Raw genomic sequence first — 230,686 nt, 5'->3', positions numbered from 1 at the left:
CGCCTTGTTCAGGTCTTTTGGCTATTCCAACCGCTACAGGCAAAGCTTTGCTGTCTGAAAACGAGTAAACATTTTCGATTCGGTTCAATTGTGAACCTGCATCCAAAGAAATGATTTTGGTATGCGAAACTTTAATTCCCGCTGCATCTGCATCATCATATTCCAATCTAAAAGTAGAACGTAACGGCCCATTATCCAACACTTTCCAGTGGTGATAGTTTCCTAAATAGACAATATTATCATTCACATAAGGCGCCATATCCCCTGCTCCCATTGTAAATCCAACTTTGTAATAATCCATACCGTCTCCGTGATCTGTATGATATTCATTTCGCTTGTAACGCTCATTTATTACCATTCTGTCAGTACGTTTTACCCAAACGTCAATACCATAAGCGTTATCTTTTTGTTTTTCTAATGCTTTACCATAAGCTCTAAATGCAATTTTGTCATTTTCCCAAGCGAAATCTTCAAATCTTTCAGGCACGTATCGCCCGTAAGTTTTGGTTTGAAAGGCCGATGGTTTCCCTTTTTGGATAAAAAGTTGAACCGAAGTTTTTGCTTTTATATTTACTTGTACCAATAAATTTTGAATGGCAGGAAGTCCTTTATGTTCCAATTGATATGGAATCTGTTTTTTTGTAGCTGAATTAATCACAACAAAATCAGTAGTGTCTATTTGCGGAAAACGGGATAAGATGCTTTCCCATTTGATAGCGACAACAGCTTCATCTCGATTTAAATCTAAATTATTTTGGATGTTAATTGTTGCTTTTGTTTGTGACAAAAGGGTAAACGGTAAAAAAAGAAGCGATAAATAAGCGAACTTGTTGAATTTCATGGTTTTGAGGTAAAAGTTAGTTTTTGCTTTTAAAATAAATCTGCCGATACTGATTTTAATGCAATATCGGCAGAAATTTTTATTCAGTTGTTATTCATTTGAAGGTTTAATTGTAGCGAGGATTCCTCCATCTACATAAAGGATATGCCTATTTACAAAATCACTCACTTTTGAGGACAAGAAGAAGGTTGCTCCCTGTAAATCTTCTGTGGCTCTCCAACAATTGGCGGGTGTCCTGCTGATGATGAATTCATTAAGCGAATCTCCTGCAATAAGCGCTTTTTTTCCTGTCAAATCGAATAAAACCATTATTTCTTTTTTATATTATTGTCTAAAATCTTTATTTATCTAAAACAAAACCATCTCCTGTTTTCTTTAGCCATTGTACTAAAACAGGCTGTAGTTTTTTTACAATTGGTGAATCCGATTTGTAAATATTATTCAATTCAAATGGGTCAGCTTTTAAATCGTATAATTCATATTCGCCTTTACCTTTTTTCTTTACATAAGCAAATGTATAATCGTTTGTACGAATACCTCTAAAACCAGTATTTACATTAACATTATTACTTGCAATGGCTCCCAAAATATATTGCTCCGTTGGTTTTTCTCCTTTGCCATTGAGATAGTATTGAGCATAACTTTTTCCGTCGATATCTTTTGGTGTTTTATCTTTTATTCCCATTAATTCCAAAAGAGTTGGGTAAATATCCGGGATACTGCCTAAGAAGGTATTGTCTATTCGAGGAACAATATGCCCTTTCCAATAAATGAAAAATGGGATTCTTAGTGATTCTTCATAAATGTTGTTTTTTGACTCTTCAGAATGTTTTCCTAAACAATTCCCGTGATCGGCTGTAACTATCACAATAGTGTTTTCGTCCAGCTTTTGGTCTTTTAAACCTTGCAGTATTCGACCAATTTGCTCATCAACTCCCGTAATATTGGCATAATAATAACGAATATTTTTTCGATAAAAATCACCCCATTCGGTACCTGCAGCGGGAATATTTGCTCCTTTTACTAAATCTTCAATCGGTTTGTCCTTGTATAGATCATAATATTTTTTTGGAACTGTTTGATAATTTGAATGAGGAGGGTTTACTGAGACCACGAGTGAAAAAGGTGCTCCTTCTTTACGGAGTTGCCCACCTTCATTTTTCATAAAAGCCAATGCTTTATCAGCTTCATGGATTGGTCCCCATTCATTTACATATTTGAATTCATCCCTTTTGGCATTGGTATCCCAATACATTGGTTTGTCGTGTTCGTCATAAGTGCCATAGGCATACCAGTAATCAAAACCGTGTCTTCTGTCCGGAGAAGCCCATTCATTCCAGGCAACTTTTCCAATGTTATTTGATGTTGGGATATAAGGTTGGTAGGGCGAATCCAAATGCCATTTACCGATATAACCATTGGAATAGCCATTTTGCTTTAATATATCTGACCAGCATACGGCATTTTTTTGCAATTCGATTCCAAAAGGAGCTGAAGCCGAATTCACGTTGCTGTAAACATGATTTTTTAATGGATATTGACCTGTCATGAGCATAGCTCTTGCAGGAGAACAAACCGGAAAGTTGCTGACCATTTGATTAAGTACCAAACTTTCTTTTGATAATTTATCCAAAGTAGGAGTCATAACGGGTTCTTTTCCTTCAAATCCCATCGCCTGCCCTCTCCATTGATCGGCCAAAATAATTAATAGATTGGGGGGCGTTTTTGATGTTGCACTTTTTTGTGCAACCGCTGAAATTCCGACAAATACTGTTAGGAAAAGAATAAGCTTTGTGCTGATATTTTGATTTAAATATTTCATGATTATCTTTTTATTGAATTTCTTTAATCCATTTTGGCAAATAGCCCAATCTTAGTTTCAATTGTGCCAAGTATAGTGAAGCAGGTTCAACGGCTTTATCCAGTGATTCAGATAATCCTAATTGCTCCATTTTAAAAGTGGTTCCGTGACTTATGAACCCAACAATTATAGGATTGGGGATTTTCCACCATTCAAATACGGCTGTGGGAGGCCAAAATTCAAAATCTTTTACAGCTTCATTGGTTTGTTTATAATTCCAAAGTACTAATCCTTGCATGTGGTTAGGCATATTCTCAGTCGCTCCACCACCACGGCCATTCATCAAGCCACCTTCCACTTGATCAAGTAATGTATTTCTGGGTTGGCTGGAGTGAGATTCAAAACAGGTAGTCGAAGGATAGGTACATTTCCAGATTACAGTATTCATAGAACCATGAGAACAACCGAAAGAATGCCATTGTGATGCCAAGTCCACACAATTGGCTATCAATACATTGGTTGAACCATTGGAATTGATAGCTTGATGACCGGCATTGCCATCTATTTTACAATTTAAGACCGAAATATTGGCACTTTGACCAACAGTTGCTGCATTGGTACAATTCGTAAAACGGCAATTTTGAATCCATGAATTGGTGTTCCTTCTGATGTTTAATATATTATAACCACTATCGTCTTTCCAGGAACGGTGATGAACAAATTTTTCGGTCCAGTTCCCTACAAAAGCAATGTCTTCTATACCGACTTCTTCGCTATTAGCAAATTTTAAAACTTCCCATTTGTATTTTGGATCAATGGTGTATGCAATGGGAGCATTTAGGATAAGTGTTTCTTTCTTTATGTTTTTAATTTGGTAAAAAACTTTGACATCAATGCCTTTCTCGACTAGATAAGTCCATTGAGGCTCTATTTTATTGTTTTTTAATTCAGATGCGATTAAGTCTTTGTTGTTATCTAATAATTGTAAAACAATCCAGTCTCCTGAATTTAAACCGTCTGTTGAACTTACTTTTATTGACAAATCACCAATAGAAGCCGCTGCTGTAACCTGCCCTATTTTTTTATCGCTACCACCACTTCCAAAAATAAATAGCGGCGGAACAGTCCACATTTGAGATGGATTTGTTGGCGGAAGCGCATTTTTCATATATAATTCAGTACCTCCAGGTCCGGAACCACTGCCTCTGAAAATAATATGTCCGTTTTTTGAAACAATAGAGTTTGGCAAATCACCATCTTCATTGACTAAAAATCTCCCTTTCGGAAAATAAACAATACCCGAACCATTTTTGTTCGCGGCATCGATTGCCATTTGAATGGCTATTTTATCTGAAATACCATCATTAGGTTTTGCCCCAAAATCGGTAACATCAAAATATTTATAATCCGTTATATTAGGGATTTTCTTTTCGCCATTATGATAACCAACATACGAGAAATCAGGCAGGATACTTTTATCCTTCTTATAATCTTCAAATATTTTAGCTTCCTGTTGTGCTGAAACAAATGCTGTCCCAAAAAGATTTATAAGGATGATCAATCCCTTTTGAAGCTGTCTTTTATTGTAATTGTACATTTTGACTTATTTCAATTTTGATATTAAACATTACTCTTTTTTGCAGTTTATGCTACTTTGTTTTCAAAAGCGTTTAATCCGATTCATTTTAATTATGGATTTAAAAAAATCATCAGGAAATAATTTCAAATGTAGCTTGATATATTTTTTTTAAAGTGCAAAATCGTCCTTTTTTAGGTTAGAATCGTCTTTTTTATATTATTACTACCCTTGTTTTAATTGATTTTTTCTTAAACCAAGATTAATTAATTTCATGATGAGGAAAAATTGGCCTGATGGTGCGGAATTGCATAATTTTGTAGTTTATAAATAACTAGCTTTTTCATATCATATTATGAATAATACATTTTCTGACAACAGCCAAATTGGAATAGTAGCCACTTTTTCCGAACTTGTAAATGAGGATTTTAAGGGAGAGATGAATGCACTGTGTTGGTACAGAAATTTGGAAGGCGATTTTAAAGAGATCGTAGACAAACTACAATTAAAAGAAAATATAACCGAAGTTTATCCTAAAGATTTAGTATCTCTCCAATTATCAGAAAAGGGGAATATAGCAAGGGAAATTATCTTAAATGATTTACAATTATTAACCGATTTTGGAGCTTCCCCTTCTCTTAATTTACTTAAATGTTATGAACGTGATGATGAATTCGATTTCATTTCTACTGATGTGTATTCGTATCATGTTGATCGTTCTCCTATTGCGACGGATACTTTTTTATGTACTTATTATGGAGTGGCAAGTGATATTATTTCTAATGAACAAGCGGAGCAAAAAATTCTAATTCCAGAAATCCGAAAAAAGCTTAAAGAACTGCATAACGGTCCATCAGAGGAATTTGAAAACTTTTTAAAAGAAAATTATTTTGATTTGCATTATCAGGTGAAACCCAATGCAAAGCCTATCAATTTAGGATTAGGCCACCTTTGGCGCTTGGCAGTGGATCATCCAAAACAACAGGTGTTACCTTGTATTCACAGAGCTCCAATAGAAAATGATGGGGAGTATCGTTTGCTGTTGATTTGCTAAAAAAACGATAGCTCGGAATTATATTTCGTAACCAAAAATTGTTTTCCTGTTCTTCGAGGTTTGTAATGAGAAATGAATTTTTGTTTGAATAAGAATAATTATTTATTGTTTATCGATAAATAATTATTCTATTTAGCAGTAATTTAAATTCATTAAATCATCATGAAAAGAATTTCAATAATATTTCTGCAGGCTGTCATTGTACTTATTGGTATTGTCGCACTTATAATTTTGATTCGGTTTCCATTAACTGAAGGAAGAGCCCAGAACCTAGACATGTTCAGTATTTACGCTGACCCATTCATTTTGTATGGATATGCATCATCAATAGCTTTTTTTGTTGGCTTGTATAAAGCATTCAAATTACTCGCATATATCAAGCAAGATCAATTGTTTTCGCAAAACTCGGTAAGGACTTTGAAAAGCATGAAATATTGCACAATAATATTAGGTAGTTTAATTGCGGTAGCTGGATTGTTTATAATGATATTTCATAATAAAGATGATGATCCTGCTGGTTTTCTGGCAATGTGTATCATAACCACTTTTATTGCTACTGCTATTGCAACTGCTTTGGCTGTGCTTGAAAGGATTTTGCAAAATGCTGTAGATATGAAAACTGAAAACGACTTAACAATTTAAGCTATGCCGATTATCGTAAACTTAGACGTGATGATGGCAAAACGAAAAATTTCTCTGAATGAACTTTCTGAAAGAGTTGATTTGACATTATCTAACCTTTCTATCTTAAAGACTGGTAAGGCAAAAGCAATTCGTTTTAGTACTTTAGAAGCTATTTGTAAAGCTTTAGATTGTCAGCCAGGTGATATTTTAGAATATGTAAATGAAGAAGGGAAATTTTCAACACAGAATATTTGATTTTTTGCTTAGCGGCTACTTCGGAAATAATAGGATGAAACCACTGAAAAATAAAAATTAGTAAATACATTGAAACATTGAAGTTTTTACATTAAAACAAAAGGATATTTTAGAACTTCTACTCTTTTTACCTCCTAAACAACAGAAACAAATAAAAACCTCCAAACTCAGATGACTTTGGAGGTTTTATTTTTTTGAGCTTTTACCTTTATTTCTTAGCAGCAGCTTCTTTTTCTGCTTTAATTTTTTTGGTATAATCACCATACATTTGGTGCCAATTGCGACCGTGATTGTTTAAATATTGTTCAGCCTGAGTTTTGTAAATTTCAAAAATTGCAGATATCTCTTTCATGCTTTTATAATCTACAGCTTGTTCACGTGCTTTTTCCATTAATTTTTGAATCTCAGCAGTCTCAGTAGCAGTCATATTAGGAACAATAGACTGATAGCCTTTCATTGTAAAAGCTACTTTTCCAATAGTGTATTTGTCTAAAACCAAAGCTACTTGCTCCTCAGTTAAATCTTTCCTTAATCCGCTCATTAAACTTTCATGAACGGTTGTTGGTATTGCTGAATCTGCAATAATTTGTCGGTGAAGTTCCGAAAGTGACTTCCCGTCCAATGGATTTATTCCCGCTGGTACTGTTGAAGCTGGGTGATTATTATGCCAATCTTTTATAGTTGTAAGATGAGTTGCAACTACTTGTGTTAATCTGTTTTCTTTTGCACTGTCATTTAGCGATAAAGTGCTAATCCATTCTTTGGCTTTTGCAACATCATCTTGTGCTGCCGTTGTTGACTGTGCCTTAACTGCCGTATTTAAAACTAACAATCCAATAAATAATAATGCTTTTATTGTTTTCTTTTTCATAAAAAATAAAATATAGGTTGAATGTCGATACATTTTTCGCATCTTTTAGTTTTTAAAAGTACAAAAGAGAATGGCTACTTTTATAAATTAAGTGTATAATTAACAATTATTTTTTAAAGCGAATCAAAACTCGCAGAAAACAATTAATTGAACAAAGAATTTAAAGTAATTGCGCAATGGGAAACAGGATGGAGCAGGATGGTTTCAGGGGCATACTTCCCTACTTTTGAAATTAACTATGACTTTATAAATTCGAAATTATGTCTTCAAATAAATTGACTTTCGCGTCATTAAGTTTTTTGCTCTTATGTTCTTTTAATCTCCTTAGTCAAGTTATACTTCCGAAGATTTTGGGACACGACATGGTTTTACAGCAACTTAAAGAAGTACCGGTTTGGGGAACTGCAAGTCCGGGTGAAAAAATATCGGTAGATTTTGGTGGACAAAGCAAAAAAACTGTTGCCGACAATTCAGGTAAATGGTTGGTAAAGCTAAGTCCAATGAAGGCATCTTTTACGCCGCGCGAAATGACTATCAAAGGAAACAATACAATTGTCTTGAAGAATATTTTGGTAGGCGAAGTTTGGCTTTGCTCAGGTCAATCCAATATGGAATTTGCTATGCGAAAGTATAGTAAATTAGATACCATAAATAAAGGAAATAGACCACCGGAAGATGATTTGAATAAGGCAGACAATACCAATATTCGTATTTTTCTGGATCGCCGAAAATATATGGACCCAAGTCCAGAACATTTAGGTTGGGATTCGGCTATGGGAAAATCTTTGGTTGATTTTTCGGCTGTGGGTTATTATTTTGCGAAAGATTTATATAACAAATTACATGTACCAATCGGAATGATTTCTGCAGCGGTGCCGGGTAGCAGAATTGAACCTTGGATTCAGGCTTCAAAAATGGATGTGTCACCAAAAATGAAAGACGGAAAAACATTGGATAAACTTAATGCTGATGGTGGAGATTCCGGTAAGTTTTATGACACGATGATACAACCTTTAATTCCCTTTGCATTAAAAGGATTTCTTTGGTACCAAGGAGAATCTAATTGTTTTTTGAACGAAAATATTCGTTATGCTTATAAGTTTAAAACACTTATAGATAGTTGGAGAAACGATTGGAATGACAATAAAGCACCTTTTTATTTTGTTCAAATAGCACCCTACAATTATTCTACAACTAAAGATGAGCGTCCACACACACCCGAAAATCTTCCGGAATTCTGGGAAGCGCAGCGTCTTGCTTTACACTTAGAGAATACCAATACAATTGCTATTACCGATTTGGTTTACAATACCGCCGATTTGCACCCTATAAACAAATGGGAAGTGGGTAGACGTTTAAGTCTTCTTGCTGCAAACAAGACTTATGGACAAAAAAATGTTGTTTGGTCAGGGCCTACTTATCAAAAAATGGAAGTTAAAGGCAATAAAATTGAAATCACATATTCAAATGTAGGAAGCGGTTTAACAAGCCGAGATGGGAAACCGCTTGACTGGTTCAGTATCGCTGGAACAGATGGAAAATATACTTCGGCAAAAGCAGAAATACAAGGAGACAAAGTAGTTGTTTCATCATCCGAAGTTCCGCATCCGGTTTCGGTTCGTTTTGGCTGGAACGAAGCAGCTCAATCTAATTTTGTAAACAAAGAAGGACTTCCTGCTGTTCCTTTCAGAAGTGATAATCCTTGGGAGAAACTTTTTTAGTTAAAACAAAAGAAAATAAATATTCAAATAAATAAAAAAACTCCTTAATTTGATAAGGAGTTTTTTTATGATGTTTAAGTTTTGTTTTCGAAGTATTTTACGAACTATCTACCATTTAATATTGTGATCGATAAATTCAATTAGTTGTTTAGACATTGCTTCCTGCTCTTTTCGATTGGGGTGATTTTCTCTCTCTTTAAAAGGAAAAAATACTGTATATATCTTTTTATCATTTAATCCATCAACAGCTTTTTGAATATAACCAGGCCATTCAGATCCGGATCTGGTGGCATCCATATTGCCTAAAGCACAGATAATACTTGCCGATGGATATTTGTTTCTAATGGAACTGACAAAATCAGCATAGGATTGGATTATAAATGATTCGGAAGGTTTTTCAGTACCAAATCTTCTTTTAAACTGTTCATGTTCAGGTCTGTTTACAATCCATGAGTCATTTTGAAAAAGATTAATTACTACAACATCTGGGGTGTATTTTTTAAAATCCCACTTACTTGAAGGATCTAATGGATCAATACAGTCATAAGTTTCAGGCATAATTTCTGGGAACCAGCTTACTATAATTCCTATTCCGCTGCGGGCAATAATAGATGGTTTAGCGTTGTAGTGTCTTGCAGTTATAGCAGCATATGTATAATAATTATTAAAATGCTCAGGGACTCCTATGTCCTTCCCTCCTTCTGGCACATCTACACCGTGTCCAGCCGTAATAGAATTTCCGTAGAATTCAATTTTTCTGGTGCGGTTATCAGTATTCTTCAATAATTTCGTTTTTCCATAAAGTTCAAATCCATAAAATACATTAACCGATGTAGAGTTGGTTAATTTATATATTTCCAATGTATGGGTACCTGAATCAAGATCTTTGGCCACATTTATTGTTCTGAGGGTGTTATCAGTTTCAAATTTTAAAGGTTTTTTATCGTCTTTGTCGATTATGGCGTAAAAATAAGCTTTCTCTTTAGTAGACTTCATTTTTACTGAAATACTAGATCCTTTAAAGGTTATTTCGGCTGTAGTTCCTGGCCAGTAGAACATAGTAGAGTCTGCCGTAACATCTACCCTACCTGTATAATTAATATTGACATTATCAGGTTTAATAAATTGCTGTCCGTAGCTGTGTGAAAATAAAAGAAATAAAGCAAGAGTTTGGACTGTCCTGGAATTAATCATAATGGCATCATTACTATTTTAAAAATATTTTTTAATCAAAACTATGTGAAAATTTTTATTTTGCTAGATATTTGAAGCTTATTTTTTTACGTTTTTTGGTAAAAATACTCACGAAAAAATGTAAAGTTGCTTTATAATCAGAATCATTTTTACTTAGCACGTATAATTGAGTTTGTGTTATAAATTATTTTTAAATTATTTTACTTTTTCAATACTAGGAGGAGACCAAGTATTATTCATTGCCGTTTCTTTAGGTCCATATATGCGAATCATCAAATAAAAATCTTCGGCTGGAGCAGGTAACCAATTGGAAAGTGTTTCGTTAACAGGTTTTTCATTTTGAATATAGACTGTTAAACCACCATCTTTATCGTATTGCAATCCCTTTGTTGTAGAATTTATGAGAAAACGGTTTATTGGGTTTTTAATCAAATAACCGCCAACTCCATCCGCGCTCTTGTCATACATCGTTATTGACCAAAAATATTTAGCAGGTGGAACTTGTTCTTTAGAAAAATGAATTTTATACTTACCTATTTTACCATTCAAAGTATTGTTATTTGAATCCACATAAGCAACTGGATAGAAAGCTTCCGCTTTGTCGTTTCCGTAAATTCCGACCATTACAGCAGCAGCTCTCAATAATCGGTTTCCTTTATAAAATTCTCTATTTCCAAATGGATCCATCATGTTCCATCCATTTTTTTGTTGACCAATTTTACTGGCTTTATCTTTTATGGCTGCAATTCCTTCATTGACTCCCTCGTTTATTGCAGTAATGATTTCATTACTAAATTGAGTAGAATCAAATTTTGCACCAGGATTTACTCCTATTTTTTCAAATTTTTTAAGTTCGGCCAAATCTTCTTTATTAAAAGGTTGAACTAAATTTAAATAAATATTAAAATATTTTATGAAATTAATATTGCTGAAATCGTTTGGTTCAGAAATAGGAAGCCAATCTATGCTTGTAACAGTTTTAGGTGCATTAGTTCCTATAAATTTGCTCAAAGGAGTAATTTTATATTTATTTTGAATTTCAATAATATTAGGCAAATCATTTGTCCCAAACAATTGCGTTCTTCCAATTCCTGTTACCAGCTGGCTTTCAACATGAAAAACTTTTTTGAATTTCCCTTCTGGGATTTTGCCTTTCCAGTTTGGGCCAACGAACAAATAATCACCAGCATCATTTCCGGTTTCTCGAGTTCCAACATAGGCGAAGTTATGCGTAAAAAGATCGATGAACTGAAAAACATAATAACGATCTTTAATTTTAGGTACGGAGAAAACCATTGGTTCTGCACGTAAATCGAACGCAAATAAAGAATAAGGAGTATCAGCATTCATTGAAACCACATCTTTACGGGTATTATCGGCTGGTCGTCTATCATGTGTAATTTCATTAAAACCACTTCTATATCCAGGACTTGTCTTGTCTATTGTAGTATAATACAAAGATTTATATCCCATTAACATTGGGTAAGCATAGATATAGGCATCTTTGGCGATTAATTTTGCTTCCTCAGGACTGATTTGGCTTTCTTTTGACTGTTCTTTCTTGCAGCTATTGAGAGTTAAAATGACGAAAAAAAATAAAACAATTCTATTCATAATAATTAATATTTTAAAGATTAGGTTTTTAAAATTTATTTATTTGTGATTCATTCGTAAAGATTAATCATTTAATATACATTTTGCAAATGAAAATATTTGAACTGATTTATTTTGAGTTTGCCAGTCGGGTGTAATTATTTATAGGAAAATAAATCGATAAAATATTAATCAAAATACTGAAATCAATAATTTTGACCGATTTTACATCAAATATAGTAAAAAAATATTTTAAGTTTTTAGAAGCTATGTGTTCTTTGAATTGTAAATTAAACAATAAGGCAAATATCTGTAGATGAATAAAAATAGCTTAATTTACAATAAGTTATAATTAGTCTAACAGCTGAATTTATGTCTGTTGACCATGAAAGATTGGATCAAGATAATTGAGAATAGTTTCTTTTTTCATTCCCACCAGAAGAAATGATATTAGCCAAAATAAAAAAAGCTCCAAACAAAGTTTGAAGCTTTATGTACTCAGAGCGGGACTTGAACCCGCACGAACATTGCTGTTCACTGGATTTTAAGTCCAGCGTGTCTACCAATTTCACCATCCGAGCATTATAAAGTGGTACCTCCAGGGATCGAACCAGGGACACATGGATTTTCAGTCCATTGCTCTACCATCTGAGCTAAGGTACCTAATCTATTACCAGATTTTTATAAAAAACCCCTCATCATTTGATGAAGGGTTTTTAAAGAATCTGAAACAAGTTCAGATTAAAGAAAGGCAGCGACATACTCTCCCACAAAATTGCAGTACCATCTGCGCAGGCGGGCTTAACTTCTCTGTTCGGGATGGGAAGAGGTGAGCCCCGCCGCAATAACCACCTTAAGGTTGTTAGTGATTAGTGAATGGTAATTAGTGATTAGCTAATCATTAGTTACTTTTTACTAGTCACTGCTCACGTCGAGCTAATATTTTAACATACTGAGATAAAGAACATAAAAAGTTTTAGAAAGTTTCTTCTCCTCCCGTTTTGAACGGGAGGAGAGGAGTCGTACATAAGCTTACGGGTTATTAGTACTACTCGGCTATGACATTACTGCCTTTACACCTATAGCCTATCAACGTGGTCATCTTCCACGACCCTTAAAAGAAATCTCATCTTGTGGTGGGTTTCGCGCTTATATGCTTTCAGCGCTTATCCCTTCCAAACGTAGCTACTCTGCGGTGCCCCTGGCGGGACAACAGATACACTAGAGGTTTGTCCAATTCGGTCCTCTCGTACTAGAATCAGATCCACTCAAATTTCTAACGCCCACAGTAGATAGAGACCGAACTGTCTCACGACGTTCTGAACCCAGCTCGCGTGCCACTTTAATGGGCGAACAGCCCAACCCTTGGGACCTTCTCCAGCCCCAGGATGTGACGAGCCGACATCGAGGTGCCAAACCCCCCCGTCGATATGAGCTCTTGGGGGAGATCAGCCTGTTATCCCCGGCGTACCTTTTATCCTTTGAGCGATGGCCCTTCCATGCGGAACCACCGGATCACTATGCTCTACTTTCGTACCTGATCGACCTGTATGTCTCTCAGTCAAGCTCCCTTATGCCATTGCACTCTTCGCACGGTTACCAAGCGTACTGAGGGAACCTTTAGAAGCCTCCGTTACTCTTTTGGAGGCGACCACCCCAGTCAAACTACCCACCAAGCAATGTCCCCCGGTTTACGGGGTTAGGCCTCAGATAAACAAAGGGTTGTATTTCAACAATGACTCCACAACGCCTGGCGACGCCACTTCACAGTCTCCAACCTATCCTACACATCATTTATCCAAGGTCAATACTAAGCTATAGTAAAGGTGCACAGGGTCTTTTCGTCCCACTGCGGGTAAACGGCATCTTCACCGTTACTACAATTTCACCGAGCTCATGGCTGAGACAGTGTCCAGATCGTTACACCATTCGTGCAGGTCGGAACTTACCCGACAAGGAATTTCGCTACCTTAGGACCGTTATAGTTACGGCCGCCGTTTACTGGGGCTTCAATTCAATGCTTCTCCGAAGATAACATCTCCTCTTAACCTTCCAGCACCGGGCAGGTGTCAGGCCCTATACTTCATCTTACGATTTTGCAGAGCCCTGTGTTTTTGATAAACAGTCGCCTGGACCTCTTCACTGCGGCCCCGATTGCTCGGGGCGACCCTTCTCCCGAAGTTACGGGTCTATTTTGCCTAATTCCTTAGCCATGAATCTCTCGAGCACCTTAGGATTCTCTCCTCAACTACCTGTGTCGGTTTACGGTACTGGTACTAATTACCTGAAGTTTAGAGGTTTTTCTTGGAAGCCCTTAGGTACACTATCTCTTTGTCCGAAGACGCCGAGTACTATCGCATTTCACCAAGTTTTACGGATTTGCCTATAAAACCTATAGCTAGGTGCTTTAACGAACTATTCCGTCAGTTCGCGGTACTTTCATCACTCCGTCACCCCATCACAGTAATTAGTAGTACGGGAATATTAACCCGTTGGCCATCGACTGCCCCTTTCGGGTTTGCCTTAGGTCCAGACTAACCCACAGCTGATTAGCATAGCTGTGGAAACCTTAGTTTTTCGGTGTGCGGGTTTCTCGCCCGCATTATCGTTACTTATGCCTACATTTTCTTTTCCAGCCAGTCCAGCATACCTTACGATACACCTTCAACCCTGCTGGAATGCTCCCCTACCACTTACAGTAAACTGTAAATCCATAGCTTCGGTAATATGTTTATGCCCGATTATTATCCATGCTCGTCCGCTCGACTAGTGAGCTGTTACGCACTCTTTAAATGAATGGCTGCTTCCAAGCCAACATCCTAGCTGTCTGGGCAGACAAACCGCGTTCTTTCAACTTAACATATATTTGGGGACCTTAGCTGATGGTCTGGGTTCTTTCCCTCTCGGACTTGGACCTTAGCACCCAAGCCCTCACTGCAAGGAAACATTATATAGCATTCGGAGTTTGTCAGGAATTGGTAGGCGGTGAAGCCCCCGCATCCAATCAGTAGCTCTACCTCTATATAACTTATGCCTTGCGCTGCACCTAAATGCATTTCGGGGAGTACGAGCTATTTCCGAGTTTGATTGGCCTTTCACCCCTACCCACAGGTCATCCGAAGACTTTTCAACGTCAACCGGTTCGGACCTCCACACTGTGTTACCAGCGCTTCATCCTGCCCATGGGTAGATCACACGGTTTCGCGTCTAACACTACTGACTAAAGCGCCCTATTCAGACTCGCTTTCGCTACGGATCCACTACTTAATAGCTTATCCTCGCCAGCAACGTTAACTCGTAGGCTCATTATGCAAAAGGCACGCCGTCACCCCACTTAAGGGCTCCGACCGCTTGTAAGCGTATGGTTTCAGGATCTATTTCACTCCGTTATTCACGGTTCTTTTCACCTTTCCCTCACGGTACTGGTTCACTATCGGTCTCTCAGGAGTATTTAGCCTTAGCGGATGGTCCCGCCAAATTCAGACAGGGTTTCACGTGCCCCGCCCTACTCAGGATACCACTATCTATTACACTTGTTACCCATACGGGGCTATCACCCTCTATGGCATCACTTTCCAGTAACTTCCGGTTCCTTGTGCATAAAATCTCGTGGTCCTACAACCCCAACATTGCCGTAACAACATTGGTTTGGGCTAATCCGCGTTCGCTCGCCACTACTTACGGAATCACTTTTGTTTTCTTCTCCTCCGCCTACTTAGATGTTTCAGTTCAGCGGGTTTGCCCACCTATCGGTGTACTATGTCTTCAACATAGTGGGTTGCCCCATTCGGATATCTACGGATCAATCGGTGTGTGCCCGTCCCCGTAGCTTTTCGCAGCTTATCACGTCCTTCTTCGCCTCTGAGAGCCTAGGCATCCCCCATACGCCCTTATTTTGCTTATTGTACTTACGTTTTTATCCGTTTCCAGATAAAAAGCGTGTTCTTTCTACTTTTTAAATATTTTTTTATCTCAATATGTCAATGAACTTTTTCTTTTTAGAATAAAGAACACAGAGAATAGATATTAGACATTGTCTATATTCTTTTTTCTATATTCTATCTTCTTAAAGATAGTGGAGAATAACGGAGTCGAACCGTTGACCTCCTGCGTGCAAGGCAGGCGCTCTAGCCAGCTGAGCTAATCCCCCAATCTAATTATGAATTGTGAATTATGAATTATGAATGACTATTCATAAGAACTCAACTCTAGAATTTCCTTGTAAATTAAGCTTTTCAGTTTCTTTTCTAATCTTAAATCTAAAATCTAATTTCTTAAATCTAAAACCTTTAAAAAAGTAGTCCCGGGCAGACTCGAACTGCCGACCCCTACATTATCAGTGTAGTACTCTAACCAGCTGAGCTACGAGACTCTGTTTTTACTTAATTCTTTATTCTTTTAAATTAACAGCAAGAGTAATAAAATTTTAATCTCTGAAACCAAAAGTCTCTTCGTCTTCTTTCTTTGGCGTGCACTTGGCTAACACCAAAGCTCTAGAAAGGAGGTGTTCCAGCCGCACCTTCCGGTACGGCTACCTTGTTACGACTTAGCCCTAGTTACCAGTTTTACCCTAGGCAGCTCCTTGCGGTCACCGACTTCAGGCACCCCCAGCTTCCATGGCTTGACGGGCGGTGTGTACAAGGCCCGGGAACGTATTCACCGGATCATGGCTGATATCCGATTACTAGCGATTCCAGCTTCACGGAGTCGAGTTGCAGACTCCGATCCGAACTGTGACCGGTTTTATAGATTCGCTCCTGGTCGCCCAGTGGCTGCTCTCTGTACCGGCCATTGTAGCACGTGTGTAGCCCAAGGCGTAAGGGCCGTGATGATTTGACGTCATCCCCACCTTCCTCACAGTTTGCACTGGCAGTCTCGTTAGAGTTCCCGACATGACTCGCTGGCAACTAACAACAGGGGTTGCGCTCGTTATAGGACTTAACCTGACACCTCACGGCACGAGCTGACGACAACCATGCAGCACCTTGTAAATTGTCTTGCGAAAGATCTGTTTCCAAACCGGTCAATCTACATTTAAGCCTTGGTAAGGTTCCTCGCGTATCATCGAATTAAACCACATGCTCCACCGCTTGTGCGGGCCCCCGTCAATTCCTTTGAGTTTCAGGCTTGCGCCCGTACTCCCCAGGTGGGATACTTATCACTTTCGCTTAGCCACTGAAATTGCTCCCAACAGCTAGTATCCATCGTTTACGGCGTGGACTACCAGGGTATCTAATCCTGTTCGCTACCCACGCTTTCGTCCATCAGCGTCAATCCATTAGTAGTAACCTGCCTTCGCAATTGGTATTCCATGTAATCTCTAAGCATTTCACCGCTACACTACATATTCTAGTTACTTCCTAATAATTCAAGTCTAGCAGTATCAATGGCCGTTCCACCGTTGAGCGATGGGCTTTCACCACTGACTTACTAAACCGCCTACGGACCCTTTAAACCCAATGATTCCGGATAACGCTTGGATCCTCCGTATTACCGCGGCTGCTGGCACGGAGTTAGCCGATCCTTATTCTTACGATACCGTCAAGACATTACACGTAATGTTGTTTCTTCTCGTACAAAAGCAGTTTACAATCCATAGGACCGTCATCCTGCACGCGGCATGGCTGGTTCAGGCTTGCGCCCATTGACCAATATTCCTCACTGCTGCCTCCCGTAGGAGTCTGGTCCGTGTCTCAGTACCAGTGTGGGGGATCTCCCTCTCAGGACCCCTACCCATCGTTGCCATGGTAAGCCGTTACCTTACCATCTAGCTAATGGGACGCATGCTCATCTTTTACCGTTGGAACTTTAATAGCTGATTCATGCGAAACTGCTATACTATGAGGTATTAATCCAAATTTCTCTGGGCTATCCCTCTGTAAAAGGTAGATTGCATACGCGTTACGCACCCGTGCGCCGGTCTCTAGTTCCGAAAAACTATACCCCTCGACTTGCATGTGTTAAGCCTGCCGCTAGCGTTCATCCTGAGCCAGGATCAAACTCTTCATCGTATATTGTTTAAGTCTTACGACTTGTTTTATATTTCGACTCCGATTCTAGTGGTTTTAATTCAAATCTCTCGATTCTATTACTCTTATTTTATTTGTCTCGTCTTTTGGACGAGACGGCTGTCAATTCAATATGTCTACGAACGTATATTCCTTTTTTCGCTTTTCGTTTGTCTCTCAAAGCGGGTGCAAAAGTAGTATTTTCTTTTTAACTGGCAAGAACTTATTGAAGTTTTTTTTGAAAATTTTTATTTTCGTTTTTCTTCTCGTTTTCTTATCAGCCTGTCAAAGATCATTGCATGTTTTGCGGGGTGCAAAAATAAACTACTCTTTTAAATCTCACAAGCTTTTTTTAAATCTTTTTTGAAAATAAATTTCCAATTTGATTTGTTATACTTGTCAGTCTTTCCAAGAGCGCCATCGCTGTTGCGGGTGCAAAAGTAGATAGTTTATTCGTTTAAACAAGGGGTTTTTGCATTTATTTTATATTTATTTTTTAAAACTCTGATAACCTTAATTTTACAAAAACCCTTTTCTTAAAATCTTTCCGCTTTTAGGCGTGACGGATCCGTTTTACTGCAAACAACCCTACGCTTATCTACATATTGTCCCTTTTTAACACACTGACTTACGCAGATTTTTTCTTGATTTGCTTATACTTCTTCGATCTTTTACTCCTTTGCAGGCTAAAATTTCTCGCAAAGACGCGAAGAACTTCATTGGATTATATTAAAAACCATCCTTCGGGTACTTTTTTCCTTATACTATATATTATGTATTGATTTCTTTCCGCTGAAACACCACTACCCTAGCCCTGATAGTAGTGGAAAGCCCACAGTGAATATGGCTTACATTTTATGTAGAGGCAAAGCGACCAACGGAAGCTATTGCAAATACATAAAAATGTTGCCAGAGGAACGAGGACTTGCAACGGATAGCAGGAAATAGCTCCTGAATATTTAGATTATATTAAAAACAAAAAAGAGGCAACTACTTTTGTAATTACCTCTTATATCTAAATGTAAAATTTATTTAGTACTTGCTTTCCTAAGCCAAGAATCTTCCAACTTATCATAATCTATAGGATGAGCAGCTTCTTGATTACGTAATCGGCCGGATTCAAACCCTCTGACCAATATAGTTTCTATCAAAAAGTCCTCATTGACTTCATAAGGCTGATACTTTAACTTCAAATCTATATCAAACATACTGGCTGCTGTATTGGACCAAAATGCTTTCCACCCACTTTTTAAATTCTTTATCAGCTCATATGTACTAGTCCCCGTCTGTCTGTCTATCAATTTAACCAAAATTTGACCTTGCTTTCTAGAGAGTTTTTTTAATCTGGCCTCAAATTCATTACTTAAATAATCCTCTACTATTTTGAAATATCTTTTTTTATCCCTGTTATTAGTAAACTTAGCCATTCCTCTGTTTAACGATGTAAGTCTTTCGGATGCAATCCTTGCATATGGATAAGTTGCATATACTCTTTTTTGTAAAAGTAAAAACTGCTTTTTATCTTCATCACTCATTTTATGCCTATCTATTACCAACTCTGGCAATACAATTGTATCACCAAAAATGGTATCTCCCTCTGTCAAAACATAACCCATCGGAGTAGTATCTTGTTTTACGCCTTGTTTAGTGTCTTGCGCATAGCCCGACAGAAATATTAAAAGAGAAAAAACTACTATTTTATAAAGCTTCATAAAGAAATATTTTTAACACAAAAATATACATTAAATACAAAACTATAAATACAAATTTCTAATTTAGCGAAAAAATTACGATACATTATGAGTACTGAATCAATATTAAAACCATCATCAATAACCTTTTTAGAAAACTACTTAAATAACGCTTCACCTACAGGATTTGAAAGCGAAGGTCAAAAAATATGGATGGATTACCTAAAACCATACGTAGACACTTTTATTACAGACACATACGGTACTGCTGTTGGAGTTATCAATCCTGATGCGCCTTATAAAGTTGTTATAGAAGGTCATGCCGATGAAATCTCTTGGTATGTGAATTACATAACCGAGGACGGAATGATATATGTAATACGTAATGGGGGTTCTGACCACCAAATCGCTCCTTCTAAACGTGTAAACATTCACACTAAAAACGGAATTATAAAAGGTGTTTTTGGATGGCCAGCTATCCATACTCGAAACAGAGATAAAGAAGAAAACCCTAAAATCAGTAATATCTTTATTGATTTAGGTTGTGAAACCAAAGAAGAAGTCGAAAAATTAGGGGTTCACGTAGGTTGTGTTGTTACTTATCCTGATGAATTTATGATCATGAACGAAAATAAATTTGTTTGTCGTGCCATCGACAACCGTATGGGAGGATTTATGATTGCCGAAGTTGCCCGTTTATTGCACGAAAACAACATTAAACTGCCTTTTGGTTTATATATCACTAATGCTGTTCAGGAAGAAGTAGGCTTGAGAGGAGCAGAAATGATTACTCAAACTATCAAACCAAATGTAGCTATCATTACAGATGTATGTCACGATTCTACCACTCCGATGATTGACAAAAAAATTGAAGGAGAAACTAAAATAGGTAAAGGACCTGTAGTTACTTATGCTCCAGCCGTTCAAAATAACTTGAGAGAACTAATTCTGAATACTGCTGTAGAGAAAAACATTCCGTTTCAACGTTTAGCCTCTTCAAGAGTTACCGGAACAGATACCGATGCATTTGCGTACAGCAATGGAGGTGTAGCCTCGGCTTTGATTTCGCTACCATTAAGATACATGCACACTACCGTTGAAATGGTTCACCGTGAAGATGTAGAAAATGTGATTAAATTAATTTATGAAACACTGTTGAAGATTGAGAATAACGAAACCTTCTCTTATTTCAAATAAAAATCAAAGCACCATTATTTGTGGTGCTTTTTTTTACTTCTAAACTAAAATCAGAAAGATTAAGCATTCTATCAACCTTTTCACTATAATTTACAGACACTTTCAAATAAATAGTTTTATTATGGATGTTGAAATACTTGCCCGCATACAATTCGCCTTCACAATTGCCTTTCATTATATCTACCCCCCATTAAGCATTGGTATCGGTTTAATAATCGTTATCATGGAAGGGCTTTATCTCAAAACCGGAAATAAAGATTATGAAACTTTGACCCGTTTTTGGATTAAAATATTTGCGTTGACCTTTGGGATAGGCGTCGCCACGGGAATCATCATGGAGTTTGAATTTGGAACCAATTGGGCCGTGTATTCGCGTTATGTGGGCGATATCTTTGGAAGCGCATTAGCCGCCGAAGGATTGTTTGCTTTTGGTTTAGAAAGCACTTTTCTTGGAATTTTGCTTTTTGGGTGGAATCGCGTAAAACCCTGGGTACATTTTGTATCGACTTTAGGAGTGTTTCTAGGTTCGATGTTCTCAGCCGTTTGGATTGTGGTTGCCAATTCCTGGCAGCAAACTCCTGCGGGTTATCATATTGTAGGAACAGGATTAAACGCAAGAGCCGAAGTAACCGCTTTTTGGGCAATGGTTTTCAATCCTTCAAGTGTGGACAGAATCATTCATACTTGGCAAGGCGCTATTTTGGCCGGAGCCTTTTTAGTATTGAGCGTACATGCCTATTACATCCGAAAAGGCCGCTACATTGAAATATCCAAAAAAGCATTCAAAATTGCCCTGGCGGTTGCAACATTTTTCTCACTTACCCAATTAATTTCCGGTCACAGTACCGCTGATGGAGTTGCGGTCAATCAGCCTGCAAAACTAGCCACAATGGAAGGTCATTTCGAAAAAGACAAACCCGCCGATTTGTATCTTCTTGGTTGGGTCGATAAAGAAAACCAAAAAGTTACCGGAATTGGAATTCCTGGCGGATTATCATTCTTAGTACATCAAGATTTTAATGCGCCCATAAAAGGATTAAACAATTTCCCGACTAAAGATTTACCTAGTCAGACCAATGCTATTTTTCAATTTTATCACATTATGGTTGCTATTGGAATGTTTTTAATTGGACTTACATTATATTCCAGTTTTTTATGGTGGGGAGGTCGATTATTTGAAACTAAATGGATTTTATGGATTTTCTCATTTACTGTAATTCTGCCCCAAATAGCCAATCAGGTTGGATGGTTCACCGCCGAAATGGGAAGACAGCCTTGGGTAGTTTACGGACAATTAAGAACAAGTGACGCTTTTTCCCAAGAAGTTGCCGCCAATCAAATCGTATTTTCTTTGGTTATGTTTACTGTGGTTTATTCCCTTTTATTGGCACTGTTTCTATATACTGTCAACAAAAAAATAAAGCACGGCCCTTATGACGAATCGACAAAACCGGTAACCTTCAAATCCTTTTAATCTCTTTACAGTATGGAAACTATTTTTGGAATTGACTACCCAACACTATGGTATTTGGTAATCGGATTGTTGTTTTCGGGTTACGCAATATTGGAAGGCTTTGATTTTGGTGCTGGTGCCTGGCACTTATTTTTCAGAAAAGATTTAAGCCGAAGAATTGCCATAAACGCCATTGCCCCTGTATGGGATGCCAATCAAGTTTGGCTAATAATTGGAGGAGGAGCCTTATTTGCAGGATTTCCCGTAATGTATTCTACAATGCTGTCGGCAATGTATGTGCCGTTTATGCTTTTTTTAATGCTGAATGTACTTCGCGCAGCCGCCATTAAATTTAGAAGTGTTGAAGAAATGAAATGGTGGAGAAACAGTTGGGACATTATCTACAGCTTTTCAAGCATCCTAATCGCATTTTTACTTGGAGTTGTTTTGGGCAATATTTTGCAGGGGTTCGCTTTGGGACCCAATTTCAGTTACCATGGAGGTGTGTTTTTCTCTTTTTTAAATCCATACGCCATAATGGTTGGATTTACGACACTTTCCATTTTCATAACGCAAGGCGCTATTTATCTTCTATTAAAAACCGAAGGCCTATTACACGCAAGGCTTACATTTTTACTAAAAAAAGGAATGATATTCTTTATTATCAGCTTTGGAATCACAACACTTTATACTTTAGTTTTCATTCCGGAAGTGACGGCCAATTTCAGGGCTAATCCTATTTATTTCGTTGTACCGGTCATCTCATTTTTGGCTGTGGCCAATGTCCCAAGATTGGTTTCAAAAAAACAATACATGCGGGCATTGATTTTTTCGTCATTAACGATGGCTTTTTTATTGATTCTTGTTGCGTTACAATTGTACCCCACCCTTTTGATTTCTACGATTGACCCGAAATTTAACGTGACCATTTACAATGCTGCTTCATCACAGAAATCATTGGGTATTATGCTGACAATTGTGCTTATCGGAGCTCCTTTACTGGCTGCCTATTTTTTCTTCTTGTACAGAACATTTAATGGTAAAGTAAAACTTGATGATACCAGCTATTAATTAATCTTTTTCAAAATTCAAAATGAAATACATCTACTCATTACTTGTGGTATTCAGCGCAACTTTACTTTGGTCAATAACAAATCCAAAAGAAGGTTTTACCTGTTTTCTTGAAATTATTCCGGCAATAATTGGCCTATTAATCTTGGCTTTTACATTCAGAAAATTCAGATTCACCAATTTCACCTATACTTTGATTTTAATCCATTGCATTATTCTCTTTATTGGCGGGCATTACACATACGCCGAAGTTCCTTTTTTTGATTACATCAAAGAAATTTCCCACCAAAGCCGAAATAATTATGACAAGATTGGACATTTTGCACAAGGTTTTGTTCCCGCTATGATTATCCGAGAATTATTTATTCGGAAAAAAGTAATCGCAAACCAAAGCTTTTTCAACTTTATAATTGTTTCAATTTGCCTCGCAATTAGCGCAGCCTACGAATGGATCGAATGGTTTGTTTCTATAGCTACCGGAGATGGTGGAGATGCTTTTTTAGGAACACAAGGATATGTTTGGGACACACAGTCAGATATGTTATTTGCGACTATTGGCGCTATCACTGCCTTATCTTTATTCTCAAAAGCTCAGGATAAACAGCTCATAAAAATTTTATAATGCAAAAAAGCACCATTATCTCTTCATAATGATGCTTTTTGTGCCCAATTAAGTTTTTAAGACTCATATTCTTCTCCTAATTCATTCCAATAAATCTCTTAGAATTAAATGTATTAACTGGTAAAGAAGGTTTGTTTATCTTTTTAAAATCCAACGGTCTTAATTCGTTTGTTTCCTTGCTTTCAATAATCATTTCAAGTTCACGAATTTCATCTTCAGGAGTTCTTTCGTAGAACAATGGATAAGTTTCATTTGAAACAGTGTTTTCAACAATTAAATCCGATTGAGCGATTAATTCCTTCATTGATTCTTCAAAAACCATAAAATCTAAATCGTCAGAAACTGGATTTTCAACAATTTTATCACCTTCAGCTATAACCTCTTTTGTTGTTTTACTATTAAAAGGAATAACTGTTTCGGGATTAAACTCATCTGTATCCTCATTCAAAGATGGCTTTCCTACAAAAACTTCTTCTGTTGGAAATTTTCCACCATTAGCATCCGCAAAAAGATCATTTTGAAATGATCCAATTGACTCACCAGCAAAACTTTTTGCACTACAAACATTAGCAAAAGATACTAACGTAATTCCTAAAATTAAAAGTGAATTTTTCATGATTATTTTGTTTTGATTGATTGTTTAACTCAATGTAAGTTTTTAATGGGACAAACATTCCTTGCTGTCCGTCCCGTTAAAATTTTATTTTAAATTCTGTTTTAAAAGTTCAATAGCTTCAGTTGCATTGGATAATTCAGCATATTTTAAGGCTGTAAATCCATTTTCGTCTTTTTCATTAAGACGGGCTCCTTTTGAAAGTAAAAATTTAATTATTTCAACTTTGTTATAACGAGCCGCAATCATTAGTGGGCTTAAACCATTTGAATTTTCGTTGACATCTGCGCCGTATTCAACAAATTTTTTAACGGTCTCCATATCCCCTTTTCTAATAGCAACACTCAAAGGTGTTATTGTTTCACTAAATTCAATTTTATTTTTGATTTCAGAAAATGAATTCACATTTGAAGCAAAAGAAACATTTGCAAAAGCTACTAAAGCTACTCCTAAATAAACAATTGATTTTTTCATGATAATTTTGATTTTGATTGATGATTGATTTATTGAACTTGAATACATATTAATATTCTATGCAAATATATATCTTAAAAACAGTATTATGCATCACACAGTACTATATTTTAACACTATTTTAACTTATTGAATTGTTTTATTGATAAAAACACAATGCGAATTCTAATCAGGTAGATTAAAACAACAAATCAATTACTGCTCTGATAATCAATAGACTTTATTTTTACAATAATGTTACTTCTATTGATAAAAATTTAACATTAAGTAGATCAACAACATTATTACTTCCCACAGAACATTTTCAAAAAATAAAATTTCATTTTGAGGCAAAAAAAAACTGCTTCAAATTTGAAGCAGTTTTTTTAAAATTTAAAAACTAAGTGAATTACTCCACTTTTCCTTTAATAATCTCATCTACGATCTCTGGATTTAACAATGTTGTAATATCACCAAAATTAGAATAATCACCTTCAGCTATTTTACGTAAAATGCGACGCATGATTTTTCCAGATCTTGTTTTAGGCAAACCTGTCACATATTGAATTTTGTCTAATTTAGCAATTGGTCCAATGTGATCTGCAATGTGTTGATTGATCTCTTTTGACAAATTGTCTCTATCTCTGTACTCTCCAGATTCTTTAAGAATAACATATCCGTACAACGCATTTCCTTTAATATCATGTGGGAACCCAACAATAGCCGACTCAGCAACAGCTGGGTGCTCATTAATAGCATCCTCTATTGGTGCAGTTCCTAAATTATGTCCTGAAACAATAACTACATCATCCACACGTCCGGTAATTCTGTAGTAACCTACTTCATCACGCAAAGCCCCGTCACCTGTAAAATATTTACCTGGGAAAGTAGAGAAATACGTGTCTTTATATCTTTGATGATCTCCCCAAATCGTTCTTGCGATACCAGGCCATGGAAATTTAATACACAAACTTCCCACCACTTGATTACCTTCAATTTCATTACGCTTATCATCCATTAAAACTGGTTGAATCCCAGGTAATGGCAATGTTGCATACGTTGGTTTTGTCGGTGTAATAAATGACAATGGAGCAATCATTATACCTCCTGTTTCTGTTTGCCACCAAGTATCAACAACTGGACAACGCTTACCTCCTACGTGGTCATTATACCAGTGCCAAGCTTCCTCATTAATAGGCTCACCTACAGAACCAATTACTTTTAAAGATTTTAGTGGAAATCTTTGAACATAAGACAGATTTTCTTTAGCCAAAGCACGAATTGCTGTCGGAGCTGTATAAAATTGAGTTACTTTGTGTTTTTCTATTGTTTCCCAAAAACGGCTAAAATCAGGGTAAGAAGGAATTCCTTCATAAATTACTGTTGTAGCACCATTTAACAATGGTCCGTATAAAATATAAGAATGACCAGTTATCCAACCGATATCGGCTGTACACCAAAAAATATCATTCTCTTCGTAATTGAATACATTTTTAAAAGTATAGGCTGTATAAACCATATAACCAGCCGTAGTGTGAACCATTCCTTTTGGCTTTCCTGTAGAACCAGAAGTATATAATATAAACAATGGATCTTCTGCATCCATAATTTCGGCCACACTATTATTTATTGCATTATCAAGAAGCGGTTGCAACCATTGATCACGACCTGGTGCCATCTTAATATCAGCATTAGTTCTTTTCGCAACCAAAACAGAAGTAACTGATGGACAATTTTCCAAAGCATCATCAATTATTCCTTTCAAATCGATTACTTTATTCCCACGGTAACCCCCATCGGAGGTAATAACCATTTTACATTCACAATCGTTAATTCTTGAAGCAACTGCAGAAGCTGAAAAACCAGCAAATACAACAGAATGTATTGCCCCTATTCTTGCACAAGCTAAAACTGCTACTGCCAATTCTGGTATCATTGGCAAATAAATACAAACACGGTCTCCTTTATTAATGCCTTGTTCTTTCAAAACATTGGCCATTTTTGAAACACGCTCATATAATTCATTATAACTTATATGCAAAGCTTCCTCTGAAGGGTCGTTAGGTTCAAAAATAATAGCCGTTTTATCTCCTTTTTTAGCCAAATGCCTGTCAATACAGTTTTTTGTAATATTAACTTTTGCATCAACAAACCATTTTACTTCGGCGTCAGCCATATTAAAATCAACTACTTTATCCCAATATTGGTACCAAGTAAAATTTTCTTCAGCAATTTTTCCCCAGAATTTTCGGGGTTCGCGTATTGATTTATTATAGTGTTTAAAGTATTGTTCTAAACTATCAATTTTAAAATAACTCATCTCTTTTAAATTTTTTATAAAAGTATTAAATCTGTTCGGTTTTCAAAACTATTAATTTACAAAATATTGAAAAAGCTTAATAAAAACTAGCTCTTCTTCCAAAATTTTATAAATATTTCACAACGTTTTAGAATTAACATTTTATTTAAAGCAAAAAAGAATATCTTAGAAAACTAAAATATTCTTTTTTTAACAATTTTTAACATAACAATTACGTACCCTTTTAATAAGGGCTTTTATTATAAAATACTTGGGATTACTTCACTTAACTTACAGCTCGTTCGAAGTTAAGTGAATGTAATAATGCATAAATATCATCAATTGTCCAATAAGTGCTTACTAATTCAAAATATTTAAACCTGTTTGATACTATGCAAATCCCAGCACAACCTTATCTGGTTGAGTATATTTTATTTTTTATCCAACGATTTTTTTCATCGCTGTCATTGACTCTCTCAACCAAGCTCCAACTTCTTCAACTGGATGGTTTCTGATAATCGAGTTAACTTCAATTAATTCTTTATTGTCAACACCATTATCTCCATTGTTAAATGGACGTCCCACTAAGTTACTTGGTGCATTTTTCACGTATTCAGCGATTAATGGTTTACAAGCGTGGTCAAATAAATAACATCCGTACTCAGCAGTATCAGAAATTACACGGTTCATTTCGAATAATTTCTTTCTTGCAATTGTGTTTGCAATAAGTGGAGTTTCGTGTAATGATTCATAGTAAGCTGATTCTTCGATAATTCCTGAATCTGTCATAGCTTCGAAAGCTAATTCAACACCAGCTCTTACCATTGCAACCATCAATACACCATTATCAAAATATTCCTGCTCAGAAATTTCAACATTTCCAGCTGGAGTTTTTTCGAAATTAGTTTCTCCTGTTGCTGCTCTCCAAGTCAATAAGTTTTTGTCATCATTAGCCCAGTCTTCCATCATTGTTTTAGAGAAGTGTCCAGAAATGATATCATCCATATGTTTTTGGAACAACGGACGCATAATATCTTTCAATTCTTCAGAAACTTTGAATGCTTCAATTTTTGCAGGGTTAGACAATCTATCCATCATGTTAGTGATACCACCGTATTTCAAAGCTTCAGTGATAGTTTCCCATCCGTATTGGATTAATTTAGAAGCATATCCTGGCTCAACACCTTCAGCAACCATTTTATCGAAACATAAGATAGAACCTGTTTGCAATAATCCACATAAGATTGTTTGCTCACCCATTAAATCTGATTTTACTTCAGCAACGAATGAAGATCTCAATACACCTGCTCTATTTCCTCCTGTAGCAACAGCATAAGCTTTAGCTTGGTCTAATCCAAATCCGTTTGGATCGTTTTCAGGGTGAACCGCAATAAGTGTTGGTACACCAAAACCTCTTTTATACTCTTCACGTACTTCAGATCCCGGACATTTAGGAGCACACATAATAACTGTTAAGTCTTTACGGATTTGCATTCCTTCTTCAACGATGTTGAATCCGTGAGAATATGATAAAGTAGCTCCTTGCTTCATTAATGGCATAATTGCAGTAACTACCGCTGTGTGTTGTTTATCTGGAGTAAGGTTACATACTAAATCAGCTGTTGGGATTAATTCTTCATAAGTTCCCACTTTGAAACCATTATCAGTTGCATTTTTCCAAGAAGCTCTTTTTTCAGCGATAGCCTCAGCACGTAATGCATAAGAAATATCTAAACCAGAATCTCTCATATTCAAACCTTGGTTCAAACCTTGGGCACCACAACCTACAATGACTACTTTTTTTCCTGCTAAAGCCTCTATTCCATTTGCAAATTCTGATTGATCCATGAATTCGCAAACTCCTAATTGTTCTAATTGTAATCTAAGTGGTAATGAATTGAAATAATTTGCCATTTTTTTTAATATTTAATGAATGTAAAATTTAATAATTGAAAATTGTAATCTGCTAATTTACAAATTTGTACAGATTGTATTTTATTTAAATGCTTCTAATATTGCTGAAATTTCCATTTTTTGTTTGGAAATCGAAATTCTTCCCGAACGGGCAAACTGCATAATTCCAAAAGGCTTCAGTTTTTCGTATAATTCCTCAATTTCCGAACGTTTTCCAGATTTTGAAATCACAAAAAACTCTCTCGATACGGTCACAATTTCAGATTTACTGTCTTTGATGATATTCTGAATCTGTCTTTCGTCAAAAAGTAGATTGGAAGCTATTTTGAAGATTGCACTTTCTAAAAAGATAGTCTCCTCATCTATATGATAAAAAGCCTTAATAACCTCAATTTGTTTTTCGATCTGGCCAACAATATTTTGTACCCATTTTTCAGTTGTATTTACTACAATGATAAATCTAGAAACATTTTCGATTTCAGATTCTGATACATTTAAGCTCAATATATTTATATGGCGTTTCAAAAATATACCTGATATTCTATTAAGTAAGCCAACGTTATTTTCTGAATAAACAGAAATAGTGAACATTTTATTTTCCATTTTTCTTCTTTTTTTAGCTTAATCTCATTTCTGATACCGATGCTCCAGTTGGAATCATTGGAAATACATTATTTTCTTTTTCTATCATAACTTCCAAGAAATAAGAATCTTTTGAAGCCAGCATTTCAGCGATTGCTCCATCTAAATCTTCTCTTTTGGTCACTTTTTTTGCTTTTATATGATATCCTTCAGCGATAGCAACGAAATTTGGATTTATCATCACAGTTGAAGCATATCTGCTATCAAAAAATAATTCTTGCCATTGACGTACCATTCCTAAAAACTCATTGTTCAAAACAACAATTTTTACAGGAACTTTAGTTTGAAAAATAGTTCCTAACTCTTGTATATTCATTTGAAAACCTCCGTCTCCAATAATTGCGACAACTTCTCTTTCTGGTTTTCCCATTTTTGCACCAATAGAAGCTGGCAAAGCAAATCCCATAGTTCCTAAACCTCCAGAAGTGATATTACTTTTGGTTGAATTGAATTTTGCATATCGGCAGGCAAACATTTGATGTTGTCCTACATCTGATACAATAATTGCATCACCGTTAGAATGTTTATTAATCATTTCAATAGTTTCTCCCATTGAAATTCCATCTTTAACCGGATTTAACTCTTCTTGAATTACAGCATCAAATTCAACTTTATATTTCTCTTTGAATTCGTTATGCCAAGCATCATGCTTATTATTTTCAATAAGAGGAAGCAAAGCTGTCAATGACTCCTTAACATCAGCCAATACAGCAACATCTGTTTTTACGTTTTTATCAACTTCGGCTGGGTCAATTTCAAAATGAATTACTTTTGCCTGCTTAGCATAAGTAGCTAAATTTCCAGTAACACGATCATCGAAACGCATTCCCAACGCAATTAAAACATCACATTCATTGGTTAATAAATTAGGCCCATAATTACCATGCATCCCTACCATTCCTACATTTAACGGATGATCTGTTGGCAATGCAGAAAGTCCCAGAATAGTCCAAGCAGCAGGAATTCCTGATTTTTCAACCAAAGCTTTTAATTCTGCTTCAGCCTGCCCAAGGATTATTCCCTGACCAAATATGATATATGGTTTTTTAGCACTATTAATTAAATCAGCAGCTTGTTTAATTTTTTCAAGATTTAAAGTAGGTCTTGGAGTATAACTTCTGATACTGGTGCATTTTTTGTAACTAAAATCCATTTGATCAAATTGAGCATTTTTCGTAATGTCAATCAATACTGGCCCTGGACGTCCTGATCTAGCTATAAAAAAAGCCTTTGCTATAATTTCCGGAATTTGCGAAGCTTCGGTTATTTGAAAATTCCACTTCGTAACCGGAGTAGAAATTCCGATAATATCAGTTTCCTGAAACGCATCTGATCCTAATAAATGTCTTCCAACTTGTCCTGTAATACATACAATAGGTGTTGAATCAATTTGAGCATCGGCAATACCTGTTACCAAATTAGTTGCTCCCGGTCCAGAAGTTGCAATCGCAACCCCAACTTTTCCTGTCGCTCTGGCAAAACCTTGAGCGGCATGAATAGCTCCTTGTTCATGTCTTACCAAAACATGGTGCAATTCGTCTTGAAATTTATACAATTCGTCATAAACGGGCATTATCGCCCCACCAGGATAACCATAAACTAGGTTTACTCCTTCAGCCAATAAACATCTGATAACGGCTTCTGCTCCTGAAATTCTATTATTTTCCATTTTATATTATTTTAGCTTTTGCAAATTTTATTTCGCGACAGCTTTTTTTGTCTATTTAGTTTCCACTTTTTATTGTGAAATATGATTATTTATCGGTTACGCAGCCAGTTGAAGCACTTGAAACCGATCTTGCATATTTAAGTAAAACTCCTTTTGTCACTTTTAAAGGAGGCTGAACCCAACTCGCTTTACGAGCTGCAAATTCCTCATCTGATATCTTCAGGTTAATTGTATTGTTTACCGCATCAATAGCAATCAAATCACCATCTTTTACTAGTGCAATACCACCACCATCATATGCTTCTGGTGTAACGTGACCTACCACGAATCCGTGTGAACCTCCGGAGAATCTACCATCTGTGATTAACGCACAAGTACTTCCTAAACCAGCTCCAATAATTGCAGATGTAGGTTTTAGCATTTCAGGCATTCCCGGACCACCTTTTGGTCCACAACCTCTAATGACGACTACATTACCTGGTTTAATCTTTCCGGCTTGTAACCCAGGAATTACTTCAAATTCGCCTTCAAAGACAACTGCTGGTCCTTCGAAATATTCTCCTTCTTTTCCACTAATTTTTGCTACAGCACCTTCAGAAGCAAGATTTCCATACAAAACCTGAATATTTCCTGTTGGTTTCAACGCCTTTTGAATATCGTGAATTACTTCTTGACCGTCTTGTAAATCTGGAGTAGAAGCCAAATTTTCAGCTACTGTTTTTCCTGTTACTGTTAAACAGTCACCGTGAATAAGTCCAACTTTTAATAAATATTTCATTACTGAAGGAATACCTCCAACTTCATAAATATCCTCCATCATATATTTACCACTTGGTTTCATATCTGCAAGAACTGGAGTTCTGTCATTTATAGCCTGAAAATCATCCAAAGTGATTGTAATTCCAACTGAATGTGCCATTGCGATCAAGTGCATAACTGCATTTGTTGAACCTCCTAAAACTGCTACAATTGTAATAGCGTTTTCAAAAGCTTTGCGAGTCATGATATCTTTTGGCTTAATATCTTTTTCTAATAATACCTTAATAGCAGCTCCTGCAGCAAGACATTCATCTCTTTTCTCCTGACTTAAAGCAGGATTTGAAGAACTGTATGGCAAACTCATCCCTAAAGCTTCGATTGCAGAAGACATAGTATTTGCTGTGTACATACCACCACAAGCACCAGCTCCCGGACAAGCATTTTGAATCACACCTTTAAAATCTTCCGGAGTAATTTCGCCTTTTACTTTTTTACCTAAAGCTTCAAATGCAGAAACGATATTTAAAGATTCACCTTTCCATTTTCCAGAGTGAATTGAACCTCCATAAACCATAATAGCTGGGCGGTTTAATCGCCCCATTGCGATTAATGCTCCAGGCATATTTTTATCACAACCAGGAATTGCAATTAAACTATCATACCATTGTGCTCCCACGACAGTTTCAATAGAATCAGCAATTACATCGCGAGAAACCAATGAATAACGCATTCCTTCAGTTCCATTCGAAATTCCGTCACTTACACCAATGGTATTAAAAATAAGCCCGACCAGATCCGCATCCCAAACACCTTTTTTAACATCTTTTGCTAAATCATTCAAGTGCATGTTACAAGTATTACCATCGTAACCCATGCTTACAATTCCAACTTGTGCTTTTTTTAGATCCTCCTCGGTTAAACCAATTCCGTACAACATAGCTTGTGCGGCAGGCTGAGTAGCATCTTGCGTTATCGTCTTGCTGTATTTATTTAATTCCATTTATATTTAGTGTAATTTGTAAATTCAAATTTTTATCTAAAAAAAAACCTCCCAAAAAATTATGGGAGGTTTTAAATAAGCTTTACTTATATTTATACCAATCCCTTTGCATATGTGATTACCACAATGACACTTAAAATCACAAGGACGTTGGTAGTATATTTCATTTTATTATGTTATAGTGTTTTGTTTTTTTGACACCGCAAAAGTACAAAAAACAAACCCAACAACAAAACATTTTACCAACAATCTAAGACTTTTTAGTGATATAATGCAATATTTTATGAATTCTATTGATTAAACGATAGTTGACTGTCCAATTTGAACATTATCGTTTTTAAAATACAAATCATCTTTACTTAAAATAACATTCGAAATAAAATCTCCAACATCATTTGTTCCAAATCTTGAATCCGGATTTAAATCTATTGTAACCACTTTATACTCAATCGCTTTTTCAACTGCTTCATACACTTTTCTGGCCTCCTTTTCCAATCCAAAATGCTGCAACAACATTGCTGCTGACAAAATAGAAGCAATAGGATTTGCTATATTCTTTCCTCTTGCCTGAGGATAAGAACCATGAATAGGTTCAAAAAGCGCTTTAGTATCACCAACCGAAGCCGAAGGCAACAAACCAATTGACCCCATTATCGCACAAGCTTCATCTGAAAGTATATCTCCAAATAAATTCTCTGTCAAAATCACATCGTATTGTTTGGGATCAGTGATAATTTGCATCGCCACATTATCAATATACTGGCATTCCAATTTCACATCAGGATATTGAAGCGCAATTTTTTTGACCAATTTTCTCCACAATCTGGAAGTTTCAAGAACATTTGCTTTATCAACCAATGTCACTTTTTTTCTTCTTTTTTGTGCCGATTTGAATGCTAAATGTGTAATTCTAGTAATTTCTTCTTCGGAATATTCACATATATCAGAAGCAAATGTCCCTTCTTCATTCAAAATCTTTTCTCCGTAATAAGATCCTCCCGTAAGTTCTCTGAAAACAACGAAATCCACATTTTCAATAACCTCTTTTTTGATTGGAGAAGCATCCAATAAATTTTTAAAAGGCTTTATAGGTCTAATATTAGCATAAAGCCCTAATTCCTTTCTAAGTCTCAACAATCCTTGTTCCGGACGTACCTTAGCATCCGGATTGTTATCGTATTTTGGATTACCGATAGCCCCGAACAAAACAGCATCGGTATTCAAACAAAGATTTAATGTTTGCTCAGGCAGAGGATTTCTCGTTTTTTCGATTGCCACTGCGCCGATCAAAGCATCTTCAAAAATAAACTCATGATCATAGGCAACACTAATGGCATACAAAGCTTTTTTGGCTTGCAAAATAACTTCAGGTCCTACTCCATCCCCAGAAAGCACTGCTATTTTTAGGTTCATTTCTATTTGTTTTTTAAAGTAATTATCTACTATAAATTAGCTCACACTTATTTTACTAGCTTCAATAATTTGGTGAATATCTTCATCCAAAACTTCTTTTTTGATATCTGCAAATTTCAAAAACTCAACATAAACGATATCCAATTGCGTTTTGGTAAGTTCATAACCTACTTTTTTAGCTCTGTAAGCCAAAGCAGCTCTACCGCTTCTTGCTGTCAAAATAATAGACGACTCATTGACACCAACATCTAATGGATCCATGATTTCGTAAGTAGCTCTATTTTTAATCACACCATCCTGATGAATTCCAGAACTATGTGCAAAAGCATTAGCCCCAACGATAGCCTTATTAGGCTGAACAATCATTCCCATACTATCAGAAACCAATCGACTCATTTCGTTCAATTGTTTACTGTCAATATCAGTATATAAATTAAGGTAAGGATGCTGTTTAAAGATCATAACTACTTCTTCAAGAGCAGTGTTTCCAGCTCTTTCCCCTATACCATTAATAGTACACTCGATTTGACGCGCTCCATTTATAGCTCCTGAAATTGAATTGGCGGTTGCCATTCCTAAATCATTATGACAGTGACAAGAAAGAATAACATTTTCAATACCTTTAACATTCTCTCTAAGGTATTTTATTTTTGCTCCGTATTCTTCTGGTAAGCAATACCCAGTTGTATCAGGTATATTAAGTACAGTAGCCCCTGATTTAATTACTTCTTCGCAAACTTTTGCCAAGAAAGCATTATCAGTTCTACCTGCATCTTCTGCATAAAATTCTACATCTTCAACATAAGATTTAGCATGAGCTACAGCATGTTTTGCTCTTGCGATTACATCCTCTGGAGTAGTTTGTAATTTGTGATAAATATGAGAATCAGAGGTTCCGATTCCTGTATGTATTCTAGGTTTAACCGCACCTTTCAAAGCGGCAGCAGCAACATCAATATCATTTTCTACAGCTCTTGTAAGCCCACACACAGTTGCATTTTTAACAATTTTACATATTTCGGAAACAGATAAAAAATCACCAGGGCTAGAAACAGGGAAACCGGCTTCGATGATATCAACACCCATTTCATCTAGTCGATTGGCTATCACTAGTTTTTGTTTGGTGTCTAATTTACATCCTGGAACTTGTTCTCCATCTCTTAAAGTGGTGTCAAAAATTTGGACTTTCTCTCTATTCATTTTAATTTATTTAATGTAATTTCACATCTCAAAACAAAAATAGTTTTCATTTACTTAGAACTAAACTTGTTTTTATATAAATATACTACTTATAAAGTAAATTTTATCAATACAACAAACTGTAAATCAATATTTTAAATACTTTTATAATACAATGGCTAACCATCAAAAAGATTTTTTATTTGTATTAATAAAATCCCTTTCCAAATCTGAAAAAAGACAGTTCAAGATATTTGCAAGCCGATTGGAGACGAGTTCCAATACCAAGTTCATAGAACTATTTAATATTTTGGACAAATCAGAAGTATATGATGAAAAACTGATTTTAAAGAGCGGTTTGATAAAAAAGGCACAACTATCCAACCTAAAATCCTATTTGTACAAGCAAATTTTGGTTAGTATCCGCTTAAATATCCCCAGTCAAAATATAAGATACCAACTGAGAGAACAAATCGATTTTGCCGCAATTCTTTACAACAAAGGACTTTACAAGCAAAGTTTGAAAATATTAGATAAAACCAAGCAACAAGCCATCGAAAATGACGAGAAATATATGGCTTTTGAAATTGTCGAATTTGAAAAACTAATCGAGTCGCAATACATCACCCGAAGTATTCAAGGACGCGCTGATGAATTGGTCATTCAGGCAAAAGAATTAAACTATCGCAATACCATTTCGAGTAAATTATCCAATTTATCGCTTCAATTATACAGTATCATGCTTAAAACAGGATATGTAAAAAGCGATGAAGAATACAAATACATTGATGATTATTTCAACAAACACATTTCTCGCTTAGACAAATCCAAGTTTGAGTTCAGGGAGAAATATTGGTATTATAACGCGAATTTATGGAGGAGTTTCTTAGTACAGGATTTTCTTGCCTCCTATAAGTATGCCTACAAATGGGTGAATTTGTTTTACGACAACCCAAATATGATTTTCCTGAATCCTGTTTTCTTCCTGAAAGGGAATCATTACTTTTTGGAGTCATTATTTATGCTTAAGTACAAATCCAACTTCAAAAAGTATTTGGAATTACTGGAAGAAACAATCAGCGATCCTCGTTTTCCGGTAAATGATAATATTGCTTCGTTGTCATTTCTTTATATATATAACAACAAATTGAACTACCATATCCTGGAAGGCACATTCGCAGAAGCCGAATACTTAATCCCTGAAATTTTAAGCAAAATAAAAATTCATAGTGAACATATGGATGAACACCATGAAATGATGTTCTATTACAAAATTGCCTGTATTTATTTTGGAAATGAAAAATATCAGGATTGCATTCTTTATTTGGAGAAAATCATCAACAACAAAAACCTTACAATGAGGGAAGATTTGATGTGTTTCGCCCGAATTTTATGTTTGATTGCTCATTACGAACTCGGAAAGGATTATTATTTGGAAAACCAACTAAAAAATACTTATAAGTTTTTACTCAAAATGAATGATTTGCATGAGGTACAAAAAGAAATGATTCGTTTCCTAAAGAATCTGAGTAATTTATATCCAAGCGATATTAAAAAAGAGTTCATTAAAATGAGAGAGCGCTTTATAGAACTGGAAAAAAACACTTACGAGAAAAGAGCTTTCCTTTATTTGGATATTATTTCCTGGCTGGAAAGCAAAATCGAGAACCGAAAAATAGGTGATATTATTAAAGAAAAAGCAAAGTTGATTAACCGATAACATTTTAGAGTTTACATACACTCACAAAAGCAAATACTAAATCTTCATGTTTAAAAACTGAAGTTTTTTTAGTTAAAAAAGTCACAGGCACGACTTTTGGTCCACATTTTTACAGTTTTGAAATTATTCTAACATTTTTTTAAAAACAATCAAATGTTAAAAACATTATTTTTGCCAAAAATTTAACCTTATGTCATTATTCAAAAAGTTCTCTCCTTTTTACAATCTCGCACTTTTTTATATTCTTGTGAGTTTCGTTTTAAGAATCGTTTTGGCTTTACATCCTATAACACAAACATCATTTACTCTTATCGACAGCTTAAAAATCTTTTCATTCGGACTGATTTCAGATGCTTTTGTTTTTGCTATTGCAACAGGATTCTTGTGGTTATACTTGATTTTTATATCCAATTCAAAATACAACAAGCCTTATGGTTATATCATATTTGGTTTGTTGGTGGCGCTATTCCTCTATATCGCATCAGGAAAAACCATTTTGAATGAATACGGAGGTGCTTTACCAAAAATCGGGATGATTTTTGTGGGTATCAAAACTTTGCTTTTTGGTCTATTACTCTTTTTACCAAAATACCGAAGCAAAATCAGGTTTTGGCTCTTCACTTTTGTGACATTTTTATACGTTGTAATTATCCTTCAAAACGGAATCAGCGAATATTTTTTCTGGAATGAATTTGGAGTTAAATACAATTTTATAGCCGTTAACTATTTGGTTTACACCAATGAAGTCATCGGAAATATTATGGAATCATATCCCGTAATTCCGATATTTTCGGCCCTATTCCTGGTAGCTGGAACCGTAACTTACTTTATTGTCAGAAGAACCAGAAACTATATTGATGACATTCCTACTTTTACTGAGAAATTAAAATTATCCGCTGTATATCTAACTCTATTTGGACTTTCTTTTTTGGCAGTTCCTTATTTGGCAAAAAAAGAAAACTCTCAAAATGTTTTTGCGAACGAATTACAAGCCAACGGAATTTACCGTTTTTATCTGGCTTTCATAAACAGTGAATTGGATTATTTTAAATTCTACAAAACACTTCCAGAAAAAGAAGCTTTTGCCTTATTGGACAAACAAATACCTTCTATGTCTGCAAAATCAACCGTGAGAGAAATCAAAAGCGATTCGGCTGAAATTCCTAAAAATGTAGTTTTGATTACTATCGAAAGTTACAGCGCCGATTTCATGAAAATGTATGGAAATGACCAAAACATCACTCCTTTCCTTGATGATTTGGCACAAAAAAGTTTGTTATTTACCAATTTATACGCCGTTGGAAACAGAACCGTTCGTGGTCTGGAAGCTGTTACTTTATGCTTTCCTCCTACTGCGGGAGAAAGCGTTGTAAAAAGAAAGGACAATAAAAACAAATTCTCGACAGCTTCTATTTTTAAACAAAAAGGATACAACGTGAAATTCCTTTACGGAGGTGATGCCTTTTTTGACAATATGGAAGATTTCTTTGGAGGAAATGGCTACGATATTGTCGATAAAAAAACATTCACTCCCGAAGAAGTTACTTTTGCTAATATTTGGGGGGTTTGTGACGAAGATATGGCCAACAAAGCCATTAAAACTATGAACAACGAGGCCAAAACCGGCAAACCGTTTTTCAATCATTGGATGACCGTGAGCAATCACCGTCCATTTACCTATCCAAACAACAAAATTGATATTCCTGGCGACATTAAATCCCGTGAAGGTGGCGTAAAATACACGGATTACGCTTTAAAAAGATTCTTTGATATGGCAAGCAAACAACCTTGGTTCAAAAATACCGTATTTGTTATTCTTGCCGATCACTGCGCTTCGAGTGCTGGAAAAACAGAGCTTCCTGTGGATAAATACAGAATTCCGGCCATGATTTACAGTCCGGGCTTTGTTCAGCCTCAAAAATATACGAATATAATGTCTCAGATTGATATTATGCCAACGCTTTTTGGATTATTGCATTTTAATTATCAAAGCAAATTTTACGGACAAGATGTTTTGAAATCGGATTATAAACCAAGAGCTTTGATTGCAACCTATCAAGATTTAGGGCTAATAAAGGACAATGTTCTGACGATACTTTCTCCTAAACAAACCGTAAAACAGTTTCAATTGACTTTAAAACCAGACCAAAAATTGCCAACCGATTTTCAAATCTATTACAATCAAGTTCCTTTGGATAAAGAAAGAACTGATCTTGTAAACGATGCCGTATCGTATTATCAAACCGCTTCAGATTTATTAAAGAAAAAACAATATCAAATGATTGCTAAATAATTTTAGTCATTTAAACAAAACGAAAAAGCCTGTAAACTCATCATTTACAGGCTTTATTATTTATTCTAAACTCTTGAATTTTAAAATTCAGTTTCACTTTCCATACCAAAAAGCTTTCCAGTTTTCCAAAGCTTCAAATCACGTTGCAGATTCTTCTTATTACGATTCGTCAATTCTTTGGCATCCAAACCATCAAGATTTGGTTTTCCTGCATTAACCCAGGCTGTGTACCAAAAATTAGATGTTGCAACAATCGCTTTTCTCATCTGGTTTTCTACCATTCCGTTTAAAGCGGTGTTGAATTTCGTCACATATTCTTTAGAATAAATCAAATCACCATATTTATTTTTTGCAGTATTTCCCTTTTCGTCCTTATCATACATAGTCTCTGCGGTAAAAGATTCACGTACTTTTTTATCAATTGCCAAAAGAGGATCTACTTGACTGTGAGAATCTTTCAACATGTCCCAAGTTGCTTTTTCAACATTTTCAATATACTTGGCTTCACCGGTATAGAAATTATAGTTTTTACCAAACATCTGCGGAATACGGGACTCCCACATAGCATGAATCCCTTTTTGATTAGTAAGCTGTCCGTCATGGTTTGCAGAAGTATGCAAAGGCATGTTTGCATCACCAATATAATGCGCCAAATCACCTGCCAAAAACAAAATTTCAGTTTTTCTTTTATCTTTGAAAGCTTTCGTCAATTTGGTCATCGTTTCCTGAATATACCAAGGCAGAATACCATTATCAGCTAAAAATTTATCATCGTACTTTTTCTTTGCCTCTTCAAATGATAGAGGAACGGAATTAATGTCTCCAAAATTCTCCATATCCATATAATGCCTTGGATATTCGGCTTTATCGCGTAAAGTATATTTACGCAAATCAGGAACTGATGATTCCTGGGTTATAAAATCAATATGATTGTAAAAGAATGTCTGTAACGGTTTTGGCAAGGCCATAACTGCCGCATTATTAATATGTTCATGCCCAAAAACACCCCAAGACAAAGTAATAAAAGCAAAACTAATTGCAGAAAAAACAAGTACTGTTCGTTTAAATTTAAATTTTTTCATTATTTTTATTTTTTTGAATTACAAATGTATTTTTTTTAAAGATAATTTAAGCAAATCAGCTTTAAATTTATGTAAACCCAAAGAAAATAAATTCAAAATGTTTAGACATAAAGGTAAAAACAGGAATTCAAAACACAATTTACGCCTTGCAGTATTATTGTCTTTTGTAGCTGGAATAGTGAATATAACGGGAGTTTTATCTGTAAAGACTCTGACAACCAATGTGACCGGACATTTTGCTTTTTTTGCCGAAGAAGTTACTAAGCACAATTATCAGGCAGCCATTGTCTTTTTAATCTATACTTTATTCTTTTTAGCAGGATCCTTTACTTCTAATTTTTTGGCCGAATTGGTTTCAATAAAGAAATCAGATCTCTTTCATGTAGCACCAATAACAATCGAAATCGTAATTTTAATCTCTTTGGGACTCTTTGGAATGCATCCCAATTTTTATTTATTTGATCAAAAATGGACTGCTTTTGGTTTACTTTTTGCGATGGGAATTCAAAATTCATTGGTAACCAAAATCTCGCAATCTACAGTTAGAACAACGCATTTAACAGGTCTCTTCACCGATTTAGGTATCGAATTATCACAATTGTTTTTCTACAAAAAACCGGAAGAACGAAAAAAACTGAAAACCAGTATTTATCTTCGATTATCAATTATTTCCTTCTTCTTTTTAGGGTGTTTTACAGGAGGGTTCATTTATGGTTTTCTGGTACTCAAAACATTATTTATTGCAGTGTTTTTTCTCTTTGTCGCCCTTTATTATGATTATATCCGATTTAATTTGATTGCTATAAAAAGAAAGAAAATCAATTTTAACTAAAAGACATAATTGCCACCAAAGTCCCAACAGCAATACTTATCCAAAGCAATACACCTTGCAACAAAGGCAATAACCCAACTGATTTCAAAACGCTACTATTCAACCCTGCTCCTATCAAAAACAAAGTAACTGTGAGTCCAATTTTTGCAATTGAAACCAAATAAGGAGTGGCAATCGCAACAGGAGAAAAATAGGTATTACAAATCATTGCTAAAATAAACAATCCAATAAAGTAAGGAATTTTTACTTTGCCAGTTTTATTTTTGAAAACAACCGCAGTTATCAATGCCACCGGAACAATCCATAAAGCTCTCGCTAACTTAACTGTTGTAGCCACTTGAAGGGCTTCTGTTCCATATTTACTGGCTGCACCAACTACTGAACTGGTATCATGAATAGCAATGGCACACCACATACCAAAATCGGTTTGTGACAATTGCAACCAATGACCGATAATAGGAAACACAAACAAAGCAATCGAATTTAGGATAAATATGACTCCTAATGCTACCGAAGTTTCCTTTTCATTTGATTTTATAACCGGTGCAATCGCAGCAATGGCACTTCCACCACAAATAGCCGTTCCGCAAGAGATTAAATGCGATGTTTTCTTCTGAACTTTAAACCATTTTCCCAATAAGCTTCCCAAGGTTATGGTCGCTATTATTGAGCCAATTGTAAAGAGAAAACCTTCCTTTCCGGCCGAAACAGCACTATGGACGTTCATTCCAAACCCTAGACCTACAACCGAAACCTGTAATAATATATTAGTCGCTTTATGATTTAAATGCAAAAAAGGATGCCCGGAAAGATTGCCAACCACCAAACCCAACAATAAAGCTATTGGGGGTGAAATGACAGGAAACAAACAAAGAAACAGCAACAAAACAAAGATAACCTGTTGCAATGTAGTATTGATTCTGATAAAATAAGGTTTGCTTATACTATTGGTTTTCATTTCTGTGGAGCATTTTTGTTTGACAAAGATCTCCATAAAGGAACAAGAAAGCCAATCGTTATAAATAATCCACTATAACTTCAGATTATAATAACTCGAAATGTTTTTTATGAATAATTCAGAAAGGGAATCCGATTTCCCTTGTAATGTAATAATGTAAAAATAACGTTCAATCGTCAAATTATCTACATCTATTATTTGCAATTCATTGTTTTTCAACTCTTTTGAAACAGCATGGATAGACATAAACGCTACGCAATTCGAATTCATCAAATAGGATTTTATACTTTCGGTACTTCCTAATTGCATTTCAATTTGTAATTGATCAATTTTAATATTGAAAGGTTTTAAAGCAAATTCTATAACTTCAAGTGTTCCTGAACCTTGTTCTCGCACAAGAAATTGAAGTGTTTTAAGATCCGCAGGAGCAATTTCCCTCCTCTTGACCAACGGATTATTGGAATTACAAACCAAAACCAATTCGTCCCTAATGAATTGAGTATACTTTATCGATTGATTCTTGGACTGCCCTTCGACAATTCCTATCTCAATTTCTCTGTTTAATAACGCATTTTCAATTTGCTCTGTGTTTCCGTTTAGCAAATTAACTTTAACCGATTCTAATTTCTGGTGAAAACGAGCCAAAAGCGGCGGAATAATGTATTGGGAAATCGTTGTACTCGCTCCTAACCGCAACAAACCTTTGCGTTCATTAATAAACGTACTCATATCAAAGTCGATTTCCCTGTAAATCTCAAAGATATTTTTGGTATGCTTCAATAAGACTTCACCGGCATTCGTCAATGCTATTTTAGAACCGTTTCTCTCAAAAAGTTTGATTTTATATTCTTCTTCCAATTCCTGGATATGCTTAGAAATAGCGGGTTGCGTAATAAACAATTCGGATGCAGCTTTCGTAAAGCTCAATCGTGTAGCGACAGTGAAAAATACTTTTAGTCTAAAATCCATATTTTATTAGCTTATTGTAATTAGAAATTAGAATTAGTTAAAATCTGTAATAAAAATTTCAACTGGAGTGATTTAAAAAAACAGCTATCGTTTTTTTTAAATTGTATCCCGTCAGTTCGAGTAAATTTGAAATACGACAGCTTTTCAAATTATATCGAGAACCGAGTACTTATTTGTCAAATTTCTTTTTAGCCAAATTCACCAAAGCATCAAAATCCCCTTTAATCAAAGCTTCTTTTTTAGCTCTTGACCATTTTTTAATTTGTTTTTCTTTGTCTATCGCTATACCAATATCTGTAAACTCACAATAAAAAACTAACTCTAAAGGTCTACGGTTAGCTGTATAACAATCAGGATAGTATGCACTCACGTGACGAAACAACCTTTGTGTTAAATCACTTGTAACACCAGTATAATAACTACTGTCAGAACATTTCAATATATAAACATAGGACAATTTCATTTCTGAATATATTTTATATATGCTAATTGTAAAAGAAAGCTTCCTTAAAAAGAGTGTTCTCGATACAATTCTCAGAAAAAGCTAATCGCATTTTCTGAAAATTTACTCGAACTGACGCTAAATAATAATCACTATAACATCCCATTATACTTCCTAACAAACCATTCAGTAGAAAGAAAAGCAGCAATCAAAACCAACAGCCATTTCCAATCAATCAAAGGAGATTTGGTTACAACATCTTTCTGAACAGGTTTGTATTCCTCATTTTCCAAAAGTGTTTTTATCAGAGCATCAATTTGGTTTGGATAAAAAGCTTTCCCTTTTGTTTGAGTTGCCAATTGTTTTAGTTTTTGAACATCCGGATTTACAAATTGCTTTTCAATATCGAAATCCAAAATTTCAAAATGCCCAGAATAAGACGTTTTTGAATTCAGTTCTTTTACGGAAAAATTATAACTTCCTGCTGGAAGCCCGTCAAGATTTACTTTATAAATAGTATTTCCTTTCAAAAGGTCATAATTCTTCGTTTGCTTTGTTTGAACGTTTGTTACTGCAATTGTCAGATTCGCTTTTTCGTCAAAGTCATAGTTTTTATTGAAATATTGCGCCGTAATTTCGATTGCTTCTCCTGTATTGTAGAAACTTTCGTGATTGACAACCAATGATTTTTTCGCATTATTCGAAGCCAAATATTGTATTATCTTATTGATGAAAACATCATATTTTTCAAAAGACTGATTGTCAACATGGCTTTGCAAACGCCATTTCCAACTATTTTCTCCAAATAAATAAGCTGTTCTTTTTCCTTGATTTTCAGTAAAAGACAACAAAGGCGCTTTGGTCTCAATATTTCTGATTTTAGCAGAAAGCAATGTATTAACCTCCCCATTCGCAGTTATCGAACCATAATTGTTTTGCAAAGGTGGTAAAGCTTCAAAACCTAAATTATCTACAGCAAAAAGATTAAACTGCGAATCGAAATCAGCTTGATAATCTTCTGACTGACTACTCATTTTAAAAACGAAATTATTTTGCTCTTGATTCAAAAATGAAAAATCAGTGGCTGTCCCAGTAATAATAAACGTATTCAAATTGGCTTTTTTATTAGCTTCAAAAACCGATTTAAAAGCCGATGTCGGTTGATATAAAACAAGAACGTTATAATTCAATAATGTCTTGACATCATTAGGCTTAATTATTTCAACTTTATGCTGTAAGTTAGATTCAATTGCTCTTTTCAAAGCAGCGATATCCGGATGATCAATCGAAGAAACTATTGCAACAGCTGTTTTTTGATCGATAACTTCAACTGCAAAATTTTTAATATTGTTAAAGGCATTCTTTTCAGTTTCTTTGGATTCTAATTTGGCTTTATAAATCTGTAAGCCAACTTTATTTGCAGGTAGCAGCACATTTACAACTGCGGTTTTCTTTGATGGTGAAAAAGAAATACTTTGTCTATTCAATACTTCATTTCCTTGTGTGATACTGAAATTAGCAGTCACATTTTTATCCCCCGAATATTGTAAAAAAACTTCAACAGGAAATTTATTCTTCAAAAAAGCATATCTATTGACATTCAACTGATTAATTTTCAAATCAAAAACCTTAGTTGTATCGCCTAAAACCAATGGATAAACCTTTTTATTCTCATCAAAACTGTAAACATAATCGTTTCCGGTAGTTTGATTTCCATCTGTAATAACAACTGTGGGATAAAAAGCATTTTTATAGATACTTTTCAGGTTTTTGGCCACCAAATCCAAATTTGTTTGATTTCCTTTAAAAGTCAAACTATCTGATTGTTCAAAAGTTGCATCAAAAAGATAAGGCTGCACGTCATATTTTTCCTGAAGAGCGCTATTTGAAGATAATTTCCGAGCCAATTCAGATGCTTTCTCTTTAGCTTTCAAAAAAGAAATAGAACTTGAATTGTCTACCACTATTGGTAATGGTGTCTTGATAATTTCTAATTTACTGGTCGTGATAATTGGATTTATCAAAAGCAACAAAATGAAAAAAATACTCAGAAAACGCAAAAAAGTCAAAAACAAATACACTTTCGATTTGTTTTTGACTTTGTATAAATATTGAAAAAACGACAACCCAGCTGCTATTAATAATGAAAGCAATAATAATAGAATCGTGTTTGTTGTCATAGATTGGATTGTTTAATAGTTTTTAGTTTATAGTTTTTGGTTGCAGAACAATAAACAACAAACTATAAACAATTAAGCTCTTAAGTAAGCATTCCTCCACAAACATTCAATACTTGTCCGGTAACATACGAACTCATGTCTGAAGCTAAGAACAAACAAGCATTAGCAACGTCTTCGGCAGAACCTCCGCGTTTCAACGGAATACCTTCTCTCCATCCTTTTACAACATCTTCGCTTAATTTTGCTGTCATTTCAGTCTCAATAAAACCTGGAGCAATAGCGTTGCAACGAATGTTACGAGAACCTAATTCCAAAGCTACTGATTTTGTAAAACCAATCGCACCTGCTTTTGAAGCAGCATAATTCGTTTGACCAGCATTTCCGGACACTCCTACTACAGAACTAATATTAATAATAGAACCGGCACGTTGTTTCAAGAAAGTTTTTTGAATGGCTTTAGTCATATTAAAAACCGATTTTAAGTTAACATTGATAACTTGATCAAAATCAGCTTCAGACATACGCATTAACAAATTATCTTTGGTAATTCCGGCATTATTTATCAAAATATCAACTGTTCCAAATTCGGCCAAAACTGCATCTACAAAGGTTTGCGCTTCGTTAAAATCGGCAGCATTAGATTGATATCCTTTGGCTTTTACTCCCAAGGCATTTAATTCGTTTTCTAAAGCCTGAGCAGACTCAACTGATGAACTATAAGTAAAGGCTACATTTGCTCCGTTTTTTGCAAAAACTTCGGCAATTCCTTTTCCAATTCCACGACTTGCGCCAGTTATAATGGCTACTTTTCCTTCTAGTAATTTCATGTGTTAATTATATTGTTTTTTTTATTGGTCACAGCTAATTATTTCACCTGTCGCTTTCGCTCGAGTCGCATATCAACATTGGCACAACAACCAATTTATATCAATGCTCATTTCAATTTAGTCAAAATTCTTTTATAAATCCTATGCTACAAAACGTGAAAGAATCCACTTCCATAACATCCGTCAAATATATAATAAAAATGCGGAATGAAAAAAATTACAATTCCAATTTGGGTAATAGCATGTAGATCTCACTAATTAAATAGATTAACAATCACAAACACCTACAAGTAAGCTTTTTGACAGCTTTTTAGCCCGATAAAGCCGATATCCTCGTATCTCGTCTTTTGGGACGAGAGAAGAGATAAAGGCGACAGCGGGAATCCATGTCAACCGATAAAGCCAATTTTTTCGCTCCAAAAACTTATATCAATTCAACTGTGAAGCAACAATAAAAATAACAGCGAATAAGGCCAATAAAAGTCCAATTAAATTAAGCTTGGTAACTTTTTCTTTGAAAACAAAAATCCCAACAAGACTTCCAATCATAATAACTCCCATATTCATTCCTGCAAAAACCGTAGAAGGATTTTGGGCAAATGCCTGATGTGCTTTGAGGTAGAAAAATATGTTTCCAAAATTGAAAATTCCAACCAAACCTCCGAAAATGACACTTTTTAAATCCATTTTGGTTTTTACAAAAAGTATTTCATATCCATTAATAAACACCATTATAATCAATGAAATAGAAAAAAGAACAAATAACGATGTGGTAAAAGGAAGTGAAGATGTCAGGGCTATTTGTTTAAAAAGTAGATCAATTATTCCGAAGCCAAACAATACCAAAGCCGGGTAAATCCATTTACTTTCTTTGTTCTCCCTAGGTTTATCCAAAATAAGTATTATTGCCGGAAATCCAAACATAAGCACAGTCAGCTTAAGTCCACTAAATTGTTCTCCAAAAAACAACGATGCTCCTATAATGGAGATAATCAACGATAATCGTTGGGCAACATCGGTTTTTGCGATCCCCATATGTTTTATCGAAGTCGCGAGAAAAAGAAACACCACAGGCATCAAAAAACCCAACGGAATTAAGATTTTCCATGGCGAAGAACTATCCAAAACGGTTAAATCAGGACTAAAAAACAAATAACAAAGCGCTAAAGCAAACACATAATTGCAGGCAACAATTTGCGCAGAAGGCGTTTTATAAGTCCGGGCAATTTTGAAAATCACCCCTACAGTTACGCTACAAATCACACTCAGAATAAGAAATAACATAGTTCAATTTTTATTTTTCGCAAAAATACTATTTAAAGCCATAATGAGCATTAATTTCTACAGGTTGCAACATCAATTATGACTCAGGGCATTTTTTTTTAATGAATTTTATACTATTTTTAATATTATTTGAGTTCTATAAAAGTAAATTGCACAAAAAACATACTGAAATGGATAAAATAAAAATACTTTGGGTTGACGACGAAATCGATTTGCTCAAACCACACATATTATTTCTGGAGAAAAAAAATTATAGCGTAACTACTTGTAATAATGGACGTGACGCCATAGATATTTTTGATGAAAATAATTTCGACATTGTTTTCCTTGACGAAAACATGCCAGGTATGAGCGGTTTGGACACTTTGTCTGAAATGAAAGAAAAAAAATCTTCGGTTCCGATGATTATGATCACCAAGAGCGAAGAAGAATATATCATGGAAGAAGCTATCGGATCCAAAATAGCCGATTATCTTATCAAACCTGTAAATCCAAACCAAATTTTACTGAGTTTGAAGAAAAACCTTGATAATTCCCGATTGATTTCGCAAAAAACAACTCTGGATTACCAAAAAGAGTTTAGAAAAATTACCATGGAAATGGCAATGGTCAATTCCTATGAAGATTGGGTGGAATTATACAAAAAACTCCTTTTTTGGGAACTTGAATTAGAAGATATTGACGATCAAGGAATGATAGAAATTCTGGAATCCCAAAAAGTAGAAGCTAATTCGCAATTTGGAAAATACATTGAGCGCAATTATGCTGATTGGTTCCAACCTAAAGCAGACAAACCAATACAGTCACATAATTTATTCAAGGAATTAGTCGTACCGGAAATTCAGAAAAAAGATAAACCGGTACTTTTTATCGTTATCGACAATTTACGATACGACCAATGGAAAGCTTTTGAAAGTGTTGTTGCCAATTATTACAAACTTGAAAAAGAAGTTCCTTATTTCTCTATACTTCCAACAGCGACGCAATATGCCAGAAATGCCATTTTCTCAGGATTGACACCACTTGAAATGGAAAAACAATTTCCACAGTATTGGAAAAACGATCCTGAAGAAGGAGGGAAAAACTTGTATGAAGCCGAATTTCTAACTGCCCAAATCAAACGTTTAAGATTAGATTTAAAAGAAGATTATTTCAAAATCACCAACCTCGCCCAAGGGAAAAAACTGGCCGAAAGCTTTAAATCCTTAAAAGACAACGATCTTGTGACTGTGGTTTACAACTTTGTTGATATGCTTTCACATGCCAAAACGGAAATGGATGTAGTAAAAGAACTAGCTTCTGATGACAAAGCCTATCGTTCACTAACATTGAGTTGGTTTAAAAATTCACCTTTACTCGAAATCATTCAACAAGCCCAAAAATTAGGATTCAAATTAATTTTGACTACAGATCACGGTACTATCAATGTCAAAAACCCATCAAAAGTAGTAGGTGATAAAAACACCAGCTTAAATTTACGCTATAAAACCGGCCGCAGTTTGACTTATGAACAAAAAGACGTCTATGCTGTAAAAGAACCTAAAAATATTGGTTTACCAGCGATAAACATGAGTAGTTCTTATATTTTTGCAAAAAATGATTTGTTTTTGGCTTATGTAAACAACTACAATCATTATGTAAGCTATTATAAAAACACCTATCAACACGGCGGAATCTCATTGGAAGAAATGATTATTCCATTTTTGGTTTTCAATCCAAAATAAAAAGTAGTCAATGTTCCGTTTTTTTAACAATCAATTATTAAGAAATTAATAAATTTGGACACTTTAAAACCGATTAAAAAAACGGAATACTAAAATCCGTCGACTAACATTTAAAAGCTGAGCGCAGAATATTAAAAAACAAATGACTACTACATTTTCAATAGCACAACTGGAAGACATTTCCCAACAAATTTTAAAGCAAAATCCTAACAAAGTAATTCTGTTTACTGGGGAAATGGGCGTTGGTAAAACAACTTTAATCAAACAGCTTTGCAAAACTTTGGGAGTTAAAGATGCCACCAGCAGTCCTACATTTTCATTAGTTAATGAATATCAAACAGATAATAATCAAACCATATATCATTTTGATTTTTACAGACTAAACAAAGAAACTGAAGCTTTGGATATGGGAGTCGACGATTATTTCTATTCAGGAAATTGGTGTTTTGTCGAATGGCCAGAAAAAATTGAAAATTTAATTCCGCATCAACACTCAATAATTTCAATCGAATTATTACCAAACGGAGAGCGTTCATTGGTTTTAAAATAGTTTAAAAACACAATTAAAACCAACGAGTAATAATTGCATCTCAACAACTATCACTCGTTATGCCTAAATCAGTTAGTGTGAATTTTACAAATCATTAATGTAAAATTCGATACAATTTTTGTAAATTGTACCAATAATTTATCATGAAATCAATGTCTATAAGTCCATTCACAAAAGAACAATTACTGCCTCAGGAAGAAAAACTGGAAATAGCTAAACACAAAAGCCAACTTTTCATAGGAATTCCGAAAGAGAACAGTTACCAAGAAAGACGCATTTGCCTTACACCTGATGCAGTGAATTCGCTTACCTATCAAGGACATAGAGTAATGATTGAAGCTGGAGCCGGAGTAAGTTCCAGCTACAGCGATAAAGAATACAGTGATGCCGGAGCCGAAATCACACAGGACACTAAAAAAGTCTTTAGTTGTCCGATGATTTTAAAAGTGGAACCGCCAACAGTTTCTGAAATTGAAATGATGAACCCAAAAACCATTTTGATATCAGCCATTCAATTAAAAACACGAAAAAAAACATACTTCGAAGCATTATCTCGAAAAAAAATAACTTCCCTCGCTTTTGAATATTTAAAAGATACTGATGGCTCCTATCCTGCCGTAAAATCATTGAGTGAGATTGCAGGAACCGCTTCGATACTGATTGCAGCAGAGTTAATGATCACCAATGAATTTGGTAAAGGGCTATTGTTTGGCAACATTACAGGAGTAGCTCCAACCGAAGTGGTTATACTTGGAGCAGGAACTGCAGGAGAATTTGCTGCCAGAACCGCTTTAGGCCTTGGTGCCAGCGTAAAAGTTTTTGACAACTCAATAACCAAATTACGCCGTTTGCAAAATAACTTAAACCAACGTATTTTCACTTCGACCATTCAGCAAAAATCTTTATTGAAGGCACTTAGACGTTGTGATGTAGCCATTGGTGCTATGCGGGGACAAGAACGCTGCCCTATTATTGTGACCGAAACTATGGTAGAACACATGAAAAAAGCGGCTGTAATTGTTGACATCAGTATTGACACAGGAGGTTGTTTTGAAACGTCTGAAGTTACAACTCACGAAAAACCAACTTATGTAAAACACAATGTATTGCACTATTGTGTTCCCAATATTCCTTCCCGTTACTCCAAAACAGCTTCGCTTTCCATAAGCAACATCATCACTCCTTATTTATTGCAAATTGCCGAAGATGGCGGAATTGAAAGCGCTATCCGTTGTAATAACGGACTAAAAAATGGGGTTTACCTCTATCATGGTATCCTTACCAACAAAGCCATAGGTGAATGGTTTGATTTACCGGACAACGACATTAATTTAATTGTTTTTTAACTAAACTTTACCCTACCTTTGCGCAAAAATTAGAATATGAACTTCATACAGCGTTTTGCATACTATTTGGTAGGTTTGGTAATGGGATTATTTGTAGTTGCCGCGTTTTTCAGCGGAAAAGACACCCGTTGCAATTATTTTCCAAATGCAAGAGTTTTGAATGATTTGAGAACCAAACCATTCCATTATTCCGATAAAGCTTCCCTAATTTTATCCCAAAAATGGATCGACACTACTGATATCAAAAACACACTTAAACTTGGAGATGTCGATTTTGACCAAAGCAATGTTCCTTACAAAAAGGGAAAATTATACGTTATTGAAGGCAAAACAAGAAAAAATCAGGAAATCATAATCAAAGTGATTAATTACGAGAACAAAGCTGTCCTGGAGGACATTGCTAAAAAATAATTTCATCAAACTCTTCCTCCCGAAGAGTTTTTTTTTGCTTTATCCAAAAAAATAAGGAGCGAAACAACAGGCTTTATCAATAAGCATGGGTTCCTGCTGTTGCCTTTATCTCTCCGCTACGCTACGAGGATACCGGCTCCATCAGGGCTCATATCTTTGACATAGGTTAAAAGTATGAAAACGTATCTTTGAAATAAGAACAAATTAATAAACAAAACGAATTGGCAAAATTCTATCGGGGCGAAATACATCAGCAGATGATATTGTACACATTAGGTTACTCCACTTCGTTTTTATTACATTTCGAGTCACAATAGTACTTAAAGACCTTATTTTGAATTTGGATCTTGTATAAAAAATGAGCAAAGATTTGTGTAATATTTTGTTTATTGAAATTAAATCAAAGAGTTATGAATTTAAAGTATTCTGTTGGTCTTGACGTTTCAAGCAAAAAAATTAATGCCTGTATTAGTGTTATAGATGAAAAACAAAAGGTTATTGTAAAATCCAGTACGATAATACCGAATACATTAAAAGGATTTGCAGTTTTAGAAGATTGGATTTCAAAGCATAAAAAAGAATCAATTCCAGTGGTAATCTGTATGGAAGCTACGGGTATTTATCATGAGAATTGCGCCTATTATCTGTTTGGAAAAGGATTTGACGTTTCTATAATTTTACCCAATAAAGCAAAAAAATATTTAGAAGCCATTGGACTCAAATCAAAGAATGACAGCATTGATGCCAAAGGACTCTCTCAAATGGGAGCTGAACAATGCCTGGAATTATGGCAGCCCATGGGAACCTTTTTTTATCAGTTGCGATTATTGACCAGACAGCATCAAAATGTAGTTGAATTAAAAACGGTTTTAAAAAATCAATTGGATGCTTTGGGATTTGCTATGCATCAATTAGATGCTGTTAATAATCAAATAGAGCAGACGATATCTCTATTTGAAACACAGCTTAAAGAATTGGATAAAGCAATTAAAATGCATTTAAAATCAGATCAGGAAGTTAACAGTAAAGCTGAAAATATATTACAGCTGAAAGGATTAGGAGTTTTAACCCTAAGTACTGTTCTGGCAGAAACTAACGGATTTACATTGTTTAAAAATTACAAACAATTGGTGTCGTATGCAGGATATGATGTGGTTGAAGCCCAATCGGGAACACGGGTAGGGAAAACAAAAATATCAAAGCGGGGGAACTCCCGGATAAGAAGAGCTTTGCATATGCCTTCTTTAGTGGTTATTCAATGCGGGGTAAAACCATTTAAAGATTTATTCGATCGGACTTATGAAAAACATGGTATAAAGATGAAAAGTTATGTAGCCGTGCAAAAGAAACTCTTGACAATGATTTATCATTTATGGAATAAAAATCAGGCTTACGATAAAGATTATCAGTTGAATATCCAAGAAGATGAGCAAAAGTTTTTCTCTCGGGCAATTGGCTTCGAAGAAGACACAATGGCAAAAAAATAGCCCCAATAAATTGAGGCTACACAAGGTAAACATCCAGTGAATAATCGCAAGAAGCTTCCTCTCGGTCTTACAAATATAGAAAAAATAGCAAAATAAATTAGGAATTGAAGATAGTACCTAAAAAGCAGGCATTACCGCTTTTTTTGGAATCAATTTTTAACTTTTTTAATAAAAAAAAACCATAACTCAAAACTGAATTATGGCTTTAAAATATTTTAAAAATCAACTATCTGCTTGCTAAATAAGCCAAAACATTTTTCTCGATTCTTTCATTAATATTCGAAATATCAGCTTTTACAAATTTTTCGCCGATAATATTTTCATACAATTCAATATAACGATCCGAAACAGATTCGATGTATTCATCACTCATATCAGGAATTTGTTGACCTTCCTTACCTTGAAAACCGTTTTGAATCAACCAACGTCTCACAAATTCTTTCGACAGTTGCTTTTGTTCTTCACCATTCTTTTGTCTCTCTTCATATCCCTCAGAATAAAAATAACGGGAAGAATCCGGAGTGTGTATTTCGTCAATCAATACAATAACACCATCTTTAGTTTTTCCAAATTCGTATTTGGTATCCACCAAAATCAAACCACGACTAGCGGCGATTTCTGTTCCTCTTTGAAATAAAGCACGAGTATATTTTTCCAAAACCAAATAATCTTCTTCGGTAACTATTCCGTTAGCCAAAATAGCTTCTCTTGAAATATCAGCATCATGCTCACCGTTATCTGCTTTTGTAGTTGGCGTAATAATTGGCTCCGGAAATTTATCGTTCTCCTTCAATCCTTCAGCCATTGTCACACCGCAAATCTGTCTTTTGCCTAGAGCATATTCACGAGCGGCATGTCCGGAAAGATATCCACGAATTACCATTTCTACTTTGAAAGGTTCACACAAATGACCAACTGCAACACTTGGATCTGGTGTAGCAACCAACCAATTAGGTACAATATCTTTGGTCAATTCCATGAACTTTGTGGCAATTTGGTTCAAAATTTGTCCTTTGTATGGAATTCCTTTTGGCAAAACCACATCAAATGCAGATAATCTATCAGTAGCTATCATTACAAGTAAATCGTTATTAATATTGTAAACTTCCCTTACTTTCCCGCGATATACTGATTTTTGACCCGGAAAATTAAAATTGGTAGTGGTAATCGTATTGCTCATTTGTAGTGTGTTGTTATTTTTATGGATGCAAATTTAAAATTAATTACTAGAGAACGCAAGAAAAACAAAAAGTTATGATTAAAACAGTAATACCTTTTCGAAGCAAAAAAATGAATTCTAAAAAATCTTTTGCATTTATTTAACCGAAATACTAAATACTTCTAAAGCTTCGCTTAAATATCGGGCTACACCATCTTCATTATTATTCGAAATCACTTCCAGATGAGGCAATTTGTTTTTTAAATTCTCAGGGGCATTCCCCATAATTAAACCAATTCCGGCAGCATCAAGCATTCTTTCATCATTAAAACCATCGCCAAACGAAATGGCTTCTTCGAAAGAGTAGCCTTCTTTTTCTAAAATCTTTGCAATGGCAACACTTTTATCAACCGATTTATCCATAAATTCCAAACAAATAGGCAAACTAAAAGCATGATGAAAATCGTCGGAATGATTCTCTAGAATTTGATTTTTTAATTTAACCAATTTTTGATGATCTTCATGTGTGAAAAATATTTTTATTGCACTATAATCTTCCAATTCAGAAAAAACTACCACTTCTGGTGGATAGGCCAAATCTTTTTGAAAAGCATTTAGCTTTTTATTGGTTTTGGAAGTTTGCCAAACAGTTTCTTTGAAAATAACTGTGGTAATTTCCGGATCGATATCCAATGACAAAATCGATTTTACGGCATCCGATTTTAAGTTATAAGAATACAAGAGTTCTTTTTGAGGTGAATGAATTCTTGCTCCATTTGAAGTCACTAAATAAACGGGAAGTTCTAAACTACTGATGATTGCCATTGCATCCATGTGGTGACGGCCAGTTGCAACAATAATAAGATAATTCTGTTTATGTAATTCCTGAAAAACAGATTTGGTATAGGCTGATATAGTGTGATCTGAGTTAAGTAATGTACCGTCTAAATCGCTAATTACTACCTTTATTTTTTTCTTCGACATTATATTTTCAATTTCATTTTTAACTTCACCCAAATTTATCGCTTTCCAAGAAGATACCCAAAAAGTTCCCCAGATATAAACCGCTCTTAACTCAATTATATCGATATATTAACTTTAATTGGTAAATCAGATACTGAATTGACAATCTTCTCAATTTTACAAAGAAAAAGGAGAAACTCTGTAATTGAGATCCTCCTTTTTAAATTTGATTTTACTATTAAATCTTCATTTAATAATCGTTATTTTCAATTTGTTTATAAGCATCGATTACTTTTTTAACCAATCGATGGCGTACAATATCCTTATCATCCAAGTAAATAATACCAATTCCGTCAATGTCCTTCAAAACCAACAAGGCTTCTTTAAGTCCTGAAATTGTTCTTCTAGGCAAATCTACCTGACCAGGATCACCTGTAATCATGAACTTTGCGCTTTTTCCCATACGGGTCAAAAACATTTTCATTTGCGAATGGGTAGTATTTTGGGCTTCATCCAAAATCACAAAAGCATGATCTAGTGTCCGTCCACGCATGAAAGCCAAAGGTGCAATTTGAATAATTCCTTTTGAGATATAATCTTCCAATTTTTCATTAGGCAACATATCCCTTAAAGCATCATACAAAGGCTGCATATAGGGATCCAGCTTTTCTTTCATGTCTCCCGGAAGAAAACCAAGATTTTCTCCAGCTTCAACCGCTGGCCGGGTCAAAATGATACGTTTAACTTGTTTCTCCTTCAACGCCTTTACAGCCATGGCAACACCTGTATAGGTCTTTCCGGTACCGGCTGGACCAACAGCAAAAACCATATCGTTTTTGTTTAATGTATCAACCAGTAATTGCTGATTAGGAGTCATCGCTTTGATGATTTTCCCTCCTACCCCATGAACCAATATTTTGTCATGGTCAAAAGCTTTTCTATCATCCTGATCATCGCTCTGAATTACTCTTTCGATTACATTATCGTCTATAGTGTTGTACCTTGTAAAATGCAACATTAGACGCTGAAACCGCTTTTCAAATTCGTCGAGAACATCTTTATCTCCAAAAGCCTTTAGAGTAGTTCCCCTTGCGACGATTTTAAGTTTTGGATAATATTTCTTGATTGACTCTAAGTGTGAGTCCTGAGTGCCCCAAAAATCTTTTGGAGCAATGTCGATGAGCTCGATTATTCTTTCGTTCAAAATAAGAAGTTTTTAAGTTAATAAATTGAGTTTAAATCAATTTTAATATTTACGCTGCGGTATTCCATCGCAGTTTTTAATTTCTAAATCAGTAAATAACACTAAAAAACATCTTTCTAGAATTTTGGTCATTCTAGTTCTAAATTATACGTTGGCTTTAAATTTTTTTAACATAGATTCATTCAATAAATCGGAAGTTTTGATAGCTAAAATTTCACAAAGATTGTTTTTGATAAGTAAATCAATCTCAGTTTCATTTATATCTTTGTTCGTCAAAGCTTCTATTTTTCCTTTTTTTACGTTGACTGACTCACCAAAAACTTTAGATTTATCTGTTGTGGTATTTGATAAACCGTTTTGGCCAAAAGAATGCAGACTACAAAAGAAAAGAAATAAAATAAAAATAAACTTAGGCATAAATTTTTGTTTTTAATTCTAATGAAATTCTGTTCAAATAAATTGTAAAATATTCTAGATTTGCATATTTCAAATTTAGTAAAAAAAAAGTTTCATTGCCCACAAAGTACAATAGTTATAAACAATTTTATGTCAATAATTACCCTTACTACCGATTATGGCCTGAAAGATCACTTTGTTGGTGCGTTAAAAGGTAAAATATTATCCGAGCATCCTGAGGCTACAATTGTTGACATTTCCCATTATATCGACCCTTTCAATACAGCAGAAGCCAGCTACATCATTTCGGCCTCTTACAATAGTTTCCCGAAAGGAACTGTTCATATCATTGGTGTCGATTCTGAGTTTAACAAAGAAAATCAACATGTTGTCATGCAATGGAACGATCATTTTTTTGTTGCAGCTGACAATGGAATATTGAGTATGCTTTCGCAAAAAATTATTCCTCAAAAAATAGTAGCCATTACCATTCACGACCGATTACACAACGATGCAACCGATTTGGATGTTTTTGTAAAAGTAGCTTGTCATATCGCAAGAGGCGGTGTCCTCAATGTTATTGGAAAAGAAATCCAAAACCTAAAACAAGTAACCGATTTACAGGTAACTCTTTCGGATGACGGGAATCAACTAAAAGGAAATGTAATTTATATTGACCATTTTGGGAATGTGGTAACCAATATTACCAAAAAGCAGTTTCTGGAAACTGCCAAAGGAAGGGATTACGAAATCACATACAGAAATCAATCTATCAAAACTATTTTGCCTTATTATTCAGCCATTGCAAGTTCTGATAAATATCCTGTAAAATATTATGAAGGTCAAAAATTGGCTATTTTCAATGAAGCCGGTTTTCTCGAAATTGCTATTTTCAGAAGCAACCCTTTAACTGTAGGATCAGCCAGTACTTTACTCGGACTTAATTATAGAGATGTGGTTTCTATTCAATTTAAAAGCTAAGTACTAAGAATCGAGTATTAAGATTTTAAAAATAGAAATATAGAACAAAGAAAACACCTAATTTATCACATCTAAAATCAAAAACCCTTAATCAGAAATCTAAAATCAAATGTTTGTACGAATAGTAAAACTGAGTTTTCATGAGGAAAATATTCCTGCCTTTCTGGAAAACTTCAACTTAATGAAAAATCAAATTCGAAATGCTCCCGGAAATCGTTTCCTCGAATTGTATCAGGACAAAAACAATAAGAGTATTTTCTTTACCTATAGTTATTGGGAAACAGAAGCTGATTTAGAAAATTATAGAAATTCTGAACTTTTCGATAAAGTATGGACATTTACCAAGCAATTATTCAATGCTAAACCCGAAGCTTGGAGTGTCGATAAATTAGTGAGTTTAGAATAGATAATTTCAGATGTCAGATTAAAAAACTTACTATATTTGCATCCTTCTGACAAAAACGACAATAAATCTTAATGCCTTTACGGCAACAAACAAATATGAAATCGCCATTAACAGCAAGTTTGCGCAAGCAAACACCGATGAGTAAAATGGCGATACCATATGTGACCTATAATAAATAAATTTTACACATATGAAATCAATCGTATTTCGCGAAATAAAATCCTTTTTTGGTTCTCCAATCGGGTATTTGGTAATCGCTCTTTTCTTGATTGGAAACGGATTATTCCTTTGGGTTTTCGAAGGAGATTACAATATTTTAAATACTGGTTTTGCTGATTTAACACCATTTTTCACTTTGGCTCCATGGATCTTAATTTTCTTAATTCCCGCAGTAACCATGCGCAGTTTTTCGGATGAAAAAAAACAAGGAACGCTCGAATTATTGCTCACAAAACCTATTAGTATCTGGGAAATTGTAAACGGAAAATTCTTAGGTGCTTTTCTACTAATACTTATGGCTATTATTCCAACCGTTATTTATGTCGAAGTGGTTTCGAATTTAGGTTCACCCGAAGGAAATCTTGACATAGGAAGTACTTTGGGCTCTTATTTTGGATTATTGTTCTTAATAGCCGCTTATTCAGCTATTGGAATCTTTACTTCATCGGTTTCAGAGAATCAAATTGTTTCCTTTATAATCGCTGTTTTCCTGTGCTTCTTCCTCTATTTTGGATTTCAAGGATTAGCTTCCGTTTTACCAAGTTTTTCTTCTTTGATTTCCTATTTTGGAATGCAGGATCATTACAAGAGTATGAGCCGTGGCGTTATAGACACCAGAGACGTGATTTATTTCGTTAGTATTGCCGTTTTATTTCTTTCGTTCACAGTGTTTAATCTAAAATCTATTAAATCGTAATGAAAGCATTCAATATAAAAAATGTCAAATCGGTATTGATAACTGTTGCGGTTGTATTGGTTTTAAACATTGCAAGCAATTTTATTTTTCATCGTTTTGATTTAACTCAAGATCATCGTTATACCCTATCCCCTACAACTTTAAAGATTCTTAAAGATGTAAAGAATCCTTTATCCATAAAAGTATATCTCCAAGGAGAATTACCTGCCGAATTCAAACGATTACAATTGGAATCCAAACAACTTTTGGAAGAATTTCAAGCCTATAATTCTAATATCATCATCGAATTTGTGGATCCTTTGGAAAACAAAGACGAAAGTATGGAGAATATTAAAGAGTTATACCGAAAAGGGCTTACTCCAATAAATATTACCGTTGACGACAAAGGAAAGCAATCACAATCGATGGTTTTCCCTTGGGCAATTGCTGTTTACAACAATAAAGAAGTTAATATTCCGCTGTTGAAAAACATTATGGGGGCGAATACCACTCAAAAAGTGATTGGTTCCGTTCAGCATCTTGAATATTCTATTTCAGATGGAATCAATAAAATTTCCAAAAACAAACAAAAGAAAGTTGCCATCATTAAAGGAAATGGTGAACTTCAGGAACGATACATTGCTAAATTCCTGTTGCAGGTGCGCGAAAGTTATTTCATTGCTCCTTTTACTTTGGATTCAGTTGCCAAAAATCCTAATGGAACATTAAAATTATTACAGGATTATGATTTGGCTGTTATTGCAAAACCAACTGAAGCTTTCTCCGATGAAGAAAAACTGGTATTGGACCAATTCATTATCCACGGAGGAAAAACGCTTTGGCTTGTTGAACAAGTCAATGCCGAAATGGACAGTTTATACAATCCGTCAGGAGCAACTTTGGCTTTCCCAAAAGACTTAAACCTTAATGATATGCTCTTCAAATACGGAGTGCGTATCAATCCGGACTTGATTAAAGATGAACAAGGAAGCCCTATAAAACTGGCTAGTGGTGAACAAGGAAGCGGAACCCAATATCAGGATTTTATCTGGAAGTTTGCACCACAAGTTTATCCTACCAGCAAGCATCCGATTGTTAAAAATCTGGGAGGAATCAAATTTGATTTTGCAAATGCGATTGACACATTGAAAAACGGAATCAAGAAAACAGTTTTATTACAATCTTCCCCATATTCCAAAAAAATTGGAACACCGGTACCTATCAGCCTGAATATGGTTTCTGAAAAAACTTCTCCTGCTGATTATCTTAATAAAGGAAATATACCAATGGCGGTTTTACTGGAAGGCTCTTTTCATTCGATGTTTCAAAACCGTGTTCTGCCTTTTGAAGAAAAATCATTCCAAACCGAAGGAAAAGAAAGCAAAATGATCGTGATTTCGGATGGAGATATTATTAAAAACCAATTGGACAAACAAGGACAACCGGTAGAATTGGGCTATGACCAACGATCTGGAAACTTATACGACAACAAAGATTTTATGATGAATTGTGTCAATTATCTATTGGATGACACCGGACTTATTAACATTCGAAGTAAAGATTTAGATTTGCCTTTGCTTGATAAAGAAAAAGTGTATGAAAACTATACCTATACACAATTCATAACTATCGGGCTTCCAATCTTAATCCTAACCCTTTTTGGCCTTGGATTTACATTTCTGAGAAAAAGAAAATACAGTAAATAGATGTTAATAAAAAATTTGCAATACTAGAATAGTTTACAATATATTTGTAAAGTGTATTTTAAATTTTGGTTCAAAAAAAGTACATCATTAAAACAAAACAATACAGATGAAATTTATAGTATCGAGTTCGTACTTATTAAAACAATTACAAGTTTTAGGTAGCGTTATCAACAATAACAATACTTTACCAATTTTGGACAACTTCTTATTTGAATTAAATAATAACGAATTAACTGTTTCGGCATCCGATTTGGAGACTACTATGTCTGCCTCATTATCTATCGATTCTACCAGTAAAGGAAGTGTTGCTGTACCTGCAAAATTATTATTGGAAATCCTTAAAACCTTTCCGGAACAGCCTTTAACTTTTACTGTAGAAGAAAACAGTACTATAGAAATCAGTTCCAATTCAGGAAAATATGCTTTGGCGTATGCTCCGGGAGAAGAATTTCCAAAATCTGTAAACTTAGACGAACCATCTGTAACACTTGTTCCTGCTGATGTTTTGGCAACTGCAGTTAGCAAAACCATCTTCGCTGCAGGAAATGACGACTTGCGTCCGGTGATGTCTGGAGTTTTCTTCCAATTTTCTCCAGAAGGCTTGATTTTTGTGGCAACAGATGCACACAAATTGGTTAAATACGCACGCTCTGATGTAAAAGCATCACAAGTGGCTGAGTTTATTATGCCAAAAAAACCTTTGAACATTTTAAAAAGTATCTTAAGCACCTCTGATGCTGAAGTAAAAATAGAATACAACGATTCGAATGCAACTTTCTCTTTTGACAACTACATCTTATTATGTCGTTTAATTGATGGAAAATATCCGAATTACGAAGCGGTTATCCCAAAAGAAAACCCTAACAAATTAATGATGGATCGTTCTCAATTGTTGAGTTCAGTACGTCGTGTTGCTATTTTCTCTAACAAAACAACACACCAAATTCGTTTGAAAGTAGCAGGAGCCGAATTAAACATTTCTGCTGAAGATATCGACTACTCAAACAAAGCAGAAGAAAGATTGACTTGTGATTATCAAGGAGACGATATGCAAATCGGTTTCAACTCCCGTTTCTTAACTGAAATGTTGAACAACTTGCAATCAGATATGATAATGCTCGAAATGTCATTACCAAACAGAGCTGGAATTCTAACCCCAATTGACGGATTAGAAGATGGCGAAACCGTAACAATGCTTGTAATGCCAGTTATGCTAAACAGCTAGTTACCACAAAACACTAAACTAACCAAAACCAATTTTTATATCTGAAAAGACCGAAATTCCTAACCAGTTTTTTGGTCTTTTTTCTTTTCACCAAAATCAAAAAAGGATTTGACTTATGAATTATCAAATCCTTTTTCTTGTTTATTATAAAAATAGAATTGGCACTATAAATCAAATCCAACATAAAATTGCCAAACTCGATTATATGCTTTACTGCTATCATATAAATCTCCTAAACCTAAATGATAACGTGCTCCAAAACTTATATTAGAATTCATTTTAAATCCTGCACCAAAATTCATTCCCCAATCAAAACTATCTGGGTTATACTCCTGGGAACTACTAAAAAATCCATCATATTCTTCTTTATGCTTAATAGCTAACCCAATTTGCGGACCAACTTCCAAAAAGAAATTCTTTGAAGGATAAGCTTTAAGCATTACTGGAAAATTGATGTAATCTAATTTTTGTTTGAAAGTTCCGCTGGCATCTTTTATCTCATATCCTTGCTGTGAATACAATAATTCAGGTTGGATAGAAAAGTTTTCACTGATAAAAGATTCTCCGTAAACCCCAATATGAAATCCATGACGCCGATCTGTTTCGCCGTCGCCATCAAAACTTACTGAGGCCAAATTGTAGCCTCCTTTTATTCCTCCACTCATTTTACGATTATAATTTTGCGCTTGAGATACTGTTATTCCCCCAAAAACTAAAGCTATTGCTAAGTAGGTTGCTTTTTTCATGCTTTTTTGTTTTCTGTTTTAAATTTCTAATTTCTGTGTTCTAATTTCTATATTCTAAATTTTACTTTCCTCCATTAGCTTTTAAGTCGGCTAGGCATTGGGAATCCAATTTTGGAACCGTTCCACCTGAGACCATATTACCAATACTGCTTCCAGATTCTGAATCCCAATACATCAAACAACTTTGTACATTGCAATGTTTGGCATGAACAGTATCTTCGTGATTAGTTTGCATTTTTGCTCCCAAATTAACCAACCCAAGTATGTGGCCAAATTCATGCTCGATAACAGTCGTTTCCAATAAACTTCTATTGGGTTCAAATGGACTATCACTCAATCCTTGAATCGTTTTTTCAAAAATTACAAAAGAAGTATTTCGGTAAGCCGTTCCCAGAATATAGGAAGTACTCGTATTACTGGACGACGCTCCATCAACGAAAAAAGCCCAGACAGCAATTTGGTTTGAAGAATTGTATTCGGTTCTGTTGGCATCTTCAATCGCAACAATATCCTGATTGGTAAACGTCGCCTTTCCCGGTGAGGCAATAGGCTTTTTTACAACATTTATTCCAAGAGGTTTATTCACTCGTTCAGTCAAAAAAGCAACAAAATTATTGATTGCTGTTGCTGAAGGCTCATACCCCTGAACATAAGCCACTTCGATGACCATACTTTTGAAAGTATCATCAGCCAATAAATCATGGGAAGATGCCCCTAAAGTTTTTTGATTATTGGCAACTGGATTTCCACCCACTGTCATTTCACCTCCATCATCTTCTTTCGAACAAGAAATGATTAAGACAAAAAACAGTATCAAAGTAATAATTTTTCCTTTCATCTTTTCATTATTAATTAAAAACAGCAGTCCTCAAAATCAATAATAATTACAAAAAAAACTTCAAATCAATATTGCTTGATATCGATGTTTGTTTAATGTATCTAAGAAGTGTTGAGATGTAGATTACAACACTTGCTATTGTAATAAACTCAAATTAGAAGTTAAAATTGTGGCAGGGAAGCTCATTTTAGACAATAATAATGTTAATAGAAGAACAAAAAAATATTTCTATTCTCACTTAAATTATTAAAATTCAATATTTTAAATACAATTTTTAAAAGGAAATTTCTACCAAGGATAAATATTTGAAATAAATTACTTTTTTAAATAACTCCCATCTTTTTCATCAGGAAAGTAGCACTTTTATTTTTGCAAATACCTTCACGAAGTTTGTAATCAAAATGCAATTCATTGTTGAAAATTTCAACTTCAAAACATTTGTTGGTAAGAATATCTGGAAATTCATTAGTAGTCAAACACACTTCTATATCGTGTGTGGCGATGGCTCCGATTGCTTTTTTGTCAATTACTTTTTTGACCACTTCAATGGTTCCATTTCGTTTATCATCAGAATTAGTCCCACGCAGAATTTCATCCAAAAGGACAAAAGCAGGTCTTATTTCCAATTCATCCATGATTTGCTTTAATCGTTTGATTTCAGCAAAGAAGTAAGATTCGCTGTCAGATAACGAATCTGAAAGTCGCATAGAAACCAAAACAGGAAGTGGATGCACATTTGCCTGACTCGCACAAACAGGAGAGCCAATCCCCGAAAGTACCATGTTAATTCCTAAACTGCGCAGGAAAGTGCTCTTGCCGGACATATTGGATCCCGTCAAAATCATGAAAGATTGCGGATAAAACTGCACCTCATTCCCTACCCTTGTTTTCGGGTTCAATAAAGGATGGCTTAAATTAGAAAAATCAATTTTAAAATCAGAATTCAATGTAGGAAATACAAAATCTGGATTATTATACGAGAAATTTGCCAAACTGTTTAGCATTTCAAATTCGCCAATGACCTCCAACCATTCTTTCAAAACAGGAGCGTGTTCTTTTTTCCAAGCAATCATTGATTTTAAAACATGAAGATTAAAAAGAAATGTTCCGTTAAACAATAAAGCAGTAACAAAATTCCCGATAGTTTCCATATTAGAAAACAACTCTGCTAGTTTTTTAAGATGTGCACTAGCCTTTTGGTTTTTAAAGTTTAATTTTTGTTGCAAATCTTTCAGTTTCTTCGACTTAAAATTTTCGTTTTCAATTTTTTGAACCAACAAGCTGTATTGACTGATTATTGTATTGATATTTTCGGATTGAGCAATTTCCATTTGAATCCGCTTTGTAAAATTCCCTAAAATCATCAAATTGCAAACAAACAGAAATGATAAATAAGAAAGAAAAGTCGTATTTGAAGTTATCATATACCCCAGAAAACAACATAAAAGCAGCCCTGGAAACAAATATGAAATAATGACAGCTCCTTTAGACAAAGGCTTACTATTAAAGACACTCCACTGCAACAGGGTTTTATAAAATCCTTCAGAGTCTTGACCTACTTTGGTAATTGCCAAAAACTCCTGTCTCCAATTCAGCTTCTCCTTTAATTCCTTTACAGCCTGCTGATTTTCCAGTATTTCTTCATTCGGCAAAAGCGTCAATAATTGCTTTGCCAACGTTTTTTTTCCAATAAAAGTGGCAGTTCTGTTTAGGTTTTGAAATAAAGAATGTTCTCCAAAAATATCCAAATCATAAGCATACGGATGATGAAAGTCATTGAATTCGGATCCATTTTCAAAAGGAATTGATTTTCGCTCCAAATAAGCTATTTCATTCTCGTTGATTGCTACCAATGCACTTTTTATCTTTTTTTGAAAAGACAATTTCGAATGGATTCGCATCAAAACGAGAAAACCGGAAAACAACGCTATTGCCGTGGCAACAAACATTGATTCTCCGGTTTTTATGTAATAGTATAAGCTTACTAATAACAGTAAACCACTTATCAATCTGATAAAACTAATTGTATTGTATTTGGCATTTATTTTCTTTAAATCCTCAGAATAGTTTTGACTATTGCTTTTATATATATCCATCGTTTATTGTAATGATATACAAATGTAGGGAATCACAATTTCAATATCAATTACAATATCAATTCTAAAATCCTAAATCTAAAATCCTAAATCTGTAATCTAAAATCAACCTTCTTCATGCATCGCCAATACGGGAACAACTGAAGTATTGGATACTTTTTGAGTCAGGCTTGGACTAAACAATTCGGAGAAGAAATTTCGTTTATGGGTTATCATCGCCAAAATATCAATGTTTTTATGAGATACAAAATCCATAATAGTTTCTTTGACCAAATCACTATTTATGATTGTGAACTTAACAGGTTCTTTTTCAAATTCGGTTTTCCATTGGTTTATTGTCTCATCTGAAACATCAGACTTATTGGTTTTTACATACAAACAGTTTACTTCGGCTAATGTTTTTTTGGCGATTTTGATGACTTGTTTCAGTGGTGCTTTGTCTTTCTCCCTGAATCGAGTGGTAAAACCAATCGTTTTAATCTTATCGTATTGTGCCTCAGCGGGTACACTAAGAACGGGGACATCGACAGCAGTAACGACGGAACCCGTGTTGGAACCAACAAAAAACGATTCCCAACCCGTAGCACCTGAAGTTCCCATCACAACAAAATCAATATTTTCTTCTTTGACGACTTGTTTAATTGCATAAATTAAATCACCGTCCATAAGTTTATGACTTAGTTTAATGTGATCCAGGTTTCTTTTCTTTGCCAGTTCACGAAGTTTGGGGATTTCCTCTTTGAACATATCAAATTGTGCCAATTGTAAAGAATCAAAAATAGTATAGTAGTTATCCGGAATAAATTGATTATCGACAATAGGCAGTTCGAAAGTATGCAATAACAAAAGCTCTCCTTTTACAATTTTTGCAAATTCCAATGCGTGGATAAAAGCGTTATTAGCTACTTCAGAAAAATCGGTGGGAAATAAAATCTTTTTCATTTTGAGTGAATTATAGGTTAAATTTTGAAAAACTACTCGTTTACTATTTTGATTCTCTTACCAAATAATCGCAGGAACTTCCTTTTTGCACGATTACTTGTTGTTTTGCAGATTTTGCGTGAGGGATGGCAGGAAGCTACCGAAGTAGCCCGAACAGCCCGACGCAGTTGAGCAAAGGGGCGTATAAACGTTTTGTATAAAGCCCCTTTGCTCAACTGGGGCACGCCCAAATTTTAAAAATTGGTAGGTTTAATGAACGGACAAAATTGGGATATTGATATGAAATGTTAGCTTTTTGGAAAGGCTTACCTGAAATAGTTTTTCGAAAAAGCCTCTGTGCCGTTCGTGAATAGCTACCATATTTATGTTGTTTTTTTCAATAAAATCTAAAATTATCCCTTCGATATCGTTACCCAAAACAGAATGAAAATCGACATCCTCATCTTTGAAAACGCTCTTGAAATCGACCACAAAATCGTCATTATAGACGCTATGTGGGGGTTTTATATTCAAACAATCGATATGCGAGTGAAACACATTGGCCAAAGCCACCACTTTTTTTAAGGGCTCGATATCAGTCATTTTAAATCTGGTGTTGAACAATATTTTTTCAATAGGCACATAACTGCATTTTTCCGGAATGGCAAGGACTGTAGCATTGCATTCATTCATTACTTTTGTAGTCACTGTTCCCAAAAACACTTCACGAAGATGGGTCACACCCTTAGTTCCCATCACAATAAAGTCTATGTTTTCCTTTTTGGAAAGTTTGACTACTTCATTCACTAAATAGCCTTGTACAAGAACGTTATTCATTTTTATGTGCCCCAGATTATTCTCTTCGGCAATCTTCCTCAAAACAGGAACTTCGTCCTTGTAATTTTCAAAATCACTTAATTCTTCATATTCATAAATATCTTGCAAATAGATGGAAACATCCAAATAAGCAGGCGAATCCAATTCATAAACGTGCAAAGTAACAATTTCAGCGCTTATTGCGTCGGCCAATTTTAAAGCATAAATAAAGGCGTTTTTTGAAACTTCTGAAAAATCTGTCGGGAACAATATTTTTTTCATATTTCGCTAATTTACTGAATTTCAATATTTCACCTAAAGTTACAAAACTTCTAAAAACAAAGCATGATAATTGTCATTTTGATTTCTTTTTAATAAAAAAATAACATTTTATGCATAGATTTTGAAGACTTGTAAGCTGGTAAGTTTTGCTTACTTTTGCATAAATTTTTTGTTATGATCCCAAACGATTCTATAGTTGCTTTAGCCACTCCTTCGGGAGCTGGAGCCATTGCCGTAATTCGAATTTCTGGCGAAGACGCCATTGCTATAGGACAGTCGGTTTTTCGATCTATAAAAAACAAAGATTTAAGACAACAAAAATCACATACCCTCCATTTAGGGCATATTGTAGATGACCAAAAAACGCTGGACGAAGTTCTGGTTTCTGTTTTCAAAGGCCCTAACTCTTATAGCGGCGAAAACACTATTGAGATTTCCTGTCACGGTTCGACTTATATTCAACAGCAGATTATTCAGTTATTGCTCCGTAAAGGATGTAGAATGGCCAATCCGGGGGAATTTACTTTGAGAGCTTTCCTGAACGGTAAACTTGATTTGTCTCAGGCCGAAGCCGTTGCCGATTTGATTTCGTCAGACAATGAAGCCTCTCATCAAATTGCGATGCAGCAAATGCGTGGCGGTTTCTCTAACGAAATTGCCAAATTAAGAGAAGAGCTTTTGAATTTTGCTTCGCTCATCGAACTCGAATTGGATTTTGCCGAAGAAGATGTTGAGTTTGCCGACAGAAGCCAATTTCACGAATTATTGAACCGAATCGAATTTGTTCTAAAGCGCCTAATCGATTCGTTTGCCGTTGGTAATGTTATCAAAAATGGTATTCCTGTGGCGATTGTGGGTGAACCCAATGTAGGGAAATCTACTTTACTGAATGCTTTACTGAACGAAGAACGCGCCATTGTTTCGGAAATTGCAGGGACTACCCGAGATACGATTGAAGACGAATTGGTCATTAACGGAATTGGTTTTAGATTCATTGATACTGCCGGAATTCGTGAAACAGAAGATGTTGTAGAGAGTATCGGTATTAAAAAAACTTTCGAAAAAATTGAGCAGGCTCAGGTTGTTATCTTTTTGTTTGATGGTTTAAAATTTAAGACTTCTGGTTTTGATTATATTACAGAAATCGAAAAAGTTAAAAATAAATACCCTTTAAAACCTTTATTGGTTGTAATAAACAAAGTTGATTTGCTTACGGATGATGAAGTCCAAAATATTAGAAAACAACTTGAAACTTTAAACGTTACCCTTGAAACGATATCTGCAAAACATAAAATAGGTGTTGAAGAACTCAAAAATCAGCTTATTTCTTTTGTAAATACTGGTGCTTTGCGCAATAATGAAACTATTGTTACCAATACTCGTCATTACGATTCTTTACTGAAAGCTCTGGACGAAATCCAAAAAGTGAAATTTGGATTGGAAACCAATTTGTCCAGTGATTTGATGGCACTTGATATTCGGGAAGCGTTGTTCCATTTTGGGACAATCACCGGTCAGGTCACAAATGACGAGCTGTTGGGGAATATTTTCGCGAACTTTTGTATTGGGAAATAGATTTCACAAAACATCACTAAGTAAAACAAAAAATCCCAGTTAAACTATTATAAAACAACATTTTAACTGGGATTCATTTTTCTGTTTATATAATTTTATTTGCAGATAATTTGTTCTTTTTTGTACCATTATTGTACCACGAAAATAATTTTCCACTTTGGATTTTTTTTTGGCGAAATTATGACACATAGAGAGACACATAGACACGATGGGACACAAAATTAGTCACATTATGAGTTCTAAAATTGAGGTTATAAGAATTTGTGAGCACTGCAAAAAACAGTTCACAGCCAGAACAACACTTACCCGTTATTGTTCACATATTTGCAACAGCAGAGGTTATAAATCAATGGTGCGCAAAGGAAAAGTAGAAAAAAGCAATAACGAGACCGTTCAGCTTTTAAACACAGATATGGAAAAAATAAAGCCGCTTGAGTTTCTGAAAATCACTCAGGCTAGCCTACTTTTCGGAATCAGCCGGAGTACCATTTATAGGCTAGTTAACAATGGACATCTGGACATTGCAAAGTTTGGCAATCGAACAGTTATTCGTAGATGTGACCTTGAGGCTTTCTTTGCAATTCCCATTCAGGATGTTACTTTGAAGACTGGACAGCAATTTCCTGGATTTGACAACTGCTATACTATAACCGAAATTCAACAGAAATACAATATTTCTTCGGGAGCTCTCTATCTATTGATTCAACGACAGGGTATAGTAAAATATTCCGTTGGAAAATTCACCTGTGTAGCCAAACAGGATATCGATATAATTTTTAATGCTGCAGGAAGATGAAAAATATAAATGTTACACTAAGAAAAAGGACGCTGCCTAGTGGAAAGATTACGTTATATCTTGATTTTTTCCCTCCAATCTATAACGCCAAAACTCGTGAATTTTCGCGCAGAGAATATTTAAGCTTATACCTCGTGCAAAAACCAAAAAATGGTTTTGAAAAGACCATGAATTCCGAAAATCTACATAAGGCCGAAATTATTTGTGCCAATAGGTTTAACGAAGTAAATAAGCCACAAATCTATACCCCATTTGAGCAGGAGCAACTTCGTCTTAAAGAGATCGGAGAAAAGTCATTTATGCAATATCTAAAAAAAACAGCAGAAAGCAGAACCGGGAATAACGCTGAAATTTGGAAATATGCAATTATCCACTTTGAAAAGTTTCTCAAGAATGAGGATTTATTAATACAAGACATTGATGTAACTGTTATTGAGGATTTCAGGGAATATATATTAAAGGCAAAATGTCTAAGAAAAAAAGACCGCTTTTTGGCTCAAAACACAGCCCTATCCTATTTTAACAAGATCAAAGCCACCCTACGAAAAGCTTACAAAAAAGGATTATTGCAAACAGATGTTAATGCTGCAGTCGAAAGCATCAAGGAACAGGAGTCCCAAAGAAATTTCCTTACTATGGAAGAAGCTTCAAAGTTGTTTAAAACACCTTGCAAAAAAGAAATTGTCAAACGCGTCTGCATGTTTTCTTTGCTAACAGGAATACGCTATTCCGATATAGTAAAACTTACATGGGACGAAGTGCAGTATAGTAAAAGTGAAGGATATTACATTAGATTTAAGCAGCAAAAAACTGATAGACCGGTAACCCTTCCTATTTCTCATGAAGCGTTCGAGTTCTTAGGTGAAAAAGTAGAACAACATAAAATAGTCTTTTATGATTTAAAAAAATGGGATGTCGACCGGCTGCTTCCCCTTTGGGTTAAAGACGCATCAATTGAGAAACATATTACATTTCATTGCTTTCGCCATACCTATGCAACATTACAGATGGCAGCAGGTACTGACATTTTTACCGTATCTAAAATGCTTGGACATAAAAACATAAAGACCACTCAGATCTATACAAAAATCATCGACGAGAAAAAAAGGGAAACAACTAATAAAATTTCATTTAAATAAGAATTTTTTAATACTCGTTAAAAACAAAATGCCTTTTTGCCTTTTGCTTTAAGGCGGCTATCTCAGTCGCTTTAAAGTTAAAAGCAGATGTATTTTTATACATTACTATTCATGTAATAACTGACAGTGGGAAAGCCGATCAAATTGACCAACACTTTCCAATACAAATTGACTAACACAAATCAGTACCAACATATCTTTAATTGAATTTTCAATTTACTAAAAATAAACACATTAAAACATATTCCAACTTCTAAAACACATCGGAATTCAATGATTACTTCAAATTGGAATTAGGTGGTAAATAGCTCTGAAATTTGCGGTATACATAGTGAATGACTAAATAATATGGCAGTGGATTCCTAATTATTCTGAAGTGTCTAATTGCAGCATAACATCCCTATAAAGATTTCCTAACGGATAGTCATAAAATCATTTATGCAACCAAAAATGCAGTTATGATTCAAATATGGGCAGCTTCAATTACCATTTTAATTCTAAAAGAATTAGAAGTATAATCAAAATTTGACTGATATTTGTCAAATTTAGTAACTTTTGTACCTTTGAATCTTTTCGCTAAAATTGACTTACAAAAATGGCTCGATACCCCTTTTGAAGAGCATATAGAGCCTCCACCAATTAATAGTATCCTGCATTTTCTTCAGGATATGTTTGCTTATCAAATATTATATTTACGAAACAACTTTCGCATTTTTTTTTAGAAAGGATGGTTGGTCCTCTTTAGTTTTGGCGTGCTGTAACTTACTTTTTTACAGACCTACTTGTTTTGAATTATAAATGAAAATAACGTAGATTCTACATGTGATGATTTCATCAATCCCTCCAATTCCATTGTTTTTTCTGGAAATTGCTTAGCAATATTTTTACTTTCAGATGGGTCATTTATTAAATCATATAATTCTAATTCATTTTTAGGATTGATAGAAGCATTCAATTTTACAGTGGTTCTCTATCATTTACGTTGGCTTGAGTTACGTAAAGCTTAACAATTCTCCTTTGCCATTAATGATGATATATTGTTTAACCCGATGAAACAACCCATTACAGATTTACCTTTATTGGCTGTGCCTTTGAAAACTTTATTTCCAGTGATTCGTTTATTTTTACAAATCCTTATTGGTTTCGAGTCTACAAACAAAATGCCTGTAATTGCCAAAGCAACAGGTTTTGGCAAAAATTGTCATTGCAAAAAGAACACTTTACATCAGTTCTAAAAAACGATTATAAGAAATCGTATTAGAAAACTCATTTTGCATATTTTTTAAACATGAAATATAATAATGCTTGAAACAAAGAAAACCACTGAAATGAAAAAGTAAATGAATTGTAATCACTTCAGATTTTGACGCAATTGAAGGAAACTTAAAAGCCCTTCCAAGTAGAAAAAGTTATGTATTTTTACCAAAACCTTAACAAAAATCATCAACAATAGAAAAAATATAAGTAATTTTATCGAAATAATCACAAGGCAGAATTTAGTTAAATATTTAATTATCAAAGATTTAAATATGCCAGATTTTACCTTTTGTGCAATGTTTTCAAACTAAATTATTAATCGAGTTCAGCTCTTAAGTATTAAATATTTTTTTATTTAATGAAACGTATTATTCAAAGATTTCTAATTGGAATATTTCTGATACAAGGATATTCTATCTATGCCCAAAACGATTCTATTTATCACAATGAAACAGTTAAACCAAGGATTCGTGTAATTATTGATAATGACTTTGGTGGAGACCCTGATGGATTATTTCAATTGGTGCATCATATACTATCACCATCGGTCGAAATCAAAGGAATAATTGGCTCTCAACATTATAAAGAAGGATTTTATGGTTCATCCGGGACAGCAACTTATGCATGCACTCAAGTAAATGAACTATTAAGTTTAATGAAATTAACAGGAAAAATACCTATTTATGAAGGTGGAGCTTCTGTATTAACAGATATTAAAACACCTATTATATCGAATGGCACAAAAGCTATCGTTCAGGAAGCGATGCGTGAGGATACAAAAATGCCGCTATATGTTGTCTGTGGTGCAGGATTAACAAATATAGCAAGTGCTTATCTTATGGAACCTCGAATAGCAAAAAAAATCAAATTGGTTTGGATAGGCGGTCCAGAATATCAAGGATTAGCCATACCACCTCCCAAGGGGAAAAATCTTGAATATAATTTAGGGATTGATATTAAGGCATGTCAGGTAATTTTTAATATTTCTGATATTTCAATTTGGCAAGTACCAAGAGATACCTATCGACAAGCCTTATATTCCTATTCAGAACTGGTGTATAAAATTAAATCAAATGGAATCACTGGTAAGTTCCTAGTCGAAAAACTTGAGGATTTAATGAAAAGATCTAAACGTTCCCTTGGCGAAGCGTATGTTTTAGGTGATAGTCCATTAGTTTTACTAACTGCTTTGCAAACCTCTTGGGAAGCTGACTCAGCATCCTGTAAATATGTATTAAAAACAATTCCAAGGATTAATGATTCTGGATTGTATGAAGAAACTTTAGAAGGTCGTAAAATTAGAGTTTATACCAATTTAGATACTCGATTAATGCTTGACGATCTGGTTTCAAAACTTGCTTTGTTGAAGTTGGAAAAATAAAAAAAAGCTACGGATTCTAAGTATATGAATCCCCAAATATTAACGAGAAAAACAGCCCATAACAGCTTCATCGCATCGGCAGCACAAACACCCCATCGCAAATAACGAAGTAATTACCTCTATTTTTTACACTTACAGATCGACATAAATATCCTTTTAAATTGCAAAAAAGTTATTACAAGTTAAAATTTGCATTACCGTTATATTGTATAGGCAAAAAAAAATAATTGTATTGAGAACCTCCTCCTGTTTTATCAGCAGTAGCCAATATATTTTAAAAGTATTTTATTTCACTATAAATCAAATAATTGAAAAAAAACTATCATTTGTAAAACACATTGGGACTCCTTGATCAATGGCTCTAAAATTTGCCTGGTACAATTAAACTTCAAAATTATTACCAGAAACAATTGATCTTCCAAAAATATTAATAAAATATTATTTGTAATTAGTCTAAATAAATATAAATTTGCGGTCTAAAAATTATAACCGCCATGAAATTTACATTCTCATTTATTCTACTACTTGCCATATTTAATATTGGTCTGGCACAAAATGCCAAAATCAACGGAAAAATAGTTTCCAAAAATAACGAAGCTGTTGCTTATGCTTCTATCTCTATAAAGAGCCCAAAAAAGAATCTCATTTCTGACGATAATGGAAACTTTGAAATCACTAATCTTCCCCCTGGAAATTATAGTATTTATTTCTCGGCAATGGGGTTTTCTGTTCAGGAAAAAAATATCGAATTACATCAAAATGAAAAACTCGAAATTTCGATAGTTCTACAGGAAAACATCAATACTTTACAGACTGTTGAAATCACTGGACGCAAAGAGAAATCATACCGAAACTCAAAATCTTTTATTGGAGCCAAAACAGAAATTGCCCTAAAAGATTTGCCTCAGGCAGTTTCGTATGCTACAAAAGAGCTAATTGCAGATCAGGGATCTATTCGCGTAGGTGAGGTTGTAAAAAACTTCAGCGGGGTGAGTCAGTTTACTTTCTATGATGATATTTCGATTAGAGGTTTTAGAATCAATGGAGGAAGCAATACACAATTATTAAACGGTATGCGGACCTCTACCGGATTTTGGAAACAGCCGCTTGCCAATTATTTGGAACGTGTCGAGGTTTTAAAAGGACCATCTTCTGCCTTGTTTGGAAACGCCTCTCCTGGAGGTGTCATAAACAGAGTGACTAAAAAACCTTTGGATCAGGCTGCAAACAGTGTGAGTTTTTCTACCGGAAGTTTTAATACTTTAAGGGCTTTAGCCGATTTTACGGGGCCTCTAACAGAAGACAAATCACTTTTATACCGATTGAATTTAGGCTACGAAAATGCGAATTCTTTCAGAGATTTACAATTCGACAAGAATATTGTACTTGCTCCTTCCTTGTCTTTCTTACCGAATGAAAAAACAAGTGTCAATTTTGATCTGATTTATAACAGTTCGAAAAGTATTCTGGATCGTGGACAATCAACTTATGAAAATAATTTATACTCAACCAAAATTTCCAATTCGTTAAACTCGACAAACGATTATTTAAATGAAGAGACCTATATTGTAACAACTTCCTTAAATCATCAATTTACAGATCGTTTTTCGTTTTCTGCATCCTACATTCGTACAGGATATACAGAAGATCTTTTAGAACACCGCGGCGCGAATAAATATGCATCAGCAGGAGATGGGAGCACTATTCCCACTTCTATAGAAATGCAGGTCTTTATTCGTAAACGTAAACGTTATATTGATAATCTTTCGACCTTTTTTAAATATGAAACCAAAACGGGAGATTTAGATCATAACCTGATCTTGGGTTATGATTATGCACAGGAGCAAGTGCCGCCCGGAGGTTCACAATTACAGGCTACAGGATACAGAAATGCGTCCAATACGGGATCAATTGCAACTTATAACCCGGCTAATAAAGATAAATATTTATTGGATTCAAAAGGAAATCCAGTACCAAACGTGGCGCATTTTGATCTGACTAATCCCTCCGGATCACAGCAGTTAAAAGATATGAGCAAGTATTTTTATGCAGCGCGTCCTTTTGACCCTACTTACTATTCCTTGTATGGAATTTACCTTCAGGATCATATCAAGTTTGGTGCTTTTCAGGCTTTAATAGGTGTACGTTATGACGAATACAGCGATAAAGAAAACTACAAAAAAAGTAATGAAAAGAAAGTAAAACAACATTCGTTTTTACCGCGTTTTGGATTGACTTATACTGTTAATCCAAACATTAATTTGTATGGAACTTATGTAAAGGGATACAATCCGCAGACGGCTTCTTCTCAATCAAACCCAAATGCGGGCGGTCCCTTTGATCCGGTAGAAAGCAATATGATAGAATTTGGAGGAAAATCTTCCTGGTTCAAAGAAAAACTTTTCGTAACCGTTGCACTGTTTAAAATCAAGCAAAGAAACACTTTATATCCGGCAAACGATTCTACAAATCCGGATCTGATGCGTGCTGTAGGTGAAGAAGAATCAAAAGGTATTGAAATCGATGCTAACGGAAATATCACGAGAAACTGGAATGTTTCTGCTGCATATTCATACAATGAGGCCGCAATTACGGATAGTCCGATTGAATCCGAAATTGGAAGACAAAAACCAAACACACCACGTCAACAAGGTAATTTATGGACACGCTATAATTTTACTCAGGGAGTTTTAAAGGATTTTGGCATTGCTTTAGGAAGTACTTTTGCAACAACACGTACATTAAGCCAAACTGACACACAAACTCTCCCAGGCTACACTTTATTTAATGCGGCATTATATTACAATATCAATAAATTTAAAATCCAGGTAAATGCCAATAATATATTTAACAAAACCTACTGGGTTGGTGGTTATGACTATATTCGTTTATTCCCCGGTGCCCCCTCGAACTGGTTGCTAACACTTGGATACTCCTTTTAAAAGCTTTAGCTATATTCAAAATATTTTTTCAAATCCTCTTTAGATGAATAAAACATTAAAAAAAAATATTATTTTTCTACATTTATGGCTCGGACTTTCGTCCGGGCTAATTGTATTTATTGTGGCGCTTACCGGAAGTATTTTAGTTTTTGAAGAAGAAATAGATGCTTTTATAAATCCCGAATTTTATAAAGTTTCGGCCATCGGAACAGAAAAAACACCTGTTGATCTTTATGTTAATGCTATCCGAAAGCAATATGCAATCACGGAATTAGACCGTATTCAAACTTATGAAGATCCGCAAAGGAGCGTAATTATTTCTGGAACCAATGCCCAGAAAAATGATCAGATATTCTCTGTAGATCCTTATACTGGAAAAGTATTGGCGGTAATTCCTCAAAAAAGCAGGTTTTTTTCTGTCGTGCTCGATTTGCATCGCCACTTAATTTTGGGGGAAGCTGGGAAATTTATTACGGGTTGCAGTTGCCTTATCTTTGTTTTTATGCTGTTTTCAGGCCTCATTTTATGGTGGCCAAACAAACTAAAAAACCTAAAGCAAAGATTAAGCGTAAAATGGAGCGCTTCTTTTAAAAGGGTCAACTGGGATTTTCACTCGACTTTCGGTATTTATACATTCACTATTCTTTTGATAATATCACTAACAGGACTAACCTGGTCTTTTAAATGGTTCGAAAGTGGTATTTATTTGCTGGCAGATGGAACAGCGAAAAAATCATCGGTCAAAGTGGAAAATTCAACTAAAATTGATCCAATGCCTGATAAAACTTTTTTTTATCAGAACCTATTTTCAAAGACCGACAGTATTTATAGATACAAAGGAGATACTCAGATCAGAATCCCATCGGACACCATAAACAGCATAATGGTCATAAAGCTAAATCTTGAAAAATCGATTCCTAATATTTCAAGTATAATCTATTTCGATAGATACACTGGTAATATTTTAAAAGTCAAACCATATGAATCTTTTAGCAATGGTGACAAAATCCGACGTCTTATTTACCCAATTCATACAGGAAGCATTTACGGATATCCAACAAAAATCCTGGCCTTTTTGGTTTGTCTTTTTGCAGCCACATTACCAATTACGGGATTGCTGATTTGGTTAGGACGAAAGAAAAAAAGAAAACATATATGACTACTTGAGCGCCAAATCAAATTCTACAGGATACAGGTCAAAACTAAGATAAACGCTGTCAATAAATTTACAATAAGAAAACAATGATGACATCTGTAACTCCCTCAAAAGAACATCTGAAAAGAAGTAATGTCCGAAGTAGAATATTTGCCGGCTAAATACGCACTATGCGAAAAAAATAAGTGAACGAAAACTACTTGGAATCGGTTGGGACCTATTCAATAAAAATACAATGTAATTAAAAAACGAAGTGTCAATTTAATTCGATAATGCACGACGAGTTTTAAACACTAATAAATTTGTAGTATACAGTGCAATTTATATCTTTAGATGAGTTGAAAAAAAAAGACAAAAAATCCTCCCTAAGGAATTAATAACACTAAAAAGGAAAAAGAGAAAAGAAAGAAACTTTTATTTTTGGGATTAATCTTTACGCCATGCTTCCTCTATTCCGATCAAAGTACTATTTGAAGGATATACTTCCAAAAAATTACACTGACATTCACAATCATCTGCTACCCGCTATAGATGACGGGGCAAAAAACACTTATGAAACCACATGCCTTATAAAAAGAATGCGAGAAATTAACATCTGCAGTGCTATTGCAACGCCTCATACTTTTACTACACATTGGAACAACACGCCTCTTAGTATAAAAAATGCTTTTGATCAAGCAACCTCAATAAAGAAAAACCATGATTTCTTAAAAGGATATGCCAGCGAATATATGCTAGATATGAATCTCATTAACAAGCTAGAGAAAGAACCATTACTCTGTTTAAAAGAAAATTATATTCTGGTTGAACTTCCTTTGTTTTTCAAACCTATTAATTTATATGATATGTTGTTTGAATTGAAAATAAAAAATTACAAAATAATAATAGCCCATCCCGAACGCTATTTTTACTTTCATCACAACATGTCAAGGTATGAAGAGTTAAAAGAATTTAATATTTTTTTTCAACTTAATTTATTATCAATAAATGGTTATTACGGCAAAAAAACTCAAAAGATTGCAGAAAAATTAATCGAAAATGACATGTATGACTTTACTGGCACTGATATTCACAACGAAAAACAAATTCTTTTTTTAACCAAAAAACCCATTGTATTTGCTAAAAAAAATAAAATTGGTGATTTATTAATTAAGAATGAAATTTTCTAGTTGACTTGCTTTTTAAGATATAAACGATTCTAAAAGCCATTCTTATTTCCCGGTTTTAAAATAGTTAATACAATTTTCTAAAATTGCAATTGGGACACAATATTTACTATTTTATTGTTCAAGAAGGCCTCAACTTTTGTGTAATTTTCTATTGAATCCAGAGGGGCATTTACGCTAATATAAAATTTAATTTTCGGTTCTGTCCCACTTGGTCTTACAGCTATTTTAGAACCATCCTCTGCATAAAAAACCAACACATCAGCTTTAGGAAGTAACAATAAGTCCTCTGTATTATCTGCTGTCCTTTTAACTATTGATGTTTTATAATCTTCTATACGAATCACTTTTTTGCCATCAATTTCTGAAATAGGTTGTTTGCGTAAGGCTACCATGATCTTATCAATTTCAATTAATCCTTCCTGTCCTTTTTTGGTTATCGAAATTAGATGCTCTTTATAAAAACCATATTCAACATATAAATTCAATAAAGTTAAATACGCCGAACTGCCTTTAGCTTTGGCCTGAGCTGCTAATTCACATGTTAATAAACTAGCTGCAACGGCATCTTTATCCCGAACCTTGTCCCCAACCATGAAACCAAAACTTTCTTCCCCTCCTCCGATGAATTCAAGTGCCGGATTGTCTTTTATCATTTTGGCAATCCATTTAAATCCCGTCAACCCCAACTTGCATTCCACACCATATGCATTTGCTAACCCAATGATCATTGGAGTTGACACAATGGTTGATCCAACAAATTGTTGCGAGTTAATCTTATTGTTGTTCTTCCACTTTTCCAGTAAAAAAGCCATCATTAAAATCATACTCTGGTTACCATTCAATAATACCATTTGTCCTTCGATGTTTCGAACTGCAATACCTAAACGGTCACAATCAGGATCTGTACCAATTACAATATCTGCCCCTACCTTCTCGGCCAACTCTAATGCCATTAGTAAGGCTTCCGGCTCCTCTGGATTTGGAGATTTTACTGTTGGAAAGTCTCCATTCGGTATCGCCTGATCTTCAACAATATGAAAATTGGAATAACCTGCTTGTTGCAGTGCATCAGGAATTATTGTTATGGCCGTTCCGTGCAAAGGTGTAAAAACAATATTTAAATTCTCTTTTGCAATTTTGTCGGTATTAAAACTTGTGCTCACTATAGACGATTCAATAAAAGCAGCGTCAACCTCCGAATTAATATGATGTATTAGATCCTCATTCGCTTGAAAATTGACTTGGTCATAAGTCAATTTTTCGATTGAATTAATTATTTCTTGGTCTTCTGGAGGTACTATTTGCCCCCCATCTTTCCAATACACTTTATAACCATTATATTCCGGGGGATTATGTGAAGCTGTGAGTACAATTCCACATTGACAATTTAAATACCGCACAGCAAAAGAAAGCTCTGGGGTAGGTCGTAAGCCCGAAAACAAATAAACTTGAATACCATTAGCCGAGAAAACATCAGCAACAACCTTTGCTAAACTATTACTGTTGTGACGACAATCGTAAGCAATTACGACCCTTAATGAGTTGGCCGCAAAAGTTTGTTTTAAATAATTAGAGATTCCCTGTGTACTCTTCCCAAGTGCATATTTATTTATTCTATTGTTCCCAACTCCCATAATCCCCCTCATTCCACCTGTTCCAAATTCAAGATTCTTATAAAAACTATCTTTCAATTCTTTTGGATCTAAATCCATCATTTCTTTAACCGCTCCTTGGGTATTTTTATCAAAGCAAGGTGTGAACCACTCGTTTATGGCATCTGTTAAATTCATTATTATCGTTTTTTAATTATTATTTTCATCAAATTTTCAGCAACTCTGGCGAGTACACTTTGACGCTAAAACGAGTACAGGTAAAACTCATTTTAAAAATCCCTATAGCATCATAGCCAATAGCGTTGTCTCAAAAGTCGTTACATCCAATACTGAAATAGTCGTTTATACCAAGACTTTCTTTCCATATCCTTTCCATAACCATATCCATATCCATAATTATATCCATAACTGTAGAATCGATTAAGGTCGATTGCATTAATTACATAACCCATATTGACTATTTTCTTTTCATCGCTTAATTTTTTAGAGTAGGTAACTAGCCTTTTTTCTGTAACTCCAGATCGAACTAAGTACAGTGTAGTATCTGCATACTTTGAGATAATCAAAGAATCTGTGACTATTAATGTAGGAGGTGTATCAAAAATAACAATATCATATTGTTGTTTTAATTCATCTATAAAAGACGCAAATCTATGACTTGAAAGCAATAAAGTTGGGTTAGGCGGAATATCCCCAGACAATAAGATATCGAAGGAATATGTCCTATCGTCGGCCCTGAAAATCAAATCTCGCCATTGCAAATTTAAATCATGAAGGTAATTGGAAAATCCTTTACCTCCCTCCCTAGATTGATTTAAATGTCTATGCAATTGTGGATTCCTAAAGTCTGCACCAACAAGTATAACTTTTTTATCAAGATGCGCATAGGCATCCGCTAAATTATAAGATACATATGTTTTACCTTCCCCTTTTATAGAGGAAGTAACAAAAATTACGCTTCCCCTGTTCTGAGAATCAAAAGGAGTTATGAAATTGGTATTATTAGCCAAAGTTCTAAAAGCTTCAACACTTTGAAGTTCTCTTGATTTTGAATTTTCAGAAGAAGGTATTTCGGCTAAAATCGGTATGGAAGCTGTATAACTTTCAATATCAACTGCATTGTATATCTTATTATCCAGTTTAAAAACAAGAAATAATATACCAAAAGGGAATAATAAACCTATCAATATAGCTGCTATAAAAACAGTACTTTTTTTAGGATAGATAGGATAATTTTTGGTTATTGCATAATCTATTATCTTTGTATTGGGTATCGTGACTGCTAAGTTTATAGCAGCTTCTTCTTTTTTTTGAAGCAGCAATAAATACAAACTTTCCTTTAAATTTTGTTGACGCTCAATACTTCTCAATACTTTTTCTTTTTCCGGTAATGATGAAAAAGAAATAGAAGCTTCCCGTTGAGACGTTTTACTTTGCACCAATTTAGTTTGTAACTGCTGTTTGTATGCTTTTACCGAATTTATTATATTCTGTCGCTCAATACTAAGTTCACTTATTAAAACTTTAAGCGAAGGATTATTACTTCCGGCACTGGATCGATTTTTTTGGAATTCCAAAACCGTTTTATTATACTCATCAACTAACTGATTAATCGTTATATTTTGTATCCCTATATTCGCTGGCAGAAGTTCAAAAACCTTTTGGTTTTCTATATTTTGTTTGAGAAGTTGGGCTAACAACATTTGAGATTCAACATCATCAAGTATTTGTTCTTTGTCCATTTTTGATTGAATACTAGCCTCAGCATCTTCCTGAATAAAACTTAAATTATTCTTTTTCTTGTATTCTTTTTTTGAGCTTTCAATTGAATCCAGTTCTCTTCTCAAATACACGAAGCGATCTTCTACAAAACTAATTGTCCTGCGTGATACTTCCTGCTTATCTGAAATTCCGTCTTCTCCAAAAACTTTAATCAAGTTATTAATAATAGCCTCTGATTGAGAACCATCTGTCCCATCTAATGATATTGAGAGAATATCACTTTCTGTTCCCTCTGGATTAATTTGAAAAGCATTACTCAAAGACATAGCCGATTGATTGATCGGCCTTATGTTTACAGTAAAATTTTTATCAATATTGGCTGCCATTCTCTGTAAAACATAAGGCTTAATCATTATAGGGAAGCCCTGAACAGAGCTAAGCATAAAATATCCTATATTTTTATGAACCCTGCCGGATTTAACTTCTTGAATAGTATAACCTGATCTTGTAACTGTAATCGTGTACTCCAACGTATTCTTTAAAAGAGTTGGATTTCCCGTATAAAAAACCTTAAAAGGCTGATTATAAACCCTCTTAGAAGTCACTGCTGAGTTATGGAAATATTCTACATTCAATTGTAAATTCTTAACTACTTTCTCTGACAAGTGCACAGACTTTAGTAAAGCAACTTCGTTTTCTAAATTTATACTTGACTTATTAAATAATTTGGATACATCTAGTGTGAAATTAGAATTCTCTTTGTCATTCAATAATTTAATCTTGGCTTCTGTTCTATAGATTACATCTGTATAGCGCAAATAAATAAAGGCCATAAAAATTGATACCACTACAGTTACTAAAAACCAAGGCCAATAACGTAAATATTTCCGTATCACTTCTTGAAAAGGAACTCCATTATTATCATCCATATTATCAAAAAAATCATTTCTATCAGTATTATACATAAATCAATTATCGGGTTAATAAAACAATAGAACTTAGTATTAGGGAAGCAATTGTTAATATTACACTGGTATTTCCCACATATCCGGCTGTTTTAATCTTTGGGTTATTTGGATTAATCACCAATACGTCGTTTTGCTTAATCCTGTACTTTGGATCATTCATCCAACTGGCAGTTGTCAAATCAACATGCGTGATTGTCCTTACGCCCTCTGATTCTCTGATTAACAAAATATCATTGCGTTTGCCATTAATTGTGAGATCTCCCGCATACCCAAGAGCTTGTGGTACAGAAACATACTGTTCCAAAAAAGAAAATGTTCCTGGCCGGTTCACTTCGCCCAAAATGGTTACTTTAGCGTTCAAAATACGCACACTCACTGTTGGATTAACTAAATGCCCCCCCTCTTCCAAGAGTTTTTTAAGATGCTCTTCTAAAGCCGCTACAGTCATTCCCTGGACTGAAATTTTTCCTAATACCGGAAAAACGATTTTCCCTTGGTCAGAAACTAAATACCCTTGGAGCTTTATTGTCTCTATGTTTTGCGAAGCAAGACCGTTTCCTAGATTTTGGATATTGTAAAGTGAGGCCGTTTCAGGGACTAAAGCACCTACTGAGATACTCAAAATATCATTACGCTGTATCAAAGTCTCCGCTTGTACAACTGGTACAGAGGCATATTTTGAAGCATCTTGAAAATATAAGATATCTTTTTTGTTAGCACATGACTGAAAAAAGAATGCAAAAAAAAATGCAAAAAAAATAGTAAAATAACTGGATGTATTCATTTTATGAAATTTGATGGTAAAAAATACTTTATGAGATTAACAGACGATAGATTTTTATAACAGGGTGCAAAATTCACTGTTCTTTTCAACCTATTTAATAGTCCCAAATGGTTGATTAAAAAAACAATACGATTCATTAACCTTGATTTTCTGCATAGTCAACCAGTAAAGAGTTTTTAATTTTTTCATTCAATTTCAATAAGCGGTGTATTTTCTTTTCCTGAACTTTGTTCTTAATATAGTATCGATACAATTCTTTACCAATGAAAAAAGAAGCAATAGAAACACCTGATAACAAACCTGCAAAGTAATAAGTGATTATCATAATAAATATTTAAGGGTTAAAAAGCTTTATCGTCACCTTTAAGGGAATTAAACACGGTTAAAAAACAAATTTTAATATCTTTAGCTAAACTCCAATTTTGTAAATAATGAATATCTGCATCAACTCTTCTCTTAATATCAGAAACATCGGTAATTTCACCTCTAAAACCAGATACTTGAGCCAAACCGGTGATACCGGGCTTAACAAAATGTCGTACCATAAAGTTATTCACCTGTTCATTGTAATCCTCAGTATGCTTAATCATATGAGGTCTTGGTCCTACAACACTCATATCTCCTAATAACACATTAAAAAACTGAGGCATCTCATCGATACTTGTACGTCGCATAAATTTGCCTATGGGGGTAACTCTATCATCGTTTTTTCGTGCTTGCTGAATATCACTTACCGCGTTATTCTTCATACTTCGAAACTTGTAGCACCAAAAAGTTTTATTCTTTTTTCCGGTTCTAAGTTGCTTAAATAAAACAGGTCCTTTACTTTGTTTTTTAATGATAATTCCCATTAGAGGATAGAGCCAAGAAAGTATCAAAATAATTACAGCCAAACTAAAAACAATATCAAATATTCTTTTAATTAATCTGTTATAAGCATTTTGAAGAGGTTCAAATCTTGGTCTAATTACATGAAAATTGTTAAAATTAGTAGTACTAAATTGACCTCTTGAAAGCATAGAAAAATCAGGTACAAATTTTAATCGCATACAATACTTATCGGCTAATTCAAAATAAGAGTTTAGATCTTTTATATAGTCAGGTTTGGCAACTACATACATTTCGTCAATCTTATCTAAAGACGCATTATGTATTCCATTCACAAGAGCCAAACTAAATTCTTCTTTATCCCTGTATTGCAAATCGGCTTTATTATTTAAAATACCTAAAAAATTAACAAAATATGAATTTGTTTCAAGCTGTGAAGCCAGTTCTATGCTAGTCCTATTAAATCCCCATATAGCAACATTCATAGGCTTTTTTACCCATCGTTTCATTTTTGTTAAAATAACAGTAAACAAGGCTCTTGAGGCAACCATGTATGAAATCAGAAAAGTCAATTGAAAAAGATTAGCACTACTCACTATCGAATATTGTGAATCATCTTGAAAAAGAAAAAGATAACTATACCATAGAAAACATTGAATGATGCAACTATGCCATGTGTTTCTATAAAAAACCTCTAAACTAAAAATACTATCTAATTGATATAACCTAAAATATAAAGTAGGTAATAACCAACTGATAATTGAAATCATAAACATATTGTTTGATAGGAATTCATTCCAATTTATATGATTTTCTTTGGCAGAATTCAAATAAATCAATGGGCCTATAAACATCGCTAGTAAATCAAGTAAGATACAGCAAAAAATAAAGGTAAATTTATGTCTGTTACGCATTGTTCAAGAAAAATAATTTTGTTGTTGTTTTTATAAAATAAAATGTGCCGGCTCCTAAAATACTTCCCAGTATTCCAAATATTATATCCCGATAATCAGGATTTCGGTATAAAACTAAAAACTGGCCACCTTCAGCTATACTAACAATTAGAGCCGAAATGCCTAAATTCCGTATTGTCATTGAGAGGCAATTTTTCTTATGCTTATGTTTTTTTTTAATTGTAAAAGTCCAAGCCTCCAATAAAAAACCTAATGGAATAAAAGGAATAGCTGTTCGTAAGTTGTAATAGTGATTACTCCAATCAACAAGCCAAATTGGCAAATAGGTTTCGGTTCTTAAAGAAGAATCGGGCAACCATGAATAATAAAAGATAAACAGTAAAACCAAAGAAATAAAGATCAGGAGGATTACTTTTTCACAATAAAAACGGGGACTTTTTTTCATTACTGATGATGCTTTGAGAGATATTGCTGTTTTAACTAAAACCGGACTTATGATTTTGGGGTAAGCAAATCTTGCGGACAAATACAATATTTCAAAGCAACCATTTCTTTAATAGAATCTAAAATAGGGCATCCATAAATTCTGTAATGCCCCAATAGAATTTTATATGTTATCTTCTACCTGATATTTAATCTTCCCATTCTCAACTTGCCATACAGGAGTTATTGCAAGTTATCTTGACTTTATATTTTAACAAATAACGGAGTAAAAACGTTGTATGTGAAGCTTTTTGCAAATAATTTCTTACCAAAAAACTTATGATTCTGAAATAACCAACTCTTGGGGACGAATATATTGTTTCAAAGCAAGCATCTTTTTCGAAAGAACTACTTTAATAGAATCTAAACCGTGGTGCCTGTAAATTCTGCAATCCTCCAACAGAATCTCATATGCCCTCTTGTAGCTGGTACTTAATCCTCCCATTCTCATCTTAACCATATAGCTGTTATTGTAAGTCATCTTAATTTTGTATTTGAACAAATAGCGGAGTAAAAACTCTGTATCCGAAGCTATTTTAAAGTCCAGATTGTAAACTCCATATTTATTAATCGTCTCCCGCTTCAAATAAACCGTAGGATGCAAAGGCAACCACCCTTTTTTTAAATTTTCAAATTTATAATTACCGCCAATCCTATTCCTGATCAAACGCTCTTTACTATCATTTGAAACATAAATACCGTTACCGTAAATTCCTTCAGTCATAGGATTATCACTAAAGGTTTTAACAATTTGTGAAACAACCTTTGAATCATAAAACTCATCATCTGAATGCATTAATCCTATTATATCTCCAGTTGCGAGAGCCAATCCTTTGTTGAGCGCATCGTACATACCGTTATCTGGCTCGGATAAATACTTACTAATGCTATCCGCATAAGATTCGATAACATCTTTTGTACCGTCAGTTGAATTTCCGTCAATAACAATATACTCAATATCAGAATAATCCTGAGACAAAACACTATTAATAGAATCCGCAATAGTTGCTTTTCTATTATAACAAATAGTAATAATGGAAACTTTCATAAATTATTTATTTAGATTAAATGAAAAATATTAGCATAAAAAGACATAGCAGAAAGGGTACAACAATCTACTATACTGAAAAAAGCAACCTGATTATTTTACGTTTACCTAACCATTTGCTCAAAATAATACAGCCTCTTTGATCACAGGAAAAGCGATCAAAATTGTAAAATGCCATACTGTGGCTCAAAACTTCAAAAACTGAAACCTTTTTTTAGAGCAATAACAAAGCGTCTATTGGACCGTGGCTAATAGATTAGGAGACAAAAAATAGTAAAGGAGAGAAAATGATTTTCGATATGGAAAACGGCAAACACTTTAAAGACAATAAAATGATTTAGTCAAAAAACAATTAAAAAATAAGATTTGTTAATCACCAGGGACAGAACAACAGTAGTATTCAGGAATGAAATTCGTTAGGAATCCCCAGCCTTTTCTAATGAAATTGTTTAAAAATTATTACCAACGCGATTTAATAAATACCGCCGGATTTCCTTTATAAATTCCATTTTCAGGCAATGATTGTGTCACAATGGATCCAGCTGACACAACTGTATTGCTTCCGATTACAACGTTTGGTCCAACAAATACACAAGCACCAACCCAACTCCCATCTTCAAGAGTTATTGGTCCGTTTCGATAAGCCATAGCAGGATCTTTATAATCATGATTACCTCCGCAAATAAAAACTCTTTGACTAATACAAACATGGCTGCCAATAGTCAATAATTCAAAGTTTAAAAGAGAAACCTCCTCTCCTATCCAAACATGATCGCCGATTACAAGTTTCCAAGGAAAGTGGATATTAATCCTTGGTTTTATTACTATACCTTTACCGGTCTTAGCACCAAAAAAGTTCAACAAAATCACTTTAAAAAAAGAAGGATAGGGAATAGGAGATAAAAAAAATAAAGTCTTAACCAAGTACCACGAAATTTCTTTTGCGGTTGAAGCCCCTCTGTTAAGGCCTATTTTAGAATTAAATAAATCCAAACGAACTTTCATTATACCTTTCATTGTAAAAGCTGCTGAACAAGTTTTATAATTTTATTAGAGAACTGATTTTCAGTAAAATTAGATTTAACATACTCCATATTTGTATAGCTGAAACTATCAATGTTTTTAGCCAAATCCTGATTAATCTCTAACAATCTATCATATATATTCTTGGGGTTTTTAGGCTGAATGAAATATCCGTTTGCTCTACTAACAATATCTGGTATTCCAGAAAAATTAGTAGTCAGAATAATATTTCCGGTAGCCATAGCCTCAATTATGGAAATGGGTTGACCTTCCATACGATAATATGTTGGCAGTATAAAAATATTGGCCTTCTCGAGAAGATCTTTTTTTTGTATTCCCGTGACCACACCATGGTACTTTATATGTCCTTGTAGCTCTTTAAATTTATTACGTATTACAAAATCGCATTTATCCTCGACATTACCAGCTATATCAGCTGTAAAAAGAATCTTATTTTCTTTAAGAAGAATCAAGCAATCAAGAAAATCTATAATTCCTTTTTCTTCCATTAGATTACTTAAATAAAGAAGTCTGAGCATATCTTTAGGTTTCTCTATTTGTACTTCCTGGACTAAATCATCTTGGGCAAAATTTTCAACAATAAAGATTTTTTCCGGATTAAGTAAGCCCTCGAAATTACTTTTTAAGTAATCTGAAAGGACAATACCCGCAGAAGCTTTTTTTAAAAATATTGAAAATAAGTACCTTCTAAATCCTTGCAATGATTTATATTCATTTCCTAAATGATTCCCATGAATATGAATGAGGTACGGTTTTCCAAATAATAAACAGTTTAAAAAAAAAGGCATATATTTTACAACACCATAAAAAGTTTGCCCTGGAGTAATATAAACTACATCTGCTTTATTAATATAAAATATACTCTTATATGTTTTAATAAAAGAAAATACTTTAGTAAAAGAAAACATACCAACATGTTTAGAAGAAATTTCTCTTGAATTTGTATCAATATAATTAACAGAAATGTTCTTATGCAACTTTGCTTGTTTTAAAAGAACTTCATTTGCCAACGAACAGCCGTTAATTGGTTCTGGAAATGGACCTATAATTAATAATCTCATAATTATTTTTTATCAATTTGTATAGAGGACTGTGCTAACTGTGATTCCCATTTTTGACTCTTTTCTGACAATTTCCCTATTACTTGTCCAGGATTGCCAATAACAATAGAATCAGTTTCAATGGTTCCTCTCACAACACTACCTGCTCCAATTACAACATTGTCATTAATAACTGTTCCTGGTAGTATTATTGCCCCCATTCCAATAAAAACATTATTCCCTATTTTTATTTCTTTGATAAATGCAATATCTGTTTTAGGTGTATTTCCTAATGCCATCAGTCCAGTCGTTACTGAGTAATCGTGTGTTAATAAAATTACTTTTTCAGAAATTACAACTCGCTCTGAAAGATGGATCTTTTCAAAATCATCAAACCTGACATGGGTAGAAATATATCTGGGGGTTCCGTTCATTTTCACCCCCATCATGGCCAGAACTATATTATACATCCTCATATAGATTCTAGGAAATCTCCCGTCCAAAGGAATTAACAACATCTTAAAAAAATGAAAAATCAATTTCTTGAATAGTCTTTTTACCATAATTTTTTATTCATTATATTTTGTATCAAATTTTTAAAATACTTAAACTCAACGGTATTCTTAAAGAGTACAAACAGTATGATATTAGGAATGATAACAGAGACTGCTCCTTTAGCAACAAAGCCTCCAAAGCGAACTGAAAAAAAAGACTGCACATATCTGGTAATCAAATAGGCTATGGCCAAAGCAGCAGTGTATTTTATAATTGCTAAATAATATGTTGACACATTCCGTTTAAAACCATATTTAAAAACCACATAAGGCTCCCACCAAATATTTGTCGATATATTACTGATCATTGTTGCTACAATCACTGATTCAATTCCCCATTTTGAGACTAAAATAAAATAGAAAGAAAAAGACAAGTTAATAACTGCTTCAAACAAAGACTTCCATTTAATAGGTCTAAAAAGACCTTTGGCATCTATGAAAATTTGGGAAGTTGTTCGCATTCTATCTAAATAGAAATTGAACGTGATTAAAAATGTAATTAAAGCTGAAAAAACATACTCTTTACCCCATACCAAATAGATAAAAGGATTCACCAAAGTACTTAAGGCAATAAAACAGCAAATGGCAAAATAAGCATTGATAAAAAATAATTTTTTAAAAAAACTATGAGATTCGTCTTCTGTTTTCTCAGCAACATAGTTGCCAACACTTGCAGTAATAGGTAAGAGCATCTGAATAAAAACAATTCTGATGGTATTGGTCAACAATAAATAATTAGAATAAATTCCCATCGCAATAATTCCAACAAACTTTGAAATAAGTAAATCATCAACTCCTGTAATTACCACAGATCCTAATTTACTAAATGCCATAGCAAAAACGTTTTTTCTTAAATCGTCCTTATCTTTTTTATCAATTTTTTTTTCTTTATGTACTGCTAAATATGGGAACAGCTTATCTGCCTTCCTTGAAATCAAATAATTACCTAAAAAAGTACACAGAATTTGAATAATCAAAAAAATCAAGAAGCTATGAAAAACCAACAAGGTAACTATTTGTAAAACCCCCTTTACAATATTGATGTAAAGTTGATTCAAAGAATCAAGGTGTCCATTTTGACTTGCAATTAGTAAAGATCTCTTATAGTTAAAAAAATAACTGAGGGAGGTATTAAATAAATAAAGTAGATATACAATCCATAAAGGCGGCAACTCTTGCGGCAATTGTGACAAATCATTAATAAAAAAACTTAAAAAGGGAATCAATACTAATCCTAAAATAAAAATAAAGGCGCCAATTATTTCATAAACCTTAGCATAATAATTCATTAATTTCGAAACCTTTACTTCGTCTCTACACGCCAATGGAGCGTACATAGCATAAATAATAGCCGTTCCAAATCCAACTTCTGCAAAAGACAGTACCGAAAGTATATTGGTAAACAATCCATTGATCCCAAGATAGGCTATCCCTAATGTTTTTATAAAAATGGTTCGTACAATAAAATTTAATATAATCGTTACCGCCTGTCCAAATAAGGCCGTGACAGAATTCCTTATGGAATTGCGGGTTCTATTGGTAGTCATCAGTTATAATTTATATTTCCCAATTGATATTCTTCTTAACAACTGTAGCCGGAATACCACCAATAATTACATTCTTTTCGAAAAAGGATTTGGTAACTATAGCCCCATAAGCAACAATACTATTATCAGGTATTTTTGCCCCCTTTAAAATACTGACGTAACTAGCTAACCATACCCTGTTACCAATGCTAATAGGTTTGTTATGATTAATCCTGTTTTGATTTTGATCATAAATACTATGCCCGTCCGCATCACGAATATTTATATTCCACCCTAAAACAACATTGCTTCCGATGGATATTGCCGTATTGCTTGCACAAAAAAAATTTTGATTTGCTACAAATTTATCTCCAAATGAAATTGTCCCTTCATTATCTGCCCGCAAGGTTACTCCTTTTGCAAAATGTGCTGTTCCTTCAAACAGTATCCTACATTTTTTTTTTACAATCCAACAATTATTGCGGTTGCATTCATTTCCAGGAGAACCTTCCCCCCATCCAATCTTAATCATTGCAAATTTTATTTTACCATTCAACACCACTGTATTTTTATGCAGCGCATAAAATTTTGTTGTATACTCTACTAAAACAGGAAGCTGTACAGCAACTTTAAAGGGAAACACAAGAAAATTAAAATAGATTGTCTTGGGTAAACTAAGAATTAATCTGAAAATCCTTTTTATTAGACTTATCATAGTTTTTGATTTAAAAGCTCAGAACATAGTGACACTAACTTTTCTCCGGCATTATTCCAACTATATTTTTTGGCATTATCAAAACCTAAAGCTATCATCTTAGCTCTTAAATCATCATCTTGTATCAATAACTTCATTGCTTCCGCTATTTCTTCTAATTGAAGTGGATTTACCAAAATTGCTGCCATCCCTGCAATTTCAGGCATTGAAGAAATATTTGAAGTAATTACTGGAGTTCCTGCCGCCATAGCTTCTATTATTGGCAATCCAAACCCTTCATATAAAGATATAAACACCATAATCGAAGCCAATTTATAGATGGATGGTATATCTTCTTCATCAATAAATGTGGTAAAATAAATCTGATGCTCTAAATCTAATTCTTTAACCAACTCTCGTAATCCATCATTTCCCTGAGTAATGACTAAACTTACTTCATTTCTAATTTCATCAGAAAGCAAAGAGTAAGCCTTTATTAATCGGTCGACATTTTTATGTTTCCTTATGTTACCAAAATACAATATGAATTTTTTTGGCAAACCATATTTTGCTCTAATACCCGATAATGAACTAGGACAAATTGCTTTATTGAAGAAATTAAAATCGACACCATTTGGTATAACGGTGATTTTATTTTCAGGATAATTGAATGCTGAGATAATATCTTTTTTGGAAGCCTCTGAAACCGTAATCAGATAATCTGAATGATTGATAGCGAACGTAATATCATTTTTGTAATTAATCTCTATCTGCTTACTTTCCTGTACAACTTTTAAGGGTATTAGATCGTGTATTGTGCAAACAGTAATTCCACTATATCTAACTCTGGGAATTTTATAAGTAAAAAAAAGATTGATTCTTGCATTATTTCCCATCATACGATGATAGTAAAAAGGCAAAGCATTATTAATTGCTCTTGAATAAACTAACTTCGAAGGAATTTTTGAATATTTTACCGGGAAACAAAATCGATTTAAATCGTTTGGTTTGATATCTCTAACAAAATTAAAGCATCCATGCAATTCATAATGGGTATTACGATTTAAATATTCGATCAATTTATTCCCAAACAAACAAATCCCCGTTCCCCAATTATTTAAAGACTGTAGATTTAGATTTATTTTCATGATCTAATAGAATGATAGGTTACTGTAAAATTTAGCGTAATTATAATCAGCATTACACCTTTCTTCCCAAATTCTTCTGGATTGACGGCACATTTCATTAAACTGCTGACTATCTAACAAGGCAACTTTAGTAAGTACTCTAACAAGTTCATCAATAGTAAAATCTTTATTCAATAAAAAACCATTAATCCCATCCTCAACAATCTCTGCTGTACCGCCTACATCAGTCGCAATTATTATCTTTCCAAATGAGATGGCTTCCATAATAGATACCGGGACACCTTCGTTCTCACTAACATTAATAAAAACATCATAAGGATTCTTTTTATATTCTTCTAACACTTTTTCATTACTGCAAGCTCCCATCAATTTACAAGTAATTAAAGGGTTAGTGATTTTTTTCACTAATTCATTTATTTCATCAAACTCTTCACCATCCCCAAAATGAACCCATTCTAATTGAAAAGGGAGATCTGAAATCGCTTTTACTATAGATGAAACGCGTTTTACAGGTCTTAACCATGAACACGAAACAAGACGCAATGGAACTGTTTTAGGAAAAATTGAAATACCCCGATCTAAAGAACCTAATCGAGAAAGAAATACTTTACCTGTATCTATTTTGTATTTATTTTTTAGATAAGACAAACCGTCTTCGGAAATAGAATGAATTTCATCAATATTAGAAAAAATATAATTTCTCATAGGCAAATATTGACCAGAATCAGCATATTCATATAAATCAAATCGATGACAGCGAGTAATTATTTTCCTTATCGCAACTTTCTTTTTAAGTTTTTTTTGTAGTGAAATAGCCGTAAATGCACCAGCATGCATCCAATAAGAATACAATATCACATCAACATTTCTATAATTCTGTTTGATGACTTTACTAATGTCAAGCATTGCATTGTTGGCTATAAATAAAAAAGAAAACAATTGCTTCAAATTCCTTAATGAAATGCGCCTAGTAGCAATTAGAGAAGTCAACTCTCTGTAAGTTTGTGCATTATTAAAAACTGAAAATAATAATTTTATTAATCTTGTTTTACTCTTATAAGAAACTGGGCTGTTATAAAATTTGACTGATTGTATGGTTGATTTATAAATTATAGATTCACTGGTTTTCTCTCCATAAACCAATATTGGAAAACATATAACTTCATCAAATCCCTTTACATAATCCAACTCATTCGATAAAAAATCTTCAGACTTATCATAAGGATACTTAGTATTCAAGATAATTAGTACTCGTTTCTTCATAATTTAATTTTACTTGATAATTCATTGTTTACTTCTGAATTGATGGCAACAGATGTTAATTGGTGTCTTCCATATGTAACCCTTTTAGAACATCCCAATTCATTTATAAACAAAACAAGCCAATAAAAAAGAATAAATTTACTCCAACAGAATACGATAGTTTGTAAGCAATAACAATGAACAAGTCCCATAAGTATTGACATCCATATATACATATACTTATAATATAAATCTTTAACAATCTTGGAGGCAACTTCCATTTTTACAAGCAGCCTTATCATCAAATAATTTCCAATTACCAAAAAAGGCCATCCCAATAAGTTTCCTCCAATAATTAAAAACCCTCCTGATAAAGACAGCATCTGCCCTCTATCATCTCTTTGTTTAAGAGAATCTTTAAAAATAGTTGATGACGAGCGTAATCCTGATAAACTAGAATTAAGTGTTTTAATAAAAGGCAAATCCGAAAGTCCAGAAAATCCATCAGATAAGTCCTTAATAAAAGCCTCAAAAGAAGCCTTTGATGATAAGCCTGCTGATGCTTGATATGATCTAGCTACGGTCCAAAGACCATTAGAATATTCTTCAACTATAGTTGAAATCAAAGTAAACGTGTTTTGAGTTCTAAAAGTAATGGCATTATCCGTTGCAAACTGCTTGTTAACATAAGAAAAAAACATCATCGATAAAGCCAATGGCAAAATAATAGCTAGTATTTTTTTCTTGAATTGAGGATAGCTGTAAATTAAAATAACCAGAGTCGCAATTGCAGTTTCATAAATAAATGATCGATTACTACCAAAATAAGATATGAAATTAAAAATAGCTGCTAAAAAAGCAAGACTAAAATAAAATTTAAATTGACTCTTATAATAACTGTGCCTTTTGGCTTCCACAAGTAATACTATAAAAAGATACCCTTTTAAACAATTAAAAATAGTTGCATCAAACACAACTGCCACAGATGAATATGATTCTTTTAAACCAAGAATTTTGAGTCCTGGAATCCACGAATTGAATCTAAGCAAAAGAAATAATAAAAAAACAATAAGCACATTCTTGCCGTAAGTATTCAATGGAATCTGACTTTTTGACTTTATTGTTTTTGCATACTTTTTAATGTAAAATGGGAACCATTTTTTTATTACTAAGCAGGCAATAAATAATTCAATACAATAAATAAAAATAGCTATTGGGTACGAATCTGCTTTTGCTTCCGGCATTCTTACATTGAGTTTGCCATCAGAAAGAACAATGAGAAACGGCTGTAATAAATAGCGCACTAAAACAATACCATAGTAAATTTTTAATCCTATTCCTTTTTCTTGATACGGAAGTATTACTCTTCCAAAAGTTAAAACACAAAAAGCAAAAAATAATGGAATAACAAATAAAAAATCAAGACCATTACGGGGAGTCACTGCAACAAAGAGATAGTAACTTTCGATAAATGCCAAGAGTGTCAATACCGAAATTATAAAATTATAATTCTTCAAATCTAAATACCGGTATTAAAATAATTCATAATACCCGTTAAAGTATTTACCATGTCACATCTCATTTGGGAGGCTTTACGAATATCAACTGACACATTAGCTGAATCTTTTTGATATAGCTGTTTGTAAAACAAAACCAATTGGTCCACTTGAACGGCTGAATCATCAGAACTTATTTTTAAGACATATTTTTCATTATCCTCTGGTGAAAAAGCATCAACAGCATAAGAAGAGACCATTGGCAATCCTTTGGCAGCATACTCTTTTGATTTTATGGTGCTTTCTGTTTTTAAACCAATTCTGTGAATTGCCAATGAATTAATTGCAATATCTGATTTGTTATAAATTTCATCTAATTCATCACCAACTTTAAAATCATAAAATTTCACATACTTTTCTAATCCATATTTTTTCACTAATCGTTTATAGTTAGATATTTCAATTCCATCCCCAACTAAATGATAATAGACGGCTATTTTTCGGTTATTTTTGTAGTAGTTATATAGTCCTTCTATCAGTCGATCGTAACCATGGCAACTCATTGTTACGGATACGGATATTAAATTGATTTCTGTTTCAGAATAAACGGACTTTTGAGATGGAATTAAATCATCATAAATAACCCCATTAATAGTATTGATAGTTTGAATACCAAAAATATTGACATGATCAGAATAGGTAACAACACGTCCGACATATAATTTTAAGAATAAACGAGAACTTATATCAACAAAATAACGTAAAGAGCCTTTCTTACTTTTTAATAATTCTTTTTTATATGGGTATGTGGGAATTTCAATAACAATTTTCGCCTTTCTTTCTTTCAATAACCTTAATACATAAACAAATAAAAGATCTGAAAGATGGTATCGTATATAAACGCATTGATACTCCTTTGAAATTAAGGCACTCTTAATAAATAAATACAATTTTAACCTTCTGTTTAATCCTTTCAGGGGGATTTCATCGATTGTATCATCATGAAAATAATACAAACAATTTGTCCCATAAGCTATCATTTCTGCTTTATAAAACTTACAGAATACTTTATAATGATTTAATACTTTTTTTGCTACACCATTTAATTTTTTAAAATCAAGAATAACGGGTGCTACATACAACAATTTTTTCATTTTTTTCTCACTTCAAAATACAAGAATAGTGAATCCTAAAAGCATTCTTTTTATATAAAACGTTTATGATAAATGATCAACCCTGTAACAAAAATTCACAATTGAACTTTAGTTAAAAGGATTATTTTTTTAGTCATTTATTCAAAATAATTGAAGATGCTATAGCCACATTCATTCAAGTAAAAATCTCGTTGCATCAATTTTAAGTCGGACTCCATCATATCTTTAACTAAAGCGGCCAGGTCATATTTACATTCCCATCCCAACTTTGTCATGGCTTTAGTGGGATCGCCAATTAACAAATTTACCTCTGTTGGCCTAAAATACTTAGGATCAACGGCTAAAACTTCTTTTCCAATCGGCAATTGATACTCAACTTTAGAACACGATTTAACATATCCCCTTTCATTTATTCCAACACCTCTAAATTCTAATTCAATACCTACCTCTTCAAAACTCATACGAACAAAATCTCTTACAGTAGTTGTCTTTCCTGTAGCAATCACCCAATCCTCCGGCTCATCCGCTTGCAAGATCATCCACATCATTCGGACATAATCTTTTGCATGTCCCCAATCTCTTTTTGCATCCAAATTGCCTAAGTATAATTTATGTTGTAATCCCAAAGCAATTTTAGACGCGGCTCTTGTAATTTTTCGGGTTACAAAAGTTTCTCCACGAATAGGTGATTCATGATTAAACAAAATACCATTACAAGCATACATACCGTAAGCTTCCCGATAATTAACAGTCATCCAATAGGCATACATTTTGGCCACAGCATAAGGAGATCTCGGATAAAAAGGAGTACGCTCTGATTGTGGCACTTCTTGAACTTTACCGTACAATTCTGATGTTGAAGCTTGGTAGATCCTTGTCTTTTTCTCCATCCCCAACAAACGAACGGCATCCAATATCCTTAATGCCCCTAGCCCATCTGCATTACCTGTATATTCAGGTGTTTCAAAAGAAACTGCAACATGACTCATCGCTGCCAAATTATATATTTCATCTGGCTGAATTTCTTTAATTAATCGTATTAAATTTGTACTATCAGTCATATCACCGTAATGCAAAAAGAAATTACGATCAACTACATGAGGATCCTGATACAAATGATCAATTCTTTCCGTATTAAACAAGGAAGAGCGTCGTTTTAGACCGTGAACTACATAGCCCTTTTTAAGCAAAAACTCACTTAAATAAGCACCATCCTGTCCTGTAACTCCAGTAATAAAAGCTGTTTTTTGTATCTTATTCATAATAAATGATTAATGTTTGTAATTACAATAATTGCTTACTTATCTTTATATAAGTAGCTTTATATGGTTTTTTATTATTAATTTATTTTTACCTGCTTAAAATTGTCACTATTTTCTAAAAACCATTTGTAAGTTATTTGAATCCCTGCTTCCAATTTAACTTGGTGTTTCCATCCCAAAGTATGCATTCTTGAAATATCCATAAGTTTTCGTGGGGTACCATCTGGTTTACTATTGTCCCATATTATTTTTCCATTGAAGCCTACAATCTTTTGAATAGTTTCGGCCAAACATTTAATGGTCAAATCTTCTCCGGTACCTACATTATACAAATAATAAGGCAACTCATTTTCTAAAGCAAAAACAACTGCAGTGGCCAGATCATCCACAAAAAGAAATTCTCTCATCGGTGAACCTGTTCCCCAAAGTGTAACGAAACTATCGTTATTTACTTTTGCGTCATGAAATTTGCGGATCATTGCAGGCAAAACGTGTGACGTATCCAAATCAAAATTATCATGTGTACCATAAAGATTCGTTGGCATTAAACTTACATAGTCCTTCCCAAACTGATTACGAATGGCCTGGCAAGCCTTTACTCCCGTTATTTTTGCAATCGCATACGGTTCATTAGTAGGTTCCAAAGCTCCTGTTAGTAAATAATCTTCTTTCAAGGGCTGAGGAGCTAATCTAGGATAGATACAAGAACTTCCAAGAAAGATAAACTTGCCCACCCCAGATTTAAAAGCCGCATCAATTAGATTATTCTGGATTTGCATATTTTCCATTATAAATTGGTAAGGGTAATCATTATTGGCCATCATACCTCCAACTCTTGCGGCTGCATCGATAATTACATCAGGCCTATTCCATTCAATATACTCCTTAACCGCTTTTTGGTTCCTAAGATCTAACTCATTGCTCGGACATCCTAAAAGATTAGAATATCCATTAGCTTTTAATATTTGCCATATTGACCGACCAACCATCCCATTGTGGCCAGCTACATATATTTTTGAATTTTTATTAATCATGCCATTCTGTAAAAAAAAATTATAATAAGGGAGAATCTATTGCTTCAAGTTCTTGATAAGTCCGCTTTACTTCCTGTGAATATTCCTTTTGCAATACCAAAAAAGCGTCCAGTGTATAAATCAAGAGACAATTTTTAAGACCTACAAATGAAGTATGTGTGGTAGTTCCAATAAGAATATTACCATTAGCATCTGTTTTATGACCAGACTTAACCAAATAATCATAAACTGATTCAAATGAACCTAAATCAGACCATTCAAATGAAGAAGCAACAACCTTGATATTTTTACTGCGCTCCATTACGGCATAATCAACGCTAGTAGAAGGGATTTCCATCGAAAGATTATAATCTAAGAATCCATTATTACTTGCTTCCCATGCTAATTTTGACTTATGATACACCTCAGGATCATGTTTTTCAAGTTGCTCTAAAAATACCCCTGCTTTAAAACAAAAAAGACCACTATTCCAATAAAAGTTACCCCGATTCAAAAACATAGTAGCCTTCTCATTAGTAGGTTTTTCATGAAATGCCACTACATTCTCGTCCATAAACTCAATATAACCATATCCAGTTTCAGCTTTAGAAGGCTTAATTCCAAAAGTGACTAAATAATTTTTATTTGCAATTGTAATTGCTTTCTTAACAGCGTCAAAATATGCTTCTTCTCCTTCGATAATATGATCAGACGGAGTAACAATTAAAATAGCATCTGATTGAGATTGAAATGCAGCAAAGGCAATGGCAGCAGCTGTATTACGTGGAGCAGCCTCTATAATGTGAGAATGAATAGTATCAAACTTTTTCATGACCTCGCAACTGAGGGAATAATTTTCAATATTTCCAACAATCAATAATTTATCTGTAATACTTAAATTACGGGCAATGGTCTTCTCCAATAAGGACTGACCATCGAATAACTCCAGATACTGCTTTGGTTTAGTCTTTCTCGAAAGTGGCCATAGTCTGCTACCGACACCCCCTGTCAATACTACATGAACTATCTCATTACTGGTACTCATCTTTTTTCATTTAAAAGTTCCAATTGAAAGACTTCTTTACCCAAGCCACTGCTCGAAAAACGATGATCACGTGTATTAAAATAAAAGGCTATTCCTTTTTCCTCACAATAAGTTCTGCCGGTAAAATCTCTATCCTTATATTCTTCACCCAAAAAACGCAAATGAATTTGAAAAGATTGTAAAATATCTTCCAAATCACGTTCAGTAGAATAAGGCACAATCTCATCGACAAATTTGCATCCTTTCAACTGTATGTATCGCTCAACAATAGACTGAGTAGGTTTGTTCTTAGAGGGGCGATCTATTGTGGGATCTGTTTGTAATCCCACTATTAAATAATCACATTGTTGCTTTGCTTCCTCAAGCATCTTAATATGCCCTGCATGCAACAAATCAAATGCACTAAATGTAACTCCTATTTTCATAAGCATTTAAATGTTAAAAAATATTTAGTATTAAAATAATAAATCTGAATTATGCTAAAAAAACTACTGGATAATTCAATGTTCAAATAAATTTTGACAAAGGGTTCCCCGTGAATAGTCACATCATAACTATTCAAAAAAATAAAAGATATTTAAATAAGGAACCGGATAAGATCTCAATAATTCTACTTATTCTAAGCCAATAAAACATCAACTTTTTTTGTTTTTACTGACAATCCTACATGCAACTTATTTCGATACAAACATAGAATAAGAGAAAATCAGAGAGGAATATTTTTCGTTGTGATAAATCCTAAATCAGGAATTAAAACCATTAAAAAGGAGACGGATTATAAATAGAGAAATTAAATTTACAAAACATTAAAAGCAAGCATTTCAGATACTATAATGACTAACACCAAAACGGGTTAATCAATAACATCCAATAAGTTAAAGTAAAAAATAACACATGAATATTATATAAGGTAAAGTATGGAAATTAACAATATATGTTGCATAGGAGCTGGATATGTGGGAGGCCCAACAATGGCTGTCATTGCACAAAAGTGCCCTAATATTCAAGTTACGGTAGTTGATTCAAATGCAGAACGAATTGCTGCATGGAATAATAAAAATTTGAACAAAATACCAATTTATGAGCCTGGTCTAAGTAAAATCATCGATGAAACCAGAAATAGAAATCTATTTTTTTCAACAGAAATTGAAAAAGCAATAGAAGAAGCCCAAATCATATTCATTTCTGTCAATACTCCCACAAAAACATATGGAATAGGCAAAGGAATGGCCGCAGATTTAAAATATATTGAATTGTGCGCAAGGCAAATTGCTAAAGTTGCGAAAACTGATAAAATTATAGTTGAAAAATCTACTCTTCCTGTCAGAACTGCCGAAGCTATAAAAAGCATTCTTACCAATGTTGGAAATGGCGTTCAATTTGAAATATTATCCAATCCTGAATTCCTTGCTGAAGGGACCGCTATTAATGATTTATTGTATCCCGATCGTGTGCTAATCGGTGGAGATAAGACTGAACAAGGACAAAAAGCAATTCAATCATTGGTAGATATTTATAGCAACTGGGTCAAAAAAGAAAAAATAATTACCACAAACCTATGGTCTTCAGAATTATCTAAACTAACGGCAAATGCTTTTTTAGCGCAACGAATATCTTCAATTAATGCAATTTCAGAACTATGTGAAAAAACTGGTGCCAATGTAAACGAAGTGGCATCTGCAATAGGAATGGACAGTAGAATCGGAGCAAAATTCATCAAAGCATCAGTAGGTTTCGGTGGATCATGTTTCCAAAAGGATATTTTAAATTTAGTATATATAGCAAGATCTTATGGTTTAAAAGAAGTTGCTGACTATTGGGAGCAAGTCATCATTATAAATGATCATCAGAAAAAAAAGTTCTCAAATAAAATAGTTCAAACATTGTACAACACGGTAGCCGATAAAAAAATCGCTTTTCTTGGTTGGGCATTTAAAAAAGACACTAATGATACCAGAGAATCTGCCGCAATTTATGTCGCAAATGATTTAATAAACGAACATGCAAAAATCGCAGTCTACGACCCAAAAGTTGTCAAAGAAAAACCTCTTGAAGATCTCGAATATATAAGAAGAAGCCCCGAAACTATACATAAGAGCATTTATACTTTTAATGATCCCTATACTACGTGTGAAGAAGCTCACGCAATTGCTATTTTAACAGAATGGGAAGAGTTTTGTGAATATGACTGGCAAAAAATTTATAACTCTATGCACAAACCGGCATTCATTTTCGACGGTAGAAATATCCTTAACAAATCAGAATTAGAAGGAATTGGATTTATTTATCATGGAATTGGATTAGGATAAAGACACCATAAATTTATTGAGTTAAAAACATAAAAAAAGAAGTATGAAATGGTACGTAATTTATACTAAACCAAAATGGGAAAAAAAAACAACCGAACAGTTAACAAAACTTGGAATAAATTGTTATTGCCCTTTGATAAAGAAAACCCAACAATGGTCTGATAGAAAAAAAGCAGTCGAAGTGCCATTATTCAATCATTATGTTTTTGTCCAATTAGCCGAAAAAGACAAAAATCTTGTTTTTTTATCCCCAGGCGCATTAAGATATCTATTTTGGTTAAAAAAACATGCTGTAGTAAAAGATTCAGAAATTCAAACACTAAAAGAATGGCTTAACTCCGAAACTAAAAAAGACATATCTATCATGAACTATCGGGTAGGGGAAAAAATAGAATTAAAATTCGGCCCATTTTCAGAACAGAAAGCAATAGTTAAAGATATTACAAAGAGTCATTACATTTTAATATTAGAATCATTAGGATATATCTTGAAAATGAAATGCGACTAAAAAAGTTTTACCATGGTTACTCACTCACTTACACAGTCTTATGAAAAAAGATAATCTATTAATCAGATGAATTCTTAAAACAATTCAAAACAGATCAAGATCTGAATGCTCTTTTTAGCCCAATTACAAAAACGAGGATTAGAAGCTATTCTATCGGGTGAACTCGATTCGCATTTAGGATATAAAAGCCATGAAAAAGCTACCTCTTCCAACTCTCGCAATGGTTTTCTAATAAAAAGATAAAAATTTCTTATGGAAAATCCGAGATACAAGTTCTAAGAGACTGACAAGTCTCATTTAATCCTATGATTATTCCAAAACGTCAAAGTATGGTTGATGGATTGGAAAATAAAATTATCGCTCTTTATGCCAAAGAAATGATTATTAATAGCATTGAAGAACAAATTAGAGAAATTTATAAGTTTGATGTTTCAACCTCGACCATATCAAGAATTACAGAATCGGCATCTGTATCATAGCTTAGCAAAATGATCCATTAGATGCCTTTTATTTTGATAGTTTGGATGGCCTTTTTTAAAAGTTCCAGACATTAAAGCTAGTAACAACCTAAATGGCCTCACCCAGGCCATTAAAGAAGTATTCCCAGAATCACAAACGCAATTCTGTGCAGTATATCAAACTTGTAACTCTACGCCTTATGTAGTTTGGAAGGATAAAAAGGAATTTTCCAGAGATATGAAGCAAATTTATGATACTCCGACCGAAGGTTCTGCCAAAGTTTCCTTTGAAAATTTTGCTAATAAACGAACCCGTAGTCAATGCTAATCCAAAATCGAGGATTAATCCTCAAGCAGTTCTTAACTATATTTGAAAAAAGGGTTCAACTTTAATTAAAAAGTCAAACCTCATTATTTTAAACTTACACACTTTTTAGGACAACGTCTTTTACCGTATATAAGCCCCCTATCTATGGTAAAACTTGATATTTGAATGCCTCATCCACCATAAACCAATATACTAAATATCACGTTTAAATACTTCACTCTTTTTTATACCCAAAATCTTTACTAATTTATCAAGTTTTGATAATTTTATATCTACTTTCCCATTTTCAATTTTTTGATATTCTTTCAAAGAAATCTCCATCTGAATAGCTACATATTCTTGAGTTAAATTATTGTCTTCTCGATACTTCTTAATTTTTGAATAGAGTAAAATTTCGTTCATTATATCATTTTTTTTTAATTATAATCTTTAATTCAGCACAAACACTTTAAGAAACTTATAAAAAATAGAACAAATATATATAAGCATCAATAAAACCTCACCAGAATTCACAAAACGTTAAGAAATATACTAATTTACATCTACGAAAATAAGTTGATATTTTAAATCAAAATCCTACAATTTAAATAATACATTCATTTTGTAAATCAGAAATTCCCACAAACGCCTAAAGAAGGAAACAAAAACCCACACAAGGCGATATTACAACTTGACATTACCGCTAAAAAAAGAAATCATTGCTACTTTTGTAAAGCTTTGGGTAGGCAAAATCTATAAATTATTGATAGACTTTTGGGGGAAAGTTAAATGTTGAAAGTATTGATTAACAAAATCTACGCGATTAAAATCATGTATTGACATTTATTATCAATAATCATAAAACCTTTTAATATTCAAGAAAGGTTTTATATTATAGAAATTCAATTACTGGTAGAACTCAAATACCAGTAATTGAATTATAAAAGTAAAATTTAAGCTTATGGATCATTCCAATAATAGAAAAAAGTTCTAAGTAGTACCATAACATTTACAAATTCGAAAATCAATAGGTTTTTCTATTCGATTTGAGCTTTATAACATATAAAAAGTATGAACATCATTTATCAAAATAATTTCGGAACTATACATAAAGACAGAATTATCTTGAATCTTCAAAACAAAAAAAAAGCAATTCAGCTTGAAAATATTATTAAAATCACTTTTGTTAAAAGACAAAAATTACATTTAAACTATCTACTACTTTTTATTGCTTTTTTTTTATTTAGCTTCAAAAACAATAGTATTTCAAGCTTTGAAAAACTATTGTTTATATTATTTGCTTTTATATTTTTAATAATAAGCTACTACTTAAAGTTATTCCAATACAAACTGGTTGTATTAAAAACACATGGTTTTGAAATAATTAAAATAACTAAAAATTTAAGTAGAGACGCTTTAGATCTTACGAATCAATTTAACGACTTTAGCTCTCAAATACATTCATCAACAGACTATAATAAAAATAAGATTTTAAATTATTTAAATTTATCTACTGAAAAACAAGGATAAACACCAAGAGAGCGAAAAAAAAATATAGAATTGCATTAAAAATCATTCATGAATAAAAAAGGGTCTTTACAATTTTGGTTTTAAAAAAAAATTATATTAAGAGATTCTTAGTCAACTACTAGGAGTGCTTTTCATAAAATTATTCCCTTTGATATTGTAAGTCTCTTCAAAAAGAATTTGAACATCAAATTTAAATATGAACTCAATACTTACATTTAGCACTTTTGCAATTTTAATAAGCTTAGAAACTGTCAAATCCACTTCACCTCTTTCAATTTTACCATAACCACTGGTACTCATCTCTAATTCATCAGCCACATACTCACGCGTTAAATTTTTTAATTCTCTTATTTTTTTTATGTTCTTATATACTGCTGGCTTCATTCTAAAATAAAATTTAAAATAATTATTTGAAATTCAATGATTTTTTTTTTAAGAAATAGGACTCCTAATATTTGATAAACAAAATCAAATTTAGATTGTTTGAGAAAAGTTTTATTAAGCTAAAAGTGACAATGATTCCTTTTGAAGGAGAACTTAGTCCTTAAACTTAAAAAAACATCCTTTTTTTATTTGTATATACAAGTGTTTATTTAAAAAATTGTGACAAATTAAAAAGCAACAAATATGTTAACCTGAAACAAAATAATAAAACATATTAATCCTCTTTTTTTTATCATAAACCCTTACAATGATTGCTATGGCAAGCCTGCCGAATAATTTTCCTTCATCCATCTTCTACTAGGCTTCGAAAAAGATTCTTTTCAGTATTGTTTAAGATATTAGTCATTAATTTTCTTGTTTTTACAAATCTGTTAAGCTATATCCACTTTCAAAACTTTAGCTATAAAATCAGTATTGCTTTTATTTTTTCCTGGCCCCACCTTCTTGCAATGGTATTGATTTGGTCATTACTGCTGCACTATCTTTTACTGCTACCAGATGTTTTCTAAGGATCTTTGATTCTTTCTTCTCTTCTTGATCAGACAACGGTAAAATAATCTTTTTCTAATTCTATCATCCTTCCAAAATATAATGCGCTTCCCTATAGACTACGAATTTTCCTAACTATCAATCATTAATCAAACTAACTCTATATTTTTAATAGAAATTACTTTTGATTTTTTATCGAAAAGCCTTTTTATTGGCCCTCATTAAAAACATCGCTCTATACAAAATAAAAAATGATGAATTGGAAATTTTACATTATAGTGCCACTCCGTGGTAAAATTCTACCTATACTTTTTTAACAATTGAAAGTCCACTTATTTTTATCCAAAATGCTATTCTTAATTAGAAACAATTTAAATCCTATCTTTTTTCTCCTTAAAATGTAAAAGTAAAACTTCTTAACTTTCACTATTCACGGAAAAAACAAATAAATTCTTTTTTTTATTCAAAATCAGACTTTTATTAATTATAAATCACTGCGGATGATCAAATTAAACATATAACTCAATAATCGGAAAAAACAAGAAGTGGATAATCGTTAAAATTCCATATCAATAAATCACAGCTTATCTCAAACACCATAAAATACTAAAAGATCATATTTATTGCATTGCTTTAAATTTTTTAAAAAAGCACTTTTTTCCTATAAAATATATTTTATAGCTACAAATTAAAAGGCTAAAATTATTATAAATAATAACATTTGTTATCATTTTTATTACACCACTCAACCTGTGCGCTTTAATCTGCTTAAATGAACAGGACTAATATTTAAATAAGAAGCAATATAACGTTGGGGTACTCGTTGTAAAATATTTTGAAATTTTTCATTCATAGTTTTATATCTTTCTATAGGTGTCTGAGTGTATAAAGCTCTTATTTTATCATTTACCAAAAAAAAATATTCTTCTGCAATTAACCTTCCTAATTTTTCACCATTCTTAAGTTTTTTATAAAAATCTTGAAGCATTTCGAAGGTTATTGTAACTACAACTGTATCTTCCAAAGCTTGAATAAAATAACTAGATGGAATATGTTTCAAAAAGCTTTCATATTCAGTAGCAAAAGTATTTTCGACAGAAAAATGAAACGTCTTTTCTTCACCATTTTGATCAATAAAATAAATTCTAAGCAAACCCTTCACTACAAAAAAGATACTTCTACAAACGGCTCCCTCCATAAGAACAACCTCTTTTTTTTTTATAGATTGTAATTCAAATGCTTTTGAACAATATTCCCATTCTAAATCACTTAATTCAATGTAATCAAGAATAAATTCACGTAAACTATTAACACCACTCACTTTTATAAATAATTTTGATACAAATATTGAATAAAATATTAATACCAAAATGTCTTTTTTAATTTAATAGATATGCAATAATTTTTTAAAATACAGATTTGAAAAAAAGAATCAAAATAATCTTATCATTTTACTTTAGACATTCTTTTCAGAAGATGATATCCCATTTCATATTAGAATATGATTGGAAAAGACGATATAACTGACCATCAAATTCCAATTTTAATTGAGTAGCACAAATTAGTAAACCTATTAAAACCAAATTACTATTTAAATTCACATTAAAACTAAATAGTCGATCTAAAAAAGGGAGGGCAAACACACTGAAATTTACAGCTAATAAATGAAATAAGAAATTTTTACTTTTTAAAAATACCATCACAAGTATTTTTAAAAAGAAGAAAGTCATTATTGATAGAGTTCTGTGAATCTTAATTCGAAATAGAAAAAGATACGAATCCTGTTTCCGTATTAGCCCGTACCCAACTACACTGTGAAAAAGACCTTTCTATCAATTCTATCGCTGAACTTTCTGGATTCCCAGACATTGCCAACTTCAATCGGAAATTCAAAGAGCTAAAAGGAATTTCACCTTCCCAGCACCGATCTCAATTTTAATTTTTAGCACTTATAAATCAGAACCGGGAGTAAACAATAGTACAATTTATCCTTTAGGATCAACAGCGGTAATTTCCAGCACTACACTGTTTTCCTGACGGGAAGAAGAAACTTTCAATCCGATTTTCATCAGGAAGTCACCCGAATATACAGTTCCTGATTCTTCAAAAGTCTTTTTCCCTTTTGGCATTACATTGATTTCTTCTACTTTATACATCTTATTTGCATCAAGCCCTTCGAATCTAACCAAACCATAATTAGGATCTGTCAATGGATGCAGGGTATATGAAAAAAGTACCGATTTCGTTTTATTTTCATTTACATACATCAATACTGCCCTGCTGTCCTCATTAGGGGAAACCAATCGGTACAAATCGCCTTGCCAGATTACCGGACTTAAGCGTTTGTAATTGGCAACTGCCTCCTGAGCATATTTCAGCTCCTCTTCCTTGAGCCCTCCAACATGAATATCAAACCCTAATTTTCCCATCATGGCCACATCGGTTCTAAACTTTATGGATTGATTCCCCATAGAAGTAACGTGATTGCAAACGGCCAATGCCGGATAAAAATTGGAATATCCCCATTGGATAAAAATACGGTCAAAAGGATCGGTGTTATCACTGGCCCAAAACTCGGTGAAATAATTCAGCATTCCATAATCCGACCTGCCTCCTCCTCCGGCGCAAAGCATCATTGGCAGATCCGGGTATTTCGACTTTATCCGGTCCAAAACTTTGTACAATCCCTTGGTGTAGTCAATAAACAAATGGGATTGCCGGTTCTTTAAATAAGTGGAATACGCACTGGTCATCATTCGATTGCAGTCCCATTTAAAGAAAGCCACACCCGACTGTGTCTGCATAATGTCATCGACCACCTTAAACACAAAATCCTGCACTTTTTGATTACATAAATCAAGAACCAATTGTGTTCTATAAAGACTCTTTTCCCTATTTGGAAGACTCAATACCCAGTCAGGGTGCTTTTCATACAATTCGGTTTTTTCATTAATCATTTCTGGTTCAATCCAAATACCAAATTTCACATCTGTTTTTTTAGCCTGTTCCAATAGAAAACCAATCCCATCGGGAAGTTTTGCTTTAGTCGCCTGCCAATCTCCCAAACCCGAAGTCGAACCGCTTCTTGGGTATTTGTTCCCAAACCAGCCGTCATCGAGTAAAAACATATCGACTCCCAATGTTTTGGCATCGATAAACATATTAGCCAATTTAGTCTGATCAAAGTCAAAAAAAGTTGTCTCCCAATTATTCAGCAAAGTAAGACGTGGTTTTTCACCGTCTTTCAGACCATATTTTCTTGCCCAATTGTGCAGATTTCTGCTGGCCTGCCCTTTTCCATTATTGGAAAACGTATAAATAAAAGCTGGTGTTTTAAATATTTCTTTGGGTTCCAAATTGTATTCGGAAGCAAATTCATTGATGCCTGAGATGATTCGCAATTCATTATTATTATCAATCTCAAATGCATGCTTAAAGTTACCCGACCAAGCTATAGTCCCTGCAATAACTTCGCCAGTATTTTCACTTGACTTTGAATTAAGCGAAAGAAAAAAATTGGGTGAAGCAAACATATTGGTCCGCACTCCCAATTTTGAATCAATGACTTTACTTCCTCTGGTAAGCTGACTTTCTTCCATTCGCATCTCTTCGACAACATCACTATAAAATTGGGTCAGCCAGTATTTATCGGCATCCAAATGCAAAGCTGAGGAAGCATAATTATAAAGCATCACCGGCTTTTTTTCCTGATGCTGAATTTCTGTCCACGATTCGATTACATTTTCCTTGTAAAAAACTTTATAGTGAAGATCAACAAATACTGGATACTGAGGGTCTTTTAAGCGAATGACAGTTTCCGTTGTATTGGCATCTATTTTTGAAGAATTGTGATTTTGATATTCCAATTCCGATGAAGGATTTCCGTCGTTGTGCGTTATCCGGATGGCGGGTTCAAATAAATTATCTGTGCCAAAAGCAGGGTAAGCCAGATGACGCAGATCGATTAAAGGATTGCCGTCGTTTATGACAAATTTCTTGGTGTTTTCTTTCGAAATGAATTCATACTCTGAACTGTTATTGAGCTTAGTTCCAAAATAAGTCTGATAAAGCTTTTTGTTCTTACCTACTTTTAAAACAAGAGCTGAACTTTCCGTTTCAATGCGAATCATTTCTTGCGCCTGAATTGAGAAACACAACAGAGTTAACAGTGAGAATAATAATTGCTTCATCTTTTATATTTTTAAAATAGATCTGTATTTTTTTGGATAAACACTAAACGGCTTTCCTTCTAATTAATCTCAGGAACCGTACCAAATAACTGAAACTGATAAGGCCATTGCTCATCGGGTGTTTTGTCTGGATTCTCGCCCCATCGGTTAGGCCGAGGCCAATGTTCAGCAGGAGCACCGGAAACCACCAGCCATAAATATTCAGCATTTTTTGGAACTGTGAAAGAAGCTTTACCAGCACTCTTTTTGAAAGTTTCACTATACACCCGGTCTCCATTTTTTAATTGAGCCACAAAACCATAACGCCAGCCCGCTTTATCAGCTTTCACTTTTGAAAATCCATCTGCTCCGGCAATTCCCTGAAAATTCAATTTTATTTTAGTTCCAAATTGCGGAACATTCAGCTTAATTCCATTGTAGCCATAGTTTTGAGGACAATTGATTGAATCAATCTTATACCAGCCATTTTGCATTTTATCAACTTTGGTGTAATGCTTATTGGCATATTGTCTGGCAACAGAATCAATTCTTTTCAAATCCCAAGTTATAAATTTTCGGCTGGCATCAAATATTTCATCATTAAACTGTTCTTGTGTGAGTGCATTCAAGCGTTTGTATGTCAATACGGGATCTTCTCCTTCCTGGGTATTCCGCATCAGTTTTCCGAAAAAGTCTTTTCCCCGTTTCTCTGACCAATATTCAATTACATAAGGAGAATGATACATATTATAAGGATGCAGAAATCCATAATGAGTTCCTTTTAAATAATCAGCCAAATGATAATTTTCAAAAGTCATCCAGTCAGGATATACCTGCCAGAGCATATATTGTGCAGACATTTCCTGAATAACTCCATCGGTGCCTTTTCCGGTATCGGCGTGGCTTAAATACTGAAAACTGTGTCCCAATTCATGCGCCAAAACGCCATAAGGTTCTTTATGCACACGAACCGCAGGTGTCCAAAAAATTCCGACTTTATCTTCCTCTCCTCCACCAAAAGCCGTCTTTTCCTCACCTTTGAACACATACACCAAAATCTTGTATTTATTTACAAATGAATTACCTGATTCCACAAGTTTTAGCTGATTGACATAGATATCGTATATCCTTTCACATTCACTCAGCATTCTTTCAGGATTGAAACGCTCCGATTCTTCGGGATTGGACATTGGGTTCTTCCCATAATCTTTATGCCAAAAAATCGCAATGTTTTCTGAAGTAACCATGTGCTCAAAATTATAATCACTCTTTGGATTTTTATAATCATTATCATCAGGAATCATCCAGACTTTTTTAGGAAGATATAATTCTTTCTCCTTCATTTCTTTAGGAAAACCGACAAAAAATGCAAAGCAAAGTAAGCAAGTTAAAATTTCTATCAGCGTTTTATTTTGCTGCATAATCGCTAGTTTTATTAACTAAAGTGAGTTAATGTTCTTTATAAAATTAGAAACCAATTAATACCCAAAAGGATTATCAACACTCTGCATGGGAGTGGTAAACCACTTAGGTTCCCTTTCAGTCATGTAAAAATGGTCTTCATGCCGGATTCCAAATTTTCCGGGAACACATATCATCGGTTCATTGCTTACCACCATTCCTTCAAGCAGTTTTATTTCACTTCCTCGAACGAGATAAGGAAACTCATGAATATCAAGTCCGGTTCCGTGACCCACTCTATGCGGCAATCCAGGTAAATCATAGTCAGGACTTAACCCTGCCTCAGCCAATGTTTTTCGGGCAGCATCATCTACCGATCCGCAGGAAGAGCCAATCTGTGCTGCTTCAAAAGCGGACTGCTGTGTTTTCTTTTCCAAGTTCCAAAAGGTTTTATATTCTTCAGAAGCTTCACCATAGACATAAGATCTTGTAATATCAGAAAGATATCCTTTGAGTTTACAGCCAGTATCAATGATAACAGCTTCATTTTCTTTTAACGGCTGGGGAACTGAAACCCCATGAGGATATTGGGTATCATCACCAAACAAAACAATACAAAAATAAGAACCGGAAGCTATTCCCGCTTTAATGTGTGCTTTATTAATAAAATCCACAACTTCGTCAACGGTGATTCCGGGTCTTAATATCCTGGCGGCAGCTTTTTGCACCTCCATTGTAATGTCTTTTGCTTTTTGAATTATTGCAATCTCATTTTTGGATTTATGCATTCTGCAGCCTGCAGTAATTGGCTGGGCATTAATAAAATCAAATGATCTATTTGCTTTTGAAATTCCATCAGCCAAAAAATAAGGTGACGACTCATCAATGGCAATTGAGCCGTCACTAATATTTTTATCTTCCAATAATTTACCAATCAATAAATAAGGAGATTCATGCTCTTCCCAGCAATTAATTGTCGATTGAACTTTCATGTATTTTTTGAAAGTCCCTTCTTCAAATTTTGGAACTATATATTCCAAAGAGCCATCCTCAAACAACAGCACGCCCACCATTCTCTCCGAAGCATTCCAAAGAGTTCCGGTAAAATAATACAGATTGGTTCCCGCGTTTAGATAAAGAACCTTCACAGAATGCTCTTTCATTAACCGCACCGCTTTTTGAATCCGTTCCAAATATTCATTCAGCTGAATAGACTTCACATTGTGAATTCTGTTTTCTATTTTTTTCAATTCAATTGCCACTGATGAACCTCCTACACCTATTGTCATTTTTTTTAAATTAAAAAGTTATTAATACAGGAACAGATTAATGGTTTGGTTATAATTTATTTGATCTGAGGCTTCGTTTTCTTCATGAGGTTCATTACATCTCCCTGATTAAGGGCATAATCATACATACGTAATGAAGCCAAAAAGCCAGAGAAATTTTCGCCGATATCTGATGCCCCAATTATGATTTTTGCTTTATCAATGGCTGATGACAAAAGCATGTTTTGCGAATTGTCCAAAACACCATCCACATAAACGTTCTCCACAACACCATCGAAAGTCAAAACAATATGATGCCATTTATCAGCCTGCGGGACTTTATTATACCTCATATCAAAATGCCCATCCAAATGCACTCCTGCACCATAATTTCCGCTGTTGTAAGCCAAAGCGTTGTATGAATTTGCCAAACCGAATTCCCTTCTGTCGCACCAGGATGCCAAAATTTCCCCTTCATTTGACACTACGGGATTTTTAACCCAGACCGCCACGGTATAAGAACCATTCCAAGCCAGACTTTTAGGTACTGATTTATCCAAAGTCAAAGCTCCGTTTACAAAATTAAAAACCTTAATTCCGTCTTTTTTTTCCAAAGAAACCTCTCCGCTTTTAGTGAAAATCCCTCCGATTGCCCCTTTGTTTTCAATGCTGGTAACGATTGAATTTCCTTGAATTCTATTGGCATCAAGATCAACCAATAATTTCTTTGAGCTTTTTACCGCAGCATCTTTGTCTGATTTTCTGTTTTTCAGCTGCAGCGGAATCTCAAACAATGAACTGTATGCTTTAATGTTCCAAACAGCAGCATAAAGTCCGGTTTTTTCTGTGGCTAAAACCGTCAGCTTTAGATAACGTGCCGTAACGTCATTATCATCAATCATTGGGCTTCCGGCTGTATGGTTTTTGGATTTATCAGCATACATATTCCATTTGTTTCCATCTGCAGAGTACTCCAGTTTGTATTGATAATAATAACTGGCAAATTCAAATTGGGTCATTATCCTTTTTATTTTTTGGGCTGTACCCAAATCGATGGTCAGATGCTGAGGAGTGGTATTATCAGCCGCTTTCCACATCGTTGCATTGTTATCATCAGTGGCAAATGAAGGTTTGTACTCATAATCATACTGAAGCGATTTCAAATGATAAAATGACGAAGCTGTTGTTTTTGCCATAAAAGCGATATCATCAGGGACATCAGATTTCAACAAATCACCTATTCCCTTACTCGATGGCACCACTTTTTTTATAGTCGAATCATTTTCAAAAATCATTTTATCAATGCAGACCTGTCTCGCAAGCCCGCCTCTTGTCATTGGGTAATCGTGCTTATGATACACGATGTGGTAATCATCATTCTCCCTCAAAACCGAATGATGTCCAGGACCATGCACCGTTTTATCTTCATTGGTGCTAAGAATCGGATTGTTTTTTCCGGGAGTAAAAGGCCCATAGGGTGAATCCGAATAAGAATACCGCACATTGTAGGTTTCGTCATGACAGGACGCGCCGGAATACATCAAAATGTATTTCGAACCTTTCTTCATCATATAAGCCGCTTCAAAAGGAGCCGGCGTCTGTTCCAATGGTATATTGACTGAATGCATCATGTCACCCATTGTCTTTTTATTTAATTCCCCCACAGCATATCCGCCGTTGTAATGCACCCAGGTTCCCCAATATCCGTATATTTTGCCGTCAGTGTCTTTAAAAAACTGTGCATCCAATGAAGGGAAACCTTCTCTTGGAAATCCATTTGAAATCACGGGTGTGTCATTTTCACTTAATTTCTTCCAAGGCCCTACAGGTGTATCTGAAACATATCCATAAATATTACAGCCTATTTCACAGTTTCCAAAATACAGATAATATTTACCGTCCTCCCCTTCAATTATGTCGGGAGCCCAAAAATTAGTAATCGCTTTTGCCGAAAAAGAAGGAATCTCCATTACATAATTATACCAATTTTTAAAGTCTTTGCTGTACCAGACTGTGGGAGCCCCAGATGCCAGCATTTCATTATCTGTAGTGGCATAGATATAATAAATATCACCAAACTTTTTAATGGTAGGATCGGCAAACCAGCCTGGTAAAATCGGATTTTTCGCTCCAGGGGTATTTATTTCAATGTCCTTTTGGGCGAAAATTATTCCCGTAAAAGCAAATGCAATAAGGCTGTATATTAGTTTCTTTTTTAGCATCAAATGTTATAAATTAATTTGAATGGCTTTACTTTTCAAAGCAATTTTGTAGGCACCTCTAACTTTCTCATAAGACAGATTCACCTCTTTGTCAACTCTTAAATAAGCATCGGGCGTAAATTCCGTTTTAGCATCCAAAGTAATTTTTACAGCACCGGTTTTTGTATTGTAACTGATACTTTTAAATGTTCCCGCATCCAAAGTAAGCCACATTTTTTTAGGCGCAAGAAATATTTTAGATTTTGCCGCCGTTGTAATTTCTACTTCAACTTCATCGCCGTTTTCTTTTAAATTACCTCCAAAAGCAACCCAGCCGTAATCCTTTTCATTTGTAATAAAGGTTGCAGTATTTACGGCGTAGCCAAAGAAACCGGAACCATAATCTCCGGATAAATAATCAATTTTCAGAGTTTCAGGATAGGAATGGAAAGCTGCTGGGCCAAAACCATCTTCGGTGATATTAGAAATTCCTCCCAATAATCCACCGTAACCAACTTTCAGCAGATGAAAATCATCAGGTGTTTTTTTGAACTGCTCCAAAACTGGTATAGCGTTCAAAGCCGAACCATAGTGATGAATCTGGCGCTCTACTCTGGAAAGTTTCCCTCCGTATAAGAAATCCCAATATCTGCGGGCATTTCCATTGTAAGCCCAGTGCGGCATAGTAGGCATATAAGCCAAAATAGCATCAAGAGTAACCTTGGCTTTATCATTGTATCCAAAATAATCCGACCACATATACACCTCTTCCTGTCCTGTGGAATCCCAAGGCATTTCGCTTCCAAAAGGATAATTAAGCGTTCTCCAATGATCGGCTCTTACTTTCATCTTGGCTTCCAGATTATTAGCCATTTCTGTATAGCCTTCTGTTTTTAAATCTTTTAAAATCAATAAAAAGACAGTTCCTTCCATTTGCCCGAATTGCGCATAATAAGGCGCCAATTTTGTCATTGCTATACTTGTTTCGTAAGCGCTCTTCAAATACCAATCCCAAGAATGGTTGGTAACCAAACCTTTGTAATATCTGGCCAGACGGTACATTGTCCAATGTGCGGCGGCAACGTGCGGATAATTATAGGAACGTCCCGGATCATCAGCCCCTTTTTTGTCCCAAGCTGCCCAAGTTTTGAAATTAATCTCTTTACTGTATGTTCCTTCCGGCATCTTTGCAGGTTCATAATAAAAAACACTTTTCTTAACTCCATACTTAAGAGTATCTGCTGTATTGTATTGAATACCGCCCCATAACGTTTTATCCACAAACTGCTCCAGCTTTTTTATTTCTTCTTTATTCGGTTCTATCAGCTGCTTCATCATCGCGCCAAGCCATCCGCCTGCACCTCCTTCATCACTTAATCCGCAAATCCAGGCACGGCTGTCCTGAACTACTTGTTTTTTGGTTTCATAATCATATGATATTACCGACGGGTTTCTGTGAAAAGGATCGTTCTTTTGATCAAACCATTGTGCCGTTGTCAAAAATTGCCCAAAATCGGCGACAACTTCTTTTTCAGATTTAATCACCTTGTAATTAATTGTCTGCTGCAGTCCATCTTCATAAATCACGGTCAATCTGGCTCTTCCCCATTTTTTACCGTGCACGGCATACTGGAAATATCCATTTTTATTTTTCGTTTTTTCATCAACTGTCAAAGCTCCTTCCGGCTCTATTTTAAAGGATTTCATTGCTTTTTTATAATTCAAAAAAAGCTGTCCGTCAACATCCTGAGGCAAAACATAACCCGGAATTCCTACGGCTACAGGACGCTCATTTTTAATCAGAGAAGACTGAATGTTTTTAATTTCATCAACCAATACAAACTTCAATGAAAAATTTTTAACCTCACCCGGCTGAAGTATCAGTGAAGTCGGTGTATTCCATTGATCGGCGGTTTTCCATTCGTTTTCAGCATAGGCTTTGCTTAACGGCATCCATTCGTGAAAACCTTCAAAAACAATGCTTCGCGGTGTTTCATCATCCGATAAAGGGCGGTAAGCCTCAAATGGCATATTCGCTTCAGGAAGCAGCAGTAATGCCGGTCCGTGACCGCTCAGCCGTTTTACTTCAAGATAACCGGCATCTTTACCGATGTAAGGATCAAAAAACACGTTTTGAACATGCGTTTCATCCAGAGTTTTTCCTTCAAGTATGTTATTAAAAATCATTGGAACACCCAAAGCACCTATTTCCTGAGCTGTATTGGATTTGTTTGTAATTTCAAAACGCATTACCAGACTCCCGTCCTTTTCTTCATAAAAACGTTTTATGGTTAAAGGAATATCCTGAGGCAGGGTATTGGACAAATCTGCGCCAGCCAAAACATTTCCGGAAACATCCAAAGCCGTAACAGCAGACCGTTTGGCAGCAGTCGAATAACTTTTCCAGCTTCCGTCTGCAGCTTTTACCCGGAAATTAATATCGCCTAATTGATACAGCCCGTCTTTATCACGAATAGCCAACCGATCTCCGGGTGTAAAATCGAAACTTTTATTGCTAACCGGAGATAAGGCAGCTACTGTCTGGGAAGATTTTACCAATTTCAATTCAAAAGATTTTGTATTCAAATTAATAAATCCCTTATCTATTTCAAGCGTTGATTTTTTTTCTTTAATTCTGTCCCAATACTCTTGTGCCTGCAAATTATTTGAAGCCACTAAACAGCAAATTGACAAGGCTACTATTTTTATTTTTTTCATATCTCGGTATTTATAGTTTTTTTTATCGGTCTATAATCATCGCCTTAAAGAAGCGTTTTTAAATTATTTAAAATCTGTTGAGAACTTCCAATTTGTTTTATAATCTTCTGAAACCGGTAAATCTTCAAGCAGTATCCTGAGTATTTCCACCGGCATTATATTTTCCTTCAAAACCCGGTCATGAAACTGCTTCTCTGTCCATCCCTTGGCCAGTAATTCGTTTCTTAAAGCATAAAACTGCAATCCTCCTGTCATATACGCCACCTGATACAGAGGCGCATCTCCGCTTGCAAAAGAACGTCTTACTTCTGCCTCGGCATTTGCCCGTTCATGACCAACTTCATTCACCAGTAAATCAATACATTGCTGCGGTGTCATTTCTCCCAAATGGTATTTTAATGAAAAAATAATTCGGGCACAGCGGTGAATTCTCCAGAATAACATTCCTAATTTTTGCTCAGGTGTCTGCGGAAACTGTTTGTTCCAAAGATTGATTTCCCAATACAAAGCCCAACCTTCCATCCAGAAAGGGGTATCAAAAGGAGCACGGTACGATTTGTAACGGCTGTTCATGAAAAACTGCAGATTATGACCCGGCAGTAATTCATGCTGCACCGTAGCACGGGAAAAATTTGGATTATTTCCCCGCATACTCATCAGTTTGTCTTTCTGATCCATGTCTTCAGTAGGATACGAAATACTGATTTCCCATCCTCCGGTAAAAAATGGATTTACCTTTTGGCGTTCGGAAGTCATCATAATCATCTGCCAGGTTTCTTTTGTCAAATCCGGCAAAGTAATTAAATCCCTTTCTTCAATAAATTTTACCGATTGATTATATAAATCAGTAATCGTCTGAGGCTGTTCACCTGCCGGCACATACGTATCCTTAACATGTTCCAGTGCAGCTTTCCAATTGTTTCCATAACCCAATTCTGTCGAAGCTTTGATCATTTCTTTCTTGCACCATTCAAACTGATTTTGAGCCGCTGCGATTAATTCTTCAGGGGAATACGGGATGTATTCAAAAGCCAGACTCTTAATTATGGCTTCTCTTCCAATTGGTTTACCAATAATACCGCTCCCATCATCTTTTATACTGGTTTGTGGATAATTGGTTTTTAGAAATTCTTCATACGTTTTAAGCTTTTCTGACAGCTTTTTATATGGTTTTTCCATCCACCAGGTAAAATCAGGATCATAACCGTAATAGAAATCGTAAGCTTCCTTCAATGATTTTTCAAAAGAAGCCACCGTTTTTGAAGCTTTATCTGCTGCAAACCAGTCTTTAAAAGGTTTGCCTTTTAACTGTTCTATTTTTTTATCTATAACCGCTCCGGTTATATCAAACACTTTGGCCAGCTGACTTGAAACCGGCCGTTTTCCTCTTCTTCTTTCTTTGATAAAAAGATTAATTTCTTCTGAAAAGTCTACAACAGAAGCGACTTCTTTAAAGGCTTTATAATCTAACTGCAAAAAATAATCCTCTTTGTTAATCAGGTTTTTTAATAACAGATAATCTGCTTTTCCGTCTTTTGACAAATTTTTAAAATCAATATTTTTTACTGTTTTTGTCCAGTCAGCATAAAACTTGGAAAAACGCACATAATATTCTTCCGATTCTTTGTTTGCATAAAAATTCTGCAGTGCGGTTTTATCAGCCTGATAAGTGTTTACCACATCCACAAGCTCGCTCGAAAACGCTGGTATCATCATAAATAAAAATAAAATAAGACTTATAATTGATTTTTTCATGTATTTTGTTTGATCTTTTATAATGTTTCAGTCCATTATTTCAGCGTAACATCGAGATAAACCGAATGACGGCCGTAGGTTTCATAAAAAGGTTTAAAAAGAACTCCGTCTATATTAAATTCTAATTTTTCAGTATCCCCTTTTATTGTTTTACCAATGTTTTTACTATCCAAAGTTATTTTGTGCCAATCTTTTATTGGTTCAGTTTCCTGTGCTGCAAGCAATACCGGACCATAAAACAAACTGGCAATATTCTGCTGATCCATAACTGGTTCCAGATGAAACTCAAACGGCATGCGAAGCTCGATTGTGTCTCCGTCTTTCCATTTGCGGCTCAAAGTAAGATAGCTTCCCGGCTGGGCTTTTACTTTTTCCTCTTTGCCGTTTATCTTCACAAAAAATCCTCTAGCTGCCCAATAAGGCACACGCACATTGATATCAAAACTTCCACTTCCTTTAATCGTCAATCGTGTAAAATCTTTTTTAGGAAAATCAGTTGTCTGTACTACAGTTACATTTTTTTCGGTCCATTTTAATGTTGACGGCACATAAAGATTAACATAAAGCACGCTGTTCTCTGCGCTTTTAAAATAAATTGAATTTTGAAATTTGGTATTGCTCTCAATAGCCGTTCCATTGCAGCAGGTAAATCCTGTCATGTGCGGATTGCCAAATTGTTTTACAGATCCTGGCCTTAACGGAACATGATAGGTATTTGCTGGACTGTCTTTTGCCACGGAAGCCAGTATATGATTGTAAAGTCCGCGCTCATAATAATCCATCAGCTCTCCACGCTGTTCATAAAGAAAAAGATCTCCCGTTAATTTCAGCATGTTATACGTAGCGCAGGTTTCATTTTGACCACCGGAAGAAAAACCATTTTCATAAATCGTTGCCGGCTGGCTGATAAAGCATTCTGCATTGGCAGGATTACGTGCTCCGGCAACTCCGCCAATGCTGTACATATAATCATTTACTGTTTTATGCCAAAAATTATCGGCAATCTGATAATATTCGGGCGCATTCGAATCACGATACATTTCGAGAGCACCCATAATCTGCGGAATGTGCTGGTTTGCGTGCAATCCCCGGAAAGTATCTACATTTTTTGCCAATCCATGAGAATGCTGCGCGTCGCCATAGAATACTTTTATATTGTCAAACAGCTGTGCAACTTCTAAATAATGTGGATTTTTGGTTATTCGGTAAAGTCTGGCCATCGCTTCATTCATTCCTCCAAACTCGCCTGCAATATATCTGTTCCACATACTGATGAGTGTCTCTGTAGGCAGTTTTTTCAAACGGGCATATACCCAGTCTCCCATTCCTTTGGCTGTTTCGAGTGCTTTTTCGTTACCGCTTACTTCATAAACATCCATTAAACCGGCAAGAATTTTATGCAGTGTATAATAGGGAGCCCAAATTTGTGTTTTCTGCCCGCCGTATGTTGCGCCATTTTCCAGCATAATAAACTGATCCGGAGGATAGGCACTTATAAAACCTTTGCCCCAATTCCAGTAATCGGTACGTATGCCTTCTGTGCTCAATTCTGAATCGTATGCAGTTTTGCCCGGTCCAAAAGGCACTGCGGCAGGATCCGAAACAAACTTTCCTCCGGCTTCTTTGGGATTTCCGGAAAGCTGTGACAATTGATAAAGTGTATTAACCATATACTGCATTTTATCTGCAAAATTTGCCTGCAGTGCTTTATCATAACCTGTACTTGCATAAGCCTGGGCAATTGCTGTCAAATAGTGTCCTGTCGCGTGACCCCGTAATTTGGTTTCCTGAGTGTCCCAAACCCCCAACGGTTCTGCTTCTTTAGGCTGCTCCTGACCAAAAGTATTGCGAAACATATACAGGAAAGAATCAGGATCTGTGGTTGCAAGAGTCGAAATGAATTTATCCCTATTCTCAATAAATTTTGTTTCGTGCCCCTCTAAATCATTATTCAATGAAATTTGATCAAGTTTGAAAACTTCGAGTTTACGTTTCGGTGCCGTTAATGTTTTATCCTCTTTTACTATAATAACAGCTACCGGCTTTAAATCGGTGCCGGAAACCCTTCCTGTCACTGTATACTGTCCGGCTTTGAGCACCTGACTATTATCTTTTGGCGAAGGCCAAATAACACGCACTTCGGGTCCTTTAAAACCATTGCGGTAAATTCCTTTTATATATGCAGGTATTCTTGGAAGATATCCTACTGCAGTTTCTATTTCTATGTCAGGTACGCTGGCCAGATACTGATTATAAAGCTGTGGAGTAGTCTTAGAAAATTGGGGAAGATCTGCAGCCGGTTCTTCCTGTTCTTCTTCCTGTCCTTCCTTTAAAGCATTATTATAAATTCTGTTAATCTGTTTGTCATTAAGAGGAACTCTGTAAATCCTGAAATCGTGCAATTTAGCATTCAGATAAGGATCACCTTCTGACAATGATTTCCCTATAAAAAACTTGCTTTTCTCTGCAGATTTACTGTCAAACAACTGATTTAAATTCAATTCTGCATTCTTGGTTTCATTTACCAATACTCCATTTACATACGTGCTGAAAGATTTTGAGGGAATATTAATCACAACAGCGATATGATTCCATTTATTTATTGCTATGACTGCCGAATTTGTACTGTATTTTACTCCCGCTCCGGCTGTGATTTCTGCCTGAAAATCTTCTTTGGTTTGGGTTCCTGCCGGTGCTGCAAAAAGATGAGAATCAGTACTTTTTCCAAAATCAAAAAAACGCTGACCGCGCTGTGCCGAACGCAGATAAATCCATCCTGTTACAGTCAATGATTCTTCCCCGATCAAGCCTTCACCCGGAATTGAAACAAAAGCTTTGCTGTCTGCCGGCAAAGAAAGTACCGTTCCAAACTGATCATCATTTACAAACCTGGCTTTAGAATCTTCAATTTTACCATGCAGATTATTTCTCGACCAGTCTTTTGCATCACCATCAAATAAATATCGTGAAATTAATCCTGTTTCACCAATTCCGTCCAAAATCTGATCACCGTTTTGAGCCCGTACCTTTGTTGTGGCTACTACCAAAACACTTAAAACTGTACAAATAAGCAAGTTATATCTATTCATAATTCCTTTTCTTCTTGATTAAAAAACATTTTTCACCTACCCTTTTTAATGTTTACTTTTTATAAATTTCATCCCAGGAAGGAGGTGTAACTCCCAATAAATGCTGTACAAAATAATCTCTTCGTTTTCGTTCTCCAAAATCTCCTCCAGCTGAATGCCCCATTCCGGGAACAGTAACCAGTTCAAAATTCTTGTTGGCTTTTATTAAAGCATTTGCAAACTGCATCGTCGAAGCAGGATCAACATTGTCGTCCAATTCGCCCACAATCAGCATAAGATTTCCTTTTAACTGCGCAGCGTTGGCAGTATTTGAGCAAGCTTCATACTCTGGTCCTATCGGATATCCCATCCATTGTTCATTCCACCACATTTTATCCATTCTGTTATCATGACAGCCGCAGGATGATACAGCAACATCATAAAAATCAGAGTTAAAAACCAAAGCGGCAGCTGCATTCTGCCCTCCTGCCGATGTTCCGTGAATGCCGACTTTGTCAATATTGATATAAGGATATTTGGCCGCCGCTGCTTTCATCCAAAGTTTTCTATCAGGGAAACCGCCGTCTTTTAAATTTTTCCAGCAGACATCCTGAAAAGCTTTGGAACGGTTTGAAGTCCCCATTCCGTCGATCTGAACTACAATAAATCCCAATTCTGCCAAAGATGACATTGCCCAATAATAAGGCTGAAAATTCTTTGGAACAAATGAATCCTGTGGACCTGCATAGATATATTCGATAATTGGATATTTGCGGTTTGGGTCAAATGTAGTGGGCCGCACTATAATTCCCCAAATATCTGTTTTAGCATCCCTCCCTTTGGCCGTAAAAACTTCCGGAGCGATCCACCCGGTCTGCTTCAATGCAGAAATATCTGCCTGCTGCATTTCTAAAACTGTCTTTTGAGAATCAGTACTTTTTAAAAGAGTCACAGCAGGAAAATCAACTCTGGAATACTGATCTACATAATATTTATAATCAGGTGAAAATATGACTTTATGATTTCCATTTTCTGAAGTAAATCTTACAAAGTTTTTTCCGTCAAAATCAATTCGACAGAAATGCAGTAAGTAGGGATCCTGACTACCATCCAATCCACTGGCGGCAAAATAGATTTGTCTCTTTTCTTCATCTACTTTAATGATTTCCCTAACGGGCCAATTCCCCTTTGTAATCTGATTTTTCACCTTTCCGGTAACAGCGTCGTACAGATACAGGTGATTCCATCCGTCACGTTCTGAAGCCCAGATAATTTCATTGCTTTTTTTGACGTTATATCGGTATCTTTTTCCGCTGTATTCCACAAAAGTAGGACTGGTTTCTTCTATAATTACCTTTACTTTTCCGGTTGCAGCGTTTACTTCCAGAACACGATAAACCTGATGCCCGCGCTGATTGTATTCAAAAGTAAAACCGCTGTTGTCATCATACCATTCGATTCCTGAAATATCATATTGCTGCTGAAACAAATCAGTGGCAACACTAATTTGTTTTTTTGAAGCCAGTTCAAATACCTGAGGACTTTTAAAAGGTAATTGATCACCCGGTTTTAAATAATCACGGGTCTGCAGTTTTGGCTGCAACTGATCTTTTGGACTCGATTCTACAAAATAGATTTTATGTTCTTCACCAGGTCTTACTTTATAAGCCATTATTTTACGGCTGTCCGGTGACCACTGCATGTATGAGGAATAATAAAACCCTTTCGACCCGTCATAACTCAGCTGAATTTCTGCATTTGTTTTTTTGTTTCTGACATACAGATTATAATTTTTTATAAAAGCAATATTCAGCGAATCCGGGGAACCTACCGGCTTATTTCCTAATTCATTAAAATTATCTCCCCAGTATTCATCCTTTTTTAAAGTTTTTTTATATCCCCCCTTTATTCTGCTCAACTGGTACGTATTCAAATCACACGAAAATTTTACAGTGTCTGTGGTAAAAAGCAGTGTTTCCCGGTTTTTGCCAAATTCCAAATTCTCGATGGGAAGATCTTTCAGACTGACTTCTCTGCCTAAACTTTTTGATAAAGAAACTGCCAATTGATTATGGTCAAAAGCCGGAAATTGTTTTTGCTCTTTTGAATCAGCCCAGATAAACTCTTTCCCTTTTACATTGTTGTTAATGTACCATAGGCTGCCGTTTTCCATCCAATGAAATTCTTTGGGAGTATTAAACACCTTATTTTTGAATAAAGAATCTACCGCATTTGCACGTTTATATTCTTTCAGTGTTCCTTGACTGAGTACAGTTAAACACCACGAAAGTGTTAAAATTACACTTATTTTTTTACTAGTTCTTCCCATAATTTTATTATTAATAAAAATAATTCTAATCTATCTCGCCCTATTGGACAATATTAACACATACTAAGACTATATTACCCATAAAGAGTAATGTAATCAAGAAAATGAGACAACTCATTACCTACCCCAGAATAGTACTTTTCCTATTGCAAAGGAAAAAAGGGTTTTGTCTCTTCTTCTTTTATCAAATAATAAATTGGAATCCCAATCAACATAATCATAACCCCCCATCCGCAGGTCGTCATTTTTGTAAACAATAGGGAAATTGAAACAGCGGAAGCAATTAGGATATAGATCCATGGTAAAAAAGGATAACCTATTGCTTTATAAGGGCGTGCAAGATCCGGCTGTTTTTTACGCAGAATGATAATCCCGTAAATAGTCAGGATGTAAAAAATAAGGACTATGATAATTACAAAGTCCAATAAATCTCCATATTTACCTGTAAGGCATAACACAGACGCCCATAAACACTGTACCCAAAGGGCCCATTCGGGAACACTGGCTTCATTAAGTTTAGCTGCTTTTTTAAAAAAAAGGCCATCATTTGCCATTGTATAATAAACCCTTGCCCCTGCCATAATTAGTCCGTTGTTACAGGCAAAAGTCGAAATCATAATCATCAGGGCGATGATATAGGTTCCAACGCCCCAGAAAATATACTGAGATGCCACAACCGCTACCCTATCCGATTTTGCCCCGGCAATTTCACTAAGCGGAATTACCGCCACATACATTAAATTGGTCAGCACATAAATTATGGTAACGATAAAAGTTCCCAAAAACATGCTCAAACCTACATTGCGCTTGGGATTTTTAATTTCTCCTGCAATGAAAGTTACTCCGGTCCAGGAATCACTGGAAAACAAGGTGCCAACCATAGCTGCTGAAATTCCCGAGAGTAAAGCTGTTGTGCCTATAGGAAACCAGGTTCCCTTTTCGCTATTAAAAGAATGCGGTTTCCATGCATTGGTCCAATTCGCTTCCCAAACGGATGCTTTAGCCGCTAAAGTAAATCCGAAGATAATCAATCCTGAAATGGACAGGATTTTGATAAGGGTCAAAATAGTTTGCAAAGTTTTACTTTTTTTTACCCCATGGGTATTCAAATAAGTAAGGAAAACGATTATTATTATAGAAACTATTTGTGCCGTATTAACTTTAAAACTTCCTACTTCTAACAAAATATTTTCGTCGCTGACAATTGGGATTAAATAGGCCGTAAATTTGGAAAAGGCCACCCCCACAGCCGCAATGGTTCCGGTTTGGATCACTGCAAAAAAACTCCAGCCATACAAAAAGGCCACTAGCTTATTATAGGCTTCTTTTAAATAAACATATTGTCCGCCTGCATTGGGAAACATAGCGCTTAATTCGCCATAGCTTACTGCCGCAATCATGGTAATTATTCCGGAAATCAGCCAGATTAAAATCAGCCAGCCTGTAGAACCTACCTGCCTTGCAATATCGGCACTCACGATAAATATGCCTGAACCAATCATGGATCCCACTACAAGCATGGTTCCATCGAGAAGTCCTAGTTCTTTCTTAAATTCTTTTTGATTGTCTTTTGTCATTATGTAGTTGGTTTGTTTAGTTAAATTTTAAAGATCTATTTCAGATTCCAAATATGGTCAGCATTTAGAATTTAGTTTGAATAAAATAATTCAAAATTGCAATAGCATTATTTTAAAAAAAATGTAACTGCTCTGTGATTAGTTATAAAAAAAATAGCTTCATTTTTAAATCAAAAATGAAGCTGAATTTTTATAGTTGAAACATTTCAGTGCCAACAGACGTTCGTTTTCCAGAAATAATTTCCGAGACTATTTTTCCGGTTCCTGGAGCCAGACTTAGCCCCATCATAGCATGTCCTGTTACCAATGTTAGATTCTTAAGTTTTTTGTCCCTGGCAATTATCGGCATACCCGAAGGAGTGCAGGGTCTGAATCCAAACCAAGTTTCTTCCGCCTTGGGCATTTCAATTTTTAAATCAGGATAAAAATCATTAATTGAATTTACGATTCCCTGTACTCTATTCTGGTTAATTTTGATATCATTAGTATGGGTAATTTCCATTGTTCCCCCAAACCGAATATCATTATTCATAGGTGTTACGGCAACTTTTCCTTCACATAAAATTGATGGAATTGAAGGTTTGTGACTTTGATCATTTAGAGTAAAACTATATCCTTTTCCCGGCAAAATTGAAATATTGACATTCAGTTTTTTAGCAATTTCAGGACTCCATGAACCTGATGCCAAAACAACCTCATCTACTGCAAAAGGACCATTGTCAGTTACAATTTCAGTAATTGTGTCATTCTTTAAAACAAAATCAACCACGGTTGTCTGAAGATGAATCTTCACATCCAGCCTGTATAATTCCTCTTTTATAAACTGCATGAATTTTTGCGGATAAATATGTGCATCACTTTTATAATGAACACCTCCAATCACACTTGTTACTGTTCCATTTTCTAATTTTGAAACCTCCTCTTTCGAAAGAAAATCAACTTTCAGCCCTAATGCTTGAGCCAATTTTCCTTCGTGATGCATGTCTTCAGCAGTTTTATCAGTTTTATAAAGCATTAAAAGTCCTTTTTCCTCATAAAAAAAAGAATGGTTCTCTTTGGCCAAATCCTGATACAATTCTTTGCTCAAAAGCGATAGATCACAAAGTGCCGGCATTGCTTTCTCAACATGCTGTAAATTGGCATGTTTATAAAACTGTAATCCCCATTTCATCAAATCCAGATTTAATCTGGGTTTCACATAGAAAGGACTTTGACTGTCAAACATCCATTTTATCCCTTGGGCAATCATTCCTGGCTGCGCAAGCGGAATTATATGGGATGGCACAATCATTCCCGCATTCCCGTAAGAACAGCCGTCTGTCATATCAGATTTATCAAAAACAGCTACTTCAAACCCCTCTTTGGCTAAATAATAAGCTGAACACAAGCCTATTATTCCTCCGCCTATTATACTTACTTTTTTCATTATTCACATAAATTAAAAAAACATTGGCAGTGATACTTATCCGTAAACCAATTATTTCTTATTACTATTTACTTAAATTACCTGAAAACCAAAAGCATACGGATCATCATCTTCATCGATAATAATCGTATTGTAACCATATACTTTTGCCCAGCCTTGAATGCTTGGTACAATAGCACTAATATCTCCTATGGATGTTTCTTCTTCAACCCTTCCGATAAATTTGCTTCCGATAAAACTTTCATGAACATAATCTTCTCCCTTTTTCAATTTTCCTTTAGCATGAAGTTGTGCTATTCTAGCCGAAGTTCCTGTACCGCAAGGAGAACGATCTATGGCTTTATCTCCATAAAAAACAGCATTTCTGCCAGATGACGCAGGGTCTATCGGGTCTCCTGTCCACAGCATATGGCTTACGTCACGAATCGTGTCATTTTCCGGATGAATAAAAAGATTTGGATATTTTTCATTGATCCGTTTTCTCACTTCCTGACTGTACTGCACAATTTTTCCAGCCGTAAAATCCTGAATGCCTGAAAAATTCTTTTGCGGATCCACAATGGCGTAATAATTTCCACCATAAGCCACATCAAAGACAATCTCACCCAATTCCGGACAATCAACCGTAAGACCTTCGGCTGCCAAATAGGATTTTACATTTGTCAAACGTACCCAATCTACCTTTTTCCCGGTTTGCTGGTATTCAATCTGAACCAGACCGGCAGGAGCTTCCATCTTTATTTTTCCTGGAATTTTTGGTGTAATCAATCCTTCTTCGACGGCAATGGTTATTGTTCCGATGGTTCCGTGGCCACACATGGGCAGACAGCCTGAAGTCTCGATAAATAAAATTCCAAAATCATTTTCCGGATCACTGGGCGGATACAGAATACTGCCGCTCATCATGTCATGACCTCTGGGTTCAAACATCAATCCTTTACGGATCCAATCGTATTCTTTTAAAAAGTGTTGCCTTTTTTCGCTCATGTTGTTTCCAACAAGATTTGGGCCTCCGCCGGCAACTACTCTTACTGGATTACCGCAAGTATGCGCATCTACACAAAAAAATGTTTTTCTTGGCATAAATTATATTGGATTCTTTGTTAGTATATCATTTATGGTTCTAGTGATATTCAGCAGATTTTTATCCTGCAGAGCTGTTGGCAGCAATGCATCCGGCCAATCTTGATAAGTTACCGGGCGAACCCATCTTTTTACAGCAGTTAATCCCACTGACGTAAATTTACTGTCTGAACTCGCAGGAAATGGTCCTCCGTGTGTCATTCCGGAACAAACCTCAACTCCCGTAGGAACATTATTAAAAACTAACCTTCCTACTTTATTTTTAAGGTTTTCGATTACTTCCCTGAATTCATCCAATTCTTTTAAATCAGAATTTATTATCGTTCCTGTCAGCTGTCCTTCCAAATCATGCATAATTTCATTCAGCTGATTCACATCATCACATTTTACAACAACTGAAAAAGGTCCGAAAACTTCTTTATGAAATGTTTTGTTTTTTAAAAAAGTACCGCCATCAACCGATATTATATTCTGCAGTGCATAATTTGGTTTTGTCTCTTTATCCAAATGAGTCTGCTGCGTATACCCTTCTTGTCCAAGAACTTCTGATTTTAAATTTTCATATTGTCTCTTAATGGCAGGGTTTAACATACAGGCTGGTTCAAGTTTATCAATCTCTAAAGCTAAAATAGCAATAAAACTTTCTAATTCTTTGCTCTTTATCCCTAAAATAAGGCCCGGATTGGTGCAAAACTGACCTGTACCTGCAGTAATAGATGCCGCATAATTTTTTGCCCATTTTTCAGTATCGGTTTTTAAGGCAGATGGCAGCACCAATACCGGATTTATACTTCCCATCTCAGCATAAACAGGAATAGGAACAACCCTGTTTGCCGCAATTTTATATAATGCCGTTCCTGCCTTAATACTACCGGTAAAACCTACCGCTTTTACCAAAGGATGTTCTACCAGTATTTTTCCAACAACAGTGCCACTACTATTGATATTCGAAAAAACTCCGTTTGGCATTCCTGTTCTTTTAGCTGCTTTAATGACTGCCGAAGCGACCAGCTCTCCCGTTCCTGCATGAAGCGGATGCGATTTTACGATAACAGGACAGCCAGCTGCCAAAGCACTTGCCGTATCACCTCCGGCAGTGGAGAAAGCAAGGGGGAAATTACTGGCTCCAAAAACTACAACAGGCCCAATTGGAATCTGCATTCTCCTAATGTCTGGTTTGCCTTCTGTTTTATTGATAATTGCTTCCACCCAAGAACCTTCTCTGAGCATGGCTGCAAAGGCGCGCAATTGTCCTGTTGTCCTAGCACGTTCACCATTGGCTCTTCCCATCGGGAGGCCTGATTCCTGAACATATGTTGACAACAATTCCTCTCCCAAAGCTTCAATTTCCTCGGCGATGGCTTCTAAAAAATGCGCCCTCTTGTTATCTTCAATCGCCCTATAGCTCTGAAAAGCCATTTCTGCCAATGCAGCTGCCTGAGAAATTTCGTCTTCAGTAGCTTCATAAAAAACAGTTTCATTCTCCAGATTCAATTCTGGATTGATTGTTTTATAAGTCGCATCTCCTTTGGCGGAAAGCATATCTCCAATGTAATTTTTCCCTGTTATCATGGCTTGCTTTTAAACTGATCGTTATATATTTTTATAGTCAGGCAAAATAGGTCTGCTTTTCATTGCAACATCAATAATGGACAAAACGCGCTCCCTTTCAACTCCCTGCAACGGTAGTCTTGGCAGACGTACATTTTCAGTCCCAAGACCTGTAGCTACTTCTGCCAATTTAATATTTTGCACAAGCTGTGGTGAAATATCCAATTCTAGCAGGGGCATAAACCATCTGTAAATGGCTACAGCTTCATCTATTCTTCCGGCTTTGACCAATTTATAAATAGCTACCGTTTCAGCTGGATATGCTACGACCAGACCTGCTACCCAACCGTCTCCTCCGGTAACCAAACTTTCAAGGGCCAGGGTATCTACCCCGCAAAGCACTTTCAATCGGTCTCCAAAACGGTTTTTGATACGTGTTACATTACTGATATCTCTTGTTGATTCTTTCACTGCCTGAATATTTTCAAGTTTTACCAACTCATCAAACATCTCTAAAGTAACCTCGATTTTATAATCTATTGGATTATTATAAATCATAATCGGCAGTGAGGTACTTTGGGCAATTTCTTTGAAATAAACTACTGTTTCATGATCCGTTGCTTTATACCTCATTGGAGGCAACAGCATCAATCCATTGACACCTAATTCCTCAGCACGTTTCGCTAAAGCAACGGCCTCACTTGTTGCCTGTTCGGCAATATTTACGATAACGGGAATCTTTCCTTCCGCTATTTTCAAAGAGACATTGATTAAAACTTCCTTTTCCTCTTTGGTTAATGTACTTGCCTCTCCGAGTGTTCCTCCGAGTATAATTCCACTAACACCGGCATCGATTTGTGCCTTGATATTCTTTTCGAACATTAGAAGATCCAATTGACCCTCTTCTGTAAACTTTGTCGTTACAGCTGGCATTACGCCTTCCCATTTTATTTCCATAAGTTATTATTTATTGTTTTATCTGTACGATGTAATTCACATACCCGTATCGGTATTTGATGCCAATTTGCAGCTATGCTCACTATCATAACATTTTTTATCAAAAATAAAACTTATACTCAGTGCCGGATTTGTCATTATTAGCCTTTATCAAGACTATATTACCCCATCTATTGCACAATAGCATTTTTTTGATAATATTTACATAACCAAAAACCAATACATTGAAAATTCTACCTTTTAAAATACCAAAAACAGAAAGAGAAGCACTTATTTATCAAGAGGATATTGAACATGTTTTTTACAACCACCTTCACCAGCACGAAGAAATACAAATCAGTTATATCGTAAAGGGATGCGGTACCTTGATCGTCGGAGATTCGATAAACGATTATAAAGAAAAAGATATTTTAGTGATTGGTGAGAACATACCTCATGTTTTTAGAAGTGATACCGAAACCTCTTCGGAATCGATAATGTATACGTTGTTTTTCACAAAGACTTCTTTCGGGAAAGACTTTTTCAGTCTTAATGACTTGAGCAGCGTTGATGAGTTTTTTAAAGATTCAGAGCATGGAATTAAAATTTTGTCCAATCAAAACAAAATTATCCATCATTTTGATAAATTAAAAAAGCAAAATAAAATTCAGCGTATTGCTACCTTTTTAAAAATCATCAACATCATTATTAACTCAAAAAAAACGCCTCTTTCTTCATTCATCTATAAAAAGAAATATACTGACGATGAAGGAAGGCGCATGAGTGCTGTTTTTGAATATGCCATAGAGTCTTTCCATCAAAATATCACTTTAGAAGAAGCGGCAGAAAAAGCCAATATGAGTAAGAATGCTTTTTGCAGGTACTTTAAAAAGCGTACCAACAAAACATTTTTTCAGTTTTTGATTGAAATCAGAATTGAAAATGCATGTAAGCTGCTACATAATAAAAAAGATCTTTCGATTGCCTCCATATCGGAACTCTGCGGATTTCAGGATATTGCTAATTTCAACAGAAAATTTAAAGAATTAAAAGGGATTTCGCCTTCGCAATATCGCGGGCAGTTTTAATTATTTGCAAATGCAATAGGCTGCAACACAAGTTTCAAAATATAACTGTCCAGTCAGCCTATTACTTATTGTCTTTATTTAAAAATTGACTTTCTGATTTCCATCTGCAATGGCGAAGTTTCTGATAATTCTTTTATTTCAAAACTTCTTTCAATCAAAGTATCATTTTCAGTGACAGATTTCATCGGACTTAAATCTATCTGAAGTCCTGCATACTTTAAATATTTCTGATAATCAACTGCCTTTACGGTATTTACATACGTTTTTATTTCGTCCAGAGGTTTTCCGGCAGTCTGTTCAGAAACCTGCCAAAATTCAGCTTCAGTAAAACCCCTTCCCTTTTTTTCATAAAATTCGTTGTACAAAAAACGCATTACATCATCCAAAGATTTTTTGTTATGGGTATTATTTCTGATTTCCAAATCCAATAAAAGCGCAATTACCGGTCCTTTGTTGTAATACGATATGGTTGTCTGCTTAGCATTGCCTTCATTATTGAAAAAATTGAGCCAGATATCAAAGCTGGAGCGGGACAAAGACATATGCCTGCTTCCGTCAATATTTTCATACCTCTTTATGGATTCAGTGATGTATTTATAGGCCTCTTTGCTTTCAAGCAGGCCGGCTCTCATCATGATGATGTATTCATAATAAACAGTAAAACCTTCAGAAACCCATAACATCGACGTGTAATTTTCTTTGTTATAATCAAATGGTCCTAATTCTATCGGGCGGATTGCTTTTACATTGTAAAGATGAAAATATTCATGGGTTACAAAATTCAAAAAATCCGTATACGCTTCAATTGATTTAAAATCAAAAGTGCCATTGGTAAATATGGCTTGGGAATTCCAATGTTCCAGACCTCCGCCACCGGCTTCCATCATGATGTAACTATAATGGTCATAAGGCACTTTTTTCATAATAGCCGTTGTAGCACTCATGATCTTTTTGAGGTCTGCAATAAATTTCCCTTGATTGAGTCCTTCGGGAGTGGCAATTCCCAAAGAATATGACTTTCCTTCATGTTTAAAATCAATAGTCAACTGATTGCCCAGATAAACCGGACTGTCATACAATGTGTCAAAATTATTGGCTGAAAAAGTGTTTGTTCCTTCTTTTACCCTGTTCAATCCAGTTGAAATTTTAGTCCATTTTTTATACGGCTCAAAAGTTACCTGCACAGGATTATTAATCTGATTTTCGATGTGCATGAAAACATTGTTAGGCATGATGAAAGCTTTTTCACTATCAATATAAGATTCTGCAACCGATTTTCGATTGGCAAAAAAACGATACGTGATTATAATCTTTCTTTGCTTACCGTTATCGACAACCCAGTTGTTTTTGGATTTTTTATGCCAAAATAATTTATTTCCGCTGCTATCCATTACATCAAAGTCTACGATATGTCTTGGCGTGTCCAAAATCATGTAATAACCCGGCGACCAAACTGGAAGCATAAAACTGGTTTGAGTATCTCTCAGTCCTTCGCATTCCAAACGAATATCCAGATAATGTAACTCTGGAGCTTCCATTGAAACAGTATAATTCAATTTAATTGGCTTTACTGAAACTGTCTCCGCCTTACTTACACCGAAGAATAAAAATGCCAGCAGACATGCAAAAAAACTACATCTAAATTCTAATTTCTTCATCATAACTCTTTCTTTTTAAAACAACTTACCTGCAGACCCTAACTAAAAGTAAGCAGGTAAGTACCATTCAAAATATTTTTTTTAAAATTCTAAAAAAAGAAAGCCATCCCCAATACTACAGGAATGGCTGTCCATACACTTACAAGTAACCAGCTTGTAAAATTTTCATACTTTTTTTAAGATTAAAACTCATTTAAAACCGTTTTATGGCAGTCTAAAAAAAACAATCAATAAGTCGTTCTGATTAGTATCCTGGGTTTTGTTTTAAATTACTGTTTTTATCTATTTCCGACTGTGGTATTGGAAGAATAGCTCTAAAAGCTGCACCAGGATTTTTTTCCTTAGAAAACCAAGATTTTGTAGAATACACTCCAAATCGTATTAAGTCTTGTTTTCTATGAGCTTCACCAATAAATTCCCATGCCAGTTCATCCAGGAAACCGCCATATTGGATATCAGCTCCGCCTTCATATTTCGTGATTACTCCAGCCTCATATGTTCCGTATTTATAAACACTTCCCCCTAAAAGTTTTGCTCCTGTAACTGTTGCTTTAGCAGGATTGGTATTTTTAAAATCACGTTGTCTAACCTGAGAAACGATGACAGCAGCTCCATTTGCATCACCCGTTCTTAGTAAACATTCCGCTTTGATCATCAAAGCATCCGTATATCTGTAGAATGGGACATCATTACTTGTCTGCCCTATATCGCCAGTTCCAATCTCATATTTAACCATTCTGAATCCTTCGTTAGGCTCGCATCCATTTACATTAGTCAAATAATTAATATATTCAAATTGTTTACCGTTTACCATTATTGGCTCTCCTTTACTGGTAAACTGTTTGCCTCCCAGCCAGGAATCTTTTAATCTTTGATCATCTGGGTCGTAAGTATCTATAAATTGAGGAATACCTCCCGAACCATTCCAAGGCCCTCCGCTCAATTCATAAGTTGCCTGGCTTTGAGCTGCCAAAGTTTTATATGGCCAATAACTTCCGCCTGTTTTAATCTGATCAAAAGGAATAGACAATATTTCTTCTGAAGAACCTTCATTTTTAATTTTGAAGTTATCCAAATAGTTACTGGTCATACTAAACTTACCGCTGCTTATAATATCATTAACCTCAGCTAAAGCTTCGTTCCATTTAGGTGTTCCTAAATACACTCCAGCGTTGAGATATAATTTTGCCAAAGTCATTTTGACAGCCCATTTTGTAACCTTGCCATATGTTTCAGTATTATTTTGATCACTTAAAAAAGGCAACGCAGTTTTTAATTCCTTTTCAACGAAATCATATACTTCTTTCCCTGTATTCTGAACAGGCAGATATCCTGGAGGATTAACATAAGAAGTTACAATTGGAACATTTCTAAAATTATCCAAAAGCAAATAGTAATAAATAGCTCTTAAGGCCTTTAGTTCCTGAATAACTTTTTCTTTATTTTCAATACCATCAATCTGTTCAATTTGATAAATAGCTCTGTTTACACTATTTACACCGGTATATAGATAGTACCAATTACCCTCAGCATGAGGCAGTGTAGATCCCCATGTATGCTGATGCATTGTTATATAATAATCTCCCCAGCCAATACCGTTCCTTTGTGGTGTTACAATCAGATCCGATGATTCTTCATACAGACAGAATGCAGCATCCCAGCCCCAAAAAATATCCCTGAATGAAGTATATGCCGGCGCAATAATACTCGTTAAATCTTCAGCTGTAAGTTTGGTACTCTCAGCAGTTATTGTATCATAGACTGTCTCATCCAAATTTGTACATCCTGTTCCTAAAAGAAGTAAGCTTGAAACAAGGATTTTAGATACTATATTACGATTTTTCATCTTAATTTTTTTTTAAAAAGTTACATTTAATCCTAAAGTAAAAGATGTTGTAGATGGATATTTATCTCTATTATCCATTCCTTGTGACAAAGGATCTTCTCTTTTTATTTCTGGATCCAAGCCTTTGTATTTTGTAAATGTGGCTAAATTATTTCCTGACATATACAATCTCATTGCGTTTATAATCTTGAATGGTTTAACATCGAAATTATAAGACAGCGTAATGTTATCAACCTTTACGTAATCTCCTTTTTCAAGATAATAGCTAACATAAGTCTGGTTATAGTTCAATACTGCTTTATCATATACTTTGTCAAATGCAGAAGATAACATATTGTAACTAATAGTAGGATTCTCATAGAACATGCGCTGAGAATTCAGTATTTTAAAATCAAATGCTCCTGTCAGCACCATGCTCAAATCAAAGTTTTTATAAGTAAAAGTATTGGTCCAGCCGGCATAATATTTTGGAATACCATTTCCTAAGTATTGTTTATTTTCATCATTATATAAAGCAGGAGTTAGTGTTTTTCTGGTACCGTCTGCTGTTTCAATGATCCATTTTCCGTCAGTTGTAATATCTACTGATTTTAATCCCCAGAAATTACCTATTGACTGTCCTACTTCTAATCTGTGAGTTGAAAATGAAATTGGATCTCCAGTATTTCCTGTATTAATAAAGTTTTTATCTATTGCGTATAAATCATTAGAAAGGCTTGTCAGCTTGTTCTCATTATGTGAAAAAGTCATTGAAGAGTTCCATATAAAGTTTTTGCTTTTAACAGGGACTGTATTAAGAAGAATTTCAAATCCCTTATTTTCCATTTTTCCAACATTGGCAGTAATGCTAGAATACAAATATGGAGGAGTTGGCACATTATAATCCCAAAGCATATCACTTGTTTTTTTACTGTAAAAATCAACACTTCCGCTGATTCTATTTTCTAAAAATCCAAAATCAACACCAATATTTACCTCAGCTGTTTTTTCCCAGCGCAGATCAGGATTAGGATTACTTGCTGGAACTAACCCCTTCACCCATTTTCCATCATTAAAAAAATAGCCATTATAATTGTACAGTGTTTGAGACATATATGAAGCTCCGGGAATTACACCTGTAATACCGTAACCTGCTCTTAATTTTAAATTATTTACATAGGAAGCATCTTTAAGGAATGACTCTTTGTGCATACTCCATCCAGCAGAGACTGCCGGGAAATTACCCCATTTATGATTTTCTCCAAACTTAGATGAGCCCTCTCTTCTAATACTGAACAAAAAATCATATTTACTGTCAAAATTATAGTTGGCTCTACCAAAGAATCCTATCAGCTTATCATCATTTTTATAACTGCCCATTGAAGCTTTTCCGTCAGATAAGGCATTACCAGCCCCTAAGTTATTATAGGAAAAAGCATCCGTAGGAAAATCAAAATTATAGGCTGAAAATCCCTGATTAACGGTATACTGATAACTGTAGCCCCCTAATACCGTAAATTCATGCTTAGCAATTTTTTTGTTGTATTTGGAAGTAAATTCCAGAAAATCTCTATCTGTATCACCAGTGTTTCTTGAAGCAACACCATTTCTTCCGTTTAATGTATTAGAATAATGTTTTTTGGTTTCTGAATAGCCGTTCAAAGCTGAATTTTTATTCTTGGCAAGCATTAACCCTGCATCCCAGCCAGGCAGTAAATCAAGAGTTAAATTAGCCGTAAATCTTTGCCAGGTATTATCTCTATCCTCCTTTGTTTCATTCATTATTGCAACAGGATTATAATATTGAAACTTGTTTATATCTTCATTATAAGTCCCATCTGCATTATATACCGGAGCAGTAGGATTTCTTATCATAGCTTGTCTGTAGGCATATCCTGCAGTGCCTTCAGAAATACCCATTTTTTGTGTTCCATTAAGAAGGTTCAGATTAATTTTTAATTTATCATTGAACATTTTATGGTTTACATCAAATGAAAATCTATATTCCTTATTAGATGTCCCGTTAAAGATACCACCTTGATCCATATAATTAAGATTCACCGCATAATTTGTTCTTCCAGTCCCTCCTTTTATATCAAGATTATGGCTTTGAGTGAATCCGCTTCCCGATATTTCATCCAGCCAGTCTGTAGAGGTGCCTCCATCTGTAAAAGGCAATTTTGTACCTTGGGAAAGCAGGTTTCTATATTGACCCGCATTCAAAAAGTCTGCCTTATTGTAAAAATTAGATATCGAGGCATAAGTAGAGTACGTCAGAGTTGGAGCCATTTCTTTGTTAACTGTTTTTGTGGTAATGAGAATTACTCCATTAGCACCTCTAGTCCCATAAATTGCAGCTGCCGATGCATCTTTTAACACATCTATGGAAGCAATATCGTTGGGAGAAACAGTATTTATGCCTCCTGGTACGCCATTAATTAAAACCAAGGGAGCATTTGAGCCTTTCAAAGAAGATATGCCTCGCAATAAAATGGTAGGTTCTGCAGATGGATCCCCTGAACCATTACTAATGGTTAGACCTGCCACTTTACCTCTAATAAGATCGGAAGCATCTCTAGTTGCTCCTTTGGTAAAATCCTTTTCCTTTATACTGGCAATAGCACTGGTAACCCTGGCTTTCTTTTGAGTTCCGTATCCTACTACCACAACTTCCGACAAATCGTTTACCATCGATTGAAGTGACAAATTAATAGTCCCTCTTCCATCCACTTTTACTTCCTTGGTCACAAACCCCATAAAGGAAAAAATTAAAGTAGGATTCCCTCCTTTGGTTGTAATTTCATAATTTCCATCGAAATCGGTTACTACAGAATTACTGGTTTCTTTTTCCAAGACTGTCACTCCGGATATCGGCACATTATTATTATCTTTGATTATTCCCTTTATTTTATGTTGGGCAAACGAAATACAAAACACAAATAGAAAGAAAAACGTATGGAAAACCTTTTTTCTAAAAAAAAGATTTTTCATAATTCCAGAGCAATGATTAGTTAGTCTCATAGTTCAATATTTTGGTTAGTGTTATTTTTACACTTGTAAAATTATGTTAAACTAGAACTAACGAAAATGTTTATATTATCAGAAACTAAGACTATATTATCCGGTTTTACCTAATATTCCGCATATTAACAAAATCAGAACTAAATTTGGCAAATAATCGCAACAAACATTAACGAATATATAGTTTTAACTTAAAATTAGCCCCTGGAGATTACCACACCTAATTACCATAATGAAAAGTATATTCCATTATATCTCTTTCTTTTGAGAGGTTCTATTCTATTAAAGAAATGCAATAGCACCAAAATTTTCTATTATCAGACAACTCTTATGACGGGGAAACTCCAAACCTTACTTGATTAATTAAAGACCTACAATTGATTAGTTTTAAATGTTTTATATTTTAAAGAAGGTTTTCAGGTAAAAAATCATGTAATTATTCCCGCAATAAGTTATCATAAACGATTTCGATTATTGAACGCTTGGGAAGTAAATTTTCATCACTTTTTCTCTCAAACTGTTTTTCATATTATTGCGAATACTCGTAATTAATTGGATTCTGTCAACAAAAAAGGAAAAATGAAATCCAGCCTGATCTTTGATGAATTCCCCACCATTTACCTCAATAATATGGACAGTTTAATTGTCACCGCCCGAAGCAATAAAGTAGCCACCTGCTTGGGGATACAGAACTTTAGCCAATTGGGCAAAGATTATGGACGTGAACAGGCCGATGTGATTATGAACATAACCGGCAATATCATTAGCGGGCAGGTAACCGGGGGCACTTCCAAACAGCTATCGGAACGCATTGGTAAAATCATGCAGGATCGTGAAAGCCTTTCAATCAACAGCGGAGATACCTCCATTAGCCGTTCCAAACAGCTCGAAGCTGCCGTGCCCCCTTCCAAAATAGCCACACTAAGTTCAGGCGAATTTGTAGGGATGGTAGCCGATGACCCCGACTGTAAAATCGAACTCAAAACATTTCATTCTGAAATTATAAACGATCATCAGGCACTCCAAAAAGAAGAGGAAAAGTATATGGAAATCCCTCCTGTGCGCAAACTTGACCATTCCATTGTCCGACGAAACTACCTGCAGATCAAACAAGACATCCTCGATATTGTCAATTCTGAAATGAAACGCTTATTGAACGATCCATCACAAAGTCATCTGGTTATAAAAAAATGACATCCAATTACATTTACTTATAAAGTTTTACGTCTTTTCAGCTCTCTTTCTCCTTTTTTCCGTGGACAGAATTTCTATAATTGATTCCCCATTTAGCCAATTCATCAATTAAGGGAGAAAGTGTTTTTCCATATTCGGTTATAGAATATTTGACCGTTATTGGCTTGGTGTTCATTACTTTTCGGCTTACCAGATTATTCATTTCTAAATCCTGTAGTTCTTTCGAAAGCATTTTGGTTCCAATACCATTTATTTCCCGCAATAAATCCATAAAACCAAGGGTATTACCCTCTATAAGTGTACCCAGTATATAGAATTTCCATTTTCCCGATAACAGACTCATAGCATCGCCAATGGCCTGCATTCTAACTTGACAAACAGGGGTATCGTTTACTAATGCTTTTTTTTTCATTGCTTTCAATTGATGTTGATGATCTGTATAAAGTTAAAAAATATCAGATAGTTCCCAAGAGGAAAGTACTTTCTAAAAGGAAACCCATAGCAAATATACATTTGATGCGCAATAAATTTGCAGCATTACTTAGGATTTATATTGTCTAAAAACAATGCACTTGCGCGGTTAAAATCTTTTAATAATAGTTGTATAACCGGCATTATTTACCAATACTAAAATTCATCAACACCCAATGAATGAATCTGAAAACACTAACAACACTACTTATAATGCTTGGCAATTGTAGTTTTCATGCGCAAACCAATAAAAAAATGGAAAATAAAAGCAACCCTCTATTATGTGATCCTGCTGAAGGTATTTGTGAAATAGCAGATCATTCAACTTCACAAACAGTTATCTTACAAAATACGGAGAAACCGGTTAAAGTTATTTACTTTACCGATCCGATCTGTTCTTCCTGCTGGGGTATAGAACCGCAATTGCGAAAACTAAAACTAGAATATGGTACTATTTTAGAAATTGAGTATCGAATGGTCGGGCTCTTACCCGATTGGAATTATAACAGTGGCGGTATAAGCAAACCCTCAGATGTAGCGCATCATTGGGATGAAGTGAGTGCCTATTACGATATGCCTATTGACGGTGATATCTGGTTAGAAGATCCCTTGCAATCATCCTATCCCCCTTCAATTGCATTCAAAGCTGCACAAATACAGGACAATGAAAAAGCGCTCTTGTTTCTGAGAGAAATCCGGGAAATGGTTTTTCTGAAAAAAAAGAATATTACCCGATGGGAAAACTTAAAAGCAGCTGCCAAAAAAGCCGGATTAAATGTTGAACAGTTTAAAACTGATTGTAGCAGTACTGCAAAAATACTTTTTGAAGAAGATCTGAAGATGGCAAAATCAATGGGAGTAAGGGGATTTCCAACTATCTATTTTGTGGATAATTTTAAAACTACAGAAATGATATATGGTTCAAAGCCTTATGTCTCTTATGAAAATGCTGTGTTAAAACTTTATCAAAAGGCTACCAAAACTACTTATGAAAAAAACTGGAAGGCACTTTTTTCCAAGTATAATTCACTTACAGCCAGAGAATATTCGGAACTTTCAGATACACCAAGAATGGAAACGGAACAACAATTAGATGAATTGGTCACAAAAGGGAATTTGGATAAGCTGACAACCAAAAACGGTTCCATTTGGACAAGAAAAGACACAAATCGCTGATAGGAGTCTTTATATAATTGTCTCATAACACTGCTTTTAGTATACTGTTGTTTCTAATAGATAGCAGGGATTACAAAGAGGCTGTCCGAAAGTAATTTCGGATAGCCTCTTTTACTTTTAATAATCTTCAAAAAGCATTTCTTAGCTGATACGCATTGGTACGAGTATGAAATACCTATGTACGACAAAGTGGTTACGGCTCCGAGAATGGTTTCATGGTTTGAAGACAAAAATAATATCGAAGCCGGTTCCAATACTCAAGAACTTACTAAAGATCTGCGCAATATCCGCCAGCGGGTGGAAGCCGAAATCCATGTAAAATTCAATGCTGTACTACTGAACTTATATCGAAACGGACAAGACAGCGTAGCCTGGCACAGCGACAAAACGGACAAATCCGGCATCAACCCCATCATCGCTTCGGTGACTTTTGGGGAAACCCGCTTATTCCGTTTAAGACACAAGTTCAACAAAGAGATTCCGCAGGTGGAGATTCCACTGCATCATGGTTCGTTCCTGCTTATGGCGGGCACAACAAATAGTTTTTGGCAACATCAGGTTCCTAAAACGGCAAGGGAGGTACTCCCTAGAATTAACCTTACTTTCAGACAGGTAAACAAGCCCCCCAACATCATCTAGCTAAAACTATAATTTAAATTTCTATACTCATTAGGTGTTAATCCTGTTTTTTGCTTAAACAGGATCTTGTAAAATGTTGTGGATATTTAAACCCCAGTTCATAACTTATTTCACTAATTGACTTGTTAGGATTGAATACTCTTTCTTTTGGCAGGTCAATAACTTTGGTCTGAATATATTCTTGGGTTGAAATACCTGTTTCTTTCTTTTTCGGATTACTGTTGTTGCTGTTCGGCATAATCCAATTGTTGCTGAAATTCAATTGAATTTTTTTCTAACTCAACATTGTTGATTTCTTCAAAATGCCTTCCGTCTTCATAACCAATGGAAACACAAACAGAAAGGGTTTGCTTCGAAACACCTTTAAAAGTACCTTTTACCGGAGTACAATCTACAAAGTGATGTCCTACGGCAAGTTTTACATGGTTGTCCATTGTCCAGATATTATTGGTTGGATCAATACCAAGCCAGCCTTGTTTGGGAGTATAAATCTCAACCCATGCATGGGTAGCACCTTCGCCTCTAAGACCACTTTCGTTTGGACAAATATAACCGCTTACATATCGGGAAGGAATCCCGGCGGTTCGTAACAATTGCAGCAACACATTGGCAAAATCCTGGCAAACGCCTTTTCGATGCCCTAAGATTTCATCAACGGTAGTTTCAATGTTTGTGATTCCTTTGGTATAGTTAAAGTTGTTGTAAATATATTGGCTACAATTAAAAGCGATCTCAATAATCGATTTGTTTTTGCAGTCAATTTCGTTTAGGATTGCACAAATTTCATCTTGCTTTTTAATTGTTTCGGGATAACAAAGGCGTAACAAATAGATGTTATTGTCTAAATTTAAATCACTGACCTTAGTAGCATCAATTTCAGGAATTTTAAGCGAATGAATTACGCGAACTTGCATTCGTGATTCAATAATCATTTCTGTATGGGCTTCCAATATGTTAAAACTTCCTACTCTATTTCCATGATAATCCGTGCTGATCGCTACATTTGGATTTTGTGTAATTGAAAGTTGGAATTGCAATACATCCTGATTTTCAAAGTTATGGGGAAACAAGCGAATTTCGTTAATACTTTCTTTGATTGCTAAGTTGTATTGGTATTTTGTAATGTGAATTATGTTGAAAACTGCCATTGCTTTAGGTGTATGAAAAGAATAATTTGGAGAAATCCATCGAAAATTCATTTAACTGATCTTTGGTGTTCTTGAGTACTTGCTCTAATTGCAAGTTGCTAAGATTGTGATAATCGGTATATTCAATATAACTTTTCAATCGTCCAAATTGGTTACGCATGCTACGTGCTTCTATTAAGTTATTGTTTTTGAAAATACATTCTAAATACGTTTGAATCAATCCCAAAGTAAAAATCACTGAGTGGGCAAAATCAGGATTAAAAATCACATGTTGGATTACTTTTCGATTATGTGGAATGTTACTGTAACTTTTGAGGTATAATTCATAACCACATAACGACAATAATAATTTTCGCCAATACAGTAAATCTTCCTTACCATCTAAATTGTATTCAATGGGAGCATAATACGATTGTGTCATCGAAATGGTTTGTAAACACCTTTCGATATGTTTACCGATGCTGGAAAAACACCAGCCTAATCCCCGGGGCATCGTAACCTGAAAAATACCGTTATAGAGCAAAAAATCTTTATTGAGCTTCGCCAAAATAGTAATAGCTTCCGGTGTTTCTAATCTTTTGGGTAAATCGGGCGAATTGATATAATGATACATCGAATTGATGTGTTCCCAAAGTTCTTTGGTGATTTTATCCTGAGAACCTCTCGCATTTTCCCTGGCTTTGGTAATCAGGTTACGAACAGAGTTAATGTTTTTGGTGTCACAAATGACAAATTTCAATACAAAATTAGTGTCATACTGGAATTCGGCTATGTATTCTGGAGTCAAATCAGTATAATATTTTAACAGCGGTCTGTATCCTTGATAATCATTTGTTTCCTGATCAAATGACATGATATAAAGGGTATTGAGGGCAAGCAGCAATCCATCGGTTCTTTCCATGTATCGGTTAAGCCAGAACATTCCGTCGGCAACACGACTGAGCATATTTACTTCCATAGCAACTTCTTTACTAGTTAAAAAAACAATCTTATCTTTATTTATTTCATAATCCAGGTATCTTTACTTCCTCCTCCTTGTGAAGAATTCACCACTAGAGAACCTTCGGTCAGCGCAACTCTGGTGAGTCCGCCAGGAACAATTTTCACACCATTGGGGCCACATAAAGCATAAGGTCGTAAATCCACATGACGCAGTTTTAATTCACCGTCAATGTAACAGGGAACAGTGCTCAACTGAATGATAGGTTGTGCTATAAAGTTTCTTGGATTACCCAATATAGCCATTTTAGCCGCTTCCAGTTCTTCTTCAGTAGCTTTATTTCCCATAACCATGCCATAGCCGCCACTTTGATTGGTTTCTTTTATAACCATATTTTCCATATTTGCAAAAACCAGTTCGCGTTCTTCCTGATTTTCCATTTGATAGGTTGGAACGTTCTTCAAAATAGGTTCTTCGTTTAGATAATATTTAATCATTTGTGTCACATAAGCATAAATGGCTTTATCATCGGCAACACCATTTCCAACGGCATTTACCAAAGCCACATTACCCATTTTATATGCGCTAATCAAGCCCGGAACACCAAGTGCACTGTCAGGTTTAAAGACTAATGGATCGAGATATTCATCGTCCAAACGGCGGTAAATTACATCTACCTGCTGCAAACCCGAAGTGGTTTTCATATATACTTTATGGTCGTTCACCACTAGATCCCGACCTTCTACAAGCGGAATTCCCATTTGTCTCGCCAGGAAAGTATGTTCGTAATAAGCCGAATTATAAACTCCCGGAGTTAACAAAACAACATTGGGTTTAGAGATGCTTCTTGGCGAAAGGGAAACTAAAATATTATGAAAAATCATGGGATAGTTGGCCACCATACTCACATTATTTGCCTGAAACATTTCCGGGAAAATCCTTTTGGTGATTTCCCTGTTCTCCAGCATATAACTCACCCCACTGGGACATCGTAGATTGTCCTCCAGCACATAAAACTCCCCTTTTTCTCCCCTTATCAAATCTATTCCAGCGATATGAACGTGTATGTCATGAGGCACTTTGATACCATGTACCTCCGGTAGATAATGCGGACAAGATGCTATTAATGAAGCTGGCATAATACCGTCTTTTACAATTAACTGTTCATTGTAAATGTCTTCAAGAAATAAGTTTAACGCTTTTAATCTTTGTGCAATTCCAGTTTCAACTTCAATCCATTCGTTTTTTGTGATTATTCTGGGAATAATATCAAAGGGAAAGATCCGTTCTATTCCTTGATTATCATCACTATAAACAGTAAATGTAATCCCCTGATTCATAAAAATATCCGATGCCTGTTTCTGTTTTACATTAAGTTTGTCCAGATTTAAACTCTCCAATGTTTGCAACACTTGTTTGTAAGCATCTCTTACTCCATCCTTGGAAAACATTTCATCCCATCCTTTGGGACTTAATTTAGGTGTAAAATTTACCATCTGTAATTATTAAAAAATTAATAAAAAGCTATATTTGATTATAAATATATCAGCATCTAGGCTAATTTAAGAAACTTTACACTTAATTACATCGATTTATATGATAATAATATAATTTATGCCATATTCGCTTTTTGACGCTATATTTTTTAAGAATTAGTATTTTAAATTTCATTTTTTTTTTATTTATCAACTATCAAAAGTAGTGAGCGCTACAAGGATTAGCATTGGGTCACAAATTCTCATAGCTTTTAAAATCTACTCCATACCACTTTCTCTCTGGTTTGTTTTATTTAAAATTGGTGAAGAAATGGAAAGATACCGAGCTAGAAAATGATACACGAAAAACTAATCGGCGGGTTTGTAATGCGCAACTGTAATTCCTAGTTCAGCGTTAATGTGGGATTTTTATTCTTTGCCATTGAGGCCTTAATTCCAGAGCCACTTGGATAATGGACAAAAAAAATATAGTACCAAAGATTTGATACTATATTTTATTTCGATTCACGTTCGTTAAGCGAAGCAGCTGCCCGATCATAATTGGAAACAACCAGTTTCAACTGTTCAATGGCTTCGGGGGTAAGCTCGCCTTGAGCTCCTTCTGCCACCCAGCGCGCGGACGAAATTAAAGTAGCTAGTTCATAGCCGCTAAGCGTCAGGTGAAATACCAGATTATTCTTTTTTTCAATGTGCATGTTGTGCCATATTTTCTTTTACATAATTACCTATCTGTTGCAACTCTTCTGCAAACTCGTCATAATCAGTTTGCATTCCGTTGAGATAAGCACTCCAGCCAAGCGACATTTTAGCATAATGAACCGCTTCCTGTATTTCCGCATCTGTTGCACCAAAGAGCTTTGCGGTCTCTGTGTGAAACAAAGTACAGTATCTGCATTTTGTTTCTGAATGTAATGCAACTCCCATTAATTCTTTGTATTTATTGGGAATAAGGGTTTCTCCGAGTTGAAGCCCTTTGAATAATTCCCATTCAAAATCCAAAAACGCATCGGGTATCCCTTTCATGAATCCCGGAACGACGCCTAAAACCTCAATGATTTCGGCCTCTACTTCTGAACGTTGTCTAGCTATTGCCATTTTTTCAACTGATTTTAAAGTTTTTTTAAAATCTGGATTTCATCTAAATGTGACCTATAAATTTACAAAATAAAAAGCATAAAAAAACCAATAAACAACTAAAAAACAAATAGTTAAATAAAAATTATATCATGTAAAAAATTACACTTTTTATTAATTATACGAAAATTAAAAATCGTAGCACACTAAAAGAACAATACCTTATAAGCTACCGCATGGACACCTCTAAAATAGCATACGGATGACACGGATTTTACTAATCTTAATCTTTTTAAATCTATATTATCGGTGCCATCCGTAGTTCATTATTGCATAATTATATATTTGTGTCCAGACGATAGCCATATAATGCCTCACTTCCAAATAAAGATCCCTCCAACAAATTCACATAAAAAACACCTCTCGGAACGCATCGGTAAAATCATGCAAGACAGGGAAAGCCTTTCGATTAATAGCGACGATACCTCCATTAGTCGTTCCAAACAACTCGAAGCTGCCGTACCTCCTTCCAAAATAGCCACATTAAGTTCAGGCGAATTTGTAGGGATGGTTGCCGATAACCCCGACTGCAAAATCGAACTCAAAACCTTCCACTCAAAAATCATAAACGACCATCAGGCACTCCTAAAAGAAGAAGCCAATTATACCGAAATTCCTCACGTACGAAAACTTGACCATTCAATCATCCAACGGAATTACCTACAAATTAAACAGGAAATTCAGGATATAGTCAATTCTGAAATGGAGCGCTTACTCGATGCCCCTACACAATCACATTTGGTTATTAAGAAAAAATAATTTAATGAATTATATTGGAGTGGTGACCTAAAAAGTAAAGGCTGGTTATTTGAATGGCTATGCCGATCCGGAATATACTGAAAATCTGCAACATATTTCTTTGTCCTTTTTAGGATCCGAAAAAGACAGGAGCTTTCCTGTTGAGGGGGATTCAATGCCACCCCATGAAGACAGTTCTGTTTGGAAATTCTCTCCCTACCTAATCGATGGTTATGGATTTTCCCTTTTTCTCTTTTTTCTTCGCCTGTTCAATATCATAACAGCCCTTCAATACCATAAAAAAACCTTCTTCTCTCTCCTATGCCTTTCTATTTTAAAGCCAAAGGAATATTCATTCTGGGCTTACCTTTAACTGTTGCAGTCATCGTTTTCAGAAACTCCCCCACTGAAATCACAAACTTTCCTTTGCCTAAATAACGTTTCTGCAGCACATGTTTCTGTACAAATCCAAATAGCTTCTATCATTTAGGACATGATTTTCATTCAAAACGGGTTAAAAGGGCAGCTAAAGTAGTGTCCTCCCTCGCCTGCATGCGCATAATGGCTCCGCTCCCGCTCCACCACCCTTCGGGACTTATAGCACTCCGGCTTCCAATTCGGACACTCTACTTGTGCTTTCTTTTTTCCCGTTTTCTTTTGAAAAAATTCATTTCGGGGACTGGGAAAAAATCAAAACAACAGTAACCTTTAAAATTGTATGTCATGGAAATTACAGGAAGAATTACAAAAGACGCCACCGTTTGTAAAGTAAACGGAGACCGCGAAGTCGTTAATTTCAGTATAGCGATTAACGACAGCTATAAACCCAAAGGGGCATCCGAATTTAAAAAGATAGTGACCTATATCGAATGCTCCTATTGGCTCAGTTCCAAAATAGCACAGGGGCTCAAGAAAGGGACACTCGTGGAACTCTTCGGGCGCATTGGGTGCAATGCCTATATCGGAAGTGATGCCCAAGCACACGGCAGCCTTACCTTTCACACCAGTCATGTTAAAATCCTCTCATTTCCAAAAGGATCACAGGACAATACGACGATGGAAACCCAGTCCGACAAAGACCCCGATGATCTGCCTTTTTAACAGCTCGCAAAAGATGTATAAGCCTAAAGAAATGAATTATGAAAGCCTTGACAAAATCAATGTTCAGTGACTATGATGTAAGTCGCACATTCAATGCGATAATCCGCAACAATATGGAATCCTATGACGGAACCAAAAAAGAAAAACTCAAATCCTTTTTGCTTGATCTGCAACATAGCGGGTGCATTAGCGGAATGATAGGCGAATTTATCTACCACACCGACTGCAAAGCCTTTTACATCGAACATTTGGAGGATTTGGAAAACATCAAAACCGAACTCGAAGAATCACTCGGAGAACCGATTGCCAACCGCTATGGGCTTCCCCACTACACCTTTATGTGCTGGCTTTGTTTAGAAGAATACTGCTACGACATCTACAGAAACAGTTTTGAATAACACCTTTTAACATTTTAAATCTTTTGAGTGATGGACGCTTCCGAAACCTTTAAAAATATAATCGAGAATTTTCTCAAAGAGAAAGCGGTAAATGATACCGCTTTCTCCCTCGCTTTTGCAAAGCCCTCTAAAAATTTAGAGCAGTGCATCAAACACATTATAAGCGAAGTCAAAAAAACAGGGCTAAATGTCTTTGCCGACAACGAGATTTTTGATATAGCTGTCCAATATTATATTGATGATACAATCACCTCACCCGCAGAAATTAAATGCGATATAACTGTAAATAAGCCCCCACTGGCGGATTTATTCTCCACCCCGTTTGAAACCGCCCAAAAGGTGGTAGACAAAACTCCTGTAAAAGAAATTCCTAAAACCGTGCAAACCGCCTTAACCCTTTTTGACTTATGACACCGAAAACCCACACCGAGAAAGAAATAACACGGCTCAGCACTTCACTTGCCCCAATCCCGTCAAAGGTACACGCCTGGGCAGAAAAAACAGTTTTCCTTAAATGGGGAGTGCTCTCCCGAGGAAAATTTTATTGCCTGGAATGCAACCACTCTTGGAAGCCTGACTATGCAAACGAAGCCTGCACAAAATTTATAAAATGTACAGCCTGTGCAGGAAAACTCAAAATGCAGGACTGCAATCGGGTGTATTTCAAAGAAATTGAATATTCCGCCGTTTTGGACGTATACGCAGGCTATCAGGTGGTGCGCATCATCTGTTCGCACAAACACATGAAAAAGAATTGCCTGCCCTCCTACTTTCACAAAGAAGTCATGCAGCACTGGATAAACGCCCAAGGGGAAGTCCGCAGTATGAGTATCAGCACCAATATGTTTTCCCATACCTATGACCAGTGGCAATACTCCTCCTCCCTTGAAATTCGCCCAAAAAATTTCCAAAACTCCCCCAAATACCGAATCAATCCCTACAGGGTGTTCCCCAATAAGAAAGTACTGCCTGTGCTGAAAAGAAACGGGTTTAAAACTGGCTTTTACAACATCGCCCCGAGGCGGTCAAAACCTGTCTTAAAAACAACTACAAAATTGAAGATTTTAAAACATGGGAAGATTATATTTCCCTGCTTCACTGGTTCAAAAAAGACCTCAGTTGTTCCGCTTTTGTCTGCCCTGACAATCTCAATGAGGCTCATGATAGGCTAGTTAGTAAAAAAAGGGCGGTTCAGCGCAAAAAATACCTGCTCCAAATCCGCTCTGAAATCCAAAAAGCACAGGTTTTATATACCCAAGAAAAAGAGCCATTTTTCGGGCTTCGCTTTTCTCAAGATAACTTGAGCCTGTCCGTACTGGAAAACATTCGGGATTTTATGGAGGAAGGGGATTTACTCTCCCACTGCATTTTTACCAATGAATATTACACCAAAAAAGATTCGCTCCTATTCTCTGCCCAATTGGACGACCGCCCCATAGAAACCCTTGAACTCTCCCTTTCCAAAATGAAAATCATCCAGTGCAGGGGCTTTAAAAACAAACCCTCAAAATACCATAAAAGTATCCTTGCCCTTATGGAACAAAACCTCTATCAAATCCGCTCCCGCCTCAAACAACAAAATCCCGAAAGCCTTTAGCAAAGAGGGGCTTTTCCTAGTGAAAAGCCCCTCTTGTTTTATACATGGATTCAACTATCTTTTTGCTCCGAGCAGACATCCCTAGGCAATTACCCTTTTTAGAATTAGTAATTCTCTTGGGAAATTGGCGCCTAATTCCATCGCAAAGTTCGGGCATCTTATCAGTTCACCACAAAAAATTCCCCATAAATGAAGCTGTCCTTTGTAGACTACCTTCCTTTCACTAAATAATAAAAAATCAATTCCAACCTCCTCCCAACGCTCTATAAACGTTTACGAAAGCATTCATTTGCTGCTTTTTAGTTTCAATTAGTTCGAACTTAGACTCTAAGGCATCTTTTTGTGTCAAAAGAACTTCCATATAATCGGCTCTGGCTGAACTAAAAAGGTTGTTTGATATTTGAACAGATTCGTTTAATGCCTGAACCTGTTTGGACTTCAAATCATAACTTTGAGCTGTGTTTTTGATTTTAGACAACTGGTTGGCAACTTCTACATAAGCATTTACTAATGTTTTTTCATAATGATAAACAGCCTGAATTTGTTTGGCATTTGCAGTAAGATAACTCGCTTTAATAGCATTTCTGTTAATCAAAGGAGCTACTAAATCGCCTGCAATAGAATACAATAATGATTCTGGAGAAGTCAGCAGATACTTTGTGTTAAAAGCTTCGTATCCGATTCCTGCAGAAATGCCAAGCGAAGGATAAAATTTAGCTTTAGCAGCTTTAATATCAAGTTTGGCAGCAACTAATTCCATTTCTGCTTTTTTAATGTCTGGACGATTTTCAAGGAGCTGAGATGGTATTCCCGCATGGACATCTACAGGAGTTATCGTGCTAAAAGTTTTGCTGTTTCTAGCAATTTTTTGAGGAAAACGCCCCAATAAGAAATTAATTTTATTTTCAGTTTCCGTAATCTGCTGCTGAATATCAAACTGCAGGCTCTGCGTACTTAAAATTTGTGCTTCAAATCTACGTACAGCCAGTTCGTTAACCCTTGCTGCTTCTTTTTGTATTTTCACAATCTTTAAAGCATTAGTTTGAATATCAATATTTTGTAAAATAATTTCTAATTGATTATCCAATGCTAAAAGTTCGTAATACGAATCAGCTATTTCAGCAATCAGATTAGTGATTACAAAATTCTTTCCTTCAATAGAACCTAAATAACGATTTAAAGCCGCTTTTTTAGCATTATGAAGTTTATTCCAAATGTCTATTTCCCAACTTGATGTCAATGCAAAACGAAAATTAGGAAGCGGATCTGGAGTTTCTCTTCCGGGCATAATTTCGGTTGTTGCTTCTCCGGAACCAGTACTTGTATATCTTCCTGATTTGGTAAGATCAGCTCCGGCATTAAAACCAACAAAAGGCAGGTATTCTCCTTTTCGCGCTTTTACTTCGCTTTTCGCAATTTCAATTTCCTGACGTGTGATATTCAATTCCTGATTATTTTTTAATGCGATATCAATCAGGTTTTCTAAATTTTCATCCGTAAAATAACTTCTCCATTTTACTTTTCCTGTATTGAGAGTATCTAAACCATTATCGGCATAGTTTTCAGGTACTGTTTTGTTTTCTGTTTTTTCTACAACAGAAGTCGTTTTACAGCCTGCTATAGTGAGTAATACGCAGGCAAGACCTGCGTATTTTATATTTCTGTTATTCTTCATTTTCCTCCGTTTGATTGTTTGTTGAAAAATCATCTACATGATGCATAAAATCATCAGATAATGAACTTTCTTCTTCTCCTTTAATTAGTTTTCGACCTTCTGCCATCGAACCAAAAATGTAGTATAGTCCAGGAACTATAATTACTCCGAAAATAGTTCCGAAAAGCATTCCTCCAAGTGCAGATCCACCAATAGTTCGGTTTCCGATTGCACCAGCTCCGGAAGCAAAAATCAACGGAATTAAACCGGCAATAAAGGCAAATGAAGTCATTAAGATTGGTCTAAAACGTGCTTTTGCACCTTCAATTGCAGCTTCTAATATTGTCGCGCCTTGCTGATGTTTGAGGACAGCAAATTCGACTATCAGTACGGCATTTTTACCAAGCAGTCCAACGAGCATGATCAATCCAATTTGTGCGTAGATATCGTTTTGCAATCCCATCAATTGAAGTATTACAAAAGAACCTAAGATTCCCACAGGAATAGATAAAATAACAGAAAGCGGAATAATAAAACTCTCGTATTGCGCTGCTAATACAAAATACACGAAAGCCAATACGATTAGAAAAATATAGATAGATTCGTTTCCTCGGCCGGCTTCATCATAAGAAAGACCTTCCCAAGCAATATCATATCCTTTCGGAAGTGTTTTAAGAGCCGTTTCCTGAACCGCTTTAATGGCATCTGCTGTTGTATATCCGCTGGCAGGTTGTCCCTGAATTGCGGCAGAATTGTACATATTGTAACGCGTAATTTCATTCGGTCCCTGTGTTTTTTTAAGTGTCATAAAAGCTGAGTAGGGAACCATTTCTCCGTGATCGTTTTTCACAAAGAGATTTAGTACATCTGACGGAAGTCTTCTGAATTTTGGATCAGACTGCACGTACACTTTAAAGAAACGTCCAAATTTAATGAATCCCTGTTCGTACGTACTTCCGATTAAGATATTAAGGTTTTCCATGGCTTTACCAATAGAAACGCCTTTCTGCATGGCAAGATCATTATTAATTTCTAATTCGTATTGTGGATAATTGGCAGCGAAGAAAGTAAACAAACCGGAAAGCTCTTTACGTTTGCCTAATTCAGCCATAAACTGTTTGTTGATTTTATCAAATTCCTGATAATTTGTGCTGGTTGTTTTATCTAATAAACGCATAGAAAAACCTCCTGATGAACCGAAACCAGGAATTGCGGGCGGTTCAAAAAACTCTACAACAGCTCCCAGATCTTTAGATTTCTTTTCTAACTCTTCCATGATTTCTCTCACAGAATGTTTCCTGTCAGACCATGATTTTAAGTTAATCAAACACGTTCCGGCATTAGAACCACGTCCTTCTGTCATAATTTCGTAACCCGCCAATGAAGAAACTGATTCAACTCCTTCAACCTTTTCACAGATTTTCTGAAGCTTTTGAGCCACTTGATTGGTTCTTTCTAAAGTAGCTCCAGGCGGTGTCTGAATGATTCCGTAAATAGTTCCCTGATCTTCACTTGGAATAAATCCGGAAGGCAGTACTTGATTTTCAATAAAAATAAATGCACAGAAAGCAATTAGTATTCCAAAAGTTAAAACTCTTCTGCTTACGATTGTTTTTAAAACGGTCACATATCTGCCGGTAAGTCTTTCAAACCAGCGGTTAAAGGCATCAAGTGATTTCGTCAGTATATTTCCTTTTTTCTCTTTTCCATGATTGTTTTTCAAAAGAATAGCACAAAGAACAGGAGTAAGAGTCAAGGCTACAATTGCTGAAATGATAATTGAACTTGACATCGTAACCGAGAATTGTCTATAGAACGTTCCCACAGGTCCCGACATAAATGAAACCGGAATAAATACAGAAACCATAACGGCGGTAATCGCAATAATAGCTCCTCCAATTTCACCCAACACCAATTTAACTGCATTATAAGGCGTAATATGGGGAAACTCTTCAAACTTGGCATGGACGGCCTCGACGACGACAATGGCATTATCTACCACAATTCCGATGGCTAATACCAAAGAAAATAAAGTCACCAGATTGATGGACATTCCAAACATCTGAATTACAAAGAAAGCACCAACCAAAGAAACAGGAACGGCAATAATCGGAATTAAAGTCGAACGCCAGTCTCCTAAAAAGATAAATACAACTAAAGCCACCAATATAAAGGCATCTCTTAAAGTATGCACCACCTGATCGATAGAAGCATCTAAGAACTGCGAAACGTCATAACTGATTTTATAATCCATTCCGGGAGGAAAATTGGCTTTCATTTCTTCCAGTTTCGCTTTCACATCGTTAATTACGTCGCTGGCGTTACTGCCGTAATTTTGTTTTAATACAATTGCAGCAGAAGGATGTCCGTCAAGATTGGAGTAAATATCAAAAAATTCACTTCCCAGTTCTACTTTTGCAATATCTTTTAAGCGAATACTTTCTCCTTCAGAATTAGCACGTACAATTACATTCTCATATTCTTTAGGTTCGTTATATCTTCCTTTATAAGTCAGTACATATTCCAAAGACTGTGCGGCAATCCCGGAACTTTGTCCTAATCTTCCCGGACGACCAATAATACTTTGTTCCTGAAGCGCTTCCATAACCTCTTCAACAGAAATTTTATAGGCTCTCATTCGGTCTGGATTCAGCCATACACGCATAGCGTATTTACGGCTTCCTAAAATCTGGGTTCTTGCCACACCTTTTACACGGCTGATTTCGGGAATCATTTTTACATCGGCATAGTTGTAGAGGAATTTCTCATCCATGCTTTTGCTTTTTGAATAAAGGTTGACATACATCAACATACTGGGCTGGATAGGAGTTATAACAACTCCTTCACGCTGAACCAGTTCAGGTAATAATGGCATTACCTGATCTACCCTTGTTTTAACTCTGATTACAGCTTCATTAGGATCGGTTCCTGGTTCAAATATAATTCTAAGTGTTGCTTCTCCCGCACTCGTGGCATCGGTTGCCATATAACGAACACCTTGTGTACCGTTAAGAGAATTCTCTAAGGTGATTAAAGTTGATTTTACCAACACATCGGCACTTGCTCCCGGATATGCAATAAAGATATTGACTGTTGTGGGCGCAATTTGGGGGAATTGTGATATAGGAAGCTGCTTGATAGACAGCGTACCTAAAAAGACAATTATAATCGAGATTATAATTGCAAAAACGGGTCTGTGTATAAATTTATTAAACATGTGTTCTTTTTTTAGATTCGGTTATTCTGCGTATAGTTCTAAATTGGACAGAACCGATTGGGGTTTTACCACTTCGTAGTTGATTTTATCATTTTCTTTAACAAGACGAAGCCCCTCTAAAAGTATTTTATCATCAAGAGATAAACCTTCTTTAATTACAAATAAATGCGGCATTTCGGCAGCAATAACAACCTCTCTGGATTTTACAGCATTGTTTTTGTCGATCACATACACATATTTTTTATCCAAAACTTCAAAAGTCGCTTTCTGAGGTATCAGCATGGCGTTTTTCAAATCTATCGGCATTTGGATGGTTCCTGTTTCTCCGTGCCTTAATAATCTTTTCGGATTGGGAAATGTAGCTCTGAAAGGTATGTTTCCAGTTTCGCTGTCAAAATCGGCTTCAATGGTTTCTACAACCCCTGAATATTGAAATCTTTTGTTGTTTGGCATTAAAAGATTGACTTTCATTTTGCCGCTTTTTCCAGCCTTTTCCTGATAATCCAAATATTCAGATTCCGGAACATTATAATACACCCACATTGAACTATTGTCTGCCAGTTCTGTCAGCAATTCTCCTTCATCAACTAAACTTCCCTGGCGAACATGAAACTTATCAATAATACCATCAAAAGGTGCTCTGATTTCCGTAAACTGAAGATGAACTTTGCTCAAAGCCATTTCGGCATCTGCTTTTTCCAGTTTGGCTTTTGCCATAGCCAGTTCGTTTGGAGAAACCACTTTTTCATCGGTCAGTTTTTTAGCATTTTGATATTCAATGGTACTAAAACTTACTTCTGCTTTAGATTTTTTTAACTCTGCTTCATAAAGTGCAGGCATTATTTTAAATAACAGCTGGCCTTTTTTAACCATTTGCCCTTCGTCAACATAAATTTTTTCCAAATAACCGCGCTCCTGAGCTCTTATTTCAATATGCTGAATGGAATGTATCTGCGACACGTAATCTTTGGTTATTGTAGTATCTTTTTCTATTGGGTTGGTAACCAGAAATTTGGTTTTTTCCTCTTTTCCTTCTTCTTTTTTGGAGTTACAGCTTGTAAAAACTAAGGCGCACAAACTCGCCATCATGAAAATTCTTTTCATCATTATTTCAGCATTAAAATGTAGTTTATTTTTGACTTTTAAGTAAAGGTCTTTGAGAATAGACCATAGAAGTTTATATCCGTCTATTTTCTGAAAGTCAGAATACAGAGGATAAAACAATAAAGAAATCAGCTGTTTGCTACAACAGCATTAAAAATCAAATTCTAAAAACCTGAAATAACAGATATACTTTATTATAAAGTAAACTGAAAATTTTGCAATCATTTACTTTTTGGGTAAAAGTAGTCGCAGAAACGACAAAACGATTATTGCTTTGAAAAATTAAAAAGTAATTATTTTTTACAAGTTGTTTTTGAACAGAAGAAAAATTCTCTTCGTTTTCTTCATTATCAAAAAGGCAAATTTTTCTTTTAAAAGTTGCAAATGAACGTCCTCTGGTTATGTTGTGTTCATTTGTAAAATTGGTCTTAAATTCAGTTATAAAAGAAAATTTATTATTCGAAAAAGTATTTAAATGTGCATAACCATTGCCATAACCATTTAAGAAAATGACAACTGAAAGTAAAAGTTTAGTGCACCAATTTTTCATAAGGCGACAAATTTAAAGAAAAGATTCTCTAATGCAATGCAAAAAAAATACATTCTTTTAAAATTTATTATATTATATTTTTTTGCATCTATAATTCAAAATATCATTTTTTCTCCTCACAAATTTATGATTTTTGATATCAATGGGTTTAATAAATAATGTAAGGTGCAAAAATTAAAGTTTAATAAGAGCTGTTTTTATTTATCAAGAAAATCATTGTTTCTTTAGCCTAAAAGCAATTAAATAATGAATTGATATTTTAATCAAGATTCTCTCTTCTAACTTTTTGGGGGCAGTCTAAAAGTAAGGACAGCCTCTTTCGTTTTATACATGGATTCGGCTATTTTTTGCCCCGACCAGACACCCTTAGACAATTAACCTTTTTAGAATTAGTAATCCTTTCAGAAAATTGGCGCCTAATTCCATCACAAAGTTCGGGCATCTTATCGGTTCGCTACAAAAAATTCCCCCATAAATGCAGACTAAGCGTCAGCTTTATTGCGTTGCTTTTTGCGCTCGCTCATCAATGCCCGGATTGGGTTCCATAATTAATCTTAAACATCAAAAATCATGGAAACTCAAAATCAAAACTGGCAAGCCGTATCGGAAATCGAACTCATCTATTATAGCTGATGCTTTGGCTTTGAGAGCAGCTGAGAACACTAAGCGGACATCTACTATAGTACCACTAATTCCTCCGGAGGAAAGTTCAATGATTCCGAGGGCTCTGTTGGCCTGGTTTAAGAATACTACTTTAAATTGTTCTAGAATTCTATTTTGTTGAAATCCCAAGTCGATAATATCAGTTTATAAGCCTCTCTGGAGGATTTGATTTGAGGTCTTTGAGAGGCTTTAATTTTGGTTTTGTAGATGTCCACAACCATCCTTCCGGACAGCTAATTGCCTCTGAAGCAGATCGACAAATTACTCAAAAAGTTAAAGAAGCCGGAAAACTGCTAGATATCACACTTTTAGATTCACTAATTATTACTCCGGAATCCTATTACTCCTTTGCGGATGAAGGCTTTTTGTAAATATCCAATTCTTTTATATAATTACAATAGTAAGTCCTCTGTCTGAACAGATGCAGGACTTATTGCAAAAAACGGTGTGACTGAGCATCTAATTCTGATCTTAATTGAGCAATGCAAATTGATAACCGATACATTATAAAACTAACGTATTACTAAAGACAAGTATTTAATCTCTCCCTAAATCTATCTATCGAAATTGGTTTACTCAAAAAGTCGGTAACATATTTATTATCTTTAAGAAACTGAATTTCATCAATATCTAATGATGAGGAAAGCATAAAAATCTGTGTCTCCTTTCTTAATTCTTCCTCTAAACACTCGTACTCAAATAAGAATTGCAATCCATTCATAATTGGCATTTGGATATCCAACAAAATAACCAAAGGGTTACTAATTTTTCTTCTGTTCTCATAAATCCAATCAATCCCCTCCCTCCCATTATTAGCAATATTGACCTCTGTCACATTAAACACTTTTTTAAACAATTGTGTCATAACGAACTGATCAATGTGATTGTCTTCAATCAATAAAAAATCATATTTAATTTCCATTTAGATACAGATTTGGTATTGTTACAGTAAATTTACTTCCTTCATTTTTTTTTGAAGATACTGAAATACTACCATTTAGCTTATTCAATGTTTCTTTGACTATATAAAGTCCTAAACCGGATCCTTTATTGCTATTGATCACAAAAAACATATCGAAGATATTCTCTTTATGTTCCTCCTGAATCCCAATACCGTTATCTTCAATTTCGATTTTATGAAAAACTCCCGAATTATAAGTTCTGATTGCTATTGTATTTTCATTTTTTTCCTCATCCACATATTTTATAGCATTTGAAATCAAATTATTCACTATAATTTTAAGTCTTAAGCTGTCACTTTGAACCTCATCAATTAATAGATCTTTTGTGATCGTAATTTTATCAGCACTTTTATTATGGCTGTGCAAGCTAATTGATTCATCAATCAACATGCTTAAACTCACGGTTTTTATACTTGTTTCAATTCGCTTGTTTTTTGAATAATCAATAATATCCTTTATGAACTGATCTTGCCTGTTCAGACTTTGAGTCATCAACATCAGATAATAATTAATCTTTTCTAAATCGTCTTCCAATTTTATCAATTCTATCAATCCCTTAAGGGAAGTAATTGGAGACCTTAAATCATGCGAAACACTGTACACAAAATTGTCAAGTTCATGGTTAAGCATTGACAAGTTTCCATTTTTAATCTCAATTTCTTTTTTGGAATCGATAAGCCTTTTAACCATTAATGAATAATAATAGCTCACACTGCTGATTATAATCAAAATAAAAAGGACATTTACAAGCAGTAATAAATCTTTAATCTTCCTCGTTCCTTCTCCAATTGTATTGGAAAATTTACGTTCATTGATCGTTAACTTATTACTGATAACACCAAGCTGCCAAAGGATTTTTTTTCTGACTTCGGAATCCAAATTTGAAGTTTCAACATCACGGTGAATGTTATTTCCAAACCGCTGCAATTGCTGAATCATTTTATCCCCTTCTTCCCATTCTTTAATGGCTTTTGTAAAAAAAGGTACATCCTTAAAATTTCTGAACAACCAAATGAGATTATCTAAGTCATACTCACTATTTCGTCCTGCCCTAAATCCATCTTTAATTATCTCCTCGTCAACATCTTCGGCCAAAAGAGCAATTCGGGCAGCACCATCTCCTAAAGGAACTTTTAATTCTTCATTAAACAGTTTCCACTCTCTTACATCTTGGGTATACATATAAGTAATAAGATGCCTAAATGCATCTTTTTGAGCCTTTGAATAATGCGATTCTCCATTGACATAAGCTCTGCTTGCCGATAAAATTTTGATTGTAAAAAGATTAATAAAAATGAGCAAACCGCAAGACAGAAACACTATTAGCAAAAGTTTAAGAAGATTGTAAGACAGAAGCTTCTTTAAAAAAACAATTTGTGGCATATTTTTAACTTAAATTTTAAAAAATATGATGAGGATATTTACAAAAAGTTTGTTTTATAATTATAATTTGAAAACAAACTTTTTGTAAAAATGACAATCAAATCTATTGCTTCACAATAATAAATTCACTTCTTCTATTCACCTGATGTTCCGCTTCCGAACATTTTACACCATCTGAACATTTATTCAGCAATTGGGATTCCCCATATCCTTTTGCTGTTAAACGACTTTTGTCAATTCCATTTTTTATCAGCCAGTTCATTGTTGATTTCGCTCTTCTATCGGAAAGTTTTCTATTATAATCGGCACTGTTTCTGCTGTCAGTATGAGATCGGATATCGACTTTCATGTTTGGATTTTGCTGCATCACATCAAAAACTTTAGCCAACTCTAAAGCCGCATCAGGACGGATATAGGATTTATCCAAATCAAACAAAATAGTTTTTAATTCCAATACTTTGGCTAAGTCATCACCCACTTTCATCTCTTTTATTGCTTTCTCCAATAGTAATGGAACGAATGTTGATCCGGATTCATCAGGAATTGCCACGGGTACTTCAGTAGTTATGTATTCCTCTTTTTCAGTTCTAATGTGGTATTTAGCATTACATCCAATTACTCCAAAATCGAATTTACCATCTTTATCCGCAATAACCACTTTTAGCATTTTATATTCGCTATCAGACAAAGAGACTTTTGATCCGGCAAGCGATACTCCTGTAGCTTTATCAGTAACTTTTCCAGCCAGCGATTGATCACAAGGATACTGGATTTTTTTTACCTCTTTAAATTTATAAATATCATCTTTTCCTGCTCCACCATCCCTATTCGACGTAAAATAACCAAGCTTTGTACCCGAATTAATCAGGAAACCAAAATCGTCTTTGGAGCTGTTTAATGTTTCGCCTACATTTAAAACTTTTTTGTACCATTTGTCTTTTTCAATTTTACAAACAAATACATCTAAACCGCCTAAACCCGGATGTCCATCTGAAGAGAAATAAAGTTCATTGTCATCACTAACAAACGGAAATGTTTCCCTTCCTTCAGTATTTATAACATCTCCCAGATTTTCAGGCGATCCAAAACTACCGTCAAAATTAATAGCCACTTTAAAAATATCCGATTGCCCTAATGTCCCAGGCATATCAGATGCAAAATAGAGGTATTTCTCATCGGGACTCAAAGCCGGATGCGCTACATTGTAACTATCACTGTTAAACGGTAATTCTGTTACATCACTCCAAACTCCTTTTTTAAATTTTGCTCTGTATATTTTCAGTAAGATGCTCCCATCTCTGTCTTTTCCTTTTTTCTCCAAAAAATTATTTCTGGTAAAATAAACCGTTTCACCGTCTTTTGTAAAAACTGCTGTCGATTCATTGTATTTTGAATTAATAGTAGAAGAAACTGTTTCAACTGCTGATAGCGTTCCGTCTGCACTTTTGTTAGCCATATAAAGATTTGTATAGGCTTCACCTGTCCAAGGACAAATTCTTTCATGGATCCTTCCGTTGGTTTTTCCAGAAGTAAAAACTATTTTATCTCCGAAAAAAGAACTTCCAAAATCTGAATACTCGGTATTAATCCCAAGGTTTTCTATGATATACCTTCCCGAATTCTTCTTTATAAGTGCCAAATAATCCTTTTGATCACCGGCCAATTTTCCTCTTCGGTCATTAGCATTCATTTGAGTGAATTTTGCCATCATTTGATCGGCCTTTTCATAGTCCTTAATTGCTTTTAAAGACTGAGCATAACGATAAAAGTTTTCAGAAGTTAAATTCGGATTAGCAGCATATAGTTCGCCGTACCACTTAGCTGCATTCGGTAGATCAGCTTTAAAATAATAAGAGTTTGCTAGTTTTTCGAGCATTTCGGGTGATTTGAATCCTCTTTCAAATACTCTTTCATATGTTTTTATGGCATCAACATAGGCATATTGACCATATTCTTTATCTCCTTTAGCCAAACTCGATTTTTGCGAATAGATATTCATCACACTAATGATAAATACAAAAATATAGGTAGTTTTTTTCATGATTGTCGCTTTGTTTAGAAGAATCTAGGTGATACAACTCTCTCGTGTTTTTTGAACAACTCAAATCGCAAAAATATTTCGTGCGATCCCGAGTTATAATTGGCCAGTTGGGTAGTTTCTAAATCATAACCATATCCAATATACAAGCCTTGGCTTACTTGAAATCCTGCCATAAAACTCGCTGCTGCATCCCATCTCCAAGCCGCACCGAGAACAAATTTTTCATTGAACATAAAATTAGCGGATAAATCAACCTGCATTGGAGATCCCACCACCGTTTTGCACATGACAGCGGGTTTAAATTGAAGACTTGGACTTAAATCAAAAACATAACCTCCAATCAAATAAAAGTGCATTCGTTCCAAAGAAGTAGCTACATCATTATCATTGTATTGATCTGCTTCCAAAATATTTGGGACGGATAAACCGAGATAAAGTTTGTCCGAATAAAAATAGAGCCCGGCACCAATATTGGGTGAAAACTCACTATTGATATTATTCTGAAATTTAGGATCGATTATATCATATCGATTCAATTTTGAGTAATCGACATCCAATAAATTAGCGGTTCCTTTTACTCCGAAGGATAATTTATAAGTATCGGAAGTTCGAATCGTATATGATACGTCAGCAGAAATTGCAGTCTCATTTGAGGCTCCTATCCGGTCATTTACAAAAGAAAGTCCTATACCTAAATTTGAATTTTCAATTGGACTATTAAAAGAAGCCGAACTCGTAACTGGTGCTCCATCCAGTCCTACCCATTGGGTCCTATACAATCCAAAAATACTGGCAACTCCGCGGGAACCCGCATAAGCCGGATTAATGTTGATTGTATTGTACATATAATTGGTATATTGAGCATCTTGTTGCGCATATATTGATAGATTCACTAACAATAAAACAATTAGTAGGTTTTTCATATTCTTTATTTTTTTATTCAGAAGAAATAATAATGTTCGCTCGAAATCTTTTAAATTAATCCCTGCTTATATTCAAATAACCCGATTTATCAATTCCGGTACCGCTAAAATCTTCGTATTTAATAACATAAAAATAGGTTCCGCTAGGTAATCCTTCTGATTTATTCACTGTTACCCTGCCTTCGGAAACCCCTTTAAAAGCAACTGTATCATTATTATATCCATCAGCTTCATACACCTTAACACCCCAACGATTAAATACCTGAACAGTATTTTTTGGATAACACTCTATTCCCCTGATACGGAAAATATCGTTCAATCCGTCTCCATCAGGAGATACGGCATTAAAGACTTCCAAACTACAGCCTTCAATTCCCAAAACTGTTGGATCGTCTTGCAATGGACTATCATCGTCAGACATATCAGTCACTTCTGCTCCTGTTGGAGTTATTCCTTTTATCTTAGCTTGGTTGGTTACAGATCCCTTTACGATATCTTGCTGAGTTATGTGATAAGTCCCTTTAAATGATGTACCATCAGTGGCTCCTACCGCCAAGTTTATTGGTCCGCCTGAAATAACAATTCCAAGTAAAGCGTCCGTAAGAGTAACATTGGTAAGCGGTAAATTTCCTGTATTCATCACTGTGAAGGAATAATCAATTGTTTCTCCAATCTCTGCATAACCATCTCCATTTTCGTCTTTGAAAATTCCTTTTTTCACAATAGCAATAGAAGGTGATTGAGGTATTGCAGTTATGGTACATGTCAAACAACTAGATAATATTGGACATTGAGTACAAGGAGTCGGATCAACCGATACAGCCGTAACCGAGTTATTTGTAGAAGTGATTGCCGATATTAAAGCCGAATTGTAAGCATATCCTAACGCTATATCAGCATTGGTAATCGGATACACCGCTGTGAAAGTAACGCTATCTGAAGCACCTCCAGCCAAAGAATTCAAAGTCCCTTTTATGGCAGGTACATTGTTGTCCTGAATTGCAATATTGCTTAAAGAAACATTACCTGTATTGGTTACTGTAAATGAATAATTAATGACGTCCCCTACATTAGCAATACCATCTTTATTTTTGTCTTCATAAGTTCCTTCTTTCATAATTGAAATTCCCGAAGTCGAATTTAATGTTGTTACTGTCGGATTGTCATTGTTAATCGCAGTACCCGATGTGTCGGTCACTGTACCGCCTGTTGGAATAGTTCCTGTTACTGTAGCACTGTTGGTTACTTTTCCGGCATCAATATCCGATTGTTTAATTGCATAAGTTACTGTTGCTGCTCCAATCGCATTTGGAGCTAAAGCACTTGGGCTTACAGTCAAATTCACGCTATTGGTCAAAGCATCGTTTATTACAATATTGCTCAACGTAATATTTCCGGTGTTAGTTACCGTGAAAGTATAAGTAATCAAATCACCCACTTTTACAGTTCCACCAACAACCCCTGTTTTCACTACCGCTATACCAGGATTTGAATTCAAGGTAGTTACCGTAGGAGTGTTATTGGCAATCGTTGTCCCCGATGTGTCGGTCACTGTACTGCCAGTTGGTGTAGTTCCTGTTACAGTGGCACTGTTCGTTACTTTACCTGCATCAATATCAAATTGTTTAATTGCATAAGTTACCGTTGCTGTTCCAATTGCATTTGGAGTTAAAGTACTTGGGCTTACAGCCAAATTCACGCTATTGGTCAAAGCATCATTAATGACGATATTATTTAAAGTAGTGTTCCCTGTGTTAGTTACCGTGAAAGTATAAGTAATCAAATCACCCATTTTTATAGTTCCTCCTACAACTCCGGTTTTAACAACAGCTATTCCAGAGCTTGAACTCAATGTAGTTACCGTAGGTGTATCATTCGTAATAGTAGTTCCTGATGTGTCGGTCACTGTACCGCCTGTTGGTGTGGTTCCCGTTACCGTAGCGCTGTTCGTTACTTTTCCAGCATCAATATCCGATTGCTTAATTGTATAAGTTACCGTTGCTGTTCCAATAGCATTAGGGGCTAAAACATTCGGGTTTACTGCCAGATTTACACTATTGGTTAAAACATCGTTAATAACGACATTATTCAAAGTAGTGTTCCCTGTGTTGGTTACTGTGAAAGTATAAGTAATCAAATCACCTACTTTCCCTATTCCTCCTACTACTCCTGTTTTTACAACAGCAATACTTGAGAAGGATACCACTACGGTTACTGTAGCAGTGTCACAATTGGTTGGATTTAATTTTTCACAAATGGTGTAAGCCACTGTATAAGTTCCTGCTGGAGTATTTGGAGCTACCGTTACGCTTCCATCTGTATTTACCGTTAATGGACCATTTGGTGTAGAACTAAAATTAACATCCGCTGGATTTACAGGGTTTCCTCCTAAAGTATCATTTGCAAAAACATTGATTCCGGTGTTACCTCCAGTATTTCCATAAACAGGTACTATATTGGCATCAGCCACCGCATCAATTACTGCTGCAGATACCGTTATTGTTACGGTCGCAGAATCACAATTGGTTGGGTTCAATTTTTCGCAAATGGTATAAGCTACTGTATAAGTTCCAGCAGGGGTATTTGGTGCTACTACCACACTACCATCAGTATTTATTGTTAATGGCCCATTTGGTGTAGAACTAAAATTAACATCCGCTGGATTCACAGGGTTTCCTCCCAAAGTATCATTTGCAAAAACATTAATTCCGGTGTTACCTCCAGTGTTTCCATAAACTGGTGCAGTATTGGCATCAGCCACCGCATCAATTACTGCTGCCGATACTGTTATTGTTACGGTTGCAGAATCACAATTTGTTGGGTTCAATTTTTCACATATTTGGTACGTGATAGTGTAATTTCCAGCAGGAGTCCCAGAAGGAACACCAACTACTCCAGTAGCAAGATCTACAGACGGAACCGGGGCACCAACAAATGCAGGTGTCGCTGGAGTTGATACGGTCAAATTAACATCACCGATTACAACCGGACTTCCATTCAGAGTATCGTTTGTCAATACATTTCCAATATTTGAATTACCAACTAAACCTAATGTTGATGGCAAACTATCGTCTACCGCATCAATTGCTGCAGCAGTTACTGTTACGCTTACTGTAGCAGTATCACAATTTGTTGGGTTCAATTTTTCACAGATTTGATAGGTAACCATATGGTTTCCTGCTGCCGTATTTGGTGCCACAGTTATACTTCCGTCAGCATTTACAGTCAATGGCCCATTTGGTGTAGATGTCAACGTTACTTCCGATGGGATTACCTGAGTTCCATTTAGGGTGTCGTTTGTCAAGACATTTATAGAAGGAGTACCACCTGTGTAACCATTAATAGATGTAGTATCGTCATTGGCTAAAATTATGGCTGCTGTAACTGTAACCGTTACAGTAGCCGTACTGCAATTAGATGGGTTTAATTTCTCGCAGATTTGATAGTTAACCGTATAGTCTCCTGCTGCCGTATTTGGTGCCACAGTTATGGTTCCTCCTGTATTTACTGTCAATGGTCCGTTTGGTGTAGAGATAAGTGTTACTTCAGATGGATTTACAGGATTTCCATTTAGGGTGTCGTTTGTCAAAACATTTACAGGAGCTATACCACCAGTGTAACCATTAATGGAAGTAGCGTCGTTATTAGCCAAAATAACAGGAGCTGTAACTGTAACCGTTACAGTAGCCGTGTCACAATTTGATGGATTTAATTTCTCGCAGATTTGATAGGTTAAAGAGTAACTTCCTGCTTGAGTTCCCGCTAAAACTATCACATCCGTACCCGATAAAGTGATTCCTGGATTAGTAGAACTAACGAATGTTGTATTAACTTGTGATGAAGCAACTGCTGCGCCATTCAAAGTATCATTTGTTAAAATATTTGAAAAAGCGGTACCTCCTAAATGGCCTTCAATATTTGTTCCTGTATCGTCATTGGCTAAAATTACAGCTGGAATAACCGTTATGGTTACTCTCGCACCATCACAATTTGTTGAGTCTGATTTATCACAAATCTTATAATCCAATGAATAGGCTCCTGCAGGAGTTCCCGCCGCAACTATTACATCGGTACCGGATAAAGTGATTCTGGGATCAGTTGAACCTACAAATGAAATATCAACGTTGGAAGTGGTTGCTGGAGCTCCATTTAGAGTGTCATTTACTAGAACATTTGTAAATGCAGTACCTCCTAAATAACCATTAACAGGTGTTCCCGTATCATTATTTGCCAAGATAGTAGGTGCTGTAGATGCTACAACTACATTTACAACTGCCAAATCACAATTCGCAGGATTCAATTTTTCGCAAATTTGGTATGTCAATGTGTAATTGCCTACTGGAGTTCCTGCTGCAACTACCACATCAGTTCCTGATAGACTAATTCCCGGATTGGTAGAACTCACAAATGTGATGTTAACTTGTGATGAGTTAACCAAAAATCCATTCAAAGTGTCATTTCCTAAAACATTTTGTAATGCAGTACCTCCAGCTACAGTACCAACAGTATCTCCAACATCATCATTAGCCAAAATTACAGCGGCAGTTACTGTTACTGTTACTGTAGCAGTATCACAATTACCTTGATTTAATTTTTCACAGATTTGATACGTAACAGTATAAGTTCCGGCAGGAGTATTAGGTGCCACCGTTATACTACCGTCTGTATTTACAGTCAATGGCCCGTTTGGTGTAGAAGTCAAAGTTATTTCTGATGGGGTAACTGGTGTTCCGTTTAGGGTATCGTTTGTAAGGACATTTACTGGAGGAACACCACCTGTGTAGCCATTAATAGTTGCCGTATCATCATTGGCCAAAATTACAGGAGCTGTAACTGCAACCGTAACTGTAGCCGTATCGCAATTGCCTGGATTCAATTTTTCACAAATGGTATAGTCTACTGTATAAGTTCCTGCGGGAGTAGTTGGCAATACCGTAACTGTACCGTCGGCATTTACCGTTAGTGGCCCGTTTGGTGTAGAACTAAAATTAATAGCTGACGGATTTACCGCAACTCCGTTTAATTTATCGTTTCCAAATACATTGATTCCTATATCTCCTCCAATTACACCGTTTATTGTACCATTATCATCTACGGCATCAATCACAGCTGAAGTTACCGTTATCGTTACAGTGGCTGTATCACAGTTTGTCGGGTTCAATTTTTCACAAATGGTATAATCTACCGTATAAATTCCGGCTGGGGTATTTGGAGATACCGTAACCGTACCGTCGGCATTTACCGTTAATGGCCCGCTTGGTGTAGAACTAAAATTTACGTCTGATGGATTAACCGCTACTCCGTTTAATTTATCGTTTCCAAAAACATTGATTCCTGCATCCCCCCCGGTTAATCCTTTTATTGTACTATTATCCGCTACGGCATCAATGGCTGCTGCCGTTACCGTTACTGTTACCGTTGCGCTATCGCAAGTCAAAGCGTTTAACTTATAGCAAATTTGATAAGTTATTGAATAAGCCCCTGCCGGAGTATTCGCAGGAACACTTACTATACCAGTGACAGAATCTATAGAAGGCACAGGCGCACCTGAAGATTTAGGGGTAGCCGGACTCGTTACTGTTAAATCTACATCACTAATTGCTACCGGATTTCCACTTAAAGTATCATTTGTCAATACATTCGCTACATTAGAATTTCCTGTAAGTCCTGAAATTTGAGGAAAATTATCATTTACCGCATCTATAACAGCACAAAACAATGTTCCTCCGCTAGTACCTGATGTATTAACAAATGCCCCAAACACATCAATATCATTTATTACACTGGCAAGTGACCCAACTGTAATCCTAATTTCGTCAAAAGATTTAGTCGCCCTGAAACCCACGTTATATATTCCGGAACCGGAACCATAAGGTGTCAATAAAGATAGATTTAATAAGTTCCCGGCATTTCTTGATTCCTGAAAAACACCATCCAAATAAGTAGAAACAGTCAAAGCACTGAATAAATCCAGCTGAACTAAACTATTTCTGTCTCTTATTGTAAACCCTGCAAAAGTGCCTTTCGGATAAGTCGATAATTGATCTAGAACTGCAATGGATGACGGAGCTATTACTCCAGCTGCAACCCTAATTCTGGCATAATCAGTCGTACTCGCTGTCAATACATTATTCGTATCATCAACCGCACAGGAAACACAGGCCACTCCATCTACACCCGTTTTACTATTATCTACAACAACAGGAAAAGTTGGATTTGTCCAGGAATAAGTTGTATTACATAGTAATGTTACAGGACACAAATTCTCAAAAACAGCATTATACACTTTTACCAGCCCCAAATTTACTGTTGCCGTGTTCTGTACTGTAATACGGGCTTCATCAAATGGTTGTGAAGTAACAAACCCAATAGTCTGTTTACTACTTCCTAACAGAAGATTGGTTCCAACTATAGCCAAAGCTGTATTCCCAGATTTACTCTCCTGAAGAACCCCATTAAGGTAAGTTGTTATTGCAATTGCATCCAAAGCATTAACATTCAGCAATGAAGGATTTTCAACAGTAAAACCTACAAATGAACCTGAAGGATAATCTGTTATTTGATCTTTTACCGAAATACTTCCTGATGCTAATACTCCTGTAGTTAAATCAATTTCTGCATAAGTAGATGCATCATTATCGATTAACTTTTCAGTATTTTTCACAGAACATAAGGCACAGACTGCTCCTCCAATACCTGTATTTTCACCATTAATGTAAACAGGATAAGTTGGAGCCACCATCTCAGTTTGTGTGTTACATGCCAAAGCTGGTCCTGCACAAAATTTTTCGAAAACAGCATTATACACTTTTGTAGTCCCTAAAGTCACTCCTAATATTTGATTTAATGAAATTTGAACTTCATCAAAGTCAGTAGTTGAAACAAAACCAATTTTGTTTCGACCTGAAGTGTTTAATAAATTAGTCCCGGCTACTAAATTATTTCCGGAAATTGTTTCTTTAAGAACTCCATTAAGGTAAGTGGTTACTGTTACATTTGCTAAAGCTGAAACAGTTAGCAAATTGGTGTTTTCAATTTCAAAACCGGCATATGTCCCCGCTGGGTAATCAGTAAATTGGTCTTTAACTGAAAGCCTTCCCAATGCAGCTATCCCAGCAGTTAAATTAATTTGAGCAAAATCATTTGCGTCTGAGCTAATTGCATTTTCAGCATTATCCACTGAACAATTAACACATGCCACAGCACTAATCCCTGTATGATCACCATTTATATAAACCGGATAAGTCGGCAGGTTCATTGCTGTTGCCGTATTACAAGTCAATGCAGGGCCTTGACAATAACTTCTTATTACAGGATAATAGACGTTCACACTAGTTAACAAACCCACCAAACCACCTACGGAAATTTCAATAGCATCAAAACCCATTTTTGTATTGAACCCCACAACATAATCACTACCTGTAAATTTAAGCAATCCTAAACTCAAGAGAGAAGCAGCGGTAACTGATTCTCTAAAAGTGCCATTCAAATACGTTTTGATTGTTATTCCCCCAAGCAAATTTACATCCAATAATCCGCCAGAATTAATTCTATAACCTGCATAAGTCCCAGCCGGATAATCGATATTTGGATCTGTCACCCTATAATTTGCAAAACCGCCCACACCAAGGGCAACTGTAGCCGTAGCAAAATTATTTAGGTCGGAGTCTATCAATCTGGACTCATTGGAAGCCGAGCATGTCAAAAAAGTACAGCCCCCAGTAATATTGCCTGTTGCAGTCAAACTATTAAAACTGCTCCCATTAATAAAAGGAAGTGGCGTTTCTGTATTACATTGTGCCGAAACATTTGTTATCGTACACAAATAAAATACTATAAAAAGCAATATTCTTCTGAATACACCTTGAATCAATTTTGCCGATACAATAAAATAAGCTAATTGATTGAACGGAAGATTTGGGTAATTTTTTTTCATAGAATAACGGTTTAAACTTTTTAATAAAATAAGATTTGGAACTCTATTTATTATTTTGAAAACAGGAAAAATGTCTTACTCGTTAAAATATTATTTGGCTAATAAAAATTAACAAATACTAGATTTAATGTTTAAAAACATCTAAAAAAAACTAATATTCAAGTAAATTTAACATTTTAAGAAAAAACTTAAACTCAATTCAGGCAAACAAAAACCGACATTGACATAGAATTAATTCTAGGAGAAAAACTACAACAAATGTTAAAATTAAAAATTGATAATTTGAATAAACACTCTTTCAATTCATTAGACAAAACACAAACCGTAAATTAATTCACATAAATTCAATTTTGAATCATATTAAAGGAAGCATGCTAAAACCCATACGCAATTCTTCAAAAGAAAAAACACTGTATGGACAAATTTTTCATGCTTATCAAGCTAATAAAACTATACTATTCTATTTCTTTTAAGAGTATATAAAACAATTATTACGATGTATTATCTTATTATTACTAACATAAAGGTTAATTATTTTAAAAAAATTAACTAATTTTCTTAATTTATACATTCTAAATAAAAAAGTATGACTCAAATTAAAGACTCAGCGAAATCAAAAAATCACAATATAATCCTCCTCTATATCATCCTGTTTTTTTCATGTACCTCACTAATTGTCATAAACTATATTACGATTAGAATTTTATCGGCATCAAGGGCATACATAAACGGTGAGTCACATTATTCCAAAGGGCAAAACAAGGCCTCCCGGTATTTAATCACTTATTTATATACAGAAAACAATAAAAATTGGGAATCATTTAATAAAGAATTGAGCGTCCCATTGGGAGACCAATTGGCAAGAGTCGCTTTAACTCAAAACCTTAATGACAGCATTGCAAAAAGAGGTTTTAGGACTGGGAGAAATAAAGAAGATGATTTAGATGATTTAATTTGGGTTTTCAAGAATTTTAATACAGTACCATTTCTTAAAAAAGCAATTGATGAATGGAAAAACGCTGATGAATCAGTAAACCAACTACATAAAATAGGTATAAAAGTCCATCAAAAACTTCAAGTCGAAAAACTAGATGAGGAAACAAAGCGCAAGCTTTCATCAGAAATCAGTTTAATATGCGAAAGGCTTGGTGCCGCTGCAGATAGATTCTCAAATATTGTTGGTGACGGCACCCGGAAAATTAAAGACAATCTAATCACTATAAACATTTTTTTCATTTTATTAATCATTAGTAGTACAAGTATCTACTATGTGATTACATTAAAAAAAATGATCCTCTCAGAAAAAGCTCTTAAGAGCAAAAAGGCACAATTACGTGAAATGGTTAATGACTTAGAAAAAACCAAAATCGAATTATCAACAGAAATTGTCCAACATAAAAAGTTAATCGGAACAATAAGTCACGATATAAAAAGTCCGCTGAAGTATTTGGCAATGACCAACAAATATATCTACGAGGAAGCTAAAAATTATGATAATGAAAAATTAAAAAAGAATACAAAATCTGTTTATTCTTCCACACTTCAATTATTCAATTTCATCGATAGCCTACTAACCTATTCCAAAATCTTCTTTGGAGGCAAATCCTCTGAGAATTCTGTTTATAATCTAAAAGAACTGGTACAAATGAAACACAATTTATTTCATGAAATTGCTGAGGCTTCCAATAACATTTTAATAAATGAAATTGATGAAAAAATTACAACAAAAATAAACAAGGACATATTATCCGTTGTTCTCCACAACATCATTGATAATGCTATAAAAAACACTGAAGATGGAGTCATTAAAACATATAGCTATATTAAAAACAAAAAATTATATCTTATAGTAGAAGACACAGGAAAGGGATTTAAAGAAGAGGATTTGGTTTATTACAATCAATTAAGCAATCAACAATCCGCAGAAAAATTAATGCTAAAAAACAGCGGAATGGGAATTCTTATGATCGTAGAATTAATACATATACTGAATGGTGACATCAATTTTTTCAACAAAAAAGAACAAGGAGCCAAAGTTGAAATAATTACGGATTTGAATTAGTCAAACCGTAAATTTTTTAAATAATTCAGATAATTCAATGATGTTGGTTATATGAGCCTTTTTGAAAATGTTTAATTTGTGGGTACTTACGGTCGTCATTTTTATATCCAATTCATTTGCTATTTCAAGGTTGCCAAATCCTTTTACAAGAAGTTCGGCTATTTCAAATTCACGTTGAGTAAGGTCTTCCAAAGGATTGCTGTTTTCTCCCTTATTTTGGGAAAAAGCTATAAACTTTTCAAGAATATCCATCGAAATATATTTTCCAACTTCCAAAACGGTTTTTACCGCTTTTACAATGGTATCGCTTTCGCTAAGCTTATTCAAATACCCATTGGCTCCTGCCTGGATATAACGAAAAGCATAAATTTCTTCCTCATGAGCCGAAAAAATTAATATTTTCACATCTTTTTGTATTTCCCTTAAATCGTCAATCATATAATATTTTTTCCCTCCGGGCAAATTGATATCCAATATGACCAAGTCGAAAAAATTCTTTTCCAATTCAACCAGTGCTTCCGGAAAATCATTGGCACCAAAAACCTGAATACCCTCTATTTCATTTTCCAACAAAAGTGACATTCCAGATCTTACAATAAAATGATCATCAACAATAAGTATTTTTTTTATCATGGATAAAATTTAAATTAAAATCAATCTGCAGCCAAAGACAACACTAAAAACTATCATTCCCCCATCTTCTTTTCAAATAAACAAAATGTGTTCGAAAACAACAATATTTTAAAACTAAAAATCCTTCAGAAAGTTTAATGAATAGCCCGTTGAGTGAAATTATTTGAAGCAAATAAAAATGACTAGATATTGATCAAATATAGTTAAAAATTATTTTAGGGTTTTAGAATTGGTCATTCAGAAATTGATTGTCCGTTTTTAATCATAACCCTGTAATGCTTGTTATTACTAGTCTGTCGAATAATTTTCTTCAAAATATCTTCTATTAAGCTTGTAAACGAACTCAATTGAAAAGTAAAAAAAGAAGAAGCATTAGAAAAGGATTGTAATTTTATAAAAAATGAGCCCGATAAAATACCGAACCCATTTTCACTAAAACTAAACTAATTCCTTTAAGCCTTTGAGAACAAACAAACGCTTTTTCATTTAATTTTTAAGAAGCTATTCTTTAAAATAATTAGTTCCCCAAATATCATATCTTTTTTTTTGGGTCTCGATTTTTTTTTGGAATTCAATCCAGTTTTTGTTTTCTTTTGAAGACCATAAAACTTCACTTAAAGCACTCAACCGAGGAAACAACATATATTCTGCTTTGGCTGGATTTGAAATGTACTCCGTCCAAAGACATGCCTGAGAACCTAAAACATAATTGGTTTCTTCTGATGTTAATTCTTTTGGAACCGGATCATAATTATAAACTTTTTCAATAAGGGTTAGACCTCCCTGAGTAACTTGTTTTTCATTTTCGGTTTGGTTAAGATCCAAATAAACATTTTTGTATGGGGTCATAATCACCTGATGCTTTGCTTTAGCGGCAGTAATACCTCCCTTCTCTCCTGTCCAACTCATTACAACAGCATTTGGCGCAAGACCACCTTCCAGGATTTCGTCCCAACCTATTATTGTCTTTCCTTTAGAGTTGATATATTTTTCCATTCTTTGGATGAAGTAACTTTGCAGTTCATGTTCATCTTTCAAGCCTTTTTCTTTCATCAAATTTTGACAAAACTCACTTCGTTTCCAGGCATCTTTTGGACATTCATCCCCGCCAATGTGAATATATTTTGAAGGAAACAAAGGGATTACTTCATCCAATACATCCTGCAAAAACTGGAATGTCTGTTCAGTTGGTACATATACATCATTTTTTACTCCCCAGGTTTCCACAACAAATTTCACTTTTCCATCTGCCGATTCCTGTTTACTTTTATCGGCGAATAATTCGTCAACTTTATCTGTTTTCTCTTTCGGAAAACAACTCAACTGGGGATAAGCAGCAATTGCCGCACCACTATGTCCAGGCATTTCGATCTCCGGAATTACCGTAATAAAACGATCTGTGGCATATTTTACAATATCTTTGACTTCCTCCTGAGTGTAAAAACCACCTTCGGGTTTATTATCGTTCACAACACCGGGGCGTCTATCAATAATGGATCCGTTTCTCTTGGAACCAATTTCGGTTAGTTTGGGATATTTTTTAATTTCGATGCGCCAACCCTGATCGTCTGTCAAGTGCCAATGGAAATAATTCATTTTATGCAATGCCAAATAATCGATGAATTTTTTAACGAAAGAAACAGGGTAATAATAACGTGCGACATCCAATAAACCACCTCTGTATGCAAAACGAGGCTCGTCTTTAATCCCAACCTGAGCAATTTTTAGGTTTTTACTTTTTTCGACAGGCAACAATTGAATCAATGTTTGCATGCCATAGAAAGTTCCAGCTGCTGAATTCCCAAAAATTTCAACTCCTTTTTCATCCGATTTCAAACTATAGCCTTCGTTTTTGAGCCCTTTGGCTTTTTTATCGCTTATGACCCTGATATAATTCTTATTTGCTTTTTTTACTATCGGTAATTGAAAACCATAATAATCCGACAGATATTTGTTCAGGAAAACTGCAGTTGACTTATCTGCATCATTGGCAACGACCAAACTTGTTTTTGATGTAATCTCAAAATTTCCTCTATTTTTGGAAACCTGCAGCGGTTGAGGAATGATATTTACTTCCTGCGCAAATGATAATGCAGTAGAAAAAAGCAGCGTAATGAAAAATGGTCTTAACATGTTTTCTATTTAAATTATTATATCCTATTCGTTTTTTTTTCAATTTAATTGTATTCAAAATAAATTTTTAATTTATTACGAAGTGTTCCCGGAGTCACACAATTTATTCTACAATCAAAAAAGAATCTTTCCCTATAGCTGCACTTATTCTTGAAAATACATTGTTTGCCAAAGCAATTGTTAATATTCCATTTTTTGACTCTTTTATTAATTTATTTACCGTTTCTTCTTTTAATTTTATTTCGACCCGGCCCATTTTACCATCTAATGATTGATCAAGTTGGGCAGAGCCCAAAACATCCCCTAATTTTGGAGCATTATTAAATGTAATACTCTGTGAGCTCCATTTTCCCTCAGGAACAGCCTGCACATCCAAATCAAATTTTGAATCTGGAAAATCTTTATTTTTAAATACCACTATTTGAAGAGAAATTCTCACTGAATTTAAACAATTCATTCCTTCAGGAATCTTGAATTTCATGAAGGTTGTTCTAGAATATTTAGTATTTGTTTTAGAGTTGAATACCAGCATATTTTCAGGTTTTGACACCCCAAAGGCTTCTAATGAAGTTTCTCCTCCTTGTACAAATGCACTTTCTAATATTTTAATTTTTTCACTTTGAGCATTAACAGGCATGACAACCGCAATGCATAAAACAATAAAACTCAACACATTTTTTTTCATAACGTTTTTATTTTCATTGTAACATAAAACTAATTACTTATTATTTTAAATTTTATTTTAGCTATTTGACACGTTTACTTTGTGCAATCCCATCCCAAAGCTTAAAAAGAAAACAGCACTTCTTTTAAATAGATTTTATAATCTTTAATACCCCCACTTGTTTTTCCGCCGTCAGTGCGGAGCAAATAGCGCATTCCTTTGATTCCAGCATTGTTGATCAAAATATCGATTGGGGAAACTTCAGTTTCTATTTTATTAATCGCAGCTATTAAAGCAGTTTCCTCAGTTAGATCGAAAACATATCCGTAAGCTTCAATTCCAACTGATTTGTATTCTGCGATAGCATTGTCTAAGGCTTCTTACGAAAAGGTATTTACTACAATTTTAGCTCCTGCGTGCACAAGACCTTTGGCTATTGACATTCCTAGTCCATGAACTCCTCCTGTAATAAGTGCTGTCTTTCCAGTTAAATCAAATAAATCCATTATTCCTTTTTTATATTATTGTCTAAAATCTTTATTTATCTAAAACAAAATCATCTCCTGTTTTCTTTAGCCACTGTACTAAAACAGGTTGCAGTCTTTTTACAATTGGTAAATCCGATTTGTAAATATTATTCATTTCAAAGGGGTCAGCTTTTAAATCGTATAATACATATTCGCCTTTCTTTTTTTTCTTGACATAAGCAAGTTTGTAATCTTTTGTGCGGATACCTCTAAAACCTGTATTTACATTAACATTATTGCTGATAATGGCTCCTAAAATATATTGTTCTGCCGGTTTTTCTCCTTTACCATTGAGATAATATTGGGCGTAACTTTTTCCGTCGATGTCTTTTGGTGTTTTATCTTTCATTCCCATTAATTCCAGAAGCGTCGGGTAAATATCAGGGATACTGCCTAAGAAGGTGTTGTCTATTCGAGGCGTGATATGCCCCTTCCAATAAATGAAAAATGGGATTCTTAGGGATTCTTCATAAATGTTATTTTTGGATACTTCAGAATGTTTTCCTAAACAATTACCATGATCAGACATAACTATCACAATAGTGTTTTCATCCAGCTTTTGATCTTTTAACCCCTGTATTATACGGCCTATTTGTTCATCAACCCCAGTAATATTGGCATAATAGTAACGAACATCTTTTCGATACTGATCACCTTGTTCAGTTCCTTCTGCTGGGATATTAGGATCTTTTACCAAATCTTTCAGAGGGATGTCCTTGTAGAGCTCGTAATATTTTTTTGGAACACTATAATATCCTGAGTGTGGAGGATTCATGGAAACTACCAATGAAAAAGGAGCACCTTCTTTACGGAGTTGCCCACCTTCATTTTTCATAAATGCCAATGCTTTATCAGCTTCATGAATAGGCCCCCATTGGTTCACGTATTGAAATTCATCCCTTTTAGCATTGGTATCCCAATACATCGGTTTGTCATGTTCATCATAGGTTCCATAACCATACCAGTAATCAAAACCATGTCTTCTCTCTGGGGAAGTCCATTCATTCCAGGCAACTTTTCCAATGTTATTTGATGTTGGCACATAAGGCTTGTAAGGGGAATCCAAATGCCATTTTCCGATATAACCATTGGAATAGCCATTTTGCTTTAGTACGTCAGACCAACAAACTGCATCTTTTGATAATTCAACTCCATAAGGAGCTGACTCTGAATTTACATTGCTGTAAACATGGTTTTTAATTGGATATTGAGCTGTCAACAACATAGCTCTTGATGGAGAACAAACCGGATAATTTGCTACCATTTGGGTTAATACCAAACTTTCTTTGGCAAATTTATCCAAAGAAGGAGTCATAACGGGTTCTTTCCCTTCAAATCCCATTGCCTGCCCTCTCCATTGATCTGCCAAAATAATTAGCAGGTTTGGTGCTGTTTTGTTCTTAGCATTATTTTGGGCAGTGCATATAACGCCAAATAGAAGAGAGATTAATAAAAAAAACTTTGTATAAATACTGTATTTAATATTTTTCATGATTACTGCTTTTTATTGAATTACTTTAACTTAATCTGTTTTTGTGTTCAATTAAGTGCCACTATGATATTTTTTGATTCCAAATTTATCAAGAGGAAGAAAACTTAAAAGGCTCAATTTGTCTTTTTTTTGAGTAAAAACCGTCCTTTTTTTTGACTAAAACGGACTTAATTCTCGATTTAAATATCTAAGCATCTTTATTAGGTACAATAAATTCTAGATTAATAATCAGTCTTATCGATTTATTATTTCTTTTCTTGAATTTCGTTAACCCAATTAGGCAATCTATTTAATCTTAATTGCAATTGTGCCAAGTACAATGAAGCTGGCTCAACCGCTTTATCAAGTGATTCAGATAGTCCTAATTGCTCCATTTTGAAAGTGGTTCCCTGACTTGTAAATCCAACAACTATAGGATTGGGGATTTTCCACCATTCAAATACGGCTGTGGGAGGCCAAAATTCAAAATCTTTTACAGCTTCATTGGTTTGTTTATAATTCCAAAGTACTAATCCTTGCATATGATTAGGCATATTCTCAGTTGCTCCACCACCACGACCGTTCATCAAGCCACCTTCAACTTGATCAAGTAATGTATTTCTGGGTTGACTGGAATGAGATTCAAAACAGGTAGTCGAAGGATAGGTACATTTCCAGATTACAGTATTCATAGAACCATGGGAACAACCGAAAGAATGCCATTGTGATGCCAAGTCAACACAATTGGCTATCAATACATTAGTTGAACCATTGGAATTAATAGCTTGATGACCTCCATTCCCATCTATTTTACAATTTAAAATCGAAATATTAGCGCTTTGTGCTATGGTTGTTGCAACACTGCAATTTGTAAAACGGCAATTTTGCATCCATGAATTTGTACTTTTTCTAATGTTTAACATTGTATAACCGCTATCGTCTCTCCAAGAACGATGATGTACAAATTTTTCTGTGAAGTTGCCTGTAAATGCAATGTCTTCTATCCCGACTTCTTCGCTATTAGCAAATTTTAAAACTTCCCATTTGTATTTTGGATCAATGGTGTATGCAATGGGGGCATTTAGGATAAGTGTTTCTTTATTTATGTTTTTAATTTGGTAAAAAACTTTGACATCAATACCCTTTTCGACAAGATAAGTCCATTGAGGCTCCGCTTTATTGTTTTTTAATTCAGATGCGATTAAGTCTTTATTATTATCTAATAATTGTAAAACAATCCAGTCTCCTGAATTTAAACCGTCTGTTGAGCTTACTTTTATTGACAAATCACCAATAGAAGCTGCTGCAGTAACCTGTCCTATTTTTTTATCGCTACCACCACTTCCAAAAATAAATAGCGGCGGAACAGTCCACATTTGAGCTGGATTTGTTGGCGGAAGCGCATTTTTCATATATAATTCAGTACCTCCCGATCCGGAACCACTGCCTCTGAAAATAATATGTCCGTTTTTTGAAACAATAGAGTTTGGCAAATCACCATCTTCATTGACTAAAAATCTCCCTTTCGGAAAATAAACTATTCCCGACCCGTTTTTATTGGCCGCATTGATTGCCATTTGAATGGCTATTTTATCTGAAACACCATCATTAGCTCTTGCACCAAAATCGGTTACATCAAAATATTTATAATCCGTTATATTAGGGATTTTCTTTTCACCATTATGATAACCAACATAAGAGAAATCGGGTAGGATACTTCTGTTTTTTTTATAGTCTTCAAATATTTTTGATTCCTTTTGAGCTGAAACAGAAGTTATTGCAAACAAATTCAGAACAACAATTAATCCTTTTTGAAGCCTTGTTTTACTATAATTATACATTTTTAACTTTTTTCAATATGATATTAAACAAATTCAATTTTAAATATTTTACCCTCAAATGCATTAATTCGATTCTGTTTCACTACGTATAAATTTGAATGCCGTAGAAATCTACTCTTCATTTTAATTGATCATTCAATTTCAGCATAATTAAAAATTGAAATTAGTTGGTCAGTCTCATTGTTTTTTTCAAATAAATCATCTGAGTACGAAACTCCCATAACTACAAGGCCCAGCCAGAAATAAACCTACTTTGGCCAAACCTTCACTTCGCCATTTACTGGAGTTTCAAATGGACCGGGGAAAGGATTCGCTATATTACGTTTTTTTCCGAAGTAGTCTGTATCTATCCTCAATGCTGAACCATCAGGATTTTTAAATTCCTGTTGTGGTGCCACAGCTTTGCCAAGAAGTTCTGTAGTAACAAGCTTTCGCGGATTTGTATTACGCCAACTTTCGTTCTCAGAGAGAATTAAATATATTCCATCTTTTCTTTCAACAAATTTAGGTTTAAGGAACCCCGGAATTTTCAATAGATTATCATTGTTATTACTTACTGCCAGGTCGTCTTTCGTAGTAAAAACAACATTTCCTGATACCGCAACAGGCAGTCCATGATTTTTACCTTCCGGATTGAGGATATCAGGAAGCAAGTTGTTATACCAGCGCCAATCACCACCTGGATTAGTTACCTTACCAGCTGAAGAAGTACTGTGCGGAATATAAAAGAATGTTTTCCGTCCACCCATAATTTCGTCTGCAAATCCCTCAAAATTACCTAACGCCAAATTGTGTACGATGGCAAGCCCCTGAGACATTGACCTCATAAAAATTGTTGAGAGGGCGATATTGTTTGCGACAAGTGTAGGTCCATGTGACACTTCAACCAAAATATCGCGATAGGAGTTTTTGTACATTAAATTACCCAATACTTGTGTGCCCTGAGCCCCCCAATCAAGCCATAGAGCAAGCGTTGTGTTAAATATCCTGTTGTCACGGATAATGGCATCCACAGCAAAATGTAGTTTGATACCAGCCATTTCTTCGCCATTGAAAGGCTCATTCTGGGTAATATCATGTATATCGTTTCGTTCTATTACGCTAAAAGCGCCTCCACTACAGCCAACAATACCAGCCTGTCCGCAATCGTGTATATGATTGTTTAGTACAATATGGAAACCTGCTTCTTCCTTTGTCCATGTAGCAAATTCGAAAAATTCATGAAGTTGTTCTGCGGTTTGGCCACCATTGACCTCAGGGTATATCCTCCCTTCCGGTTGCTGGTTTTGTGGATGATGTGCATGTCCATAAGTTGGTCTTCCAAGAGAAATACCGGAGCAACGGGAATTCAGGATTTCGTTGTCCTCAATAATCCAGTGAGAAGCCCAGTGTGGCCCAATGATTCCGGGTTGAAAAGCAGAAGGCGGAGCCCAATTGGTAGCAGCATTTTGTAACGTAAAACCTTTTACGGTAATATAGTTTATACCTGTTTTTTTGGGAAAAAACACAGTTGATCTAACAGCTATTTCAACATCACTAGAATCCGGATTTTTCATTCCAGGAAGACATGCCCAAATGGTTGTTGTCCCTTCAGGCTTTGAGCCTGGGGCACGTAAAACAACATGAATATCGTGTTTGCCCGAAATTTTTCGGGAAAGGGTAGTCTTGAAAACTTCGTATTTACCCCAATTACCCGTATTTGTAACCGTTGTGGTACCTACGAGTTCTCCATCAGGCTTATCAAGATGAAATTCAATCTTACCGGATTTTGCCTGTGTTGCCACTTTATACTCAACGGTATCTGTTCCTGCTCCAAAATCAACTGATGTTAAGTGCAAAATAGATCCATCGGTTAGATAGGTAAAAATAAAATGCTTCCAGTTATTGTAAATTACGTCCCCCTTTTCTACTGCAACTTGCTTAGGATCTGTCAAAAATGGAGCATACATATCAATGTTCATTAAAACTGACCCACCATTGTCATCGGCCTCAGCATACCAGCTTGGCTTATTGTTATCCCTTGCTAGGATTTCATTACGGCTGAATACTTCCGGAAGCCTTCGGTTGTCCAGATACACGGCCCCAGTATGTATGTTTTTCCCATTACTCCTGTACCAGTCGCCATAAATAAGTTCACCAAAGGGATTACTATCTTTAAAATAAGCATTCGGCAAAGTAAGTTTCCAAACGTTACCCGAAACATTTTGCCATCCTTTTGGTGCTTCAGAACCGGTAATTACTACTTTCTCTCCCTTAGCTGCCACATAGGTAATACGGTGTTTATTGTCTGTACCACCACGCAACGGTTTTACCCATTCTCTATAAATACCAGCATGAACGATAATTACATCACCCGGCATAGCTTTCTGAGCTGCAGCGTTAATGGTTTTTAGTGGATGCCTCTGAGACCCATTGGCATTATCATTTCCATTGACTCCAGAAACATGGATTTCCTTTGCAGATAAATGGAATGAAATTAAAATTCCCAATACAATTAATTTGTAATTCATTTATTTCTAATTTAAGTAAAACCTTAATACAATTTTTAAGTTTCATTTTACTAATTTGTCTTTATTATTACTTAATTATTTCAAGCTAATTTTTAACCAATTCAATTAAAAAACTGTAATAAACACAAAGAGCACAGCTTTAAAGTTATATTATTTCTTACATGGAGTGCTTTATGTAACTTTTTAATAAACTAAAAACTATGCTTCAATGTGCTGGATTTACAACTCCCCACAAGTTATAAATACCATTTTTTATATCGTAGTAATGCTTCCAGGAAATAATAATCGGCATACGTAAGCGGAGTATCAACTTCCGTTTTATGTGGAATCGAACCTACACTGTGCATCAATAAATAGCCCCCATTTGTACCCAATTGAGCTCTGTATTTTGGAGTTGACAATGATTTCAAAATAGTTTTGGCAACATCAACATAATTTTGTTTTTCCTTTCCCGAAGTATATTGACCTAACTCCAACAAGGCTGATGCATATATAGATCCTGCGGATACGTCACGCAAAGCATCAGGAATATTTGGTGCATCAAAATCCCAATACGGAATCTTGTCAGCGGGTAAATTTGGGTTGTTCAGTATAAACTTGGCCACTCCTTGTGCTTGCTTTAAGTAAGCAGGATTTTTGGTAAAACGGTACATCATAGTATAACCATAAAGTGCCCATCCTTGCCCCCTGCTCCAGGCGCTGGAATCAGCATACCCTTGAGCGGTAACTTTCTTACGAACTTCTCCAGTTTTTAAATCATAATCCAATACATGATAACTGCTGAAATCAGGACGAAAGTGATTTTTCATCGTCGTGTTGGCATGGTTTTCGGCCACATCAGCAAAACTTTTATCGGTACTATTTTGACTTGCCCATTCCAGCATCTCAAGGTTCATCATGTTGTCTATGATAACCGGCCCAACAAAACCTTTTCTATCCAATCCACTTTCCACAACATCCCAGGATTGAATCACTTTGGCATCAGGACGGTATCTTGTTGCCAATGATTTAGAGGATTGTAGGATCACTTTTTTGTATGCTTCATTTTTAGTCAGTCGATAAGCATTCCCAAAACTGCAATACATCATAAAACCCAAATCATGGTTTTTGGTATAATATTTTACCGTATCCAAAATTGCTAATCTTTTTTGAGCTTCATCAAGTATTGACGGTTTTTTGGTGTACTCATAGATATATAAAAGTGTTCCCGGATAAAAACCGCTGCACCACCAATAAATATCAGAGTTTATGTTACGCCCTTTTTCAAATGTTTTTGGCATAGAATCTGGAGGTGTCGCTTTTTCTAAGTATTGATATTGCTTTTCGGCAAAAGTGAAATTATCCTGAATCAGCTTTTGCATGGCAAAATGATCCTTGCTATTATCTTTTTGAGCAAATGTGGATAAGCTGCAAAATGACAATAGTACCAAATAGTACTGAATTGTTTTCATATGTTATTCTTATTGCTTTTTATTGGCCGTATCTAATTTGCATTGATAACTATTAGTTTTTACGACCAACTTCAATCATGCTCATTTCATGAATTTTGTGATGGGATGATAAAAAAGTTGGTAAAAATGGGGGTAATGCATTTTACCAACTTTTTTTAATTGTAATGGCTAAAAATTAATAGCCAGGATTCTGATTTTCTTGTTTTATTAAAGGATTGGATGCCATTTCTAATGAAGGGATTGGAAACAACAGGAATTTATTACCATTGGCAAAAACATTTTTCCCTGCTAATGCCCCATATTGTTGGTTTCCTGAAGTCAATGGACCAGTAGTTGGAGATGCTGCCATATCGTCGCTAACTGCTTTCATTGTTGTTACAAATTTGTTCCAACGGATCAAGTCCATTCTACGTAATCCCTCAAAGCATAATTCACGCATACGCTCATCTTCAATAAAAAGTTGGAATGCGGCTTTACCACCGGCTACAGCTGTTGTTGTTGCAGCATCGGAGAGTAAGTAGGGTGCTGAAACATCTGTACGACCATATCCTCTACGGCGTACCTGATTCACGGCCGCTTGCGCAGCGGCAGTTGGCCCATTGACCTGATTTTCAGCTTCTGCATACATTAAAAGCACGTCGGCATATCTCAAGATAGGAAAATTGATTGCTGTATAATTTTGATCACCAGATAGGTTAATTTCATACTCTCTTCTCCATTTACCACAATCCCTGCCATATTGTATAGTTTTAGCTAGATTATTTTTAACAGCGGTAGAGTTATTAATTGTGTAAGTAGTTAGTGCCCAATCACGACGTAAATCGGCACCTGTAGCATCATAAGCTCTGAATAGTTTTCCTGTTCCCTTTATAAATCCCCAGCAGTAGGTTCCAAATAAAGGACTGGAAGCAACTGGTTGAAAAGTGATACCAATATTATTCCCTACACGTCCGCCTTCATTATATCCTCCCCCGCGGGCTTTAAAATCTGCTTCCCACATCAATTCATTTGTATCGTAAGTGTCTGAAGCTTCAGTTATAAATACTTGACGATAAGCGTTATTAGTGGTAACTCCATTTGATGGGTTAACCACATCGTAATAATTTGTAGGTTTACCAGCGGGAGCTGTAGTTTGAAAACTAACATTTAAACTATGTTGCCCTGAATCGATTACTTTTTTGGACCAAGACAATGCCTCATTGTATTTTGAAGTGTCATTCAAAGGATAACCAGCCATTTGCAAACATACTCTCGCTAGTACTCCCTGTACTACTGTTTTATAAACACGACTGGAGTAATTTGGTTTTGTTGCACTTACTTTTCCTTCGGCATCTGTCATGTCTTTCAAGATTTGAGCATAGACATCTTTGGCTGGTGTTCTGGCTATTTGAACATTATTAGGGCTTGTGGTAGGTGTCAATCGTAAAGGCACATCTCCAAAATGGCTTACCAATAAAAAATGGTAATATCCTCTTAAAAACAAAGCTTCACCTAATATCTGCTGTCTTTGGGTTTCATCCATTTGCGGTAAATCGATATGTGCGATCAAGTCATTGGCCCTGTTAATTCCGTCGTAAAGATTAAACCAAAAATCTGAAACATTTACAGCAGTAAAATCAAAATTATAGACCATTGTTCCTGCTACCAAGGTATTACGGGCGTAATACCCTTCATCTGTAGCTGAATCCAATTGCCACCATAACTGGCTGCCATATAATTTTTCAGATCCCAATGGGTCATATACTCCCGCCAAAGCATTGGTTATCCCCTGCTCATCGGTATAATATTGTTCGATTGCAATTTTTTGAATGGGTTCTGTATTCAAATAATCCTCACAAGAACTGGTACTTAACGCCACCAAGCCCAATAATATATATATCTTTTTCATTTTGAAAATAATTTAATGTTGTTAAAAGCTAATGTTTGTCGCAAAAAATATAGTACGTGCTCGGGGATAAGACGAATAATCAAATCCAGGTGTTAAAGCAGAGTTGTAGGTATTTACCTCTGGATCTGATCCGGTGTATTTAGTCCATGTATAGATATTCGATGCTGATAATGAGAATCTCATCGATTTAAGGTGCATTTTTTCAACAAAATTTTTGCCAAAATTATAGCCCAATGCCACATTTTTCAATCTCAAGTAAGAACCGTCTTCTACTATTCTTGACGAATAGGCAACGGGCGCACCAACATAGCCCTTTGTTCTTACAATATCAGAATTTGGATTTTCTGGTAACCAACGATCCTGATAGCTGGCAAATTGATTTAGACCTTCACGCCCTAATTGATTTCCATCAAACACAATACGGTTGGCATTTATAATATCATTACCATACGACCATTGAAAGAAGATATTCAAATCAAAGTTTTTATAAGTAAAATTATTTGAAAATCCACCAATGTTAAGTGGGTTACCGTTTCCAATGGTAGTATAATCGCTTTTATTGATTGTTCCATCCCCATTTTGATCCAAATATCGCACATCACCTGGCTGAACATTTACATTTCCATTATTAGCAAGACCTGCTTTTAATTTATAAGGATCAGCTGCTGTTCCACTACCTGTAAAATTGTCATATTTATAAGTTCCTGCATACTCAAAACCGTACATTAAACCTAAAGGTTGTCCTACCACAGCATTATAGGCACTTATCGTACTAAAACCAGTATCCCAATTCACAATGGATTCTAAGTTTTTTTGTCCTTCTGCCAATGCTAATAATTTATTTCTGTTGAAAGAGATATTGGCACTAGTCGTCCAGCTAAAATCTTTGCTAACTATATTTTTTGTTGTTAAAGTTAATTCCAAACCTTTATTCTCTACGCTACCGATGTTTTTGAATGCCGAAGTGAAACCTGTTGATAATGGAAGGTTGGTTTTTAGTAACAAATCTTTGGTTGTTTTTTTATATACATCCGCACTAAAGATGATTCTTTGGTTAAAGAAACCTAAATCCAAGCCAGCATCAATTTGTTCGGTAGTTTCCCATTTCAAATCAGAGTTTCCAAGTCTTTGTGCTGTAGCTCCTGTTACGTAATTATTGTTGAATACGTATGTTCCGTAAAAAGGATTGTTCGGATTATAATAAGTAGTCAAATAATCAAAATCACCTACACGGTTATTACCGGTTTGTCCATAACTTGTACGCAATTTCCCCTCTGACAAATATCTATTTTTTAAGAACTTTTCTTCGCTAAACTTCCATGAAAGGGCACCTGATGGGAAGTATCCCCAGTGGTTTTGCGAAGGGAATTTGGAAGATCCGTCCGCTCTGTATGAAGCTGTTAAAAAATATTTCGATGCAAAATCATAGTTCACCCTTCCTAGGAAAGAAGCCATTGTCCAAACTGAATTTCCTGGATCAATTCTTACAGGAGTACCTAAATCAAGCGCATCAAACATCAGGTCCTCATTTGCAGCTGGTATTTTTTGTGCTGCTTTACCATAAGACTCACTTTCTTGTTTTTGGGTTGTAAATCCTCCTAAAGCGATAAAATGGTGCTTTTGCATTCTTTTATCCCAAGTCAATGTATTCTCATTCAACCAATTGGTATAATTATTGTTCATCATTTTTCCATTGACACCGCTTGCACTGCCCGGACGCCCTGATGTAGTATATGAATTATAAAATTCATCTTTTTCGGATTTGTTACTAACATAACCCAAAGTTGATCTTAATTTTAATTCTTTAGTAATCAAATATTCAAGATAACCATTTATAGAAAAATTATTGGTACTTGTTACATTGTAAGTGTTCTTAAGGTTGATAACGGGGTTTACTCTTAAATCAATACCTGAATTAAGATTTGGATCTATAAATTCGTCCTCAGGGTTTGTTACATTAGGCGAATAGGGACGCATTCCCCAAACTGCAACCATCACATTGGCTGTACCGTTGAAGATTGCTGCACTTGGATCAATCCCTGTTTGTTTTAAATGGCTATAATTTGCATTACCACCAACTTTTAATTTATCGGTAATTTGATAATCTACGTTGGCACGTCCTTGATATCTGGTATAATTTGAATTCAACAAAATACCATCTTGGTCAGTAGTTGAACCACTAAGGGCATATTTAAATTTTTTGGTTCCTCCAGTTACGGAAAGATCATTCTTTTTGAACAAAGCGGTACGAGTTGATAAGTCTTGCCAGTCTGTGCTTCCTTCATTTATATAACTATCTAATGTTCTATTAGGATCTGTAAGATAGATTTCGGTTGGTGATTTAGGATTTGAAGTTGCAAGAGTATTATATTCTAATTGGTATTTCACGAATTCGTAAGTACTCATCATGTTCATCTTTTGGGCAATTTCCTGAACACCAATAGAACTGGAAAAATTAAAAACAGGTTTTCCTTGTTTACCCTTTTTGGTTTGGATTACGATAACCCCATTGGCTCCTCTGGATCCATAAATAGCCGTTGCAGAAGCATCTTTCAAAACGTCATAAGACTCAATATCTGATGGATTAAGTACATTTGGATCAGGATTTTCAACAAGAAAACCATCTATAACATACAATGGACTATTCGCTTGTGTTACAGAGTTATTTCCTCTGATAACAATATTAGAACCTGCTCCAGGCATACCATCTGCCGAAGTTACCTGTACCCCTGCCACGCGGCCTGCCAATGCTTCGTCTATAGAACGAATAGGAGTTTTATTAAGGTCTGCCATATTTACACTACCAACAGCTCCGGTTAAATCTTTTCTTTTCACCGTTCCATAACCAATTACAACAATCTCATCCAAGGTACTGGTTGAAGATTTTAATGTAACATTGATAGAAGTTCTGTCTCCCACTGTAATTGTAGCAGTTTCATATCCCATATAAGTAAAAACCAATTGATCTTTTGAACTGGCTTTAATTTTATATTCACCTGTAAAATCAGTTATCACACCTTCTTTAGTGCCTTTTATGGAAACTGTAACCCCTGGAAGCGATTCTTTTTTATCATCGTGTACAGAACCGGTTATTGTTTTGGTTTGCGCCTGAGCAAAAACGGGAGCAATTATCATAAAAATACCAACAAGCAACTGTTTGAAAACCTTAGAAAAAGGTTGGTATTTCAAATTCAAATTTTTCATAATTATTCTATTTTAGTTTTAGTTAATTCTTTTAAATCGGTTTTTGGTTAAAGGTTAGTTTTTTTCACATACATCAATTTGATTTATTGTTTATTACTTAATAGATATAATCAAAAAACACACTTTCAATTTTCAAAACAAAAACTGCCAACAACTACGTTTTAGTTTAATTAATTGTTAATGGTATTATTTGTTGATTTCAAAATTATTATGAGAAAGACTATTCGAGGGGTGTAATTTGTCTTTTTCTTAGGTCTGATTCGTCCTTTTTTAACCTACAACCTCCTATAACTATTGATTTTGGGAATCAAATCCTTCTTAAAGGATTATTGATGAAATGGTTTTATTTACATCCTGTGTTATTTCTTTGTTAAAACAATACCTTATCAAGTAGAATAAAATACTATATCCGAAAAATATTTTTTTTCGGGCGTATTTTTGACCTTAATTTAAATTGTATAGGTAGGAAATTTTACACATATTACTCTAAATTTATTCCTAAAGTAACCATTAAATAATTGCTGAAGCTTAAAAAAATTAACGTACTTGCTTCAACTTCTAAAAATTCTATTAATTTTGGAAAACAGCCATAAATCATTTCGATTTATTCATTCACTATACAATTTAACCTCTATATTCCATTTCATAAATGTAGAAGTTAAATCTTTTCGAAGTATCTATTTACAACCTAATTTTTAAACCTTAAACCTTTTTAATGATTTTAAAAAATCACAATCTCGCAGGTCTTTTTTGGGGAATTTGTTTCTGGGTTTTGTTATTTTCAACTTCAACAAGTTCTGGCCAAAACAGTTCATTGTCATTTAATCATTATGATGTTACTAATGGGCTTTCAAACAATTCCATTTTGTCTATAACCCAAGACTCTACCGGTTTTATTTGGTTGGGGACAAAATATGGCCTAAACCGTTATGACGGGCGTACATTCAAAGTTTTTAAAAATGACCCCGAAAACAAAAACAGCATATCTTCTAATTACTTCATTACAGGCCTAGCATTAGCTTCTAATAAAAAGATGTGGGTAGTATCCAGTGCTTTGGATTTGTACCAGTCCGAAGACAATTCATTTGAAAATATTATCCCTAAAAGTGCAGGTATAAAAAAGGTACTACAAGATTCTAAAGGCAATTTATGGATTGGAGGTTCACACCAGCTAAAATTTATAGCTCCAAACAGCAAAAAAATATTCCCTTTAAAAATTGAAAAAAGCGATATTCAAGTTTCTGAAATTTTTGAAGACAATGAACATCACATCTGGGTTGGAAGCTCTACAGGATTATATGAACTCTTTTTTTTAAACAAAAAGCTTATTAAAAAAAGACATTTTGGCTACGAATTAAATGGTAACGAAAATATTGGCCCAATTACCAGTATTGTCCAAGACAAAAGTTCAAAATTTTGGATTGGAACAAAAAAAAATGGACTCTATTCTTTTGATAAAAAATCATTACAACTAACGAATTTTGTAAAAAACAGCAGTAATGGAAAAAATTCATTGGTCAACAATAATGTCCGCAAAATATTATTGCATAAAGATGGTTCTCTTTGGATTGGAACACAAGATGGTTTATCAATTTTAAATCCCATCACCCATCAATTTACCAATTATCAACATGACCCTTCAAATCCAAAAAGTTTAAGCCAAAACTCTATTTACGATATTTTTCAGGATAAAAATGGTTCGGTTTGGATTGGGACTTATTTTGGTGGAGTCAACATTGTTTATTCTGTAAATACCCCTTTTACAATTTATCAAAACAGCATTGCAAAGAACAGCATCAGCAGTAATATAATTAGTTCGGTTGTTGAAGACAGTCATCATAATTTATGGATTGGAACTGAAGCCGGAGGGTTAAATTATTTCAATAAAAAAAACCAAGTCTTTTCTTTTTATAAAAATAGTAACACCAATAAAAATTCTTTGAGTTCCAATTTGGTTAAAGGAATTGCAATTGATAAAGACCAAAACGTATGGATAGCAACAAGTTTAGGTGGTTTAAACCTTCTTGATCCCAAGACTTCTACTTTTACGGTTTATAAGCCAAATAGCAAAAATAACAACAGTATCAGTACAGACGATATTAGCTGTATGATTATCAGTAAGGAAAATAAACTATTTATTGGAAGCTACTTTGGTATTAATATTTATGATATTGCCCAACAAAAATTCAGTTTAATTGCTAACAGCGAACTCCCTGTTAATGTAATTTTTGAAGATAAACAGGGAACTATTTGGATAGGGGCTTCTGACGGCATCCGCATTTATCAGACTCCAAAACTTATTTATAAAAATTTCAAAGACAATTCAGATAAATCATTCAACTTTAATGTTAACTGTTTCTTTCAAGATCGCATAGGAAACATCTGGGTTGGAACAGTACAAAACGGATTAGCTTTACTAAATCCTAAAAACAATACATTCAAAACTTTTGATACCAAGGATGGTTTACCTACTAATAATATATTATCCATTACAGAAGATAACGAAACAAACTTATGGATAAGTACAGACAATGGTTTGGTAAAATACAACCGCCATTTAAATACGTTTAGAACTTTCAATATTTTAGACGGATTGCCTGATAATCTATTCAATATCAATTCCGTTTTAAAAGACAGTCAGGGGCGACTATATTTTGGTACCTACAATGGCTTAGTGAGTTTTATGTCCAAAAGTATAGAAAAAAACACATTGGCTCCGGAGGTTGTTTTTTCCAACCTCAAACTGTTTAACATTCCTGTTGCCATTAACGATGAGAGCGGTCTTTTAAAACAAGACATTAACAACAGCGAGACATTGACTTTTAACCATGATCAAAACATTTTTACAATAGAATTCTCAGCTTTAAACTTCATCAAATCAAATAAAAACAAGTATGCCTACAAACTTGATGGCTTAGAAAAAAACTGGAATTATGTTGATATTCCATCGGCAACCTATAACAATTTACCTGCAGGAAGCTATCAATTTTTAGTCAAAGGTTCTAATAACGATGGTATTTGGAGCAAAGACATCAAAAAAATAAACATAGTAATACTACCTCCAATGTGGGAAACTTGGTGGGCTTATCTCATCTATTTCGCAATAATTGCTGCAATAGGCTATCAAATCAATGCGTTTTTAAAAGCAAGAAGAGAACTTAAACAGGAACTTCATTTTGAAAAAATGAAATTAGATTTTTTTACCAATGTATCGCATGAAATCAGAACACCGTTGACTTTGATTTTAGGTCCCATTGAAAAACTAGAGCAATTAACTACAGAAAATACTCAGGCCAATAAATATGCCTTAAGTATTAAAAACAATACCGAACGTTTGTACCGATTGGTTAACGAATTATTGGATTTCAGAAAGGCCGATTCCGGCAACTTACGCCCCTATTTTTCTGAAGAAAATATTGTAAGTGTTCTAAAAGAGGTTTTTGAAAATTTTCAAGCGCTTGCCGAAGCAAAAAACATCCAATACACTTTCAAAAGTAGCCATCCTGAAATTTTGGTTTATTTTGATAAAGACCAAATGGAGAAAGTGTTTTTTAATCTATTATCAAATGCTTTCAAATTTACACAAGATGGGGGTACGATAAACCTAAAAATTACTTTAAAAAAACAAAATGTAAAAATTAAGGTAATCGATAACGGGAAAGGTATTGACATCAAAAATATCGACGATATTTTTAAAAACTTTTATCAGGCAGGACAAAATTTCGGGACTGGCATTGGTTTGGCTCTTTCAAAAAGCCTGGTCGAACTCCATAAAGGAAAAATAAACGTAACAAGTACTCCTGCCACTGAAAACAAAACCGGAAAAACCACTTTTACCGTCTCATTGCAATTGGGTAAAAATCATTTAAACGACAATGATATTACCCCAATGCCTAGCATTGAAAATCATATTTATCAAGAAGTTAATGAGTACTCTGCCCAAGACTTTATTGAAAACCCTGCTAAAGAGGAAAAAAACAAAAAAGCCCATATTTTAGTCGTTGAAGACAACGATGAAGTGAGAGAGTTCATCAAACAATCACTGGAAGATCTGTATTATGTTCATGAAAGTAAAAACGGACTGGAAGGTTGGAAAAATGCCATTCAAAGCCTGCCTGATTTAATCATCAGCGATGTAATGATGCCAATAATGGACGGATTAGAACTTTGCAAAAAGTTAAAAACTGATATACGCACCTCACATATTCCTGTAATTATGTTGACTGCAAAATCAGACCCCCTACATCAAATTGAAGGACTTCAACATGGAGCCGATATTTATATTACCAAGCCTTTCAGGGAGCAAATTTTACAATTAAACATTCACAACCTGTTATCGCTAAGAGCTGCTTTGCAAAAGAAATACAGCGAACAATTGTCACAATTACCTGTTTTACCGGACACTGAATCGACTCAGGATGAAAAATTATTGCACAAATTGCGTCAAATTATCGAAGCGAATATTTCCAATATTGATTTGGACACCAACTTTATTACATCTGAAATTGGTATGAGCAGGTCTGTTTTGTATAAAAAATTCAGTGCATTGACCAACCAGCCTTTAAAAGAATTTATTACATCCATACGATTAAAACAGTCCGTTGAGATTTTCCTAAGTGGTGAAACCTCTGTTCAATCAGTTGCTTTAGAAGTTGGTTTCAACGATGTTAAAATCTTTAGACGTGAATTCAAAAGAGTTTATGGCATTACGCCTGGTGAATATGTTAAAAACAAAGGCAAAACTGAAGCTTAAGTTTCAATTTTAAATACTAATTTACAAAAAACAGAAAGCCGACAGTATCTAAACTCTCGGCTTTCTGTTTTTATCAAATAAGGTTTTTTTTTATTCCGTCTGAAGTTTAATGTTCAGAACAGTATTTTTTTCAACATTGATGCTTTGGGTTGCAAAGCCCTTTGCTGAGAACTCAAGGACATCTCCCTGTCTGGCTTTAATTGAATAAACTCCTTCAATATTGGTTTTAACAGCCTCCTCAGCTCCTTTTACGGTTACTTTAACCCCTTGTAAAACTGTTGCTTGTACGTCTCTTACAACTCCAGAGATTGTTACAACCTCATTGTTTTTTTCAGTTTTCTTTTTATCTGAAGATATATTCCTAGGCATTGCAGTAGTTTTGTTTTCTACTTGGTTACCAACGACAATTGTTTTTTTCCATTCGATATTATCAGAACCTGACCCAATTTGTAATTCAAACTCTCCGTCTTCTACTACTTTTTTCCCGTCACGGTTATAAAAAGCCAATTCGGAAACAGGCACTTTCAATACCACATCTTTACTTTCCGAAGGTTGCAATTCTAATTTCGAAAAGGCTTTCAATTGCTGGATTGGAGTCGCGATCGAACTCACTTTATCCCTCACATACAACTGGATCACTTCCTGACCGGTTTTGTTTCCCGTATTTTTAAGTTTTAATTTTACTTCGATGACGTCATTTGCCGCATATTGCTCTTTTGAAACTTGAAAATCAGAAAAAGCGAAAGTAGTATAGGAAAGTCCGTACCCGAAAGGCCACAAGGCTTTAGGACTTGAAAAAACATAATCTCTTCCCAATGCTTCAGGAGAACCCGGTTTTTTATAGAAACCTTTGTCGGTTGGTAAATAATTGTAGTAAACCGGTAAATGTCCAACGCTCTGTGGAAATGACACCGGCAATTTTCCCGAAGGGTTTACTTTTCCAAATAAGATGTCGGCTATGGCATTTCCTTCTTGTTCTCCCGCATACCATTGTGTGATAATGGCATCGGCATTTTCTTTAATCCAGGGAATAGCAAATGGTTTCCCGGTTACAAGTACCACTACTAAAGGTTTTCCAGTAGCTTTTACTGTTTCAACCAATTCCTCTTGAACTCCCGGTAACTTAAGATCCGATAAATCAAAACCTTCTCCACTGGTGGCATTTTTATAGTCTCTGGCCAATGAAGCGCTTTGTGAACCAACGAAAATTACTGTCGCATCACTTGCTTTTACAGCATCGATTGCCATTTGAAACCCTTCTTTATTTTGAGAAACCAAGTCGCATCCTTGTGCATAGTTCACTTTGATTTTGTCTTTTACCAATTCTTTAATACCTTTTAATGGGCTTACTCCATCTTTGTTGTTTCTACTCCAGGTATAATCTCCAAACTGTATTTGGTCGGCATTTGGTCCGATAACCGCAAGGCTTTTTATTTTCGAAGTATCAAAAGGAAGCACTCCGTTATTCTTCAACAAAACGGCACTTTCGTCTGCCAGTTTTTTAGCAAGGGCAACTGATTCTCTAGTATGTATATATTGATTTAGGTTTACAGTGTTAGGCAATGTGCTTTCAAAAAGTCCTGCTGCAAATTTGGCGTAAAGGATATGACTTACAGCATCATCAATATATTTTTCTTCCAAAACTCCATTTTTCATCATATCCTCCAATAGTTTGTAATCGTTGCCTCCGGCTTCCAAATCAATTCCTGCCATTACCGCTTGTTTTGCAGCATCTTCAGGGCCAGTAGCGGTTTTGTGAAAATAATATAGCATTGAAATTGAACCCCAATCAGAATACACATAGCCTTTAAAACCTATTTGGTTTCTAAGCAAATCGGTCAACATATATCTTGATCCTGCAATCGGTTCACCATCATAGGAACTGTAACAATTCATAATCGAAAGCGGGTTGGCTTCTTTGATTACCTTTTCAAACGGAGGTAAATAAAGGTTGAACAATTGTCTTGTTCCTCCTTCTACCGAAGCTAGATTTAATCCTCCCAAGGGAGAACCATGCCCGATGAAATGTTTTGGGGTACAAATGATATTGTGTTTTCTTAGTCCTTTTACATAAGCTGTTGCCATTTCGCCTACCAAAAAAGGATCTTCTCCATAGGTTTCTTCTACCCTTCCCCATCGTAGTTCCCTTGCCAGATCAAGTACAGGGGAGAGTACTTGTTTTACCCCCATTCTTTTGACCAAACCACCTATTTCATCTGACATATTGAAAACCAAATCGGGATTGAAAGTCGCTGCAAGTCCAATCGATTGAGGATAAATTGTCGCCCCATCCTGTACCACACCATGTAACCCTTCAATAATCGGAATAACTGGAATGCCCAATCTGGTATTTTTATTCATATATTGTTGCAAATCATAAATTGCTTTGGCATATTCCTCCGAACTGTAAGGCAATGCTTCTACACAGCCATAACTGAGCGGGGTTTTGCTATTACTTAGTTGCGTAAAATCGACCTGTTTGTTTTTGTCGAAATGTTCACTGTGAATATGGCGCATCTGAGCAATCTTTTCCTCCAGGGTCATTCGTTCCAGCAAATCCTTTACTCTTGCATCAATAGGCAAAGCTGCATTTTTATAGGCGGGTCTTGCATTTTGGGCAAGACAAGTAGTGCTTAATTGGATACTTCCGCATAAAATCAAAACTATAATTCGTCTTTTACTTATATTTTGTATAATTTTTTTCATTTTTCAAATCTCTACTAATTAATTATAATTTCTGATAATTTTTAAATTCACCAATTTTTTCTCCAGTCAAAATTGAATTAACAACCTTCCCTAAATATTATTTTCAAAAAACGCACTAAGAGCCTGTTTTAGTTTTATTTATTGATTCTCTTATGTCGATTTTTGGTACAACTTCATTATTTTTTTTGCAACAACTCTGCTACTTTATAAAAATTTGCCTCGTTTCATTCAAAAATCCTCTAATAATAAATCTCATAATAAAATTTAAACAGGCTGTAAAAACAGTTACCTTAAACCAGTTTCTTTTTCAAACAACTCAGATAATTCTTTTACTTTCTCAGGAAATTTTCTCGCCAAATTATTCTTCTCTCCTAAATCTTCATTTAGATTATACAATTGTGGCTCATTAGAATTTCCAGTTTCAATATTTACCAATGGTTGAACACCTATCCCATCATTAGGTGGAATAAATTTCCAATTTTCTTTCACGATAGCCAAAGTTCCACCTTTACCCGAAGCGTTTCCTCCTTGCTCTATTAAAACCCCTCTTCCTTTTTGTGATTTTCCCAGAAAAGCATCCAAAGTATTTTTACTGTCCGATGCATCATTATTTGGAATAGACTGTCCTAATAAATTAGAAAAAGAAGCCAATAAATCCATTTGGCAAATCATAGCCGAAGATACTTTTGGTTTGACAGTTGCAGGCCAACTTAAAATAAATGGAATTCGGGTTCCCGCCTCCAAAACGCTGTATTTTCCACCTCTAAAAAATCCGGCCGGTGTATGACCGTTTAATTCAGTTACTGCTCCATCTACATAACCATCATCCAAAACTGAGCCATTATCACTTGTAAAAATGATCATTGTGTTTTTGTCAATTCCCAATGTTTCCAGCTGTTTCATGATTTGACCTACCGTCCAATCCAACTGCAAAATAGCATCTCCGCGATAACCTAATCCGCTTTTACCTCTAAATATAGTTGCCGGCATACGAGGAACATGTGGTTCTGTAAGGGCAAAATATAAAAAGAAAGGTTTTTTATGGTTTTCTTCTATAAACTCTTGAGCCTTTATCAAAAATGTGGTAGAAACTTCTTCATCTACCCATCTTGCTTTTTTACCACCACTCATATAACCGATACGGCCAATTCCATTGATAATTGTATTGTCATGTCCTTGATCAGGTGAAGATTTCATTTTTAGCAATTCGGGATGTTCTTTCCCTACTGGGTCCTTTCCAACCTTGACATTATAATTTACCTCAATTGGGTCATTAGGGTCTAGAGCGACAACCTTATGGTTTTCCATAAACACGGTTGGTACGCGGTCTGCAGTTGCAGGAAATATAAACGAATAATCAAATCCTACTTCATTTGGTCCCGGTTTTACTTCACCATTCCAGTCTTTAGCCACCTGATCTCCTAAACCAAGATGCCATTTACCAACATTTGCCGTTTTATAACCGGCTTGCTTAAACAACTTTGGTAATGTTATCTTGTTTGTTGGAATGATTAAAGCTGCATCACCTGGCAAAATTCCGGTTCCTTCTTTTCTCCAAGGATATTCCCCCGTAAGCAAAGCATATCTGGAAGGCGTACAGGTTGCCGAAGTACAGTGAGCATTTGAAAAACGCACTCCACTACTTGCCAATTTGTCCAAATTTGGAGTTTTAATCTTAGTTGCTCCATAGCAACTCAAGTCGCCATAGCCAAGATCATCTGCATAAATAAATATTACATTTGGTCTATTTTTATCATTTTTTTTTGCCACTTGCGCATAAACCCCAAATACTACCAAACTTAAACAGCTTAAAAAACTTCTTTTTATCATTGTTTTATTAAATTAATTAAAAAAATCCGTGTCTACAAACTAATATTATAGATGTTTTATTTTCAAAAACTAAAATTGTCTTTAACTCCTAACTAAATCCTAATTGAATTATTTCCATTTAATCTATTAATTTATTTAGTTAACTTCTATTAAAAATTCCCAACCAAAATTTACGTATAATTTTGATTGGGAATATATTTTAAATCATTGTTGTTTTATTGTTTAACAATAGTGCTTCTAAAAGTCTCAAAGCCATTTTTGACAACTACAATATAGTTTCCGGAAGGCAAATCTCCTGCGAATACCTCTTGTGGTACTGCTATAAAACGAACCTCTCTGATCTTGTTGCCAAGAATATTATAAATACCAATCGTTGCATTTGAATTCAAATTTGAAGATACACTTACATTAAAATTGTCTTGAACCGGGTTTGGATATACCGTGAAATTTGGCGAAGTTGATACTTCCTCTTTAGAGGCCAATTTTAATGTGCCACTGCAAGAACCAAGATTATCTCCATGATTCAAATGCGTCTGAACTGCAGATTGAGCCACGCAAATAACATTGTTGTTATGGCAAATCTGTACTTTATCATTATTATTACCACATCTAACATCCTGAACAACTATTTCAATTGAAGCCGTAGACTGGCAGCCTCCCGCATACGATGCTGTTACTGTGTACGTACCTGCCTGCGATACTGAAGTTGATGAACCGGTTGCTCCTGTACTCCAAGTATAGGTAAAATCCTGATTATCTTGTGCCAATGCATTAAGGGTAAGCGATGTTGGTCCGTATCCTAAGTAAATAGTGTTTTTATCATCTATCGAAGGATTCATAGCATATACATCAGGGATAGATAATTGTACAGTTGGACAAACTACATTTACATTTACAGTTTCAGAAGTTGTTGCAGCATTATCATTATCGGTAGCTTTTGCAGTTATTATATAAGAACCTGACGCAACATTGTTCCAGTTAAAGCTATATGGTGCTGTTGCATCTTCACCCAATTTAGTTACTCCGTTGAAAAACTCGACTTTACTTACACTTCCATCCGCATCGGCAGCATTGGCAGTAATCGTAATATTGGCAAGAGCGTCATAGTTAGCGTTGTTTACTGGCGATGTAATAGCCACTGTTGGCAATGCATTTACAGTAATAGTTACAATTTCTGATATCGTAACTGCATCTTTGTTATCGGTAGCTTTTGCAGTCAATGAATAAGTCCCTGCCATCACATTTGTCCAATCGAAATTGAAAGGTGCCGCAGTGGCTTCACCTAATTTAATCTCTCCTTGGAAGAATTCTACTTTGGTAATAGTACCGTCGACATCAGCTGCATCGGCAGTAATGCCTATTGTAGCTGGAGCATTTGAACTTGCATCTGCTAAAGGAGACGTAATAGAAACTGTTGGCATAGCATTCACAACAATACTTACCGCATCAGAAGTAGTAACAGCACCTTTATCATCGGTAGCTTTTGCTGTCAATGAATAAGTACCTGCCGTCACATTTGTCCAATCGAAATTGAAAGGTGCCGCAGTGGCTTCACCTAATTTAGTCTCTCCTTGGAAGAATTCCACTTTACTCACAGTTCCATCTGAATCAGTTGCGTTTGCTGAAATGCTAACAGTTGCTGGAGCATTAAAGCTTGCATCGGCAACAGGTGAAGTAATCGACACTGCCGGAGCTTCATTGTCCGGAACCAGTTTTAAGTAAGCCGATTTACCATCGATCACTGAAAATGTCAATGTAGTAGTTTCTGCATCTGCACTTACCACAACATTATTAGGGTTTGTTGCAGCTTTCCATTTTCCGTTTAATGTCAAGCTGACAGTATAGGTCGTAGAACGCCAATTGGTAACAGGATCATCTATAGTCTTTAAATTTGGATTGTTAAGTGTAATTTCCAATGTATTGTCTATTTCTTTAACACCTAACAAAGCTTCCCCGGAGATACTTTTTACTTTTCCGATATTGATATCAGTTGCAGCAGTAAAAAACGCATATGAAGTCAGGTTTTCCGGCAAATATTTAACCGCATGTAAATCGTCTGTCTGGCTGAGTACCTGATAGATCTCCCCATTATTGATTTTGGTATTCAATATAGCCATATCTTGCGGAGTGGTTCCGGGAACCATTACAAATTGGTATTTTGCATTGTTAGGTGAAGTACCATGACTGATATAAGCTTTACTAAAATTAGCAGTAGCTGTTGGCGAACCTGTTTTGGTTGAATAAACGGGAGTTGTTTGTGAACCTCTTGCAACCGTGATATCACCACCTCCTTGTGGCACATAATAACCGGTTGTTTGACCATTTACGACCCAAGCACTATTCGTAGCTGTGGATAAAACATTGCTGTAAGTAGCATCTGCAACTGCTGCGTCTGAATTTACATAAATGGAAGGATTATCAGTAGTTGATATTCCTTGAAACAAGTTGGTAGCTGTATTGCTCACATTGTTGGTAGAGCCAATGCCACTTCCCAAGCACACAAAGATATTGTCAAAAGTAAATACCGATTTATGGAATTTCAGATTGTTTGGTGTATATCGAGTCCCATTTGCTGATTCCTCAAGAAAATCCATGGCAAAAATTCCATTTTGTCCCAATGATAATGCTCCGGCAAAACTTTTCTTTTGATATTCAGTAGCTATATCAACTTTGGCCTGTAATTCGCTGTAAGGCAAATGAATTGTAGTAGCTCCCGGCGTAACATTCCAGTCCCAGCCATCACCACCATATCCTGGTACACCACTGGCGGTACGGTCTCCATTGTACAGTACTTCCATTGCCCCATAACTTTGATAACGTCCATATCTATTTTGAGAGACATAAATCTCTGTACCCCATAACTTATCGGTCAGTCCCTTCATCATAGCCATCCAATTGTTTTTGCGTCTAACTCCCAAATTAGCATAATTGAAATGATAGTAACCATCCATTTCTGCCGCTGCAACAGGATATGTATTAGTTTGATAGATGTAATTGTAAAAAGCTGCCAAATTTGGTTCATAAGCTGCTCCCATCAAATCACCACCTATTTCTATTAAGTGTTGAAAGTTTCCAGTAGTAATAGGGAAATTTTCTTCGGGTAGCCTTCCCGAAATTGACATTGGATATACCACTCCTTTTGAACTTTGTAATGCCAAAGTCTTAAAAGTATTCGCCATATTAGTATAAGCCTGCTGCGTTATCTTGTATGAAGTATTTCTCAAGGAATAAGCTCTTTCAGACCAAGAACCTAAAGCATACATATAGCGCATATGTGCAGCGTCGTGGTGAGCACCGTTTCCGTCAGGTTTCAAACCATCACTAGCCCCTTGAGTAGTATTGGTAAATAAACTCAAATAACGGGATACTGCTTTTAAATCACGTACCCGATTGTCTACATTAGAATCCAATCCTGCCAATTCTAACCAAAGAGGTAATTTCAAATGAATCATATCGGTATTAACAGGTAAGAAAGGTGTACCCGGATGGAAAATAACATTATACTCATTAGACCATTTCAGCATTTTGATTACTTCATCTCTAAATTCCGGAGCAAGTGCTACAGTACCAGCCCCATAATAATCCGACAGACTTTGTAAAAATCCCGCGGGGAAATTTTGACAAACAGTATAGTTATTGCTCTGTATAGAATTTCTTCCTCCTTCAGCAAGTCCTTGATCCAATAGATATTCCACAAAAAGCTGCAACTTAGCTCTTGCATCAGCATCATTGTTTCTAACCGCTGCCCTCGCTAAATTACCAACATGTGTTGAGATGGTAACCAAAGAATTAGGGTCTTCAATCTCAGTGGTCAACCCCTTTCCGGTTATAGACCCATCAGGATTACGGGTAATGTTACAAGCTGTTACATAATCTTTGGCTGCAGTCACATCTGCAGCATTAGGAACATAAACAGGACGTGGATATTTGGATTTTACTACAGCAGCATCAGCCTGTTCCTGTCCTGATGACGATGGAGCAGCAGGAATGACCTGATTATAACAATTGTAAGCGGTTGCACCTACACCTTCAAAAAAATCCATTTTAGTGGGATCCCCTTTAGGAAAATGAATCATATCTAATTTCATGTGAGGCCCCGGAATTCTGGTTTGGCTATCGCCATACATGGTAAAGGCATCCATATAGAGAGTAGTTGAAGCGCCTGGACTTGCCGGTTTGTATATAATTTCCATTTTGGCAAGTGTAAAGGCAGGCAATTCACTTTCATAATTATAATCATAACGATAACTGCGGTGATAATCTCTCCAGCCTTTATAGTTTAATAACATGCGTCCTTCACGTTTCAAAGCACCTGTATTGTCATAAAATCGAAAAACAAGTGTATCGTTACTTACAGCTGGGCTGTAAATATAAAATTGTGCGTTACTGGCACTGAACGAGCCTGTTTGGGCAGTACTAATACCTAAATTATTGGCAGTAAGAACCGCACCAGCCGCTGCATTCCATTTTAGGGCGCTGCTGCCATCTTTAACATGTTCGGAACCAAGACTTAATGGTGACGGTGATGAGAAATTTACCGGCATAGCGTCAAAATTATACTTTTGTACACCGGCAGGAGGCGTTTTATAAACCTTTGGATCATCAAACCAGGCAGTTCCTATCGCATTAGCATCCAACTGCACATATATTCTCAATTTAGCAGTATTCGCAGGAACAATAAAATTGCTTGTGATCAACTGTACCCAGTCTGTTGCTCTTGTAGCCGTCATGTTAGTTTGAGCTAAAAAGGTTCCGGCACTATTATAAGCCACAAGAACTAGCCTTGCCCCTTCAGTTGCTGATCCGCCTGTTAGCGCCGTCTTAACCATTATCGATGCATTATAACTTTGTCCAATAGAAAAACCAGTAGTAATATCGGGTCCGGCGAATAATGAAAAACTAGTACTTGCACGAGTGTATTTCAACGAATTTGTTGGTGATACAGATGTAGACGGATCTAAAACAGTGAAATTACCTAACCACCCAGTAGTAGAAGTTTCAAAATCATTCTGATAAAGAATATCTGGCTGAACAACAGTAGGGGTTTTGTAAACCTTTGGGTCATCAAACCAGGCTGTTCCTACTGCATTAGAGTCTAATTGTACATATACTCGTAATTTGGTAGTGTTGGCCGGAACAACGTAATTACTAGTTGTCAGCTGTACCCAGTCTGTTGATCGTGTAATTGCTGTGGTTGTTGAACTAATGAATGTAGTTCCGTTATAAGCCACCAAAACAAGTTTTGCTCCCTCGGTTGCGGAACCTCCGGTGAGTGCGGTTTTGACCATTATCGAAGCATTATAACTTTGCCCGATAGTAAAACCTGTAGTGATATCAGGCCCGGCAAACAATGAATAACTGGTACTTGCACGGGTGTATTTCAACGAATGCGTTGGCGATACCGATGTAGTAGCATCCAAAACGGTAAAATTGCCCAGCCATCCTGTGGCTGCACCTTCAAAATCGTCTTGGTAAATAATATCCTGAGCCCTCGCATTATGCAATGTTGCAAAAAACAATAGTAAACAGATAAACAGCTTGCAAAGCCTTTTGTACTTCTGTTGGCTGTCCTTTTTACAGCCATGCAGATAAAATAATGAGTAATCTTTTTTCATGGTAATTTGTTTTTGGTTAGGTAATATTTAGTTAATAATCAAAAATATTCTGTAGTATTAAGAAGCAAGGAGCACTATTCCCAATCATGTGTATAAATACCCTTAAAACAAATGCGAAACCCCAGCAAATCAGGCTGATTCACATTTTATATACTCTATTAATCAATTATGATTCCGTCAAAACAAAATGAACAATCACCACCCAGCATTTAAAACTTAATCTTTTTTTTCACATTTCGAGGAAAATAAGCCCGAGAATACACGTTATATTCCCGAGCCTGACCAAAAAAAATGAACGTATTCCTATTCAAAATCTTTACTGACAGATAGATCGCTTCCCTCTTTAAACAAGCAGCTCACTAGGTGAAAGCCTATCTCAAAATCGCCCCTTTTTTACATCAAAAAACACCTGAACTCTATTTTTTAATTTTGACGAATTTCCCATTCACCTTTAAACAATCTATAGCAAGTATTCGAACTGGATTCAAGTCATCCTCACGAACAAATCTCACTGCAATTTGATCATGCTTATTCGAAGGTTTAAAAACATAAGACAATGAAGCCGTAGCAACTTCTCCTTGAATCTTTGCAACAAAATCAGCTGTCTCTGCCAAAACAATATTATCAGTTACATCAAAAAGCTGCATTTTAAATTTTACATACGACAAATCATATTGATAATATTTTGCCTCAAGATTTATTTGTTTAAGATTTCCCGGACTCCCTGGCAGTAAATATTGCACTCCCTGAACTGTAGGTATATTTGCATTTCCTTTAATCAGAACTGCACCATCTTTGTTTGCATCTCCATTTGCTACTTCATTGCCACCAAGAACCACCGGCAAATCATTTTCAATTCTTGACCAATTATAATTTAATTTATCAATTCCAATTTGCGCTTTAGCAGCACTAGAAATCATAAATAAGCCGATCGCAAAAAATGGAATTATTATTTTCATTTTTTAATAATTACTAGGGGATTAAGTATGTGCCAAATTTAGATTTTCGGATAAAAAACAAAGGGGATGATTTGTCCTTTTTTTAGGTTCGAATTGTCTCAATTTCAGTAAATACAATACCTTAGACAGATATATAGTAGACAATTATTATAAGATCTCCGAATCAATTAATCCTTTAAATATAGGTAGTGAAAAAATTGAGTAAATCTAAAAAATGAATTTCGAACCAAAAGAATCACCAAAACAAGGCATCTCATGAACCTCTTTAAAAAAGGTGGTCCTTACAAACCTATTTTCGAACCACTTTTTGCAGGATTTGAAGAAAATAAGTAAGCTTTAATTTAGTTTTATTGGGTTAAAACCTCACAATCGTTATGATTTTACGGCAAAATAGTACTTTCCGCTTTTTCATACACTATCCATGCCTTTGAGTGGGCTTTGAGTAGGTGAATGACAGAATGATGACACGTCAACAGACAGATAACTTTTAAGTTAGCCTTTCTTCGATCAAATTTTTCCAAATGATAAAACCTTTCTTATCCGTGGAATAATCGTGAAGTACCTTACTGAAATTATTGGGTGGATTTTCTATAAAAGCTTGTCTGCCGTTATTTCTAATGATATTTAGGTAGTTGTCAATTTGTTTTAATATGTCAGGAATAAATTGCCTGTCTTTGTCAAAATGCCAAATATAGGTTGCTTCTTCTGTATTTAAGGTTTCTAAGACAATATGAAATCCTTTTTTTCCTGCTAGAAGGAAAACAAATGAAAATGGATTTAAAACAAATCTGATTTTAAGAACAGTTCTCTCGTGATGCTTGGCTAAATATTGTAAATGCGTTTGGTGTTTGTAATTTTGATTCTTCAAAAAATCATTCAATAATTCATCTCCGGAATCATACAAATTGAAATTATTTTGATTTTGTAATTGCTGAATATTTAATAAGTTTTCTTGATTAACCAAATTTGGTTTACTTAAGAATGTTTTTGTAATAAACTTAAATTTTACACTTTCAATCAGTTCACTAGTTATCTTTGTTAAATCATTGGATTCCGCTAATTGTGAGATTACTTTTCCATTCTCGAATTCAGCATAAATAGAAATTGAAATAGTTTTAATTTTGAGTGCTTTAGAGAAATAATCTTTCAAAACTTCAAATTCCGGCCTGATTTCAAGATTTTCAATGTCAAATTCAAGTTCAGTATTTATTTCGGTAATATTGTATTTAAAAGCAAAACTACCATAACGGAATTCGAGGTTTTCAAATGGAATTTTTACTCTTTTATCAATAACGAAAGAGTCTTTTGAAACAGTAATTTCCTCTTCGGGTTCATCAAATAAGGTCGCAAGTCTATCTATTTTTCTGTAATAGGTATTTCTCTTCAGAAACATTTTGTTTAAATAATCAATCTTGATATCTCGATAGTCATAAATAGTTGGAACTATTTCCGATCGTTGGACTCTACCGATGTATTGAATCAATTTTCCCTCAAAAGAAAATGGATAAACGAGAAAGAGACAATTAGCAGTTTGTAAATCGGTTCCTTCTCCAAAGAATTGTCCAGTGGTGATTAATACCTGATAATTCCCTTCCTTTAATGATTTCCATTTTGAGATTTTGTTATTTTCAGAATCTTCTCCACTTAAAGTGATCACTTCATAAGATTGTTTTAAATATTGATTTAATGAGTCAATATGTTCTTTACGTTCTGTAATAATAACGACTTTTTTGTCAGATTTCAATTCAATAATCACATCTTGAAGAACTGATTTATTTCGGGTAGAATCGTGAATCAGGATTTTTGATAGCGTTTCAAATTTGTCTGTCTTGGAATTGAATGGTACATCAAGTTCAGTGTTTCGAATAACAATTTTTGGCCTTTTAGATGTGCTTATTTCACTTGTTTTTATTTCGGCAATTACTTCGCCCAAATGAATAAAAATCAATTTACCGTCATTGTATTTTCGAAATGGTGTTGCCGTTAATCCATATAAATAAAAGGTTTGCAGTTTTGAAATTGTATTTCTGAATGTTTCTGCCGGGATGTGGTGGCATTCGTCTAAAATAATTGTTCCAAAAGCATTCAAAATTTTTCTTCCATCAGGTTTTTCCAATTCTTTTGATAGACTTTGGATCATAGCAACAGTTATTTGCTTACCGATTTTAGTTTTGCCTTGACCTATTTTTCCAATTTCACTTTTGGGGATTCCAAGAAAAGTTTCGATTCTTTCAATCCATTGGTCGGCAATTTGTTTGCGATGAGTGATGATTAATGCAGGTTGTTTTTTCTCCGCAATAATTTTTAGCCCAACAATAGTTTTTCCTGAACCCGGCGGAGCAACAACAATTCCTAAATCTTTTTTTTCAATCGCGTCAATCACTATTTGCTGATGTGCTAGGAGTTGTGCGCTGAATAAAAAAGATACCTCTTTTAATTTTTCCCTTTCATCCTTGAAATCATATTCAATTTTATGTTCTCTGCAAAAACGAATTATTTTTCCAATAAAGCCTCTTGGAATAATTACTTCGTTTTCTGTTTCTTCAACTAGTTTGAAATATCGTTCGGTTCCAAAAGTATTTTTCCCAATCTTTTTTTTGACTAAAAATTCTGCATTCAGAAAATTTAATTCTTCTTTTAGAAAGTTGATCAATGGAAGAGAAATGGCAAAGCGATTAATTATCACGTCATTTGCCAACCTTATGGTTAGCTTCTCATTATTCGATTTGGGAATAAGTGGACTTGGTGTGTTTTCTTGTGTGTTGTAAATCTGATGCAGTTCATCAAGTTTTATTTCCGAAATTCTTTGAATATTCTTTATAAAATCCCATTGATTCGGAATTGGTTCTAGACTTTCCATATCAATAAAACAACTGTTTCCTTGTTCATAGGCTTTTTTATATAAAGGAAGTGCTATCAAATTTCCAAATCCTTTTCCGGACAAAAAATCCTGATTGGGAAACATTCTGTCAAAACTGGTGCTCTTGTCAAATAAAGAAAAGACTCCTGTTTGCTCTAAAATTGAGATGAAAATCTTTCTGCTTTTTATCGCTGGATAAGGTTTTTCAAAAAATATCCAAACATGACCGCCTTTACCCGAACGTGAACGTTCCAAATAAGCAGGAATCCCCATTTTATTACAAGCAATTATAAACTTTTTGCAGTCCTCAACCCATTGGACTTTATCAAAATCGGCAACAATAAACCAAGATGTATTTTCTTTGAGTAAAGGATAAATACCAATATGTTGTTCTCCATTAAGGTGTTTCTCAATTTCCCTTTCAGTTAGAATTAAATATTCTTTATCTGTGTAATTTTGAAAAGTACCTCCATTTATTTTATGAATTCGATACCGATATGGGTCATAAAAATATGCTGGCATATAGCCTTTTTTGCCTCCTTTTTCCCAACGAACCGCAAACACATCTTCTCTTCCTCTAAAAACGGATTTGAATAGTTGAATTACATCTAATGGTGTTGGTGAAGCCATTTTTTGATCTTTATAATTTAGATCCTGTCATTAATTTTTGTTTCAATCTTGAAATTTCAATTTGCAGACCTGAGGATTTCTAATATTTAATATTGTTGTTGCTTGGTTAAAAATTTCATTGATTTGGATGTTTTCTCTTTTGGAATACTTCATAATAAGCCTGTTCCATTTGCTTGATTTCATCATCACTTAACTCCTTGTAAAAATCGCGTTTACGACTAGCTAATTTTCCTTTGTTCTGATGGAGGAACAAAATCATTCGGTCAATTTTATTATCGGGCATATCAACTATGTTTTGTATCTCGCCTTTGAGTTCATCATAACATTGAAGGAAATACAGCTCTTCAGGAATATCGTTATTAACTGTAGCTTGTATTGCTCTTGCCAAAAACACGGTATGATTAGTTAAATCTGGAAATCGGTATAGGGCTTCTATTTCTGATGCGTTTTCAACAATCATTTCTCCTGCATCATTAAGAACATATTTTACTTTTCGTTCAATCAATTTAGAAAGTAGCTCCAAAGTAGTATCGTATTCATCCATATGGGCAAGGATTTGAGCAGAAACAGGAAGTATTGTACCATTAGGAACAACACCATCGCGTACAAGAATATCATGAATAAGAAAACGATGAATTCTTCCGTTACCATCTTCAAACGGATGGATATATACATATCCGAATGATACCATTGAAGCTTTTATAATTGAGTTGGTCGAACTGTTTTTTTTATTTAAATCAAGTATCCCTTGCATCAGAAATTTTACATATTGCGGTGGTGGACATACGTAATGTATTTTCTGTGTATAGTCTCTCATTGTCTGTCCAACATAGTTTTGAAAATCCCTAAAACCGTCGTCTGCATATCTGGGATCGACAATGACGTTTTGTAAACGTACCAATTCGGTCTCAGATAATGATTCTTCAAAGGTTCTTTGCCCTGCTTCTTCCAATAATGCAATGAATTTCTCCATTCTGTCTTGTGAAGGTTCTTCTTTCTCTATTTCACTGGAAGATTTTGATTCTTTTTTATAAAGATAATAGCTTGCTCGTTTAAAAATTTCTGGTGAGTATTTGTGTTTTAAATTTTCAATTGCTTCTTCAATATTCCAATCGAGTAACCCACTAAGTTCAGAGGTTCTTCTGATTATAGGACAAAATTTGTTTTGTCCTAAAAGATTATCGTTTACTTTCCATTTAGTTATTTTTGTAATATCCCCTGTTATATATCGCGAGACATTCAATATATTCTCATAATTAGTTGCAGTAACGTTAACTTCAATAGGTTTTCCTCCGGTAAACTCATACAAGTAACCAATGATTCTTGGATATTTTCTATTTGGATTTTCTTTGATGTAGTCAACTATTGTTTGATGGCCAACAGAGGTGAAAATTTCCTTGATGAACGCGAGATTAAAATCATCATATTTCAGAGCAAATTCTAAATGACTCATTGGGTGATCAATATTTACATCATATTTAGATTTGAATGTTCGCACAATCGAATTTGTGGAACTTAATTCGGTTTTATCCGTTGTCCCTATATATGATTCATGGGTCAATTTAAACCCTTGGATATCTAGTTTTTCCTTAAGCCATGTGAATCCAACTTTTTTCATTTACGTTCTGTTTTTTAGGGTAAATCTAATTTTAAAGAGGTAAATTTAGTTTTTATTATTAAATAAAGGGTAAAATTAATTTGTTTTAACACCAAACTTTTTTATCATTTATTTCTGGGGTAAAATTGCTTTGAAAAGAGTAAAATAAATTTTAGAAACTAATTTAAGGGTATTTTTTGCTTGGAATTAGATAGCCAAAGAAGTTTTGATATTGCCATTTAGAAAAAAAGAGATTACAAAGGAATATATGTTCCTGATCCCCTGATCCTACTTTTGCACCTGATCCATCCTAAGTTAGCGGCTAAATTTCGAACTATAAAAAAACCTCTAAAATCATTTGATTTTAGAGGTTTTTAAATTTTTGTGGGCGATGAGTGGTTCGAACCAAAAAATGTATTGTTCTCACTATCCTAAAAATTAAATTTCAGGGCAGTTCCCTTGCTCATATTCATTTCTATCCCCTTTAAATTTTGAAGACTAAAACTTTTTTCATTAATACCATTTCTCACGCAAAAAGGTAAAGCGAATTTTACTGACTTTTTAGCGTTTTAACTTTTATGGCAAAATCGTGACACGGCACTAAATTTTGATTAGAAATATCTCAAAAATATATTTTAAGTTTACTTTAAAAAACAAAACTTCCATTGGCTAGAAATTTTAATTTTTCTAAAAATCATGAAGTTTGCGCTTTTTAATAATTAACCCCTACGATATATACAAATCGCTTCAAAGTAAAAAATTAAAATAATTATCTTACAAATAAATAGAAAAATAGACTAATTTATTTAAATCATTCATAAAATGTTTGTAAATTGTTCAGTAAGAGTCACCTTGCGATACAAACCAAATCTTACTTTTTTTATCTCGAATATATCTATATATTTGCGTTAACCATTGGATTAATGTGTTCTAGAAAAAATACAGCAGATTATCAAAAAACACAATTTTTCAAAAGAAATAATGGATAAAAATTTGTTTGTTTTCTTCGTTTTGTTTTGTTCAAAATGGTACTCTAATTGTACATTAAAACGTAAGCATACCTATAAACCTAGGGGTGAGAACTTTTGTATCGGAAAATAAAATGACTATACAAGATTTAATTGGTGAGTATTCCATTTCAGGAAGCAATCAGGAGGAGAATAATGAAGTAACATACAAAGGTATTTTGACTTTATCACTGGATGAGAACAACCGGGTTATTGCTCATTGGCTTATTAACAACAGTCAAGAACAAAAAGGATACGGTTTCTTCAAAGACAACATTCTTGTCATTAATTTTAACTACAAAGGAGACAACAATAATACCTACAAAGGAGTCGCCGTTTATCGATGTGTAACCAAAGATGTATTCGAAGGATTTTGGTCAGAAAAACATGGAAACCCTCTTTATCTTGGAACGGAACAATGTTTACGAATGGAAAGTACCGAAAAACTTAACTAAATTAAGTTTGATTTATTGGAGGTGAAATAATTCTTAGGAATTCTGAACTAGAATTTATAAGACACGAATAAAAATGTATTCTTTATTAAGTTTTAATTTGATAAACACGGCAGAAGCAGTTATTTTTGATTAATATAAATATCTGCAAAATCAGATATTATAATCGTGTTTTATTCATTTGATGTTTAAAATTTTCAAGCAATGATTTCAAAATTTAATTATCTGGTTCTATTATCTTTATCCTGTTTTGTTTCCTGTACTACCCTAAAAGAAACACCAAAAGTTTATAACATTACAAATTCTTATATCTCAGATATACCCGTTACTAACAACAGTCATGCTACTACCTTGGTTGAAGTAAAGCCAAATGAAATTCTGTCGGCTTGGTTTGGTGGTAAATATGAAGGAGCCAAAGATGTTGGCATTTATATAGCAACCTATAAAGATAAAAAGTGGTCAGTTCCTGAAAACCTAATTAAACCATTAATAAAACAAGGAGATACTTTACCCTGTTGGAATCCTGTTCTTTTTAAGAGCAAAAGCAAAAAATTATACTTATTTTACAAAGTAGGAAAGAATCCGAGAGAATGGTTTGGAGCGATGATTTCTTCAATTGATGATGGGAAAACATGGAGTACTCCTCAATATTTACCGGAAGGCATTTTAGGTCCAATAAAAAACAAGCCGATAGAGGTTACTCCAGGAATTATTTTATGTGGAAGCAGTACAGAAAGTGTAGAAAACAATCTATGGAGAAGCCATGTCGAAACATTTGAAGAATCAACAGGTAAATGGACAAAAATAGCAATCGAAAACAATCAAAATTTTGATATTATCCAGCCCACATTTTTAGTTCATTCGAATAAAACAATTCAAATGCTTTTCCGAAGTAAGCACAATAAGCTTATTACAAGTTGGTCACACGACAATGGACAAAATTGGAATCAAACTGACAGTATTAAAGTTGTTAATTCTAATTCAGGAATTGATGCCTTAACCCTAACAAACAAATCATTTTTATTGGTAAATAACCCTTTAAAAATGGGAAAAGATTGGTTTAACGGAAGAAATGTTCTTGACGTAGAATTTTCAAAAGATGGCGTAAATTGGGAAAAACTATTTGACTTAGAAAACCAAAAAGAAGGTGAATTTAGTTATCCGGCTATTATTCAAACGTCAGATAAAAAAATACACGTTTTATATACCTATAACCGAAAGTTTATCAAGCACACAACATTCGACCTAAAAAAGTAAAATTATAATATTGTAAACCCTGATCAAACCATAAAAAAGAGACGACCAGTTAGTCGTCTCTCCTATTCCTAATATTTATCTTATTCCTTAAAATAATTGGCTCCCCAGATATTGTATCTTTTTTTCTGAGTTTCAATTTTTTTCTGAAATTCAGACCAGTTTCTACTTTCTTTTGGAGACCATAAAACTTCGCTTAAAGCACTCAAACGTGGAAAAATCATATATTCCACTTTCGCTGGATTTTGCATGTATTCTGTCCAAACATTTCCTTGTGCTCCTAACACATATTTTGACTCTTCTGCTGTTAATTCTTTTGGAACAGGTTCATAACTATAAATTTTTTCTAGGTTGGTGAAACCGCCAATTGTAACTTCTTTTTCATCTTTGGTTTGGGAATGATCCAAATAAACGTGGCTACCTGGGGACATAATTACCTGATGCTTATCTTTAGCCGCAGTGATACCGCCTTGCTCTCCCCTCCAACTCATCACAATTGCATTTGGAGCCAAACCACCTTCAAGAATTTCGTCCCAACCAATTAATGTTCTTCCTTTTGAATTGATGTACTTCTCCATTCTTTGGATAAAATAACTTTGAAGCTCATGCTCATCCTTAAATCCTTTTTCTTTTATCATGTTTTGACAAAATTCACTTTTCTTCCAAGCATCTTTAGGACATTCGTCACCACCTACGTGAATGTATTTTGATGGAAATAAAGTCACCACCTCATCAATAACATCTTGCAAAAACTTAAACGTATTTTCAGTTGGTGTATACACATCTGCATGGACACCCCATGTTTCCTGAACCAATTTTATTCTTCCATTTGCCAATTCCGCTTTACTCTTGTCAGAAATCATATTATCAGGAAGATTTGTTTTCTCTTGCGGGAAACAACTCAATTCAGGGTAAGCAGCAATAGCAGCACCGCTGTGTCCTGGCATTTCGATTTCAGGAATTACCGTAATAAAACGATCTGAAGCATATTTTACAATGTCTTTAACCTCCTCTTGAGTATAAAAACCTCCTTCCGGAGTGTTATCACTTCCTTTTCCAGGATATCTACCAATGATGGATCCGTTTCTCTTTGAACCAATCTCGGTTAATTTAGGGTATTTTTTAATTTCAATTCGCCACCCCTGATCTTCGGTCAAATGCCAATGAAAGTAGTTCATTTTATGCAAAGCCAAATAATCAATGTATTTTTTAACAAATGAAACAGGCATAAAATGACGACCAACATCCAACATGGATCCTCTGTACGCAAAACGAGGTTCGTCTTTCACCTCTACGGCTGCAATTGATAGACTGTTGCTTTTTTCAACTGGCAGCAACTGAATTAGCGTTTGCATTCCGTAAAAAGTTCCAATAGCCGAATTACCGTTAATTTCAACACCTTTTTCATCGGATTTCAAGCTGTATGCTTCTCCCTTTAATCCGTCGGTTTGTTTACCGCTTTTGAACTTAATGTAGTTTTTACTTGCTTTTTTTACTATCGGTAATTTAAAACCATAATGATCTGACAAATAGTTATTCAAAAAAGCAACTGTTGATTTGTCTCCATTGCTGGAAACAACCAAACTTGTTTGTGGGGTAATGACAAAATTTCCAGTATTTCTGGTAAGTTGTAACGGCTGAGGAATGATGTTTACTTCCTGTGCAAAAGACAATGTGCTGCACAACAGTAGCGCAAAGAAAAATGATCTAACCATATTTTTATTTTTATAATTATTTTTCACTTAATTTTTTTTGTTCAAATACAAATACAATGTGTTCGAGCACATATTTAATATGTTATTATGCTTTATTTTAAGATAACTGGGGCTTTTCATTTACCAAAAGCCTCAACTATCTTTTGATATTCAAATATTTGTAAAATATTTGAATAAAATTGGATAATGAAGAGGTTGTCTATATCCCTATATACAACCTCTTTATCATATTAATATTCCCATCTCACAAAAGCTTCCATTGCAGCATAAGTCGCCAATCCAAGCTGTTTGTAGAAGTTTGCAGTTTCAGCGTTTCTGTCCTCGGCTCTTTGCCAAAACTCCCTTGCATCGGTACCTTGGAATACTACACCGTCTTTTTGGGATTGGTGTTTGAAGATTCCGTGGCGTTTTGCCAAAACTTGGTCAGGGCTCATCGGAACGGCCATTTCGATCTCGTCGATGCCCCATTCTTGCCAAGCACCGCGGTACAACCACAGCCAGCAGTCTTTCATGTAATCATTTGGTTTTAGTCGCTTACAAGCTGCAAAAACGGCATCCAGACATACTTTGTGCGTCCCGTGTGGATCGGCCAAATCGCCTGCGGCATAAATTTGGTGTGGTTTGATTTTGTCGATCAAATCCATTGTGATTTGGATGTCTATTTCTCCGATAGGATTTTTTTCAATGGCTCCCGTTTCATAGAAAGGAAGTTCCATAAAGTGGATCTGACTGTCAGGCAAACCTACAAAATGGCTCGTGGCACGGGCTTCTCCTTTTCGGATTAAACCTTTGATGTAACGCACTTCGGGAATGTCGATTTCGCTTGCTTTTTTGTTTTTAAGGAAGTTTTTTGCCTTTTGGAAAATTGCATCAGCTTCCGGGCTTTTAATGCCGAATTTTTCGTTATAATCGGTAACAAAATGTGCAAAACGAAGTGCCTCGTCATCGGCAACGGCAATGTTTCCTGAAGTTTGGTACGCCACATGTACCTCATGTCCCTGATCTTGCAGCCTCATGAAAGTACCTCCCATACTGATGATATCGTCATCGGGGTGCGGACTGAAGATAAGCACTCTTTTTCTAGCAGGCTCGGCTCTTTCAGGTCTATTGGCATCATCGGCGTTGGGTTTTCCTCCCGGCCATCCGGTGATGGTATTTTGCAGTTTGTTGAATATTTTGATGTTGATATCGTAAGCAGGACCGGAATCGGCCAGTAAATCGCTCATCCCATTTTCGATATAATCGGCGTCGGTAAGCATCAAAATTGGTTTTTTCAAATGAAGTGCCAAACCTAAAACGGCTTTGCGGATCAACTTATCAGTCCAAACCACTTCCTCCACCAACCAAGGCGTGTTGATTCTCGTTAGTTTGGAAGAAGCCTCTTTGTCCAAAACAAAAACGGCATTTTTGTGTTCCTGCAAAAACGAAGCGGGTACTCTATTGGTTACTTCACCTTCGACAGAAGCCTTGATGATGTTGGATTTTCCAACTCCCCAGGCCATCAGGATCACCTGTTTGGCTTCCATGATTTTTTTCACCCCCAATGTGATGGCTGTTCTTGGGGTATTGTTCAATCCAAGGAAATCACTGCTGGCAGCAACCCTTGTGATGTGGTCCAAAGCCACCAAACGTGTTTTGGAATTCTGTAACGATCCCGATTCATTGAACCCAATGTGACCGTTTCCACCAATTCCCAAGATCTGCAAATCGATCCCGCCAAGAGCTTCGATCTTCGCTTCGTAATTGGTACAAAAATCGGCAATCTCTTCTTTTGGCAGGGTTCCGTCTGGGATATTCACGTTTTCCGGCAATATATCCACTTGGTCGAACAACAACTCTTTCATGAATCGTACGTAACTATTGATCGAATCTGGTTCCATCGGATAGTATTCGTCCAAATTGAAAGAAACTACGTTTCTAAAGCTTAAACCTTCTTCTTTGTGCAAACGAACCAATTCAGCGTACAATCCTTTTGGCGAAGATCCCGTAGCCAGTCCTAAAACGCACAGCTCGTTATTTTGCTGCTTGGATTTAATAAGTGCCGCTATTTCCTGCGCAACTGCCGCCGAAGCCACTTTCGAGTTTTCAAAAACCACTGTATTAATGTTCTCAAATCTTTTCTCAAACCCGGTGGATTTGTCAATACTGCTTTTTAACATTTTTTGATCCATTATATTTATTTTTTAAACTATTATCGTTTATTATTTTTCTTGTCTTTATCTTTTTTTCAAGAATTTAATTCATCTAACTTGGAAACTTCGACTTTATAAATTATAAAATTCAATTGCATTTCCTCCCCAGAATTTTTCCAGTTCTTCCTTTTGAAATTTTGAATAGTAATTTGTCACAATGCCACAACATTCTTCATAGGATGCGGCAAGCAAGCTCACCGGCCAATCACTTCCAAACATCAAACGATCCATCCCAAAAGCTTCTGTCACTACATCCAGGCAATGTGTAAAATCGGACGCTGTCCAGTTCGCCCAATCAGCTTCGGTAACCAAACCGGAAACTTTACAATACACATTCGGGTAATTTGCAATCTCACGAATCCCTTTTTCCCAATGAGAAAAATCCGCTTGCTTAAAATCAGGTTTTGCCAAATGATCAATTACAAAAGATTGCTCTGGAAAACGCTTCACTATTTCAATTGCATACTGCAAATGCTTTGGGACAAGTAATAAATCATAAGTAAAATTATACTTTGACAATTTTGATATTCCGCTGCAAAAATCATCTCTTAACAAAAAATCATCTTCTGCTTCGGCTTGCACTATATGCCTAAATCCTTTTAGTTTTTTGAACTTAAAAAAAAGCGATAACCGCTCTTCTAAATTTTCGGCTCTTAAATCGATCCAGCCCACAACTCCTTTAATCCAATCATTAGCTTCAGCTAATTCCAATAAAAAATAAGTTTCTTCTTCGCTTTGGTCAGCCTGTACAGCTACACAACCATCAATTTGATTTTCTTTTAACAATGAATGTAAATCAGATGGTAAAAAATCCTGCTGCAATACCTTCATATCATCATTAATCCAAGAATCCCTTACCGGATCGAATTTCCAAAAATGCTGGTGACTGTCAATTCTCATTTGAAATTATTATTTTTCTAAATGATTTCAGACCAAACCTTTAAATGATTTACCCCTCTCGTACTTCATCAAAGGTTTTAGTCTTCAACCATTTTATAAACTAGATTTTATATATAACTTATTTGCTGCAAGCTACAGCCAATTGTTTGCTACTTCCTAAACCTTCCATTCCTAATTCAACTACATCACCAGCTTTGATATAAATAGGCTCCGGTTTGATTCCCAATCCAACTCCCGGAGGCGTTCCAGTACTAATTACGTCACCTGGAAGTAAAGTCATAAATTGGCTTAAATAATATACCAAAAATGGTATTTTGAAAACCAAGTTCGAAGTATTACTGTTTTGGAAAGTTTTACCGTTTACAGTCAACCACATTGATAAATTGTTTACATCGGTAATTTCGTCTTGAGTTGCCAAGAATGGCCCAAGTGGCGCAAATGTATCGCATCCTTTCCCTTTTGCCCATTGTCCTCCCATTTCAATTTGGAAAGCTCTTTCGCTATAATCGTTGTGCAAACAATATCCGGCTACATAATCCAAAGCTTCTGCTTCTTCTACATAGCTTGCTTTTTTGCCAATAACAAAAGCCAACTCAATTTCCCAGTCTGTTTTTTGACTGTTTTTTGGAATGATAACATTATCGTTTGGTCCACACAAAGCGGTAGTCGATTTGAAAAAGATAATTGGTTCAGTCGGAATCGGAGCGTTTGTTTCGTGACAGTGATCTACATAGTTTAATCCAATGCAAATGATTTTTGATGGTCTTGCAACCGGAGATCCCAAACGAACAGAAGCATCAACTTCAGGCAAAGCTGGATTAAGTTCCAATGCATTTTTTAATTTCTCCAATCCGTCATTTTCAAAAAATGCTTCATTATAATCGGTTACAATTGACGAAACATCAAATCTCTTTTCTCCTATTAAAATACCTGGTTTTTCTTTTCCGATTTCTCCAAAACGTATTAGTTTCATTTCTTTGTTTTTTTGTTTTTTGTTATCTATTTAATTGTCAGTTATTTTAACATTTCAAATCAAAATCGTTATTTTTATTAAAACGATTTACCAATCTCTACAAATTTTTTTAAAAATATATAAAAAGATTTAGAACTCGAAAGATATAATGACAAAAAAACATTTTTTAATCCAATATTATCTTTTTCTAACTTTTATTTAGCCAAATTCTTAAACAAAGTTCATTAGGCTAAACAAACGATTTGAATAACCTAAAAAACATTCTCTTTTTATTCGACAACATAAATTCTCGCGCTTCTTGCGCCATGAGCTCCAATCACCAAAGACTGCTCAATATCGGCAGTTTTGGAAGGTCCCGCAATAAATGCACCGAATCCTTCTCGTCCTGCCTCAATTATCTCATAAGCATGATGCAATGTCGGTACAATATTTTTTTTCTCAATTACTAAAACCAAATGTTGGCAAATAAAAGGAACAAGTCTATTTATCATCTGACTTTCATAAATCCATACTGCTCCATTTTCGGCTACTCCAATAGTTCCCTCTACATAAGCTTTTTCAAGTTTTTCTAATTCGGAAGCCGATAAAGAAGCAACGTAACTATCAACATCTCCAAGAGCTTCGATCGCATTTACTACAAAACTTCCACTTTCTTTATCTGCTTTTAACTCTTCTTGCAATTCGGCCAGACACGAAATTAATTCAACTTTTCCTCCAATACCTTCCAATACCAATTTAAATTGAGCATATAAATCCTCATAATCAATAACAGAATCTAAATCTATTGCAGGAAGCGGAATCAGTTCAGGTTGGTTCTGCGCTATAGCATTCAATATATTTTCTTTTGCACTCATATTTCTCGTTATCAGGAGTTCTATTTATTTTTTGGATTTTCCGTTTTTTAAATACCAATCACGGAATGATTCTTTTGGAGGCTCGGGCATTTCTCTTTGTTTGAACCAAACATTTAATTTATTGTTGACCATAAAAGGAAACAATTTCATAACTCCTCTTCCCATTTTCCCTGCAAAACGATACAACTTAGGATTTGACAAGACGAAACTCATTCCTTCCATAGCTACTTTTTTGCTTGTAGCAGCATACCCTTCTTCGGAAATTACCTGTCTCCATTTCCACAATTGTTCATGGATATTGATTTTCACCGGGCAAACATTGGAACAACTTCCACATAATGTCGATGCAAAAGGCAAATCGGCATTGGCTTTCATATCTAAATTTGGATTCAAGATAGAGCCGATAGGTCCCGCTACTGCAGTATGATAACTGTGTCCACCACTACGGCGGTACACCGGACAAGTATTGAAACAAGCCGCACAACGAATGCATTTTAAAGAATTCCTGAAATCCTCGCGTCCCAATTGTCGGCTGCGACCATTGTCAACAATTACGATATGCATTTCCTGTCCGGGTCTAGGTCGATGAAAATGACTGGAATAAGTAGTGATGGGTTGTCCCGTAGCGCTTCTTGCTAATAATCTTAAAAACACAGACAAATGTTCTGCTTTCGGGATTAATTTTTCAAATCCCATGCAGGCAATATGCACAGGAGCTGTGTGCGCTCCCATATCAGCATTTCCTTCATTGGTACAAACCACAAACCCACCCGTTTCAGCTATTGCAAAATTAACTCCTGTAATTGCTAAATCCGATTCTACGAACTTATTACGCAAATGCTGTCTTGCCGCTTCGGTAAGGTATTGCGGATCGTTATTTCCTTTTTCGGTTTGTAAATGCTCGTGAAAAGTAGCGCTTACATCTTCTTTTTTTAAGTGAATCGCAGGCAATACGATATGACTTGGAGGTTCTTTTCGGAACTGAACAATACGCTCTCCCAAATCCGTATCGACCACTTCGATACCATTATGTTGTAGATATTCATTCAAATGACATTCTTCCGTAAGCATACTTTTGCTTTTCACAATTTTTTTAATATTGTGCTTCCTAATAATGTCGTGAATTATTTTATTATGTTCGTCGCCATCGGCAGCCCAATGTATTTTTATCCCATTGGCAATTGCGTTTTCTTCAAACTCTTTTAAATAATTGGAAAGATTGGAAAGTGTATGATTCTTTATTTGTGAACCCCACTCTCTTAGCTGCTCCCACTCTGGTAAACCATGTGCTGCCTTGTCTCTTTTTGAACGGACAAACCATAAGGTCTCGTCGTGCCAATCAGTTCTAGGCTCGTCAGCTATAAATTTTTCTGCTAATTCAGCATGCTTGGCTGCCATACTTGTCGAATTTATTTTTTAAGAAGACTTGATTACTATAACAAACTATTCAAAATTTCAGCAATATGAATGATTTTCACTTTACTCTCCTGCCTTTTTAAAATACCTTCTAAATGCATAAGGCAACTGGTATCACCACCCGTTATATAATCCACACCATTGGCTTCATGCTTACTTATCCTGTCTTTACCCATTTTCACACTTACTGCTTCTTCAAACACGCAAAATGTTCCTCCAAATCCACAACATTCATCATTGCGTTCTGGTCTTCTAAGCTCTATTCCCCTGACCATTTTCAACAATTCTTCCGCTTTAGAAAATTCAGGCAACATCCTTTCACTCATTGATGAAAGGTTTAGCCCCCTTTGTCCATGACAACTGTTGTGCAATCCTACTTTATAAGGGAAACTGGCATTAAGGTTTTTGATTTTCAAAATATCGGTTAAAAACTCAGTAAGTTCATAAACGGTATTGCGTATTTGTAAAGCCTCATTTGGATTTTTATCATCATGCAAATGCTCTTTTACATGCAAAACACAACTTCCCGAAGGAGCGACGATATAATCAAATCCTGAAAAATTTTTAACAAAATTCGCATCGCAACCTTTACTCAAACTTGCAAAACCACTATTCGCCATAGGCTGACCACAACACGTTTGTTCTAAAGGAAAAGTGACATCACAACCCAATTTTTCCAACAACTGCAAAGTAGCAATTCCCACATTTGGATAAAACTGGTCGATGTAACAGGGAATGAATAAGGCAATTTTCATTTTTTTGGAATTAAATTTTTAGCAGCATAATAAATTCAAAATCAGAAGCTTTTTTCTTCTAATTACTCTCAAATTAACTACTATTTCTAAAATCTAAAGGTAGAACAGCCAAAATACAATTATTAGCTCTATATTATCATTATTTAATTGTTATTTGTCCTTTATTCAAAATTAAACATACCGTTACAAAAATCAACCGGATACTTTAATTGATGATCATTATTCTAAATTCAAAACTGAATTTAGAATAAATCATTTTTTATATGAATTAAAATCTACTGAAAGTAATTTTTTCGCATCCTGATCATCATATTGATCAATCAGTTTATTAAGCTGGACTTTCATATAGGCTGTAATTTTTTCATACCCCTTCTTTCCGTACAAATTATTCGTTTCGTGAGTATCATTTTGCAAATCATACAGCTCCCATGAGTTTACTTTTTCATAGAAACGAACTAATTTGTAACGTTTGGTTCTTACTCCAAAATGAGGGGATACGGAATGCTCACCATTTTCATAGTAATGATAGTAAATAGCATCACGCCCCTTGGCTTTTTTCTCCTTAAGCAATGGCAAAAATGATTCTCCTTGTTCGTCTTTTGGTTTGGCAACACCTGCTGCTTCCAGTACAGTTGGGGCAATATCCAGATTCATCACTAAATCATTGGATTTCGTTCCTTTTTTCACAATACCTGGGTAACGCATAATCATCGGGGTCCTGAAAGATTCCTCGTAAATAAAACGCTTGTCAAACCAACCATGCTCACCCATATAAAACCCTTGATCCGAAAGGTAAATCACAATTGTATTTTCTGCTAAATTATTTTTGTCCAAATAATCTAAGGTACGGCCTATGTTGCGATCCAAAGAAAGAGATGTACTCAGATAGTCTTTCATATATCTCTGGAATTTCCATTCCGTCAATTCCTTTCCACTTAAATTTTTGGCTTTAAAATCAGCCGCGATCTTCCCATAATAATCATCGAATTTTTTGCGTTGCTCCGGATTCATTCTTGAAATAGCAGCTTGGCTATTTTCATCGTTTAAATCGTTGAATACTTTTAGGTCGTACCCCATTATCATCGTTTTTGCAATGTTCATATCCTGCACTTTTGCAGCCTCACGATTCTTGTAATCATCATAAAAAGTTGATGGTAGAGGAAAAGTAACATTATCATATTTACCCATATCCTGAGTATCCGGAATCCAGACACGATGTGTTGCTTTATGTCCTATTACCAAGCAGAAAGGTTTACTCTTATCACGATTGTTCAACCAATCTTCTGAAACATCTTCAATAATATCAGACACATAACCTTCCCTTCTTTTATCACCCGCTTTTGAATGAAAATCCGGATTGTAATATTGCCCCTGACCAGGCAATATATCCCAATAATTAAATCCCTGGGGATCGGTCTCCAAATGCCATTTCCCAATCCAGGCCGTTTGATAACCTGCAGACTGTAATTGTTTTGCAAAAGAATCCTGACTTCCATCAAAACGGAAATTAGTATTATCTTTAAACCCGTTTTTATGACTGTATTTTCCAGTCAATATTACGGCGCGACTTGGCCCACAAATCGAATTCGTTACATAGGCATTATTAAACAAAACACCTTCTTTCGCCAACCTATCGATATTTGGCGTAGCATTATAGTTGGCACCATAAGCACCGATGGCTTGATAGGCATGGTCATCTGAAATTATGATAACTATGTTGGGCTGTTTTTTAGTTCCTTGTCCAAAAGTCATAAATGAAAAGAACAAAGAAAAAAAAGCGGAAAGAAAACATACTTTTTTAAACATATATAATATTATTATTTAGTTATTTACAATATACAATCTAAACTTTTTATACAATTAAAGTTTATTTATAAAATTACCAATTATTACTCCATTTTGGCAGGCTTTCTATTGTTTTTCCCAATGCGCTTGGTAAGACCATCCCCCATATCTTCTCTTGCCTGTTCAGCATATTTCAAAATTTCTTCGACCACTTCCGGATACTGGGTTTGTACATCTTGTATCGTTCCAGGATCATGAAGAAGATCGTATAATGCCATTGGAATTTTTGCATGCGGGACTTTTCCCGGAGTTCCGTCTTTCCCCGGTATAGCCTGACTATAAGCCTGTGAATCATGAGGCAATACCAATTCCCATGTTTTGTAACGAATGAGTTTCAAATTGTTCAGATCATAATACACATAGAACAAATCCCTTGGTGACTTATTGGTTTTTCCCGTTAACAATGGTAAAAAGTCAAGACCGTCTATTTTTTCTTTTGGCAAATGAGCATTCGTTGCAGCAACAATTGTTGGTAAAATATCCATATTGGTCATCAACTGATTGGATACTGATCCCGGTGCAATTTTCCCTGGCCAACTAATGTAACACTGTACCCTTGTTCCACCGTCCCAAGCCGTTCCTTTTCCTTCTCTCAAGCCTCCGGTTGACCCAGCATGATTCCCATAAGAAAGCCATGGACCATTATCACTCGTTACAATTAACAGGGTATTCTTATCAATTTTATTTTTCTTAAGTGCCTCCATAATTCTTCCGACTGACCAGTCGATTTCACTAATTACGTCACCATATAATCCTGCGCCAGACTTTCCTTTAAACTTCGAAGAAACTACCAAAGGCACATGTGGTAAGGGATGAGCTAAAAACAAAAAGAAAGGTTTCTTTTTGTTTTTACTAATAAACTCTTCCGCTTTTTCAGTCAGCGTTGTGGTAAGTTTCGATGCTTCTTCTAAATTTGGAATGGTTCCAACTTGAGTATCTCCTTCGTAAATAGGCAAAACTGGGCATGTAGCACGCCAATCATTAGGGGTATCTTTTGGCACCGGATTCCCTTTATAATCAACAGGCCAATAATCATGAGAATATGGAATACCATAAAACGTATCAAAACCGTAATGAATAGGAAGAAATGGAGCTTTCGAGCCTAAATGCCATTTTCCCAACATTCCAGTTACATATCCCTGATCTTTCAACAACTTAGCAATTGTTTCCTCATTTGGGTTTAAAGCGGTTTTATCCCAAGGAGCCAACGCAAATCCTACTCCAATTCTCGTTGGATAACAGCCTGTAAGCAAAGCGGCTCTCGACGCAGTACAGACTGCCTGGGCTGCATAAAAATGGGTAAAACGCATCCCCTCATTGGCTAGTTTGTCAAAATTGGGAGTTTCATAACCTACACTTCCATAAGGTTTAGTATCTGCATAACCCATATCATCCATCAAAATGACAATAACATTGGGTTTTCCTTGTTTTTTCTGGGCATGAACCATCATAATTCCCAGTAAAGCAATTAAAAGAAAAGCAATTGTTTTAAGTTTATTAATTCTCATCTTATTCAAATTATACTTTAATTAATCGAAATCTCATCAGCGAACAGCCAAGGCTTTTGTTTTTCGTCTGTATGGCCTGTTGGTATGTCTCCTAAACTCTTAGCAGTCACGCGCACTTTCATAATCTTTTGTTGCGGAAAATCGACTTTAAATTCTTTCAGGATATCTCCTTTTTGGGTTGGAGCAACCTCATTACCAATCGTTTTTATTTCTTTGAAATTAATTCCGTCTTGGGATATTTCAAATTTAACCCATTGTGGCAAAAACACCCATTTTGCCCAATTTTGGATACATCCAATCGAAATACTGTTACCGTCAATCCCAGCACCCAAATCAATAGTAGCAACAATGTCATTAATTTGAAATCCGTGCCAATTTTTTGTAATATCCTTTGTCCCTTTAATTCCGTCAATTAAAGCATTGTCTCCACTCGCTTTATAAGAACTGCTGTATTTATTATCGTAAGTTATCTTTTTTCCTAAAGCCTTATTGTAAACAAAAGATTGTTCTGCGGGTTTTGAAGTCATAACTTTTCCATCTAATACCGTAATCGCTTTAATAGTCAATGATTTGTCTATAGCTATCGGCTTAGTATATTTAAAGCTTTCTGCAGTAGGAATACTGCCATCTGTTGTATAATAAATTACAGCATCAGGATTTTCGGTATCAAGAACAATTGATAAAACATTGTCTATTGTAGCAGTCGTTATCAGTGCTCTAAAGTCTCCTTTAGAATATTTTAATCCTTTAGCTTCAAAACTTTTGAAATGCGGGTTCAAACGTTGTCTAAATTCCTTCCAATCACGTTTATCTTTTGGAGACCACATCACTTCAGATAATGCCAATAATCTTGGAAGCGACATATATTGCAAATGCTCAAATGTTGGAATATATTCGGTCCAAAAATTACCTTGCGAGCCTAAAACGTGTTTCGCTTGTTCAGCACTTAACTCAGAAGGAATAGGTTCGTAAGCATACACTCTCTTCAAATTAACTACACCCCATCCGCCTACAGGTTCTGTTTCGGGATCTCCTTGCGGACGATTCAGATAGCAAGGGTCACCAGGAGTCATAATCACATCGTGGTTTAATTTTGCTGCTTCTACGCCACCTTTTTCACCTCTCCAACTCATCACAGTTGCATTTGGTGCCAAGCCTCCTTCCAAAATTTCATCCCAACCAATTATTGATTTGCCTTTAGAATTAATGTATTTCTCCATTCTTGTAATGAAATAACTTTGTAAGCCATGCTCATCTTTTAAACCTTTTTCTTTTATCAGATTCTGGCAAAACTCACTTCTTTTCCATGACTCTTTTGGACATTCATCACCTCCAATGTGAATATATTTGGACGGGAACAAAGGAATGATTTCGTCTATTACATCTTCCAAAAACTTAAAAGTATATTCGGTTGGAGCATAAACATCTTCAAAAACTCCCCAAGTTTCCTGAACAAATTTTAATCTTCCCTCAGCAAGTTCTTTTCTTGATTGCAACGAAAAAATGGTATCCTTGAATTTTGTTCTCTCTTTTGGAAAACAACTCAATTCAGGATAAGCCGCAATAGCTGCACTACTGTGGCCTGGCATTTCAATTTCAGGGATAATGGTTATCGCTCTGTCTGAAGCATATTTAACCAATTCTTTAACCTGATCTTGGGTATAAAAACCCGTAACAGGCACATTGGTATTTCCTTTTCCAGGATATCTGCCAATGATCGTTCCGTTGCGCACAGAACCAATTTCTGTCAAACGCGGGTATTTTTTTATTTCTATTCTCCAACCCTGATCTTCTGTCAAATGCCAATGAAGTACATTCATTTTGTATGAAGCCATCAAATCGATGTATTGCTTCATCATGTCCACCGTAAAAAAGTAACGGCAAACATCCAGCATTACCCCTCTCCATTTGAAACGAGGATTATCTTTTATTTCCATAGCAGGAATCTGAACCCAATCATTTCCTTTAACCAAAGGCAGGGTTTGTACCAATGACTGCATTCCGTAAAACAATCCTTTTGAAGTAGTTGCTTTCACGGAAACGGTCTCCGGAGAAACATTTATCGTATAACCTTCTTCTCCCAATTCAGCGTTTTTCTCAATTAAGAAACTGATTTTCTTAGTATTCTTCGCAGAAATACTTTTTACTTTAACCTTAGAAACTTTATTTACAAAGTTTTCAAAAAACAAAGCCACTTTTTGCGCCTCTTTATCCGATTTTGAAGATTCTATCGCTGTTTTATCATCAATAACAAAACTTCCTTTTTTAAGAGTTAAACTTAGTGGTTGCGGAATAATATTCACTGATTGTTGCGCTTGAAGCATCACACTGAATAACAATCCTACAAGAAGAATTCCTTTTTTCATTTTACTTTTTATTATCATTTAATTTAAAACAAACCACAAACGAATTATAGTCGGATGCTGGATGTTCGCCGCCTTGTGACGGTTCTTTTATTGATGCTGCCGCAAATAATGCTACAGGCTGTCCCTTTTCATCCATATAAACAAAAGGACGTTCCAAATGAGCTAACTGGATGATTCCGTCTTTGGTTTTAAGCTCTCGCAATGAAATCAAAGGATTTTGAGCTCCTTGCCAGTTTACTCCATCTTCAGATGTTATAAGTGCCAATGCGCCAAACTGAGGCACTAATTTTTTACTATTGGAATAATATTTTACAGCGGCATAATATCTTTTTCGTTTTTTGTCGTACCACATACACGGATCCTCACAAGCCATGTCAGCATTGGTAAACACATCACTCACAATGGTAAATTTTCCATCTGGTTTGTCACTTACTGCCATCCAAAAAGTCATATGCCCCACGTTAGGCTTTCGAGATTTAAACATCATGTAATACCTACCGTCTTGACCTTGGGTAACTGTTGGGTTTGTTGTTACTTCAAATGTTTTCACATTATCTGGCTGCATCAATGGAGCTGCCGGCTTTATATATTTTCCGTTAATAAAATCCGAAATACGATTGGCTTTTATAACACCAATCTTTTGAGTGCAATTATACTTCAACCATTGCTTCCAATCTTTTGTTTTATTTGTATCATTTTCAAATAAAGTTGGGTCATACGAATTGGATATATAGTACAGATAATAAGTCTTATTAAACTTTCTGATTTGCGGATTATGAAAAGTAAATTTGTCCCAGTCTGTAGAGTTAGCTCCTTTAGATTTCAATACAGTAGCAACATATTTATAAGGCCCCGCAATTTTATCGGATACAGCACAAGCTATTTCTGAATATTTACACCAACCACTAAAACCATTGAAAATATAGTTCATTGGATCATCGGTTTCGGTTCTTTTTCCGTGTGACCATCGGGAATAAAACATATAAAATTTACCGTCCTCCCCTTTGATAATACTACTGCACCAAGTATAGTAATCAGGTGACGAAAAAAAGTCTTTGGTTTCAACCTGTCCGATTAATTTTTGGAAATCCAAATTATCCTGGGCAGAAACCAAGCTATGCATCAAAAAAAATACAATAATAAATTTCAGATTTTGCATGTTTATACTTTTAATTTATAAGTCTTTAATCAAATCTTCTATAGCCTAACTCTGCACCTCCGCTTACCGGCATTACATTACCCGTAATAAATCTCGCTTTATCCGAAACGATAAAGACACAAGCATC

162 protein-coding genes, 4 tRNA genes, 3 rRNA genes and 8 pseudogenes (2 of these 177 cut by a window edge) are annotated in these 230,686 nt (G+C 35.1%); 50 read left to right on the top strand and 127 right to left on the bottom strand.

The window, feature by feature from the left end; genetic code table 11:
- The 4 genes and pseudogenes from OZP12_RS10940 to OZP12_RS10925 form a co-directional block, all read right to left on the bottom strand.
- Window positions 1-841 carry the 5' portion of a BT3233 family polysaccharide utilization protein gene (locus OZP12_RS10940; protein ID WP_281225006.1) on the bottom strand. Its footprint begins 290 nt before the window's first position, so 841 of the gene's 1,131 nt are visible here — the first part of the coding sequence; it begins with the start codon at window positions 839-841; its stop codon lies beyond the left edge, outside the window.
- A gap of 90 nt (window positions 842-931) precedes the next feature.
- Window positions 932-1,099, bottom strand: a pseudogene (locus OZP12_RS10935) (gluconate 5-dehydrogenase); the annotation flags it as partial.
- Window positions 1,100-1,181: 82 nt separating this feature from the next.
- On the bottom strand, window positions 1,182-2,663 hold the full coding sequence (locus tag OZP12_RS10930; protein ID WP_281225005.1) for a sulfatase family protein: 1,482 nt from the start codon (window positions 2,661-2,663) through the stop codon (window positions 1,182-1,184).
- Between the two features lie 10 nt (window positions 2,664-2,673).
- Complete coding sequence (locus OZP12_RS10925; RefSeq protein WP_281225004.1) at window positions 2,674-4,239, bottom strand: DUF4955 domain-containing protein; 1,566 nt, start codon at window positions 4,237-4,239, stop codon at window positions 2,674-2,676.
- 334 nt (window positions 4,240-4,573) lie between these two features.
- Here OZP12_RS10925 and OZP12_RS10920 point away from each other — a divergent pair, with 334 nt between their 5' ends.
- The 3 genes from OZP12_RS10920 (at window position 4,574) to OZP12_RS10910 (ending at window position 6,151) form a co-directional block, all read left to right on the top strand.
- Window positions 4,574-5,272, top strand: coding sequence for a DUF1826 domain-containing protein (locus OZP12_RS10920; protein WP_281225003.1), 699 nt, complete (start codon window positions 4,574-4,576; stop codon window positions 5,270-5,272).
- Between the two features lie 162 nt (window positions 5,273-5,434).
- Window positions 5,435-5,914, top strand: a complete 480-nt coding sequence (locus OZP12_RS10915) for a DUF2975 domain-containing protein (RefSeq protein WP_281225001.1) — start codon at window positions 5,435-5,437, stop codon at window positions 5,912-5,914.
- Between the two features lie 3 nt (window positions 5,915-5,917).
- The gene (locus OZP12_RS10910) at window positions 5,918-6,151 is read left to right on the top strand and encodes a helix-turn-helix domain-containing protein (protein WP_281225000.1); all 234 of its coding nucleotides are present in this window, start codon (window positions 5,918-5,920) and stop codon (window positions 6,149-6,151) included.
- 208 nt (window positions 6,152-6,359) lie between these two features.
- Here the strand turns inward: OZP12_RS10910 and OZP12_RS10905 are convergent, their stop codons facing one another.
- On the bottom strand, window positions 6,360-7,022 hold the full coding sequence (locus tag OZP12_RS10905) for a DUF3826 domain-containing protein (protein WP_281224999.1): 663 nt from the start codon (window positions 7,020-7,022) through the stop codon (window positions 6,360-6,362).
- A gap of 260 nt (window positions 7,023-7,282) precedes the next feature.
- Between OZP12_RS10905 and OZP12_RS10900 the strand changes: the two genes are divergently transcribed.
- Window positions 7,283-8,743, top strand: coding sequence for a sialate O-acetylesterase (locus OZP12_RS10900; RefSeq protein WP_281224998.1), 1,461 nt, complete (start codon window positions 7,283-7,285; stop codon window positions 8,741-8,743).
- A gap of 108 nt (window positions 8,744-8,851) precedes the next feature.
- Here the strand turns inward: OZP12_RS10900 and OZP12_RS10895 are convergent, their stop codons facing one another.
- The 10 genes from OZP12_RS10895 to OZP12_RS10850 form a co-directional block, all read right to left on the bottom strand.
- Window positions 8,852-9,937 carry an SGNH/GDSL hydrolase family protein gene (locus tag OZP12_RS10895; protein ID WP_281224997.1) on the bottom strand — a complete coding sequence of 362 codons (1,086 nt, stop codon included), beginning with the start codon at window positions 9,935-9,937 and terminating at the stop codon, window positions 8,852-8,854.
- A gap of 195 nt (window positions 9,938-10,132) precedes the next feature.
- Complete coding sequence (locus tag OZP12_RS10890) at window positions 10,133-11,551, bottom strand: DUF1254 domain-containing protein (protein ID WP_281224996.1); 1,419 nt, start codon at window positions 11,549-11,551, stop codon at window positions 10,133-10,135.
- Between the two features lie 474 nt (window positions 11,552-12,025).
- Window positions 12,026-12,111, bottom strand: a tRNA-Leu gene (locus tag OZP12_RS10885).
- 9 nt (window positions 12,112-12,120) lie between these two features.
- Window positions 12,121-12,193 (bottom strand) — tRNA-Phe (locus tag OZP12_RS10880).
- An 83-nt stretch (window positions 12,194-12,276) separates the two neighbouring features.
- Window positions 12,277-12,386 (bottom strand): 5S ribosomal RNA (rrf, locus tag OZP12_RS10875).
- Between the two features lie 166 nt (window positions 12,387-12,552).
- A 23S ribosomal RNA gene (locus OZP12_RS10870) occupies window positions 12,553-15,435 on the bottom strand.
- A gap of 171 nt (window positions 15,436-15,606) precedes the next feature.
- Window positions 15,607-15,680: transfer RNA gene (locus OZP12_RS10865), tRNA-Ala, on the bottom strand.
- A 148-nt stretch (window positions 15,681-15,828) separates the two neighbouring features.
- Window positions 15,829-15,902 (bottom strand) — tRNA-Ile (locus tag OZP12_RS10860).
- Window positions 15,903-16,027: 125 nt separating this feature from the next.
- Window positions 16,028-17,541 (bottom strand): 16S ribosomal RNA (locus OZP12_RS10855).
- The 16S, 23S and 5S rRNA genes sit together here with 4 tRNA genes alongside, the layout of an rRNA operon.
- Window positions 17,542-18,566: 1,025 nt before the next feature.
- Window positions 18,567-19,250: a DUF4294 domain-containing protein gene (locus tag OZP12_RS10850; RefSeq protein ID WP_281224995.1), complete on the bottom strand. Its 684-nt coding sequence runs from the start codon at window positions 19,248-19,250 to the stop codon at window positions 18,567-18,569.
- Window positions 19,251-19,337: 87 nt separating this feature from the next.
- Between OZP12_RS10850 and OZP12_RS10845 the strand changes: the two genes are divergently transcribed.
- From OZP12_RS10845 to OZP12_RS10830, 4 genes are all read left to right on the top strand, one after another.
- Window positions 19,338-20,426: a M42 family metallopeptidase gene (locus OZP12_RS10845; protein ID WP_281224994.1), complete on the top strand. Its 1,089-nt coding sequence runs from the start codon at window positions 19,338-19,340 to the stop codon at window positions 20,424-20,426.
- A gap of 121 nt (window positions 20,427-20,547) precedes the next feature.
- The gene (locus OZP12_RS10840; protein WP_281224993.1) at window positions 20,548-21,900 is read left to right on the top strand and encodes a cytochrome ubiquinol oxidase subunit I; all 1,353 of its coding nucleotides are present in this window, start codon (window positions 20,548-20,550) and stop codon (window positions 21,898-21,900) included.
- Between the two features lie 12 nt (window positions 21,901-21,912).
- Window positions 21,913-22,950, top strand: a complete 1,038-nt coding sequence (gene cydB, locus OZP12_RS10835; protein ID WP_281224992.1) for a cytochrome d ubiquinol oxidase subunit II — start codon at window positions 21,913-21,915, stop codon at window positions 22,948-22,950.
- A 22-nt stretch (window positions 22,951-22,972) separates the two neighbouring features.
- Entirely contained in the window at window positions 22,973-23,572 is a 600-nt protein-coding gene (locus tag OZP12_RS10830) for a DUF2238 domain-containing protein (protein WP_281224991.1), read from the top strand.
- Between the two features lie 76 nt (window positions 23,573-23,648).
- On the opposite strand, the gene OZP12_RS10825 is transcribed toward OZP12_RS10830, so the two are convergent.
- The 9 genes from OZP12_RS10825 to OZP12_RS10785 all read right to left on the bottom strand — a co-directional run bounded on the left by OZP12_RS10825 (window position 23,649) and on the right by OZP12_RS10785 (window position 35,534).
- Window positions 23,649-24,188, bottom strand: a complete 540-nt coding sequence (locus OZP12_RS10825; RefSeq protein ID WP_281224990.1) for a hypothetical protein — start codon at window positions 24,186-24,188, stop codon at window positions 23,649-23,651.
- An 84-nt stretch (window positions 24,189-24,272) separates the two neighbouring features.
- Window positions 24,273-24,659 carry an ankyrin repeat domain-containing protein gene (locus tag OZP12_RS10820; protein WP_281224989.1) on the bottom strand — a complete coding sequence of 129 codons (387 nt, stop codon included), beginning with the start codon at window positions 24,657-24,659 and terminating at the stop codon, window positions 24,273-24,275.
- A 388-nt stretch (window positions 24,660-25,047) separates the two neighbouring features.
- The gene (acs, locus tag OZP12_RS10815; protein ID WP_281224988.1) at window positions 25,048-26,958 is read right to left on the bottom strand and encodes an acetate--CoA ligase; all 1,911 of its coding nucleotides are present in this window, start codon (window positions 26,956-26,958) and stop codon (window positions 25,048-25,050) included.
- Between the two features lie 417 nt (window positions 26,959-27,375).
- Window positions 27,376-28,851: a ketol-acid reductoisomerase gene (gene ilvC, locus OZP12_RS10810; RefSeq protein WP_281224986.1), complete on the bottom strand. Its 1,476-nt coding sequence runs from the start codon at window positions 28,849-28,851 to the stop codon at window positions 27,376-27,378.
- An 81-nt stretch (window positions 28,852-28,932) separates the two neighbouring features.
- Window positions 28,933-29,454 carry an acetolactate synthase small subunit gene (gene ilvN, locus OZP12_RS10805; RefSeq protein ID WP_281224985.1) on the bottom strand — a complete coding sequence of 174 codons (522 nt, stop codon included), beginning with the start codon at window positions 29,452-29,454 and terminating at the stop codon, window positions 28,933-28,935.
- A 13-nt stretch (window positions 29,455-29,467) separates the two neighbouring features.
- Window positions 29,468-31,162 (bottom strand): biosynthetic-type acetolactate synthase large subunit, encoded by a 1,695-nt coding sequence (gene ilvB / locus OZP12_RS10800; RefSeq protein ID WP_281224984.1) that lies wholly within the window; start codon window positions 31,160-31,162, stop codon window positions 29,468-29,470.
- A gap of 85 nt (window positions 31,163-31,247) precedes the next feature.
- Entirely contained in the window at window positions 31,248-32,921 is a 1,674-nt protein-coding gene (gene ilvD, locus OZP12_RS10795) for a dihydroxy-acid dehydratase (RefSeq protein WP_281224983.1), read from the bottom strand.
- Window positions 32,922-33,218: 297 nt separating this feature from the next.
- Window positions 33,219-34,334: a 3-isopropylmalate dehydrogenase gene (leuB, locus tag OZP12_RS10790; RefSeq protein WP_281224981.1), complete on the bottom strand. Its 1,116-nt coding sequence runs from the start codon at window positions 34,332-34,334 to the stop codon at window positions 33,219-33,221.
- 36 nt (window positions 34,335-34,370) lie between these two features.
- The gene (locus tag OZP12_RS10785) at window positions 34,371-35,534 is read right to left on the bottom strand and encodes a 2-isopropylmalate synthase (protein ID WP_281224980.1); all 1,164 of its coding nucleotides are present in this window, start codon (window positions 35,532-35,534) and stop codon (window positions 34,371-34,373) included.
- A 154-nt stretch (window positions 35,535-35,688) separates the two neighbouring features.
- On the opposite strand from OZP12_RS10785, the gene OZP12_RS10780 reads away from it, so the two are divergent.
- On the top strand, window positions 35,689-37,233 hold the full coding sequence (locus tag OZP12_RS10780; RefSeq protein WP_281224979.1) for a hypothetical protein: 1,545 nt from the start codon (window positions 35,689-35,691) through the stop codon (window positions 37,231-37,233).
- A gap of 190 nt (window positions 37,234-37,423) precedes the next feature.
- On the top strand, window positions 37,424-39,526 hold the full coding sequence (locus OZP12_RS10775; RefSeq protein WP_281224978.1) for an LTA synthase family protein: 2,103 nt from the start codon (window positions 37,424-37,426) through the stop codon (window positions 39,524-39,526).
- 80 nt (window positions 39,527-39,606) lie between these two features.
- Here OZP12_RS10775 and OZP12_RS10770 read toward each other — a convergent pair whose 3' ends face one another.
- Entirely contained in the window at window positions 39,607-40,608 is a 1,002-nt protein-coding gene (locus OZP12_RS10770) for a zinc dependent phospholipase C family protein (protein WP_281224977.1), read from the bottom strand.
- 97 nt (window positions 40,609-40,705) lie between these two features.
- Here OZP12_RS10770 and OZP12_RS10765 point away from each other — a divergent pair, with 97 nt between their 5' ends.
- Window positions 40,706-41,440 carry a YoaK family protein gene (locus OZP12_RS10765; RefSeq protein WP_281224976.1) on the top strand — a complete coding sequence of 245 codons (735 nt, stop codon included), beginning with the start codon at window positions 40,706-40,708 and terminating at the stop codon, window positions 41,438-41,440.
- On the opposite strand, the gene OZP12_RS10760 is transcribed toward OZP12_RS10765, so the two are convergent.
- The 6 genes from OZP12_RS10760 to OZP12_RS10735 all read right to left on the bottom strand — a co-directional run bounded on the left by OZP12_RS10760 (window position 41,433) and on the right by OZP12_RS10735 (window position 48,100).
- Window positions 41,433-42,398 (bottom strand): YeiH family protein, encoded by a 966-nt coding sequence (locus OZP12_RS10760; RefSeq protein ID WP_281224975.1) that lies wholly within the window; start codon window positions 42,396-42,398, stop codon window positions 41,433-41,435. The genes OZP12_RS10765 and OZP12_RS10760 overlap by 8 nt on opposite strands.
- 72 nt (window positions 42,399-42,470) lie before the next feature.
- Complete coding sequence (locus OZP12_RS10755; RefSeq protein WP_281224974.1) at window positions 42,471-43,367, bottom strand: LysR family transcriptional regulator; 897 nt, start codon at window positions 43,365-43,367, stop codon at window positions 42,471-42,473.
- 169 nt (window positions 43,368-43,536) lie between these two features.
- A complete protein-coding gene (locus tag OZP12_RS10750) occupies window positions 43,537-43,830 on the bottom strand; it encodes a GIY-YIG nuclease family protein (RefSeq protein WP_281224973.1) in 294 nt (97 codons plus the stop codon).
- A 131-nt stretch (window positions 43,831-43,961) separates the two neighbouring features.
- Window positions 43,962-45,989, bottom strand: coding sequence for a hypothetical protein (locus OZP12_RS10745; RefSeq protein WP_281224972.1), 2,028 nt, complete (start codon window positions 45,987-45,989; stop codon window positions 43,962-43,964).
- Window positions 45,990-46,069: 80 nt separating this feature from the next.
- Window positions 46,070-46,816: a 3-oxoacyl-[acyl-carrier-protein] reductase gene (fabG, locus tag OZP12_RS10740; protein WP_281224970.1), complete on the bottom strand. Its 747-nt coding sequence runs from the start codon at window positions 46,814-46,816 to the stop codon at window positions 46,070-46,072.
- Between the two features lie 429 nt (window positions 46,817-47,245).
- Window positions 47,246-48,100, bottom strand: a complete 855-nt coding sequence (locus OZP12_RS10735; protein ID WP_281224969.1) for an EamA family transporter — start codon at window positions 48,098-48,100, stop codon at window positions 47,246-47,248.
- A gap of 170 nt (window positions 48,101-48,270) precedes the next feature.
- On the opposite strand from OZP12_RS10735, the gene porX reads away from it, so the two are divergent.
- The 5 genes from porX to OZP12_RS10710 all read left to right on the top strand — a co-directional run bounded on the left by porX (window position 48,271) and on the right by OZP12_RS10710 (window position 53,618).
- Entirely contained in the window at window positions 48,271-49,824 is a 1,554-nt protein-coding gene (gene porX, locus OZP12_RS10730) for a T9SS response regulator signal transducer PorX (RefSeq protein ID WP_281224968.1), read from the top strand.
- Window positions 49,825-49,966: 142 nt separating this feature from the next.
- A complete protein-coding gene (gene tsaE / locus OZP12_RS10725) occupies window positions 49,967-50,374 on the top strand; it encodes a tRNA (adenosine(37)-N6)-threonylcarbamoyltransferase complex ATPase subunit type 1 TsaE (RefSeq protein WP_281224966.1) in 408 nt (135 codons plus the stop codon).
- Between the two features lie 152 nt (window positions 50,375-50,526).
- A complete protein-coding gene (locus tag OZP12_RS10720; RefSeq protein WP_281229056.1) occupies window positions 50,527-51,720 on the top strand; it encodes an alanine dehydrogenase in 1,194 nt (397 codons plus the stop codon).
- 36 nt (window positions 51,721-51,756) lie between these two features.
- Window positions 51,757-52,131 carry a DUF4258 domain-containing protein gene (locus OZP12_RS10715; protein ID WP_281224965.1) on the top strand — a complete coding sequence of 125 codons (375 nt, stop codon included), beginning with the start codon at window positions 51,757-51,759 and terminating at the stop codon, window positions 52,129-52,131.
- Window positions 52,132-52,541: 410 nt separating this feature from the next.
- Window positions 52,542-53,618, top strand: a complete 1,077-nt coding sequence (locus OZP12_RS10710; protein ID WP_281224964.1) for an IS110 family RNA-guided transposase — start codon at window positions 52,542-52,544, stop codon at window positions 53,616-53,618.
- 226 nt (window positions 53,619-53,844) lie between these two features.
- Here OZP12_RS10710 and OZP12_RS10705 read toward each other — a convergent pair whose 3' ends face one another.
- The 4 genes from OZP12_RS10705 to OZP12_RS10690 all read right to left on the bottom strand — a co-directional run bounded on the left by OZP12_RS10705 (window position 53,845) and on the right by OZP12_RS10690 (window position 57,361).
- Complete coding sequence (locus OZP12_RS10705; RefSeq protein ID WP_281224963.1) at window positions 53,845-54,798, bottom strand: phosphoribosylaminoimidazolesuccinocarboxamide synthase; 954 nt, start codon at window positions 54,796-54,798, stop codon at window positions 53,845-53,847.
- 135 nt (window positions 54,799-54,933) lie between these two features.
- The gene (locus OZP12_RS10700; RefSeq protein ID WP_281224961.1) at window positions 54,934-55,761 is read right to left on the bottom strand and encodes a Cof-type HAD-IIB family hydrolase; all 828 of its coding nucleotides are present in this window, start codon (window positions 55,759-55,761) and stop codon (window positions 54,934-54,936) included.
- Window positions 55,762-55,990: 229 nt separating this feature from the next.
- Window positions 55,991-56,944 carry a PhoH family protein gene (locus tag OZP12_RS10695; RefSeq protein ID WP_281224960.1) on the bottom strand — a complete coding sequence of 318 codons (954 nt, stop codon included), beginning with the start codon at window positions 56,942-56,944 and terminating at the stop codon, window positions 55,991-55,993.
- A 144-nt stretch (window positions 56,945-57,088) separates the two neighbouring features.
- Window positions 57,089-57,361: a hypothetical protein gene (locus OZP12_RS10690; protein ID WP_281224959.1), complete on the bottom strand. Its 273-nt coding sequence runs from the start codon at window positions 57,359-57,361 to the stop codon at window positions 57,089-57,091.
- A 129-nt stretch (window positions 57,362-57,490) separates the two neighbouring features.
- On the opposite strand from OZP12_RS10690, the gene OZP12_RS10685 reads away from it, so the two are divergent.
- The 5 genes from OZP12_RS10685 (at window position 57,491) to dnaN (ending at window position 62,553) form a co-directional block, all read left to right on the top strand.
- Complete coding sequence (locus tag OZP12_RS10685; RefSeq protein ID WP_281224958.1) at window positions 57,491-58,321, top strand: SAM hydrolase/SAM-dependent halogenase family protein; 831 nt, start codon at window positions 57,491-57,493, stop codon at window positions 58,319-58,321.
- Between the two features lie 109 nt (window positions 58,322-58,430).
- The gene (locus OZP12_RS10680; RefSeq protein ID WP_281224957.1) at window positions 58,431-58,727 is read left to right on the top strand and encodes a putative quinol monooxygenase; all 297 of its coding nucleotides are present in this window, start codon (window positions 58,431-58,433) and stop codon (window positions 58,725-58,727) included.
- 190 nt (window positions 58,728-58,917) lie between these two features.
- A complete protein-coding gene (gene gldF, locus OZP12_RS10675; RefSeq protein WP_281224956.1) occupies window positions 58,918-59,643 on the top strand; it encodes a gliding motility-associated ABC transporter permease subunit GldF in 726 nt (241 codons plus the stop codon).
- The gene (gene gldG, locus OZP12_RS10670) at window positions 59,643-61,328 is read left to right on the top strand and encodes a gliding motility-associated ABC transporter substrate-binding protein GldG (protein ID WP_281224955.1); all 1,686 of its coding nucleotides are present in this window, start codon (window positions 59,643-59,645) and stop codon (window positions 61,326-61,328) included. Before gldF ends, gldG begins: the two co-directional genes overlap by 1 nt.
- 106 nt (window positions 61,329-61,434) lie before the next feature.
- Window positions 61,435-62,553 carry a DNA polymerase III subunit beta gene (gene dnaN, locus OZP12_RS10665; protein ID WP_281224953.1) on the top strand — a complete coding sequence of 373 codons (1,119 nt, stop codon included), beginning with the start codon at window positions 61,435-61,437 and terminating at the stop codon, window positions 62,551-62,553.
- Between the two features lie 164 nt (window positions 62,554-62,717).
- Here the strand turns inward: dnaN and OZP12_RS10660 are convergent, their stop codons facing one another.
- The 5 genes from OZP12_RS10660 to OZP12_RS10640 form a co-directional block, all read right to left on the bottom strand.
- Window positions 62,718-63,299, bottom strand: coding sequence for a porin family protein (locus OZP12_RS10660; RefSeq protein ID WP_281224951.1), 582 nt, complete (start codon window positions 63,297-63,299; stop codon window positions 62,718-62,720).
- A gap of 61 nt (window positions 63,300-63,360) precedes the next feature.
- Window positions 63,361-64,137: a zinc metalloprotease gene (locus tag OZP12_RS10655; protein WP_281224950.1), complete on the bottom strand. Its 777-nt coding sequence runs from the start codon at window positions 64,135-64,137 to the stop codon at window positions 63,361-63,363.
- 323 nt (window positions 64,138-64,460) lie between these two features.
- Window positions 64,461-66,233, bottom strand: coding sequence for a MutS-related protein (locus OZP12_RS10650; protein ID WP_281224949.1), 1,773 nt, complete (start codon window positions 66,231-66,233; stop codon window positions 64,461-64,463).
- A gap of 105 nt (window positions 66,234-66,338) precedes the next feature.
- On the bottom strand, window positions 66,339-67,175 hold the full coding sequence (locus tag OZP12_RS10645; RefSeq protein ID WP_281224948.1) for a universal stress protein: 837 nt from the start codon (window positions 67,173-67,175) through the stop codon (window positions 66,339-66,341).
- A 249-nt stretch (window positions 67,176-67,424) separates the two neighbouring features.
- A complete protein-coding gene (locus OZP12_RS10640; RefSeq protein ID WP_281224946.1) occupies window positions 67,425-68,252 on the bottom strand; it encodes a universal stress protein in 828 nt (275 codons plus the stop codon).
- 174 nt (window positions 68,253-68,426) lie between these two features.
- Here OZP12_RS10640 and mnmE point away from each other — a divergent pair, with 174 nt between their 5' ends.
- From mnmE to OZP12_RS10625, 3 genes are all read left to right on the top strand, one after another.
- Window positions 68,427-69,827 (top strand): tRNA uridine-5-carboxymethylaminomethyl(34) synthesis GTPase MnmE, encoded by a 1,401-nt coding sequence (gene mnmE / locus OZP12_RS10635; RefSeq protein ID WP_281224945.1) that lies wholly within the window; start codon window positions 68,427-68,429, stop codon window positions 69,825-69,827.
- Between the two features lie 232 nt (window positions 69,828-70,059).
- Window positions 70,060-70,623 (top strand): helix-turn-helix domain-containing protein, encoded by a 564-nt coding sequence (locus OZP12_RS10630; protein ID WP_281224944.1) that lies wholly within the window; start codon window positions 70,060-70,062, stop codon window positions 70,621-70,623.
- The gene (locus OZP12_RS10625; protein ID WP_281224943.1) at window positions 70,620-71,762 is read left to right on the top strand and encodes a tyrosine-type recombinase/integrase; all 1,143 of its coding nucleotides are present in this window, start codon (window positions 70,620-70,622) and stop codon (window positions 71,760-71,762) included. The genes OZP12_RS10630 and OZP12_RS10625 overlap by 4 nt, the downstream gene beginning before the upstream one ends.
- A gap of 960 nt (window positions 71,763-72,722) precedes the next feature.
- Here OZP12_RS10625 and OZP12_RS20630 read toward each other — a convergent pair.
- A pseudogene (locus OZP12_RS20630) lies at window positions 72,723-73,255 on the bottom strand (transposase); the annotation flags it as partial.
- A 122-nt stretch (window positions 73,256-73,377) separates the two neighbouring features.
- Here OZP12_RS20630 and OZP12_RS10615 point away from each other — a divergent pair.
- The 4 genes from OZP12_RS10615 (at window position 73,378) to OZP12_RS10600 (ending at window position 79,667) form a co-directional block, all read left to right on the top strand.
- On the top strand, window positions 73,378-74,400 hold the full coding sequence (locus OZP12_RS10615; RefSeq protein ID WP_281224942.1) for a nucleoside hydrolase: 1,023 nt from the start codon (window positions 73,378-73,380) through the stop codon (window positions 74,398-74,400).
- A gap of 494 nt (window positions 74,401-74,894) precedes the next feature.
- Window positions 74,895-77,342 carry a TonB-dependent receptor gene (locus OZP12_RS10610; protein ID WP_281224941.1) on the top strand — a complete coding sequence of 816 codons (2,448 nt, stop codon included), beginning with the start codon at window positions 74,895-74,897 and terminating at the stop codon, window positions 77,340-77,342.
- Between the two features lie 43 nt (window positions 77,343-77,385).
- Window positions 77,386-78,501, top strand: a complete 1,116-nt coding sequence (locus OZP12_RS10605; protein WP_281224940.1) for a PepSY-associated TM helix domain-containing protein — start codon at window positions 77,386-77,388, stop codon at window positions 78,499-78,501.
- A 467-nt stretch (window positions 78,502-78,968) separates the two neighbouring features.
- Window positions 78,969-79,667, top strand: a complete 699-nt coding sequence (locus OZP12_RS10600; RefSeq protein WP_281224939.1) for a tyrosine-protein phosphatase — start codon at window positions 78,969-78,971, stop codon at window positions 79,665-79,667.
- Between the two features lie 77 nt (window positions 79,668-79,744).
- Here the strand turns inward: OZP12_RS10600 and OZP12_RS10595 are convergent, their stop codons facing one another.
- From OZP12_RS10595 to OZP12_RS10500, 20 genes are all read right to left on the bottom strand, one after another.
- Window positions 79,745-81,457, bottom strand: a complete 1,713-nt coding sequence (locus tag OZP12_RS10595) for a phospho-sugar mutase (protein ID WP_281224937.1) — start codon at window positions 81,455-81,457, stop codon at window positions 79,745-79,747.
- Window positions 81,458-81,597: 140 nt separating this feature from the next.
- Window positions 81,598-83,967, bottom strand: a complete 2,370-nt coding sequence (locus tag OZP12_RS10590; protein WP_281224936.1) for a GumC family protein — start codon at window positions 83,965-83,967, stop codon at window positions 81,598-81,600.
- Window positions 83,968-83,974: 7 nt separating this feature from the next.
- On the bottom strand, window positions 83,975-84,754 hold the full coding sequence (locus tag OZP12_RS10585) for a polysaccharide biosynthesis/export family protein (RefSeq protein ID WP_281224935.1): 780 nt from the start codon (window positions 84,752-84,754) through the stop codon (window positions 83,975-83,977).
- 136 nt (window positions 84,755-84,890) lie between these two features.
- Window positions 84,891-85,079: a hypothetical protein gene (locus tag OZP12_RS10580; protein WP_281224934.1), complete on the bottom strand. Its 189-nt coding sequence runs from the start codon at window positions 85,077-85,079 to the stop codon at window positions 84,891-84,893.
- Between the two features lie 16 nt (window positions 85,080-85,095).
- On the bottom strand, window positions 85,096-86,496 hold the full coding sequence (locus OZP12_RS10575) for an exopolysaccharide biosynthesis polyprenyl glycosylphosphotransferase (protein WP_281224933.1): 1,401 nt from the start codon (window positions 86,494-86,496) through the stop codon (window positions 85,096-85,098).
- Window positions 86,489-86,941, bottom strand: coding sequence for a VanZ family protein (locus OZP12_RS10570; RefSeq protein WP_281224932.1), 453 nt, complete (start codon window positions 86,939-86,941; stop codon window positions 86,489-86,491). The genes OZP12_RS10575 and OZP12_RS10570 overlap by 8 nt, the downstream gene beginning before the upstream one ends.
- 315 nt (window positions 86,942-87,256) lie before the next feature.
- Complete coding sequence (locus tag OZP12_RS10565) at window positions 87,257-88,027, bottom strand: glycosyltransferase family 2 protein (protein ID WP_281224931.1); 771 nt, start codon at window positions 88,025-88,027, stop codon at window positions 87,257-87,259.
- 459 nt (window positions 88,028-88,486) lie between these two features.
- A complete protein-coding gene (locus OZP12_RS10560; RefSeq protein WP_281224930.1) occupies window positions 88,487-89,032 on the bottom strand; it encodes a WcaF family extracellular polysaccharide biosynthesis acetyltransferase in 546 nt (181 codons plus the stop codon).
- Window positions 89,033-89,040: 8 nt separating this feature from the next.
- Window positions 89,041-90,132 carry a glycosyltransferase family 4 protein gene (locus tag OZP12_RS10555; protein ID WP_281224929.1) on the bottom strand — a complete coding sequence of 364 codons (1,092 nt, stop codon included), beginning with the start codon at window positions 90,130-90,132 and terminating at the stop codon, window positions 89,041-89,043.
- A gap of 2 nt (window positions 90,133-90,134) precedes the next feature.
- A complete protein-coding gene (locus OZP12_RS10550; RefSeq protein WP_281224928.1) occupies window positions 90,135-90,674 on the bottom strand; it encodes an acyltransferase in 540 nt (179 codons plus the stop codon).
- Window positions 90,668-92,212, bottom strand: a complete 1,545-nt coding sequence (locus OZP12_RS10545) for a lipopolysaccharide biosynthesis protein (RefSeq protein ID WP_281224927.1) — start codon at window positions 92,210-92,212, stop codon at window positions 90,668-90,670. The genes OZP12_RS10550 and OZP12_RS10545 overlap by 7 nt, the downstream gene beginning before the upstream one ends.
- 10 nt (window positions 92,213-92,222) lie before the next feature.
- Complete coding sequence (locus tag OZP12_RS10540) at window positions 92,223-92,723, bottom strand: acyltransferase (protein WP_281224926.1); 501 nt, start codon at window positions 92,721-92,723, stop codon at window positions 92,223-92,225.
- A 179-nt stretch (window positions 92,724-92,902) separates the two neighbouring features.
- A complete protein-coding gene (locus OZP12_RS10535; protein WP_281224925.1) occupies window positions 92,903-94,033 on the bottom strand; it encodes a glycosyltransferase family 4 protein in 1,131 nt (376 codons plus the stop codon).
- A 3-nt stretch (window positions 94,034-94,036) separates the two neighbouring features.
- Window positions 94,037-95,296, bottom strand: coding sequence for a glycosyltransferase (locus tag OZP12_RS10530; RefSeq protein WP_281224924.1), 1,260 nt, complete (start codon window positions 95,294-95,296; stop codon window positions 94,037-94,039).
- Complete coding sequence (locus OZP12_RS10525; protein ID WP_281224923.1) at window positions 95,293-96,762, bottom strand: hypothetical protein; 1,470 nt, start codon at window positions 96,760-96,762, stop codon at window positions 95,293-95,295. Before OZP12_RS10525 ends, OZP12_RS10530 begins: the two co-directional genes overlap by 4 nt.
- A gap of 32 nt (window positions 96,763-96,794) precedes the next feature.
- Window positions 96,795-97,925 carry a glycosyltransferase gene (locus tag OZP12_RS10520; RefSeq protein WP_281224922.1) on the bottom strand — a complete coding sequence of 377 codons (1,131 nt, stop codon included), beginning with the start codon at window positions 97,923-97,925 and terminating at the stop codon, window positions 96,795-96,797.
- 137 nt (window positions 97,926-98,062) lie between these two features.
- Complete coding sequence (gene gmd, locus OZP12_RS10515) at window positions 98,063-99,187, bottom strand: GDP-mannose 4,6-dehydratase (protein ID WP_281224921.1); 1,125 nt, start codon at window positions 99,185-99,187, stop codon at window positions 98,063-98,065.
- Between the two features lie 77 nt (window positions 99,188-99,264).
- Entirely contained in the window at window positions 99,265-100,218 is a 954-nt protein-coding gene (locus tag OZP12_RS10510; protein WP_281229054.1) for a GDP-L-fucose synthase family protein, read from the bottom strand.
- Window positions 100,219-100,240: 22 nt separating this feature from the next.
- Window positions 100,241-101,245, bottom strand: a complete 1,005-nt coding sequence (locus OZP12_RS10505) for a mannose-1-phosphate guanylyltransferase (RefSeq protein WP_281224920.1) — start codon at window positions 101,243-101,245, stop codon at window positions 100,241-100,243.
- Window positions 101,242-101,670 carry an adenylyltransferase/cytidyltransferase family protein gene (locus OZP12_RS10500; RefSeq protein WP_281224919.1) on the bottom strand — a complete coding sequence of 143 codons (429 nt, stop codon included), beginning with the start codon at window positions 101,668-101,670 and terminating at the stop codon, window positions 101,242-101,244. The genes OZP12_RS10505 and OZP12_RS10500 overlap by 4 nt, the downstream gene beginning before the upstream one ends.
- A 492-nt stretch (window positions 101,671-102,162) precedes the next feature.
- Here OZP12_RS10500 and OZP12_RS10495 point away from each other — a divergent pair, with 492 nt between their 5' ends.
- From OZP12_RS10495 to OZP12_RS20625, 4 genes are all read left to right on the top strand, one after another.
- Complete coding sequence (locus OZP12_RS10495; RefSeq protein ID WP_281224918.1) at window positions 102,163-103,554, top strand: nucleotide sugar dehydrogenase; 1,392 nt, start codon at window positions 102,163-102,165, stop codon at window positions 103,552-103,554.
- Window positions 103,555-103,597: 43 nt separating this feature from the next.
- Entirely contained in the window at window positions 103,598-104,062 is a 465-nt protein-coding gene (locus tag OZP12_RS10490; RefSeq protein ID WP_281224917.1) for a UpxY family transcription antiterminator, read from the top strand.
- A 305-nt stretch (window positions 104,063-104,367) separates the two neighbouring features.
- Window positions 104,368-104,541 (top strand): transposase, encoded by a 174-nt coding sequence (locus OZP12_RS10485; protein WP_281224916.1) that lies wholly within the window; start codon window positions 104,368-104,370, stop codon window positions 104,539-104,541.
- 70 nt (window positions 104,542-104,611) lie between these two features.
- Window positions 104,612-104,848 carry a transposase gene (locus tag OZP12_RS20625; RefSeq protein ID WP_432419528.1) on the top strand — a complete coding sequence of 79 codons (237 nt, stop codon included), beginning with the start codon at window positions 104,612-104,614 and terminating at the stop codon, window positions 104,846-104,848.
- A gap of 192 nt (window positions 104,849-105,040) precedes the next feature.
- Here the strand turns inward: OZP12_RS20625 and OZP12_RS10480 are convergent, their stop codons facing one another.
- A complete protein-coding gene (locus OZP12_RS10480; protein WP_281224915.1) occupies window positions 105,041-105,250 on the bottom strand; it encodes a helix-turn-helix domain-containing protein in 210 nt (69 codons plus the stop codon).
- Between the two features lie 648 nt (window positions 105,251-105,898).
- Here OZP12_RS10480 and OZP12_RS10475 point away from each other — a divergent pair.
- Window positions 105,899-106,357, top strand: coding sequence for a hypothetical protein (locus OZP12_RS10475; protein ID WP_281224914.1), 459 nt, complete (start codon window positions 105,899-105,901; stop codon window positions 106,355-106,357).
- 111 nt (window positions 106,358-106,468) lie between these two features.
- On the opposite strand, the gene OZP12_RS10470 is transcribed toward OZP12_RS10475, so the two are convergent.
- Entirely contained in the window at window positions 106,469-106,741 is a 273-nt protein-coding gene (locus tag OZP12_RS10470; protein ID WP_281224913.1) for a helix-turn-helix transcriptional regulator, read from the bottom strand.
- A gap of 1,294 nt (window positions 106,742-108,035) precedes the next feature.
- Complete coding sequence (locus OZP12_RS10465; RefSeq protein ID WP_281224912.1) at window positions 108,036-108,659, bottom strand: Crp/Fnr family transcriptional regulator; 624 nt, start codon at window positions 108,657-108,659, stop codon at window positions 108,036-108,038.
- A 393-nt stretch (window positions 108,660-109,052) separates the two neighbouring features.
- Between OZP12_RS10465 and OZP12_RS10460 the strand changes: the two genes are divergently transcribed.
- Window positions 109,053-109,229: a helix-turn-helix domain-containing protein gene (locus tag OZP12_RS10460; RefSeq protein ID WP_349293579.1), complete on the top strand. Its 177-nt coding sequence runs from the start codon at window positions 109,053-109,055 to the stop codon at window positions 109,227-109,229.
- 46 nt (window positions 109,230-109,275) lie between these two features.
- Here OZP12_RS10460 and OZP12_RS10455 read toward each other — a convergent pair whose 3' ends face one another.
- The 13 genes from OZP12_RS10455 to OZP12_RS10395 all read right to left on the bottom strand — a co-directional run bounded on the left by OZP12_RS10455 (window position 109,276) and on the right by OZP12_RS10395 (window position 132,793).
- Window positions 109,276-111,480 (bottom strand): alpha-galactosidase, encoded by a 2,205-nt coding sequence (locus OZP12_RS10455; RefSeq protein WP_281224911.1) that lies wholly within the window; start codon window positions 111,478-111,480, stop codon window positions 109,276-109,278.
- 59 nt (window positions 111,481-111,539) lie between these two features.
- Window positions 111,540-112,880 carry a DUF6055 domain-containing protein gene (locus OZP12_RS10450; protein ID WP_281224910.1) on the bottom strand — a complete coding sequence of 447 codons (1,341 nt, stop codon included), beginning with the start codon at window positions 112,878-112,880 and terminating at the stop codon, window positions 111,540-111,542.
- 57 nt (window positions 112,881-112,937) lie between these two features.
- Entirely contained in the window at window positions 112,938-114,149 is a 1,212-nt protein-coding gene (locus OZP12_RS10445; protein ID WP_281224909.1) for a M24 family metallopeptidase, read from the bottom strand.
- A 56-nt stretch (window positions 114,150-114,205) separates the two neighbouring features.
- Window positions 114,206-116,350, bottom strand: a complete 2,145-nt coding sequence (locus OZP12_RS10440; protein WP_281224908.1) for a family 43 glycosylhydrolase — start codon at window positions 116,348-116,350, stop codon at window positions 114,206-114,208.
- A 6-nt stretch (window positions 116,351-116,356) separates the two neighbouring features.
- The gene (locus OZP12_RS10435) at window positions 116,357-119,047 is read right to left on the bottom strand and encodes a DUF5695 domain-containing protein (RefSeq protein WP_281224907.1); all 2,691 of its coding nucleotides are present in this window, start codon (window positions 119,045-119,047) and stop codon (window positions 116,357-116,359) included.
- 63 nt (window positions 119,048-119,110) lie between these two features.
- A complete protein-coding gene (locus tag OZP12_RS10430; protein ID WP_281224906.1) occupies window positions 119,111-120,802 on the bottom strand; it encodes a DUF885 family protein in 1,692 nt (563 codons plus the stop codon).
- 35 nt (window positions 120,803-120,837) lie between these two features.
- Window positions 120,838-123,891, bottom strand: a complete 3,054-nt coding sequence (locus OZP12_RS10425) for a beta-L-arabinofuranosidase domain-containing protein (protein WP_281224905.1) — start codon at window positions 123,889-123,891, stop codon at window positions 120,838-120,840.
- Window positions 123,892-123,943: 52 nt separating this feature from the next.
- Window positions 123,944-126,199, bottom strand: coding sequence for a S9 family peptidase (locus OZP12_RS10420; protein WP_281229021.1), 2,256 nt, complete (start codon window positions 126,197-126,199; stop codon window positions 123,944-123,946).
- 143 nt (window positions 126,200-126,342) lie between these two features.
- Window positions 126,343-127,776, bottom strand: coding sequence for an APC family permease (locus tag OZP12_RS10415; RefSeq protein ID WP_281229020.1), 1,434 nt, complete (start codon window positions 127,774-127,776; stop codon window positions 126,343-126,345).
- 190 nt (window positions 127,777-127,966) lie between these two features.
- Window positions 127,967-129,202 (bottom strand): NAD(P)/FAD-dependent oxidoreductase, encoded by a 1,236-nt coding sequence (locus OZP12_RS10410; RefSeq protein ID WP_281229019.1) that lies wholly within the window; start codon window positions 129,200-129,202, stop codon window positions 127,967-127,969.
- A 72-nt stretch (window positions 129,203-129,274) separates the two neighbouring features.
- Complete coding sequence (locus tag OZP12_RS10405; protein WP_281229018.1) at window positions 129,275-130,285, bottom strand: 4-hydroxyproline epimerase; 1,011 nt, start codon at window positions 130,283-130,285, stop codon at window positions 129,275-129,277.
- 3 nt (window positions 130,286-130,288) lie between these two features.
- The gene (locus OZP12_RS10400) at window positions 130,289-131,857 is read right to left on the bottom strand and encodes an aldehyde dehydrogenase (NADP(+)) (RefSeq protein WP_281229017.1); all 1,569 of its coding nucleotides are present in this window, start codon (window positions 131,855-131,857) and stop codon (window positions 130,289-130,291) included.
- A 21-nt stretch (window positions 131,858-131,878) separates the two neighbouring features.
- A complete protein-coding gene (locus OZP12_RS10395) occupies window positions 131,879-132,793 on the bottom strand; it encodes a dihydrodipicolinate synthase family protein (RefSeq protein WP_281229016.1) in 915 nt (304 codons plus the stop codon).
- 224 nt (window positions 132,794-133,017) lie between these two features.
- Between OZP12_RS10395 and OZP12_RS10390 the strand changes: the two genes are divergently transcribed.
- The gene (locus OZP12_RS10390) at window positions 133,018-133,860 is read left to right on the top strand and encodes an AraC family transcriptional regulator (RefSeq protein ID WP_281229015.1); all 843 of its coding nucleotides are present in this window, start codon (window positions 133,018-133,020) and stop codon (window positions 133,858-133,860) included.
- A gap of 74 nt (window positions 133,861-133,934) precedes the next feature.
- Here OZP12_RS10390 and OZP12_RS10385 read toward each other — a convergent pair whose 3' ends face one another.
- From OZP12_RS10385 to OZP12_RS20620, 4 genes and pseudogenes are all read right to left on the bottom strand, one after another.
- Complete coding sequence (locus tag OZP12_RS10385; RefSeq protein WP_281229014.1) at window positions 133,935-135,521, bottom strand: M61 family metallopeptidase; 1,587 nt, start codon at window positions 135,519-135,521, stop codon at window positions 133,935-133,937.
- Between the two features lie 241 nt (window positions 135,522-135,762).
- A complete protein-coding gene (locus OZP12_RS10380) occupies window positions 135,763-137,364 on the bottom strand; it encodes a RagB/SusD family nutrient uptake outer membrane protein (RefSeq protein ID WP_281229013.1) in 1,602 nt (533 codons plus the stop codon).
- A 12-nt stretch (window positions 137,365-137,376) separates the two neighbouring features.
- On the bottom strand, window positions 137,377-140,364 hold the full coding sequence (locus OZP12_RS10375; protein ID WP_281229012.1) for a SusC/RagA family TonB-linked outer membrane protein: 2,988 nt from the start codon (window positions 140,362-140,364) through the stop codon (window positions 137,377-137,379).
- Window positions 140,365-140,812: 448 nt separating this feature from the next.
- Window positions 140,813-140,934, bottom strand: a pseudogene (locus OZP12_RS20620) (transposase); the annotation flags it as partial.
- 9 nt (window positions 140,935-140,943) lie between these two features.
- On the opposite strand from OZP12_RS20620, the gene OZP12_RS10370 reads away from it, so the two are divergent.
- Window positions 140,944-141,558: a TraM recognition domain-containing protein gene (locus OZP12_RS10370; RefSeq protein ID WP_281229011.1), complete on the top strand. Its 615-nt coding sequence runs from the start codon at window positions 140,944-140,946 to the stop codon at window positions 141,556-141,558.
- Between the two features lie 37 nt (window positions 141,559-141,595).
- Here the strand turns inward: OZP12_RS10370 and OZP12_RS10365 are convergent, their stop codons facing one another.
- A complete protein-coding gene (locus tag OZP12_RS10365) occupies window positions 141,596-141,970 on the bottom strand; it encodes a winged helix-turn-helix transcriptional regulator (protein WP_281229010.1) in 375 nt (124 codons plus the stop codon).
- Between the two features lie 314 nt (window positions 141,971-142,284).
- Here OZP12_RS10365 and OZP12_RS10360 point away from each other — a divergent pair, with 314 nt between their 5' ends.
- Window positions 142,285-143,205 (top strand): ClpXP adapter SpxH family protein, encoded by a 921-nt coding sequence (locus OZP12_RS10360; RefSeq protein WP_281229009.1) that lies wholly within the window; start codon window positions 142,285-142,287, stop codon window positions 143,203-143,205.
- A 120-nt stretch (window positions 143,206-143,325) separates the two neighbouring features.
- Window positions 143,326-143,844 (top strand): alpha-ketoglutarate-dependent dioxygenase AlkB family protein, encoded by a 519-nt coding sequence (locus tag OZP12_RS10355; RefSeq protein WP_349293578.1) that lies wholly within the window; start codon window positions 143,326-143,328, stop codon window positions 143,842-143,844.
- Here the strand turns inward: OZP12_RS10355 and OZP12_RS10350 are convergent.
- The 6 genes and pseudogenes from OZP12_RS10350 to OZP12_RS10325 form a co-directional block, all read right to left on the bottom strand.
- A pseudogene (locus tag OZP12_RS10350) lies at window positions 143,841-144,052 on the bottom strand (helix-turn-helix domain-containing protein); the annotation flags it as partial. The gene OZP12_RS10355 and the pseudogene OZP12_RS10350 overlap by 4 nt on opposite strands.
- 7 nt (window positions 144,053-144,059) lie before the next feature.
- On the bottom strand, window positions 144,060-145,043 hold the full coding sequence (locus tag OZP12_RS10345; RefSeq protein ID WP_281229007.1) for a transglutaminase family protein: 984 nt from the start codon (window positions 145,041-145,043) through the stop codon (window positions 144,060-144,062).
- Entirely contained in the window at window positions 144,997-145,950 is a 954-nt protein-coding gene (locus tag OZP12_RS10340) for an alpha-E domain-containing protein (RefSeq protein ID WP_281229006.1), read from the bottom strand. The genes OZP12_RS10345 and OZP12_RS10340 overlap by 47 nt, the downstream gene beginning before the upstream one ends.
- Window positions 145,951-145,991: 41 nt before the next feature.
- Window positions 145,992-147,428, bottom strand: a complete 1,437-nt coding sequence (locus OZP12_RS10335; protein ID WP_281229005.1) for a circularly permuted type 2 ATP-grasp protein — start codon at window positions 147,426-147,428, stop codon at window positions 145,992-145,994.
- A 494-nt stretch (window positions 147,429-147,922) separates the two neighbouring features.
- Complete coding sequence (locus OZP12_RS10330) at window positions 147,923-148,123, bottom strand: hypothetical protein (protein WP_281229004.1); 201 nt, start codon at window positions 148,121-148,123, stop codon at window positions 147,923-147,925.
- Complete coding sequence (locus OZP12_RS10325) at window positions 148,113-148,523, bottom strand: carboxymuconolactone decarboxylase family protein (protein ID WP_281229003.1); 411 nt, start codon at window positions 148,521-148,523, stop codon at window positions 148,113-148,115. The genes OZP12_RS10330 and OZP12_RS10325 overlap by 11 nt, the downstream gene beginning before the upstream one ends.
- 348 nt (window positions 148,524-148,871) lie before the next feature.
- Between OZP12_RS10325 and OZP12_RS10320 the strand changes: the two genes are divergently transcribed.
- From OZP12_RS10320 to OZP12_RS10295, 7 genes and pseudogenes are all read left to right on the top strand, one after another.
- Window positions 148,872-149,321, top strand: a complete 450-nt coding sequence (locus OZP12_RS10320; RefSeq protein WP_281229002.1) for a hypothetical protein — start codon at window positions 148,872-148,874, stop codon at window positions 149,319-149,321.
- 31 nt (window positions 149,322-149,352) lie between these two features.
- Window positions 149,353-149,499: pseudogene (locus tag OZP12_RS20615) on the top strand (XRE family transcriptional regulator); the annotation flags it as partial.
- Between the two features lie 524 nt (window positions 149,500-150,023).
- The gene (locus OZP12_RS10315; protein WP_281229001.1) at window positions 150,024-150,401 is read left to right on the top strand and encodes a single-stranded DNA-binding protein; all 378 of its coding nucleotides are present in this window, start codon (window positions 150,024-150,026) and stop codon (window positions 150,399-150,401) included.
- Window positions 150,402-150,439: 38 nt separating this feature from the next.
- Window positions 150,440-150,799 (top strand): DUF7222 domain-containing protein, encoded by a 360-nt coding sequence (locus tag OZP12_RS10310; RefSeq protein ID WP_281229000.1) that lies wholly within the window; start codon window positions 150,440-150,442, stop codon window positions 150,797-150,799.
- 30 nt (window positions 150,800-150,829) lie between these two features.
- On the top strand, window positions 150,830-151,210 hold the full coding sequence (locus tag OZP12_RS10305) for a Cas9 inhibitor AcrIIA9 family protein (protein ID WP_281228999.1): 381 nt from the start codon (window positions 150,830-150,832) through the stop codon (window positions 151,208-151,210).
- Window positions 151,207-151,971, top strand: coding sequence for a hypothetical protein (locus OZP12_RS10300; protein WP_281228998.1), 765 nt, complete (start codon window positions 151,207-151,209; stop codon window positions 151,969-151,971). The genes OZP12_RS10305 and OZP12_RS10300 overlap by 4 nt, the downstream gene beginning before the upstream one ends.
- Window positions 151,854-152,396, top strand: coding sequence for a PcfJ domain-containing protein (locus OZP12_RS10295; protein ID WP_349293577.1), 543 nt, complete (start codon window positions 151,854-151,856; stop codon window positions 152,394-152,396). Before OZP12_RS10300 ends, OZP12_RS10295 begins: the two co-directional genes overlap by 118 nt.
- A gap of 238 nt (window positions 152,397-152,634) precedes the next feature.
- Here OZP12_RS10295 and OZP12_RS10290 read toward each other — a convergent pair whose 3' ends face one another.
- From OZP12_RS10290 to OZP12_RS10270, 5 genes and pseudogenes are all read right to left on the bottom strand, one after another.
- Window positions 152,635-154,071 (bottom strand): TolC family protein, encoded by a 1,437-nt coding sequence (locus tag OZP12_RS10290; RefSeq protein WP_281228997.1) that lies wholly within the window; start codon window positions 154,069-154,071, stop codon window positions 152,635-152,637.
- Entirely contained in the window at window positions 154,061-157,267 is a 3,207-nt protein-coding gene (locus tag OZP12_RS10285; protein ID WP_281228996.1) for an efflux RND transporter permease subunit, read from the bottom strand. Before OZP12_RS10285 ends, OZP12_RS10290 begins: the two co-directional genes overlap by 11 nt.
- Before the next feature lie 21 nt (window positions 157,268-157,288).
- Window positions 157,289-158,371: an efflux RND transporter periplasmic adaptor subunit gene (locus OZP12_RS10280; protein ID WP_281229052.1), complete on the bottom strand. Its 1,083-nt coding sequence runs from the start codon at window positions 158,369-158,371 to the stop codon at window positions 157,289-157,291.
- Window positions 158,372-158,528: 157 nt separating this feature from the next.
- Window positions 158,529-158,921 carry a hypothetical protein gene (locus OZP12_RS10275; RefSeq protein WP_281228995.1) on the bottom strand — a complete coding sequence of 131 codons (393 nt, stop codon included), beginning with the start codon at window positions 158,919-158,921 and terminating at the stop codon, window positions 158,529-158,531.
- 621 nt (window positions 158,922-159,542) lie between these two features.
- Window positions 159,543-159,805 (bottom strand): annotated as a pseudogene (locus OZP12_RS10270) (JAB domain-containing protein); the annotation flags it as partial.
- Here OZP12_RS10270 and OZP12_RS10265 point away from each other — a divergent pair.
- Window positions 159,791-159,955 (top strand): annotated as a pseudogene (locus OZP12_RS10265) (JAB domain-containing protein); the annotation flags it as partial. The pseudogenes OZP12_RS10270 and OZP12_RS10265 overlap by 15 nt on opposite strands.
- Window positions 159,956-160,107: 152 nt before the next feature.
- Here OZP12_RS10265 and OZP12_RS10260 read toward each other — a convergent pair.
- From OZP12_RS10260 to OZP12_RS10240, 5 genes are all read right to left on the bottom strand, one after another.
- Window positions 160,108-160,506: a response regulator gene (locus OZP12_RS10260; RefSeq protein ID WP_281228994.1), complete on the bottom strand. Its 399-nt coding sequence runs from the start codon at window positions 160,504-160,506 to the stop codon at window positions 160,108-160,110.
- Window positions 160,496-161,929 (bottom strand): sensor histidine kinase, encoded by a 1,434-nt coding sequence (locus OZP12_RS10255; protein WP_281228993.1) that lies wholly within the window; start codon window positions 161,927-161,929, stop codon window positions 160,496-160,498. The genes OZP12_RS10260 and OZP12_RS10255 overlap by 11 nt, the downstream gene beginning before the upstream one ends.
- Window positions 161,930-162,032: 103 nt before the next feature.
- On the bottom strand, window positions 162,033-163,970 hold the full coding sequence (locus tag OZP12_RS10250) for an OmpA family protein (RefSeq protein ID WP_281228992.1): 1,938 nt from the start codon (window positions 163,968-163,970) through the stop codon (window positions 162,033-162,035).
- 14 nt (window positions 163,971-163,984) lie between these two features.
- Window positions 163,985-164,893 carry a PorP/SprF family type IX secretion system membrane protein gene (locus OZP12_RS10245; protein WP_281228991.1) on the bottom strand — a complete coding sequence of 303 codons (909 nt, stop codon included), beginning with the start codon at window positions 164,891-164,893 and terminating at the stop codon, window positions 163,985-163,987.
- 55 nt (window positions 164,894-164,948) lie between these two features.
- Window positions 164,949-172,829, bottom strand: a complete 7,881-nt coding sequence (locus OZP12_RS10240; RefSeq protein ID WP_281228990.1) for a DUF7507 domain-containing protein — start codon at window positions 172,827-172,829, stop codon at window positions 164,949-164,951.
- Window positions 172,830-173,415: 586 nt separating this feature from the next.
- On the opposite strand from OZP12_RS10240, the gene OZP12_RS10235 reads away from it, so the two are divergent.
- On the top strand, window positions 173,416-174,891 hold the full coding sequence (locus tag OZP12_RS10235) for a sensor histidine kinase (protein WP_281228989.1): 1,476 nt from the start codon (window positions 173,416-173,418) through the stop codon (window positions 174,889-174,891).
- Here OZP12_RS10235 and OZP12_RS10230 read toward each other — a convergent pair whose 3' ends face one another.
- The 11 genes and pseudogenes from OZP12_RS10230 to OZP12_RS10180 all read right to left on the bottom strand — a co-directional run bounded on the left by OZP12_RS10230 (window position 174,892) and on the right by OZP12_RS10180 (window position 191,213).
- Window positions 174,892-175,524 (bottom strand): response regulator transcription factor, encoded by a 633-nt coding sequence (locus tag OZP12_RS10230; RefSeq protein ID WP_281228988.1) that lies wholly within the window; start codon window positions 175,522-175,524, stop codon window positions 174,892-174,894.
- A 501-nt stretch (window positions 175,525-176,025) separates the two neighbouring features.
- Window positions 176,026-177,657, bottom strand: coding sequence for a beta-N-acetylhexosaminidase (locus tag OZP12_RS10225; RefSeq protein WP_281228987.1), 1,632 nt, complete (start codon window positions 177,655-177,657; stop codon window positions 176,026-176,028).
- A 103-nt stretch (window positions 177,658-177,760) separates the two neighbouring features.
- Window positions 177,761-178,342 (bottom strand): CBM96 family carbohydrate-binding protein, encoded by a 582-nt coding sequence (locus tag OZP12_RS10220; RefSeq protein ID WP_281228986.1) that lies wholly within the window; start codon window positions 178,340-178,342, stop codon window positions 177,761-177,763.
- 101 nt (window positions 178,343-178,443) lie between these two features.
- Window positions 178,444-178,686: pseudogene (locus OZP12_RS10215) on the bottom strand (SDR family NAD(P)-dependent oxidoreductase); the annotation flags it as partial.
- Between the two features lie 15 nt (window positions 178,687-178,701).
- Window positions 178,702-178,827, bottom strand: coding sequence for a hypothetical protein (locus OZP12_RS10210; protein ID WP_281228985.1), 126 nt, complete (start codon window positions 178,825-178,827; stop codon window positions 178,702-178,704).
- Window positions 178,828-178,858: 31 nt separating this feature from the next.
- On the bottom strand, window positions 178,859-180,340 hold the full coding sequence (locus tag OZP12_RS10205; RefSeq protein ID WP_281228984.1) for a sulfatase family protein: 1,482 nt from the start codon (window positions 180,338-180,340) through the stop codon (window positions 178,859-178,861).
- Between the two features lie 245 nt (window positions 180,341-180,585).
- Window positions 180,586-182,160: a DUF4955 domain-containing protein gene (locus tag OZP12_RS10200; protein ID WP_281228983.1), complete on the bottom strand. Its 1,575-nt coding sequence runs from the start codon at window positions 182,158-182,160 to the stop codon at window positions 180,586-180,588.
- A gap of 248 nt (window positions 182,161-182,408) precedes the next feature.
- Window positions 182,409-184,670: a carbohydrate-binding protein gene (locus tag OZP12_RS10195; RefSeq protein ID WP_281228982.1), complete on the bottom strand. Its 2,262-nt coding sequence runs from the start codon at window positions 184,668-184,670 to the stop codon at window positions 182,409-182,411.
- A gap of 236 nt (window positions 184,671-184,906) precedes the next feature.
- Entirely contained in the window at window positions 184,907-186,121 is a 1,215-nt protein-coding gene (locus OZP12_RS10190; protein ID WP_281228981.1) for a glycoside hydrolase family 88 protein, read from the bottom strand.
- Window positions 186,122-186,296: 175 nt separating this feature from the next.
- Window positions 186,297-188,009 (bottom strand): RagB/SusD family nutrient uptake outer membrane protein, encoded by a 1,713-nt coding sequence (locus OZP12_RS10185; protein ID WP_281228980.1) that lies wholly within the window; start codon window positions 188,007-188,009, stop codon window positions 186,297-186,299.
- 21 nt (window positions 188,010-188,030) lie between these two features.
- A complete protein-coding gene (locus OZP12_RS10180; protein ID WP_281228979.1) occupies window positions 188,031-191,213 on the bottom strand; it encodes a SusC/RagA family TonB-linked outer membrane protein in 3,183 nt (1,060 codons plus the stop codon).
- A gap of 715 nt (window positions 191,214-191,928) precedes the next feature.
- Here OZP12_RS10180 and OZP12_RS10175 point away from each other — a divergent pair.
- On the top strand, window positions 191,929-195,966 hold the full coding sequence (locus OZP12_RS10175; protein ID WP_281228978.1) for a hybrid sensor histidine kinase/response regulator transcription factor: 4,038 nt from the start codon (window positions 191,929-191,931) through the stop codon (window positions 195,964-195,966).
- A 90-nt stretch (window positions 195,967-196,056) separates the two neighbouring features.
- Here OZP12_RS10175 and OZP12_RS10170 read toward each other — a convergent pair whose 3' ends face one another.
- The 6 genes from OZP12_RS10170 to OZP12_RS10145 form a co-directional block, all read right to left on the bottom strand.
- Window positions 196,057-198,672, bottom strand: coding sequence for a glycoside hydrolase family 3 N-terminal domain-containing protein (locus OZP12_RS10170; RefSeq protein ID WP_281228977.1), 2,616 nt, complete (start codon window positions 198,670-198,672; stop codon window positions 196,057-196,059).
- A 285-nt stretch (window positions 198,673-198,957) separates the two neighbouring features.
- Window positions 198,958-200,502 carry a sulfatase family protein gene (locus OZP12_RS10165; protein ID WP_281228976.1) on the bottom strand — a complete coding sequence of 515 codons (1,545 nt, stop codon included), beginning with the start codon at window positions 200,500-200,502 and terminating at the stop codon, window positions 198,958-198,960.
- 215 nt (window positions 200,503-200,717) lie between these two features.
- Window positions 200,718-206,117 carry an Ig-like domain-containing protein gene (locus OZP12_RS10160; RefSeq protein WP_281228975.1) on the bottom strand — a complete coding sequence of 1,800 codons (5,400 nt, stop codon included), beginning with the start codon at window positions 206,115-206,117 and terminating at the stop codon, window positions 200,718-200,720.
- 416 nt (window positions 206,118-206,533) lie between these two features.
- A complete protein-coding gene (locus tag OZP12_RS10155) occupies window positions 206,534-207,076 on the bottom strand; it encodes an RNA-binding protein (RefSeq protein ID WP_281228974.1) in 543 nt (180 codons plus the stop codon).
- A gap of 487 nt (window positions 207,077-207,563) precedes the next feature.
- Entirely contained in the window at window positions 207,564-210,566 is a 3,003-nt protein-coding gene (locus tag OZP12_RS10150; protein ID WP_281228973.1) for a DEAD/DEAH box helicase, read from the bottom strand.
- 115 nt (window positions 210,567-210,681) lie between these two features.
- Window positions 210,682-212,184, bottom strand: coding sequence for a Fic family protein (locus OZP12_RS10145; RefSeq protein WP_281225514.1), 1,503 nt, complete (start codon window positions 212,182-212,184; stop codon window positions 210,682-210,684).
- 1,081 nt (window positions 212,185-213,265) lie between these two features.
- On the opposite strand from OZP12_RS10145, the gene OZP12_RS10140 reads away from it, so the two are divergent.
- Window positions 213,266-213,625 carry a hypothetical protein gene (locus OZP12_RS10140; protein WP_281228972.1) on the top strand — a complete coding sequence of 120 codons (360 nt, stop codon included), beginning with the start codon at window positions 213,266-213,268 and terminating at the stop codon, window positions 213,623-213,625.
- Window positions 213,626-213,826: 201 nt separating this feature from the next.
- Complete coding sequence (locus OZP12_RS10135; RefSeq protein WP_281228971.1) at window positions 213,827-214,879, top strand: sialidase family protein; 1,053 nt, start codon at window positions 213,827-213,829, stop codon at window positions 214,877-214,879.
- An 80-nt stretch (window positions 214,880-214,959) separates the two neighbouring features.
- Here OZP12_RS10135 and OZP12_RS10130 read toward each other — a convergent pair whose 3' ends face one another.
- The 12 genes from OZP12_RS10130 to OZP12_RS10075 all read right to left on the bottom strand — a co-directional run.
- Window positions 214,960-216,591: a beta-N-acetylhexosaminidase gene (locus tag OZP12_RS10130; protein ID WP_281228970.1), complete on the bottom strand. Its 1,632-nt coding sequence runs from the start codon at window positions 216,589-216,591 to the stop codon at window positions 214,960-214,962.
- Window positions 216,592-216,821: 230 nt separating this feature from the next.
- The gene (gene nagB / locus OZP12_RS10125) at window positions 216,822-218,750 is read right to left on the bottom strand and encodes a glucosamine-6-phosphate deaminase (RefSeq protein WP_281229050.1); all 1,929 of its coding nucleotides are present in this window, start codon (window positions 218,748-218,750) and stop codon (window positions 216,822-216,824) included.
- A 105-nt stretch (window positions 218,751-218,855) separates the two neighbouring features.
- Window positions 218,856-219,683, bottom strand: a complete 828-nt coding sequence (locus OZP12_RS10120; RefSeq protein WP_281228969.1) for an amidohydrolase family protein — start codon at window positions 219,681-219,683, stop codon at window positions 218,856-218,858.
- A 118-nt stretch (window positions 219,684-219,801) separates the two neighbouring features.
- The gene (locus OZP12_RS10115) at window positions 219,802-220,656 is read right to left on the bottom strand and encodes a fumarylacetoacetate hydrolase family protein (protein ID WP_281228968.1); all 855 of its coding nucleotides are present in this window, start codon (window positions 220,654-220,656) and stop codon (window positions 219,802-219,804) included.
- Window positions 220,657-220,925: 269 nt separating this feature from the next.
- The gene (locus tag OZP12_RS10110; protein WP_281228967.1) at window positions 220,926-221,510 is read right to left on the bottom strand and encodes a LutC/YkgG family protein; all 585 of its coding nucleotides are present in this window, start codon (window positions 221,508-221,510) and stop codon (window positions 220,926-220,928) included.
- A 24-nt stretch (window positions 221,511-221,534) separates the two neighbouring features.
- Window positions 221,535-222,908: a lactate utilization protein B gene (locus OZP12_RS10105; RefSeq protein ID WP_281228966.1), complete on the bottom strand. Its 1,374-nt coding sequence runs from the start codon at window positions 222,906-222,908 to the stop codon at window positions 221,535-221,537.
- A gap of 35 nt (window positions 222,909-222,943) precedes the next feature.
- Window positions 222,944-223,681 carry a (Fe-S)-binding protein gene (locus OZP12_RS10100; protein ID WP_281228965.1) on the bottom strand — a complete coding sequence of 246 codons (738 nt, stop codon included), beginning with the start codon at window positions 223,679-223,681 and terminating at the stop codon, window positions 222,944-222,946.
- Between the two features lie 252 nt (window positions 223,682-223,933).
- Window positions 223,934-225,487, bottom strand: coding sequence for a sulfatase family protein (locus OZP12_RS10095; protein WP_432419524.1), 1,554 nt, complete (start codon window positions 225,485-225,487; stop codon window positions 223,934-223,936).
- An 83-nt stretch (window positions 225,488-225,570) separates the two neighbouring features.
- Window positions 225,571-227,034 (bottom strand): sulfatase family protein, encoded by a 1,464-nt coding sequence (locus OZP12_RS10090; protein ID WP_281228964.1) that lies wholly within the window; start codon window positions 227,032-227,034, stop codon window positions 225,571-225,573.
- A 17-nt stretch (window positions 227,035-227,051) separates the two neighbouring features.
- The gene (locus OZP12_RS10085; protein WP_281228963.1) at window positions 227,052-229,400 is read right to left on the bottom strand and encodes a family 20 glycosylhydrolase; all 2,349 of its coding nucleotides are present in this window, start codon (window positions 229,398-229,400) and stop codon (window positions 227,052-227,054) included.
- Window position 229,401: 1 nt separating this feature from the next.
- Entirely contained in the window at window positions 229,402-230,559 is a 1,158-nt protein-coding gene (locus OZP12_RS10080; protein ID WP_281228962.1) for a glycoside hydrolase family protein, read from the bottom strand.
- A 25-nt stretch (window positions 230,560-230,584) separates the two neighbouring features.
- Window positions 230,585-230,686 carry the end of an SDR family NAD(P)-dependent oxidoreductase gene (locus OZP12_RS10075; RefSeq protein ID WP_281228961.1) on the bottom strand. Its footprint extends 669 nt past the window's final position, so only the last 102 of its 771 coding nucleotides appear in the window; its start codon lies off the right edge, out of view; it ends in the stop codon at window positions 230,585-230,587.

Origin of the sequence: Flavobacterium aquiphilum (genome assembly GCF_027111335.1) — a bacterium.
GTDB classification, from domain to species: Bacteria; Bacteroidota; Bacteroidia; order Flavobacteriales; family Flavobacteriaceae; genus Flavobacterium; species Flavobacterium aquiphilum.
Note: the sequence above shows the minus strand (reverse complement) of the source record. Positions and strands in the feature narration are given on the sequence as shown.

Excerpts from the sequence above, each read along its gene's own strand:
- OZP12_RS10930 (WP_281225005.1), bottom strand. The coding sequence starts at position 2,663 with ATGAAATATTTAAATCAAAATATCAGCACAAAGCTTATTCTTTTCCTA.
- OZP12_RS10925 (WP_281225004.1), bottom strand. The coding sequence starts at position 4,239 with ATGTACAATTACAATAAAAGACAGCTTCAAAAGGGATTGATCATCCTT.
- OZP12_RS10920 (WP_281225003.1), top strand. The coding sequence starts at position 4,574 with ATGAATAATACATTTTCTGACAACAGCCAAATTGGAATAGTAGCCACT.
- OZP12_RS10915 (WP_281225001.1), top strand. The coding sequence starts at position 5,435 with ATGAAAAGAATTTCAATAATATTTCTGCAGGCTGTCATTGTACTTATT.
- OZP12_RS10910 (WP_281225000.1), top strand. The coding sequence starts at position 5,918 with ATGCCGATTATCGTAAACTTAGACGTGATGATGGCAAAACGAAAAATT.
- OZP12_RS10905 (WP_281224999.1), bottom strand. The coding sequence starts at position 7,022 with ATGAAAAAGAAAACAATAAAAGCATTATTATTTATTGGATTGTTAGTT.
- OZP12_RS10900 (WP_281224998.1), top strand. The coding sequence starts at position 7,283 with ATGTCTTCAAATAAATTGACTTTCGCGTCATTAAGTTTTTTGCTCTTA.
- OZP12_RS10895 (WP_281224997.1), bottom strand. The coding sequence starts at position 9,937 with ATGATTAATTCCAGGACAGTCCAAACTCTTGCTTTATTTCTTTTATTT.
- OZP12_RS10890 (WP_281224996.1), bottom strand. The coding sequence starts at position 11,551 with ATGAATAGAATTGTTTTATTTTTTTTCGTCATTTTAACTCTCAATAGC.
- OZP12_RS10850 (WP_281224995.1), bottom strand. The coding sequence starts at position 19,250 with ATGAAGCTTTATAAAATAGTAGTTTTTTCTCTTTTAATATTTCTGTCG.
- OZP12_RS10845 (WP_281224994.1), top strand. The coding sequence starts at position 19,338 with ATGAGTACTGAATCAATATTAAAACCATCATCAATAACCTTTTTAGAA.
- OZP12_RS10840 (WP_281224993.1), top strand. The coding sequence starts at position 20,548 with ATGGATGTTGAAATACTTGCCCGCATACAATTCGCCTTCACAATTGCC.
- cydB (WP_281224992.1), top strand. The coding sequence starts at position 21,913 with ATGGAAACTATTTTTGGAATTGACTACCCAACACTATGGTATTTGGTA.
- OZP12_RS10830 (WP_281224991.1), top strand. The coding sequence starts at position 22,973 with ATGAAATACATCTACTCATTACTTGTGGTATTCAGCGCAACTTTACTT.
- OZP12_RS10825 (WP_281224990.1), bottom strand. The coding sequence starts at position 24,188 with ATGAAAAATTCACTTTTAATTTTAGGAATTACGTTAGTATCTTTTGCT.
- OZP12_RS10820 (WP_281224989.1), bottom strand. The coding sequence starts at position 24,659 with ATGAAAAAATCAATTGTTTATTTAGGAGTAGCTTTAGTAGCTTTTGCA.
- acs (WP_281224988.1), bottom strand. The coding sequence starts at position 26,958 with ATGAGTTATTTTAAAATTGATAGTTTAGAACAATACTTTAAACACTAT.
- ilvC (WP_281224986.1), bottom strand. The coding sequence starts at position 28,851 with ATGGCAAATTATTTCAATTCATTACCACTTAGATTACAATTAGAACAA.
- ilvN (WP_281224985.1), bottom strand. The coding sequence starts at position 29,454 with ATGGAAAATAAAATGTTCACTATTTCTGTTTATTCAGAAAATAACGTT.
- ilvB (WP_281224984.1), bottom strand. The coding sequence starts at position 31,162 with ATGGAAAATAATAGAATTTCAGGAGCAGAAGCCGTTATCAGATGTTTA.
- ilvD (WP_281224983.1), bottom strand. The coding sequence starts at position 32,921 with ATGGAATTAAATAAATACAGCAAGACGATAACGCAAGATGCTACTCAG.
- leuB (WP_281224981.1), bottom strand. The coding sequence starts at position 34,334 with ATGAACCTAAAAATAGCAGTGCTTTCTGGGGATGGAGTAGGACCTGAA.
- OZP12_RS10785 (WP_281224980.1), bottom strand. The coding sequence starts at position 35,534 with ATGAATAGAGAGAAAGTCCAAATTTTTGACACCACTTTAAGAGATGGA.
- OZP12_RS10780 (WP_281224979.1), top strand. The coding sequence starts at position 35,689 with ATGGCTAACCATCAAAAAGATTTTTTATTTGTATTAATAAAATCCCTT.
- OZP12_RS10775 (WP_281224978.1), top strand. The coding sequence starts at position 37,424 with ATGTCATTATTCAAAAAGTTCTCTCCTTTTTACAATCTCGCACTTTTT.
- OZP12_RS10770 (WP_281224977.1), bottom strand. The coding sequence starts at position 40,608 with ATGAAAAAATTTAAATTTAAACGAACAGTACTTGTTTTTTCTGCAATT.
- OZP12_RS10765 (WP_281224976.1), top strand. The coding sequence starts at position 40,706 with ATGTTTAGACATAAAGGTAAAAACAGGAATTCAAAACACAATTTACGC.
- OZP12_RS10760 (WP_281224975.1), bottom strand. The coding sequence starts at position 42,398 with ATGAAAACCAATAGTATAAGCAAACCTTATTTTATCAGAATCAATACT.
- OZP12_RS10755 (WP_281224974.1), bottom strand. The coding sequence starts at position 43,367 with ATGGATTTTAGACTAAAAGTATTTTTCACTGTCGCTACACGATTGAGC.
- OZP12_RS10750 (WP_281224973.1), bottom strand. The coding sequence starts at position 43,830 with ATGAAATTGTCCTATGTTTATATATTGAAATGTTCTGACAGTAGTTAT.
- OZP12_RS10745 (WP_281224972.1), bottom strand. The coding sequence starts at position 45,989 with ATGACAACAAACACGATTCTATTATTATTGCTTTCATTATTAATAGCA.
- fabG (WP_281224970.1), bottom strand. The coding sequence starts at position 46,816 with ATGAAATTACTAGAAGGAAAAGTAGCCATTATAACTGGCGCAAGTCGT.
- OZP12_RS10735 (WP_281224969.1), bottom strand. The coding sequence starts at position 48,100 with ATGTTATTTCTTATTCTGAGTGTGATTTGTAGCGTAACTGTAGGGGTG.
- porX (WP_281224968.1), top strand. The coding sequence starts at position 48,271 with ATGGATAAAATAAAAATACTTTGGGTTGACGACGAAATCGATTTGCTC.
- tsaE (WP_281224966.1), top strand. The coding sequence starts at position 49,967 with ATGACTACTACATTTTCAATAGCACAACTGGAAGACATTTCCCAACAA.
- OZP12_RS10720 (WP_281229056.1), top strand. The coding sequence starts at position 50,527 with ATGTCTATAAGTCCATTCACAAAAGAACAATTACTGCCTCAGGAAGAA.
- OZP12_RS10715 (WP_281224965.1), top strand. The coding sequence starts at position 51,757 with ATGAACTTCATACAGCGTTTTGCATACTATTTGGTAGGTTTGGTAATG.
- OZP12_RS10710 (WP_281224964.1), top strand. The coding sequence starts at position 52,542 with ATGAATTTAAAGTATTCTGTTGGTCTTGACGTTTCAAGCAAAAAAATT.
- OZP12_RS10705 (WP_281224963.1), bottom strand. The coding sequence starts at position 54,798 with ATGAGCAATACGATTACCACTACCAATTTTAATTTTCCGGGTCAAAAA.
- OZP12_RS10700 (WP_281224961.1), bottom strand. The coding sequence starts at position 55,761 with ATGTCGAAGAAAAAAATAAAGGTAGTAATTAGCGATTTAGACGGTACA.
- OZP12_RS10690 (WP_281224959.1), bottom strand. The coding sequence starts at position 57,361 with ATGCCTAAGTTTATTTTTATTTTATTTCTTTTCTTTTGTAGTCTGCAT.
- OZP12_RS10685 (WP_281224958.1), top strand. The coding sequence starts at position 57,491 with ATGTCAATAATTACCCTTACTACCGATTATGGCCTGAAAGATCACTTT.
- OZP12_RS10680 (WP_281224957.1), top strand. The coding sequence starts at position 58,431 with ATGTTTGTACGAATAGTAAAACTGAGTTTTCATGAGGAAAATATTCCT.
- gldF (WP_281224956.1), top strand. The coding sequence starts at position 58,918 with ATGAAATCAATCGTATTTCGCGAAATAAAATCCTTTTTTGGTTCTCCA.
- gldG (WP_281224955.1), top strand. The coding sequence starts at position 59,643 with ATGAAAGCATTCAATATAAAAAATGTCAAATCGGTATTGATAACTGTT.
- dnaN (WP_281224953.1), top strand. The coding sequence starts at position 61,435 with ATGAAATTTATAGTATCGAGTTCGTACTTATTAAAACAATTACAAGTT.
- OZP12_RS10660 (WP_281224951.1), bottom strand. The coding sequence starts at position 63,299 with ATGAAAAAAGCAACCTACTTAGCAATAGCTTTAGTTTTTGGGGGAATA.
- OZP12_RS10655 (WP_281224950.1), bottom strand. The coding sequence starts at position 64,137 with ATGAAAGGAAAAATTATTACTTTGATACTGTTTTTTGTCTTAATCATT.
- OZP12_RS10650 (WP_281224949.1), bottom strand. The coding sequence starts at position 66,233 with ATGGATATATATAAAAGCAATAGTCAAAACTATTCTGAGGATTTAAAG.
- OZP12_RS10645 (WP_281224948.1), bottom strand. The coding sequence starts at position 67,175 with ATGAAAAAGATTTTATTTCCCACCGATTTTTCTGAAGTAGCTAATAAC.
- OZP12_RS10640 (WP_281224946.1), bottom strand. The coding sequence starts at position 68,252 with ATGAAAAAAATATTGTTCCCGACAGATTTTTCAGAAGTTTCAAAAAAC.
- mnmE (WP_281224945.1), top strand. The coding sequence starts at position 68,427 with ATGATCCCAAACGATTCTATAGTTGCTTTAGCCACTCCTTCGGGAGCT.
- OZP12_RS10630 (WP_281224944.1), top strand. The coding sequence starts at position 70,060 with ATGAGTTCTAAAATTGAGGTTATAAGAATTTGTGAGCACTGCAAAAAA.
- OZP12_RS10625 (WP_281224943.1), top strand. The coding sequence starts at position 70,620 with ATGAAAAATATAAATGTTACACTAAGAAAAAGGACGCTGCCTAGTGGA.
- OZP12_RS10615 (WP_281224942.1), top strand. The coding sequence starts at position 73,378 with ATGAAACGTATTATTCAAAGATTTCTAATTGGAATATTTCTGATACAA.
- OZP12_RS10610 (WP_281224941.1), top strand. The coding sequence starts at position 74,895 with ATGAAATTTACATTCTCATTTATTCTACTACTTGCCATATTTAATATT.
- OZP12_RS10605 (WP_281224940.1), top strand. The coding sequence starts at position 77,386 with ATGAATAAAACATTAAAAAAAAATATTATTTTTCTACATTTATGGCTC.
- OZP12_RS10595 (WP_281224937.1), bottom strand. The coding sequence starts at position 81,457 with ATGAATTTAACAGATGCCATAAACGAGTGGTTCACACCTTGCTTTGAT.
- OZP12_RS10590 (WP_281224936.1), bottom strand. The coding sequence starts at position 83,967 with ATGTATAATACTGATAGAAATGATTTTTTTGATAATATGGATGATAAT.
- OZP12_RS10585 (WP_281224935.1), bottom strand. The coding sequence starts at position 84,754 with ATGAATACATCCAGTTATTTTACTATTTTTTTTGCATTTTTTTTTGCA.
- OZP12_RS10580 (WP_281224934.1), bottom strand. The coding sequence starts at position 85,079 with ATGATAATCACTTATTACTTTGCAGGTTTGTTATCAGGTGTTTCTATT.
- OZP12_RS10575 (WP_281224933.1), bottom strand. The coding sequence starts at position 86,496 with ATGCGTAACAGACATAAATTTACCTTTATTTTTTGCTGTATCTTACTT.
- OZP12_RS10570 (WP_281224932.1), bottom strand. The coding sequence starts at position 86,941 with ATGAAAAAAAGTCCCCGTTTTTATTGTGAAAAAGTAATCCTCCTGATC.
- OZP12_RS10565 (WP_281224931.1), bottom strand. The coding sequence starts at position 88,027 with ATGAAAGTTTCCATTATTACTATTTGTTATAATAGAAAAGCAACTATT.
- OZP12_RS10560 (WP_281224930.1), bottom strand. The coding sequence starts at position 89,032 with ATGAAAGTTCGTTTGGATTTATTTAATTCTAAAATAGGCCTTAACAGA.
- OZP12_RS10555 (WP_281224929.1), bottom strand. The coding sequence starts at position 90,132 with ATGAGATTATTAATTATAGGTCCATTTCCAGAACCAATTAACGGCTGT.
- OZP12_RS10550 (WP_281224928.1), bottom strand. The coding sequence starts at position 90,674 with ATGGTAAAAAGACTATTCAAGAAATTGATTTTTCATTTTTTTAAGATG.
- OZP12_RS10545 (WP_281224927.1), bottom strand. The coding sequence starts at position 92,212 with ATGACTACCAATAGAACCCGCAATTCCATAAGGAATTCTGTCACGGCC.
- OZP12_RS10540 (WP_281224926.1), bottom strand. The coding sequence starts at position 92,723 with ATGATTAAGATTGGATGGGGGGAAGGTTCTCCTGGAAATGAATGCAAC.
- OZP12_RS10535 (WP_281224925.1), bottom strand. The coding sequence starts at position 94,033 with ATGAAAATAAATCTAAATCTACAGTCTTTAAATAATTGGGGAACGGGG.
- OZP12_RS10530 (WP_281224924.1), bottom strand. The coding sequence starts at position 95,296 with ATGAAGAAACGAGTACTAATTATCTTGAATACTAAGTATCCTTATGAT.
- OZP12_RS10520 (WP_281224922.1), bottom strand. The coding sequence starts at position 97,925 with ATGAAAAAATTGTTGTATGTAGCACCCGTTATTCTTGATTTTAAAAAA.
- gmd (WP_281224921.1), bottom strand. The coding sequence starts at position 99,187 with ATGAATAAGATACAAAAAACAGCTTTTATTACTGGAGTTACAGGACAG.
- OZP12_RS10505 (WP_281224920.1), bottom strand. The coding sequence starts at position 101,245 with ATGAGTACCAGTAATGAGATAGTTCATGTAGTATTGACAGGGGGTGTC.
- OZP12_RS10500 (WP_281224919.1), bottom strand. The coding sequence starts at position 101,670 with ATGAAAATAGGAGTTACATTTAGTGCATTTGATTTGTTGCATGCAGGG.
- OZP12_RS10495 (WP_281224918.1), top strand. The coding sequence starts at position 102,163 with ATGGAAATTAACAATATATGTTGCATAGGAGCTGGATATGTGGGAGGC.
- OZP12_RS10490 (WP_281224917.1), top strand. The coding sequence starts at position 103,598 with ATGAAATGGTACGTAATTTATACTAAACCAAAATGGGAAAAAAAAACA.
- OZP12_RS10485 (WP_281224916.1), top strand. The coding sequence starts at position 104,368 with ATGATTATTCCAAAACGTCAAAGTATGGTTGATGGATTGGAAAATAAA.
- OZP12_RS10480 (WP_281224915.1), bottom strand. The coding sequence starts at position 105,250 with ATGAACGAAATTTTACTCTATTCAAAAATTAAGAAGTATCGAGAAGAC.
- OZP12_RS10475 (WP_281224914.1), top strand. The coding sequence starts at position 105,899 with ATGAACATCATTTATCAAAATAATTTCGGAACTATACATAAAGACAGA.
- OZP12_RS10470 (WP_281224913.1), bottom strand. The coding sequence starts at position 106,741 with ATGAAGCCAGCAGTATATAAGAACATAAAAAAAATAAGAGAATTAAAA.
- OZP12_RS10455 (WP_281224911.1), bottom strand. The coding sequence starts at position 111,480 with ATGAAGCAATTATTATTCTCACTGTTAACTCTGTTGTGTTTCTCAATT.
- OZP12_RS10450 (WP_281224910.1), bottom strand. The coding sequence starts at position 112,880 with ATGCAGCAAAATAAAACGCTGATAGAAATTTTAACTTGCTTACTTTGC.
- OZP12_RS10445 (WP_281224909.1), bottom strand. The coding sequence starts at position 114,149 with ATGACAATAGGTGTAGGAGGTTCATCAGTGGCAATTGAATTGAAAAAA.
- OZP12_RS10440 (WP_281224908.1), bottom strand. The coding sequence starts at position 116,350 with ATGCTAAAAAAGAAACTAATATACAGCCTTATTGCATTTGCTTTTACG.
- OZP12_RS10435 (WP_281224907.1), bottom strand. The coding sequence starts at position 119,047 with ATGAAAAAAATAAAAATAGTAGCCTTGTCAATTTGCTGTTTAGTGGCT.
- OZP12_RS10430 (WP_281224906.1), bottom strand. The coding sequence starts at position 120,802 with ATGAAAAAATCAATTATAAGTCTTATTTTATTTTTATTTATGATGATA.
- OZP12_RS10425 (WP_281224905.1), bottom strand. The coding sequence starts at position 123,891 with ATGAATAGATATAACTTGCTTATTTGTACAGTTTTAAGTGTTTTGGTA.
- OZP12_RS10420 (WP_281229021.1), bottom strand. The coding sequence starts at position 126,199 with ATGGGAAGAACTAGTAAAAAAATAAGTGTAATTTTAACACTTTCGTGG.
- OZP12_RS10415 (WP_281229020.1), bottom strand. The coding sequence starts at position 127,776 with ATGACAAAAGACAATCAAAAAGAATTTAAGAAAGAACTAGGACTTCTC.
- OZP12_RS10410 (WP_281229019.1), bottom strand. The coding sequence starts at position 129,202 with ATGAAAAAAGTAAGTATAATAGGCGGAGGAATAATAGGCTTGTGTTCA.
- OZP12_RS10405 (WP_281229018.1), bottom strand. The coding sequence starts at position 130,285 with ATGCCAAGAAAAACATTTTTTTGTGTAGATGCGCATACTTGCGGTAAT.
- OZP12_RS10400 (WP_281229017.1), bottom strand. The coding sequence starts at position 131,857 with ATGATAACAGGGAAAAATTACATTGGAGATATGCTTTCCGCCAAAGGA.
- OZP12_RS10395 (WP_281229016.1), bottom strand. The coding sequence starts at position 132,793 with ATGGAAATAAAATGGGAAGGCGTAATGCCAGCTGTAACGACAAAGTTT.
- OZP12_RS10385 (WP_281229014.1), bottom strand. The coding sequence starts at position 135,521 with ATGATGAAGAAATTAGAATTTAGATGTAGTTTTTTTGCATGTCTGCTG.
- OZP12_RS10380 (WP_281229013.1), bottom strand. The coding sequence starts at position 137,364 with ATGAAAAATCGTAATATAGTATCTAAAATCCTTGTTTCAAGCTTACTT.
- OZP12_RS10375 (WP_281229012.1), bottom strand. The coding sequence starts at position 140,364 with ATGAGACTAACTAATCATTGCTCTGGAATTATGAAAAATCTTTTTTTT.
- OZP12_RS10370 (WP_281229011.1), top strand. The coding sequence starts at position 140,944 with ATGAAATCCAGCCTGATCTTTGATGAATTCCCCACCATTTACCTCAAT.
- OZP12_RS10365 (WP_281229010.1), bottom strand. The coding sequence starts at position 141,970 with ATGAAAAAAAAAGCATTAGTAAACGATACCCCTGTTTGTCAAGTTAGA.
- OZP12_RS10360 (WP_281229009.1), top strand. The coding sequence starts at position 142,285 with ATGGAAAATAAAAGCAACCCTCTATTATGTGATCCTGCTGAAGGTATT.
- OZP12_RS10345 (WP_281229007.1), bottom strand. The coding sequence starts at position 145,043 with ATGAATTTTCGATGGATTTCTCCAAATTATTCTTTTCATACACCTAAA.
- OZP12_RS10340 (WP_281229006.1), bottom strand. The coding sequence starts at position 145,950 with ATGGAAGTAAATATGCTCAGTCGTGTTGCCGACGGAATGTTCTGGCTT.
- OZP12_RS10335 (WP_281229005.1), bottom strand. The coding sequence starts at position 147,428 with ATGGTAAATTTTACACCTAAATTAAGTCCCAAAGGATGGGATGAAATG.
- OZP12_RS10330 (WP_281229004.1), bottom strand. The coding sequence starts at position 148,123 with ATGCACATTGAAAAAAAGAATAATCTGGTATTTCACCTGACGCTTAGC.
- OZP12_RS10325 (WP_281229003.1), bottom strand. The coding sequence starts at position 148,523 with ATGGCAATAGCTAGACAACGTTCAGAAGTAGAGGCCGAAATCATTGAG.
- OZP12_RS10320 (WP_281229002.1), top strand. The coding sequence starts at position 148,872 with ATGCCTCACTTCCAAATAAAGATCCCTCCAACAAATTCACATAAAAAA.
- OZP12_RS10315 (WP_281229001.1), top strand. The coding sequence starts at position 150,024 with ATGGAAATTACAGGAAGAATTACAAAAGACGCCACCGTTTGTAAAGTA.
- OZP12_RS10310 (WP_281229000.1), top strand. The coding sequence starts at position 150,440 with ATGAAAGCCTTGACAAAATCAATGTTCAGTGACTATGATGTAAGTCGC.
- OZP12_RS10305 (WP_281228999.1), top strand. The coding sequence starts at position 150,830 with ATGGACGCTTCCGAAACCTTTAAAAATATAATCGAGAATTTTCTCAAA.
- OZP12_RS10300 (WP_281228998.1), top strand. The coding sequence starts at position 151,207 with ATGACACCGAAAACCCACACCGAGAAAGAAATAACACGGCTCAGCACT.
- OZP12_RS10290 (WP_281228997.1), bottom strand. The coding sequence starts at position 154,071 with ATGAAGAATAACAGAAATATAAAATACGCAGGTCTTGCCTGCGTATTA.
- OZP12_RS10285 (WP_281228996.1), bottom strand. The coding sequence starts at position 157,267 with ATGTTTAATAAATTTATACACAGACCCGTTTTTGCAATTATAATCTCG.
- OZP12_RS10280 (WP_281229052.1), bottom strand. The coding sequence starts at position 158,371 with ATGAAAAGAATTTTCATGATGGCGAGTTTGTGCGCCTTAGTTTTTACA.
- OZP12_RS10275 (WP_281228995.1), bottom strand. The coding sequence starts at position 158,921 with ATGAAAAATTGGTGCACTAAACTTTTACTTTCAGTTGTCATTTTCTTA.
- OZP12_RS10260 (WP_281228994.1), bottom strand. The coding sequence starts at position 160,506 with ATGGAAATTAAATATGATTTTTTATTGATTGAAGACAATCACATTGAT.
- OZP12_RS10255 (WP_281228993.1), bottom strand. The coding sequence starts at position 161,929 with ATGCCACAAATTGTTTTTTTAAAGAAGCTTCTGTCTTACAATCTTCTT.
- OZP12_RS10250 (WP_281228992.1), bottom strand. The coding sequence starts at position 163,970 with ATGAAAAAAACTACCTATATTTTTGTATTTATCATTAGTGTGATGAAT.
- OZP12_RS10245 (WP_281228991.1), bottom strand. The coding sequence starts at position 164,893 with ATGAAAAACCTACTAATTGTTTTATTGTTAGTGAATCTATCAATATAT.
- OZP12_RS10240 (WP_281228990.1), bottom strand. The coding sequence starts at position 172,829 with ATGAAAAAAAATTACCCAAATCTTCCGTTCAATCAATTAGCTTATTTT.
- OZP12_RS10235 (WP_281228989.1), top strand. The coding sequence starts at position 173,416 with ATGACTCAAATTAAAGACTCAGCGAAATCAAAAAATCACAATATAATC.
- OZP12_RS10230 (WP_281228988.1), bottom strand. The coding sequence starts at position 175,524 with ATGATAAAAAAAATACTTATTGTTGATGATCATTTTATTGTAAGATCT.
- OZP12_RS10225 (WP_281228987.1), bottom strand. The coding sequence starts at position 177,657 with ATGTTAAGACCATTTTTCATTACGCTGCTTTTTTCTACTGCATTATCA.
- OZP12_RS10220 (WP_281228986.1), bottom strand. The coding sequence starts at position 178,342 with ATGAAAAAAAATGTGTTGAGTTTTATTGTTTTATGCATTGCGGTTGTC.
- OZP12_RS10210 (WP_281228985.1), bottom strand. The coding sequence starts at position 178,827 with ATGGATTTATTTGATTTAACTGGAAAGACAGCACTTATTACAGGAGGA.
- OZP12_RS10205 (WP_281228984.1), bottom strand. The coding sequence starts at position 180,340 with ATGAAAAATATTAAATACAGTATTTATACAAAGTTTTTTTTATTAATC.
- OZP12_RS10200 (WP_281228983.1), bottom strand. The coding sequence starts at position 182,160 with ATGTATAATTATAGTAAAACAAGGCTTCAAAAAGGATTAATTGTTGTT.
- OZP12_RS10195 (WP_281228982.1), bottom strand. The coding sequence starts at position 184,670 with ATGAATTACAAATTAATTGTATTGGGAATTTTAATTTCATTCCATTTA.
- OZP12_RS10190 (WP_281228981.1), bottom strand. The coding sequence starts at position 186,121 with ATGAAAACAATTCAGTACTATTTGGTACTATTGTCATTTTGCAGCTTA.
- OZP12_RS10185 (WP_281228980.1), bottom strand. The coding sequence starts at position 188,009 with ATGAAAAAGATATATATATTATTGGGCTTGGTGGCGTTAAGTACCAGT.
- OZP12_RS10180 (WP_281228979.1), bottom strand. The coding sequence starts at position 191,213 with ATGAAAAATTTGAATTTGAAATACCAACCTTTTTCTAAGGTTTTCAAA.
- OZP12_RS10175 (WP_281228978.1), top strand. The coding sequence starts at position 191,929 with ATGATTTTAAAAAATCACAATCTCGCAGGTCTTTTTTGGGGAATTTGT.
- OZP12_RS10170 (WP_281228977.1), bottom strand. The coding sequence starts at position 198,672 with ATGAAAAAAATTATACAAAATATAAGTAAAAGACGAATTATAGTTTTG.
- OZP12_RS10165 (WP_281228976.1), bottom strand. The coding sequence starts at position 200,502 with ATGATAAAAAGAAGTTTTTTAAGCTGTTTAAGTTTGGTAGTATTTGGG.
- OZP12_RS10160 (WP_281228975.1), bottom strand. The coding sequence starts at position 206,117 with ATGAAAAAAGATTACTCATTATTTTATCTGCATGGCTGTAAAAAGGAC.
- OZP12_RS10155 (WP_281228974.1), bottom strand. The coding sequence starts at position 207,076 with ATGAAAATAATAATTCCATTTTTTGCGATCGGCTTATTTATGATTTCT.
- OZP12_RS10150 (WP_281228973.1), bottom strand. The coding sequence starts at position 210,566 with ATGGCTTCACCAACACCATTAGATGTAATTCAACTATTCAAATCCGTT.
- OZP12_RS10145 (WP_281225514.1), bottom strand. The coding sequence starts at position 212,184 with ATGAAAAAAGTTGGATTCACATGGCTTAAGGAAAAACTAGATATCCAA.
- OZP12_RS10140 (WP_281228972.1), top strand. The coding sequence starts at position 213,266 with ATGACTATACAAGATTTAATTGGTGAGTATTCCATTTCAGGAAGCAAT.
- OZP12_RS10135 (WP_281228971.1), top strand. The coding sequence starts at position 213,827 with ATGATTTCAAAATTTAATTATCTGGTTCTATTATCTTTATCCTGTTTT.
- OZP12_RS10130 (WP_281228970.1), bottom strand. The coding sequence starts at position 216,591 with ATGGTTAGATCATTTTTCTTTGCGCTACTGTTGTGCAGCACATTGTCT.
- nagB (WP_281229050.1), bottom strand. The coding sequence starts at position 218,750 with ATGTTAAAAAGCAGTATTGACAAATCCACCGGGTTTGAGAAAAGATTT.
- OZP12_RS10120 (WP_281228969.1), bottom strand. The coding sequence starts at position 219,683 with ATGAGAATTGACAGTCACCAGCATTTTTGGAAATTCGATCCGGTAAGG.
- OZP12_RS10115 (WP_281228968.1), bottom strand. The coding sequence starts at position 220,656 with ATGAAACTAATACGTTTTGGAGAAATCGGAAAAGAAAAACCAGGTATT.
- OZP12_RS10110 (WP_281228967.1), bottom strand. The coding sequence starts at position 221,510 with ATGAGTGCAAAAGAAAATATATTGAATGCTATAGCGCAGAACCAACCT.
- OZP12_RS10105 (WP_281228966.1), bottom strand. The coding sequence starts at position 222,908 with ATGGCAGCCAAGCATGCTGAATTAGCAGAAAAATTTATAGCTGACGAG.
- OZP12_RS10100 (WP_281228965.1), bottom strand. The coding sequence starts at position 223,681 with ATGAAAATTGCCTTATTCATTCCCTGTTACATCGACCAGTTTTATCCA.
- OZP12_RS10095 (WP_432419524.1), bottom strand. The coding sequence starts at position 225,487 with ATGTTTAAAAAAGTATGTTTTCTTTCCGCTTTTTTTTCTTTGTTCTTT.
- OZP12_RS10090 (WP_281228964.1), bottom strand. The coding sequence starts at position 227,034 with ATGAGAATTAATAAACTTAAAACAATTGCTTTTCTTTTAATTGCTTTA.
- OZP12_RS10085 (WP_281228963.1), bottom strand. The coding sequence starts at position 229,400 with ATGAAAAAAGGAATTCTTCTTGTAGGATTGTTATTCAGTGTGATGCTT.
- OZP12_RS10080 (WP_281228962.1), bottom strand. The coding sequence starts at position 230,559 with ATGCAAAATCTGAAATTTATTATTGTATTTTTTTTGATGCATAGCTTG.